The organism is Marinobacter suaedae, from assembly GCF_030519635.1.
GTDB lineage: Bacteria > Pseudomonadota > Gammaproteobacteria > Pseudomonadales > Oleiphilaceae > Marinobacter > Marinobacter suaedae.
Genome location: NZ_JAUMIS010000001.1, coordinates 1616970 through 1843233 on the forward strand (window position 1 = coordinate 1616970; position 226264 = coordinate 1843233).

The window sequence follows — 226264 nt, forward strand, 5'->3', positions numbered from 1 at the left end:
CGGCCCCATAGGACAGCGCCGGTCCGTTTTTCCTGTTCCTGTTAACCACCATGGGCTCGCCCACTGTGAAAACAAGGGGGCTACTGGCCCTGGCCCACCGACCTCTGGGCATCGAAATATTCCCGGGTCAGCTTGAAAACCACCGGACTGAGCAATGCCAGGGCAATCAGGTTGGGCAGGGCCATCATGGCATTCAGGGTGTCGGCAATCAGCCAGACAATACCGAGGTTCAGGCTGGCTCCCACGGGAATGGCCAGAATCCACGCAATCCGGTAGGGCACGATGGCTTTGACGCCGAACAGGAACTCGATACATCGCTCGCCGTAAAACGACCAGCCCAGGATGGTGGTGAAGGCGAAGATCGCCAGGGCAATGGCCACCAGGTAATTGCCGACGCCGGGCAGGGCTTCGGCAAACGCCATGGAGGTGAGTTCGGCACCCGAGACGCCGGAGGTCCAGACGCCCGAGGTGATGATCACCAGGCCGGTAATGGTGCAGATGATGATGGTGTCAATGAAGGTGCCCAGCATGGCCACCAGCCCCTGATTGATCGGGTTCCTGGTCTGTGCTGCCGCGTGGGCAATGGGGGCGGAGCCCAGGCCTGCCTCGTTGGAAAAGATACCCCGGGCAACCCCGAAGCGGATCGCGGCCCACACCGCAGCCCCGGCGAAGCCACCTTCGGCCGCAATGGGGGTGAAGGCGTGTTGGATGACCATGCCGATGGCGGCGGGAATCTCGGCCACGTTGATCGCCAGAACGGTCAGGCCAGCCAGCAGGTAGGAAATCGCCATCAGCGGCACCAGTGCACTGGCAACGTGACCTATGCGGCGGATCCCACCGATCAGCACGGCTCCCACCAACACCATCAGAATCACGCCGCTCAGCCAGTGGGGCATTCCAAAGTTGGCCTCCATGACATCGGCCACCGAGTTGGCCTGCACCGTGTTGCCAATGCCGAACCCGGCGATGGCGGCAAATACCGCGAACAAAACGCCCATCCACGCCCACTTCTTGCCCAGTCCGTTGCGGATGTAATACATCGGCCCGCCGACATGGTTGCCCTTCTCGTCCACCTCACGGAAGCGCACCGCCAGAACGGCCTCCGAGTACTTGGTGGCCATGCCCACCAGGGCCGTCAGCCACATCCAGAACAGGGCGCCCGGGCCGCCAAGGAACACGGCCGTCGCCACACCGGCAATGTTACCCGTGCCCACCGTCGCCGACAGGGCCGTCATCAGGGCCTGGAAAGGGGGGATTTCACCCTCGCTCTCAGCCCCGGCAGCGGACGATCGTCCCTGCCACATCAGTTTGAAGCCGGTGCCGAGCTTCAGTATCGGCATGAGTTTCAGGCCAAGACTTAAAAACAGGCCGACGCCCAGAATCATGACCAGCATGGGTGGGCCCCATACCAGGCCGTTAATGTCTGAAATGAAGTTTGAAATTGTGTCCACGGGAATCTCCAGGCGTCGAGGGTGGGAATCAGAACTGCCCGAATCCAATGAGTGTAGGTCATAACCGCTGCCTGTAAACCGACCCAGCGGCGGCCCGGGCGCCGGCAGGGCGGATATCCGCGGGCTTTTTGTTTTCCTTTCTACAGGGCATTGCCTATGTTTATAGGCACGGACCCTCCCCGGGTCTGGTTGTTTAATAAAAGCAAGGAGAAACACTCATGCGCTCAGTGAAAGTCTCGGATGTCATGTGGAATCACATTGAGCCCATTCGGTGTGGCACGCCGCTGACCCGTGTGGTGAAAACGTTGCTGCAAAACCACGTATCGGGCCTGCCGGTGGTGGACGAACAGCGGCGTGTGCTGGGCTTTGTCTCTGAGCAGGACTGTATCCACGCCCTCCTCGTCAGTAGCTATCACTGCGAGGGTGATCCGATCGTCGACGATGTGATGTTCCGGGAACCGGTTACCATTACGGCTGAAATGGCGGTGGTGGATCTGGCCCAGAACCTCGGGGCCGGCAAACCCAAGGTCTATCCGGTGGTGGACCATGGCAAATTGATCGGCATTGTCACCAGGACCGCGATCCTCGCGGAGTTCGCCCGTGTCGGTTGCGGCGTGGAACTGCCCAAGTACGCCAACGCCGACGACGATTGATCAGCCCCTATTCCCAATTCGGAGAATCCCATGGAGCTTCTGTCTACCAACGTCGTTTTCGCCGGAGAGCATCGCCGCTACCGTCATCATTCCCCCACGCTGGGTTGTGATATGGAGTTTGCGGTGTACCTGCCGCCCGGCGCGGTTGGCAAGGAGCCACGGAAGGTGCCGGCCATGTACTGGCTGTCAGGACTGACCTGTACAGACCAGAATTTCATGCAGAAGGCTGGCGCTCTCAAACGCGCCGGCCAGCTGGGACTGGCCATTGTCTGCCCCGACACCAGTCCCCGGGGCGCCGGGTTGCCCGGCGAAGATGACGATTATGATCTGGGCACGGGCGCCGGATTTTACCTCAACGCCACCCGGGAACCCTGGGCGAAGCATTACCGCATGTACGATTACGTGGTGAGCGAGCTGCCCGAATTGCTGGAGCGTGAATTGCCACTGGCCGACCAGCGGTCGGTGTGCGGCCACTCCATGGGCGGGCACGGAGCGTTGATCTGTGCCCTGAAGAATCCTGGCAGGTACCAGGCGGTTTCGGCCTTCGCACCGATTGCCAATCCCTCGGAAAGCCCGTGGGGCAAAAAAGCCTTCAGTGCGTATCTGGGGGACGATCCCAAAGCCTGGGAGGAGTGGGATGCGTCGCTGCTCATTCCCACCGCCCGCGAGCGCCTGCCCCTGCTGGTGGATCAGGGAACGGCGGACGAATTTCTCGACAGTCAGTTAAACCCGGATACCCTGGCGGAAGTCTGTGAAACCTTCCACCATCACCTGCATCTGCGCATGCATCGTGGCTACGACCACAGCTATTTCTTTATCTCGTCGTTCATTGACGACCATCTGGATCATCACGCCCAGGCGCTGGGCCTGCGATAGCCAACTCGGGGACAGGGGCGTTACCCAGTGGCATGACTCAAAAGCAAGAAATCAAGGCCAACTTGCGAACTTCGCATCAAAAAATGAGATCTGGTTCACGCTATTGTGACGTGGCGTGCTGATTTGTAACGTCTCGTACCCGTATAGAGACGGATGACTGGCCTTGATATATCTTCCGCATGTCAAAAAACCTATCGAGTTTGGACCTCAAATGCTCCACCGTCTGAAAACGGATTTCCGGTTATCCATCATCACCCTGCTCGGGGTGTGCGCCGTGCTTGGTGTGGCGCCTTTTGCGGTATTCCGTTTTATCCAGGGGCAGATAGCGGTGGGTCTGTTTGATGTCGGCATCGTTATCGGTGTACTCGCTGCCGTGGCCCACGGCTGGATCACCGGTCGAACCGGAACCAGTGGTCTGCTCCTGTCATTGCTCAGCTCTATCTGCGCGGTCATCGTCGGTCGTTTTATCGGCGAGCCAGGCATGCTCTGGGCGTTCCCGTGCCTGATCACCAATTTCTTCCTGACGACCCCAAGACTGGCAACGGGCATCAACCTGATCACGATTACCGCACTGATGGTTCAGGCCCAGGGCAGTGTCGAGGCCATACAGTTGTGGTCGTTCTTCACCTCGGCGGTTATGGTCAGTGCCTGTGCCTATGCCTTTGCGCACCGCAATGCCAGCCAGCGCAACATGCTGGAACATCTGGCGACCATTGATCCGCTGACCGGAGTCCGAAACCGGCGCTGTATGGATCAGGAGCTGGCCATGTCGGTGGCGGCCGCAGAGCGAACCGGGCAGCCGTACACACTGGCCCTGCTCGATCTGGATCATTTTAAAAGGATTAACGACCAGTACGGTCACAGCGTGGGTGATGACGTTCTTACGACCCTGGTCAACCTGATCCAGCAAAACACCCGCCGAACCGACTTCCTGTTTCGCTATGGCGGCGAGGAGTTTGTCCTGCTGTTGCCGGGCACCGCTGGCCCGGGGGTGAAAAAGGTTATGTGCAATCTGCAGGCGACCATTCGCAAGCACCTGAGGGTTGAGGGGCAATCGGTCACCGCGTCGTTCGGCGTGGCTGAGCTGGAGATTGGCGAGGGCGTGGATGGCTGGCTGGAGCGGGCAGACGCCGCCCTGTACCGGGCCAAGGAGGCTGGCCGTGACCGCATCATCTATGCGAAGGGCTCTGGGGAGCAAACCGAATCAGGCGCCAGCCAAGAAGAATCCCTGCTGACATAAGCCCAAAGGTCAGCCCCACCCAGAAACCGGCCGCCCCCATGGCCGGTCGAATCAGGTCTGTGAAGGTCAGCGCGTAGCCCAGTGGCAGGCCAATTCCCCAGAATGAAAACAGCATGATGAACATGGGCACCCGGGTGTCCTTGTAGCCGCGCAGCGCACTGATGCAGGTGACCTGAATGACGTCGGCAATCTGGAACAGGGCCGCGAAGGCCAGCAGTCGCACCGTGACCGCCTGCACATCCACGTCCCGCGTGTAGAGCGCGGCAATCTGCTCGGAGAACCCCCACAGTAAGGATGCAAACATCAGGGCGATGAGTCCCGCCAGTATCAGGGTGCTGCGGGATATCAGCCGGGCTGTGTCCGGTGCACCGGCGCCGATCAGAAAACTCACCCGCAACGTCAGCGCCATGCCAATGCTCAAGGGCAGCATGAACAGCAACGACACCACGTTCAGGGCAATCTGGTGGCCTGCCACCACCACCGGTCCGAGCGGCGCCAGGAACAGGGCGATCACCGAAAACATACTGGCTTCCACGAAAATGGTGAATCCGATCGGCACGCCGAGTCTCAGGATATAGGCAAGACCTGCCAGGTTGGGTCGAACCCGGTCGGCCAGAAGGTGGAAGCGCCGGTAGGCTTCACTGCGATTGAGATACACCAGCAACGCAATGGCGGCCAGCCCGTTCGACAGGGTGGTCGCCCAGCCGCAGCCTATGCCGCCCATGGCCGGCACGCCGAGCTTTCCGAAGATAAAGATGTAATTCAACGGCAGGTTAATCAGGGTGCTCAGCACCGAAAACGCCATGATCACCCGGGTGTGCCCCAGTCCATCGGTAAGCCCTCTGAGGGCAGTCATCAGCAGCAGTGCGGGAACGCCCCAGGAAAAGGCGTCCAGATAGCCCTGGCTGATCCGGGCCGTGTTGTCGTCCAGGTTGAGCAGTTCCAGTAAGGGATGCACGTGGCGCAGCAACAGAATCATGATCACCGACCCGGCGGCAGCCAGGTACAGCCCCTGCCAGGTGGCGGGCATGATCTTGTCGAACGTACGGGCACCGTTGTAGCCGGAAATGATGGGCTGAAGGGCGCCCAGAAGCCCCATGAAAAACAGGAAGATGGGCATCCAGATGCTGCTGCCGATACCCACCGCAGCCAGGTCTTCGGCACTGGCATGGCCAGCCATCACCGTATCGATCACGCCGTTGGCCATCTGGGCAACCTGAGCGATGAGAATCGGGCCACCCAGCAGGCCAAGGGTTCGCCATTCTGTCAGGGTGCGGGGAATGAGCGGCTGTCGGGAGGCCGGCAACGGCTGGTGGGTTTCGTCCATCATGCAGCAGTTCCAGATTGTTCCTGTGGCTGGGAAAGGTGTCGATACAGAACCGCCGGGCATGTTACTCCGTTTCCGGGCTGGCGGCACGGCCGGTCGACATTCGTCGGCTGGACCTTTCATCAGGAATGGGTACAGTAACCGGCTGGTTTTAATGAGGTAGCTGGAACAATGGCATTACTGGTTTTCGTAACGATTCTCTGGGCGTTTTCTTTCAGTCTGATTGGCGAGTTCCTGGCGGGGCAGGTAGACAGCGACTTTGCGGTGCTCAGTCGGGTGTTGATCGCGGCATTGGTGTTTCTGCCGTTCCTGCGCTGGCGCGGCGTTCCTTCGGGCATGAAGCTGGGTATCCTGGTCACGGGTATGCTGCAGTTCGGCGTTACCTACCTGTGTCTGTACCGGTCATTCAGCTACCTTACGGTGCCGGAAGTCCTGCTGTTTACGATCTTCACGCCGCTGTACGTCACCCTGATCGACGACGCCCTGTTCCGGCGCTTTTCCCCGGTGGCACTGGTGGCCGCGGCCATCGCCACGCTGGGGGCGGGCATCATTCGTTACGACGGCCTGAGCGAAGACTTCATCACCGGCTTCCTGCTGCTGCAAATTGCCAACTTCACCTTTGCCGCCGGGCAGGTGGGCTACAAGCACATCATGCAGCGTTATCCCCTCGATGTGCCGGCTTTCCGAACCTTCGGGTATTTCTTCTTCGGGGCGCTGATCATTGCCCTGCCGTCGTTCCTGATCTTCGGTAATCCAGATCGATTGCCGTCCACCGGCCTGCAATGGGGCATCCTGGCCTGGCTGGGCTTTGCCGCCTCCGGCTTGGGACTGTTCCTTTGGAACCGGGGTGGCTGCCGGGTGGATGCGGGCACTCTGGCCATCATGAACAACGCCCTTGTGCCGGCGGGTCTGCTGGTGAATCTGCTGATCTGGAACCGGGATGCAGACCTGCTGCGGCTGGCTCTGGGAGGCGGGGTCATCGCGTTTTCCCTGTGGGTAAATGCCAGGTTCCACCCGCAGGCAAGGCTGATGCCCGGCACCTGAAGCAACGTCATGGGGAGTGAGTGACAATTCACTCCCCTGTCCCTCTGGCATAGCGTCAAGAAGACTGGCAGAATCCCGTCCCGCTAACTAGGTTTGCTCCTAGGCTTTAAAGAATTCCCTATCCATACTTCAGCCTACATAAAGACAGGAAAACATCATGTCCCAGTCCAACCCGGTTCCGGGTAATGGCGACGACGCATCCCGTGGATTTTGGTCGTCCCGGTTGGCGTTCATTCTTGCGGCCACAGGTTCGGCCGTTGGTCTCGGTAATATCTGGAAGTTTCCCTATGTGACGGGAGAGAACGGTGGCGGCGCCTTCGTCATCGTATACCTGATCTGTATTGCGGTGATTGGTATCCCCATCATGATGGCCGAGGTGTTCCTGGGGCGGAATGGGCGTCATAACCCCATCACCAGCATGCGCCTGGTGGCTGAACGGAACCTGAAGTCCCCCAAGTGGCGGATCTCAGCCGTGGTCGGCATGCTGGCGGCATTTATCATCCTGTCTTTCTATTCGGTGATCGGCGGCTGGTCCGCGTCCTACGTGGAACATGCCTTGATCGGCGACTTCGCCGGAGGCACTGCGGAATCCATCAACGCCATCTTCTCGGATCTGCTGGCAAGCCCCATCCAGCTGCTGATCTGGCACACGGTATTTATGGCGCTGGTTGTCGTTGTGGTATCCCGCGGCCTCAAAGGCGGTCTGGAAAAAGTCGCAACGATTCTGATGCCCACCCTGTTGGTGCTGTTGCTGGTGGCGGTTGGCTACGCCATGACCACGGGCCATTTCGGCGAAGCGGTCAGCTTCCTGTTCACGCCTGATTTCAGTGCGCTGACGTTCAATGGTGTGCTGATTGCCCTCGGCCATGCCTTCTTCACCCTGAGTCTGGGTATGGCGGTCATGATGGCTTACGGTTCCTACCTGCGTCGGGACATTTCCATCGGCCGCACCGCGATCAGTGTGGCCTTCATGGATACCGCTGTTGCGCTGCTGGCTGGCCTGGCGATTTTCCCGGTGGTGTTCTCCTTCGGCCTGGAAGCCAGTGCCGGCCCCGGTCTGATTTTCCAGACCCTGCCACTGGCTTTCGGTAACATCCCCATGGGCTGGTTGTTCGGCACCCTGTTCTTCATCCTGCTGTTGTTTGCCGCCTGGACCTCGGCCATCTCCCTGCTGGAGCCGGTGGTTGAATGGGTGGAAGAAAAGACCAGTCTGGCCCGTGCCGGCAGCACCATCCTGGTGGGTGTGCTGTGCTGGGCGCTGGGTATTGCTTCCATCCTGTCGCTGAATGTCTGGTCAGACTTTGCGCCCCTGGGCATGTTCGAGCGCTTTGAAGGCAAGACCATTTTCGATTTGCTGGACTTCTTCACCGCCAACGTCATGCTGCCGCTGTCTGGCCTGCTGACCGCCCTGTTCGTGGGTTGGGCCGTGGCCAAAGAATCCCTCAAGCTGGATCTGGCCCTGGACGGCACCGCGTTCAATCTGTGGTACCACGCCATCCGCTACGTGACTCCGGTGGCGGTGCTGGTGGTGTTTGCCTACAATCTGTTCGCCTGATCGTCAGGCAGAAGAGGCAAAAAAGCCCGGCCATGTTGGCCGGGCTTTTTCGTAATTGGGGGAGGGCTTTCAGTTACCCTCCGCCTGCTGGCGGAGCATGGGCACGTGTGGGCGAACGGCTTCGATGTCCTCGGCTGGCGCTTCCCGGGCGCTCTCCATTGCGCCCATAGCGTTTTCCATCATGGCCCGCATCTGGGCCTTCTGTTCAGGCGACAACTGGGTGGCGGCTTCCAGTTCGGCCAATGCCTTTTCCATCTCGGCCTTTTCAGCCGGTGCCTGGCCTTCCATTTCGATGGCCATCCAGGCCCGGTAGATTCGGTCGCCGACGCTGCTCCATTCGGCCAGGCTGTCGAACCCGTATTCGTCCACGTGCTCTTCCAGCCGGTCGTAGGCAGGCTCACCCTCCATGTTTTCCACAGAGGCCGAGAAAATGCGGGAAAAGTCCGGCATTTCGGCCTCCTTGTCGATGCCCCTGGTCAGTTCGTCCAGCTCGGCTTCGATCGATTTCACGTCGTCCAGGGACTGCATGAACGATTCGATGGTGTCGTCTGTCAGCGGCTCGGCCTGAACCAGGGATGAGACCAGGGTAAGAATCAGGGCCAGCAAGAACGCCGGTCGATACAAAAACGTGCGTAGGGATTGGCTGCGCTTCATGAAAACTCTCCTTGTGGATGATCCCGTTCCATTTGTTTTTCTTTCGGGACGTTTTCTGAGCGTAATACCAGTCCCCGTAATCCGCCACTTCCGGGGCCGTCAGTAGCCCCGCTGAATGTCCACCACGCCACTGACCGGTTTGCCGTCGGCATGGGCCCGGATCTTGTCCGCAATCTGTTCAATGGTGGCTTCTCGCAGGGTCCGCGCCGACACATGGGGCGTGATGGTCACCTTCGGGTGCGTCCAGAACGGGTGGTCTGAGGGCAGCGGTTCCCGACGGAACACATCCAGCACGGCGCGGCCGACCTGGCCCTCGTCCAGGGCGTTCAGCAAATCCTCATCCACCAGCTGTTCGCCCCGCCCGACGTTAATCACCAGGGCATCCGGCTGGAGCTGGCTCAGCAGATGGTGATCGATCAGATCCCGGGTCTGCTCTGTCAGTGGCAGGGTATTGACCAGTACCCGGGTGTTGGCCAGGAAGTCTGCCAGCCCGTCGGCGCCGTGGTAGGTGTTTACGTCAGCCAGTTGGTGAGGGCTTCGGGCCCAGCCGTTGACCGGGTAGTCCAGGCTGGCCAGGGTGCTCGCCACCCGGTTGCCGATCTGGCCCAGCCCCATCACGCCGACGGGCCAGTCTTGCCGGCGGATGGGGCGGTGAATTTTCCAGGTGCCCCGGGCTTGCTGCGCTCGGTACAGGTCCATCTGTCGAGAAGATTCGAGCAGGTGATACAGAACGTATTCGGCCATCTGCACCGACATACCGGCATCCTCCACCCTGACCACGGTCAAACCCCCGGCCACGGCAGGCAGGGACACCAGTTTGTCCACCCCCGCACCCAGGCTGAAGATGGCCTTGAGTTGGGGTTCCCGTTCGAACAGTTCGGCCGGCGGGTTCCAGACAATGGCATAGTCGGCCTCCACCGCGGCGCCATCGGGATTCCAGACGTGTATGTCAGCGTCCGGTAGTCGCTGTTGGAGGGGGGCGGTCCAGCGTTCGGGCTTCGGGTCGCCAGCAACAAAAAGAATCTTCATGGGGTCTCCGTGAACTTCGGGTGTTTCAGCATAGTCAAAAACGCCGGCTCAGGAACTCGGGCCGGTTGGCTGTTAAGGTCGACCGCAAGGGTGCCATATTATTGGGTTTGAGGCAGGAAGAGTTTCAGGCGCTGCGTTTGCTCGGTCGTGAGTCAGCTGCCCCGCCGTGACACTTTTGTGAAGGTTCCGGGATACACTGTTTAGGTGCGCGTGATCATGCTGTAAACCGCAGCGGCGAATCTTCTTCGTGAGGCAGGCCATCGGGTCTGTCCCCTTTTCACTCACGGAGAAAGCACCATGAAAACCCTGACACGAATGCTGTTGTTGGTCATGCTCGGTTTCGGCACACCGCTGGCCCTGGCCGGAGACATGGACTCATCGGACGACAAGATGATGGACGACGAAATGTCTTCCGGGGGCACCATGTCCGATGACATGCACAAGGACACCATGGATGACGACATGGACAAATCCATGGATGACATGAAAAAAGATGACATGGACACCACGGACATGGAGGATGACTCCATGGACAAGGACACCATGGAATAAACCACCCTCAAGGGCATGAAGTGGCCAGGTGACGATGACTCGAACCGTTCTGATCATTGAGGACAATCCCGGTATTGGCGAACTGGTGTGCATGCAAGTGGCTGACCTGGGCATGCGCGCCATTCTTGTTACCCGGGGCGACGAAGGCCTTGCCCGTTTTCGTCAGGGTGGCATCGATCTTGTGATCCTGGACCTGATGTTACCGGGCATGGACGGGCTGGCAGTGTGCCGCGAGATCCGCTCCTGCCCCGGTTATGTTCCGGTGCTGATGCTCACCGCCAAGAGTTCGGAGCTCGATAGGGTGCTCGGGCTGGAAATGGGTGCCGACGATTACCTGACCAAACCCTTCAACGTGGCCGAGCTGGCCGCCCGCATCAAGGCCCTGTTCCGGCGGGTGGACGCCATGGCCGCCCGGGCGTCGGACAGCAGCGAACCGGAAGAGTTGGTGGCAGGTGAGCTGCGCATCGATCCCACCCGGCATCGGGTCTATATCGGGGAAAGTGAGATCGACCTGACCGCCCGCGAGTTCGACCTGCTCTGGCATTTTGCCAGTCACCGGGGCCGGGTGTTCAGCCGGGCCCAGCTGCTCGATGCCGTCTGGGGCTACAACCACGAAGGCTACGAACACACGGTCAATACCCACATCAACCGGCTCCGCAACAAGATCGAGCCGGACCCCGCCGACCCCACCTACATCCAGACGGTGTGGGGCGTGGGTTACCGGTTTATGGACTGAGCCATGCCTGCCCTGTTCCGCACCCTTTACGCCCGCCTCGCGGTGGGTCTGTTCCTGTTGCTGTTGATTGTGGGAGGCCTGTTTACCTTTCTCAGTCTCTATTCCGTGCGCGATTACACCGCCGCGGTCAACCAGGAACTGAACCGGGACATTGCCAGTAATCTGGTGCTGGATCGAAATCTGGTCACCGATGGCCAGTTGAACCAGGCCGAGCTGAAAAAGCTATTCGACCTGTACATGACCATCCATCCCGGCATCGAAATCTATCTGTTGGATTCCGACGGCGAGATCCTGTCCTACTCCGCCGACCCGGCCAGGATCAAACGCAACCGCGTCTCCCTGGAGCCCATTGGTGCCCTGCTGGAAAACCCCGGAGCCTTCCCGGTACCTGGGGATGACCCCAGAAGCCACGACCGGCGGAAGGTGTTTTCCGTGACCACGGTGCCACTGGAAAGTGGCGCGACCGGTTACCTGTATGTGGTGCTCCGGGGCGAGGAATACGATCTGGTCGAGAGCATGGTGCATGGCAACCAGTTGCTGAAGATGGGGGCGGGCGCCCTGGCGATCAGCCTGGTGGTGGGGCTGATGGCAGGTTTGGTGTTCTTCCATCTGCTGACCCGGCGCTTATCCCGGTTGACCGGGCGAGTGGAAGCCTTCGACCTGAGCGGCGAAACCCGGGCCCTGGCGCATCGGCCGGCGCTGAACGCACCCGGCGATGATATTGATTACCTGGCCGCCCGGTTTGAGCAGATGGCCGGCCGCATCGGCGCGCAGGTGGATCTGCTGAAAGAAAAGGACCATCAGCGCCGGCAACTGGTGGCGCAGGTGTCCCACGATCTGCGCACGCCGCTGGCATCCATCCAGGGCTATCTGGAGGCCCTGAAAATGAAGCAGGCCCAGTTGAGCCCGGATGAGCAGGCCCGATTCCTGGATGTGGCGCTGGCGGAAACCTGGCGTCTGGGACGGCTGGTGGACGAATTGTTCGAACTGGCCGCGCTGGAAGCAAAGGAAAAACAGCCCTCGCCCGAACCACTGGTGCTGGCAGAATTGCTGCATGACGTGGTGCAGAAGCACCAGCCTGAAGCGGAGCGCGCGTCGGTCCGGCTGCGGATTGGCCATGTGGAGGGCGTCCGGGTGATGGCAGACATCGCCATGACCGAGCGCATTCTGGATAATCTGATCAGCAATGCCATTGTCCATTCGCCGGCCGACAGCGAGGTGATCCTGGAGGTCGCGCGGGACGACTCGGTCGCGTTGGTCTCCGTCTCCGATGCCGGCACCGGTATCGATTCCCGGGATATCAACCGGCTGTTTGAACCTTTCTATCAGGGCACAGGCGCAAAGAGCGCCGGTCATGCTGGTCTGGGGTTGGCGATCACCCATCGCCTGGTGACCCTGCAGGGCGGGCAGATCGATGTCAGCAATGAGGGGCCTGCCGGAGGGGCCCAGTTCCGTGTTCGTCTGCCGGTTGTCTAGAGCAAAGAGTTCTTGTCAGCCAATTTTGGCCGCCGCTTTGTTTCCACACCTGCTAATAATCAAAAGCGGGCATAATTTGCGTCCCGGGCGATGCCCTCGTTCAATACCCGCATGAACTAACTGATGCTCATGAGTTGTTCGCGCGATTTAGCGGCCAGGTCTTAGACGACATCAAGCTCGGCCTTATTGGCGTGGTCATAGCTGACCCTGGAATTCGGACTCGGCCGCGGATCACGGGGTCGAAAGCCACCATGTGCGTGCTAAAATATAAGTGCTTTTAGGTCTTTTGTTTCAGGCGGTCATTGCACGACTGTTTTCCAAGAGCCGAGGAGGTGCCCGTGCAGTTGATGGGAAGGCGCGGCATGTAGGAATTAGCGGGCGATTGCAGTGGCCAAGAACAGGCCACAGCCGACGGGTCCTGTCTGTGCCCCGCGCTGAGGAGGGAATCCTATGCGAAACCTGCTTCGCCGATACAACGCGAATATCCCCATCTCATTGCTGGCCGGGACGTTGGCTCTGTCGACGGTGGCCGGCGCCCAAGAAGCGCTGGACGACCCGATCCCCGAGCCGATAGATTCGGGCCACGTGCGGATCGTTCTGGAAACGTCAGCCGATGGCATGACGGCCCCGAACTGGGGTAGGGACGTGCCCGGCTGTACCAATCTACAGGACCGGCTGGTGGTGTCAGACCAGATCGGGATCCTCTGGGCTGTCAACATCGACACTGGCGACAAGAGCGTGCTTCTCGATGTCAGCGGCCAACTGGTATCACTCGGCATCGCCGGGCCGGGTACATTCGATGAACGGGGCCTGCTGGGCTTCACGTTCCACCCCGACTTCGCCAACAATGGCCTGCTCTATACCTACACATCGGAGCCGGTTGCCGGCCCCGCGGACTTCTCTACCATGCCGGCTGGGGTCGATGCGAACCACCAAAGCGTCATCAACGAATGGCGGGTTCCAGCGCCGTCGTGCGAGCGCAGCGCCGTTGTTGATCCCACTTCCCGTCGGGAGCTGCTACGGATCGATGAGCCACAGTTCAACCACAATGGCGGTGCGCTCGCGTTCGGACCCTATGGCATGCTCTACGTTTCGCTCGGCGACGGCGGGGCGGCTGACGATCAGGGGGTCGGCCACGTACCCGGGGGCAATGGCCAGGATCCGGGCAACGTGCTGGGTACCATCCTGCGTATCGATCCTCAGGGCAGCAACGCCGCCAACGGCCAGTATGGCGTGCCGGTGGATAACCCCTTCGTCGGCGACGCCGGCGCGGTCGACGAGATTTTCGCTTACGGGTTCCGTAATCCTTTCCGTTTCTCCTTCGATGCCTACACTGGCGAGATGATGATCGCTGACGTGGGTCAGAATGACATCGAGGAGGTTGATGTTGGCGTTCCTGGTGGCAACTACGGTTGGCCCATCAAGGAGGGGTCCTTCTGTTTCCATCCCAACGGCACCGAGCCGGGGTTTGTATTCAACTGCGGGCCTGGCAACGCGCCGGAGGGTCTGGTCGAGCCCGTGGCCGTGTACGATCATGACGAGGGTATCGCGGTAATCGGCGGCTTTGTCTACCGGGGATCGCTCATCCCGAACCTGATGGGGCGTTACGTTTTTGGCGACTACTTCCAGCCATACATTAACAGTGGCCGGCTGTTCTACCTTGGAAAGAACGATCGCATCTTCGAGCTGGACCTGCGGGACCGAGACAGCCTGGGGCTTGTACTGCTGGGCTTTGGCCAGGATGCATTCGGCGAGCTATACGTGCTGGCCAATGAAACCGGGACGCCGTTCGGCGATACCGGAGTCGTCCTACGCATGGCCAACGGTCAGGGAAACGTTCCCGACCGGTTCCGGTAACGCCTGTGGCTGGGGGAGTATCGGCAATTTGGGTTGGTCACTGATTTAGTGGTCGCAGAGACTCACCGGGGTTCGGGCGTTGCGAGTGAACTCTTGAGTCTGGTGGAGGGCTTTTGCAAGTCGCTCGGCTTGTCGGTTATGAAGTGCGACCCACGCGGCCAATTCAAGGTGTAAACCTCTGGCCACAAGTAGGGTGCCCTAACCAAAAGTCCCCTCCGACCCCCGAAAATCTGCCCTGTGATAGTTTCGTAATACTCTCTGAACGGTTTCGTGAACGTAGCTCGGTAAGCTGTGAGCATGGAGTTCATGAGAGGAGACGTACGATGAAACACAAACTTGCAGTCCTGGCAGTGGGCGCATCCCTGATTCTGACCGGTGTGGGCTATCACACCCTGGCGAGTGCCGATAAACACGATATGGAGCGCAGCGCCTATGCGCCGGATAACCCGGATCTGGCGGTAGCCACCTTCGCCGGTGGCTGCTTCTGGTGTGTGGAAGCGGGTTACGAAAAGATTCCGGGGGTGGTTGAGGCCGTGTCCGGCTATGCCGGAGGTGAGCAGGCCAATCCCACCTACAAAGAAGTATCGTCCGGACGCACTGGCCACACCGAGGCCGTTCAGGTCTACTACGATCCCGATGAAATGACCTACCAGGGCCTGCTGAAGGGGCTCTGGCGCATGATGGATCCGACCGATGCGGAGGGCCAGTTCGTCGACCGTGGCAAACAGTATCGTCCGGCAATTTTCTACCACAACGCCGAGCAGAAACGCCTCGCCGAAGCGGCGAAAGCCGAGCTGCAGGCCTCCGGTGTGTATGACGACCCGGTGGTGATCGAAATCGTGCCGCTGGAGACTTTCTACGACGCCGAGGAATACCACCAGGATTACTACAAGAAGAACCCGATCCGATACAAATTCTATACCTTCAATTCCGGCCGCTATCAGTTCATCGAGGGCGTGTATGGCGAGGACTACGAGCTGGATTTCTCCCAGTTCAAACCGGAAACAACTTCTGGCAGCGATGAGTCCGCCGGTTTCAACCCGGACACCTTCAAGAAACCGGAGCAGCAGGCACTGAAAGCCCGACTGACCGAGATTCAGTACGAGGTGACCCAGGAGGACGGTACCGAGCGTGCATTCAGCAATGCTTACTGGGATAACAAGCAGCCTGGCCTGTACGTGGACGTTGTGTCTGGCGAGCCGCTGTTTTCCTCCCGGGACAAGTACAAGTCCGGCACCGGCTGGCCGAGCTTTACCCGGCCCATTGCGCCGGATGCCGTGGTGGAAAAGGAGGACCGCTCCCTGTTCATGACCCGCACGGAAATCCGCAGCCGCTATGCCGACTCCCATCTGGGGCATGTGTTCAATGATGGTCCGGCCCCGACTGGCTTGCGTTACTGCATGAACTCCGCAGCGTTGGAATTCATCCCGCTGGATGAGATGGAAGCCCGCGGTTATGGCGAGTACATCGATGAGGTGACGGGCTAAAGCCAGAGGTCCCCGATCGGGGTTTCCGGGCTGAAGTGGTGGAGAATCTGCGCCTGCAGCAATTCGGCGGTCGCCAGGGCATCCACCAGCGCGTTATGGGACGGATAATGGGGCAGCCGGTACCGGATCCGGCTGTCCGCCAGCCGGATGGAGACCGGCTTCTTGCCAAAAAACTGCTGCCACCGGGTGGGTCGCCGGTCCGGATGCAGGTGGGCTTCGATGGCCATGGTGTCGATCACCGGAAAGGTAATGCCTTCGCCGAACCGATACTGGAGGGCCACGTCCAGGAATTCCCGTTCGATGGCGCGAAAGTGAACCACGGCAATACGGCCATTCATCAGCTTGAACATGGTCGGCAGGATGTCTTCGATGTCCGGCGCGTGGTCAATATCGGAATGGGTGATGCCATGAACCTCGATGGAGGCCTGACTGAGGGGCTGGCGTGGCCGCACGATCCAGTGGTGGGCCTCCGCCAGTTCAATGCTCTTCAGGGTGAAGGGAACCATGCCCACACTGACAATCGAATGCTGCGTAGGATCCAATCCTGTGGTTTCGAAATCTATGGCAATCATGGGGACCTTGCTCAGTGGCGTATCCGCTGAGACACAACCGCTTTTGTAGAATCTTTTCAGCAGGGGATTTTTTGCTTCTCTGGCCAGCGCTTCAAAGCGTTCTGGCCAGGACTTCTGCGGTTGTGGCGCAGCCGGTTTACTGAACATTGCGGCCCACCTGGGCGTTATACCGGAAACGCAGGAATTTCTGGGCATTACTGACCACCTGGAAGGCATCTTTCAGGTGGCTTCGCTCGAAGGGCGACAGGTCCTCAGGGTTCACGTTATTGTCCGGCTCGCGCCCGTGCTCGATGTCCAGTGCCTGGTGGCGGATGCGAACAATCGCGATGAACTCCAGGGCATCCCGCAGGTTACCCAGGTCGTCGTCCAGCAGCAGTTTGGTTTTGCCGATGGCTTCCAGCCGATCAAAGGTGTTCTGCGCCCGTGAGCCGCAAGCCAGGGCGTGCACCCGGATCAGGTCGGAGAGCGGGGCGGTGCCCCGCCGCTTCAGATTGAAGCTGTTCCGATGCTGGCCGTCCTTTTCCAGTACGAAATTGCGGAAGAAGCCAATGGGCGGGGTCCGGTTCAGGGCGTTCCGGGCCATCAGGGTCAGGAACCGCTGGCTGGTGCTGGCCTTTTCCGCAATCAGGGTTTTCAGCTCCTCGGCAAATTCCGTCTGGCCGTAAATACCGTCCAGATCGAAGAATATATTGCTGTTGAGCAGGGCCTGGGCTTTGGGGTTTTCGATCCAGTCGGTGAAGTAGTGCTTCCACACCTGCAAGGGCTGCCGCCAGTGCTTGTTGGTGGCCATGATGTCTCCGGTGCAGTAGGTGTAACCGCACTCCGCCAGGCCGTCACTGACGAACCGGGCCAGTTCCAGGAAGTAGTCATCGTGCTGTTCCGGGTCGAAGCTGTCGTCCAGGATCATGGCGTTGTCCTGGTCGGTCACCACCAGCTGTTCGTCCCGGGCCATGGACCCCAGTGCCATGAAGCAGTAGGGAACCGGCGGCGGGCCCAGCTTTTCCTCACCCAGCTCCAGCAGCCGCTGGGTAAAGCTGCGGCCAATACCGGCCATGGCGCTGCCAATCATGTGCGAGTTTGCGTCCTCGTTGACCATCCGCACGAAACTGTTCCGTACATCCAGGCTGACTTTCTTCAGCCCTTTTACTGTGTGCTGGTGGAAGATATTACTGACCAGATACAGGCTGTTCTGGCTTTCGTGCTTGACGATGTCGGACAGGGCAATCACCCCGCGTACTTCGTCCCGGTCCATGATCGGCAGGTGGTGCACGTTGTTGTGCAGCATGGTGAGCATGGCTTCGAAGATGAAGGCCTTGGAATTAGTGGTCACCAGCCCTTCGGACATGATGTCGCCGATGCAGGTTTCCGGCGGCAGGGCTTCAGTCAGGGCGCGGGTACGCAGATCTTTGTCGGTCACAATGCCGGTCAGCTTGGCGGGCTGCCGGGTTTCGTCCATGAGCAGCAGGGCCGAAACACCCTGTTCGGTCATGATGCGTGCCGCCTCCTGGAGTCGGATGGTGCAGGGCGCGCATACCGGGGTCCGGTTGATCAGGCGCGTGACCCGCGAGGTCATCAGGCTGGATTTTTCCCGACGGGAGACCGCAGAACGAAGGCGGGAACTGTCTTCAATTTCGACAAAATCAGCGAAATTCTCGTCATTTTCAAACAAATGCTGGAAAACTTCGTGGGGAATTCGATAGACCAGGGTGTCTTCCAGGGCCTTGGCGGGAAACCGCACCCGGTTGCTCAGCAGCAGGCTGAACTGGGCGAAAACGCCCCCTTCGCCCACCCGGTTATAGAGCTCGCCGGAACGCCGGAACACTTCCACCGCGCCGCTCCGCACGTAGTACAGCCAGTGGTTTGCCTCACCAAAGTTGAGAATCTGGGTCCCAGCGCGGAAATATTCCACCTCGATGCTGTTGACCACCTGATTGAGCAGCTCTTCGGGCATGTCGTCAAAGGGCGGGAAATTCGCCAGGTGATTGCGGATGTCGATGAGCTCAGCCTGCATAACTCTCCTTGGACGTTTGACCAGATCAGCATGGGGTTGGCCAATGACTATAACAGGGCCAATTACCGGTCTCCATGACACTCAATATAGGCGAGTGGGAGCGGGTCTGTGCTTGCACAGGATTGCCAACTTATTGATCTGACTGACGATGCAAAAGATTGACCAACGGATGACCGGTTGGTAGCCTTGCTGCGCGTTTTCAGGTGCCCTATTGTGATGTTAGCCGATATCGCAAGGGTGAAACGGGAAGCCGGTGAAAGTCCGGCGCTGCCCCCGCAACGGTAAGCGAGTTACCGGTGACCAAGTGCGCCACTGTGCCAGGGTCCCTCTCAGGAGGGGCCGATGCATGGGAAGGTGGTCACCCCAGTGCAGTCTGCACCGCTCGTAAGCCCGGAGACCGGCCTGTCAACACACCTGGCGTTGCGGAGGGCAATGTCGGTGGGGTGACTGCCTTCTGCCGGCCTGCTTCCAGCCCGTCTGACAACCCTGCCTCCCCTCACGCAACAGAAGCATCAACGCCGTGCGGGTGCGTGCGGAGTGCGAGTGAGTTGCAATCCATGTTGTCTATCAAAACGGGGTTATCCCACACCTTTCCGGGAGCAGTCTTGCTGTTCTCTATACCTGTCAGTCTGGTTTCCGCTGATACCAATACGACCACCAGTGCCGATTCGGATGTCTCTGGCATGGATCCCATCGTCATTACCGCGACACTGGGACCGAAAACCGTGGGCGAGAGCCTGTCGTCGGTCACCGTGATCGATCGGGAAGCCATCCAGCGCCAGCAACCGAAAGAATTTCGTGAAGTCATCGAGTCCCAGCCGGGGGTCAACGTCACCAGCAACGGTGCATTCGGTAAACAGACCAGTGTGTTTCTTCGCGGTCACTCCTCTGATGCCTCGGTGCTGCTGGTGGACGGCATCCGGATTCGCTCCGCCACGGTTGGCGGACCGGCCTGGCAATACCTGCCTCCGCAACTGATCGACCGGATCGAGATCGTTCGGGGTGGTCGCAGCAGTCTGTATGGCGCGGATGCCGTGGGTGGGGTGGTGCAAGCCTTCACCCTGCCCGCTCAGGAAGGCCGTGGTGCCTGGCTTGAGGCCGGGGCCGGCAACTTCAGCAGCCAGCAGTATGGTGCTGGCGCCTCGTCGGTCGAATCAGACTCCCGACTCAACGCCGGTATCAATCACTTTCAGAGCGATGGCGCGCCGGTGATTTCAGGTGGGGACGACAAGGGCTACGACAATACCTCTGCCGTACTGGGTGGCAGCCACCGGTTCAGCAATGGGGTGACGGCCGGATTTACCTTTCTGGGCGCCGAGGGCAACACCGAATACGAGGGCGGTGAAGAGGATTTCCGGTTCCAGACCGCGGGCGTGAATCTCGATGTACCGGTGAATCGTCACTGGCGGGTGGCGGGTCAGCTGTCCGACGCCCGGGATGAACTGGAGGATTTCAGCAGTTTTCCCGGCACCTTCAACACCCAGACCCGCAGTTCCCGCCTGGAAAACTGGTTCAGCGCCGGCACCCACGAGTTCGTGCTGGGCGCCGAGTATCTGGTGGATCGCGTGGACAGCAGTGTCGACTATGATGAATCCAGCCGCTCCAACACCGGTGTCTTCAGTCAGGCGCTGATGAACTTCGGCCCTCTGAACGTGCACCTGAGCCTGCGTAATGACGACAACGAGGCCTACGGCAATGAAACCACCTGGGGCGCAGGGCTCGGCTACGAGCTGGATCGTCAGCACCGGGTCCGGATGAGCGCCGGAACGTCCTTCAAGGCGCCCTCGTTCAACGACCTTTACTTCCCCGGTTTTGGTAATCCGGACCTGGAACCCGAGCAGGCAAAAAGTTATGAAGTGGGGGTTGAAGGCCGCTACAGCGAGTGGTTCTGGGACGTTGCGGCCTTCCATTCTGATGTGGACGATTTGTCCCTGCCCAGCCAGGATGCGGCCGATAGTGTGCCGGAAGCCCGCCTGCGCGGTATAGAACTGAGTGGTGGCTGGCGGCAGGCCGGCTGGAGCCTCTCGGCGGCCGGCACCTTCGGCGACTACGAAAATGCGGCAACCGGGGAACAACTGATCCGCCGGGCGGAAAATATCCTGCGCCTGGACGTCGATCGGGAGTTGGGCAAGTGGGTGCTTGGCACCACACTCCGGGCTGAAAGCGAGCGCTACGAGGAATTGTTTGGACTGGGTCGTCAGCGGATTGCCGGATTTGGCGTCTGGGATTTGCGGGCGTCGCGGGTACTGACACCGGGTTGGCTGGCGTCCCTGTCTGTGGACAATGTGCTGGACCGCGAATACACCACCGCCAAGCGCTTTGATAACACTGATTTTATCAGTGCCGGCCGGAGCGTCTTTCTGTCGGTTCGCTACGATTGGCGGCAGTAATCGGAGTTGAAATATGAGCAGGAGCCCGTGTGACTGAATGCCTGAGTCGTCTGCCCTTGACCGGCACAAGACAGCGCCTGCTCATGGTTCTGCTGGCCACGCTGTTTGTCGGTGGACCGGCAGCGGCGGCCCTTTGTGAGACGGATGACCTGAATACCCGACTGTGTCTGGATACGCCCGCCCAGCGGGTGGTGTCCCTGTCACCGGGTGCTACCGAGTGGTTGTTTACCGCCGGGGCGGGAGACCAGGTGGTGGCCGTCAGCGCATGGAGTGACTACCCGGAGGAGGCCGCCAAGCTGCCGCAAGTAGGCGACAGTAACCGGTTGGATCTGGAGGCCATTGTCGGTCTGGAACCGGATCTGGTGGTGGCCTGGGTGGACGGCAATTCCCGGGAACAGCTTGGCCGGCTTTCCGCCATTGGCATTCCGGTGTTCTGGCTGGCGCCCCGGGATTTCGAGGATATCGCCCACACCATCGAACGACTGGCCCGGCTGACCGGGCATCCTGAAACCGGCGAGCCACTGGCCGAGGCTTTCCTGTCGGAACTGGCCACTCTGCGTACCACCTATGCTCAGAGGCAGCCGGTGCGGGTGTTCTATCAGGTCTGGCATGCACCACTGATGACGCTGAATAACGACGAACTGATCAGCAAGGCCATCGCCCTGTGCGGTGGCGTGAACGTCTTTGGCGACTTGCCCCGTCTGGTACCCCGCATCAGCACGGAATCCGTGCTGTCGGCCAATCCGGACGCCATCATTACCTCCGGTTCGCCGGACCAGAACCAGCCCTGGCTGGATTACTGGCGTCAGTTCCCGGAACTGGCCGCCGTTGCCAATGGCAACCTCTTTCTCGAACCACCGACCCTGTTGGCCAGACCCACCCTGCGCCTGCTGGAGGGCACCCGTCATCTTTGCCGCAGCCTGGAGCAAGCCCGTGCCCGGCTCTGATCCCTCGCGCCCCTTGCTGTTGCTCGGCCTGATAGGGGTGATGGCGGGCATCGCGTCCGTCAGCCTGGGCAGCAGCGCTGTGGGTTTGCTGGATACGTTGCAGGTATTGATTGGCGGCGGGACCGAGCTGCAACGGACGCTGGTGCTTGAGCTGCGCCTGCCCCGAACCCTGAGCGCCTACGCCGTGGGTGGCTCGCTGGCGGTGGCCGGGGCGCTGATGCAGGTTCTTTTGCGCAACCCTCTGGCGGACCCCTACGTTCTGGGTCTGTCCGGCGGCGCTGCCGTGGGCGCATTGCTGGCCATGCTGGCTGGTTTAGCCGGTGTGCTGGTATCCGGTTCGGCCTTTGCCGGCGCCATGTTTGCCACCTTGCTGGTGTTCGGCCTGGCCCATGGCCGTGGCAGCTGGACCTCATCGCGCCTGCTGCTGACCGGTGTGGTGGTGGCGGCCGGCTGGGGTGCCCTGATTACCCTGATGCTGGCCATGGCCCCCGCCCGCCAGTTGCCCGGTATGCTGTACTGGCTGATGGGGGATCTGTCCCATGCGGGCAATCCCTGGCCAGCGCTGATTCTGCTTTTTGTGGTGTGCCTGCTGGTGTTTCCTCTGGGGCGCACTTTGAACGTGCTGGCCCGCGGCCCGCTGCAGGCGGCGGCCCTGGGGGTGTCGGTGCGCCCGCTGGAATGGCTGATTTACCTGCTGGCAAGCCTGCTGACCGCCACCGCCGTCACCCTGGCTGGCAGCATTGGCTTTGTGGGCCTGGTGGTGCCGCATATGCTCCGGCTGGTGCTGGGTAACGACCAGCGCCTGATTCTGCCGGCTTGCGCTCTGGCGGGCGGAGCCTTGCTGGTGCTGGCGGATATGCTGGCCCGGGTGATCATTGCACCGGAGCAATTGCCGGTGGGGGTGATTACCGCCCTGCTGGGGGTTCCAACATTCCTGTACCTGCTGTACCGGAGCCGATGATGAGTGTGCTGACTGCGGACAACCTGATCATCGACGTACCCGGCCGGGAGGCGGGGTCGCCCCTGAATCTGGAGATCCGGCCCGGCCAGGTATGGGGGGTGCTGGGGCCCAATGGCGCCGGTAAATCCACCCTCATTCATACGCTGGCGGGTTTGCGGCCGCCCCGATCCGGCCAGTTGCGGGTGGATGGTGATTCCCTGGCGACCATGAAACGCCGGGACGTTGCCCGCCAGCTGGGGCTGGTGTTTCAGGAGCACCACGATGGTTTCCCGGCGACCGTACTGGAAACCGCCCTGGTCGGCCGGCATCCCTGGCTGTCCCCCTGGCAGATGGAGCGCGCGGAAGATCTGGCTTTGGCCGAGCAGGCCCTTGAGGCGCTGGATGTGGGGCATCTGCGTGACCGGTCGGTGGATACCCTGTCTGGCGGTGAGCGCCAGCGGGTGGCGATCGCCACGCTGATGACCCAGAATCCGGCTGTCTGGCTGCTGGACGAACCGAGCAATCACCTGGATCTTCACCATCAGGTTGCGGTCATGCAGTTGCTGACCGAACAGGCTGCCGGCGGCAAGGCGGTTTTCATGTGTCTGCACGACCTGAATCTGGCGGCCCGCTGGTGCGATCAGTTACTGCTGCTGTATCCGGGCGGTGAGGCCTGTTGGGGGCCGGCAGACACCATGCTGGAAGTGTCGGTGCTGGAGCGGCTTTACGGCCACCGGTTGGTGACGGTCGAGGCCGACGGTGCGCCGGTGTTCGTTCCGGCCCGCTAAACGGACAATCCACACAAGGGGTTCAGAGCAATCATGTCGTTCGCGAAAATCTACGAATGGGCCGTGGCCCACAAGGGCGGTGAGGACGCAGTCAGGGTTCAGCTGCCCCGGGTGGCCACCGCCGACGAACTCAAGGCCCTGGGCGATGATCGTTACCTGTCCGAAATCACCCGCTGCATCTTCAAGGCCGGGTTTGTCTGGCGGGTGATCGACAACAAATGGCCGGGTTTTGAAGAGGCCTTCAAGGGTTTTGTGCCCCTGTACTGGCAGCAGGTGCCGCCGGAGGTGCTGGAAGAGCTTGCCCAGGACGAACGCATCGTCCGCAACATGCAGAAGATCAAAACCGTGCCGGAAAACGCCCGGATGATTGTGGATGCGGCGCGGGATCATGGCAGCTTTGGCGCCTTCCTCGCCGACTGGCCCGCCGACGACCAGGCCGGTTTGCTGCTCTGGTTCAAGAAACACGGCGAACGGCTGGGCGGCGCCACGGCCCAGTATTTCCTGCGCTTTGTCGGCTGGGATGGCTACATCCTGTCAACGGATGTGGTGAATGCGCTGCGTCGGGAGGAGCGGCTGGATGCATCGCCCACCAGCCAGAAGGCCCTGAAACAGGCCCAGGCGGCATTCAACGAGTGGCATCAGGAAACCGGCCTGCCTTATAGCCATCTATCGCGGATTCTGGCGATGAGCGTGGGGCCGAGCTAGCCCGTTCGCCGAGCCCGTGGCCCTGAACTACACTCAGTCAGACGAGGATAGGACTCCTCATTCAGGACACAGGGCAATCCATGGCGACCAGTCATCCCGGGCGGGCAGCGGACCCGTCTGCCGATTTTTTCCGCAAGCTGGCTTCGGGCATTCCCGATATTCTCTTTGTGTACTGGCTAAGCGCGGACGCCCAGACACACTCCTACCCCTATGTCAGTGATCAGGTCCGTGACCTCCTGGACCTTGACCCGGCATTGCTTGCGCAGGATGCGGCTTCAATTCTGCCCTACATCCACCCGGATGACGTCGAAGGCTCCCGACTGGAGGTGCTCGAATCAGCCCGTAGCCTGAGGCCCTGGCAATGGCGGGCGCGCCTGAAACTTCGCAACGACGAATACCAGTGGTTCGAAACCCACGCCCGGCCGGAACGGCAGCCGGACGGCAGCACTCTGTGGTACGGCCAGTTCTTTAATATCCAGAATTACATGGATTTGCAGCAAGAACTGATCGAGCGGGAGGCGGAATCGTCGTTCCAGGCCGGCTTCCAGAAGCTCATTGCGGACATGTCTTCGGAGTTCATTAACGTGGGCTTCGGCTCCATCGACGAATGCGTCGACGAACTGCTGGCGCGGTCGGGCCAGTTTTTTTCCATGGATCGGGTCTACCTGTACGCCTTCAATGACGAACGCACCACCATGACCAAAACCCACCAGTGGTGTGCGCCCGGGATACAGCCACTGGTGGAGGTGGACCAGACGCTCGCCCTCGATGCCTTTGATGGGCTAAAGCAACCTTTGCGGGACCTGATTGAGCACAACGAGGTGGAGTTTGTTCCCGCCATACCCAACCGCCTGGCAGGCGCTGAGCCGGAGCCGGAGGCAACGCCAGAGTTTGTCTCGCTGTTCTGCGTGCCGGTACGGGTGCGAGGCGCAGTGGTGGGCTTTATCGGGTTCGAATTTCTGAGTTCGACACCCCGGCGACCGGATCTCGACCATCTCCTGTTCATCACCACCAGCCTGCTGTCGGTGGCGCTGGAGCGGCACCTGCTGGAGGAAACCCTGCTCAGTCAGTCAGTCCGGGATCCCATGACCAAGTTGCTGAACCGGCGTTATCTGATGCCACGTCTCCAGGAGCTGGTGGAGCGCGCCCAGCGGTACGGGGAGGACTTCACGATCGCCATGCTGGATATCGACCACTTTAAGCAAATTAATGATTCCGTTGGCCACCTGGGCGGAGATTACGCCCTGTGCCACTTTGCCGAGCTTCTGGAGAAGCTTACAAGGGCATCGGATGTGGTGGCCCGCTTCGGCGGGGAAGAATTCGTGCTGGTGTTTCCCGATACGGGCCTGGAGGTGGTAAAGCAAATGGTGAGTCGGATCCTGACGGCGGTACGTGGTGCGGAATTTGTGTTCGAAGGCCGGGAAATTTCGGTGACCATCAGTGCGGGGATTGCCTCTGCCCTTGAGAAAGATGATCTGAATGTGAGCGTGGATTCGCTCGTGGCACGGGCCGATCACCGGCTTTATCTGGCCAAGCAGGCGGGGCGTGACTGTGCCGTGGATGCATCAGGCGCGCTGGAGATATGAACAAACGGTATTTGTCTTTATATTCCAAAAGAGAATATCCTTATGCTCAAATATTTATTTGAGTAGGAGGTGACTACGATGAGTAATCCCATCGTGCAGCCCTTTTTTGACGAGCCCACCAACACTTTCAGCTATGTGGTTCGCGACCCGGACAGCCGGGCCTGCGCCATCGTCGATTCCGTGCTGGACTTCGACTACGCCTCCGGGCGTACCGCGCTGGATTCCGCCGATCAGATCATTGCCTATATCCGTGAACGCGATCTGAATGTCGAATGGATTCTGGAAACCCACGTGCATGCGGATCACCTGTCCGCCGCTCCCTATCTGCACGAGCAACTGGGCGGCAGGACCGGTATCGGCGTTCACATCCGGGACGTACAGGAAATCTTTGGCAAGGCGTTCAACGCCGGTACTGAATTCGCCCGGGATGGCAGCCAGTTCGATCGCCTGTTCGAGGGTGGCGATACGTTCAACATTGGCGGGCTGGAAGGCCATGTCATGCATACCCCGGGTCACACCCCGGCCTGCCTGACCTACGTGATCGGCGATGCCGCCTTTGTCGGCGACACCTTGTTCATGCCGGATTACGGCACCGCTCGCTGTGACTTTCCCGGCGGCGATGCCCGGGCCCTGTATCAGTCCATTCAGAAAGTGCTGGCGCTACCGCCGAGCACCCGATTGTTCCTGTGTCACGACTACAAAGGCCCGGACCGCGAAGAGTACGTTCCAATGACCACGGTGGCCGAGCAGATCAAAGACAATATCCATGTCCATGAAGGCGTATCCGAGGACGAGTTCGTGAAAATGCGGACCGAAAGGGACGCCACCCTGGATATGCCCCGGCTGATTCTGCCGTCGGTACAGGTCAACATGCGCGCCGGGCACATGCCCCCGGCCGAAGAGAATGGACAGATCTACCTGAAAGTCCCGATCAACCGGTTCTGACCTCACGATGAACCTGAAACGGTACCTGCCCATTCTGCAATGGCTGCAAGATTACGATCGTGGCCAGGCCAGCAGTGATCTGGTGGCGGCGCTGATTGTCACGGTGCTGCTGATTCCCCAGTCGCTGGCCTATGCCTTGCTGGCCGGCCTTCCGGCTCAGGTCGGCCTGTACGCCAGTATCCTGCCGCTGGCGGTGTATGCAGTCTTTGGTACCAGCCGTACCCTGTCCGTGGGGCCGGTGGCGGTTATTTCACTGATGACAGCCGCAGCCCTGGCGCCGCTGGCGGACGTCGGCACCGAGCAATACATTGCCGCGGCGGTATTACTGGCGCTGGTGTCCGGGGTGATGCTGGTGGTCATGGGCATTTTCCGGTTCGGCTTTCTGGCCAACTTCCTGAGCCACCCGGTGATCTCCGGCTTCATGTCCGCCTCGGCCATTCTGATTGTCGCCAGCCAGCTCAAGCACGTACTCGGGATTCCAGCCTCCGGTCACAACCTGCTGGAACTGCTTGGTACTTTGTTTGCCGGCCTGGGCGAGCTGCACGGGCCAACCCTGATGGTGGGGATGGGGGTATTTTTATTCCTTCTGTTTGCCCGCAGCGGGCTCAAGCCACTGCTGCTGAAACTCGGGGTGCCAGCGCGTATCGCCGGTATTTTTGCCCGCACCGCGCCCATTTTTGCGGTAGTCGTCACTACCTATCTGGCCTGGCAACTCAGCCTTGGGGAAAAGGGGGTTGGCCTGGTGGGGTTTGTGCCGTCGGGCCTGCCGGCTTTGACACTGCCGGATTTCGATCAGGCACTGTGGCAGCCAGTGATGGTCAGCGCCTTGCTGATCAGCGTGGTTGGCTTTGTGGAGTCGGTATCGGTGGGTCAGACACTGGCGGCCCGCCGACGGCAGCGGATTGATCCGGACCAGGAATTGATCGGCCTGGGCACCGCCAACATCAGTGCCGGCCTGTCCGGCGGCATGCCGGTGACCGGTGGGTTTTCCCGCTCGGTGGTCAATTTCGATGCCGGGGCGGAAACGCCGGCCGCAGGTGCCTATGCGGCCATCGGGATTGCCCTGGCGACCCTGTTCCTAACTCCGATGATCGCCTATCTGCCGAAGGCGACCCTGGCGGCTACCATTATTGTGGCGGTGATACAGCTGGTGGATATGCCGGCGATGGTCCGTACCTGGCGCTACTCCCGCAGCGATTCCGGCGCCATGCTGGCGACTTTTTTACTGACCCTGGCACACAGTGTGGAAGCCGGCATCATTGCCGGTGTGCTGTTATCGGTTGTCATGCTTCTGTACCGCACCAGCCGGCCGCACAGTGCTGTGGTGGGCCGCGTGCCGGGCACCGAGCACTTTCGCAACGTGCAACGGTACGATGTGGAGCTGTGCCCGAAGGTCACCTTCCTCCGGGTGGATGAAAGTCTCTACTTTGCCAACGCCCGTTTTCTGGAAGAACGGGTCCTGGAACTGGTGGCCGGGTCACCCGAGATGACCGATCTGGTGCTCGTGTGCCCGGGCGTGAACCACGTGGATGCCTCGGCCCTGGAAAGCCTGGAAGCTATCAATGAGCGGTTGCAGGAAGCGGGTGTGGCGCTGCATCTGTCTGAGGTGAAGGGGCCGGTGATGGATCGCCTCAAGCATTCGGATCTGCTTGAGGAACTATCTGGCGAGGTGTACCTCAGTACTTTTGGTGCGTGGCAGGGGTTGATCGGTGACCGGTCACCCCAGCGTATGATCGGTTAACAGCGGCCCGGACTGCCCTGCTTGTGGTTCCGGCCGGTATCATGGTTGGAGCCCTGGATTAGCAGAGGCAGCGAGCGATATGGGGTTAACTGAAAACCTGCTTTCAAGCAGCCAGTGGGTCATTACCTTCGCGCTGTTCGCCCTCATTCTGTTGCGGGCGGTACGCTCGATTAACTGGCAGGCGTTTCGCCGCAATAACAGCCTGCAGCACACCTTTTTCGGCGCGGCGGTGGCGCTTGGCTTCCTCTGGCATATGCGGGCAGGGCTCTCGCCAGGCCTGGCTATCCATGTGTTTGGCATGACCATCATTACCCTGATGATGGGATGGGCCCTGGCCGTGGTATGCGGTTTGATGGCACTGCTGATGACGGTGGTCACCGGCCGCGAGCCGATACTGATGTTCGCGGTCAACGGATTGATCACGGTGATGATTCCGGCACTGGTGAGTTACCGCATCATGCTCTGGGAGCGCCGGCGAAATTTCCGCAATTTCTTTGCTTACATTTTCTTTTGTGGCTTTTTCGGGGCCGGCATTGCGGTCGCCTCTGCCGGCACCATCATGTGTCTGCTGTTGTGGACCAGCGGCACCTATTCCTTTGATGTGCTGGTCGATGAATACTTTATCTACCTGCCGCTGATGATGTTCCCGGAAGGCTTCGTCAACGGCACCCTGGTGACCGGGCTGATGGTCTTTCACCCGGATATGCTGGCCACGCTGGATCAGCGACGCTACCGCTGAGCACTAGCCTGTGATTGTCTGACCCGTCTCTTGCGGTCATATTGCCAATTGAGATGGAGCAAGTGGCGGCGATGCAGCGGCGGGCGCTGGTGAATGGCTAACGGCTCGGCCAGTAACGCTGCATTTCCACGAACAGGAAGGAGGCGCTCCAGGTGATCAGCACTAGCCCGGTCAGGGCCTCGATGCCGGTCAGGAAGCGCAGGTAACCCAACACCTCGATATCTCCATAGCCCAGGGTCGTGAATGTGGTGAACGAGAAGTAAACGCAATCGAGCAGGCTGCCGTCAAAGTTGCCGGTCATCTCGCCCAAGCCGTCGCTGTGATGCATGAAATAGTAGGCGGCGGCAAAGACCCAGACCTGCACCGTGTGCGCCACCAGAATCCCGAACACCGCCACTATCAGGCGGAACCTGTGGTTCAGGCGGATACGGGCGAGCAACCCGGTAAGCTGAATCAGGGATTCGTGATGAATCAGTACCACCACCATCACAACCAACGCATTGATTAGGGTGATATTGAGTAGGCTGACATGCTCTTGCACACTCAAATGTGGTTTACTCCGTCGTGGACGACCGTGTTCCCGATAAGGGCAAACTTTTGCTGTTGGTCACTATCCCTGATCCGATCCTGTGCATTGATTGTATAGTAAATTTTTGCCCTTAGCCGGGCCGAAACCAATAACCCTAACCGGCTGCAGAGTAATGTCCAAACGATTCCTACCCCTGATCATTCTTGCTATTGGTATTGCCGGGTACGCACTGCTGCGAATGACCCGTCCCGAACCGGCGGAAGTCACTGCCACCGAACGGAGCTGGCGGGTGACCGTGCAGGCTGTGGAGCCGGGGACCCATACACCCGTGCTGCCTCTGTATGGTCAGGTGGTGGCGCCGGAAAGCATTACTGTGACCGCAGCGCTGGAAGGGCGTATTGAGGACCGGCCGGTGGTTGAGGGTCAGCAGGTGCAGGCAGGCGATTTACTGATTGCCCTGGCGGAAGCCGACATCCGGCCCAAGGTTGCCCAGGCCGAAGCCCAGGTGGCCGACCTGCAGGCCCAGCTCAAATCCGAAGAGGTTCGTTACCAGACTGATCTGACGGCGGTGAAAAGCGAGCGAGCTATCCGGGATAACGCCCGCCGGCAGTTCGAGCGTACCCAGTCACTGGTGAAGCGCAATCTCGCCTCGCAGGAAAACCTGGACACTGCTACCGACGCCCTGGCCCGGGCCGAGCTGACAGTTGCCGCCCGGGAACAGAACATTGCCGATCATCCCGCCCGGGTTCTCAGTCTGGAGGCCCGTCTGGCCCAGGCTGAAGCTAATCTGGCCACCACCCGGCGGGACGCCGAACGCGCCCGGATGACCGCCCCGTTCGATGGCGTGGTGACGGATGTGCAGGTCGCCCCGGGGGACCAGGTGGCCCGAAACCAGGTGCTGTTGTCCCTGTACCCGCTGGAAGGCCTGGAGCTGCGAGCCCGGGTGCCGGCCCGCTACATCCCGGAACTGCAGGGCGCGCTCAGCCGCGGCGACACCCTGATGGCCAGCAGTAAAGGGGGGCATCGATTTGAGTTGGACCGTTTTTCCGGTATTGCCGACCCGGCCGGCACGGAAGCCATCCTTATTCAGGCTGGCGATCCTTCCGGATTAAGGCCGGGCGAGCTGTTGCCGGTGAATCTGGAGCGGCCGGAGCGGGACGACTCGGTGACCATTCCCTTCGCAGCACTGTACGGTGCTGATTCGGTGTACCTGGTGAACGAGGAAGACCGGATGCGCCGGGTCGACATAGAGCGAATCGGCGAAGCCATGGGCTCCAATGGGGAGCGCTGGCTGCTGGTGGCCGGCGAGGAATTGACCCGGGGCACCCGCCTGGTGACCACGCACCTGCCCAACGCCCTGACCGGTCTCAAGGTTGAGCCCGTGGATGCCGCCGAAGGAGCCGATCAGTGAGGCGCAAGAAGGGAGTCATCGGTTTCTTTGTTCACCACCGGGTGGCGGCCAATCTGGTGATGTTGATGCTGCTGCTGGGTGGGTTTCTGGCGCTGAGCCGGATGAATATCCAGTTCTTCCCCACGTTTGCACTGGACGTGGTCACTGTGAGGGTGGTGTGGAGCGGCGCTTCGGCGGAAGACGTGGAGCAGGGCATCACAGACCCGCTGGAACAGCGCCTGCGCAGCGTGGATGGTCTGAAGAGGATGACCTCCACCTCGGCCCAGAGCATTTCCTCCATCACGCTGGAGTTTTACGAGGGCACGGACCCCATCACCGCGCTGGACGATGTCAGCCAGCAGGTGGATGAATTCACCAACCTGCCGGCGGATGCGGAAGAACCGGAGGTGGTTCGGGTGCAGCGCTACGAGCCAGTCGCCCGGATGTTGCTGCATGGCGATGTGAACCGCCGGGAGCTGCGTGACCTGGCCTATCGCTTCGAAGATGAACTGCTGGAACGGGGCATCGACCGAGTGGAGATCGTCGGGTTGCCGGAGCAACAGGTCAGCATCGACGTGCCTGTGGAGAGGATGGAGGCCCTGGGCCTTTCACTGGAACAAATTGCCGATCGGGTGGCGTCGATTTCCCGGGATCTGCCTGCGGGTCTGATGGCTCAGCAGGATGCCACCCGTGAACTACGTGCGGTTGAGCAGCGGCGCACTGCCCAGGCCTTTGAAAATATTCCCGTGGTCAGTGGAGAACGTATTCAGCTTCGGCTGGGGGATATTGCGATCATCCGGCAGGAAGCCCGGGATGACCAGATTACCCTGAGCCGGGACGGCCACCCGGCGGTGGAGCTACAGCTTCAGCGAGCGGAAAATGGTAACTCCCTGGCGGCGGCACAGGCACTCGAAGACTGGCTGGAGGAGACCCGTCCAACGCTGCCGCCGACCATGGAGCTGGAAGTCTACGACCAGACCTGGCAGCTGCTGAACGACCGCATTTCCCTGCTGGTAACCAACGGCCTGGGCGGTCTGGTACTGGTCATCTTTCTGCTGTACCTGTTTTTGCCGGGGCGTGTCGCCCTGTGGGTCGCCATTGGTATCCCCACCGCGTTTCTGGCCGCCATGGCGGTGTTGTGGGGCATTGGCGGCTCCATCAACATGATCTCCCTGTTTGCCCTGATCATGGCGCTGGGGGTGATCGTCGACGACGCCATCGTGGTGGGGGAGGACGCCGACGCCCATGCCCGAATGGGGGAAGAGTCCATCTATGCTTCAGAGGGGGCGGCCAAGCGTATGGTCTGGCCGGTTCTGGCCTCGTCGCTGACCACAGTTGCTGCCTTCATGCCGCTGCTGGTGGTAGGCGGTATCATCGGAAATATCCTGTCCGACATACCCACCGTGATGATCTGTGTGTTGGTGGCGTCCCTGTTGGAATGCTTCATCGTTCTGCCGGCGCATCTGCGCCATGCCTTTGTCAAGAAGGATAAAGGCAAGCACAAGGGCGAGGAGCAGGAGTCGGCCGCCTTGCCGGCAAAGAGCCCGCACCCCATCGAGCGTTTCCGCTTGGGCTTTGAGAAACGCTTCGATCGCTTCCGGCAAGGCCGGTTCCGGGACATTTCCCGTTACAGTCTCGAACATCGGGGCGTTACCCTGGCCGGCGCCCTGGCGCTGGCGATTCTGACGGTGGGCCTGCTGGCGGGCGGCCGCCTGGGCTTTAACTTCTTCCCCACACCGGAGCCGTCGATCCTGTACGCCAATGTCAGCTTCGTGTCCGGCACCGATGAACGAACGGTGGATGTCTTCCTGGAAGACATGCGCCGGACCCTGAATGAAACCGAAGAGGCCCTGGGTGGCAATCTGATTCTGCACGCCATCACCACGCATGGCGCTACCCTTGGGTCGGAGGGACGATCCCGTAACGGCGAAGAGCTGGGGGCCATGATGCTGGAACTGGTGCCCTCGGACCGGCGTTCCGTGCGTAACCCGGAATTCATTAACGAGTGGCGCAGTCGCCTGACGCTCCCGGCGGGGCTCGATAATCTCAGCATTTCAGAACGGCAGGCGGGGCCGCCGGGGCGGGACGTGAATGTTCGCCTGACCGGAAACGATCCTGAAACCCTGAAAGCAGCCGCCGATGAACTGTCCCAGGCCCTCGGCACCTTGCCGGGCGTGCTGGATGTGGAAGATGACATGCCCTGGGGCCGTGAGCAGCTGATCTACCAGGTCAGTGCCTATGGCGAGGCTCTGGGCCTGACAACCGCCGATCTGGGCCGCCAGTTACGTGCGGCGTTTGATGGCCGAATCGCCCAGATCTATCAGGATGGGCGGGATGAAGTGGAAGTCCGGGTGCAGTTGCCACAATCCCAGCGGGAACGCCTGTCCACACTCTCCCGCATGGTGGTGCGGGTCCAGGATGGCCGGTTTGTACCACTGACTCAGGTAATGAACCTGGATCATCGCCAAGGCTTCCAGGCCCTTCGCCACGCTGACGGCAAACTGGCCATTGAAGTGACCTCCAGCCTGAACACCCGGGTCAGCACGACCGATCAGATCCTCGAAAGCCTGCAGGCGGAAGCGCTGCCCGACATCGCCAGCCGCTACAACGTGCGTTACAGCTTCGAGGGCCGGGCGGCGGATCAGCGCGAAACCCTGAGCGATATGAAAACCGGGCTGATGATTGGTCTGGGCCTGATGTACGTGGTGCTGGCCTGGGTGTTTGCCTCCTGGAGCCTGCCGTTGATCGTCATGGCGATTATCCCGTTCGCGTTGGTGGGTGCGCTGCTGGGCCACTGGCTGATGGGGCTGCAGCTGACCATCCTGTCCCTGTTCGGGCTGTTCGGCCTGTCCGGGATTGTGGTCAATAACGCGATTATCCTCGTAGCTTTCTACAACCAGCAGCGACAGAAGGGGTTGGATATCCAGGACGCTCTCAACGAGGCTGCCGTGCAGAGGGTGCGAGCGGTGATGCTAACCTCACTGACCACCATTGGTGGTTTGTTGCCGTTGTTGTTCGAAACCTCGTTGCAGGCGCAGTTCCTGATTCCCATGGCCACGTCCATTGCCTTTGGACTCGGGTTATCGACCCTGCTGGTCTTGCTGGTAATACCGGCCCTGTTGTCCTGGCTGGAACAGGCCCGGGAATGGTGGGCTGAACGACGGGGCACCGACATCAGACCTCTCGGCGCGGAGGACTGAGCCGAGCAATAACGGGATGCGATCATGCCGGATGTGGCCCTTCAGGCCTCGGGCCTGAGCAAACAATTTATCAGTGGTGGCGAGCCGGTGCCGGTGTTTTGCGGTGTGTCCCTGTTGCTCAAGGCGGGTGAATCCCTGGCGCTGATGGGACGTTCCGGTTCCGGCAAAAGCACTCTGCTGAACCTTTTGTGTGGCCTAGAACGCCCGGACGAGGGCGAGATCTGGGTGGGCGGACATCGGGTTGGCGCTGCCGGCGACAGCCCGAAGGAACAGCCAGGGCAGTGGGCCGGCCTTCGACGCCAGTCTCTGGGGGTGGTGTTTCAGGACGCTAACCTGATGCCAGCACTCACCCTGCTTCAAAACGTCCGGCTGCGAGCCAGCCTGGCCGGGCAACCGGACGGTCAGGGTCCCGAGTGGCTCAATCGTCTCGGGCTTGCGGGCCTTGAACATCGCTATCCGGATCAGGTGTCTGGTGGACAGCGCCAGCGGGCGGCGCTGGCGATGGTGTTTGCCATGCAGCCGGAGGTGATTCTTGCCGATGAGCCGACCGGCAGCCTGGACCGGCACACCGCCGATGAGGTTGCCGACCAGTTGTTCCGGCTCCGGCAGGAAACCGGTTGTGCCCTAGTGCTTGCCACTCACGATCCCGAGTTGGCGGCCCGATGCGGCCAGCGGCTTGACCTGGCCCATCCGGGTCGACAGTCTGATTGCCAATGAATCCCTTCCTCGCGCAGATTCTGCATTACCGACGCCACCCCTTTCAGCTGCTGGCCCTGGTGATCATGATTCTGGTCGCCACCATGTTATGGAGTGCGGTCAGCCAGTTGACCGCCCAGGCGCGCACCAGTTTGGGCCAGAGCGAGCAGGCCCTCGGTACGCGGTATCAGGTTCAGCGAGCCGATGGACAACCCGTTACCGTTGAAGACTTCGTGACCCTGCGGCGCGACGGTGCCTGCGTGATGCCCTGGCTGGAGGTGGACTCATCCACCCGGGCCGGGCGTATTGTTGGGATCGATCCCCTGTCGGTCGCCTGCTTTGCCGATGACACGGTGCCCGGTGCTCTTCAGGGCAGTCCACTCGATGGTCAGCCATTTATGGACATTGGCGAGGCTGCCTCGCTGGCTCGAACCGAACCCGAAGCAGCGGAGCGGCTGTACCTGATCGGCGCCGATTCGATATCGCCGGCCAACCTGTCCCAGGGGTACCGGCTGACGGACTTTTCCACAGGCCCGGAGACCGGCGAGCTGGGAGAGAGCTTCCTGTTAAACCTGGATGCCCTGGCCGTGCTGGTGCTGCTGATCACCGCCCTGCTGCTGCGCAGCGTTCACCAGTTGGGCATGGCCCAGCGCCGTGCCAGCTTCGCGCTGCTGTTTCGCTACGGAGTACCTCATTCCTCGATCCGACTTGGGCTGTTTCTGGAGACCCTCACCCTCGCCCTGGTCTGCGTGCTACCCGGCGTGGCACTGGGGCTGTGGCTGGCGAATGGCCTGGCGGGCGGCTTTGGCCAGGCCATGGCGTCTCTGTTCGATACACCCGTCTATGCCGGCCAGGGTAATCACTGGCTGAGTATCGCGCTGGTGATGGCCGGGGTGGTGCTGGGGGTGTGCCTGCTGGATGAGCTTGCACCCCGGCTCACCTCTGTTTCTGACAGCCTGAAACAACGACAGGTTCCGATCGCCGCTGGTGTTCTTGTTCTGGGTCTCGGGCTGGTCTGGGCCGGTAAATCCCTCCCGGTGGTCTTCCTGGCCGTGGGGCTTGTGTTTCTGGGAGCCGGATTCCTGGCCCCGGGCATGGTTGCCGGCATCGCCCGCTGGCGGGCACGTTCGGCGACCGATCCTCTGAACCTCTGGCAATACGCGGAGCTGGATGTGCTGGCCCGGCGCCTGGCTTTTCCCCTGGTGGCATTACAGTTTGCGCTGGCACTGGTGCTGGCGGTTCAGGCTCTGGTGACTGTGTTCGAATCCACCTTTGATGACTGGTTGTCCCAGCGGCTGGCTGCGGACTATTACGTGGAAGTGCCGCCCTCGGCAGACAGTACCAGCGCCGCAAGCTGGCTGGCGTCGCGACCGGATCTGGTTGAACCCGGCGCCTGGCATCGGGTGGTACGGGGGCGGACGGAACTTGCGTTGCCGGAGCAAGGCAAGCCGCGGGGCATCGATGTGTTTTCGGTCGGCCCTGTCAGTGAAACGCTGCATCAGTGGCAATTTCTGGACGCCACTGATGCCCCCTGGGCCGCGTTCAGCCGGGGCGAGGGGCTGATGGTGAACGAGCAGTTGGCGATGCGGGAAGCTGTGTCCGTTGGCGATACCTTGAGCCTGGCGTGGGGTGACCAAACCGTGACCCTGTCGGTACTGGCGATCTACGCTGACTACGGCCGACCGGCGGGGGAAGTACTCCTGCCCATGGATCGGTTGCCGGATACGTTTTCGGCTGCGTTTGAAAGCCTTTCCGTCAGCCTTGCCCCGGCACGCTTGCATGAGTTGGAACGAGGATTGAAAACTGTCTGGCAGGTGGAGGATGTCGTCATCCGTGACAATGGCCGTATCAAAACCCTGGCCCACGAGGTGTTTGACCAGACCTTCCTGCTCACCCGTCTGATCACGTTCGTAACGCTGCTGTTGGCCGCCGTATCCCTGTTGATCATGGGCTGGGTCTTCTTCTCCACGCGGGCCTGGTATTACCAGCTATTGACCGTGTGGGGCCTGGGCCAGCGTGAGGTCACCTTCCGCCTTGCCCGGCTGGCCGTTGGTCTGACCGGTGGCATCGTTTTGCTGGCCTTGCCACTTGGTATCTGGCTGACCTGGGTGCTGGTGCAACGCATCAATCCCGTGGCGTTTGGCTGGTCATTGCCCATGGCTGTTTATCCAGGCTTCTGGCTGGAGCTGGGCGTGCTCAGCCTGTTGATTGGCCTGAGCATTGCGGGGCTGATGCGCTGGCAGTTGCACCACGCCCACAGTCGGCCCTTGTCCGCCAGTGACGTGACCGGAGGGGAGCGATGAGGCTGGTACTGCTGTTGAGTGGTTTCCTGCTGCTGGCAGGGTGTTCGGACGACACCACCAACCAGGGCTTTGCCGGCCTGGCTGAACCTGCCGATGCCAGTGCGTATCTGCAACCCCGGCCCGGAGATACGTTGGTCTTTCCGGAGGATTATGGCCCTCATACCCAGCACCGCATTGAATGGTGGTACCTGACCGCCAATCTGAAAACGGGTGACGGCAAGCCCGTTGGCCTGCAGTGGACCCAGTTCCGGCAGGCAATTCAGCCCCGATCGCCCGAGATACCATCGCCGGAACCAAGCAGCTGGACACTGGATGCTGCCTGGATGGCTCACGCTGCGATCAGTCTTGGTGGAGAGCATCGCTTTGCCGAAAAGCTGGCCCGGGGCGATGTGGGCCACGCCGGGGCCGAACCGGAACCGCTCCGTGTCTGGCTGGATAACTGGCAACTGCGGCAGCAAAAGCCGGGTGTTTGGCACCTGAGCGTTCATGCCCGGGAATGGGGGTACGACCTCACGCTGACCATTAATGGCGATCCGGTCGCCCACGGGGATCGGGGGTTCAGTGCCAAGTCCGCCAGTGGCGAGGGCTCCATGTATTTCAGTCTGGTGGACATTGCCCTCGAGGGGCAGCTCACCCTTGGTGAGCAGATCGTGCCCGTGTCCGGGAAGGGCTGGTTCGACCGGGAATGGAGCAGCCAGCTCCTGAAAACCGGCCAGCAGGGCTGGGACTGGTTTGCCCTGCATCTGGACTCCGGCGACAAACTGATGGCCTTCCAGCTTCGCGAGGAAGAAGGGGGATTCAAATCCGGAACCTGGCTTCCGGCCGATGGGGAGCCCGTTCCCCTGAGCCCGGATGCCTTGGAGCTGAAGCCCGAGGAATTCCGCCACGGGCACCCTGTTCGTTGGCGATTACAGGTGCCCGGCTATGGCGTGGACGTGTCGGTGAAAGCCAGACCTGGCAATTATCTGAATATGGGACAGTTCCCGTACTGGGAAAGCCCGGTGGACGTGGACGGCAGCCATTCGGGCGTGGGGTATATGGAACTGACGGGGTATGCCCGTGATGGGGCAAAGGATTAAATGCGCCTTTCAGGGAAATCGGGCGGATGCATAGCGTCTCTGGACAAGGTTAGCTAGAGTTCTGTTTTTGAAACCATTTGCGTTGACTGTCTGGTCGAGTCTTTGCGAAATAACGAACTCATCGAAGATTCTGAATCACACAGGCCGTGGCCAACTCACTGTTCAGGGGCTTGGGGTGTCTATGGACGTTTCGATTCAGACTGCCAGTAGGGAACATCTGACGGGGATCCACGAATTAGTGCTCCAGTGGGGCTATCAGGCAAGCGAACACGAGACCCTGGAATGGCTCGATGCCTTGAATAACTCCGCCAATAACCAGTTGTTTGTCGCCCTTTCTGGTGACCTTGTTGTGGGGTGGGCTGCTGTTGAGAAACGCATAACTCTCGGCACAGGTCATATCGCCGAGATTACGGGGCTGGTTGTGAGGGCGGGCTTCAGGCGGTCGGGCGTAGGGAAGGTTCTGGTCAGCGCTGCTGAGCAATGGTCGCGGGCTCTGGAGCTTCCACGGGTGGTGGTACGCTCGAATGTGACGCGTGCGGAGGCGCACCAGTTTTATCCCTCAATGGGCTTTGAGCTCACGAAGACGACAAACGTGTATGAGAAAGATCTCAGCAATCCTGCTGATGCAACATCCCCATCTGCCTGATACCCATGTCGAATTTAAGTTAGAGGAGAACACGCATGTATCAGGACATTATCGACTTCTGGTTTTCCGAGCTGAAACCCGAGCAGTGGTGGCAAAAGGATGCGGAGCTGGATGCGCTGATTGAGCGCCGGTTTGGTGCGTTGCATGCACAGGCCAGTGCGGGTGAGCTTTTCCCATGGCGTGAAACACCCTCGGGTAGCCTTGCGGAGGTCATCGTTCTGGATCAGTTTTCCCGCAATATCCACCGGGACAAGCCGGAATCCTTTGCCAATGATCCTCTGGCGCTGGGGTTGGCCCAGGTCGCAATCTCAAAGGGCTTTGACCGGGAGCTGGCGCCGGTGGAGCGCAGCTTTCTCTACCTGCCGTTTATGCACAGTGAATCTCAGTTGATTCATGTGGAAGCTGTCAAACTGTACGAGCAACTGGGTATCCGGAATAATCTGGAGTTTGAGTACAAGCACAAGGCAATCATCGACCGGTTTGGTCGTTACCCGCACAGAAACAACATCCTGGGTCGCGCATCAACACCGGAAGAAATAGAGTTTCTCAAACAACCTGATTCAAGCTTCTAGGTCACCGACACCCAGCGCTGATTATAAAAATAAGGGAACCTGATCCATGAGTTTCGGCACCATTCTGAGCGTTATCTTTCTTTTCATCTGGGGCGTAGCGATGTCCGCTCATTCCCAGGACCTGACAAATCTTCTGCTGGTTAACGCAGCTGTTCAGATGCTGCTGTTTATCGTGGTCGCCTGTATTCCGTTTCTGAGAACGGGACGGATGTCTTACGTAGACATCGCCTGGCCGTTCGGCGTGGCCCTGATTGGTGTGCAACTGCTGCTGTTCGCCGATGGCGATATTGTGCGCAAGATTGCGGTGGGAGCCGTTTACCTGTTCATCGGCTTACGGATGGGTATGGGAGCCGTGGTTATGGGCAGGGCGACTGGCGTCATCTTCAAAACGGAGTTTCCCCGCTACCAGTACCGCAAGATGATGTTCGAGAAAACCGGCGCCCGGCATGCCAGGATGCACATGCTCGCCGAGATCCTGGCCCAGGGTATTGCCAACATGTCCGTTCTTGCCTTGCCGGGATTTTTGATCGCCACCAATACCAGCCCCTCGATTTCCGGCTGGGAGATTGTCGGAATCCTGGTTTGGGCGGTTGCCTATATTCTTGAGACCGTCGCCGATACCCAGAAGCTCCTGTTCATTTCCAAGTCCGAGAACAAGGGTGGGGTCTGCAATGTCGGGCTCTGGAAGTACAGCCGCCACCCGAACTACTTTGCCGAATGGCTGGTGTGGACCGGACTGGTGATCGCCACAGTACCCTCCTGGCTGGCGCTGCAGGGCACCGAATCGTTCTTCGTCTGGCTGGTGCTTGGGGTCGGCGCTCTGTGTGCCTCCATTATGCTCTACATCACCCTGGTGTATCTGACTGGCGCCAAGCCGGCGGAATACTACTCGGTTCGCAAGCGCCCGCAGTACCGGGAATACCAGGAGACAACAAGCATGTTCTTTCCCTGGTTTCCGAAAGCGGATGCCAGTCCGGTCGGATTGGACGAGGTGACCACTCGGCGCGGATCCAGTGACTAGGCTGAGGGGATCTGCTGTCATGGCTTGTGTTTCACCGACACCCGCTCTGTCATGAACGTTGTTTGTGAAACCGAACGACTGGTTATTCGGCAGTTCGATCTGAACGATGACGGCTTTATCCTCCGGTTGCTGAACGAAGCGTCTTTTATCCGTTATATCGCGGACAAAAACGTGCGCACTCAAGCGGATGCCATTGCCTACCTGAAAAACGGCCCGTTATTGAGCTATCAGGCGTTGGGGTTTGGTCTGAATCTGGTGACGCTAAAAGGGTCCGACGTCTCGATTGGCATGTGCGGACTGCTGAAACGAGATCAGTTGGAGTATCCAGACCTCGGTTTTGCATTTTTGCCGGAGTTTTGTGGCAAAGGTTATGCGTTTGAAGCAGCGAAAGCGGTTCTCCAGACTGAAATGATGGATCCTGGTCTGGAGACCGTCATGGCGGTTACCCTGCCGGACAATCTGAGTTCGAATCGTCTACTGAAGCGTGTCGGCTTTCGTTTGAGCGGCACGACCGAAGTGAATGGATCACAGAACAACCTGTACGTTTATCGCCGATAAAAATTCCCCAACGGAAGTACCCCTTTGACCTGTGCCCTCTATACTCAATTCCTACTCATGAAATGGAGGATGAGACATGGGCAAAATCGCACTTACCTTAGCTTCAGCTCTGTTGGTCGCGCCATTATGTGCGCTCGCCGAGAGTATGGTTTCGGATGCGCCGGAAAATGCTGAAGCGTATTTCATTCAGCCAATGGACGGAGCAACGGTGGATGGCACCTTCAAGGTGGTGTTTGGCTTGCGGAATATTGGCGTTGCGCCCGCGGGTGTGGAGAAAGAGAACACTGGACACCATCATTTGCTGATCGATTCCGACATGCCGTCGGATTTGACCCAGCCACTGCCAGCGTCCGATCAGGTCAAGCATTTTGGTGGTGGGCAGACGGAGGCTGAAATCACGCTGCCACCCGGCGAGCACACACTGCAGCTTCTGCTGGGGAACCATCTGCATGTGCCGCACAATCCGCCGGTGGCCTCTGAGCAGATCTCGATCACCGTCGAGTGAGTGAGCTCCGCCCGTTGAGGTCTAGAGTTCCATCGGCGGCGGCGTCAGACCGGAAAACAGATCCTGGATGCCGTGATGCCATTGCTGGCGAAGCACCTGGAAATACTTGCAGTCCTCTTCCACCCGGTGCATCAGGCTTGGCTGTAGCGAGCCTTTCCGGTAAATGGCGATGTCCAGAGGCATCCCCACCGACAGGTTGCTCTTCATGGTGGAATCGAAGGAGATAAGCGCGCATTGATACGCCCGATCGAGGGGAGTGTCGTACGTGACCACGCGATCCAGGATCGGCTTGCCATACTTCGATTCGCCAATCTGGAAGTAGGGGGTTTCTTCGGTGGCTTCGATGAAGTTGCCTTCCGGGTAGATGTTAAACAGCCGGTGTCCGTCACCCTGGATCTGGCCGCCGAGGATCAGCGAACAACTGAAGTCCACGTGGCTGATCTTGCCATCTGGGTTGTCCCGCTGGATCACTTCGCGCATGGTCTGGCCGACAAGTTCTGCGGCGTCGAACATGGTTTCGGCGTTCAGGATATTGGGTTCGTTGGTGCCCGCCCTGCGTTCGAGCAATTTAACCACGCTCTGGCTGGTGGCCAGATTGCCTGCGGACAGGACCACCAGTGAGCGTTCACCCAGCTGCTCAAACAGGTGCATCTTGCGGAAGGTGGCAATGTGGTCAAAGCCGGCGTTGGTCCGGGTATCGGATGCGAACACCAGTCCTTCGTCCAGCCGCATAGCTACGCAATAGGTCATTCGGCACTCCTGGGTACGCGCTGTCTATCGAGCGTAGTCTAATCACAAGCACAGACGAAGTGTGAGTGTTTTTTTATGCCCTTCGTGCGATCGGCCTACTGGCTGCTGGCGCGAATCACCCGGGCAATGGTTTCCATCTGCTCGGTGCCGCCGCCCGTTCGGACACCCCGCACCGGCGCGGCGTCCTGGTAGTCCAGACCAACGGCCAGTTTGATGTGACTTTCCGCCACGTTCAGGGTGTTGACCACGTCGAAAGTGTGCCAGTTGCTGCCAATCCAGGCCTCGGCCCAGGCGTGGGTCGCCACATGATCGTCATCCGCCGAGTGTATGTAACCGCTCACATAACGGGCTGGCACGCCTATGTGGCGGCAGCAGGCGATGAAGATGTGGGTGTGGTCCTGGCAGACGCCGGCGCCCAGTTCGAAGGCTTCCCGAGCGGTGTGGGTGACCGTGGTGGCGCCGGGCATGAACGAAATGTGTTCCCGCAAGTGAGTCATCAGTTTTACCAGACTGCGCTTGTTGGCCGAATACTCATTGGCAAAGGCCTTGAGCGCCTCGTCTGCGTCGGTGAGATCGGTCTGTCGCAGGAACACCTGGGGCGGGAAGGGGGAGTCGTCCCTGGTCAGGGGCTTGCCGGTCAGGTCGACCACGCCCTCGGCCACCAGGGTGATTTCCGGGGCGGCGTCGGTCAGGGTCATGACGGTGACCAGGTTGCCGAAGCCATCCACCATCTGGCTGGTTTCGCCCGGGGTGCGCAGTTTCCAGTCGTGAATGCGTTGCTGGGGGGTTGTTCGGGGCGTCAGCCGGATGTACTGGATGCTGTCCTCGATGGGGGATTCGTAGGTGTAACGAGTCTCGTGGTGAATCGTCAGTTTCATTATTTCCACCCCATGAAGTCGTTGCGGATCTGGCTGGTAATGCCTTCGATCCGGTCGAGGAAGTCCACCAGATACTCGTGCAGTCCCCGTTCGGCGATGTACTCCTTGTCGCCGTAGCGCAGGTTTGCAGCAAGGCTGGAGGCCGCTCGGCGGGAGCGGCGTCCGGTTTCGCCTTCTATCTCTTCCAGCAGCAGGGCAATATCTTTCAGGCAGCTGCGCAAGGACCTGGGCAGATCCGGGTTCAGGATGAGCAGTTCAGCAACTTTCATGGGCTCCAATTCGTGCCCGTAGGTGTTCTGGTAGGCCTCGAAGGCGGCCAGCGAGTGCAGCACCGCAGTCCACTCGAAGAACGACTGGGTGGAATTCTCGTCCATGGTCTTCATGGCCATAACGTAGCGGATGTCGAGTACCCGGGCGGTGGTGTCGGCCCGCTCCATAAGGGTGCCCAGCCGAAGGAAGTGAAAGGCATCGTTACGCAGCAGGGTGCCATAGGCGGCGCCCCGGAACATGTGGGAGCGTTCCCGTACCCAATCAAATACCTGGCTGGCGTTGGATTCGGTGATGCCCTGCTTGCGCAGTTCCTTCATGTCGAGCCAGGCCTGGTTGACGCTTTCCCACACATCGGCAGACAGGTTGCCGCGCACGTGCAGGGCGTTGTCCCTGGCATTGCGAATCATGCTGAAGAGGCTGGATTGATGGCGTTCATCCAGTACCAGGAAGTCCAGCAGGTTCTGCGGGGTGATTTGCTGATGGAATTGGTAAAAGGTTTCGGTCGCACCAGAGACCAGCAGGGGAACCGACAACTGTTCGACCCGATCTTCTGGTACGTCGATCAGTGCCATGGTCAGGCTCATGTCCAGGAGTCGGGCCTGGCTTTCTGCGCGCTCCAGGTAGCGGGCCATCCAAAACAGACTGAAAGCAGAGCGACTGAGCATCATAGGTCGGCCTCCAGAACCCATGTGTCTTTGGTACCGCCACCCTGGGACGAGTTGACCACCAGGGATCCTTTTTTCAGGGCTACCCGGGTCAGTCCGCCCGGAACCATCTGGATTTTCTTGCCAGACAGCACGAACGGTCGCAGGTCCAGATGGCGAGGGGCCACGCCCTCGTCAACAAAGGTCGGACAGGTGGACAGACTCAGCGTGGGCTGGGCGATGTAGTCGTCCGGGCGCGCCCTGAGCAAGCTGCGGAACTCGGAGATTTCTTTCTTGCTGGCCGTCGGGCCGATTAGCATGCCGTATCCGCCGGCACCCTGCGCCTCCTTCACCACCAGTTCATCCAGATGATCCAGCACGTACTGAAGGTCCTTTTGCTTGCGGCACTGCCAGGTGGGCACGTTTTTCAGTATGGGTTCTTCGTCGAGGTAGAAGCGGATCATGTCCGGCACGTAGGGGTAGATGGACTTGTCGTCCGCCACGCCGGTGCCCATGGCGTTGGTGAGCACCACGTTGCCTGTCCGGTACGCCGAGTACAGACCAGGCACGCCCAGCATGGATTGCGGGTTGCCGGCCAGCGGATCGAGGAAATCGTCGTCAATCCGGCGGTAGATGACGTCTACCTGCTGGGGACCAACGGTGGTCTTCATATACACCTTGTTCTGGTGCACGAACAGGTCGGCGCCTTCCACCAGCTCCACCCCCATTTGTCGGGCCAGGAACGCGTGCTCGAAGTAGGCGCTGTTAAACCGGCCCGGGGTCAGGACAACCACGGTCGGGTCCGGCTTGAGTGAGGCGGCCCTCAGGGTTTCGCCCAGCAGGTTCGGGTACTGGTCAACCGGTGCCACCGAGCTGTGGGCAAACAGTTCGGGAAACAGCCGCATCATCATGCGGCGATTCTCCAGCATATAAGAGACACCGCTGGGGCAGCGCAGGTTGTCTTCCAGAACGTAAAAGTCACCATCGTTGTGGCGGATCAGGTCAATGCCCGCGATATGAGAGTACAGATTGCGCGGCAGCTTCAGCGCCTGCATGCCCGGCTGGTACTGGGGATTGGCAAAGACCTGCTCGGCACTGATGACGCCGGCTTTGACGATGTCGTAGTCGTGGTAGATGTCGAACAGGAACTTGTTGAGGGCGTGGACCCGTTGCTTGAGGCCCGCCTGCAGTTTTTGCCAGTCACTGGCAGAGATAATCCGGGGAATCAGGTCAAACGGAATCAGGCGGTCAGCGCCCTGGTCTTCGCCATAGACATTAAAGGTGATGCCCAGGCGCTGGAATAACACGTTGGCTTCCCGGCGTTTTTCGGCGATGAGGCCTTCGTCGGACTTTTCCAGCCACTGCTCAAGCATGCGACAGTGGGGGCGGACTCTGTTGTTCTCGTCGAACAACTCGTCATACAAACCGGGGGCCGGTGTCTGTATATGCATGATTCCGTGCGTCTCCTTCGACGGTGTTCGTTCATTTCCTCCGCAGTTACCGGCGGGCTTCCTGTTAAACAGCAAATGCCACGCCAGCCGGGGGAATTTTTTCTTGTAGGACTGTATCTTAGGAAAGCACGGCCTTGTGAAGACTGTCAATTGACACCGGAAACGAAAACAGGCGATCCGGGGATCGCCTGTTTGGTTTTCGTGTGCCCTCGGGGGGTTATTCGAAGGAGGTTGCACCAATTCGGTGAACGCTCACGTCCGCTCCCTTGAACTCTTCTTCTTCGGTCAGGCGCAGACCGGAAATGGCGTTGACGATGCCGTACACAATCAGACCGCCAACAAACGCCACCAGCACGCCGGCTACCGAACCGATGATCTGGGACATCAGGCTGACGCCGCCCAGGCCACCGAGGCTTTCCTGACCGAAGATGCCGCAGGCGATGGCACCCCAGACGCCACACACACCGTGCAGCGGCCAGACACCCAGTACGTCGTCCAGACGCTCGATCTTGTCCTGGGCCCATTCGAACATGTAGACGAAGATGGCACCGGCAATACCGCCGGTGACCAGGGCGCCCACCGGGTGCATCAGGTCAGAACCGGCACACACGGCAACCAGGCCGGCCAGCGGACCGTTGTGAATAAAGCCTGGGTCCTTGCGACCGACGACCATGGCCACCAGCACACCGCCGACCATAGCCATCAGACTGTTTACCGCCACCAGGCCACTGATGCCATCCAGAGTCTGGGCGGACATCACATTAAAGCCGAACCAGCCCACGGTGAGAATCCACGCGCCCAGTGCCAGGAACGGGATGTTGGACGGTGCAAAGGCCACCACGCGACCGTTGCGGTAACGGCCAGTACGGGCGCCCAGCAGCAGAACAGCGGCCAGTGCAATCCAGCCACCGACCGCGTGCACCACAACGGAGCCAGCGAAGTCGTGGAAGGATGCACCAAATTGGTTCTCAAGCCAGTCCTGGAAACCGTAGTTGCCGTTCCAGATCAGGCCTTCGAAGAACGGGTAGATAAATGCCACGATCAGGCCGGAGGCGATCAGCATCGGGTAGAACCTGGCGCGCTCGGCAATACCGCCGGACACAATAGCGGGAATGGCCGCCGCAAACGTCATCAGGAAGAAGAATTTAACCAGCTCGTAGCCGTTGCCAGCGGTGAGTTCACCGGCGCCGGTCATGAAGTGGCTGCCGTAGGCAATGTAATAGCCGATGAAAAAGTAGGCGACGGCGGAAATACCGAAGTCGGTGATGATCTTCACCAGGGCGTTCACCTGGTTCTTGTGTCGCACGGTACCAACTTCCAGGAAGGCAAAGCCGGCGTGCATGGCCAGTACCATGATGGCACCGATAAGGATAAACAGCGTGTTGGCGCTTTCGGTCAGGGTGTGTACTGCACTCGCAATGTCCACGGTTTTTCGCTCCTGGTGTGAGTTTGGGCCTCTTCCGGGCCTTTATGCATTAACGAGGTGCAGATAAGCAAATAGCGTTCCAAAATGATGCAAAATCAGGGGCGGCAGGTTTGGTCAGCAAGTTTTCTGGAAGGATGGTGTGAACTTCGGGAAATTATTGCACTATTTTGGTGCGGTTTGTGTGAGTTTGCACCATTAAGGTTTGCTGTTGTGTCGAGTCAGATCTGGTCCGGTGTCAGCTTGTCCCGTTCCTGCTGTTCTTTTTGTTCTTTCCAGGCGGCGTATTCGTGCAGATCTGACTCAAATAACTTCAGGCACAAGGCCACCACGCCGGCATCATCAAGAAATCCAAAGCCGAAAATCAGGTCTGGAATGACATCCAGCGGGTTCATCACGTAGATGAGGGCGCCGGCTACTGCTGCGATGGTTTTCCAGGGCACACTGCGGTAGTTCCCGTACCAGTAGTCGCGGATCATGGAAAACATCAGCCGGATGTCGGTGCCGAATCGTTCGAGCCTGCCACTGTTCCTGACCTTCTCTTCAATGGCTTTTTGCCGTTCCAGCAGCGTCTCCAGGTCTTGCCGGTGGACCTTTTCGGACTCTTCCTTCAGTTGTTTTTCGGCGCTTTTCTGGCTGAACAGGGCCATGAATAAACATCCTGTGTGCAGGTCAAGGGGTCATGATCGCTCAAGGTCGGGCCGATGCCAACCGCCGGATGGGTCAGCGCGTCGGGTAGTGATGTCGAAGGCGATCGGGGATTTGCGCCAGTTGTTTGTCGATCAGGGCGGTCATGGCATCGCCGATGGGGCCGGTATCCGTGCCCGGCTCGACAATGTCCAGCAGGTGGCTGACGGCTTCGGCGGTGGACAGGGCGTCCGGCCCCGGGGCCTTTCTGACGATGTAGCGAGACGGCGGGGCCTGCTGAAAGTGATACGCCGGTAGTGCCTTCAGGCCGGGATTGGTGTGCAGAATACGGGCGGCTTTGCGCCAGGTGCCATCAAGCACGACCCAGTGGCTGATGGCGGCCAGATCGGCGTGTTCAACCGGCTGGCTGCGGGGGCCGGGGAACAGCAGTGCCGTGGTATCCGACAGCGTTGTCGGGTCGAAGCCGCCCCGGCGAAACTGGTCCGGTGTTTCGCCCACCAGTACCCGGAGCCTGTCGAGACAGCGCTGGAGAATCCGCACGGTGCCCTTGGGCCGGTCGACCTCCGTTGGGTGCTGGAGAATGGTGATTGGGGTTCGATTCGCCACTGGACGGCAGTGGGCGCACACGCAGATGTTCAGGTGCAGGTTGCAGTGAGGGCACAGGTCACGAGGCATGGTGGTGATTACGGAGTCCCGTCAACCAGATGAACGGTTACCACCAGGCTTTGCCCCACATCTCCGGATTGGCCCAGTGCTTGGAGTTATTCCATTGCCGTTTGTGGTTGTAGTTGTCGAGATTGTAGGTGTAGAGCGCAATAGCGCCCGTTTCCAGCTCCGGGTCTGTGTGGCGACGGAATCCGAGGCCAATGAAATCCTTAAAGGCCCAGTCCGGTGACTCCCCGACCAGGACCGCAATCTGGTGAGTGCCATAGTTGCGCAGTTGACCCAGGAACAGGGCACCTTCATCAAATGACAGGTGTTCAAGGGTGTCTGACACCAGTGCAAGGTCGTGAACCGATTCCAGTGGCAGGCGGGCATTGGGGTCTTTAGGATCCAGATTGGTTATCCGGGTGTCTGAAAATTCCCGGGCCCAGAGTTCGGTGATTCGGGCGGCCGTCGTGCCGCAGCTCACGACAGAACCTGGTTTGCACGAATCCATGACCGCGGCAAGTGCCGCGGGCAAGCTGAGACCGGAATCGGCTTGGTTGTGTGACATATTGTCCTTCGCCTGATGGTTATCGACGTCGATTGAGTCTAGTCCGAAGGTGGTCCGGCAACACGATAACGTCTTTCCGGGCGTCCTACGGCACCATAATTTACTTCGGCCAGCAGTTCTCCTGTGCTGACCAGGTATTCCAGGTAGCGCCGGGCGGTGGTGCGTGATGCACCCATCTGCTGGCCAAGGGCCTCGGCATTCCAGTCGCCACCTTCCTGTAGTACGTGCCGAATCGTCTCCAGGGTCAGTGCGTCGATGCCTTTGGGCAGCCGTTGGGGTGTTTTTTTTTGCTCCGGTTCGGCCAGGCTTCTGGGAAGCAGGGTATCCACCTCCCTCTGCTCAAGCCGGTGCAATGTGGCCAGCCGCTGGTGATGCTGGCGGTAGTTCTCGACGGCTTCTTCCAGTCGCTCGAACACCAGGGGTTTCAGGATGTAGTCGAAGACACCGCCGCGCAAGGCACTGCGCAGGGTGTCGACCTCTTTGGCGGCGGTAATGAGGATGACATCGCTGGCCCGGTCGTTGGCCCGCAGTTCCCGGAGCAGGTCGAGGCCATTGCCGTCCGGGAAATACACATCCAGCAGAATCAGATCGGGGGAGAGTACGTCGATCTGATCCCGGGCATCGGTCAGGGTGTGGGCAATGCCGCAAAGTTCGACATTCTCCAGGCGTTCAACATAGCGCCGCTGGATTTCAGCAATCTGGCGATCGTCTTCCACAATCAACAGTCGAATGGGGGCCACCACTTCTGCTCCGTTCACAGGTGATCTTGTCTGCCCGGATCTTTGGGCAGGTACAGTGTAAACCGACTGCCCTCCGGCTTCAGGTTCTCCACGGTAACTGAACCGCCCCAGCGCTCTACAAACTGGCGCACCAGGAACAGCCCTATGCCATGGCCCGCGTGCTCCTTGGAGGAAACGCCCCGTTCGAAGATACGCTCCTGCTGGTCTTCGGGGATGCCTGGCCCCTGATCTTCCACCTCGAAGATCAGGTCATGGCCTAGGTCGGTCATGCTCAGGCTCACCCGCCCGCCGGCGCCCCGATACTGGCGGGTGGCTTCCAGGGCGTTGTCGATCAGGTTCCCCAGCACGCTCACCAGCTGATCCCGTGGCAGGTCCGCTGGTACATCGGACATCTGGCTGTCGGGATCGATATCCAACCGCAGCCCCATTTCCCGGGCCCGGTTGTATTTGCCCAGCAGGCAACCGGCAATAACGGGGTCGGGAACCGCTTCCAGCAGCAGGTGGATCAGCGCCTGGTGGTCACTGACCTCGTTCCCGATCAGCGCCAGTGCTTCGTCCTTGGCGTCAATCTGAATCAGGCCTGCGATGGTGTGCAGTTTGTTGGAGTACTCGTGGGTCTGGCTACGCAGGGTATCGGCGTATTCCATGATGCGGGTGAGTTGCTGGCTGATCTGGTCCAGTTCGTCCCGCCGGCGGAAGCTCGACACCACACCGATGATGTCATCGCCCTGGCGCACGGGCAGCCGGTTGACCACCATCTGCTGGCCTCGGAACCACACCTCCTTGTCGAAATCCGGTTCACCGCTTTCCAGAACGCTCATCAGCTCCCCATCGGGCAAGACGGCACTGATGGCGCGGCCGGTGAGTTGGATGTCCGGGTCCAGGCCCAGGTTCTCGATGGCAGTTCGATTAAAGGTCGTGATGGTACCCTCCCGGTCGATGGCGATAATGCCTTCTCGCACCGATTGCAGGGTGGCGGCCTGCTCTTCAAACAGGCGGGCAATCTCTTCCGGTTCCAGGCCAAAGATAGCGCGCTTGAACCGACCGGCGATGAGCACGGCCGCCAGTACACTGCCCACCAGCATCAGGCCCAGCACCCCGTACAGAACCAGCTCGTACCGGCGAATGCTGGCAAGCACCTGATCCAGTGAATAACCGACCGAGACAATACCAATGATGTCGCGGGATGTGGGGTCAACGATGGGGGCTTTGCCGCGCATGGAGTCCCCCAGGCTGCCCACCGCCCTCGACACATAGCCTTCGCCCTGTTTCAGGGCGCGGATGCCGTAATCTCCGTCGTCGTCTCCCATGGAGTGGCCGATACGGTTGGGATCCGGGTGGGCCAGGCGAATGGCGTCACGGTCTCCGATAACGATGAACAGCGCCTGATTGGTTTCGGCCACACGCTGGCTGAGCGCCATCAGCGCCGGACTGTCTCCTTCGCGCACCCCGTCAATCACGGCCGGCATGGCGGCAACGGTTTTCGCCACCATCAGGGCTCTCTGGCCAATCTGTTCGTACAGGGACTCGCTCAGGTAGTAGCCGGCAAAGCCGCCGATCAGGAGGGTCTGCATGGCGCCCACCAGCCCGAGGGCCAGGATCATGCGGGTTTTGAGTTTCAGCTTGCGCAGCATGGTGTGGGGAATTCTCTGAATGCAGCGTCAGGTATTTGGCCCTGAGGGTAATGCAGGTGCCGGTGAATTGCCCGTGAACTTAATGAACAAAACGCTCATAACATTTTTTAAGCGCTTTACGCGCACAAACTGTCGATCACGGGTAGTCAGTATTTACCCTCGCAACTTAACCGGCCTTCTGGTCAGGCATGGGTCTTTCGACTATGCCTTAGGTTCGGTCACAACAACAAATGTGAGGTGACACCAATGCTGATGAAACGAACTCTGTCTTTTGTGGCGGCGGCTGCCGTCAGTTTTCACGCCTGGGCCTGGGAACCGTCCGGCAAAGTAGAATGTATCGCGCCGGCGGATCCGGGCGGCGGTTGGGACTTCACATGCCGTAGCGTCGGGCAGGTGCTGCAGGATCTGGATCTGGTGCCAGGTAACGTGCAGACCTTCAACATGGCGGGTGCCGGCGGCGGTGTTGCCTTCGCCCACACCGTGAGCAAGCGCCGGGACGACGATAAGCTGATCGTCGCCGCTTCCAATGCGACGACTACTCGTCTGGCCCAGAAGCAGTTCCCGGGTATGGATGCCGGCATGGTGACCTGGGTTGGCGCTATCGGCGCGGATTACGGCGTGATTGCGGTGAGCAAGGACTCCCCCTACCAGAACCTGAACGAGTTGCTGGAGGCGATGAAGGCCGACCCACGTTCCGTCAAGTTTGCCGGTGGCAGTGCCCGCGGAGGCTGGGACCACCTGAAAGTCCTGATTGCGGCCAAAGCCGCGGATGTGGATAACCTGCCCAAGGTGCCTTTCCTGTCCTACAACAACGGTGGCGAAGCCCTGACCCAGGTTGTCGGTGGCCAGGTGGATGCCTTCACCGGTGACGTGTCTGAAGTGACTGGCTTCCTGGAGTCCGGTGACCTGCGCGTGCTGGCGGTACTGTCTGAAGAGCGCTTGCCGGAGCCATTCGGTGATATTCCGACCGCCCGTGAGCAGGGTGTGGATGCCATCGGTGCCAACTGGCGCGGTTTCTACATGCCGAAGGACGCCTCCGATGAAGCCAAGGCTTACTGGACCGAGGCGGTTCAGACCATGTACGACAGCGACGAGTGGAAAGCGGTCATGAAGAAGAACGGTCTGATTCCGTTCCAGCCGGAAGGCGACTTCACCGACTTTGTTGGCCAGCAGATCGACGCTGTAGAAACCCTGTCACGTGAAATCGGACTGCTTAAATGAGCAATCGCGGTGATCGTGTCCTCGGACTGATTCTGTTGGTGCTAGCCCTGGCCTATGGCTGGGGCGCCCAGCAGTGGCCCGAGCCCTTCGGCGGTGCCGAGGAAGTCGGGCCCGAGACCTTCCCAACCTTGTTGGCGATTGTCTTGGGCCTGTCCAGTCTGTACCTGATGTTCAAGCCCGACCCGGATGCCGAGTGGCCGCTGGGTAAGACGGCGGCTGAGCTGGGGCTGGCGATGGTGATTCTGGTTGCCTACGCCTTCCTGCTGGAGCCCCTGGGGTTCATTCCGGCCACCACGCTAGCCGTGGGTGCCCTGAGCTGGCGTATGGGCGCAAAGCTATTGCCAGCCTTTATGACCGGCCTGATCAGTGCTGTCGTGGTGTTTGTGATCTTCAACTATGGCCTGTCTCTGAGTCTGCCCGCAGGGCCGTTGGGAGCTGAGTGATGGAAACCTTACAGTTTCTGATCGACGGCTTTGCTGTCGCATTAACGCCCTACAACCTGATGTTCGCGCTGTTCGGCGCCTTTATCGGCACCCTGATTGGCGCATTGCCCGGACTGGGGCCTGCCAATGGCGTGGCGATTCTGATTCCGCTGGCCTTTACCCTGGGCTTGCCGCCAGAGACCGCCATGATCCTGCTCACCTCGGTGTACGCGGGGGCCATGTACGGCGGGCGGATATCGTCCATCCTGCTGAACATTCCCGGTGACGAACCGGCCATGATGACCTGCCTGGATGGCTACCCCATGGCCCAGAAGGGCCGTGCAGCTGATGCGCTGGCCATTTCCGCCATTGCGTCGTTTTCCGGTGGTCTGATCGGTACCCTTGGCCTGATCCTGCTGGCGCCGGTTCTGGCCCGATTTGCCCTGACCTTCGGCCCCGCGGAATACTTCGCCCTGTTCATGCTGGCGTTTGCCACCCTCGGTGGCATTACCGGCAAGAACCCGGTGAAGACCATTGTGGCCGCGGCGCTTGGTGTGATGATCTCGACGGTAGGCATCGACATCGCCACCGGTACCCAGCGCTATACCTTCGGGGTGCTGGAACTGTTCGAGGGCATTGACTTCATCCTGGCCATCGTGGGGCTGTTCGCTATCTCCGAGCTGTTGTTCTTCATCGAGTCCAAAGCCGGTGCCGGTCGTGAACAGGTTCAGGTGGGCAAGCTCACCCTGACCGCGAAGGAAGTGGGAGCCACCGTACCGACCCAGGTCCGGGGCGGTATTCTGGGCTTTATTTCCGGCGTGCTGCCGGGTGCGGGTGCTTCCCTCGGTAGCTTCATCAGCTACACCCTGGAGAAGCAGTACTTGGGCAAGCGTGGTCGCTTCGGTGAAGGGGATGCCCGTGGCATTGCGGCTCCGGAAGCAGGCAATAACGGTGCGTCCTCGGGTGCGCTGGTCCCCATGCTGACCCTGGGTGTGCCGGGCAGTGGTACTACCGCGGTGCTGCTGGCGATGCTGATTTCCCTCAATATCACCCCGGGGCCGCTGATGTTCACCCAGAACGCCGACATCGTCTGGGGCGTGATTGCTGCCCTGCTGATCGGTAACGTGCTGCTGCTGGTGCTGAACATCCCACTGGTGGGCTTCTTTGTGAAGCTGCTGTCGGTGCCGCCGATGTACCTGTTGCCGATCGTGACCATGGTGGCCTTCGTGGGCATCTACTCCATCAGCCACAGTACCTTCGATCTGTATTTCATGATCGCCTTCGGTATTGCCGGTTACATTCTCCGTAAGCTGGAAATCCCCCTGGTGCCGATCATCCTCGGTATGCTGCTGGGGCCAGAGATGGAGAAGAACCTGGGTCACGCGCTGGTGTTGTCGGACGGTGACTGGGGCATTCTCTGGGGCTCGCCGCTGGCCATTGGCCTGTGGGGCTTTGCTGCCCTGGGGCTGGCTGCGCCTTACCTGATCGGCCCCCTGCTGCGTCGACGCATGCGGGCGGCTATCAAGGAAGGGCCGGAGAGCGATTAAGCCTCTGACCGAAAATCCGGGAAACCGAAAACGCCGGCCTTGTGCCGGCGTTTTTTTGTTGGAGGCTGATGTCTTTGGCACCCGTAATCGCTCACTTGGGTCCCCAGGCGGACATTTGGGATGGAGGGGGCAAAGGATGAGGGTCACAACCCCCCTAAAGTTGCTTCAAATTGACCGCGACTGAACGGGAATTTATGCGATTCCCCATGAAGGAACCTCAGAAAACATAAATGAAGCCAATACCGATTTCCGCTTCATAATCATTTCGAGAGATCGGGCTGTCTCTGACATCACTCCCATAGATTTCGTAAAGAGCTTCACCGAAGATCTGCCAACTCTCGTTCAGGTAATTTCGATAGTTAACGTTGAAACCGGTTGATCTGTACCCGCTATCCACATCGGTTTCCGGAAGGCCCGAGTTTATGGACTGTTGTGTGTTTACGCCAAAGTCCCGGTTGGCCAGTTTACTATCGTGGAAAGTGACAGCGGCGCCAACTTCCCAGCCAGTGCCGTTGGGTTGGCAACCCAAACAGGTTCCTGCGCCGATCAGTCCGAGCGTACCGATTTCTCCGGCCAATACACGGCCATCCAGAAAGTAACGCCAGTTTTCGGCAAGGGCACGACGCACTTCCAACAGCACTGTCACCCCGGAATTCGATTCGCCTAACCCATCCAGCCTGCCATCTTCGGAATCGCCCTCTTCCCGGCCTTCTTCGTAGCCTAAAGAGGTTTGAAACAACCAGGCATCCCTGGCAACGGTTCGCCACCCAATGGCTTCACCTGCCCAGAAAAAAACATGTTCGCCCGTTCGCCACTGAACGCCCCCGGCCGGATCGACCTCAAACTCAAATTCGTCCGAACCCTCATAGGCGGACTCATATTCAACGCCGAGCCCAAACCCAACACCCCAGCCATCGCCATCTGTGAAATCGACGATAGAGGGAAGCGGAACGAGAGGGGTTCTCGTTTCTGTCGCATTTACCGATCCAAAACATGAAAGAGCGCCAAAAAATGAGAGGAATGGAAGGGCTAGTTTTTTCATGGTTTCTTTTCCTGTGAACCGGCAAGTGATGACACGAGTCACTCAGCTACATCATAGATCATCCGCTCTAAAGCGCCTGCGCGGTCATCGTTGCTCGACACCCGCTGTCCAGATCGCGTTGGGTAAACAGAGCCCGTGGCTTATGTCACCACAGCGTAGGCCGAGCGGCCAGGATATGAGGTCAAAACATGTGCGGTAGGAGTGCAGTCAGGAAATAGGCCAGTCTGCTGCGTCCACCGAATGTAATCCCACGGGCTGCTCAGCGTGCCCACCCCACCGGTCGACGAAGGTGCCCTGAGGGTCATACTGGGCGGCCTGCTTGTCGAGGTTGAACTGCCTCAGGCCCCGTGGGTCCGCCCCCACCCCGGCCAGATACTGCCAGTTGCCGTAGTTGCTGGCGACGTCGTAGTCGATCAGTTGTTGTTCGAACCAGGCGGCACCGTAACGCCAGTCCAGTTCCAGTTCGTTGATGAAGCAGCTGGCCACCAGCTGTCGGGCCCGGTTGCTCATATAGCCGGTTTCCCGAAGCTGGTTCATGGCGGCGTTGACCAGCGGATACTCGGTGTTGCCCTGGCACCAGGCCTTGAAACGCTGGGGGTAGAAGGTGGCCGGCCGTTGTTTGCGCTGCACACCGTCGCGCCGGAACAGTGCCGCCCCGTGCTTCAGGGCGTACCAGTAGAAATATTCCCGCCACAGGAGTTCGAACCAGAGCCAGTAGGTGGACTCGTTACTGGTTTGCTCACGTTCATAGTCGCCGATCGTCTCGGCCACTTCCCGCACGGACAGGGAACCGTTGGCCAGCCATGGGGAAAACTTCGAGGAGCTGTCCCAGCGGTCCAGCTCGTTGCGGGTTTCCTTGTAGCTGGCGATGCCGTGGGTGTTGAACAGGAAACGCTCTAGCTGGGCCAGACCGGCCTGCTCGCCACCGGCGAACCGGCCCGGATGCTGCGGCTCGGAAATGGGCGGGCAGTCGCCCCGGTTGTCCTCTGGAAATCCGGGCGGAGGGGGTAGCGCCGAATGGGTGCGTATACGCAGGCGTTCGCAGGATCGGTCGCCGGTTTTCTCCACCAGTTTGCGGAACTGGGAGAAGGTATCGGGCAGATCGTCCAGCGGCATTGGCAAGGTGCTTTGGGTAAACAGACTGAGTGTTTCGAATTGCTGGCACAGAGTGTCGGGCAACCGTTCCTTGATGGCCAGCCACTGTTTTGCTTCACGGGTGCCGGGCAGTCGGGAACGGACGACACGGGCCAGACGATGCCGATGCACCAGCTCCGGAATCACCTCCTCCGGATGGCCGAAGGCGATGTGCAGCCGTTGCCCTACCGGCCTCAGGCTTCGTTCCAGGGACATCAGGCTCTGCCACAGAAACCGCCATCGATGGTCGCCCATGGTCAGGCATTGGCGCGGGCCGGGCTGGAACCAGCGCGGGTCCACCACGAACACGCACAGCAGCAGGTCGGACTTGGCCGCCGCCAGCAGGGCCGCGTTGTCGTGCAACCGCAAGTCCCGGGTAAACCAGTAGAGGGTGTTCACGCAGGCTCCTTTTTCATGAGGCCGGTTTTCAGAGTACCGATCAGGTGTCGTGTAACTGTTTACGTGGCCGGTCCCGCCGGGGATTATCACGCCGGCCCGCCGATGGGTGCCGGAAACAACCGTGCTTGCCGCCTTATGGCTGCTACAGTTAGGAGGAAATCAGCCGTGAAGCCTGCCTGGAGGAATTGTCGTGATCAAATCCCGCGCCGCCGTTGCGTTTGCCCCCAACCAGAAACTGGAAATTGTTGAAGTGGATGTTGAACCACCGAAGAAAGGCGAGGTGCTGGTTCGCATTGTGGCTACCGGTGTCTGCCATACCGATGCCTACACCCTGTCCGGCGCGGACCCCGAGGGCCTGTTTCCGACCATTCTCGGGCACGAGGGCGGCGGGATCGTCGAGGCGGTAGGCGAGGGAGTCACCAGTGTGGAAGTAGGCGACCATGTGATTCCGCTTTACACGGCAGAGTGCGGGCAGTGCAAGTTCTGCACCTCGGGCAAAACCAATCTGTGCAGCTCGGTTCGGGCCACTCAGGGGCAGGGCGTGATGCCGGACGGGACCTCGCGTTTCAGCTATCAGGGCAAGCCGCTGTACCACTACATGGGCACGTCGACCTTCTCCGAATACACAGTGCTGGCAGAGGTGTCTTTGGCCAAGATTCCCAAGGATGCACCGCTGGACAAGGTCTGCCTGCTGGGGTGCGGTGTGACCACGGGCATCGGTGCGGTACTCAATACCGCCAAGGTGGAAGAGGGCGCGACCGTGGCGATTTTTGGCCTGGGTGGCATCGGGCTGGCGGCCATTCTGGGAGCCACCATGGCCAAAGCCAGTCGCATCATTGCCATCGACATCAATCCGGAGAAATTTGAGATTGCCCGCCAGCTGGGGGCCACGGATGTGGTCAATCCCAAGGATTACGACAAGCCCATTCAAGAAGTCATCGTCGATATGACCGATGGCGGGGTCGACTATTCCTTTGAATGCATCGGTAACGTGAACGTGATGCGGGCCGCGCTCGAGTGCTGTCACAAGGGCTGGGGCGAGTCGGTCATCATCGGGGTAGCGGGCGCCGGTGAGGAAATCTGCACCCGTCCGTTTCAGCTGGTCACCGGCCGGGTGTGGCGGGGTACCGCGTTCGGTGGGGTGAAAGGTCGGACGGAGCTTCCCGGTTATGTGGAAAAGGCCCAGCGCGGCGACATCCCGCTGGATGTGTTCATCACCCACAATATGCCTCTGGATGACATCAATAAGGCCTTTGACCTGATGCACGAGGGCAAGAGTATCCGCACGGTGATTCACTTCTGACCGAGGGCTGACAGCGTCGGATTTACCGGTCGGTCAGCTTGATCTCGATGCGCCGGTTTTTCTGCAGGGCTTCCGGTGAGGTGCCCTCGGCGACCGGGAAATACTGGCCAAAGCCGGCCGCGACCATGCGGCGGTCAGGCACACCCTGCTCGGCCAGGTAACGCACCACGGCGACGGCCCGGGCGGTGGACAGCTCCCAGTTGGAGGGGAACTGAGGTGTGTTGATGGGGATGATGTCGGTGTGGCCATCGATGCGCAGGATCCAGTCGAGGTCATCCGGGATGGATTCGGCCACGTCCAGCAGCACGGCAGCCAGCTTGTCCAGCTCCTGCTGCCCCTCAGGCCCCAGCTCGGCCGAACCGGAAGCGAAAAGCAGTTCGGACGGCAGCAGGAAGCGGTCGCCCACCACCCGGATGTTCTCGTTCGCCGCCAGAATATCCCGCAGGCGACCGAAGAACTCGGACTGGTACTGTTCCAGCTGATTGACCCGCTCGGCCAGCAGGGTATTCAGGCGCTGGCTCACGTCCTCCAGTTCGCTTTCCCGCTCCGCGGTTTCTTCTTCCTGCAGCTTCAGGGCTGCGGTGATTTTCTGCAGCTGCCTCTGTAGCGAAATGATCTGGTTGGACAGATTGAGGATCAGGGCTTCCTGGCTGGCGGTGAGTTCGTCCTTGTCGGACAGGGATTCATCCAGTCTGGCCAGCCGCTCGGCCTGAGCCTCGCTCTCGGCGGTCTGCTGCATCAGCAGGTTGCGGGTCGCGTTCAAGCGATCCTGCAGTTGCGTGTTCCTGTCCTGGCTGGCGCTGAGCTGATCTTCCAGCACCCCGGCCCGGTTTCGTTCCAGCCCGAGCAGGGACGAAATCTCGTCCAGCCGTTCGTTCAGGCGGGCCAGTTCGGTGTTACGTTCCGTCAGGGTCTGGGACAGGTACAGCTGGCTGACCACATAGATCAGCAGCATGAAGATGATCAGCATCAGCAGTGCCGACAGCGCATCCACGTAGCCCGGCCACGCGTTGATGGTGCTTCTGGCGCGACGTTTGGAGCCGATCATGAGCGCGGGCTTTCTTCATCCACGATGTCGACGAGGTTGGTAACGCCGGTGAGCCATTCCTCGAGGCCATCGTAGAACCGGTTCTGGGCGTGGCCCGCCTGGATGTCGAGGAACCCCAGAATCAGCGAACCGCCCAGGCCCAGCAGTGAGGAACTGAAGGCGGTGCCCATGCCCTGCAGCGGGGTTTGCAGTCCGGCCTGCAGCTCACCGAACACCTTGCCGAAGTCCTCTTCGCTCATGTTGAGGTTGGTGATGACATCGCCCACCGAATTGATCGTTCCCAGCAGGCCCCAGAAGGTGCCCAGCAGGCCCAGGAAGATCAGCAGGCTGATGAAATAACGGGTGATTTCCCGCTGCTCGTCCATGCGGGAATGAATGCCATCGAGTACCGTCCGCAGGGAGAGGGTAGACAGCTTGAAACGGTCCCGTTTGGATTCCTCCCCCAGTTGCCGGGCCAGGGGCTTCAGCAAACGGGGTTCCTGAAGTACCGACAGCCCCGAGTGTCCGGTCCGAAACTGGGAAATCCAGCGAAGCTCGGGGAAAAGAATCATAACTTGCCGGTACGTCATGGCTATGCCCACGATGAGCACGCAAAGAATCAGCAGGTTAAACACCCAGTTGGCCATGAAGGCGGCGATCAGGGGTTTGTGAATCAGCGCCCCAACCAGCACCACCACGGCCAGAAACAGCGTCATCCAGAAGAGAGTATGCTTGGGATTGCTCATGGCAATGGACCGGATTTCGCGGGATTTGAGATAGTCTCAAAAAACGTAGCACAGGATGTGCGATGCTGTTGCCATTATTGCCAGCTATTAATCGGGGGAGAGAGGGATATGTCGTCAGAACAGCCGTTTCGTTTTCGTTTCAGAGTCCGTTATGGCGAGTGCGACGCACAGGGGGTCGTGTTCAACGCACGCTATGCCGATTACGTGGACATTGCCATCAACGAGTACATCCGAACCCTGTTCGGTGACTACCAGCGGCTGCTGGATCAGGACCTGGATATTCAGGTGGTCAGCCTGACCGTCAACTGGAAGGCACCGGCGCAGTTTGATGATGTGTTGGAAGCCAGAATTCGCGCTGGTCGTATTGGCAACACATCCTTCACCTTGCATCTGGAGTTCTACCGCTATGGCGACGACAAATTCATCGCCGACGCGGACATCACGGACGTGATGATTCGATCGTCGAAGATGGAGAAAACCCCCATCCCCGACAACATCCGTGCCCGGCTGGAGGCCGGAGCGCCCGGCGTGCTGATCAGCCACGCCGGGGAGCATATTGTGGCCAGTGGTCAGGCGTCCTGAAGGGCCTGCACCACGGCTTTGGCGGTGCCTTCCGAGGACGGTGGGTTCTGGCCGGTGATCAGCTTGCCGTCCACCACAATGTGGGGCGTGAAATCATCACCCCGTGAGTAGTTGCCCATTTTCTCCTGCAGCATGTCCTCCAGCAGGAAGGGCACCACGTTGGTGAGTCCCACGGCTTCCTCTTCGCTGTTGGCAAAGCCGGTAACGTTGCGGCCGCCCACGATGTTCTGACCCGGCTTCACTTCCACGTCCCGGAATACGGCCGGCGCGTGACAGACAGCACCAATGACCTTGTCCTGCTCGTAGGCTTTCTTGATCAGCGCTACCGAGTGGGCATCGTTGGTCAGATCCCAGAGCGGGCCATGGCCGCCAGGATAGAAAATGGCGTCGTAGTCGTTCATGTCCACGTCGCTCAGTTTACGAGTGCTGGCCAATGCTTCCCTGGCGTGTGCATCCTCCTGAAAGCGGCGGGTGGAATCGGTCTGGGCGTCGTCCGCCTCGCTGTTCGGGTCTACCGGTGGCTGACCGCCTTTGGGCGAGGCCAGGGTAATCTTCGCTCCGGCGTCCCGGAATACGTAGTAGGGTGAGGTGAACTCTTCGAGCCAGAAACCGGTTTTGTGCCCGGTATCGCCCATCTGATCGTGTGACGTCAGAACCATCAGGATGTTCATCTGCAATCCCTCCTTCATCGTTTGAGGGTGAGTGTGCTTGCTTCGCGACTGTTACTGAACTTGGTCTGAAGCGGGAAAATTCAACCGTCTGTTACGTAATTGAGGGAAAGTTCGATTTGTCGGTTAGGCGAAAAGGTATAGTGTAGTCGCTTGTGTTAACGCTGGAATTTCTATGACTCCCGATCAGAACGACCTCTGGTTCCTGCCCCTGGGAGGAACCGGCGAAATTGGCATGAACCTGAACCTCTATGGCCACGATGGCCAGTGGCTGATGGTCGATTGCGGCGTGACCTTCCCGAAACCCGGGCGGGTGTCAGCCGATGGCACGGTCCACCATCGGGGCGAGCCACCGGTGCAGATGGCCGATCCCGCGTTCATCGCCGACCGGCGTGATCAGCTGGCGGGGTTGGTGATTACCCACGCCCATGAGGACCATGTGGGCGCGGTGCCCTATCTGTGGCCCCTGCTCCAGTGCCCGATCTACACCAGCCGGTTCACGGCGGAAATCCTGCGGCGCAAGCTGGCCGAGTTCGAACTGTTGCACCGGGTGCCCATCATCGAGGTAGACACCGGCGATACCCGACAGATCGGGCCGTTCAGCGTGCAGTGGCTGGCGCTGACCCATTCCATTCCGGACCCGAATGCCCTGGTGATCCGCACCCCCATCGGCCGGATCTTCCACAGCGGCGACTGGAAGCTGGATGCTCAGCCCCTGGTGGGCCATGGCTATAAGAAACAGACCTTTACCGAACTGGCGGACGAAGGCATGGACGCCATGGTGTGCGACTCCACCAACGCCACCGTGGCGGGCCATTCCATTTCGGAAGCGGCCCTGCATAAGGGCTTACTCGACGCGGTGCGCTGCTCCGAAGGAAGGGTGGTGGTGACCTGCTTCGGTAGCAACATTGCCCGCCTGCATACGCTGGGGCTCATTGCCCGGGAAACCGGGCGCTACATGGGGCTGCTGGGGCGTTCACTGATCAACATGAGTGGGGCGGCCAAAGCGGCGGGCGTGTGGGACAGCAGCGATCGCCTTATCAACCCGTCACACCTGGGCTACCTGCCCCGGGATGAGGTGCTGGTGGTAGCCACCGGCAGTCAGGGTGAACCCCGCACTGCATTGCGGCGGCTGGCGGCCGGCACTCATCCGGATCTGGAGCTGGAATCCGGCGATACGGTGATTTTCAGCGCCCGGGCCATTCCCGGCAATGAGGAAGCCATTGACGGATTGATCGCCCGGCTCAAGGAGATGGGCGTTCGGGTGGTCACCGCCGAGCACTCGCCGGTGCCGATCCATGCCTCCGGGCATCCGGCGCAGGAAGAATTGCAGGCCATGTATCAGTGGGTGCGCCCAAAGATCGCCATCCCAGTGCACGGTGAGGCCGAGCATATGGATGTGCATGCCCGTATTGCCAAAGATTGCGGTGTGTCGAAGACCCTGGTGGGCCGAAACGGGGACCTGTTCATGATTCGCCCGGTACCGGGTATGCGCCGGCAGATCGCCGAAACCGGTCGTCTGGGCTGGCAAAAACAGGAACTGGTTCGGGTTGAGTAACGGAATGTGCGGGGATAGTCGTTCGCTTGCTATCTGGTTAGACTGTCGTTTCTTTTAACCCAAATCCGAACCCGAATGCTGTAACTGGAGTTTCACCTATATGGCCATCTGGACACGCACCCCGAATCTGGAACACCTGGCGGCTGCCAGCAAAAACACCGCTGTGGATTATCTGGGTATCGAATACCTGGAGATTGGCGACGATTTCGTGCGTGGACGCATGCCGGTGGACGAGCGAACCGTTCAGCCGTTCGGCATCCTGCATGGTGGCGCTTCGGTATTGCTGGCGGAAACCCTGGGGAGCATGGCGGCGAACTGTTGCCTGAAGGATCCGGAAACGGTGGCGGTGGGGCTGGATATCAATGCCAACCATTTGCGTCCGATCAGCAAGGGATGGGTATATGGAACTGCCCGCCCCATTCACATCGGCAGCGCAACCCAGGTGTGGGAAATCAAACTGGAAAATGAAGAGGGTAAGCCGACCTGCATTTCCCGCCTGACCATGGCGGTGACCCGCCGGCCGAAGGTGTAACGGCGGTTTTGATTTGGGCGTTCAGAGGGCTGGTTTGGAGAAAATCAGCCCCTGGTCGACAAATTCACGAAGTACCACACCGTAGGTGCCGTCGGGCACTTCCTTGGCAATTACATAGGGTTTGCCATTGTTGTCCGTGTTACCCAGCATCAGGTCGACCGTATGGAAATTGGGCAAGGGAGTTTTGTCGGCCTCGCGCACGAGCAAAACCTTGGGCTTGAGTTTGTGCCGTCTCTGATTTTCCACCACTATGCCCACCTCTCCATTCATCATTTCCACAATGGAGCCGGGTGGGTAAACGCCAATCAGCTGGATAAAGGCTAAAGCGAGTTCTTCATCAAACTGGGAGCCCCGATACTTGTGGATGATCTCCAGGGCCTGCATGGAGGCGCGTCCTTTATCGTAGACTCGGCTGCTTGTGATGGCGTCGTAGCTGTCTACCAGCCCGACGATCTTGGCAAAGAACGGGATTTGCTGAGCGCTCAGGCCTCTGGGGTAGCCCTTTCCGTCCATTCGTTCATGATGGTTGAAGGCGACATCCACGGCCATATCCAATGAGCGGCTGGTACTCATCAGAATATTGCGACCGTGAGTGGTGTGCTCTCGCATGACCTCAAACTCGGCCGGCGTCAGGGCGCCGGGCTTGTTGAGGATTTTATTGGGGATTCGGGTCTTACCCACATCGTGCAGCATGCCACACAGTGACAGGTTGCGGATTTCTCCCTCCAGCAGACCCAGGTGCTTGCCAAAGGCCGCGCAAAGAATGGCCACGTTCAGGCAGTGTTCGGCCGTGTACTCGTCCTGATTCTTGATTTTGGTAAGCAGCAGCAGGGCGCTTTCGTTACGCAGGACGCTATCAACACAGTTGTCAACCACCGCCCTCGCGTTGTTCAGGTCGAGGGTGCGGCCCATTCGCAGGCCGGACATGATGGACTTGGCGGTTTCCTGGGCGTCCTTAAACTTGACCGTGGCCGTTCTCAGTTCCGTGGCGGTGTCGACCTTGTTGATGTAGTTCACCCGGCGACGAGGCGGTTCTGACCGTGGCTTTTTGTCGTTCGCGGGCGCAGAGCGCCCACGGAACAGGCCTTTGCGAGGAGCAGGTGGTGGTTGCTGAGGTTTCCCGGGATAAGCTCTTTGGGTGTGCTCTACTCGCCCTTCAATAAAGACGTAGTCGCACTGCAGGCGAAGTGCTTCGAGTTCGGATTCATCGCGGATGACAAAGCCCTGCATCAGGAAGTCGGTTTCTTCCCAGGGGCGGTCCAATCGCACCACGTTCATGCCGAGCGACAGTTCGGACACGTGAACGCGTTTTTCGACGGTTTCCTGATGGGCGGTATGCATCGTTTCCGTATGCCAGCTTATTCCTTTGACATTGTTATTTTGGACCTAAACTGCGCAATTCGAATCACCCAGATTGTAAACTTTAGTTAAATCACGATGGAGCGGGCATTGGCACATCCCGGCGAGGCCGGGCGGGTTATCAAGAGGTGTATAGCATGCAGGAGAGGGCCATCCGGCTTTGGTGGCTGGCGCTGGCGGCAGCGCTGATTCCACTGATCACCATTCACCTGACGTATCTGGTCTCCGTGGTCGAGGGGCATGTGGCATTGTGCGTGCCCTACTGGGACAGCTGCACCAGCATCAGCCGGACCGGGCGTCACGGCACCGCCTATTTCATTTTCAAGGGCACCATGTTGCCAGCGGCCATGCTGGGCCTGCTGTACTGGATATTGAATGGATTCTGGCTCAAGCATCTGGGGGTAGGGCCCCGGGCGCGGGTCTGGGTGCCGCTGCTGGGGGTAACGTCGTGTCTGGCCCTGGGCGCCTATACCGTGGCCCTTGGCCACGAAGGCGATGGATTTAATCTGATGCGACGCATTGGTGTGGTGGTGTACCTCTCTTTCACCTTCCTGTGTGAATTGTTGATCAGTGGTGCGTTATGCCAGCACCCCCGGTGGCAGCGTCAGGGCCGGCGCATGTTGTGGCTGAGCGAGCTGGTGCTGCTGGTGGGCATTGCATCGGTCATTCTCAATGCTGTCAGTCCCGATCTGTATCACCGAACCGACAATGCGTTTGAATGGGTGTTTGCGCTGCTGATTAACCTGCATGCGCTCTGGATTGCCTGGCTCTGGCGCCAATCGGGATTCCGGGGGAGGCTGTGGACCAGATGATGGCTACAGGGATATCAGCCCGCGCACCAGAGCCGCCGTCCCGGCAACGGCCGCAATCGCCAGAATCAGTGGTCGCAGGCCTTCAAACGGCAATCGATTGACCAGCAGACCGGACAGCCAGAAACCGGCCAGAACGCCCGGGAAGGTCAGTGCCAGCAGGGTAAACTCCCGGCTGCCCAGGTAGCCGGCAAACAGCAGCGCCCCCAGGCTTAGAAAACTGGCGACCAGAAAAAACGCGGACATGTTGGCGCGCACCAGCGGGCCCCGTTCGTTCTGGTAGATCAGCGCGATGGGGGGGCCGCCCACGGCTGTGATGGTGCCCATATAGGTTGACGCGGCGCCGGCCAGCACACTGTTGCGGGCGTTCAGTGCCGGGCGCAAGCCACCGATGCTGAGGGCCACGCCGATCAGAATGAGCACCCCGAAGATCAGCTCGAAACCTTTGGGCGTCAGCACCAGCAGTGTGGCCCACGCCAACAGGGTGCCGGCCACGCCACCGCCGATGGTGTACCGCACTTCCCGCACCTGTATGGCGGCCCGATTGCGAATCAGCATCAGCACGGTCAGGATCACGGCGTTGAGAATCAGCGGGCCGGGCAGGAACAGGGGGCTGATCAGAAACAGCAAAGGCGCCGACAAGGTGCCGATACCGTAACCCGCCACGCCCTGCAGGCAGGCACCGGCCAGGATGGCCAGGTTGGCAAGGATAATCTGCAGAAGGCTGATGTCGTCCAACATGGTCTACCGGGTTAATCGTTGCGAGGTCAGGGCACAGGCCAGTGGGTATTGAAGTTGCTAGACTGTGGGCCGCAATCAGATCACATGCAGACGGAAAAACCAATGAGCGATTCAGCCAGTACCACTCCGGACAGGTGCCCCTGTGGTTCCGGTTTGCCTTATGAAGCCTGCTGCCAGCCGGCCCACGCCGGGCAGGCCCCGGACACCCCCGAAGCGCTGATGCGCTCCCGCTACAGCGCCTTTGTTCTCGGGCTTGCCGATTACCTGCTGGCCTCCTGGCACGCCAGCACCCGGCCGGGTTCTCTGAACCTGGACGATTCGCCCCGATGGGCCTCGCTGCAGGTGCTGGATCAACAGCAACGCGGTGACCGGGGGCAGGTACATTTCAGGGCGATGTATCAGGCAGGTTCTGGCTGGGGATTTCTGGAAGAGCGCTCGGACTTCGTGCGGGAAGGCGGCCGCTGGTTTTATGTCTCCGGCGATACCGAGGAAGGCGTGCTGAAGCCGGGCCGGAACGATCCCTGCCCCTGTGGCAGCGGGAGAAAGTACAAAGCCTGCTGCCTGAGGTAGAGACAGCAGGCCTACCAAGAGGTGCCAAAGCCCGTCCCGGCCCGGCAGGCTGGTCTATACTGACGCCCGACGGTCGTTGAGCAGGCAACGGAGGGTGCCATGGCAAAACGAATTGTGATCTGCGCAGACGGGACCTGGAACCGGCCCGAAGAAGATCTTCAGAAGGATTTCCCTACCAACGTCCTGCGCATGGCGCGGGCGATTCGTCCGGTGGCCAGTGACGGTACCGATCAGCAGGTGTTCTACGACTGGGGGATTGGCTCCTACTACCAGACGGTGGTTGGCGGGGTAACCGGCCAGGGTATCCACAAAAACATCATGGATGCCTACCGCTACATCGTGCAGAACTACGAGGCCGGGGCTGAGCTCTATTTCTTCGGTTTCAGTCGCGGCGCCTATACCGTGAGGTCCCTGTGCGGCCTGATCAACAACTGCGGCATACTCAAGCGCCCCAGCGCTCCGTTGATTCAGGAAGCCTTCGAGCATTACAAGCGGACCAGCAAGCCTTTTGCACCGGAAGGCGAGAAATCAGTGCAGTTCCGGAAAAAACACTGCCACCCGTCCCGGAAAATCACCTTCGTGGGTGTCTGGGATACCGTCGGTGCGCTGGGTGTGCCGTTTTCTCTGCTGGGACTGTTTGAACGCACCGATGAGTTCTACGACACCAAGCTGGGGCCCAATGTTGCTTTCGCCCGCCATGCCTTGGCCATCGATGAACGCCGGGAGGATTTCGAGCCTACACTCTGGCAGCCACGGACCGGTCTGGATCTGAAGCAGGTCTGGTTTGCCGGTTCCCACAGTGACATCGGGGGCGGATACGAACCGGACGATAAAGGCCTGTTCAGTTCCGACATTGCACTGGCCTGGATGATTGACGAAGCGGCTGCAGTGGGCCTGGATATCGAGCCCCATCTGCCCAAGGGCGCCAGGCCCGATGCCCGGGCCAAACTGCATAACTCCCGCCGACACATATTCCGGTTCAAGAAGCCGTTGATCCGTGACCTTGACCCCGAGGGCATCGACACCAGCATCCACCCCTCAGTGCATGAACGCTGTAAGAAGGATCCGGAGTACCGGCCACCCAACCTGAAACCTCAGGACTGATCGGGTGATTGCCGCACCGCACACTGATATTTGCGCTCATACCGGTGATCGGCCCAGTTCTCGTAGACCCGGGTAGCGATGGCAAACACGCCGGGCCAGAGCAGTGGCTTGAACAGCACGCCAAACCGGGTGTGGGACCAGGCCTGCACGTTGGCCCGAAGGCCAACCACCCAGTGGCCGTCGCTGGTTCTCAGGTGCAACCGGCGCAGCAGCAATTCACGGCTCGGGATTCCGGCGGCCACTTTGTCGGATTCGTGAATGTCGACGAAGCTCAATCCGCCGGTCTGAAGCTTGCGCAGGGTGTGTATTTCTCGCCGGCACAAGGGGCAGCGCCCGTCGTAAAACAGTGTGTCGCCCTGATTCGTCATAGGACCTCCCAACCAGCCAGACTCCTGAACCTGTGAAGTTCTGAAGTAGGTACGCCGTTGCGCCGTAAACCAGATGAGTCGTCGTGGAGCGGGGGCTTTCCGTGGGCGTTCGTTGCAAGCTACTATTCGGGCACATGGAATAAAAAAGATCGTAAAAACAACTCCGAAGGATGCCCAACATGATCAAACGTCTGACTTACGGGTTGGTGGCTCTGCTGTTGCTTGCTGCCGGGCCGCTCAGCCATGCCCAGGAAACCCACACCTTACGTCTGGCCCAGACCTGGGGGCCCAACACGCCTATTCTGGCGGAAACGGTGCAGCACATGGCCGATATGGCGGAAACGATGTCTGATGGCCGCCTGCAGATCCGCATCGATCCGGCCAACAAGCATAAAGCCCCGTTTGGCATTTTCGACCTGGTGCGCAACGGGCAGTACGACATGGGGCACACCGCCTCCTATTACTACAAGGGAAGCATTCCCAACGCCATGTTCTTTACCACCGTGCCCTTTGGCATGATCGCGCCGGAGCAATATGCCTGGTTCTATCATGGCGAGGGCATGGAACTGATGCGCAAGGTGTACGAGCCTTTTGGCCTGCTGTCGTTTCCCGGTGGTAACACCGGCAACCAGATGGGCGGTTGGTTTCGCAAGGAGATCAATGCCGTAGAGGATCTGGACGGCCTGAAGATGCGGATTCCGGGCTTCGCCGGTGAAGTCATGGCAGAACTGGGCGTGGCGGTAACGAACATCCCGCCGGGCGAACTGTATACCTCGCTGGAGCGCGGAACCATCGATGCGGTGGAATGGGTCGGGCCTGCGTTGGACTTCAATATGGGCTTCCACCAGATTGCGAACTACTATTACTCCGGATGGCAGGAGCCTGGTGCCGAGGTTCAGTTCCTGATCAGTCAGAAGAGCTGGGAGAAGCTGCCGCCCGATCTGCAGGAGATTCTGCGCGTCGCCATGCGCACTGCGGCCTACGATATGTACATCCAAAGCACGCACTCAAGTGGTGAAGCCTGGAGCCGGATGAAGGACGATTACCCGGATGTGACACACCGGACGTTCCCGGCGGAGGTGATCGAAGCCCTGCGAGCAGCCACCGATAAGCGCCTGAAAGAGGTGGCCGAAGGTGACCCGCTGGCGCAGGAAATCATCTCATCCCAGCGCAACTATCTGAAGCAGGTTCGGCAGTGGACCAATATTTCTGATAAGGCCTATCTGGACAGCGTCGCCGGCGAATAAATTCCATTCATTCACCCGGCGCGTCTGCGCCGGGTTTCGGAATATCCTGACATCCCCTTATCACTGGCAAGCTTCTGTTGTCAGAGGCTTTCTGGAAGAATGGCGCTTTTTTCAAGGGGGTGTGCCAATGAAGAAGACATTGCTCTCGTTGAGCGGCCTGTCAAAGCATTTCGGTGATCGAACCGTACTGGATTCCCTCGATCTCGATATCCTGGACGGTGAGTTCATTACCTTGCTGGGCCCCTCCGGTTGCGGCAAGACTACCCTGCTTCGGTTAATGGCCGGCTTCGAGCACCCTGACAGCGGCACAATTACCCTTGATGGCACGGATCTGACCCATGTCGTGCCGGAATACCGCCCCCTGAATACCGTGTTCCAGCACTATGCGCTGTTTCCCCATATGTCGGTTTTCGACAACGTGGCCTATGGCCTGAAAATGGAAAAGCGCCCGAAGGATGAAATCCGCCAGCGGGTCAAAGACGTCCTCGACATGGTGCAGCTGGGGGAATTCGTTAACCGTAAACCCCACCAGCTATCCGGTGGTCAGCAGCAGCGGGTGGCGATTGCCCGGGCCGTGGTCAAGCGCCCCCGGCTGTTGTTGCTGGATGAGCCGCTGTCGGCACTGGATTACAAACTTCGTCGCACCATGCAGGGGGAACTCAAACGCCTGCAGCGGGAGCTGGGCATTACCTTTGTGTTTGTCACCCACGACCAGGAGGAAGCCCTGTCCATGTCCGACCGGGTGGTGGTCATGAAAGACGGCCTCGTCCAGCAGCTGGGTACACCTCGGGAAGTCTACGAACGGCCAGCAAATCTGTTTACTGCCAGGTTTGTCGGCGAGACCAACTTCTTGCCCGGCGTTGTCGAGAGCCAGGAAGACAACACCATTTTGGTAGACGTGCACGGGCTGAAGCGCCGGCTCCGTCGTCCGGAATTTACCATCCGGGATGGTCAGCAACTGCATGTCCTTCTGCGCCCCGAAGATATCCGCGTGCTGGAGCCTGATGACGAAGGTGGACTGGTGGGCAAAGTGGTTGAGCGGAACTACAAGGGCAGCACGCTGGATTCAGTGATTCACCTGGTGGATGGTACGGAGGTCCTGGCCAGTGAATTCTTTGACGAGGACGACCCCAACTTCGACTACCGTCTGGGCGAGCCGGTGAAGGTCAGTTGGGTGGATGGCTGGGAGTGGTTGTTGCCGGAAGAGGAAGGGGAAACTTCAGGATCGGTGGAAGAGGCGTTGCAAGCCGATGCATAGTATCCGCCAACAACCCTTTAAATACGCAGTCCTGGCTCTGGTCTGGGGCTGGTTGCTGTTTCTGGTTCTGGCACCCAACCTGATGGTGGTGGGTGCCAGCGTCATGACCCGAGACCCGTCGTCGTTCATTTCTCTGCCGCTCAACCTGGACGCCTACCGGCAGTTGATGGACCCCCTGTACCTCGAAGTGTTCCTTCACTCCCTGTACATGGCCGCGATTACGACCCTGATCTGCCTTCTGATCGGCTATCCCTTTGCCTGGGCGCTGTCCAGGGTGGGCAAGCAAAGGCAGGTTTTGCTCATTTTCCTGCTGATTGTGCCCTTCTGGACCAACTCTCTGGTCCGGACCTACGCGCTCAAACTGATTCTGGCCACCAATGGCCTGTTGAATAACGGCCTGATGTCTCTTGGACTGATCGAAGAGCCGCTCAAGCTGCTCTACACCGAAGGTGCCGTCATCATTGGGCTGGTTTACCTGTTGCTGCCGTTCATGATCCTGCCGCTGTACTCGGTGTTTGATGACCTGCGGGAAGAACTGTTGCTGGCGTCCCACGATCTGGGGGGCGGTCGTTGGCCAACCTTTATCCACGTCATTGTCCCGTTGACGCTACCGGGGGTCATCGCGGGTGTCATGCTGGTTCTGCTGCCTGCCATGGGTCTGTTCTTCGTGCCGGATATCCTCGGTGGTTCCCGCAATCTGCTGGTGGGCAATGTGATCAAGAATCAGTTTCTGGATGCCCGAAACTGGCCCTTCGGGGCGGCGGCCAGCATTGTGCTGACCCTGGCCATGGCGGTGTTGCTGCTGGCGCACCGGGTCAGTAAGCGGCGTCTCGGGGAGGAAGGCGCATGATCCGCTGGTTTCCCCGCGCCTACCTGGCGCTGGTTTATGTGCTGTTGTACGTGCCGATCCTGGTTCTGGTGGTGTTTTCATTCAACGACTCCCGCACGGGCTATGCCTGGGGTGGATTCAGCCTGCGGTGGTACGAGGCCCTGTTCAATAACCCGGCTATGGTTCAGGCCATGTGGAACTCGTTGTGGCTGGCCCTGTCTGCAGCCACGGTGTCTACCCTGATCGGCGCGCTGACAGCTCTGGCGCTGCATCGGTACCGATTCCGGGGCAAGAAAGTACTCAATGGCATGCTCTTTGTGGTGATGATGTCGCCGGAAATTGTGCTGGCCATATCACTGCTTGCCCTGTTCCTGCTGGTAGGGCTGCAGCTGGGGTATGTGTCGCTGTTGCTGGCGCACGTCACCTTCTGTCTGCCGTTTGTGGTGATTACCGTTATGGCACGACTGAGTGGCTTTGATGAGAGTTTGCCGGAGGCAGCCCGGGATCTGGGGGCGACGGACTTCGTTATGACTCGCACGGTGCTGATTCCGGCCATCATGCCGGCCCTGCTGGCGGGCTGGCTGCTGGGATTCACACTGTCCCTGGATGACGTGGTGGTAAGCACCTTTGTCAGTGGCCCCAGTTATGAAATCTTGCCCTTGCGCATTTACTCAATGGTGCGCGTCGGCCTGAAACCAGAGGTCAATGCTCTGGGTACCCTGTTGCTGGTGTTTTCACTGGTAATGCTGATGTTGTCTCAATGGATCCTGATAAGGAGTAAACGATGAAAAAAATCGCACTGGCTGGTCTGCTGGCCGTCGTGCTGACCGGCTGTAGTTCCGAGGAGGCCCAGGTTCTCAACCTGTATAACTGGTCGGAATACATGCCACAGGAAGTGCTGGATCGTTTCCAGGAAGAGACGGGTATCCAGGTGGTTTACACCACCTACGACAGCAACGAAGCCATGTACGCCCGGCTCAAACTGCTGGATGACAGCGCGGCCTATGACCTGGCTGTGCCTTCTACCTATTATGTGAGCAAGATGCGGCAGGAAGACCTGCTGATGCCGATTGATCGCAGCAAGATAGAGGGTTTTGAAAACCTGGACCAGGACCTGGTCAACCTGGATGTGGATCCCGACAACCAGTACAGCATTCCATTCCTCTGGGGCACCACCGGCCTGGGTGTGGACACCGCCGATGTGGAAGGTGAACCGGTCGAGGCCTGGGAAGATCTGTGGGATGAGCGCTTTGAAGGCCGGGTTAACCTGACCAACGACATGCGGGAAGTGTTCCACGTCGGCCTGCGGGTACTGGGCTACTCTGGCAACAGCACCAACCCGGAAGAGATCGAAGCCGCCTACGAGAAGCTGAAAGAATTGATGCCGTCGGTCCGTACTTTTAATTCCGATGCGCCCCGCATGCCCTTTCTGGAGGGCGAAGCTGACATTGGCATGATCTGGAATGGTGAGGCCGTGATGGGCCAGGAAACCCTGCCGTCCCTGGAATACATTTATCCAAAAGAAGGCATCATCGCCTGGCTCGACAGCTTCGTGATTCCGAAGAACGCCAAGAACCCGGAAGCGGCGCACAAGTTCATCAGCTTCGTGCTGCGGCCGGAAATCTCGGCCCTGATCAGCGAGGACATCGGCTACGCTTCGCCGAACCTGGCGGCCCGGGATCTGCTGCCGCCGGACGTGGCCAGCAACCGGGCCAGCTACCCGACGCCCAATGACATGGCCAACGCAGAATTTCAGACGGATATTGGCGATGAAGCCCTGCAAATCTATGCAAAATACTGGGAGATGTTGAAATCTGGCCGCTAATCGGCGCAGTTTGAAACAAAAACGGAGGCCGCTGGCCTCCGTTTTTTATGGCGGGTCTATACGATCAGAACGGGGCATTTGCTGTGTGAAGCAATCCGGTGGGACACGCTGCCAAGCACCAGCCCGTCCCTGTCACTGTTTGTGCCGTGGGAGCCAGCCACAATCAGATCAGCGCCCTTTTCCTGCGCAAAGGCCACAATGGTTTTCGATGGTTTTCCGCCTTTGACGAACCCCCGAACTGAGTCCGCGCCCTGGGCCGTCGCCAACTCCTTGGCGTGGTTGACCACTTCCCGGGCGTATTCGGAAAGGATCTTGTCCGGGATATCCATACCCGCTGGCCGGTCGATAGACAGGGATGCTTCGAACAGGCTGTGATGCTTGTAGACGCACAGCAGATAGATTTCCGCACCGGTCAGTTTCTGCAGCTCCACCGCTTTTTCCAACGCTTTAAGCGCGTTGTTGGAGCCGTCCACAGCAACCAGGATCCTGTTGAACATGGCTTTCTCCTTGAGCGATTCCGGTCAGCACCCTCGCTAATCCCGGAAGGCAAGATCACGCAGGAACAGGGCAATGTCCGGGAATGCAATGATCAGCCCTGCTGCAGCGACCAGCATGAAAATAAATGGAGGCGTGCCCCGGATAACCTCGAGGTAGGGCCGTTTGAATATGGCGATGGCCGTGAATATGTCACAGCCAAACGGCGGCGTGGCCGAGCCAATGGCCACCTGCAAGGTAATCAGAACGCCCACCAGCACCGGGTCCAGCCCCGTGGCTTCAATGGCGGGGGCGAAGATCGGTGTCAGTACCAGGATCACCACAATCGGATCCACAAACATACAGGCGATAAAGAACGCCACGCAGATGGCGATCAGCACCCCTACCGGGCCGGCCTCGTTAACACCGACGGCCGACAGGATGGCCTGAGGGATCTGGGCGAATGAAATGATCCAGGAGAAACCGTTGCCCACGGCCACCAGGATAAACACCACCGCCGTGATCAGACCCGTAGACTTGGCAATTTTGTATACGTCGGCGAGTTTCAGCGAGCGGAACACCACGAATTCCAGCAGGAAGGCGTAGAGCACGCACACAGCCGCAGCCTCGGTCGGGCTGAAAATGCCCCCGTAGATACCGCCAACGATAATGACCGGGAAAAACAGTGGCCAGGTGGCCTCCCGCACAGCGACCGCCCGCTGACCCCAGCTGGCCTTCTCCTCAGTCGGAACGTTGTTCTTGTAGGCGTAAATGAGGCAGTAGATGGAGAACATGAACAGGATCAGCACGCCCGGGCCGATACCGGCGATGAACAACTCGGCGATGGAGGTTTCTGAAATAACCCCGTAAATGATCATGCCGATGCTGGGAGGAATCAGGAAGGCAATATCACTGGCGTTGATAATGAGTGCCAGGGTGAACGGGTCTGAGTAACCGGCCTTGAGCATCTTCGGCCGAAGGGGCGATCCCACCGCGACTACCGTTGCCTGAGTCGAACCGGAGACTGCGCCGAACAGCGTGCAGGAGGTGGCGGTACTGATGGCCAGGCCGCCTTTCACATGGCCGATGAAGGCCATCACCATATTAATCAGACGATCGGCTGACTGGCCCCGGGTCATGATGTCTGCAGCCAGTATGAACATGGGGACGGCAATCAGGGAAGCGGGGCGAATACCCCCCATCATTTGCTGGACAAAGGTCCCCATCTGGCTAAAGCCATCAAACATCATCACGAAGCCGTAGATCGCGCCGGCGATCAGGGGAACCATCATCGGGAAGCCCAGTAGCAGCAGCCCGATCATGATCAGCATCATTATGGTGGCCATGTTTTCGTATCCTTACCTGGTTTCAGCTGCTGGGTTTACACTTCCGTTTCGGTATCGGAATAGCCATCTGTGACACCGGTGGACAGGTACACATCCTTGCTGGTGAAGTTCTTGATGGCGGTCAGGAGGTACTGGATGCCGGTAATGGCAAAGCCGATGGGCGCCCAGATGTAAATCAGCCAGATTTCGATGCCGAGCGCCGGCAGAATTCGACCCCGGCCATACAGGGTTTCGATGTACTGGTATGAGTAGTAACAGAGGAAGAACATCACCGCCGAGGTGAACAGTGCAATGAAGATCATCAGCGCCTTGCGGGCCTTGGTCGGCAAGGCATCGTAGACCGCAGACATACGGATATGACGTCCGTGGCGGGCTGCGTAGCCGATGCCGGCAAAGGTGATCAGGATGATGAGAATCCGGTTGATTTCACCAGAGAAAAACAGTCCTTCCCCAAACACATAGCGGGCGATCACGTTCACGCATGTGTTGATGGCCATCAGGATCACGCCGAGGGCCAGCATGACGGCCTCTATTTTGCTGATCCAGGTGTCGATGGTGCCCAGGAAACCGGGTAGGCCCGACTTATAGCCGCTTGTATCGTCCGTGAGATCCGGGGAATTCTCGGCCATGGAATGCTCTCCAGAACTTGCTACCCCGAACGGAAGGTCAGGCCCCCCGAGGGGTGAGGTTGAAGCAAGACTCCGTCAGCAATTGCTGACGGAGTCGATCGGCTCAGGTTACTCGCCCTGAACTTCTTCGAGGTCTTCCTTGAACTGGTTGAGCAGTTCTTCACCGGTGTCACCGGTCATTTCGATGAACTTCTCTTCAACCTGTGGAGCCCGCTCTTTGAAAGCAGCGATCTGCTCGTCGCTCAGGCGAGTGACGGTGACGTCATCGGAAGCTTCCTGGATCTTGGCGAGGGATTCGTCTGCCAGACCATCAATGTGCTGTATGATCTCCTCGAAAGCGAAATCCGCTGCGTCCTGAACCAGCTTCTTGTCTTCGTCAGACAGGCCGTCGTAGAAGCTCTTGTTGGCCATCATGGCGGTGGTGAACCAGCCGTGCTTGGTGAAGACCAGGTTCGGGGACACTTCATACAGGCCGCCGGACTCGATCCAGAAGATCGGGTTTTCCTGACCCTGGATCATGTTGGTCTGCAGGGCACCGTATACTTCACCCCAGGGCAGCGGGGTCGGAGTGGCACCAAAGGCTGCGTAGGTTTCGGACAGCAGCGGGTTGGTCATCACCCGGATCTTTTTGTTGTTGAAGTCGGCAGGCTCGGTGACCGGCTCATCCACGGTAACCACCATTTCGCCTTCCGGGTACATCTTCAGCAGTTCCAGGCCCTTGTCGGCGTATAGCTCCGGGAAGTCCTCGTTGATCGCTTCACTGGTGCGGAAGAACTCAACAACGGTCTCCATATCCGTCGGCATCAGGTACGGGATGAAGAAGATTTGTGCTTCCGGAATCAGCGAACCGGTAAAGCCAGGTGACTGGTTAACGAAGTTCAGGATGCCCGCCTGGGTCTGCTCCATGATGTCATCGGATTCGCCCAGTTCACCGAAGCGGAACACCTGAAGGGTATGGTCTGAATTCTCTTCGATGTATTCCTTGAACTTGTAAGCGTAAACGTCCTGGACGTCACCCTCGTATTCTTCGTGAGCATAACGCCAGTTGGCTGCGTTAGCCGAATTAACCGCGGTCATAGCCGCAAATGCGAACGCTGAAATTCCGGCCAGTTTTCTGAATTTGTTCATCCTACTCATCGGGTTTTCTCCGTTCCTTTTGTGTCTGAGTTTTATTGTCCAGTTATTTAAGACTGGCAAAGCGTAACCGTTTTCGCAAGAAATTGGCCAAATTAGTCAAGGTGTTACCGAGTTTATGAACCGCTCGTAAGCTGCTGAAAAGCGACGCCGGCTCACACCGCAAGGCATTTCCCGAGGAAGCTTCTGAATTCACTGGCTACCCGCTCTACGCTGTTTTCAAGGCGATGTCCGTCCGGCAACACCAGCACCGGCAGTCTCTGGTCCCGGGCGAGTTCCAGAACCGGCATCACCGGAATCACATCGTCCTCCCAGCCAAGGATTATCTGTGTGAAGGTCGCCTGGATACGTGGGCTGGATTGCGGGTACTGAGGCAGCGCGAGGGCCGGGGCCAGCAGGAAGCAGCCGAGCACTGGCGTCTGGCTGCTGGTGTGCGCACAGACCCAGCCGCCCATGCTGGACCCTGCCAGGATGGTGCGCGCAGGCACGGCGCCGGCTTCGGACATGGCCTCTGCCATTTGCCGGAACCGAACTTCCGGGTCTCTGGAGCTTCGATGGTCAATGGCTGTGGCCGTCACCCCGGGAAAAGCGTCGGCAACGTCTTTCATCGCCTGAATCTTGGTGCTGCCGGGGCCACTTTCCAGGCCGTGGGACAGGAAAACGTGGAACTCTGGGGCTGTCATGGTTAATACCCTGTGTGAACCTGAGTGGAAGTTTAGTTATGGTGTCCGGCTTCGTGTCTGGATGTCCAGCCACTGACCTATGCTGTGTTCTTGTGTTTAACGAGGTATTTCGAGCTGATTCATGCGCTTGATTCTGAGCCGAAAGGGTTTTGATTCCTCCGCCGGTGGCTGCCCCAGCCCGGTCATGCCGGACGGTAGTCTGTGTGTTTTACCCATACCCGATGCACGGTCAGGTATCCGTTATGGCGATATTCGGGCCGGTAAACGAACGCTGGGCAAGCTGGTTCATGACTTGAGCGGCGGGCGAGTTCGTGGTGGTCATGGTGCCCATCTGGACCCGGATATCGTGGCGCCGGCTTATCCCCGGTTAGCCGGCTGGCGACCAGTGCTGGGGCAGGCGGGGGCCGCCCAGGGGCACTTGCGCAATCAGGGGGTGGGCGAAGGCGATCTGTTCCTGTTTTTCGGGGTGTTTCGCCAGGCAGAACTCTGGCGCCGGCGCTGGCGGTTTGTGCCGGGCACCCGGCCATTTCATGCCATCTGGGGATGGTTGCACATTGGCGAGGTGGTGCCGGTAACCAGTGAGACTCCGGACCGCCTGCCCTGGGCCGCCTATCACCCGCACCTGCAGGGACACGGGGATGGGACCGATACGCTCTACCTGGCTTCGGACGGAGTCCGGGTGTCCTGGCAGGGCGGCGTCTATCCGGGCAGCGGCGTTTTCCCACTACTTGAAAAGTCGCAGGTACTGACTTATCCAGACGGGCGTTTGCCCACTCAGTGGCGTCTTCCTGAAGCCTTCTTCCCGGGCCCGGACCGGGCTCCGTTGAGTTATCACACGAAAGGCGATCGGTGGCACCATGAATCGCCCTGGTGTTACCTCTCCTGTGCCGCTCGCGGCCAGGAATTCGTGCTGGACCTGGACCACTACGCTGACTTGCCGCCCTGGATCGATGGGCTGCTTGCCAAGAGAGGATGATAGCCGGCCAGCGCGACTGGATTCGTACCGGGGCCGGTGAAACCTTGTAAGATGGTCAGTAGCACTCATTGATGCCTAAGCGGAGGCCATGGATATGCAATCCAACGGGTTTTATGAGCACGACGCCGCACTTGCACAATATCTGGAGTTCCACTTTGGTGAACTCTGGCACGGCGAGCCGAACTTCCCGAAGGAGCTGGCGGATGCGGCTCTGGAGGCGATGGATGGACGTTACTCTGGGCGGGCCCTGGATATCGGCTGTGCATGCGGGCGCACCAGTTTCGAGCTGGCCAGAGTGTTCGATCACGTCGATGGTATTGATTACTCCAATCGGTTTGTCCAGGCCTGCAAGGAAATGGCCATCCACAAGGTGATCCGCTACGCCCGCCCCGAAGAAGGCGAGCTGTTTACCCATCAGGAGCGTACTTTGGAACACTTGGGGCTGGAACAAACTCCGAAACGGGTGGCTTTCCACCAGGGCGATGCCTGTGATCTGCCACCCCAGTTCAAGGACTACGACCTTGTTCTGGCCGGCAATCTCATTGATCGCCTGTACGATCCGGCCAGATTCCTGACCACCATCCATGAGCGCCTCACCCACGATGGCCTGCTGGTCATTGCTTCACCCTACACCTGGCTTGAGGAATACACGCCCCGGGAGTCCTGGGTGGGCGGTTTCCTGAAAGATGGCCAGCCGTACGGCACGCTCGATGGCCTGCGGGATACGCTGGCACCGAATTTTCGTCTGCTTGGGCAGCCCCGCAGTCTGCCGTTCGTGATTCGCGAAACCCGCAACAAATTCCAGCACAGTTTTTCCGAACTGACGGTCTGGCAGCGGGTGGACGTCTAGCGCTTAAAGCGTTGGTGGCCACGCTACACTGAATTCGGGGCGGCATGGTTGTTGCTGCCGACAGTTCAGGGATGGAATTCAGGGAACATCATGCACCATCAATACGCATATCAATTAGGGGCACGTACCTGGACGTTCCGGAATCTGGCGGATTTGATGGCGAAAGCCACGCCAGCCCGTTCCGGAGACAGGCTTGCGGGCGTGGCCGCCAGTTCGGACGAAGAGCGGGTTGTCGCCCAGATGAAGCTGGCGGAGTTACCCCTGAGCCTGTTTCTGAACGAAGCGCTGGTACCGTACGAGCAGGACGAAGTCACCCGGCTGATTATGGATGAGCATGACGCCTCGGCCTTTAGTGCAGTATCCCATCTGACGGTGGGAGATTTTCGGAACTGGCTGCTCAGCGATAAGGCGTCTTCGGAAGCGCTGGCATCACTCCGGCCCGGCCTTACCCCGGAAATGGTGGCGGCCGTCAGCAAGCTGATGCGCAACCAGGACCTGATCCTGGTGGCCCGCAAGTGCCAGGTGACGACAGCCTTCCGCAGTACCATCGGTTTGCCGGGTCGGTTCTCCACGCGTCTTCAGCCCAACCATCCAACCGATGATCTCACCGGCATCGCGGCGAGCATTCTGGATGGGCTTTTGTACGGCAGTGGTGATGCCGTCATCGGCATCAACCCGGCGACCGACAATCTGAGCCAGGCGAGCCGATTACTCAAGATGCTGGATGAGGTGATTCAGGAATACGACATTCCCACCCAGTCCTGTGTGCTGACCCATGTCACCAACACCCTGGAGGCCATTGAGCAGGGTGCGCCGGTGGACCTGGTGTTCCAGTCCATCGGCGGCACCGAGGCCACCAATCGCAGCTTCGGTTTTAATCTCAAAAACCTGGCCGAAGCCCGGGACGCGGCGCTGGCCCTGAACCGGGGCACGGTGGGTAACAACGTCATGTACTTTGAAACCGGGCAGGGCAGCGCGTTATCGGCCAATGCCCATCATGGACTGGACCAGCAAACCTGTGAGGCCCGGGCCTACGCGGTGGCACGCAAGTTCGACCCGTTGCTGGTGAATACGGTGGTGGGCTTTATCGGCCCGGAATACCTGTTTGATGGCAAGGAAATTATCCGGGCAGGACTTGAGGACCACTTCTGCGGCAAGCTGCTGGGCCTGCCCATGGGCTGCGACATCTGCTACACCAACCACGCCGAGGCCGACCAGAATGATATGGATAACCTGCTCACCCTGCTGGGCGTAGCGGGCTGTAACTTCATCATGGGGGTACCGGGGGCGGACGACATCATGCTCAATTACCAGGCTACCTCCTTTCACGATGCCCTTTATGTGCGGCGGGCCCTTGGCCTGAAGCCGGCCCCGGAGTTCGAGCAGTGGCTGGCGAAAATGAACATTTTCAGGGATGTGAACCGGTCTGAGCCGAGTTCGGTCATGCCGTCCGTATTCCGTGATCGACTCAAGGGGCTGCCAGGGGAGATTGCCAGTGAGTGAAGCGAAAACTCCGGTCGTCGCCAATCACTGGCGAGCGCTCAGACGTTTTACCGATGCCCGTATTGGCCTGGGGCGGGCGGGTGTCAGCTTGCCCACCCCGGAGCTTCTCGCCTTTCAACTGGCTCACGCACGGGCCCGGGATGCGGTGCACCTGCCGCTGGATGTTGCTGGTTTGATGGCGAACCTGACACCTGCCATTGAGAAGCACCTTTCGAGCCCACCCATTGTCCTTGAGAGCTGCGCCGGAGACCGGTTCACTTATCTGCAGCGACCGGACCTTGGTCGGCAACTGAGTGACGAGAGCCGGGCCCGGCTACCGTCAGCGAGCTTGGATGAACCAGTCGACCTGGCCATTGTGATTGTCGATGGCCTGTCGTCCGTGGGTGTGCAGAACACGGCACCTTCTATGGTCGGCGGACTTTTGAACGCGCTTGAACAGGATAATCATGACTGGACACTGGCCCCGCTGACCGTGGTGGAGCAAGGACGGGTGGCCATCGGAGATGAAATCGGCGCGCGGCTCAATGCCCGCATGGTCGTAGTGCTGATTGGCGAGCGTCCGGGCTTGAGTTCGCCAGACAGTCTGGGGATCTACCTTACCTTCGGGCCGAAGGGCGGGCTGACCGATGAACGCCGCAACTGTATATCGAATGTGCGGCCCGGAGGGCTGTCTGCTGAGGAGGCCTGTCGCCGCCTGCTTTATCTGATGCGGGAAGCGCGTCGCCTGAAATTCACGGGCGTGGGGCTCAAGGACAGAACGGATGATACGGTGATCGAAGGTGGCCGGGCCAACAAGAATTTCCTGACTCGCCGACCCGACACCGGACCTGGATTCCCGCTTTAGAAGGGCAGTCCTTCCACCTGCCGGCGCTGGCGTTGTTGTGTCAGCAGGACATTAACGACCGCGAGGGTGACGAACAGGGCAATGCCCTTGGGCACCATGGCATGCACCGCCGGGTTCGGGGCGGTGACGGCGGTGACCAGCACCATGCCAAGGGTGTTGCGTGCCAGGCGCACCATAAGGGTTGCCCCAAGCAGACCGGATTGCAGAGCGGTTTCGGCAGAACGAAAGCAGCGGCCCATCGCCGGCATCAGGTGCACGGTGTTAATCAGCAGAGCAATGAAAATAAGGGCTTGAGCGATGTTGAATAACGGCATGGGACCTCTGTTCGAAATTTAAACGGCTGTTTAAAAAGTGGTCGCGATTATCGGGAATTGGTTAAATTTAATCCAGTTCGATTTCGTAACCCGGGAACCCGTTCGCGCAGCTGCGTTTAACCCCCGCACGTCCTCCTGAAAACCAAAAACTATTGCTGCGGTTAGAAATTCTTACTGTCGGCAGCTCCCATCCGTTGCTACATATAAGTTTACACAAACACGCAGTGTTGCGAGTACCGATCGCGTTTCTCGGCAGAGTGCGATCCTGCCAAGCGGTGTAATGAACGTGGTCTATCTTGGTATTTGCCTCATCCATAGCAGCAGAACCGGAGAAAGACATGAGTTCAACAACAAATCAGCCGGGTGCAGGAAAGTGCCCGGTAATGCACGGCGCCATGACCAGACTGGACAGTGAGGGCACCTCGAACCGTGACTGGTGGCCGAACCAGCTGAACCTCAACATCCTTCACCAGCACTCACCCAGATCCAATCCGCTCGGGGAGGATTTTAACTACGCTGAAGCCTTCAAGAGCCTGGATCTGGCCGCGGTCAAAAAAGACCTGGCCGCAGTTATGACCGACTCCAAGGACTGGTGGCCGGCGGATTATGGCCATTATGGTCCGTTCTTTATCCGCATGACCTGGCACGCGGCTGGTACCTATCGTATCGGTGATGGCCGCGGGGGTGCGGGCACGGGCAACCAGCGCTTCGCGCCACTGAACAGCTGGCCGGATAACGGTAATCTGGACAAGGCCCGCCGGCTGCTCTGGCCGGTCAAGAAGAAGTACGGTAACAAGATTTCCTGGGCCGACCTGTTCATCCTGACCGGTAACGTGGCCATGGAAACCATGGGCTTCAAGACCTTTGGTTTCGGAGGTGGTCGGGCCGATATCTACCAGCCCGAAGAAGATATCTACTGGGGCGCCGAGGATGAATGGCTGGCTACCAGCGACAAGCCCCACAGCCGCTACTCCGGCGATCGTGACCTGGAAAATCCGCTCGCGGCGGTGCAGATGGGGCTGATTTATGTTAACCCTGAGGGCCCGGACGGTAACCCCGACCCGCTGGCTTCCGCCAAGGACATTCGTGAAACCTTCGCCCGAATGGCCATGGACGATTATGAAACCGTGGCTCTCACAGCCGGCGGGCATACCTTCGGTAAGGCACACGGCGCTGGCGATCCGGATAACGTGGGCCCGGAACCGGAAGGTGCCCCGATTGAAGAGCAGGGCTTCGGATGGCGTAACAGCTATGGCAGCGGTAAAGGCCGGGATACCATCACCAGTGGCCTGGAAGGTGCCTGGACAGCCAACCCGGTCAAATGGGACATGGGCTACTTCGATGTCCTGTTCAAGTACGAGTGGGAACTGACCAAGAGCCCTGCGGGTGCCAACCAGTGGAAACCGATTGGCCTGACCGAAAGTGACATGGCGCCGGATCCGGAAGATCCTTCCAAGAAAGTGCCGATCATGATGTCCACGGCCGACATTGCCATGCGGGAAGATCCGGCATACCGGAAGATTTCCGAACACTTCCGTGATAACCCGGACGAATTTGCGGACGCCTTTGCCCGAGCCTGGTTCAAGCTCACTCACCGGGACATGGGGCCGAAAGCCCGTTACCTCGGCCCGGAAGTCCCGCAGGAAGACTTGATTTGGCAGGACCCGGTACCGGCCGTCGACCATGAACTGATTGACCATCAGGATGCAGCCGACCTCAAGAGCAAGATTCTGGACTCTGGCCTGTCTGTGTCCGAACTGGTCTATACAGCCTGGTCATCCGCGTCTACCTTCCGAGGCTCAGACATGCGCGGTGGTGCCAACGGTGCCCGCATACGTCTGGCTCCCCAGAAAGACTGGGAAGTGAACCAGCCTCAGCAACTGGCGAAGGTGCTGCAGACGCTCGAGGGCATTCAGTCCGCCTTTAACGGCCAGTCCGGCAACAAGAAAGTCTCGCTGGCGGATCTGATCGTTCTCGGTGGTTGTGCTGCGGTTGAGAAAGCGGCTCAGGATACGGGCCAGTCCGTCAACGTGCCCTTCGCACCGGGCCGTACGGATGCCACGGATGATCAGACGGACGCCGATGCGATTGAATACCTGCGGCCTGAAGCCGATGGATTCCGCAACTACCGCCGGACCAAGTTCGCCGTGTCTGACGAGGAAATGTTGGTGGATCGCGCCCAGTTGCTGGGGCTCAGCGCTCCCGAAATGACCGCTCTGGTTGGCGGGCTTCGGGTGTTGAACGCCAACTACCAGAACGCTCAGCACGGGGTGTTTACCAAGACGCCCGGACAGCTGACGAATGATTTCTTCGTCAACCTGACGGATCTCGACACCGAGTGGAAGCCGAGCTCCGATGACGAGGATGTGTTCGAAGGCCGGGATCGTAACACCGGTGAGGTGAAGTGGACCGGTACAAGGGTGGACCTGATCTTCGGTTCCAACTCTCAGCTGCGTGCACTGGCAGAGGTGTATGCCCAGGATGATGCTAGGGAGAAGTTCGTGAATGACTTCGTGGCTGCCTGGACCAAGGTGATGAATGCGGATCGGTTTGATGTCTGAAACTGACCCGGATAACGAAGAAGCAAAGCCGCCCTCCGGGGCGGCTTTTTCATTGCGTGCGTAACTCCAGATCGCGGACCACGCTGTTGGCGTAATTGTCCGAAGGGTAAAGCGACTGCATCCGACGCGCATAGCCCAGGGCTTTTTCCAGCTGCCCCTGCTCAATGAGAATGTAGATTGCAGCCTGCAGCAGGCCATAGTCATCCGGGTGCTGCTTCAGGGATTTAGCCAGAACGTTCTCGGCGTCCTGCCAGCGTTTCTCCTGCCCCAATACCAGCGCGTGGTTGTACCCGATCCTGGGATTATCCGGATTCAGATCCGCTGCTTGCTCGAATCGTCTGAGCGCTGCCGAGCTGTTTCCCTGCTCCACCAGCACTAGCGCCAAGAGGTAGGCGAGGTGTCCTCGGTCCGTATCCGGAATTTCAGGTCTGTCCGCACCGGCCTTGAGGGTCTCCACTGCAAGGGGAAGATCACCCTGTTCGCTGGCCATGGTTGCCAGATTGACTCGGGCCGGGGTGAAGGTTGGATCCAGTGCAAGGGCTTGCTGGTACTGCTTAGAAGCTTCCGCATATCGCCCGGCCTGGTGCAGATAGGTGGCGTAATGAAATCGGCTGCCGGGTAATGCGGCAAGGCTTGCCAGCCGGTTTTCGTAGTCTGCCTGGAACGCAGTGATCTCTTGCTGTTCGATCTCTGACCTACCTTCCAGGTCCACTCCGGCCAGCGCTCTCCATGCCTGATCCCGAACGGCTCTTGGTTGCGCCTGATCCAGCAGTTTGAGAAGAAAACTTTCGTTGCCTTCCGGAGATAGCTGGGCAAAGGCTCCGGCGGCGTATGCCCGAACGAGAGGTTCTTTCGCCAACAGACCGGAGCGTAGCGGTGATACCGCTTGCGGGCCGAAACTGCCCAGATGCTCAGCCGCCGTGGCGCGGGCAATGGCGGGCGCGCTGCGGTCCCGGACCAGCCCGGCGAGCCGGCCGAAGGCACTCTGCTCCGCTCGCCGAAAAGCGCTCAGATCGGACGCAAAATGGTCTGAGAGTTTGCTGTCTGGATACCAGTTTTCGACCGTTTCGAGTGCCCACAGGGCGTCTTTGTCCTGATGGCAGTCGTTGCAGGCGTTCGGCGCCCCGGTGGACAGCGTCAGGTCTGGCCTTGGAATGCGGAAGCTGTGATCCCGGCGCGGGTCCACCACCATGTAGGTTTCCTCCGGCATATGACAGTTCACGCACTGGGCACCGGGCGAGCCAGCGGGGTGATGGTGGTGTTCCGGCGTGTCGTAGTTTTTTGGCTGGAGCCGAGGAAAGCGCTCGGAGGGTGCCTCATTGTGGCACTGCAGGCACAGGCCATTACCTTCTACCAGCCGTTTACCGGTATGGGGATCATGGCAATCCAGACAGTTGACACCGGCCGCGTTCATTTTGCTTTGAATGAATGAGCCATACACATACACCTCGCCCTGAATCTGGCCGTCCGGGTGGTAAAGTTCCGGGCGTAACGTGGCGGGTAAGGCTTTGTCCAGGTACGGCTCCTGAGCATGCTGGCCATCTTTCAAAGGCTGGCGCCGACTGTGACAGTAGGCGCAGGTTTCGATGACGTCACGGGATTCCATGGAACGGAAGTCGACCAGTAGTTTCATATCGCTGGCGGAGAATGAGTCATCCGATTCGGAGGGCAGTGCTTTTGCCCACTGGACATGTTGTTGGCCGGGCCCGTGGCAGCCCTGGCAACCCACGTTTTGTTCCTGCCAGGTGGTGGCGAAGGTGTCGGAATCAGGCTCGTAGTTCATGGTCAGGAATGTGGAGTGGCAATCCGCGCACATGGCGTTCCAGTTCTGGTAGCGACCGGTCCAGTGAAGCGGATCGTCCGGCGCAAAGGATTGGCCCGGGTAGAGCGAAAACCAGCGTTGGCCACCCTCGGCTTCTGGGCGGTTGTCCCAGGCAATGGTGAGCGCCTGAAGGCGGCCGCCTGGCATTTCAACCAGGTATTGCTGCAGCGGGTAGTGGCCGAAGGTGTAAGTGATGGCAAAGTCCTCAAAGCCGTCCCGCCCTTCGATGTTCACCCAGAAACGTTCGTCTTTTTGGAAAAACCGGGCCTTGACCGCTCCATCATCGAAAGCGGTGTTGTCGAAATCGCCAAGTACCGAAAGGTTTTTGGCAGGCTTCATTGCCCACGCGTGATCAGAGTGGCGCCAATTTTCTTGCTCGGATTGATGGCATTGGGCACAAGATTCTGCGGGGGCATAGCCGGAGCTTTCGGAGGATTGAGATGGAGACTCCGAACCCTGGGCCAGAGAGGCGAATGACAGGCCCAGCAGGGCAGCAAGGCAGGTTTCCAGAAGTTTCATGTTATTGCCACCGAAGATCCTTTTCAGTTGCAGGGGATAATTTTTATTTGGATCTCTTCAGGTTACTAGCATAGTCCTGTTTTGTCCTGTGGCTGATGGTTCGCCGGGAAAGGGGTAAAAAAAGGGCACCACTGGTGGTGCCCTTTTTGCCTCGATTGCTCTTTAAAGCGTGCAGGAGCCAGTAAGGCTATTGATCCATGCAGCAATCAATGCGACGCCTTCTGCGTGAACTAGATCACGACCAAGCATTGGCATCTTATCAAGTGGTGTATTTGCGTTCATACGGAAATGCATGATGGACTGATTCGCGTCGCCAGGAACAACATCGAAGCTCAGCGCTCCGCCTCCGTAGGTTACTGGCTTTTTGCATACTCCGTGGGCATATCTGTCGCTTTCAAAATCACGCCAGTACTCCAATTTAAGGCCGGTATTGCTGGCACCGCCTTCAGGGCGATGACAATGAGCGCAGTTGGTATCGAGGTAACCCTTCGCAAGATCAAGCAGTTCGGCTTCCGACTTGCTGTAAAGGCCTTGCTCGTCGCCGTCATGGTAGGCAGGAATCTTCGGTACGCTGTTCAGATCCACGGGCAGTCCGGCGAGAATGCCGGCATCTTCCCAGTAGGTGAGTTGGTTCAGTGTGCCCAAGGCGTAGTCGAAGTTACCATTCAGACTGCGTGCCTTAGGGCCAATCGGAGTGATTTGGCTAACCGATCCGCCTGAAACAGCTTTGTACTGATGGCACTGCTTGCATTGGTTCGCGTCCGGTACACGGTAGGTGAAATCAAACTGATTGCCATTGTGTACGATGGTCCGCTTGCTCGCGCCTCCGGCAACCGCGAGCGTGGCCTCTGTGCCTGCTGCGTTCCAGATATACGGCAGGGCGACCCAGCCGGCTTCACGATGGATCAGAAGCCGGGTTTCAATAAGTGTTTCATTGTCAAAGCCGCGAACGCCGGTATCTGCGGGCAGAGAAAATGTCTTGCTGATTACAGTGCCAACCGGGAAATCAAAGGCTTCATTTTTGCTGTACTGGGCTTGCTCTCCTTCCGGAACGAAAACAAACCGGTATTTCGTAGCGTAGTCAGTAAATAGCGGGGTGTTCAGGTCAAATGGAATGCCGGTACCGTTGGGGTTGGTGGTCGGGTTTGAGCTATCGGCAAACAGACGGTAGCTCGACAACGACGCACAGTTCTCACTGGCCAGGGCCTTCTGGTTAATGGCTCCATCGGTGCTTTCGCAGGCAGACTGGGTGCCACCATTGCCCGCATTGCCACCGGTGTCGGTGCTTCCACCGCCGCCACCGCCTCCACAGGCGGTCAACAAAGCCGCAATTACCAGGCCCAGGCTAGTTCGTGAAAATGTTTTGAATTGCATGAGTAACTCCACAGGTGCATTGCCAGACGAGGAGCCTGGCAATGCCTGTTCGATAGACAAAAAAAATCCGAAATTAGAGACTGCAGGATGCGGCGCTGGCGTCCCCGGTTTCGTCACTGCCACAACCGTAGGACTTGCCAGCAATGGTTGCTTTGGAGGCGGTCAGGCGCTCAGGTGAACTTTCGCAGGCCAGAAGCTCATTCTGAGGCTCATCCAGGAGCAAACTGGCTTTTGGGCTAGGCGGATTGGTACTTCCGTCAAGGTTGGTGCCATCGGGAGTAGTTCCATACACTTGGCCGTAGCTGATGTCTCCGTTGTTGGATGCGCAAATTGCGTCTTCGGGGCCGAAAGGTGCACCCAATGCTGAAACACCTGCATTGGCAAGCAGCTCTCCAACACCGTCGTAAAGGATCGTCGGCATTTTTCCTTTGGAGGGGTCTAGCAGATAACCGGCGATAATATCCTTGATCAGCTTGCCGCGGGGGTTGGTTCCGGAAATGGTGATCGAATTATCATGCACATTGATATTGCGGGGTACAGGCTGCCAGCCGTCTTGAATGATGGGTGGATATTTAGGATCGGAGAGGAGCCCCTCGTCTGCAAGGACAAAACTGCTGATTGCTACAGACAGGGTGTCATGGTCAGTAATGATATTGTTGTAGATTTCGACATCCGGAGTAGACAACACAATGACAGCCGTGCCTGGGGGCACAATGTGTACGCCAGCTGCGGAATCACTAGTGTTGGCGAAATTGTCAGTGTTGTTACTTTCAATGAGGTTGTCGAATACCCGAACTGTAGAGCCATAAATGCTCTGGCCTATCGGAAGATCGAACACTAAGATGCCACCGGTATTGCCGCGAGCAATATTGTCGTAAACATCAGCATTCATCGAGTTTTCAATTTCAATGCCTGCAACGTTTTCTTCAGCAATGTTGCGACGAACCACAATGTTCTGCGACTGGCCGACGTATACTCCCGCATCGGCGGAGCCGCGGACATATGAGTCTTCGATCAAGATATTGTCGCATTCGACCGGATAAATTCCATAGGCTCCATTGCCAGAATCTAGGTCGCCTTCCCAAACAGTCGCCACGTCGTCAATGATGATGCCGCTGGTGTCTTTCAGTTTAATGGCGTTGCTAGGCGCCTCGTAAACGGCGAGATCGCGAATTTCGATATCCGCGGCGTTTTGAATAGAAATTCCGTCACCGCCTCCAGACTGACCGAAGTCCAAGATGGTCTTATCTTTTCCGTAACCCATGATAGTGATGTTCTTGGTGGGAATGTTGTCGCCGTCAGTGTCCCCATCAAAGGTCAGAGTGTCGTCTAGCTCGAAACGTCCTTCAGGAAACACGATCACATCACCGGATTCGGCGGTAATAAATGCTTCCTTGGCGGCCTGGGTCAGGTTTTCCGCCGGCAACATGATAGCGCCTTCCGGGAAGGAGACACCTGAACCTGAATCACTGCCTCCACAACCGGTGAGCATGACCGCGCAGATAGCGGTGCCCAGAATTGAGCGGCGAAAGAGGGGGGTAGAGCCTGTGGCCATTGCACGTTCTCCGTTGTTGTTATTGCTGGTTCGTTATTGTAAATGCGTAATCGAACACTATGCGGGGAGGGGGATGCTTGCCAGAACAACGGGTGTGCAGAACTGAGTGGGGTCTGTGCAAATATTGAAAAGCCAGTAATAACAGTAGATTAGAGCTGTAATGTTTAGTAATGAGCAAATCCTTCAATCTGTATTTTGAAGAATTTGCTCGGATGTTTTTGCCAATTTTTGTTCGCGAAATTTCGTGGGCGTGGTTTCCATGATGTCCCGGAACGCCCTGTTAAATGAGCTGAGTGTTCGATATCCGACATCAAGTGAAATGTTGAGGATAGGTGTTTCGGACTCGAGAACAAGTCGTTTGGCGGCTTCCTTGATTCTCAAATGGTTAATGTAGTCGTTGAAGTTTCGATACCCCAACGTTTGGTTAATGAGTTTTCGAACCCGGTATTCGGGAATTTCGAGAGCAATGGCCAATTGCTTTAGGGTCAGCTTTTCCGTGGTGAAAAAGCCCCTTTGCATCAGGGCATTCAGGGCCTCCAGATCCTGATCATTTACCGGTTCAGGTGCTTGCTGCGGCAGGTCTTCAATGATGGTTCCCGTCGCAGGTGTTGCCGCTTCCAATTCCGTGGACGGCTTTTCCTGCGTCAGCGCGAGGATTCCCTCGCGCCCGCTCACCATGCAGATCAGGGATATCATCGCGGCCAGGCTCACGATGATCCCGCGGCTGTAGTCATTCAACAGACCGAAATTAAGCGAAATAGTCGCGATGCCTACCGCCCCGCATACGATAACGAGAAAGACCAGTCGCGCCTTGCGTCTGGATTCAACGAGATCCTCTCGCCAATAGCGAATCACATAGTAAAGCCCGTGCAAAACCACGACATATTCAAACCACTGGCCGAGTTTGAGGCCAAAGAAAACGGCCACCGGTGATGCGTCGCTGTCGGGAAGAAAGGGTTTGGCCAGAGCCGGCGCGAGAAAACTGTACAGGGCCATCAGCCCCCAAATGGAGCGGAACTTTGGCTTGGGTGCAAAAATGAGCTGGCAGAGTACCCAGATGAGGCCGGGCGCCGCGGTTTGAAGATCAGCGACCACCCATCGCCATTCCTGCGGAATCACCGGTGCAACCAGATAGGCGGTTGCCGCACACAGCAGAAGAAGAAACACCTGCCCAACCCGCAAGTGCCGGAAATCCCGCGCAATAATGAAAAACAGGCAAGCCAGGCAGCCCAGACCGAATCCTGTCAGAAGGAGCAAAGCACGTACCTCTGTATCGCTCGTGTTTTGTTGTTCTACTGCGCAACGAGCCTAATGCAATGGGCAGACTTTTTCAGCAGAAATTTGGCGATGGGTTGAGGCAGTCGCGAACACTTGTGGTGGGAGGTTATCTTCCACGGGAACCAAAAGGCTCGCTGCTGGCTGTTTTTTTATTTGGGTGTGGTGTGCCAGGCAATATAGATCCCGAGCCCTAAGTCCGGCCCCTCAGGAACCACGCGTAGTACATCAGGGGAACCACCAGAACCGTCAGAAGCGTCGACATCGCCAGCCCGAAGATCAGTGAAATGGCAATGCCATTGAAGATGGGATCGTCAAGAATGAAGTAGGCGCCCACCATCGCGGAAATGGCCGTCAGTGCGATGGGCTTGATGCGCACCGCGCCCGCCAGGCACACCGCTTCTTCAGCGGCGAATCCCTCGTCCAGCAGCTGACGGATGAACACCACCAGCAGTATGGAGTTGCGAACAATGATGCCAGCCAGGGCGATCATGCCGATCATGCTGGTGGCAGTAAATTCGCGGTCCAGCAACGCATGGCCTGGCAGGATACCGATCAGGGTCAGGGGAATGGGCGCCATGATCACCAGTGGCAGGCCGTAGGAGCTGAACTGGGCCACCAGCAGCAGGTAGATGATGAACACACCGACGGCGTAGGCGATCCCCATGTCCCGGAAGGTTTCATAGGTGATCTGCCACTCGCCATCCCATTTCAGCGACGCTTTATCGGGCCAGTCCGGCTGGCGGACATAATATTGCTCTGGCCCATCCGGCGCGCTTCGCAATTCTGCGGCCAGGTCGAACATGCCGTACAGCGGCGAATCGATCTCGCCGGCCATGTCCGCGGTTACGTAGGTTGCCGGCAGCAAATCCTTATGGAAAATGGCGCCCTGCCAGGTGACTTCTTCAATGTCGACGAAACTGGCGAGCCGAACCAGTTCGCCACTTCGGGTGCGCACGGATAACGACAGCAGGGCCGGTAACTGAGCCTTGTCGCCTTCGGCCAGAATCACCCGGATGGGGACGGGGTGCTTGGCGTGCTCGTCGTGCAGGTAACTGACCGCATGTTCGCCCAAGATGGTTTGCAGGGCCATGACGACCTGTGCCTGGGCAACCCCCAGCCGGGCGGCACGGTCCCGGTCCACCCGGATCTGCCACCGTTTGAATGGGGCCTCCAGGGTGGTGTCGATATCCACCAGGCCTTGGATATCCGCCATCTGGTGTTCAAGCTTGCGTGCCAGAGCCGCCCGTGACCCGGGGTCCGGGCCATAAACTTCGGCCACCAGTGGCGAGAGCACAGGCGGCCCGGGAGGTACCTCGACAATCTTTACCGATGCACCGTATTGATCACCTATATTTTTCAGCGCGGGCCGCAGGCTCTGGGCAATGTCGTGAGACTGGCGCTCTCGCTTTTCGGCATCGACCAGGTTGATCTGAAGATCGCCCTGGTAAGGATTACGCCGCAGGTAATACTGACGCACCAGCCCATTGAAATTGATCGGTGATGCGGTGCCGGCATAGGCCTGCCAGTCGCGCACCTCGGCAACGCCTTCCAGATGCTGTCCCATCTCGGACAACACCCGCTGGGTCTGTTCCACGGGTGTGTTTTCCGGCAGGTCCACCACCACTTGCAGCTCGGACTTGTTGTCGAAGGGCAGCATTTTGAGAATGACCGCCTGTGTGACCGGCAGGGCCGCCGCTGCCAGAGTGAGCAGAATCACGCCGGCAGCCAGTAACCATCGCCGCCACCGGTGCGGGCCCAGAAAGGGTTGGTGCACCATCTGGAAAAGCTTGAGCGCGGCGTTACTGACGCCGGAGGCCGAGTCTTCGTCGTCGCCGGATGCCCGTTCTGTTTGGCGGCGTTTCAACAGTCGAAGCGCGAGCCAGGGCGCCACCACGAAGGCAACGATCTGCGAGATCACCATGCCCGCCGAGGCATTGATGGGAATCGGGCTCATGTAGGGACCCATAAGTCCGGAGACGAAGGCCATGGGGAGCAGGGCGGCCATGATGGTCAGGCTGGCCATGATCGTCGGCGTGCCGACCTCATCCACCGCACGGGGCACCAGGTCCTTGGGGTCATAATGGGACGACTGCAGGCGACGATTGATGTTTTCGGTGATAACGATGCCGTCGTCCACCAGAATGCCGATGGCAAAGATCAGGGCGAACAGCGATACCCGGTTGAGGGTAAAGCCCCAGGCCCAGGAAAACACCAGCGTCAGCAGCAGGGTTACCAGCACCGCGGTGCCGACAATCAGTGCCTGGCGCCAGCCCATGGCGGCCAGTACCAGCAGCATCACCGCCAGGGTGGCGGAGATCAGATCATTGATCAGTCGCCGGGCTTTGTCGGCTGCCGTCTTGCCATAGTCCCGGGTAATGGCAATGGACACGTGGTCCGGGATCAGTTCGCCTTTCAGTCTCGACACCTGCTGCTCAATGGCGGCGGCGATATCGACCGCGTTCTCGCCGGGCTTCTTGGCAATGGCGAGTGTGACAGCGGGGTAGAGCTCGCCCGCCGCCCGGCTGCCTTCCGGGCCAAAGCCCATCAGGATGCTTTGATCGGCCACCGTACCGCCGCGCATAACCTGCGCAACATCCGCCAGAAATACCGGGGCGCCCTGGTTGATACCCACCACCAGTTGCCTGACCTGGTCCACCGATTCCAGAAGACCTCCGGCCTGAACGGGAATCGACACGCCGTTGCGGGTAATCCGGGCTTCCTGAGTGCTGGCATTGGCCGCCTGCAGCGCCTGCTGGATATCGGTGACAGCCAGCCCGAATCCTTTCAGCAGCGCCGGATCAAAACGGATATCCACCCGGTCGGCAATACCGCCGACGGTGTACACCTCCCGGGTACCCGGTACGCGTTTGAGCGCAACTTCCAGCGCATGGGCCAGGCGGGTCAGCTGCTCGGCGCCCTGGTGTTGTTCGGGATCGTATAGTGTGAGGGTCATGATGGGGACGTCATCAATGCCCCGTGGTTTGATGATGGGCTGTGATACACCCAAATTGGCTGGCAACCAGTCGGCGTTGGAATAAACCTTGTTATAGAGGCGAACCAGTGCTTCCTGACGGGGCAGGCCAACTTCGAACTGTACCGTTAACAATGCCTGTCCCTGCCGGGACACCGAGTAAACGTGTTCAATGCCCTTGATTTCGTCCAGCATCTGCTCGCCGGGCGTGGCAATCAGGCTCTCGACTTCCCGTGGTGATGCACCGGGAAAGCCCACCATGATGTCGGCCATGGTGACATCAATCTGCGGCTCTTCTTCCTTCGGCGTCGCGATAACCACAAGAATGCCTGCGAGGATGGCGACCATCGCCAGCAGGGGCGTGAGCTGGGAGTTCTGGAACACCCGGGCAATCTGTCCGGATGGACCAACAGGGCGCAGTTCGCCACTCACAGACCAGGTTCCTCATCGTCCGTGTTTTCGCTAGTGTCCGGCAACGGTAGGGTCGGTTGCACGATCACCTGTTCCCCTTCGCTCAGCCCTGACAGCACTTCAACCTGATCGTCTGAGCGGGAGCCAAGCCGGACCATTCGAAGCCTGGTTTCCCCCTCTGCTTGCTGAACATAGACCGCTCGCATTTCGCCACGGTGTACCACGCTCGATTGCGGAATCCAGAGCGCCGGGCGGGAGCCCACCGGGACGTTCACCTTCACCAGCATGCCCGGATAGAGGCTGCCATCAGGGGCTTCCAGTTCCATGCGCAGTCGGAACGTATGGGTTTGCTCGTTGGCGTAAGGAAAGAACGTCATTTTGCCGGTTTGCAGCTGCCGGCCGTTACCCAGCTCCACAGTGGCCCGGCGTTCGCGGCGGGCCAGATCCGCGTAGCGCTGAGGCAGATCCACCGCAACCCGGAGCTGTTGCAGGGAAAGGCCGCTCAGAAGTGGTTGTCCTGGCTGCACGGATTCGCCAACCTCCACATGCCGCTCGGTGAGAATGCCGCCATAGGGTGCGCTAACCCGGGTGTAGTTCAGCTGTTCGTTGGCTTCCTCAACAGCGGACTGGGCGCGTTCGAGACGGGCGCGGGCGGTATCCACCGTGGTTTGAGCCTGATCGAATTCCGCCCGCGAGGCCAGGCCACGGTCGAAGATCTCCTTGATGCGCTCGAACCGCCGGCGCGCTTCTGCCAGGCCAGTACGGGCTTCTTCCAGACCCGCCTGAGCCTGGCCAAGGCGGGCCCGCTGTTCGGTGTCGTCGAGCCGGACAATCAGTGCGCCAGCCTCCACCGAGTCGTCGACATCGTAGGGAAGCTCGACCACCGTACCGGTCGTTTGGGCAGAGACCGTGCTTTGCTGAACGGCTTCGATCAGGCCATCAAGACGGACCGCTTCCTCGAGTTCCCGCTTTTGTACCGGAGCCGTTTGTTCTGCGCTGGCAGTCGTTGGCAGGCCGCACCAAAGCGCAATAAGGGTCAAAACCCTGATGTGAGGTGCCAGGTGCATGGGTGCATCCTTCCCAATTGGTTATATCCATATAATGTAGGGGAAAGTTCACCGAAGAGAAAAGTGTCCGATTGGCAGCTAAGGACGAGCAGGAAAGGCAGGCCTTCAGCGAGAAGGCTGCGGGCGTTCAGGCGAGCGAGATACGATAACGAATAACCCCGGCATCTTCCTCGCGGATCCACTCTATCCGGTGGCCGGTGAGCTCGCACAAGGCCTGTAAGTCCTTTCGGCCACTGGGATCGTCGGCGAGAAACTCAACCTGGGTGCCCCGGGGAAGATCCTGAGTGCGCTTCTTGAAGCGCAGGATGGGAAGGGGGCACACCAGACCCACCGCATCGATCTGGTGTACCGCGGATTGATCAGTCAAGTCGAACACTCGCACTGCTGGTTTGCTCGGCTACGGACCAGCCGAACTGGTTCAGTACCATGGGTGCTGCAAAGGCAATCACCAGGGCAGCGACAAATGCGGAAAACATAACTTTCACGATGAATTCCCCCTGTCCTGTTTGGATTCCACCTCGGCCACCCACAAGTCGTGGTGCTGGCGGGCCCATTCCCGGTCCACCTGGCCGGTGCCCATGGCATCGAACGCACCCTCCATGCCAACCGAGCCGATGTAGATGTGGGCAATAATAGCCACCATCATGGCGAACGCGACAATCGAGTGCCAGATATTGGCGTATTGCATCTCCTCATGCGGGGCCAGTACGGTGGGCAAATCCGTTCCGAAGATGCTGTTGATGACGTTGAAGGTCTTGGCGAACATCGGCATCTCGAACGGGAACAACATGGAAAGACCTGACAAGGAGACAGACAGGCCCAGTAGCATCACGGTCCAGAAGATAATCTTCTGTCCGGCATTAAACTTCCTCGCCGACGGGTGGGACTTGGTAAAGATTCCCCCACCGGCTTTCAGCCACTGCCAGTCCAGCTTGCTGGGGATGTTGTGCACCACCCACATGCAGAAGGTCATCACCAGGCCCAGCATGAAGGCCCAGGCAATGTTGTTGTGCAGCCATTTGGAGCCGTTCGCCAGCGGGGCGAAGGCCTCTTTGCCAATGACCGGAATCAGGAAGCTGCGCCCCATGAGGGTGATCAGTCCTGTGATTGCCAGTGCGATGAACGAGCCTGCCAGTAGCCAGTGACCGAATCGTTCGATCGCCTTGAATCGCTCGACGGTGGTGCCGGCTGGGCCACCGTCGATCATGATTTTGCCACGCACAAAGTAGAAAATGATCAGCAGCGCAATAACGGCGAGGAGTGCGCCGCCGCCATAGCTGATCAACGGTCCCTCACGCAGCTTGTACCAGGGCATGCCGGCGTCCTGAATCAGAACGCTGTTGGCGGGTCCGGGTGACTGAATGGAGGGATCGATCTTGTTATAGCGGATAGAACGCCAGATGTCGGCGTCAGAGCGACCGCCCAGCGTACCGAGCGATTCGCTGATCGGCGCCGCACTGTCAGGGTTTCCCAGATTTTCAGAGCGGAAGGACTCGTCAATTTTAAGCTGTTCCTGACGAGCCATAATGTCTTCAAGGGTTTGCGCGCCGCCGGTCGAGGAGCGGTCAACCGAAGCGGACTCCTGAGCCAGCGCAGGGGGACAGATCAGTGTCGTCAGTAACAGAATGACGGCACCCAGCAGTTTTGAATTCATGAAAGCACTCCAGCGGAATCAACAAGAAGACTTCGTTGCCTCGATGAATTCCGGGACCCCTTGGAGGGTCCCGGAACGCTCAGGCCTGCTTATGCACCCTTCTTCTCGTAAGCTGTGCCCCATCCCCAGGCGCCGGAACCGAAGCCCCGGTTTACGACACGCTGGCGATAGATGTCCGCTACCTCGTTGCCGTCTCCGGCCAGCAGTGCTTTGGTCGAGCACATCTCGGCGCAGAGTGGCAGCTTGCCCTCGGCAATACGGTTGCGTCCGTACTTGGAGAACTCCGCGTCAGAGTTGTCCTCTTCGGGGCCCCCGGCACAGAACGTGCACTTGTCCATCTTACCCCGGCTGCCAAAGTTCCCCGCCTGGGGGAACTGAGGAGCGCCGAACGGGCAGGCATAGAAGCAATACCCGCAGCCAATGCACAGATCCTTGGAGTGCAACACCACCCCGTCTTCGGTCTGGTAGAAGCAATCCACCGGGCAAACGGCCATACAGGGCGCGTCTGAACAGTGCATGCAGGCTACCGAGATCGAACGCTCGCCAGGTTTACCATCCTCGATGGTGACGACGCGTCGACGGTTGATGCCCCAGGGGACCTCGTTCTCGTTTTTACAGGCCGTGACGCACGCATTGCATTCGATGCAGCGTTCGGCATCGCACAGGAATTTCGCTCGTGCTTGTCCTTCAAGTGCCATGGTTTACCCCTCCATTATGCCGGCGCGATCGAACACAGGGTGGCCTTGGTCTCTTGCATCTGCGTGACCGAGTCATACCCGTATGTTTGAACGGTGTTAGTGGATTCACCCAGAACAATGGGATCAGCGCCCTCGGGATATTTCTCCCTCAGGTCCTTGCCTTCCAGGTGCCCGCCGAAGTGGAATGGCATGAAGGCAACGCCTTCGCCAACCCGCTCGGTCACCATGGCCTTGACCTTGATGCGCGCGCCCTCAGGGCCGGACACCCAGACGTCGTTGCCGTCCCGAATGTTCAGGTTGTTCGCATCCCGCGGGTTCACCTCGATGAACATCTCCTGCTGCAACTCGGCCAGCCACGGGTTTGAACGGGTCTCATCACCACCACCTTCGTACTCAACCAGACGGCCGGACGTCAGAATGATGGGGTATTCCTTGCTGAAGTCCTTCTTCTGAATGGACTCGTACATGGTCGGTACGCGCCAGAAGGTCTTGTCCTCGTAGGTCGGGTAATCCTCAACCAGATCCCGGCGCGAGGTGTACAGGGGTTCACGGTGAATGGGGACCGGATCCGGGAAGTTCCAGACCACGGCGCGCGCCTTGGCGTTACCGAAGGGCGCACATTCGTGCTTGATGGCCACCCGCTGGATACCGCCCGAAAGATCGGTCTTCCAGTTGGTTTCCGGCCCAGCCACCGCTTCAATGGCTGAGCGCTCCTCGTCCGTCAGGTCGCCATCCCAGCCCAGATCCATCAGCATCTGCATGGTAAATTCCGGGTAGCCGTCCTTGATCTCGGAATTCTTCGAGTAAACACCTTCGGCCAGCAGGTTCTCGCCGTCACGCTCGACACCAAACCGGGCCCGGAAGGTGAGACCACCCTCGGATACCGGCATCGACATATCGTAGAGATTCGGCGTACCCGGGTGATTCATTTCCGGAGTGCCCCAGCAAGGCCATGGCATACCATAGACATCACCATCGCAGGGACCGCCAGCGGCTCGCAGGGTGGTCTTGTCGAAGTGATGCTGGTACTTCATGTGCTTCTGCAGGCGCTCGGGCGACTGACCGGTGTAGCCGATGGTCCACATGCCCCGGTTGAATTCCCGGGTGATGTCCTCAATCGACGGTTCGTCACCCTCAATGGCAATGTTCCGGAACATGCGATCGGTGAAGCCGAACTTGTCCGCGAACAGCTTCATGATCTCGTGGTCAACCTTCGAGTCGAACAGCGGATCAATCACCTTCTCACGCCACTGCAGCGAGCGGTTGGAGGCAGTGACCGAACCGTAGGTCTCGAACTGGGTGGTTGTTGGCAGCAGGTAGGCGCCGTCTTTGCGGTCATGCAACACCGCGGATACGGTCGGGAAGGGGTCCACAACGACCAGCAGGTCGAGTTTTTCCATGGCCTCCTTCATTTCCAGCATCCGTGTCTGGGAGTTGGGCGCATGGCCCCACAGCACCATGGCCCGGGTGTTATCGGGCTGCTCCAGGTTTTCCTTGGCTTCCAGAACCCCATCGATCCAGCGGGAAACCGGAATGCCTTTTTCGTTCATCATGGGTTTGGACTTGCCGCCCCGGTCGAGTGTGGCGAAGCGACCTTTCAGCCAATCCAGGTCTTCTTCCCAGACCCGTGCCCAGTGCGCCCAGGAACCGGCGGCCAGACCGTAGTAGCCGGGCAGGGTATCGGCCAGAACGCCAAGGTCGGTTGCGCCCTGCACGTTGTCGTGGCCACGGAAGATGTTGGTGCCTCCGCCGGTAACGCCCATGTTACCCAGTGCCAACTGCAGGATGCAGTAGGCCCGGGTGTTGTTGTTGCCGTTGGTGTGCTGGGTACCCCCCATGCACCAGATGACCGTGCCCGGGCGGTTGTTGGCCAGGGTGCGGGCAACACGCTCAAGCTGCGCTCCCGGGGCTCCGGTAACCCGCTCTACTTCTTCAGGATTCCAGCGCTTCACTTCTTCCCGGATGTCGTCCATGCCCCACACACGGGTGCGGATGAACTCTTTGTCTTCCCATCCGTTCTCGAAGATGTGCCAGAGAATGCCCCAGACCAGCGCGACGTCACTGCCCGGCCGGAAACGCACAAACTCATCCGCATGGGCGGCGGTGCGCGTAAAGCGCGGATCGCAGACGATCAGCGGCGCATTGTTTTCTTCCTTGGCTTTCAGGATATGCAGCAACGACACCGGGTGTGCTTCCGCAGGGTTACCCCCGATCAGGAAGATTGCCTTCGACTTGTGGATATCGTTGTAGGAGTTGGTCATGGCCCCGTAGCCCCAGGTGTTGGCTACGCCGGCGACCGTGGTTGAGTGACAGATGCGGGCCTGGTGATCTACGTTGTTGGTGCCCCAGTAGGCGGCGAACTTGCGGTAGAGGTAGGCTTGTTCGTTGTTGAACTTGGCGCTGCCCAGCCAGTAGACCGAATCAGGGCCGCTCTCCTCGCGGATTTGCAGCATCTTGTCGCCGATCTCGTTGATCGCCTCGTCCCAGGAAATCTTCTGCCATTCCCCGTTGACCATTTTCATCGGGCTCTTCAGGCGACGATCCCCATGGGCGTGCTCCCGTACCGAAGCACCTTTTGCGCAATGGGCCCCCAGATTGAACGGGCTGTCCCAGCCGGGCTCCTGTCCGGTCCAGACGCCATTTTGAACCTCGGCTTCGACCGTGCAGCCAACCGAACAGTGAGTACATACCGATTTCCTGACTTCGGTTTTGCCTCCGGAATCCGATGGCGTAGCAGCCTCAACGCGTTTGCTCGTCAATGACAAAGCGGCCAAACCACCCACGGTGACGCCTGAGGCCGCCAGAAATCCTCGACGGTCCATCGTCTTTGCCGCGAGGGATGAAAGTAAAGATCCTGCACGGGGGCCTTTCGCTACCCCGTTGGTCTTCTTCCGTAACATGTCTCATTCCTCTCTCGTTATTCTCGTTTTTCTGGAGGTGTGACCATTCAAGGGCCTTTCGCAACCTTGAATGATTCACGCTTCCTTAAAAGCGAGCCGATTCGAAATATTTACGTGTGTGTTCAGTGTCACGTAAGCCACGGCTTTTCTGGGCGTCGTTGACGACCTGGGCGGCTGCGTTTGGTGCGACGGCCATGGCAACGGCAGCCGGAGCTGCGGATGCGGCCATTAGCAAGAAACGGCGACGACTGTTCTCACCTTGTTGTTTGTCCATCGGTTACCTCCACCTGGTTTTAAGGGATTGGTTCGCTCCCGGTCATTGCATTGCAAAGGCGCCAGCCTCCACTTCCATGAACGCCTTCCCCAGCGAACCGACCGGGGCATAGAAGACGGAAGCCTTGGCGTTCTCTAAATCGGTAAAAAACAACACTGCCCACTTGGCCAGGTGGGCGTCAAAAAAGGCTTTCTGTGAGGGTAAGTCACTGTCGCACAGGTACTCACCGGTAATGATGCCCGCCATGATTTCGCACAGCGTGCTGATATGGTCTTCAGGTTCTTTGACTCCGCTGCTTGATTTGATGCCCCGGGTCATCAGATCGCTCCGCAAATTTGCCAGGGGTTTTTCGTTCAAAAAGCCGGTCAGGTAGTAGCTGGCGTAGGGCAGAAGTTCGCCACGACCGACTCCGACAAACAGGCTGTTGTATTCCCGTTCGACATCACCGGGTTCGGTGCGTTCCGCAAGCACTGCCAGATTTTTGAGAGCAGATCCCAAAGGCGTGTCATCACCACGCAGGGAGGCCAACCCTTGCAGCAGGTCAGCCGACGGTGGGCCATCGAGCAGGGAACTGAGTAACTGGTACATCTGGGCACGTGCGCGATCTTCCTCACTGATCGAGCGAGGGCACTGAGCTTCAGCCGTGTTGGTCAAAGTTACATCCTTTGAAATCGTGTTCATGTTTTAAGCATTGGTGATACTTTATATAGACCGGACCTGGGTTTGGCGCAAATATGTCGGCAAATGCGACTAATCGAAACGCATCCTCGGACGGTAGCGCAGGGTAGACTGCGCCTCGTTTTCAGATGCATCCTCTGAGTCGTAGGGCTGCGGATCGATCAGCTGCACCATCGCCGGTTCAGGCTCTGACTTTGGTTCCGGTTTTTTAGGGAGAGGTTCAGTGGGGCCTAACCGCGAAACCTGATCGGCCGACTCGGAGACGTCACTCGGTTGATCATGTAGGACGCTGGCCGGCTCATCGGCGGGTTTGTCTCTCCTTGCGGATTTATCGAAGTAACCCTGGCCCACCTTGTAGAGGGTTTTAAATCCGCTGGTTACCGCAGCGGCGTTGGTGTAGTCCTCATCGTAGTCATTCAGTCCGTCCAGAACCGCCAGTACCGGATTGGAGCGCCAGAGCGAGCGAAGCGCCCTGCGGCGGAGGAATTCCGGAATTTCCTTGCGCATGAAACCGGTAATGTCGGTACCCAGTTCAATGGCATCCGGGTCCGGCAGGTCGTACTTGGCCAACAACTCACGCTCGGACAGTGATTCATTAACAGCGAGCTCTTGTTCTTCGTGGGAGGGTTGGGATTCATCGGCTGCAGCGGGAGGAAGTTCCGCATCCTGACGAGCTTCGGTTTTCTTCCGCGACCAGCGCTCAAAACGTGACTCGGTCATCAGTGAACCCTCGGCTTCTTGATGTTGGAGGGCGCTCGGTAAACATCGCTTTCCTGCCGGATACGGGCATCACCCTTGCCATCCTCGATACCATCAATTCGCTGCTTGTCACGACGGCGCTTCTTGAACGGCTCTTCGACATAGTGCATGTCGATGAATTCCTTAATCCAGGCCGCCATGGACTCGGGGATGGGAACCGCCTCCACGATGCTTTCGCCGCTATCGAGAGCATCCTGTGCCTCATAGGCGCTGGCGGTAATGGTGCTGACAAACCAGCCGGATGGGGATTGGCGGCTCTCGTCGCGATCCATGATCACCCACACTGAAGGCACTTTCATGTTCAGGGAAATCAGGTAGGCCTCGACATCCGCACGGAACAGTTCCATGTCCACCGTGCCCGCGTGGTAATCAACCGTATCGCCGTCCCGAATCATCTCTTTCCAGAAAGCATCCGGCGCGCCGGGAATAACCGCTACCGGCTTCCAGATTTCTCGCGCCCACTGGGTTACCCCCGGCGAGCGTCGAACGACGGCTCCGACTTTCAGTTCGCGTTTCCAGTTTTCGATACGACGGCTCATGGCAACTCTCTTTTCTTTTAGAAGCTAGCAGAGCTGAAAGAAATATCCAGAGGATCTCTTACAAACCACGGCTGATTACTCGACAGGCGTAAAAAGGTATTCTTAACTACTCTTATAAAAATAATGACGCGAGTAAGAATTCCGATGCCGGCATCTAAAACCCTACTGTTATGTTCCTGTGACAAAACCCAGTCTTTTGACCCCGAGGCTTTGCAACTGGCTGCGGACGCGGAGCACGTTGTAGTCGTCGATCAGTTGTGCGGTGGCGATATGCAAATCGCTGCCGAGCATCTGGGCGGAATGAATGAAGTTCTCATCGCCTGTGGCCAGCAGGCGCCTCTGTTCGAGCGTTTGAGCGAAGAGATTGAAGCGGAGTTTCAGCAGGTCGCTCCTTTAAGCACCATCGATATTCGGGATCGTGCGGGCTGGAGTTCAGCGGATGCCAATCCCAGGTGCCTGCACGCCAAGCAGGCTGCTCTTGTGGCTGCGGCTCAATTACCGTCGCCGATGGTGCCGGTGAAGAACATCGAGTCCAACGGGATATGCTGCATCGTCGGTCCCACCGAACAGGCCGTGAGAATGGCCGAGCTGGTACAGGACGAACTGGGCGTTACCTGTGTGGTGAATGATGCCGGGCCTATCCAGTTGCCCTCTGCCGGTTACGATGTGGCCAGGGGGCAGTTGACGTCGGCCTATGGCGCGCTGGGGAATTTCAAACTGGAGTTTGCCCGGCTGCAAACCCTGAATCCGGCTGGTCGGGGCGCCCCCGGATTTGGCGAGATGAAAGCCACCGCCCGCAGTGAGTGCGATGTGTTTATCGACCTGCGTGGAGGAGAGCCGGCGTTTCCAAGTCATCAGAAACGCAATGGTTACTTCTGGGCCGATCCGGCCAAATCGGGAGAACTTGAACGTATCGCGGTGACGGCCCGGGAGCGGGTCGGTGAGTTTGAGAAGACCGTGTTCTTCAAGCTGGAAACCTCATTGTGTGCCCACTCCCGGGCGAGTAAGCCTGGCTGTACCCGGTGCCTGGACGTGTGCCCGACCGAAGCCATCTTCTCTGCCGGCGACCACATCCAGATCGACTCCGATATCTGCGCTGGCTGCGGATCCTGTGCAGCGGTGTGTCCCACCTCGGCCGTGACCATGAACGAAACGCCGTTCGAAGCTCTGGTGCAGGCCATGGATGTCATGGCGCGGGTTTATCGCGAGCACGCCAGTGAATCCCCCCGGCTGGTATTCCATACCCTGAACGAGGGCGCGGAAGCCATTGCCCGCCTCGCACGCTACGGCAATGGGCTGGCGGACGACCTGATCCCTCTGGCGCTTGAGCATGTCGATCGGGTAGGCCATGCCGAGATTATGGCAGCATTGGGCGCCGGCTATGCCGAAGTCCTGATCCTGCCCGACAACGACACGGACCGTGAGGCGGTGGCATCTGAAGTTACCCTGGCCCAGGCGATGCTCAGCGGAGCCCACCACGCCCCGGGTCGGGTCCGGGTGGTGACTGTCGATGAACTCAGCAATCCCGGCGACAACGCCGGGCGGGTGAGCGACCCGGTTCTGCTGGTAGGTGGTCGCAGGGACATTACCCGGGTCACCGTCAGCGCTATGGTGGAGGAAATCGAAGCGCCGATTCCGCTGCCCACCGGTGCCCCCTACGGCGCCATCGAAATTGATTCCGACAAGTGTACTTTGTGCCTGGCCTGCGTATCCCTGTGCCCTACCGGTGCCCTTGGTGACCATCCGGACCGGCCGGAGGTTCAGTTCACCGAAAACGCCTGTGTTCAGTGCGGCATCTGCGAAAGTACCTGTCCGGAAACGGCCATCACCCTCAAGCCCCAGCTGGACTTGTCGAAGGACGCGCTGAGTGCCCGGCCACTGCATGGCGAAGACCCGTTTGAATGCGTTCGGTGTGGTACACCGTTTGGCGTTGCCAGCACCATAAACCGTATTGTTGAAAAATTGGAAAATCAGCACTGGATGTACGACAACTCGGATAAGGTTGAGCTCATCAAGATGTGCGACGACTGTCGGGTCAAGGCCCAGTTTCATGGGGACAGTGCACCTATGGCCGGGCGCGAACGCCCGCGGGTGCGCACCAGCGACGACTATCTGGACAACTAACTCTTATCAGGACATACCATGGTTCAATACACCGAGGTTGGTAAAGACAACCTGATCGGTACCGACGCCCCACGGCCACAGGATAAAAATCCCCAGGGGATCGACCGCATTATTGCCATTGCCTCCGGCAAGGGTGGCGTTGGCAAATCCACCGTATCGTCTAATCTGGCGGTGGCACTGGCTTCCAAGGGGCTGAAGGTTGGCCTGCTGGATGCCGACGTTTACGGGCCGAGCCAGCCGCGGATGCTCGGAGTGTCCGGCCGCCCGTCCAGCCCGGATGGCCATACCATCCTGCCCCTGCGGAATCATGGCGTTACCCTGATGTCCCTTGGCCTGATGGCTCCGGATGATGAAGCCATTGTCTGGCGCGGTCCGATGCTGATGGGGGCGTTGCAGCAGATGATGAACCAGGTGGATTGGGGCCGGTTGGATGTGTTGCTGGTGGATCTCCCCCCGGGTACCGGGGATGTGCAGATGACCCTGAGCCAGAAGTTTCATGTGGCGGGCGCGGTGGTGGTATCAACGCCCCAGGACATCGCCCTGATGGACGCCCGCAAGGGCATTGATATGTTCAAACGGATGGAAGTACCGCTGTTTGGCCTGATCGAGAATATGGCTTCGTTCGTCTGCGACGGTTGCGGCAAACAGCACTATCCCTTTGGCTCCGGCGGCGCCCGGGCCGAGGCGGAAAAGCTGGGCGCGCCGTTTCTCGGGGACATCCCGCTTGATCTGGATATCCGCATTGGCTCCGACGGGGGCGTTCCCATCGTAGTGTCCAAACCGGAAAGCCCGCAGGCCCAGGCCTTTCAGCGCATCGCCGACGAAATCATCCATTCCGATACCTACGCCCGGGCCATCCTATGATCGAATCGCCCCAGTTTCCGCCGCTGTTCTCGGGTGAAGCGGTTACCAGACACACAGACCCTTTTGACAAGGCTGTGAGCCGGGCCATTGCCGGCGTGGATTCAGGCACAATTTTCTACTCTGAATCCAGTGACACTCTGCGGGCAGCACTGGTGTTGGCACCGGAAACGCCCCTGGAAGAGGCCATTCAGGCCGTCTATGTGGCCCAGATCGGGCTGGCCGAGAGTCTGGGGGCTCTGGCGCCGCCCGAGGTGCCTGTGTATTTTCAGTGGCCCGATCGTATCAAGGTCAACGGAGCCGTGTGCGGTGGCGTTCGATTTGCCACGGATGTGTCAGATCCCCAGGCCCACCCAAACTGGCTGGTGATTGGCATTGAGGTGCCGTTTTTGCCTTCGGGTGATGAGCCGGGAGAAAACCCGAACCAAACCTGTCTGTACTTCGAGGGTTGTGGGGAAATCACTCCCATGGCGTTGCTGGAAAGCTGGTCCAAGCACACGTTATTGTGGCTGACCTATTACATGGACAGCGGTTTCCAGCGGGTCCATGACGAGTGGCGGCCAAGATGTGACACCCTGGGTAAAATGATTGAGCAGCCACGGCCCGGTGTCTTTGTTGGTCTGGACGAAAAAGGCCGGATGCTTTTGCGTGAGGGTGTTATGACCGAAACCGTTAGCCTGATTGAATTCGCGGAGCGTGCATGAAACTGGCCCGAACCCTGAGACTCGATATATCCGATGAGAACGTTTTTGAATTGCCTGCGGCGAGCGGTGAGTGGGCGATTTCCGGTGGGTTCGAGTTCTCCAACTGGACCGAAGCGGACCTGATGGGCAAGGCCCGTCAGGCGTTCAGCAACGGTTGGTACAGCATCGAATCAGGCGGGCGCGCCAGTTTTGTTGGCGTCTGCCACATCACCGAAGCAGAACTGGAGCAGTTGCGTCAGACCCTGGCGAAGACCTTTGTCGAGATCTATGGCGCGCCGGACATCGATACGGCCTACCCCGTTGCCTGCGAAGAAATCGACCAGATGCGCAGCATGTGTGAAGACTTTGAAGACAACACCCTGCTTATGGTGAGCCGCGAGCTGACCGAACTGGGTGTGGAAGAGACCTACCGCTCCCGGGCGCCGCAGGATGCCTCGCTGGAAGCCTTCGCGGTGCATGGCAGTGTCGAGTGACTAGAGGCCGAAACTGCCGTAGGGAATAAACCGAACCGGAGTGCCTGGCTCAATCTGCTGGGCGCTTCCGTCGAGTTCCACCAACCCCTCGGACCACGCCAGACCGGTGACCCGGCCGGAACCTTCTGAACCAAAAACTTCCACCTGACCATCGCGAACCCGGGCGCGCAACATCTCGCTGCGCCCGGGCTTCTTGTTCTTGGAAAAGTTAGCAGGCAGGACATAACCCTGGGGTTCGAACCACTCGCCCCCGGCCAGCAATGCCATCGCGGGCGCGCCAAAGCGCAGCGCACACACCCAGGCGGCCACCGGGTTTCCGGGCAGACCCACCACAGGCGTGCCCTGGAACATGGCCAGTGCCAGAGGGCGGCCGGGTTTGATCGCAATACGCCAGTTGCTGATCTCGCCATGGGCTTTCAGAGTTTTCGAAACGTGGTCTTCATCGCCAGCCGAAATCCCGCCGCTGGTCAGGATCAGGTCACACTGATTGGCCCCTCGCTCGAGCGCGGCTTTGACCTCGTCGGCCCGGTCCGGCACATGTCCCAGGTCCACCACCTGATAGCCAAGCTGTGCCACCAGTGCGCTGAGCATCGGGTGATTGGCGTCGTAGATCTGCCAGTCCGAGACCGCCGAGCCCACCGGCTTTACCTCGTCCCCGGTGGACAGAATGCCCACGCGCAACGGCTGGTAGACGTCGACCGACTCAATACCCACGCTGGCAAGCACTGAAATCCCGGTTGGCGTGATGCGCGTCCCCGAGGTGAGAATCCGGTCCTGTGCCTGAATGTCTTCTCCGGCCTGGCGACGGTTGGCACCGGCTTTGAGGGTGCCTGTCAGATGAAGCTGCCCGTCGATCACGTCGCAGTCTTCGTCCAGCACCACTGTGTCGGTGCCGTCCGGAATCACCGCGCCGGTCAGGATCCGGATGGCGTGGCCTGCGGGTACCCGGCCGGTATACGGCGCGCCGGCGGCACTGCGGCCATCAACCAGGGGCAGCGTGCAGGGTGCCTCGGTAATCGGGCCGGCAAACGCATAGCCATCGACGGCGGAATTGCTGCTGGGAGGATGAGCGCGGGGGGCAATCACATCGCTGGCCAGTATCCGGCCATTGGCCCGGGACAGCGGAACGGCATGCTCCACACCCACCACCGGATGGAGCCGGGAACGCAACCGCTCGAGCGCCTCCTCGACAGGCGTCCAGTTAACGCCGGGGGGCAGGGCAAAGCAGTCGTTGCGCAGTGGCTTCATGTTATTTCCGTTCATGGGTATCAAGGCCCAGAATAAAGTCGGCTATTCCGGGCACATCGTTCAGGTCAAAAGCGGGCCCTGCGAAGTCGGACGGGTAGTCCGTCGCCACCGCAATAATACTCGGGTCGGTCTGGTGCAGTGGGCCACGGGCACAGTCTTGGCGGTGGACTTCAATCTTGGGGTGCGCGTGGGCTTTAAACCCTTCTATCACAACCCAGTCGCAAGGGCCGAGCCGGGCCAGCAGTTCTTCCGGTGTTGGCTCTTCGGTATCACGCAGCTCATGCATGATGGCGAAGCGTTGACCTCCCACCAGAATGACCTCGCGGGCGCCCGCCTCACGGTGCCGGTAGCTGTCGGTGCCGGGCTGGTCCACATCCACTGAATGGTGCGCGTGCTTGATCGAGTTGACCGTTAAACCCCGGTCAGACATCTCCCGGATCAGTGCGGTGGCCAGCGTCGTCTTACCGCAGTTTTTCCAGCCTACAATGCCTATCACCTTCACGTCAGGTTCTGCTCCGCCCAGGCCAGGTCTTCCGGTGTGTTGATATTGAAAAAGTCGTCTTCGCCGAACACCACCAGCGATTCGCCCTGGGCCTGGGTCCATTGCCGGATTTTACGAACGCCATCGTTCAGGGCCGCACGCAAATCGTCCCGCAGAGCCACCTGCCAGCGGCCGAAGGTGGGTTGGGGCAGGCGGCCCCGTTCCGGGTCCGGCGTTGCTGCCAGCACCACAGGGGTGTCTTTTCCGGCCAGACGTTGCGCCAGGTCCAGGGGAAACGACGGAGTATCTGCGGCCACACTGATCAGCCACTCATGCCCCTGCTCGGCCGCCCAGTCCATGCCGGCCAGGACGCCCGCCAGAGGGCCGGCGTAGCCGGTTACGGAGTCCGCGACAACGGGCAAGCCAAGATCCTCGAAGCGGCTCAGGTCACCATTGGCGTTCAGTACAACGGCATCGACCTGCGGCGTGATTCGATCTATGACACGCTGGATCAGGGTCTGGTCACCCAGCATCAATCGTCCTTTATCACCCCCGCCCATCCTGCGTGCCTGGCCACCGGCCAGGATAACTGCGCAATCCGTCATGTTCGGTCCCTATCCATCGTCCCGTGCGCCCTTGCGACGCATCTTTTTGTCGTCATCCGGTACCTGCGACAGGTCCTGATCAAACACCAGGCGGTGCTGGCCGCTGAGGCAGGTGAATTTCTTGCCACGCATCCGGCCGATCAGGGTCAGGCCAACCTGTTGGGCGATATCCACACCCCAGGCGGTAAAGCCGGACCGGCTGATGAGTGTGGGAATCCCCATCAGGGCGGTCTTGATCACCATCTCGGAGGTTAGCCTGCCAGTGGTGTAAAGCACCTTATCCGCCGCCGGGATGTCGTTCAAATGCATCCAGCCGGCAATCTTATCGACCGCGTTGTGGCGCCCGACGTCTTCCATATACGCCAGAACCTGCTGTCCGTGGCACAGGGCAGTGCCATGAATGGCACCGGTTTCCATATACAGGCTGGGGGTATGGTTAATCTTGAAGGAGAGGTCGTAGAAGGTGCTGGTGTGCACCGGTGTATCTGGCAGGGACAGCCCGTCTAGCCCGGCCATCATATCGCCAAATACTGTACCGACGGCGCAGCCCGAGGTTCGGGTTTTTTTCTGCAGTTTGTCCTCGACGTCTGTAGTTCCGGCGGTGCGTACCACCGCGACTTCCAGCTCTTCGTCGAAATCGATTCTGGTGACCTGATCGGTGTCTTTCAGCATGCCCTGGTTCAGCAGAAATCCGAGGGCCAGGTATTCGGGGTAATCGCCAATGGTCATGGCTGTCACGATTTCCTGGCTGTTCAGGTAGATGGTCAGGGGGCGTTCTTCGATCACGCTGATGGACTTGGCCTGGCCGGTTTCATCAATCCCGGTAACCTGGCGGGACAGCCGGGGATCGGAGGGATTGGGGAGCAGGGATGAAATCGTCATTATTGTTGTAATCCTTTCAGGAACATCACTTCTTTAAGTCTAGATGACCGGTGCCAGCGGCCAATACCTCAGTTGGCATTCGGGAAAAATAACTGTTTGCCATCAACTTCATAGGCGGCAATGGCAGCTTGTCCGGTTGCGGACAACAACCACTCGGTAAAGACCCTGGCGGCATCCTGTTTCACTTTCGGACACTTGTCCGCGCTTACCGGGATGATGCCGTATTGGTTGAACAGGGCGGGGTCTCCTTCAAACAGAATGACCGCATCCTGCTTGTTGGCGAACGTGATCCAGGTGGCCCTGTCGGTCAGTACGTAGGCTGTCAGGCCCACACCGGTATTCAGGGTGGCACCCATGCCGCTGCCCGTTTCCAGATACCACTGGCCGGACCCGGCATCCGGGTCGATACCGGCTTTCTCCCACAATGCGCGTTCTTTCTTGTGGGTGCCAGAATCATCGCCGCGAGAGGCAAACTTGGCGCCGGCCGCTTTGATTCGGCCAAGGGCCTCAACCGCATTGCTGGCGCTGGCTATACCGGCAGGGTCGGACCCCGGGCCGACGATGACAAAGTCGTTGTACATCAGGTCCCGGCGATATTCCCCGTAGCCTTGTGCGACGAACTCCTCCTCGGCGGACTTGGCGTGCACCAACAGTACGTCACCATCACAGCGCATGGCGTTCTTGATCGCCTGGCCTGTACCTACTGCAACCACATTTGCCTGAATACCGGTATCTTTTTTCAGCAATGGCAGCAGATAGTCATACAGGCCGCTGTTTTTGGTAGATGTGGTGGACTGGACGATGAGGGTGTCTGCCACTGTGTACGTGCTGAATATCAATGTAAGGCAGGCGAGCATCTGTTTCATGGTGGTGCTCCTTATAGTTATTGTTTATCCCTAACATGGAATTTCACCGGCCAGGTACGCTTTGGCCACCGGGGTTCTGGGCGCGGCAAAAAACGCATCCGCCGGGCTTTGCTCGGCGACCTGCCCATTCGATATAAACACGATTTCATCGGCCAGTCGGCGTGCCTGTCCCTGATCATGACTGACCAGAATGACCTTGGTTCCCCGGGCGATCTGGGTTTTGAGCAGGGATTCGATCAGCAGCACGGACGCGGGGTCCAGACTGGCGGTCGCTTCGTCGAGCAGCAGCAGGGCGGGCTTGCCCAGCAGCGCCCGCGCCAGTGAAAGCCGCTGCTGCTCACCACCGGACAGCATCCGGGCCGGTTGGTCGGCCAGGTGCGCCAGCAGGACCGATTCCAGTGCCTGCATCAGTCGTTTGGGTTCAGTCCTGGCCATCTCGGGTGCCGCAAAGGCCAGGTTTTGCAGCACGGTTCTGCGTAGCAGGACGGGTTGCTGAAAGACCATGGCCTGCTGGTTGCGGCTGTCTGTGACTTTAAGCTGGCCAAGGGTAATTTGCCCGTGGTCCGGTTGGATCAGCCCATGCAGGCAGCGCAGCAGCAGGCTCTTACCTGCACCGTTGGGCCCCATGATGACGGTGATGCCGGGTTCCTCGATTGTCAGGTCCACGCCATCCAGCACCGCTCTGTCTCGCTTGTTCAGGCGCAGGTCTGAGATGCGAATGGGTAACAACGAATCAGGCATACTGGCGCTTCTCCGCGTATTCACGAACACCGATCACCAAGGCATTAACCAGCAGTGACATGGTCAGCAGAACCGCACCCAGGGCCAGGGCCAGGGTTAGATTACCCTTTGAGGTTTCCAGGGCGATGGCGGTGGTCATCACACGGGTCAGGTGATCGATGTTTCCTCCAACGATAATGACCGCACCCACCTCGGCAATGGCCCGGCCGAAGCCGGCCAGAATGCAGGTGGTCAGCGCGTAACGGGCATCCACCAGGTAGGCAGCGACCGCACGGCGCCCGGTTACCCCCATTGAGTAGAAGGTGTCGTGGTATTCCTGATGAAGGCTTTCGATCACCTGATTCGACAGGGCCGCGATGATCGGTGTGATCAACACCACCTGCGCGATAATCATCGCCGTTGGTGTGTACAGCAGACCCATCCAGCCAAGGGGGCCGGAGCGTGACAGCAGCAGGTACACCATCAACCCCACCACAACCGGAGGCATGCCCATGAGGGCGTTGAGCAAAAGAATGCAGAGTTTGCGTCCCGGAAAGTCGGTGATCGCCAGGTAGGTTCCGAGTGGCAAGCCGATAACAGCTGCAATGGCCAGCGCGACCAGGCTGACCCGGATGGACAGCCAGAGAATCTCGTACAGATCCGCATCCAGCGTGATAATCAGTCGAAAGGCTTCAGCCAAAGCATCCATGTATAGGCGGAGTCCTGCACCAGTAAGTCGAAGATTGCACGCTCTATCCCTCAGATTTGCAGGGGTTTGCTTTGCAGTCAACTGAATTGTAGAAAAAAAGTGTTTCGTTTCAGTAAGTAAGATCCTCTCATTTCGGTCTATCCTGTTGGCGTCCCCGGCCGTTAAGCGCGCTGCCTGAGATGCCAGTATCGAATCGATCAGACATTAGGGAGAGGTGTTTTGGTTCAGCAAAAAGGTTTCTTGAACGACGCTCAGTCCCGACTGACGGATTTTTATGATCGGCTCGACGACCGTGCACGAACTGGACCTGTCCTTCAGATCTAATCGAAATGGTGGACGACGATCTGCTCCAGAGCCTGGTGAATAGACTCCGGTATGCGGGTAGCTGTGTTGTGTTCTCTGCTGACAAAGACATGCACGACCTGGCCATACGCCGATGCCTCGGTTTCAGAATCTCTGAAGATGCCGGTTTCATAGGTCACCGAGCTGTGGCCGATCTTCGCAACGCGAAGCCCAACGGAAATGGCGTCAGGGTACGCAAGTGGTTTTCGAAACTGGCAGTTTGAGCTGACCACGAAACCGACCACGTCTGAGGCGTGGATGTTAAGCCCGCCTTTTTCTATCAGAAAACGGTTGATGGCCGAGTCAAAGTACGAGTAGTAGGTCACGTTGTTCACGTGCCCATAGATGTCGTTGTCCATCCAGCGAGTCTGCATGGGATAGAAAATCGGAAAGTCGCTTCGTTCCACCTTGGGGCTCCCTGCGAGTAAATCAGCGCTCCGGCTCATGCCATTGCAACCTGTACAGTCAATCGGTTCAGAGCGCGGCCTTGTAGATTGCCAGGGCATCGGCTTCGGACACGTCCCTTGGGTTATTTACCAGCAGCCGGGTCTGTTTCATGGCATCGGAAGCGAGTCTTACCAGGTCAGAATCACTGATTCCTACCTCTCGCAGCGTCTGTTCCAGACCCAGATCGGCGCTCAGCGCCTCCAGCCGGTCGATGAACTGTCCTACCCGCTGCTCCGCGGGCACGGATGTGAGGTCCGGGAAGGCATCGGTGGCCAACGTGGCATAGGCATCGGCACATGCACTGGCGTTGAAGCGCATCACGTGGGGCAGTACCAAAGCGTTCGACAGGCCATGGGGAACGTGGAAGATGCCGCCAATCGGGTATGCGAGGGCGTGGACGGCCGCCACCGGTGAGTTGGCGAAAGCCTGGCCAGCGAGCATGGCGCCCAACAGCATGTTAGACCGGGCCTGCACATCCCGCCCGTTCTTCACGGCGGTTTCAATATTGGCGCCTAGCAGTCGCAGGGCTTCCCGGGCCAGGGCTTTTGAGACCGCATTGTTGTTAGCGGAGGCTGACGTATAGCTTTCAATGGCATGAACCATGGCGTCAATGCCGGTTGCCGCGGTCACCGGGGCGGGAAGGCCCAGTGTCAACTCGGCGTCGAGCAGGGCAATGTCTGGCAGAAGCTGGGGAGCAACCACACCCTTTTTTTCGGTTTCACCCACCGTGATGATGGAAATGGGGGTGACCTCCGAGCCGGTGCCGGCGGTTGTCGGGATCTGGATGAGCGGTAGTCGCTGTCCTTTGGCATTGCCCACGCCATAGATGTCGTCCAGCTTTTCTCCGCCACCCATCAGCAGGGCGATCAACTTGGCTACGTCCATGGACGAGCCACCGCCAAAGCCTATAACACCGTCGATTTCGGCAGCCCGGGCCTCAGCAACAGCCGCGTCAACAACGGCGACCGGCGGATCGGCGATGACCCCGTCAAAGACACGATACTGCACGCCGGCTTCGTCGAGAGCACAGGTGGCCGCTTCGAGCAAGCCGGCCTTGATCAAACCAGAGTCGGTAACCAGCAACACCCGTTTGCCAATCTGTTCACTGACAAGATTGCCCAGGCGTTTGATGGCGCCCGGTTCGCAGATAACGCTCTTGGTTGTGTTGAAGGTAAATCCAGTCATGATTCCTCCTGGTCGAGTGAGGAGAGAGGGGCATTGCCTCTACCATCGGCAGTTGTGGCACCCAGCGCTACTCTAATGGCTAGTGACGGCTACCTCCTCCCGGAAGGTTTTGGGCGATTTACCGAACCAGCGCATGCAGGCCCGGTTGAAGGAGCTTTGCTGCCCATAACCGATGAGGCCGGCAATCTGGCTAATCGTCATTCGTTGATCCGAGAGATAGTCTTTTGCCAATTCGCGACGCACCTCATCGACCAGGCCTTCAAACACGATGTTCTCTTTCTTGAGTCGGCGCTGAAGTGTCCGCTCACTCAGTGCCAGATGCTTTGCAATCAGTGGAATGGTACAGCGCCGTTCCAGCGGCAATAGTGAGATAACCAGGGAACGAACGTTTTCCTGCAGTGAGTAAGCCGTGGTATCGATATTCTGGGTAACATACTCTTCCATCATCTGCTTGAGCGCCGGATCCCGGCTGTGAATCTCCCCTGCCAGTGCGTCCGTTGGTATGTATACAGTATTCGAGTTGGTTTCAAAGGTCACAGGTGTTTTGTAGGCCGCTCGATAACGAGCCAGCGGGCTCACTCTGGGGTGGCGGAAATGAACCGGCAGCATCCGATTTTCGTCACCGATCAGCGCACGGATCACCTTCGTTGCCAATAACAGACTCATCTCGATGGTTTGAGCGCGAGTCTGCCCCTGAGTGATCGCTATTTCAAAGTGAAGCCCGCGATACTTTTCCGGGGTAGGCGGGTCCAATCGCAAGTGGATGGACGGGCTGTGGTAGCTGATGTATTTGATGATGTGCTGCAGTGCATTCTCGACCGTTGCCGAGTTTTCGGCGATGACGGCGATGGGGCCGAGTACACTAAGCCCCTGTTTGAGACCCACCCGAATCCCGAAGTCCGGACAGTTGAAATCCACGGCCGCCCTTTCAAGCATCTGAATCAGGGTCAGGTAGGGAATCATTTGCTTGGGGTTGCTGCTCATCTCCTCGTTGAGATGAAAGTCCGCCAGGAAACTTTTCGGGTCACCGCCCAATTCCCTGATGGTTTCAGCTACCCCCGTCATGGACCGGGCGCGGAGCATCGTATGGGTCATTCTGTTCTCGCAACTTTTTGTTCTAAATACTGTTTCTCGAACCTGCTGAGGACCTTAGGGATGGCCGCCTGCTGCTATCCGAAGCTGGTGTCGAGGGCGGCCTTTTTATTTTGATGGATCCTCTTCCCTTCATTCTAATTTTTTTAGTCTGACCTGTCTTGGCGTCAAAAGCTAAAAGTTTGTCATCACAGATCAAACACCGTTATGCGTGCTTGGCAATACTGTGCCGTCTCAACCATAAAAACAAAATTCGCATAGAGTGTCGATTCTATGCGTGGGAGGTCAGACCACGATGCACGGTAATAAGATCTTTTCTTTAAGCAGACTATCCGCCGGTGTCGCATTGGCGACGGCCCTGGGCGGCTTTTCCAGTGTGGCCAACGGCTTCACCTTCGATGCGGGGGAGTGGGATGGTGCGTTAAATACCACTGTCTCAATTGGCTCCAGCTGGCGTATGCAGGACCCGGATCCGGCGCTGTATTCGGCAGCGAATGCTGCGGTCGTGGGCGAAGAGCCCGGCACCGGCGGCAAGTCCGACGGCGGCAACCTGAACTATGACAAGGGGGATCGCTTTTCCACCGTTGCCAAGTTTCTTACCGAACTGTCTCTCGAGAAGGACTACATGGGGGCGCTGGTTCGGGTAAAAGGCTGGTACGACCAGGCGCTGGAAGATAAGGACGTCCGCTTTGGCAACCAGGCAAACGGCTACCAGCAGGGTGAGCCGTTGTCCGACCGGGGTTACGATAACCTGCTGAAATATTCTGGCATTCAGTTGATGGATGCCTTCGTTTACAACACCTGGGATATTAACTATCGCCCTCTGCAGGTTCGGCTGGGCCGGCAGGTAGTGAACTGGGGTGAAAGCCTGTTCATCCAGGGTGTCAACCAGGGCATTAACCCGATCGATGTGCCGGCGTTCCGGCGTCCGGGCACCGAGCTCAGAGAGGTGTTGCTGCCCAGCAATATGCTTTACGCCAACCTGGGCTTGGGCGGCGGCGTATCGGTTGAGGCCTACTACCAGTTCGAGTGGCAGAATTCCCCTGTCGAGGGTTGCGGCCACTACTGGGCAGTCACAGAAAGCGCCATTTCGCCTAACGTTGGCGGCTGCGTCTCTGCTGTTGGTGTCGGGCCGGGCTCCAGTCCGCAGGATCTGCAGAACGGAACCTATTACCCCCAGGCTGACCGCAACGACACCGATGACCAGGGACAGTTTGGTCTGGCGCTTCGTTTCCCGGTTGATGCTATCCAGACCGAATTCGGTTTGTACGCAATCAACTATCACTCCAAATTCCCCATGCTCAACGTCAACACGGGCAGTGGTTTCGGCTCAGCAAGTGATGCTGGGTTTAGAGGTCTCCCGTTCCAGGCCTTCGAGGCTGCCGGGCTTACGCCGGCAGACGTCGCCTGGGTGTACCCGGAGGATATCCAGCTCTACGGTATCAGTGCGGCATCCAATATCGCCAGCTGGTCAGTGGGCGCTGAGCTGACCCATACCAAGGACCTGCCAGTCATTATCAACGGTGCTGATTTGGTGGTTGGCGCTGCCACCGGCGCAGGCCCCATGGGTGAAACCTTCCAGAACGCGGGTGCCAACGCCAACGTAAAAGGCTACGACCGCTTCGACAAAACTCAGTTCCAGATCAACGGTCTGAACCTGTGGTCCAATGTGTTGGGCGCGCAAACGGCTCTGCTGATTGCCGAAGTCGGCTTCCAGTATGGCGGGGATATCCCGGATTCCTTCACCGATCGTCGCTACGGCCGCGGTTTTACCTTTGGCTTCGGTCAGCACCAGGATCTGGCGGGCGGCGCCGACCCCTGTGCCATTGGCGCGAACACCTCGCCGGAAGGCTGTCGGAACGACGGGTATGTCACCGACTTCTCCTGGGGGTATCGGATCCGCGGTTCTCTGGATTACCAGAATCCGTTCGGCCTGGGCATGCTGGTTCAGCCCTCCCTGTTCGTTGGCCACGACGTCAAGGGCAACGCGCTTGATGGCCAGTTCAAGGAAGGTCGCATTTCAGCTGCGCTCGGATCGGATTTTACCTACCTCAAGCGCCACAAGTTCGGTCTCAGCTACGTGCATTTCGCGGACTCCGCAGACTACAACGATCTGCGTGACCGGGATTATGCCTCTGCTAACTACAGCTACACCTTCTAAAACAAGAATTTGAGGTCAATGATATGAAGACTGTTCGAAATTCTCTCGCCAGGGCGGTTGCCTTCTCCACCGCCTTCGCCGTCGCCGGACCCGTTCTGGCAGACCTGACGCAGGAACAAGTTGCCAAGCTGGGTAATGAGCTGACCCCGGTGGGTGCCAACCCCAACGGCAATGAAGAAGGCACCATCCCTGCCTGGACCGGTGGGCTCACCACTCCGCCTGAGGGCTGGGACCCGGAGCAGGGCTACGCGGATCCTTTCCCCGGGGACCAGGTGCTGTTCACGATTACCCGTGACAACCTGGATCAGTACCGGGACAACCTGAGTGAGGGCCAGATTGCCCTGCTCAAGAAGTACGACAACTTTAAGATGCCGGTGTACCAGACCCGCCGCACCGCGGCGCTCCCTGAAGAGGTCTACGCCAACATCAAGGAGCAGGCCGACAAGGTTGAGCTGCAGGGCTTCGGCGTCAAAAACCTGAATGGTTCGAACGTACCGTTTCCTATTCCGGAGAACGGTCTGGAAGCCATCTGGAACCATAACGTCCGTTACCTGGGCGGCGGTGTGGACCGCAAGTACAACTGGTTCCCGGTCCGCGCCAACGGCGATTACTACAAGGTGGGTTTCCACGAAAAGCGCGTATTCGACGAGAATATGGATCGCCAGTCTGAAAACCGCCTGCTGAACTACATGGCGGAATTCACCAACCCGCCCACGCTGGAAGGCACCATTCAGCTGGTTCATGAGCCCATCGACCAGGTCAAGGAAGTGCGTTCGGCCTGGATCTACAACGTTGGCCAACGTCGCGTGCGTCGGGCGCCGGACCTGGCCTACGACAACGCCAACGATGGCACCGAGGGGCTGCGTACCACAGATCAGTTCGATGCCTACAACGGCGCACCGGATCGTTACAACTGGGAGCTCAAGGGCAAAAAAGAAATCTTTGTGCCCTACAACACCTACAAGCTGAGCGACAAGTCTCTGAGCTACGAAGATATCCTCGAGACCAACACCATCAATTCGGATCTGATGCGCTACGAGCTTCACCGGGTCTGGGTGGTTGAAGCGACGCTTCGGGACGACAGCAGCCATATCTATGGCAAGCGTACCTTCTACCTGGACGAGGACTCCTGGTCTGTGCTGATGGAAGACGCCTACGACACCCGTGGCGATCTGTGGCGTGCCAGCCTGCATGGCCTGATTCAGTTCTATGACGCCAAGGTGCCCTGGTACCGGTTCAACCTGTTCCACGACCTGAATAACGGCTCATACCTGATTTCCAACCTGGCCAACGAGGTGGAAGACCCCTGGGAGTTCGGCGTCAAGGGACGTTACATCGAATTCCAGCCAGACGCTCTGCGCCGCCGCGGCCGCTAAGAGAGCAGGGCGGGGACCTTGGTTCCCGCCCCCCTTCACTTCTTTTCCAACCCGGGACTCGTGTCATGTCCAATTACAAATTCGGCGCGGGCCTGCTGGCTCTCGTCATGGGTTCGTCTGCCCAAACAGTTTGGGGGGAGACACCGCCACTAGAGTATGAAATCTCCCCGCACCACGTAGCCATTTTTGATATTTCCACCACCGACAAGGGCAACTATGCCGTTGGCGAGCGTGGGGTTCTGCTCTCCAGTTCCGCAGCCAACCCCGATGCCTGGAAAAGCCAGCGTCTTCCCGCGCCGCAGTCGGTGATGGGAATTGCCTTTGGTACCGGGGGGCATGGGGTTGCCGTCGGTCATGGTGGCGTGATTCTGGCCACCACCGATGACGGTGAAACCTGGACCTCGATTGACGCCAGTGATCACACCCGGGGTGACCCGTTCATGGATGTCGCCCACCTTGGCGATAACCGGTTTCTGGCAGTCGGCGCCTTTGGTCTGGTCATGGGCTCCGACGATGGCGGCCTGAGCTGGCAGCCGGTGTCGATTTCCGAAGACTATTTCGATCGCCACCTGTATACCATCGCGCAGGCTGGCGGAGACTGGCTGCTGATTGGCGAAAGCGGCTCACTGTTTGTCAGCGAGGATGCTGGTAACAGCTGGTCACGACTGGAATCGCCCTACGAGGGTTCTTTCTTCGGTGGCCTGCAAACACCGGACGGTGCCTGGCTGCTCTACGGTATGCGCGGCCAGATCTGGCGCAGCGAAGATCGGGGAGCGAGCTGGCAAAAAAGCCCGGTAGACACGAAAGTCGCGTTCAATGCCCACGGCATTGGCCCCGGGAATGAGGTCTACCTGTTTGGTAACGGAGGCCAGGTTTTGGTCAGCGAGGACGATGGACGCCATTTCGCGCCGTCCCAGCGCAGCGGTATGCCAGGCGATATCACCGCAGCTTCCCGTCTGAATGGCAAATGGTTGGTTGGTAGCACTGCCGGCGTGCGCCTGTGGCAAGCAAGTGGGGAATAACGTGATGAAGGCAACCAATACTCAACAGGGGTTCACCCGAAAACTAGCTCAGGCGGTCTTGCGTCATCGTCGCCTGTTGCTCGTCATCATGGCCCTGATCACCCTGGGGCTGGGGTATTCAGCCAGTAAACTGCGTGTTGAGGCCGGTTTCATGAAAATGATTCCGCTCAGCCATGAATACATGTCAACGTTCCTCGACTACCAGGGCGAGTTCGTTGGTGCGAACCGGATCATGGTGTCCCTGCGTAACGAGCAGGGAACCGTTTTCGAGAAAGACTTCCTGGCTGCCCTGAAGAAGGCCACCGAGGAGGTGTTCTATCTGGAAGGGGTAGAGCGTAGCTCTGTAACGTCCCTGTTTACGCCCAACGCCCGTTATTCCGAAGTCGTGGAGGAGGGCTTTACCGGGGGTAACCTGATAGAGGCCGACTACTCGGGCACCGAACAGGAACTGCGGGAAATCCGTTCGCGTACCCTGAAATCCAACTGGGTTGGCCGGATTGTGTCCAACGATCTCCAGTCGGCCATGGTTGTCGCCACGCTGCAGGAGGTCAATCCCGATACCGGCGAGCGCATTGACCTGCAGGCGGTCGGGAACCGGCTCGAGGAGATTCGGGCGCAACTTGAGACGGACGATATCACGGTCAACATCATTGGCTTCTCCAAAGCCATTGGCGACATTGCCAACGGTGCCCGGGGCGTACTGGTGTTTTTCGCCGTCGCGGTGTTGATCATTGCCGTCCTTCTGTACTGGTACACGCGCTCCAAGCGACTCACGGCCCTGACGCTCGTTACTGCGGCGGTACCGGTGGTCTGGTTGCTGGGTCTGCTGCCCTTGCTGGGACTGACTCTGGATCCCATGTCGATCCTGGTGCCGTTCCTGATTTTTGCCATCGCTGTCTCCCACGCGGTGCAGATGTGCAATGCCTGGAAGCTGGATGTACTGCAGGGTGCGGATATCCGCCATGCAGCCGAAGACAGTCTCAGCGATCTGCTGGTGCCCAGTGTGGTGGCATTGGCCGCCAATGTGCTCGGTTTCCTGGTGATTGCCTTCGTTGATATCGAAATGGTTCATGAACTGGCACTGACCGCCACCCTCGGTGTCGGGGTGATGATTCTCACCAACTCCCTGGTGCTGCCGCCGCTGCTGTCCATGATCAAACTGGACGAGCATGCACTGGACCGGCTAACCCGTAAGGGCTCCCATTACTGGTTCTGGGAAAAGCTCAGTGTGCTGGCTACCACGCCCAAGTCCTATGTGCCGATTGCCTGCGCCCTGGTGCTGGCGGGTTTTGGTATCTATCAGGCGGGCAAGATGCATGTGGGTGACCTGGGCGACGGTGTGCCCGAGCTCCGGGACAACGCCCGGTATAACCAGGACGTCAGAGCCGTAACCTCGCAGTATTCTGTCGGTGTCGACGTACTGCAGGTAATTGTTGAAGCCAAGGGCGACAACATGCCCTGTGTCCAGCCCCATATCATGCAGCAACTGGAGGAATTTGAACTGTTCCTCCGCCAACAGCCGGGCGTGGCTTCCGTTGGTGCGCTGCCGGGATTCGTCAAGGGTGTCACCCAGAACTACGCCGAAACCAGCCCGAAATGGCACGTGGTACCTGGCAACAAGGCTCAGGTAGCCCAGGGTGTGGCATTCGCCACCCGTAACGGCAGCACCATGATGAATGCCGATTGCGATGCCATGGCCATGTCGGTCTTTCTGAGTGATCACAAGGCCGAGACCATTTCCGGCATTGTGTCAGCCATCAAATCGTTCAAATCGGTTTACGACAATGATGAGCTGACCTACCGCCTGGCGGCGGGCAACGTGGGGGTCATGGCGGCCACAAACGAGGCGGTCACCGCGGCCAATCCCTGGGTCAATGCCGCGCTGTTTGTGTCGGTAACCCTGTTGTGCCTGGCGATGTTCAGAAGCTTTAGAATCAGCCTGTGCATTATTCTGCCGCTGGCGTTGGTCACCCTGCTGTGCAATGCCTTTATGTCCCTGCTGGGGATTGGTCTTAAGGTCAACACGCTGCCGGTTATCGCGCTGGGTGTTGGCAGCGGCATCGACTACGGCATTTACCTGTTCGAGCGGATGAAGCATGAGCTGGATCGTGATGCCAGTGTCCAGGAGGCCTTCTTCGAGGCCCTGAAACAGCGGGGCACCGCGTCGGCCTTTACGGCGCTCACCATGACCGTGTCGGTCGCCACCTGGTATTTCTCGGATCTCAAGTTCCAGGCGGACATGGGCATCTTGCTGGCCTTCATGTTCCTGGTAAACCTGTTCGGTGCCATTCTGTTGCTGCCGGCGATCGCCGCGGTTCTGTTTCGTGGCCGAAAAACGGTAAGCACCGCCCGATCAGAAGCGGAAAAAGGACGCCCCGTCAGCGACAAGGACGGCGTCTGTAGCGGGGAGCCGATCAGCAACTGAGCGCCCGGCTATGGAACGCTTGGACGCGGGGAGGGGAGAAAGTTCATTGATCTCTCGCCTCCCCGATGAGTGCGGGCTTGCTCGTTTTGCGTCGAGTTTCCTTAATCTTGCCACCCTTTACGGGTGGCTTTTTTGTTGCCCATTCAACCAACTCGCCTTTAAGCTTCCAAAAACAGAAACGGCTCTTTTCGAATGCTGCTCTCTCGTGCATTGATAATTATTTTGTTCGCCTTGTTGTGGCCTTCAACGATCTCGGCGCAGGCCACACCGGGGCGATCGGCTGAAAACGCCGGTTACGTGCCGACCGATACCTGCGCCGGTTGCCATCAGAGTGAGGCGGCTGCCTGGTCCGGTTCCGATCACGCCTGGGCCATGCGCCCGGCTACCGACGAGTGGGTGCTGGGTGCCTTTGATGACACCACGTTCAGCGACGGTGCTGTCAGTGCTCGCTTTTTCAAACGAGAGGGACAGTACTGGGTCGCCACCGAGGACGATAGCGGAAAGCCGGGGGAATTCCGGATTGCCTATACCTTTGGTTATTTTCCCCTGCAGCAGTACCTGGTCGAGTTTTCCGGCGGCCGACTGCAGGCACTCACCATCGCCTGGGATACGAGGACCGGGGACGAGGGCGGTCAGCGCTGGTTCTCCCTTTACCCGGGGCAGAAATTTGCGCCCGACGATGCCTTGCACTGGACCGGGCGCTACCAGAACTGGAACGCCATGTGTGCGGACTGCCACTCTACGTTCCTGAAGATGAATTACGACGCCCAAAACGACACCTTCGCCACCACCTGGCAGGAGCAGAACGTCGGCTGTCAGGGCTGCCATGGTCCCGGGCGTGATCATGTCGACTGGGCTGAAAATCAGGCGGAGCCGGCCAATGAGGGAAAAGGTCATGGCAACTACGGCCTGAAAGTGGATTTCGATGCCATGAGCTCTGATCAGGTGGTGGAAACCTGCGCTTATTGCCACAGCCGGCGGCAGGCACTCAAAGACGGGCAGCACGCCGACGAGTCCTACCTGGATAAGGCTCTGCCGGCGACCTTGCGGCCGGACCTGTACCACCCCGACGGGCAGATCGATGGCGAGGTCTATGTCTATGGTTCGTTTGCGCAGAGCAAAATGTCTGCCGCTGGTGTGACCTGCCTGGACTGCCACGATGCTCATACGGCCGAAGTACTCGTCGAGGGCAACGGTCTGTGCCTGCAATGCCACAATGCCCAACCACCCGAGCGCTTCCCCTCCCTGCAGTCAGGCGATTACGCCTCGCAGGACCATCACCACCACCCAATGGGCTCGGAAGGCGCTCAGTGCGTCAACTGCCATATGCCGGAGAAAACCTACATGGTGGTCGACCCCCGGCGCGACCATAGCTTCCGCGTTCCCCGCCCGGATCTCACGCTGAGTACCGGCAGCCCCAACGCCTGCAATGGCTGTCACGATGACAAGACTCCCGAGTGGGCCGTCGAGGCCATTGATCGCTGGTACGACTGGCCCAATCAACCACCCCATTTCGCCCAGGCGCTTGGCGCCTTCCGACAGGCACAGGATGACGCCTTCCTCCGCCTCGCCGGATTGATCCGGGATTCCCAGGCACCGGCGATCGCGCGTGCCACCGCGGCTGAACACCTCGCAAACTTTGGGTCGCGGGCGGGCTCTGCAGTGCGTTCGGGCTTGCTGTCGGATGAGCCTCTGGTTCAGGCGTACGCGGCCAACAGCACCGCCCAACTGCCTGAAGACCGGCGCCTGGGCGCGTTGGGACCGAGCTTGTCAGAGGATCAGCCGAGGGCCGTCAGGGACCAGGCCCTCAGGGCGCTGGCGGGGGTCGAGCTGTCGGCCTTTCCTGAGCACGAACGGGCGCATGTCGAATCATTGAGGGAAGATTACGAGCGCCGCCTGCATGAACTGGCGACGCTGCCCGGCACCCGTCTCAATCTTGCCACCTATCTCCAGCGAGCGGGGCGGCCTTCCGAGGCCATGGCGCACTACCGGGAGGCGCTGAGTATGGATCCAGCTTTCACTCCAGCCCGTGTCAATCTCGCCAGCCTGGCCAGTGAACAGGGACAAATCGAGACTGCGATCGAGGTGTTGGAAGAGGGCGTTGCCCGCGTCGATATCCCGGAAGCGGATCGTGGGCACTTGGGCTATTTGCTGGCGCTTGCGCTGGTAGAAGCAGGAAGAGTTCCCGAGGCATTGTCGCGGTTTGAACAGGCCAGCTCGCTGAATCCCGGCAACCCGAGAGTTGCCTATAACCATGGCCTTGTTCTTGCCCGCGTGGGCAGGCTTGAAAGCGCGGAAACGGTGCTCTCTGAAGGGTTGTCCAGACACCCTGAGGATCCGGGCCTGCTCAATGCCATGGTGTTTGTCACGCTCCAGCAGGGGCGGATGCGGGAGACGCTGGACTACGCCCGCCGGCTGCAGCGGGTGGCCCCGGGTGATCCTCAGGTCAGGTCGTTAATCCGGGATCTGGAACGGCGATTAAATTAATCCGCCTCGTTGAGGGGAGGTAGCACTCGGCGCTGCGGTTTTCTCCGGAGGGGCCCAGGCCGTTTCGCCAGAGCGCCAATAACACGCCTGAGTCTTCGTTGACCGCGAGCCGGAGCCGGGTTTTCGCCAAAGCATTCGCTGAGCCCCCGCTTTATTTCCTCGCGTTTTCTCGGCGCAAGGTCCTGGTCAACGTTCGGCAGCAACCGCTCTAATCGACGGTTCCGGGCCTGGAGCCGGTAGAGGCCTATCAGGTCCGGAGGATTGTTGTTAAGCAGGCAGTGGGCGCGATAACGCAGATGCAACCGCGAACTTTGCCATCGGGCCTTCATTTTCTGTAGCCAACGATGAAGCTTTCGGAATCCTTGCAGTAGTGGTCTCCGGGCCGACCACACCAGAGCCAATGCCACCGCCGACCAGAGCCACGCTGGCAAATGGCCGTCTACACGCCGCTGCAATGTCGCCAGTTTCGATTCCGTCGAAAATGGCGAAGACGCCCGGGAGGGCGGCTGCACCATCACTTCTGTGGCAGGAATGGGGGTTTCGGTGAGCTTGCCGTTGGAAGTGTCCCACCAGGTGACGGAAAACGACGGCAAGGTCAGTTTTCCGGGGGATTCCAGCACATAGGTGATGGTATCAATCCGCTGTGCGCCGATTGCCTGGCCGCGCTCATTGGTCAGGTCAGTGACCACAGGAGGCTTGCGCTCGCCCTTTGCCCCCTTGGGATCCGGAATCGCCGGGGCGGGAAAGGTGATCGTTCGGGCGCCCATGGCCTTGAGCGTCACTTCACGGGTCAAGACGGCACCGACGGCCAGCCTGGACGGCTCCGGGCGAACGCTCTGGATCGCCTCCACGGATGACGCCATCAGCGTAGGGCCGCGGCCCGCAAGGGCCGCCGGAAGCTTTGATTCAAACCTGACGGGTTCAGTCTGCAGGGACGTTGCCCCCTCGGCCCGGCCCGCCTTCAGGTTCAGCGTCAGCGACGGAATCTGAAACTCGCCGGCTCTTGTGGGAACAATCTGGTAACTGAAGGTGAGGCCATAGTAGGGCTTGCCGTCCCGAGAACGGTGCAGGTTGCGCCCCTGCGATCCGTCGAAGGTTATTCGGGCACCTGCAAGCGTCCAGGGTTCGAAACGCGGCGGTTCGACAAACCAGGTGTCGACAAGAACATCAATCTCCAGCGTTGCAGTACTGCCAACGGTCACCTCGTTACCCGGTTCCAGGCGTGTTTCGAGCCAGTACTCCGGGCTTGCGTATGCCACCCAGGGCGCTATCAGCAGTAGCCAGAGGGCGATTCGGATACTCATGGTTCAGAGCCTCCGCCTGAATGATTCTGGTACTGGAACTTGCGGCGCAGAAAGGCCTTGGGCGAGGTGCTCAGGTTTTCCAGCCACACCGCTTCGGTCAGCGACCGGGATTGGGCCTCCTCCCGCTGCTTACCCTGATCGAGCTCGGAATCGAACGTGACGTCATCGGCGCTCATATCCGGAGTTTCACTGCGCTGCTGTTCGAGGCTGCTTTGCAGTTCGCGGACCGTATCCAGATTGTCCCTTGCGGCCGGAAAGTCCCGCTGCCGGCTCAGTGCCTGCTCGTAAGCGCTGATGGCTTGTTTCAGCTTCACCTGCTTGGCAAGGCTGTTACCCCGGTAGAACCAGGCCTGTGCGGTGTCCACTTGCCGGAAACTGGCGACAGCCTGGTCGTACTGTGCGGCCCGGTACGCGGCCAGACCACGCAGATACGGATCCTGGAACAGCCGGGCAGCGTCTGCGAACCTGCCTGCCTCATAGGCCAGTTGTCCTTGCTGATCCGGTGTCAGAAAGGCATCGGCTAACGGGCCCGCTGTGGCTGGCGGCACGAACCCCGGGCTGTTTAGGAGCAGAGCGAGGACAACCGCCGGCAGGGACCAGCCTCGTCTCACGCCGAGTAGAGTCAGGGCGAGAATGGGCCACACCAGCCAGTAGCCCATGTCTTTCCAGTGCAGGCCGGCGTCCTGGAGCCCGGCATCACGGAAGTGCAGGAGGGCGGAAAGCTCCAGCCACCGAAGGTCATCGCTGTTGGCCGTGGTACTGGCGATGTCCGCGTTGATGGTATCAGCAAAGCGTTTCATGGCCTCGGTGGTGTCCGGCGTTTCCGGGTTGTCCGCCGCTGTCATCAGCATCAGCACTTGCAGGTGTGAACCCTGCAGTTGCTGGCGGGTGCCCCGGGCTTGCGCCGGGTCGATGCCATCGGTGATGAAAACCAGCGTGCCCGGGATCTGGCTGGCGGCCAGCAGCGTTTTAGTTTCTTTCACCACAGCCGACGTATTCCGCCCCGGGCCTGGAATCAGGTCCGACGAGAGGGCTTCCAGGTACAGATTGATCAAGTCGGCGTCACGGGTCGGCGGCAGCACAAGGTGGGCCGAGCCGGCGTAGGCGATCAGGCCGAACCGGGTCGATGGATTGCGTGAAACCAGCGCCCGGGCCTTCGCTTTGGCCAGCTCCAGGCGCGAAGGTGTGACGTCGGCCCGATTCATGCTGTTGGACAGATCCACCGCCAGGATAATCGGCGCGCTGTTCTCCATGAAGGCGGGTCGCTGTTTATCCCAGCTCGGACCCGCAACGCCAAGCCCCCCCAGAATGAGCAATGCACTGAGCAGATGTATCGGGCGAAACCTGTGCGAATTATCGGTTTTTACCACCAGATGGCGTGCCAGACGCTCCGGGATGAGTTCGGAAAAGTGACTGGTTCGGGCCTGGTAACGGCGCCAGAGCAATGGAAGCAGTCCGCCTGCCACCGTGAAAATCAGGCCCCAGGGCCGCAGCAGGTGCAGCACCTCCAGATCAATCCCCATGAGCCACCTCTTTCTTCGGCAAATCCACCACCCCCGTTCTTCGATCGCGGATAATTTCAATCGCCAAAACCAGAAGCAGTAACCCCGAGGACAGCGCCAAGGGTAGCCAGAACCATTCGATTTTTGGCTGGAACGACAGGGTGGTGCTCTGTCGGGGCGTCAGTTCGTCGAGTGTTGCGTAGACCGACGCCAGGGCCTCCCGGTCCGAGGCCAGGAAGAACTGGCCGCCGGTCGCCGTGGCAATAGCCTGCAGGCTTTTAATATCCACCGCATCCTCAGTGCCGGTATCGGGATCGCCGACAGCGACGGTGTAAATCCGAAGGTTCTTGCGGGCCGCGATGTTCGCCGCCTGGAGCGGCTGAATTCGACTGGCGGTGTCGTTTCCATCGGTAAGCAGGATCAAGACATTATCGCCCTCGATGTCCTCCTCAAGCATGCGTATGGTCAGTCCGATCGCATCGCCAATGGCCGTGCTTGGGCCGGCCATGCCAGTGGTCGTTTCCGTCAGTAGTCGGAAGACTGTGGCATGGTCGGTGGTTGGGCTGGCCTGCACAAACGCCCGGTCACCAAACACCAGAAGGCCGATGCGATCGTCCTGGCGCCTTTGAATGAAGTCTCCGACCACGGCTTTGACCGCCGACAGCCGATCGGTGGTTGAACCGTCCACTTGCCGGTAATCGCTGGTGTCCATCGACTGGGATAGATCGATCGCCAGAACCAGGCTGCGGGTGGGTTCCTCAACAACTATCGGAGATGGCAACTCAACCGGCCTCGCTGCGGCGACGAGTGCTAGCAGCCATGCCACCCAATACGCAAATAACCACAGATGATGACGGCCTGATGCGCGTGCTTCCACCGAGCCAGGCAGTGCCGAGTGGAGCTCATGGGTGTAGGTAACACGCAGTGCCGAATGCTCCTGCCGGTAGGGGGGCAGGAAACGATATCCCAGCAAGGGCAATGGGGTCAGCAGCAGAAGGTACGGGTATTCAAGCTGGAACATGATGAGTCTCCAGCCAGAGGCGGGTTTGTTGGAGCAGGTCCTCGGGATCCAGCGCCAGCAAACGGTGGTCGGGGGCGTAGGCCAGATCAGCAAGGCGGCTGCCCAGATCCTCCGTCAGAGGATGGTGTGCCAGTTCACTCAGGGCCACTGCCAGCGACTGTGGGGGCGCAGCGGTGCTGGCTTTCCCGTACAGGTAAATTACCACTCGTTTCAGCAGGCTTGGCAGTGTTCGCAGGGGTGCGACATGGGCCGGATTTTGCCGCCATGCCTGCTCAAGTTCGTCCAGCTCAGCCAGTGCCTCCCTCCGGTAGCGGTTGCGGTAGTGGGTGCGAAAACGACGCGCGACAAGCGCCACGAACGCCAGTCCAATCAGACAAAACAGCAGCCACCAGCCCCAGGTCTGCGGCCACAGGCCGGGCATCTCCGGCGGCGGCAGTTCCTTAAGACCAGCCAACTGCTGGGACAGGCTCATCGCTGCCCTCCAGCGCGGCCGGCCAGGGCGCGCCGGTATTGCCCTGCGGTAGCTTCACCGGCGCTGATCATGCAAAGAGGAATTCGGCTCTTGCGCATCAGGTCCGCCACCCTGGCCAGCCGGCCTTTCAGGAAATCGGCAACCGGCTTGTGGATCGACTTTTTGCCAAGATGCAGTGGCACCTGAAGGTTTCCGTCAACTAACGTGACCCGGCTTCTCTGGGGAAGGTTCAGGGCAACGGGGTCATACACCTGAAAGGCAATCACATTGTTGTGTTGCGAAAGCTGGCGCATACGCCGGAGTGTGGATTCACCAATCCCCGAAAAATCGCTGATCAGGCAGATGGTGTGGTCATGATGGGCCATGTTCAGGCAGCGGATCAGCACCTGATCGAGCGTGGTGTGGTCGATCCGGCCGGGCTGTTGCGCATGGAGTGCCCGATTGTGCCGAACAACCGTCGCAAAAAACTGTTGCAGGCGCTGCCGGGAGCGATGCGCGGGGACCGTTTCAACCCACTGATCGTTGAACACCAGGCCGCCGACCCGATCCCCCGAGTGAAAGGCGCTCCATGCCACCAGGGCAGCCAGCTCGGCGGCGGTGAGGGATTTGAAGTTCAGGGACGATCCGAAAAACATGTCCATGCGCTGATCGCATACCACCAGGGTGGGGCGATCCCGCTCTTCGGTGAAGCTGCGCACAAACGGTTTCCCGGTCCGTCTGGTTGCCCGCCAATCCAGATGTCTGAGATCGTCGCCAGGCTGATAATGCTTGAGTTCCTCAAAGTCCAAACCGCGCCCGCGAAGACGGGACTTGTGGTGTCCCGTCAACTGACTGCTGTGGCCGAAGGGAGGTCGGAAATTTATCAGTCTGCCTTCGGTTTCCAGACCCATCAGTCGGCGCAGGTCGACGTAAACCGCGGGATCGTCCAGCAGGCTTTCGTCGGTGTCGGGCTTTTTGAGTGGGGCTGGTCCTGAGCGCATGGCCAAAACCTCAAGTGGGTATGGAAACCCGATCCAGTAATCGGTCTATGATCTGGTCGGCCTGCACCTCGTTGGCGATCGCCTCGTAATTGAATCGCAGGCGATGCCTGAGCACCGGGTGGCACACCGCACGGACGTTGTCCGGGGTGACGTGGTCCTGTCCCGCCAGCCAGGCATGGGCACGGGCGGCGCGGTCCAGGGCGATGACACCGCGCGGGCTGACGCCGGTCTCGACCCAGTTGCGGATGGTCTCGTCCGATGTCACCTCTGGCCGAGTCGCGTGAACCAGGTCCACCACGTAGCTGTCGATGGCCGGGGATACAAAAAGCTCGCTGATTTCCTTGCGTGCCTGAAGAACCGATTCACTGGCAATCGGTTGCTGGTTGTCCGAGCCCCCGGTGTCACTGGCAATTTCCTCGCCTCTGACCAGTCGCAGCACTTCGCACTCCTGCTCGTGAGACGGGTAACTCAGTGTAATTTTCATCAGAAAACGATCCATCTGGGCTTCTGGCAGCAGGTAGGTGCCTTCCTGCTCAATCGGATTCTGGGTTGCCAGAACCATGAACAGGGACGGCATTGTATGCGTGTGGCCGGCTACCGTGATCTGTCTTTCTTCCATGGCTTCCAGGAGAGCGGCCTGCACCTTGGCGGGCGCCCGGTTGATCTCATCGGCAAGAATCAGGTTGCCAAAGAGGGGGCCCGGCTCGAAACGGAAGCTCTGGTGCTGGCCATCATGATGCAGCACCTCCGAGCCGGTGAGGTCCGATGGCAGCAGGTCGGGGGTGAACTGGATGCGTTTCATCGTCGCATCCAGTGCCTGCGCCAGTGTTTTTGCGGTCCGGGTTTTGGCGAGCCCCGGTTGGCTCTCGAGCAGAACATGGCCGTTGGCAAGCAATGCCACGATCAGTTGATCGACCAGTTCCGACTGGCCCAGGATCTGACTGTTGACCTTTTCCCGAAGGGCGTTCATTGCTTGCCAGGGGCTCATGCCTTACTCCTCACTTACTAGTCGTAGCTCAGGTACTGCTCCATGATCTGGTCAATCGTGAAGGTGGCCGGTCGCTGTCTGGGCGGGTATTCCTTGAAGGTCTCCAGGAACTGCTTGACCCGGATGACGCCCGGAATGGCCCGGGCCTGCAGTTTGCGGTCCAGCCAACGTTCATAGACATTGGAATTCTGGTCAGCACGCTCGTACGGATCCTGCCGCAGGTTGAAGATCTTCGGAATTCTCAGTTTCACAAACGGATTACGCCAGACTTCAAAGGTTTTTGCCCGCTGCTCGGCAAACACCAGTTTCCAGTCGCCATCACGCAGGCCAATAATGTCACCGTCATCGCTGGCATAGATGAATTGATCCCGAGGGCCTTCCTCGGCTTCGCCGGTCAGGTAGGGCAGGAAGTTGTGGCCATCCAGGTGCACGTTGAAGGATTTGCCCGCAGCGTTATGCCCGTCCAGCAGCTTCTGCTTGATGTTGGGTTCGCCTGCGGCGGCCATCAGTGTCGGCACCCAGTCCAGGTGGGCCATAATGTCGTTGGAGACGGTATTGGCCTCGATCTTTCCAGGCCAACGAACGAAGGCCGGCACCCGGAAGCCCCCTTCCCAGTTGGTGTTTTTCTCGCCGCGGAACGGCGTGATGCCCGCATCCGGCCACTGGTTGAAGTGAACGCCGTTGTCGGTGGTATAGAGAACAATCGTGTTGTCGGTGATGCCAAGTTCATCGAGTTTGTTCAGCAACTCACCCACATGGTTGTCGTGTTCAACCATACCGTCGTTGTAGAAGCCCTGGCCGGACAGCCCTTTGGTTTCGTCCTTGATATGGGTGTAGTAGTGCATGCGGGTGGAATTGAACCAGGCAAAGAACGGCTTTTCCTCGGCATGGGCCCGATCGATGAAACTCAGCGTGGCTTGCAGGAATTCCTCGTCGATGGTTTCCATGCGCTGGGTATTCAGAGGCCCGAGATCCTCAATCTTGCCGTCGGCGCTGCTGCGGATAACACCACGGGGGGTGACCAGCTTGGTGATCTGGGGATCGTCCGGCCAGGCGGGATCTTCCGGTGCTTCTTCGGCATTCAGGTGATAGAGATTACCGAAGAACTCGTCAAAGCCGTGGTTGGTCGGAAGGAATTCATCCCGGTCGCCGAGATGGTTTTTGCCAAACTGCCCGGACACGTAACCCAGCGGCTTGAGCAGTTCGGCCAGGGTGGGGTCCTCGGGCTGAATGCCAATTGGCGCACCCGGTACGCCGACCTTGGTGAGGCCGGTGCGGATGGGGTGCTGGCCGGTAATGAACGCTGACCGGCCGGCCGTGCAGCTCTGCTCGCCGTAATAGTCAGTAAACATCATGCCTTCATTACCGAGGCGATCAATATTCGGGGTTTTGTAGCCCATCAGGCCGTGGCTGTATTTGCTGATATTGGTGATACCGATATCATCCCCCATAATGACGAGGATGTTCGGCCGTTCGGCGGCCTGAAGGGCGTGAGACAGCATCGCGGTCACAAAGACTGTGAGGCTTGTCAGCAGTCGGGTCAGGCCGGTTCGCTTGTTGTTCATCTTGTTCTCCCGTGTAAACCTTGCTGGTGGAGTCCGGGCCGAGTCATTGGTGTCGGCTTGCTGTAGTCTACGGCGGGAGTGAAGAGAAACACCGTTAATAGAATAACAATTATCCATGTCTGAAACGTCGCAAATACTGTCCCGCTGTGCCCTCTTCGCTGGTTTTCCCCCGGAAGGTCTGGAAGAGGCAGCCAGCCTATGCACTTACAAAAGCTTCCATGAAGAACAGGCGCTGTATATCAAAGGCGCCAGTGGTAAGGCTCTGACCGTGATCGTTTCGGGTTCGGTTCGGGTAACGTCCACGCTGCCCTCCGGACGCGAATCCATACTGACCATCGTGGGGGCGGGCAACTGGTTGGGTGATGCGGTTTTTTGTTCTCTACCGGCCAGGGTCTATGGGGCGATAGCCCATGAACCTGTGGAGGTTCTGGAGTTTTCCGAGGCGCAGGTTCATAGACTGTTGGCCACCTACCCGCAGGCTTACCCGGTGATTGTGGATCAGTTAGCACGACGGATGTGTGCCGCCATGATGATCATCGAGGATGACACTGCCCGCAGTATTCCGGTGCGGGTGGGGCGTCGGCTTTTGTTTCTGCAAATTTTCCAGGGCGACGGCAAAATCACCGAGCAGCCGATGCGACTGCGGTTAACCCGTGAACAGGTGGGCAACATGGTCGGGCTGACCCGGCAGGCCGCTCAGAAAGCCATACGTGTGTTTGAGCAAGAGAATCTGGTGAGTCTGGAATACGGCACCATCACCTTGACTAACCCAGCCCGCTTTGAAACGTTTCTGACCGGTCTCGATGAATAGCCCTATCCTGCAAGTGTTCGCCCGGTGGCGTAAGAAGACAAAAAAAGGGCATGGGAAGAAACCTGACCCGTAATTATTTTCTTCATGATTGGATCAATTGGTAATTGTTCGGATCATGGATGGTGAATAAAGAAACTTGGTCAACACGCTATGCCCGCCCTGAACTGCATCTTGGCTTCAGGTCCCGTTGCGTTCTCGTCTGTCTGCGCTGGATTGTAAGACCTTTACTCGCCTTTGTTATCAGGGGAGGAGAGCGCCGGGTCGCGAAAGCGCAGCTGAATCTTGCGGCCCGTTTTCCGCGCAACGGTCAACTTGCCAACTTCGACTACCAGATCTTAGGCGATAACGAGCGGGCGGTGCCGGGGCATATCCTTGGCGAGCCCTTCGCTCCATCGGATAAGCCGGTTCTTCTGTGGCTGCATGGTGGAGCCTTTGTTCTTCCAGCCCTGCCTGATGGCCATCTCACCTTTGTCCAGCGCCTGTGCCGTTCGCTCGATGCCGACGCTTTTGTTCCGGACTATCGGCTTGCACCGGCCAACCCGTATCCGGCAGGGCTGGACGATTGTGAACGGGCCTACCGGTTCCTGCTGAATGCCGGCATCGATCCCCAGCGCATCGTGATTGGCGGTGAGTCGGCCGGCGGAAATCTGCTTGTCGCCCTTCTTTTTAGAATTCGAAAGGCTGGGCTGCCCATGCCTGCGTGTGCCGTGCCTGTGTCGCCGGTTCTGGATCTTGCGCGGCTGCATGGTGCGGCTTCCCGCTCAGTCTACGCCCGTACGGATGCAATGCTGCCCCTGGCCGACCTTGCCCGGGCGCGCGACTGGTACGTCGGTGAGGCTGACGCCTCGTGCCCGGAAATTTCGCCGCTCATGGGCGAATGCAAGGGGCTGCCCCCGCTTTTGATTTTCTCCGGTAGTTCCGAACTCCTGGCGGATGACAGTGCGCTGTTGGCGCGTAAGGCCAGCGCCGCTGGTGTGGAGGTGGAACTCGCACAGTGGCCCGGCATGCCTCACGCCTTTCCGCTTCTGGAGGATTGGATGCCGGAGGCGAGGCAAGCGCGGGATGACATGACAGCGTTCATCAAACAACACCTCACTGATAACAGAAACACAGAGATAACATGACGTACAAACGACTCTCCCCAATGGATTCCGCTTTTGTTCAGCTGGAAAGCCCTTCTGCCCCCATGCACGTGGCTGGCCTCATGGTGTTCGAGCGTCCGGCGAAAGCAGGCGAGCAGTTCGTCCGAAAACTGGTCGATGATTGGCGCAGTGAGACCCGCATCTGCGCCCCGTGGAACCAGAAGCTGCGCTCGCCGTCACGGTGGCAATTGGCACCGGTCATGGAGGAAACCTTTGATCCTGACCTTGAATACCATGTGCGTCATCTGTCGCTGCCGAAACCCGGTGGTGAAAGAGAGCTCGGACAAATGGTCGCCCGCCTTCACAGCCAGCCCATGGACATGCGCAAGCCGCTCTGGGAGTGTTATTTCATCGATGGCCTTGAAGGCAGGCGTTTTGCCATTTACGTCAAGTTTCATCATGCGCTGGTTGATGGCATCAGCGCGTCCAACCTGCTGATGAGGGGGTTGTCGGAAAGCGCTACGGACCATCGGATGCCTCCCTTCTGGGTTCATCCGGCGCCCGAAAAGCCCTTTCAGATGAGCGCAGCCCGGGGGGTTCCCTCTACCCAGGCCCTGTTGGGGACCGCCGGTAAGCTGTATCGTCTGTTCAGTAGTGACGACCGACTGACGACGCTTCGTTCTGCACCAAAGACGGCCATCAACGGCGCCATCAGCGCCCAGCGGCGATTCGCGACCCAGGCCTTCGAGCTTGACCGGCTAAAGACTGTCGCCAGCCGCGCAGGGGTTACTCTGAACGACGTCATGGTTACCCTGGTTGGGGGGACCCTGCGCGATTACCTCAAAGAAAAAACGGCGCTGCCAGAAACAAGCCTGACCGCCGCGATTCCCATGTCCCTGCGTTCGGAAGGCGATCAGAGTATTGGTAACTCGGTGGGCATGATTTACAGCATGATCGGCACCAACATTGCCGATCCGGTGTTGCGGCTGAAAAAGGTCAGTGAGTCCACCAGCATTGCCAAGGAGCAAATCCTTGGCCTTGAACCACAAATGAGGACGCCATACTCGATCCTGAGCATGTTGCCGTCGATTGCCTCTATGATGACCGGTGCGGCCAAACACGTTGCGCCGATGTTCAATACGGTCGTCTCCAATGTGCCGGGAGGCAAGAAAGAAAAGTATCTTCGGGGTGCGCGCCTGCTACATCTCTATCCTGCCAACATTGTTTTCCCGGGATTGGCAGTAAGCTTTACCTGTTACAGTCATGCCGGTTTCCTGAATGTCGGGATTATTGCCTGCAGAGATACGCTGCCGCAGATGCAGCGCCTGGCAACCGGGCTGGAGGATGCCTTGAGCGAACTGGAACGCGAGCTGGGGATCAGCCCTGCCTTGCAGTCCGTAGACGAGGCCGGGTGAGTTGCCCGCAGATTTTTGCGAGCAGGTTACCTGGTTCAGCGTTTATTGAGAGTGTTGAACGGTTGTAATCCACAAAAGAGCCCGCTAGTTAGCGGGCTCTTTTTTTTCCTGACATATGGCCTGCCAGAAAGGGTTCGAGCCTCTGACTCCCTGCCTCGGGAGGGATAAGGGCAAACTTGACTAAATTTTGACCAGACCTAATCTGTTTATGAGATGTATTTCATAAACACAAGAACAATACGGATGGTTCAAGAATGATGAAAAAATCCTCTTACATACGTTATGTGAGTGCCGTCGCGGCCTCGTCGGTATTGCTGGGGTTGCCGATCAGCTTGCAGGCCCAACCGGCCCAAATCAATCAAACTGTTTTCATGGATGGCCTCGACAAGCCCTGGGATATGGCCTTCCTGTCCGATGGAACCATGTTTGTTACGGAGAAGTGTAAAGGCCTCTCGGTCCGACTACCGGATGGTACGGTCAATAATCTGCTTGGCATGGGCGGCACCGAAGGCTATTCCATGACCGCCGACGATCTGTTCTGTCACGGACAAGCGGGCATGAATGGTGTGGCTCTGGATCCGGATTTCGACAGCAACCGGACTGTTTTCGTTTATTCCGCCTCCCGCATGGGTGACGACCCTGCGACGAACCGAGTGTTACGACTGACCGTCAGCGATGATTTTTCCAGTGTCTCGGACCGCACAGACATTGTGGAGAACATTCCCTATAAGCAGGCTCCTACAGATCACCCCTTCGGTGATGCAGGAGCTCATAATGGAGGCCGCATCCGCTTTAATCCGGGTGATGGTTTTCTCTACGTGACCACCGGTGACAATCACAACAGCAGCCTGCCGCAATTCGGAGACAACCTAGGCTCCAAGGTCCTGCGCATTGATCGTGATGGCAAGGCAGCCCCGACGAACGCTGACGCGTTACCGGATGGATTCGATGCCCGCACCTACACCTACGGCCACCGCAACGTTCAGGGCATCGCCTTTCATCCGAAAAGTCATCAGCCCATTATCACCGAACATGGCCCATGGCATACCGATGAAGTAAATGCCCTGGTGCCCGGTGGTAACAGTGGATGGGACCCCCGGCCTAATATGGCAGGACGTGGCGATTGTCCGGACAACTACTGCGGCTATGAGCCAAACCAGAATGACGGCATGGACCCTAACGAAAGAAGGAAATACATGCCGATGACCGATTACGAAACCTACCCGGATGCCATGAAGCCACTGTGGACCAATAACAATTATTCTCAGGGCATCAGCAGTGCGGCGTTCCTGGAGGGTGAGCAGTGGGGTGACTGGAACGGTCGTCTGGTGGTCAGTTTCCTGGGCATTGGTTTCGGTGACACGCCTGTAGGCCAGCGTATTAATGTCATCAACCTGGTGCCAGAGGGGCCGGAAATCGTGGATAACACAGAGATGCCTCTGTCAGCCGGACCGGCCCGTTTCCGTGGCTTGGTGATGGGACCGGATGGTTCTCTCTATGTCGCCACGGATGAAGGTCAGATTCATCGGTTTACCGCCGAGTAAAAACGGCCGACCGCACTGCCACAGGGCAGTGCGGTTTCCACCAGACAATTGAGGACAACCTGTGCTGCGTATTCTGATGTGTGCGATAACCATCGCTCTGACCTCCACTGCCCTGCAGGCGGCGGATCTGGAGGCGGGTAAAAAACTGTTTGCGAATAATTGTGCCCAGTGCCACGGTCCCAAAGCCCAGGGCATGGCGAGTTTTCCATCCCTGGCGGGACGTGATGCGAGTTACCTTCAATCCCGTCTCGAAACCTATCGCGCTGGTGAGAGGGTGGGGGCAAACTCCAGTCTGATGATTCCGAATGCGCGAAATTTGAGTGATGAAGATATAGCCAACCTTTCAGGCTTCATCTCCCAGATTGGTAAGTAGGCAAGCCTCCCGACGAGCGCGTAATCAGCGTTGCAGGCACTGTCGGTAAAATACGGCCAGTTGAGTCAGCATATCCGCCTGATTCGACGCCTTTCGAAAGCCGTGCCCCTCATCGGGATACACCTGTACGAACGACTCCCGGCCGTTTGCACGTATCGCCGTTGCCATACGATGAGTCTGTTCGGGAACCACAATGGCATCCTGTCCACCCTGGAAAAAAGCCATGGGTTGCTGGATGCGGTCAGCCTGCATCAGGGGCGAACGCTCCCTCCATCGATCCGGCACTTCCTCGAAGGAACCGAGCAGCCAGTCCAGATAGCCCGATTCAAAACGATGGGTCATTGCCCGCAAGCGTTCGGGGTCACTGACTCCGAACTGACTCACTCCGGCGGTGAAATAAGCTGATGAGACCAGGGCCATGAGTGCCGTGTAGCCGCCCGAGCTGCGCCCTTGCATAAAGGCGGCCTGAGCGCTGGCCTTACCCTCACTGACAAGGTGTCTGGCGGCGCACTCGATATCCTGAACATCGAGAACACCCCACTGGCCAGCCAGGCACAGCCGAAAGTCGCGCCCAAAACCGGAACTGCCCCGATAGTTCACCTCGGCAACGGCAAAACCCTGATGACAGAGAAACTGAACCTGCGGATTCAGCACGGGGCAGATCATGGCGGTGGGCCCTCCGTGCGCGATCATGACCAACGGGGCGTTATCCGTTTGTCCAGACTGCGACCGCACAGGTGGGTAGTAAAATCCACTCACGACAAACGCTGTTTCCTCACTCTCCGGAAGCCGGAATGGCTCTGGCGATGAAAGGACAACCTCATCAAATGGTTTCTCGCCGCCAGCCAGCACATGGATCTGGCCGGTTTCCATATCCACAGAAAGGACAGCGTCCAGCCGGTCCGATGACCGCGCAATGCAGTAGGCCCTGTCTCCTTGCCGTGTCAGGCATCGGAAATCAACATAGGACGTACCCAGTTGCTGCGGCAAAGCGTCCCTATCGGGCTGCCACCACAGTCCGCCAATACCACTGAGGTACCGCACCCGCAGCCATCCGCCCTCTGGCAGCGGCAAATGCTGGCATTCACCCAGTTGCCAGGGTGCGCTCGCCTGGTCGGCCTGGGTGTCGTCAAGACAACGCCAGCTCCGGTTCTCATCCATTTGCCAGGGCTGCCACCAGCCCAGATGATCCGATAGTACGTACAGGGTTTCGCCCACGAATACCGGTTGCTGCACGCAGGCGCGAGTTGGAGACTGGAAGGGCATGACTGGCCTGGCGTCCACAAGCATGCCATCGTCATCGACACGGGCCAGCCACAGCACCGACGAAACCCACGGCATATCCGGTAAATGCCAACTGATCCAGGCCAGTTGCCGGCCGCTGTCGGATACCGCAGGCGCACTGTAGAAGTCCTCACCTTGATGCAGCGTTTCCAGCTTCCCCTGACGAATAGCGACCAGTTGCTGGCCGTCGGCATCTTCCCGCACGGCGAGCAGCCGCTCCCGGTGCCGATCCCACACCAGGCCGCCGAAGCAGGCACTGGCGTCATCGGTCACTGCGCTGACAATACCGGTCTCGGGCATGATGTCGTAAATCTGCTGGCTGGATGACTCTATGGCGAATAGCCGATCCGGGGCCGCGCATAAGGCGCCACCACCATAGCCGTTCACCTGGCTTCGGACGCCCAGGGTATCAGGCAGTAAGGGGACAGAGCCCTCGCCAGACTCGGCCAGGGTGTGAATCAGATTGAGGCCGGAGGCAGGGTCGGATTCGAGCCAGAAGACACCGGCTTGCGAGGCCACAAGCTCGCTACGCTGTATCAATCCGGCAGCGGCCTGTTCGGCGGTCAGTTGCGGGATATCAGCTCCGGAAGAAAAGCCGGGAGTTCTCGGTGTTGCGATAGGTCAAATCCTCCAGCCCCGCGGTGGCATGATCGGCAGCGCGTCGGGCCGCCAGAACACGATCATGGTGCGGTGATTTACTGCACACGGGGTCTGCATTGTCCGCGTTGCCCGTGAGCAGATAGGCCTGACACCGACAACCGCCGAAATCCTTGTCTTTTTCGTCGCAGGATCGACAGGGCTCCGGCATCCAGCTGTCGCCACGGTAATGGTTGAAACCGGGGCTGTCGTACCAGATCGTCCGCAGATCGGTCTCGCAGACATTGGGAAAGTCGATCGGCAGCATTCGCGCACTGTGGCATGGCAGCGCGGTGCCATCAGGCGCGACGGTCAGGAACAGGCTTCCCCAGCCGTTCATGCAGGCCTTTGGGCGCTCTTCGTAGTAGTCAGGGGTGACAAAGATCAGTTTCATCCGGGAGCCCGAGGCTGCCAGCCGTTCCCGGTAGGATTTCACGGTTGCTTCTGCGGTCACCAGCTGTGCCTTTGAGGGCATCAGTCCCTCCCGGTTTCTGAAGGCCCAGCCATAATACTGACAGGTGGCCAACTCAACGTAGTCTGCGTCCAGGCGGGTGCAGAGATCGATGATGTCATTCATCTGATGGATGTTATGGCGGTGAATGACAAAATTCAGCACCATCGGGTAGCCGGCCTCCTTCACGGCCCGGGCCATGGCCAGCTTCTGCTCGAACGCTTTTCGTGAACCCGCCAATGCGTTGTTCAGCTCGGAATCAGACGCCTGAAAACTGACTTGTATATGATCCAGCCCGGCTTCCAGGAAAGCCTTTACCTTGGCTTGGGTGAGGCCAATGCCGGAGGTGATCAGATTGCTGTAATACCCCAGGTGGCGGGCCTCTCCAATCAGTTCAGCAAGATCCTGACGGACCAGTGGCTCGCCCCCGGAAAAGCCGAGCTGCGCGGCCCCCATCTCGCGTCCCTGCCGCAGCACACTCGTCCACTGTTCGGTACTGAGTTCTTTCTGGGAGTTGGCGAAATCCAATGGGTTCGAGCAATAGGGACACTGCAAAGGGCAACGGTAAGTGAGCTCTGCCAGCAACCAGAGCGGCGGCCCGACCTCCGTTGAACGATGTTCTGGCGTTATTTCCCAGTCTGTCATATCAGATCAATCCAGTCGTTCTCCCGGGCCTCCCCAAGAAAGCCCATCACATCATCAGACAGCGGCCCCGCATCCGGGTAGCGTTCCTCCAGGCGTTGGACCATTTCAGCGACGGAACGTTCGCCATCCACTTCACTCAGTATGGCTCCCGCACTGCCGTTGAGCCGCACCATCCCCTCCGGATAAAGCAGCACATAAGCGTTCTGCGCCGGCTCCCATTGAAAGCGGAAACCGACTCTGAACCGAGGCACAAGGTGCGGTTTGATCATGTCGTCCATTACACCCCCCGGTGCCAGACAGGCTGGTCGGTGACGGTATGATAGGGTGGCGTGCCGTGGCGATAGGCCATGGTCAGGGCGTCCAGAATCGTCCACAGGATGTCCAGTTTGAACTGAAGTATTTCCAGCGCCCGCTCCTGTTGATCGGCCGTCGTAAAGTAGTCCAGTGTGATCGCAAGTCCATGCTCAACATCCCGACGGGCCTCGGACAGTCGCTTTCTGAAATAGGAATAGCCTTCGGTTTTGATCCAGGGGTAATGGGTGGGCCAGCTGTCCAGGCGAGACTGGTGAATTTCCGGCGCGAACAGCTCTGTCAGCGAGGAGCAGGCAGCTTCCTGCCAGGTCGCACGACGGGCAAAATTCAGGTAGGCATCGACCGCAAACCGGACGCCGGGCAATACGTGACGCTGGTCGACGACCTCCTCGCGGCTTAGCCCTACTGACTCGGCCAGGCTCAGCCAGGCTTCGATGCCACCTTCGTCTTCATCATGGCCGTCATGATCCAGCACCCGCTGAAGCCATAACCGACGCACCGATGCGTCCGGACAATTGGCCATGATCGCGGCATCCTTGCGCGGAATATTCACCTGATAATAGTAACGGTTGGCTACCCAGCCGCGAATTTCTTCCGGCGAACAATCACCGCTGTACATGGCTTGATGGAAGGGGTGATGAATATGGTAATACTTACCTTTTGCGAGAAGTGCGGCTTTAAAGTCTGCCCGATTCATTTGTGCCCCAACAGTTCAAGGTGCATCCCGTCATACGCCACCTCAATGCCGTGACTGGCCAGAATGGCGCGTTCCTTTGAAGATTCATCCAGAATTGGATTGGTGTTGTTAATGTGGATCAGGATCTTGCGTTCCGCAGACATGCCGTCCAGAACGTCAATCATTCCACCGGGGCCGCTTTGTGCCAGGTGCCCCATTTGCTGCCCGGTCCGGGTGCCCACTTCACAGCGCTGCATCTCATCATCCTGCCACACCGTGCCGTCCACCATTAGGGTATCCGCCTTATCCATCCAAGCCAGAATATTGGCGTCAGGTTTGCCGAGCCCAGGTGCGTAAAGTGCGGTCGCGCCATTGCGGGTGTCCTCGATAAACAGACCGATATTGTCTCCGGGGTGGGGATTGTTGCGTCGCGGTGAGTAAGGTGGCGCGTTGCTGAGTAACGGAATGGCCGTCAGCCGCAACGACGGCGCGCATGGGATGCTGAAAGAGGTTTGATCTGAGGATGGGATCTCATGCCAACGTGGGCCACCGTTCCAATGTCTCAGCATGTTGAAAAGAGGAAAGCCGCTGCTCAGATCTTCGTGCACCTGAGTCGTGCTCCAGACGTCCAGAGGCATGCCTTCACGGAGCATGAGCAGGCCCGTCGTGTGGTCGACCTGGCTATCAAACAGCATCACCGCACTGATGCCCGTATCGCGCACGGCCCGAGCGGGCTGCATGGCGTCGAAAGAGGCAAGCTGCGCGCGAATGTCCGGAGAGGCGTTGCAGAGAATCCAGTGCTCGCCGTCCTCACTGATGGCTATCGAGGACTGAGTACGAGCCTGAGCTTTCAACGTGCCTTTACGGAACCCATCGCAGTTGTGACAGTTGCAGTTCCATTGGGGGAAACCTCCCCCTGCAGCGGAACCAAGTACATGAATCTGCATTTGGAACACTCCGGGGAGGGGGTGGTCAGCCTGTCCGTGTACTGGCCGTTGGTTCAGGTCTCAACGATTGGCGAAATACATGGTGACTTCGAAGCCAATGCGCAGGTCTTCATAAGCTGGTTTGGTCCACATATTGGTGTCCTCTCTATTTGTTATAAAAGGGCTACTTTCATGAGACGTTGACCGATTTTTCGGCAACTCTCCAATCAGAGTAGTTGCTCTTCCGGAAACTTTGAAATGGCACTTGGAAATAAATTTGCGCTGCCTGGACACAGCCCAAAAAAAAGGCCCGCGTTTTCACGCAGGCCTTTGAAATAAATGGCCCGCCCGAGAGGATTCGAACCTCTGACCTCTGCCTCCGGAGGGCAGCGCTCTATCCAGCTGAGCTACGGGCGGGTGAAATGTAACGCGGTGCGTCAATTTCGAGTGCGCAATCTTACGTGTGGAGCGGGGCGCTGTCCAGTCCCTCTTGTGGCGGGTGGTTCCTCAGGCTGGCAATGGCTCAGGCGTAATATTCACCAGAGCGTTTTCATTGCTGATGGTCACTTCGCCATCCTGAATCGTGACCTGGAAATTCATGGTGCGCTCGGCCAGCTCCGCCAGGGCAGCGGTGTCTTCCGGGCGAAGGTTGACGATGCTCAGGTTGCTGAATCGCTCCAGTTTGTGCCGGTGCTTTTCCCACCACAGGCTCACCGCTCGTCCCCCATAGGTATATAGAAGGACCTTCTTTGCCCGGTTGCAGGCTTTGCGTAACCGGGACTCCTCCGGCAATCCGAGTTCAATCCAGAGTTCGATCTCGTCGCTCAGGCTCTTTTGCCACAGCTCCGGTTCATCGTCGGTGCTCAGCCCTTTGGTGAACTCCAGGTGTTCGCTGGCATTCAGGGCAAAAGCCAGAACCCGTGCCATCATGCGCTCGTCGGTCTCCGATGGGTGGCGGGCGATGGTCAGGTGGTGGTCCTGGTAATAGTGGCGGTCCATGTCCGCAATGTTCAGGGACGCCTTAAAGATGGTTGCTTTGAGTGCCATGCTGTTTCCGGAGCGGTCGAATTCAGGTCAGATTATCGCAGTTAGCCGGAGCAATTACCTTGAATTGATGACATCTGAAATCGTTTTTCGTGCGCGAAACCGGTCCGGGATTAAAAATTAGTCACTGTCTGCGTCGTCGGCTTGTCTCTATAACACCTTGTTTTAATGATGCTTAATTTTTGTCATTCACTTCGCGCATAGCGTAATTTTGCAATTTCGATTGCTGTAATGGTTTTCCGAGACTAGTTTTTGCGCAGTCTTTGGGCGCCGCCAGGTGCCGAAGTACCAATAAAATTCTCAAAACTGCGACGGAAAACGCGATGAAAAAACTGTTGACAGCATTTGTTGGTTCCATGGCCCTTTCGGCCGCGCCAATGGCAATGTCTGCCGAGGCGACCAAGGAACTCAAAATGGCGTATGACGCCGACCCCGTGACCCTCGATATTCATGAACAGCTCTCCGGTGGCATGCTCCAGCTGAGCCACATGACGTTCGATCCCTTGCTGCGCTGGACCAAGGATCTTGGCTTCGAGGCGCGTCTGGCCGAGAGCTGGGAGCGTGTTGATGAAACCACCATGCGCTTCAAGCTGCGTGAGGGCGTCAAGTTCCATTCCGGTAACGAGCTGACTGCTGAAGACGTGAAGTTCACCTTTGAACGTCTCAAGTCCAGCCCTGACTACAAGGCGATCTTCCGTCCGTTCACTGAAGTGCGGATTGTTGACGACCACACTTTCGAGCTGGTCACCGAGAAGCCGTACCCGCTGCTGCTGAACGCGGCGACTTACATCTTCCCGATGGATAGCGAGTTCTACAGCGGCGAAACCGAAGATGGCAAAGCCAAGGACCTGATCGACAAGAAAGGCGGTTCTTTCGCATCCCGCAACATGTCCGGCACTGGTCCGTTCGTTGTTGCCGATCGCCAGCAGGGCGTTCGCGTTGAGTTCGAGCGCTTTGACGACTACTGGGACACCGAGTCTCCGGGTAACGTTGGCAAGATCGTGCTGACGCCGATCAAAGAAAACAACACCCGTGTGTCTGCGCTGCTGTCCGGCGGTGTTGATTACATCGCGCCGGTACCGCCCACCGATCTGGACCGTATCCGCAACGACAAGAACGTGGACCTGGTCACCATGACCGGTACCCGCATCATCATGTTCCAGCTCAACCAGGAGCGTGTTGAAGCGTTCAAGAACCCGAAGGTTCGCGAGGCCATCGCCTACGCGGTTAACCAGGAAGGCATTGCCGCCAAGATCATGAAGGGTTTTGCAACCCCGGCTGCCCAGATGTCTCCGGAAGGCTACCAGGGTCACAACCCCAACCTGAAGCCGCGTTACGACATCGCCAAGGCCCAGGAGCTGATGAAAGAAGCCGGTTATGAAGATGGCTTCACCATCACCATGATGGCGCCGAACAACCGTTACGTGAACGACGACAAGATCGCTCAGGCGGTTGCCGCGATGCTGTCCCGCATCAACATCAAGGTAGACCTGAAGACTCTGCCGAAGGCCCAGTACTGGCCGGAGTTTGATGACCGTGCGGCAGACATGATGATGATCGGCTGGCACGCCGACACCGAGGATTCAGCGAACTTCTACGAGTTCCTGACTTTCTGTCCGGATTCCGAAACCGGTGCAGGCCAGTACAACGCTGGTAACTACTGCAACCCGGAACTCGACAAGCTGGTTGAAATGGCCAACGTCGAGACCGATCTGGACAAGCGTGCAGAGATGCTGCAGACCGTTGAGCAGCGCCTGTACGAAGACGCGGCCTTCATTCCGCTGCACTGGCAGGATCTTGCCTGGGCTGCGAAGAAGAACGTGAAGATCGAGCCGGTTCTCAACGTGATGAACTTCCCGTACCTGGGTGACCTCGTCATAGAGTAATCGTCTCTATGGGCAGGCCGGCTTTGGGTGACCGGAGCCGGCCTTTTGTTTTCAGTAATCTCCGGAAATAACTCATGTTAGCGTTTTTGGTTCAGCGGATTTCACAGGCGCTGCTGGTCATGTTTGTGATCAGTGTGATTGCCTTCAGCATTCAGGATAACCTGGGTGACCCGCTTCAAGAGATGGTAGGAATGTCCGTCTCCGAAGAGGAGAGGGAAAAACTCCGTGACGAACTGGGACTGAACGACCCGTTTGTGGTTCAGTACCTCCGTTTTGCCGGTAATGCCCTGCAGGGCGACCTCGGTAACTCCTACTTCTACGGCAAGCCCACCGTGGATGTCATTCTCGAGAACCTGCCGGCGACCCTGGAACTGGTCATCGGCGCAACATTGATCATCGTCCTGTTCTCGGTACCCATTGGCGTATACGCCGCCATCCGACCGCAGGCGTGGCTTTCCAAATTCTTTATGGGTGTCAGTACGGTGGGTATTTCCATTCCCGTATTCCTGACGGCCATTGTATTGATTCAACTGTTTTCCATCGGTGTCACGGTAACGCTATTCCCGGAAGACACCGGCTGGGGCAGCTGGCTGAACGGTGCTTTGTCCACCAACGGTGGCCTGCCGTCCTACGGCCGTGGTGACGAGCTGACCCATCTGTTCGGTACCTGGGAGTCCGGTTTCTTCAGCCAGGATGGTCTGCTCCACCTGTTGCTGCCGGCGATTTCCCTGGCCTCCATCATGCTGCCGCTGTTTATCCGTCTGATTCGTGCGGAGATGATGGAAGTGCTGCAGAGCGATTACATCCGCTACGCCCGTGCCAAGGGCCTGGCCGCTCCGCGTATTAATTTCCTGCATGCCCTGAAGAACACCATGCTGCCGGTCATTACCGTTGGCGGCGTACAGATCGGGATCATGGTGGCCTACACCATCCTGACCGAGACCGTGTTCCAGTGGCCGGGCGTGGGCCTGATGTTCCTCGAGGCCATTACCCGCAGTGATATTCCTCTGATCGTGGCTTACCTGATGGTGGTGGGTCTGATTTTCGTAATTACCAATACCCTGGTCGACCTGATCTACGGACTGGTAAACCCGACGGTAAAACTGACAGGTAAGAAAGCATGACGACGGCGACTCTTTCCCGCTGGGATCGCTTTCGCGACTCCTTTTTCTGGTACAGCTTCAAACGCGACAAGGTGGCGATTGCCAGCTTCCTGGTTCTGATGCTGATGGTGTTTGCGGCGGTGTTTGCACCGTTGCTGGCACCGACCGATCCGTACGATCTGACCCAGATCGATATCATGAACTCCGAACTGCCACCGGTTGGCCTCTCGGGCTCTGACGCAGCCTTCCCGCTGGGCACCGACGCCCAGGGGCGTGACCTGCTGTCCACCATCCTGTACGGCACCCGGGTGTCCCTGATGATCGGCTTCGGTGCCGTTGTCCTGCAGGCTGCCCTGGGTATCCTGTTTGGCCTGCTGGCCGGTTACCTCGGTGGCCGGGTGGACGCGATCCTGATGCGCATTGCGGACGTGCAGCTGTCGTTCTCCACCCTGATGGTTGCCATCATTGTGGGTGCGGTGGTCAAGGCTACCTTCGGCAGCCTGATGTTTGGCGAAATCGCCATCTACATGCTGATCTTCATCATCGGTGTGTCTGAATGGCCGCAGATTGCCCGGACAGTGCGTGCCTCCGTGCTGGCGGAGAAGAAGAAAGAGTACGTGGATGCCGCGAAAGTCATGGGCTTTGGCACCCCGCGGATCATGTTCCGCCACATTCTGCCGAACACCCTGTCACCGATTTTTGTTATCGCCACGGTTCAGATCGCCAACGCGATTATTTCCGAGGCGGCGCTGTCATTCCTTGGCCTTGGTATGCCGGAAACCCAGCCTTCCCTGGGTTCCCTGATCAAGTCCGGCTTTGACTACATCCAGAGTGGCTCCTGGTGGATCACCCTGATCCCGGGCCTCGTGCTGGTGGTACTCGTACTGGTCATCAACCTGTTGGGTGACTGGCTGCGGGATGTCATGAATCCACGGCTGTACAAGGGGTAACGTCATGCCATTGCTGGAAGTTAAAAACCTTGATGTCCGCTTTGCGGTGCGTGGCGGCGACCTGAAGGCGCTGCGCGGTATCAGCTTCACTCTCGACAAGGGTGAGCGCCTGGGCCTGGTGGGTGAGTCCGGTGCCGGTAAATCCGTTGCTGCGTTCTCCATCCTGAACCTGATCGCCCGCCCCGGCTACATCGCCGGTGGCCAGATCCTGTTCGAAGGCAAGGACCTGGCGGCCATGAGCGAGCGGGAACTGCGCAAGATCCGTGGTAATCGCATTGCCATGATTTTCCAGGACCCGATGATGACCCTGAACCCGGTGCTGACCATCGGCACGCAGATGGTTGAGGCCATCCTGGCGCACCGGAAGATCAGCAAGAAGGCCGCGCGCGAGATTGCCCTGGAGAAACTGCGCAAGGTCTACATTCCGTCGCCGGAGAAGCGTCTGGACCAGTATCCGCACGAGCTGTCCGGCGGTATGCGCCAGCGTGTGATCATCGCCATTGCGCTGTTGCTGGATCCGGAAATCATCATCGCCGATGAGCCGACCACTGCACTGGATGTCACCATCCAGGCAGAGATCATGGACCTGCTGCTGGAACTGTGTGAGCAGGAAAACGTGGCCCTGATGCTGATTACCCACGATCTCGGTGTGGTGTCCCAGGTGACCCAGCGCATGCTGGTCATGTATTCCGGGCGCATCATCGAGCAGGGATCGACCAAGGAAATCATCAACGACGCCCAGCATCCGTATACCCAGGGGCTGATCAACGCGTTGCCGCAGATGGGCGAGCCCGGTGGCCGCCTGTTCCAGATTCCCGGCTCCATGCCATCCCTGAAGAACGTGCCCACGGGCTGTCCGTTCAACCCGCGCTGCAAATTCGCTACTGAACAGTGCAAGCGCGAAATGCCACAGTACGTGCGCTCCGGCAACGTCGATGTGGCCTGTTATGAAGTCAGCAATCTCATCGAGCAGGAGAAACGCATGCAGGAGGCCGAATCATGACCTCCCAGTCATCCACACTGGTAAACATCCAGGGTCTGGAAAAGAAGTTTGATCTGACCGGTGGCCTGCTGGAGCAGATTACCTTCAAGAACGGCAAATTCCAGCGTCGCCAGGAAGCCGTGCATGCCATCAACGGCGTCGACCTTCAGGTTCAGAAGGGTGAAGCCCTGTGCGTGGTGGGCGAGTCCGGTTGTGGTAAGTCCACCGTGGCCCGTACCGTCATGGGCCTGTTGTCCCCGACGGCTGGCGAGATTCATTACGATGGCCAGCGGATCGACAACCTGAGCGGCGACGCGGTGCTGCCGTACCGTCGCAAGATGCAGATGATCTTCCAGAATCCGTACGCGTCCCTGAACCCGCGGATGACCATCCAGAAGACCCTGGAAGAGCCGATCCGTTTCCATCATCCCGAATGGTCCGAACTGGAAGTCCGCGACAAGGTGCACGAGGTGATGCACTCCGTCGGTATCAATCCAGACTGGGGCGCCCGCTTCGGTCATGAGTTCTCCGGTGGTCAGCGCCAGCGGATCGCCATCGCCCGTGCTCTGGCCGTAGACCCTGAGTTCATCGTGGCGGACGAGCCGATCTCCGCGCTGGATGTGTCCATCCAGGCCCAGGTTCTGAACCTGCTGATGGACGCCCAGGAAAGCCGCAACCTGACCTACCTGTTCATCACCCACGATCTGGCGGTGGTTGAGCATTTCGGTACCCGTGTTGCGGTGATGTACCTGGGACGTGTGTGCGAGCTGGCGGATACCAAGACCCTGTTCAGCACCCCGCGCCATCCTTATACCCAGGCGCTGCTGTCGGCGATTCCCAAGCTGGAAGACGACCGTCCGAACCACATCCGTCTGCAGGGCGAGGTTCCGACCCCGGTCAACCTGCCGTCCGGCTGTGTGTTCCATGGTCGCTGCCCGTACGCCAACGAGCGTTGCAAGCAGGAGATTCCCCAGCTGATCGCCACCGACGGTGGTGCTCAGGTGGCTTGCCACGCGGTGGAAGAGGGCCGCCTTTAAGCGAATCGGTGCGCCCGATACGCTATCATGCCATCAGAATGAACAGCTTCTGGTGGCATGATGGATTTACGTTGGCTTGAAGATTTTATGGCGCTGGCCCGGGCCCGCCATTTTTCACGTGCGGCTGAATTGCAGCACGTGAGCCAACCGACGTTCAGTCGACGCATCAAACTGCTGGAAGAGGCCATGGGGACGACGCTCATTGACCGTCAGACCCTGCCTCTCACCCTGACTCCGGCCGGGGAGGTGTTCTTCGAGTTTTGCGAGCGGGCGACCCGTGACGTTCGCGAGACCCGCGAACGGATCCAGGCCCTTGAAGAAGCAGCCGAATCCCGGATCAGCGTGGGGTCCACCCAGAGCCTGTTTTCCCACTTCTACCAGGAGTGGCTGGCTGCATCCGGGGTGGAGGACGACCTGCAACTGAACCTGAAGTCCACCAACTGGCTGGGTGAGCAGTTCCTGGATGCACTGGACGATGGCGAGTGTGAGCTGGTGCTGTGCTACTGGCACCGGTATTTGCCCTGGCGGGAGCGGTTGTCGCCCGAACGCTACGAGTGGCTGACGCTCGGCGAGGAATTGCTGGTCCCCGTCAGCGTAGCCGACGATCAGGGTAACCCCCGTTTTGCGTTACCGGGCAGTCCAGAGCAGCCGGTGCCATTAATCGCCCATCATCCCCGCGGCTTTCTCTACTCGGCCATTGAAGCCCACCTGGGTCAGAGCAAGTTGTCGGCGAACCTGTTGCCACTCAATGAAAGTCCTCATTCAGCGAGCATCAAGGCACTGGTCAAGCAGGGGTTTGGCATGGGCTGGCTGCCGCAACGTATGACGGAAAAAAGTGAGCAGTTTGGCCGCCTGGTCCGGGCAGGAGAGGAACACTGGGACATCCCCGTGGATATCTGCCTGATTCGCCTGCGAGAGCCGCGCTCACAAGATCTATTAACGCTTTGGAAAACACTGGAAGAGCAACACCATGTCTGATTCTGAATTACTGGCCCTCCAGGTCGACCACATCCGGACTCTTCAGCACCGATACGAAGAGGCCCTGGCCTCACAGGGTTACGACAGCCTGCTGATCAGCTCCGGCGCCGCCCCAATGCGTTACGCGGACGATCAGGGCTGGGTGTTCCACGGCTATGGCCCCTTCGTGCACTGGACAGGGCTGGTGGATCAGGAATTCAGCTGGTTGCTGATTCGCCCGGATCAAAAACCGGTGCTCTGGTTGTTCCAGCCGGTGGACTTCTGGCACGCCAACCCGGAATTCCCGGAAGAGCCCTGGCACCAGCTCGTGGATATCCGGTTTATCCCCCAGCGAGAGATACCGGCTATTGATGAGGCGGGCAAGATGGCAGTCATCGGTGACCCCGCCTATCTGGGCGATGTGGCCGGCGAACACAACCCGTCTGCCCTGCTGGAGGCCGTTGAAGAGACCCGCGTCCGCAAAACACCGTATGAGATTGCCTGTATGGCCCGGGCCAATGCGTTGGCGGTCAAAGGGCATCGTGCGGCCCGGGATGCCTTTCTGGCGGGCGAAAGTGAGTTTGGCATCAGCCTCGCGTACCAGCAGGCCACCGGCCAGCGTGAGGCGGAGTCCCCGTACCACAGCATCATTGGCCTGAACGAACACGCCGGAACCCTGCACTACCAGTACTACGACGTGGATGCCCCCTCAAGCTCGCGCAGCCTGCTGATCGATGCCGGCGTGCGCTTCCGTGGCTACAGTTCGGACATTACCCGTACCACCGCGGCGCCGGGCGAAAACCGTTTTGCGGCACTGATTCATGGGCTGGATCAACTGCAGAAGCGTTTGTGCGAGATGGTGGCGCCGGGCGTGGCGTATGTGGACATTCACCGCAAGACACACGAAGGCATTGCCGCACTGCTGATTGCCGCGGGCATCGTGCAGGGACTGGACGAGCAAACCCTGGTGTCCGAAGGCGTTACCCGTGCCTTCTTCCCCCACGGCATCGGGCATTTCCTGGGTGTGCAGGTTCATGATGTGGCCGGCAAACGCACGCCGTCTCCGGACGATGCGCCGTTCCTGCGTCTGACCCGCACCCTGGAGCCAGGCATGGTGGTAACCATCGAACCGGGCCTGTACATCATCCCGTCCCTGCTGGATCCGGTCCTGGAAGGCCCGTTGGCTAATCACTTCAACCGTCCGGTGATTGAGGAGCTTCGGGGCTGTGGCGGCATTCGGATTGAGGATAATGTGGTCGTCACCGAGGACGGTCATCGGAACCTGACCCGGGAACTGGCGGCCTGATAACAATTCGAAACGCCTGGGCCTTGCACTTCGGGATGCAAATGACAATAATTATCACTAACGATATTTTTGTCAGTGGGAGTGAGTATGTACGTTTGCCTCTGCCAGGGCGTCACCGACCGGGCCATCCGTGAAGCTGCCGAGAACGGCGTAACCTCCATGCGTGAGCTGGGTATGGAGCTTGGCGTGGCGCGCCAGTGTGGCCGTTGTGCCCGCATGGCGCGGGACATTCTCGATGAATGCACCACTCCCGATTACGTCGCACTGGCCGATATGCTGGCTCAGCCTGCCGCCTGATCACCGATGTCCCTCAGCCAACAAAGCCGGCAGGCCTGCCGGCTTTGCTTTAACTGATTCCTGTCTGCACTTCTTTCCCGTCTGCAATTTTTTATTGACCCGGAACCGGCTATCCTTTGCTGACGGTACACAAACCTGAGAAGGAGCCCCGACGATGAAAGGCGACAAGAAGGTTGTGCAGTATCTTAATAAAGTCCTCGCCAACGAACTGACCGCGATCAACCAGTATTTCCTCCATTCCCGCATGTACAAGGACTGGGGCATCACCAAGCTGGCGGACAAGGAATACGAGGAATCCATTGATGAAATGAAGCATGCCGATCAACTGATCGAGCGGATCCTCTTTCTGGAAGGCTTGCCCAATCTCCAGGACCTGAACAAACTGTTGATTGGTGAAAACGTTGAGGAAATGATCTCCTGTGACCTGAAACTTGAGGTGGCTGCGGTGGCTGAGCTGAAAGAAGCCATTGCCTATTGCGAGCAGGTTCAGGATTACGGCAGCCGGCAATTATTCCGGAGCATCCTCGACAGCGAGGAAGAACACATTGATTGGCTCGAAACTCAACTCGAGCTGATTGCCCAGATGGGCATACAGAACTACATACAGCTACAGTCAGCACCTGCGGAGTAAGATTGATAATGGATTTGTCCTGCTTTAAAGCCTATGACCTTCGTGGCCAGGTACCCGAACAACTGAACCCGGACCTGGCCGAGCGTATCGGGCGCGCCTACGTGGAAGTCACCGGGGCGAAAAAAGTCATCGTCGGTTACGACATCCGGCTATCCAGCCCGGACATTGCCAGGGCCTTGAGTGACGGCCTGATGGCGGCCGGTGCCGATGTGTTCGATATCGGTCTGTGCGGCACAGAGCAGGTGTACTTCGCGACCAGCCACTACGGTATGGACGGCGGCATTATGGTCACCGCCAGTCACAACCCGAAAAACCACAACGGGATGAAAATGGTGGGGCCGGAATCCCGCCCGATCAGTTCCGACAATGGCCTGAACGACATTCGTGACCGGGTTCTGGAACCCTTTACCGACGCGCCGCAGAAGGGTCGCTACGACACGATCGATGCCATGGACGACTACGTGCAGCATCTTCTGGGGTACATCGATACCAGCTCCCTGAAACCTCTGAGCATTGTGTGTAATGCCGGTAACGGTGGCGCAGGCCTGGTGATTGACCAGCTCGAACAGCATTTGCCGTTCACGTTCGTGAAAGTCCACCACGAGGCCGATGGCAACTTCCCGAACGGGGTCCCCAACCCGATCCTGCCGGAGAACCGGTCCGCCACCGCGGAGGCGGTCGTGGCGGAAAAAGCGGCCATGGGTATTGCCTGGGATGGTGATTACGACCGTTGTTTCTTTTTTGACGAAAACGGTCGCTTTATCGAAGGCTATTACATTGTCGGTCTGCTGGCGGACCAGTTCCTGCGCAAGACTGGCGGTGGCGCCGTCATCCACGATCCGCGCCTGACCTGGAACACCCTGGACCTCGTCAAAGCGGCGGGTGGCACGCCGGTGGAAAGCAAAACCGGCCACGCATTCATCAAACAGCGGATGCGGGACGAAGACGCCGTGTATGGTGGCGAAATGAGCGCCCACCATTACTTCCGGGATTTTGCCTACTGCGACAGCGGCATGATTCCCTGGCTGCTGGTGGCCGAGCGTCTGTGCCAGTCCGGCCAGTCACTGTCTTCCCTGATCGACGCCCGGATTGAGGCTTATCCCGCCAGTGGTGAAATCAACCGCACCATCGCTGACCCGAAAGCGGTTATTTCGGCCATTGAAGCCAAGTACAGCGAACAGGGTGGTAGCGTGAGCAAGGTGGACGGCGTGAGCATCGAATTCGATGACTGGCGCTTTAACCTGCGCATGTCCAACACCGAGCCGGTGGTCCGGCTGAACGTGGAAGCGCGGGGCGACAAAGCGTTGATGGAAGCAAAAACTGAAGAACTGCTCGCCGAGATGGATCGCCTTAACCACTAAGGCGATTCCTGCCAGCCCGTTCGGTCCATATATACGCTGGCCGAGCGGGCGATCCATTACTGTCTTTCCCTGAAGATTACAGCCAGTCGTTCAGCATCACGCCGATGCCAAATCGCTGGATGCGCTGGTTGTAGTCGATCAGGCTTTCCCCGTAACCGTTGTAATACTGGATAAAGCCTCGCACGGTGTCGCCCATGGGGAAGCTGTAGCCAAGCTCGACCGAGGTCTTGTTGTTCTCCGAGCGGAGATTGTTCATCAGCCGCATCGACAACGTCCGGTCTTCGGTGAGTTTGTACACGGTGATGTAGTTGGCGTGGCCCAGATAGCGCTCGATGTCCGGGTTGTCATCGTCATCCCGGTCCTCCGGAATCCGGTACCAGGGCTGTACCAGGAACAGCCAGCGTCCGTAGCTGTATCCGGCGGAGCCCATCAGGCGGTTCCAGCTGCGGGACCGGGGTTCGGACTGGCCGTTGGACTGGTGATTGAAACCGAACGTCAGGGCGTTCAGATTACCTTTGCCGAGTTTCCAGTCGGCCTGGTACCGGACGAAAATCTCCGGTTCGTAATTGGTTTCGCGGAAGGGTGCCGAAGAATCCCGGTTGTAGACTTGCCAGAAAGACTTCTGGGTGTAGCCAAACCAGAGTGTGGTGCGCTTATGCATCAGCCCGGTCAGCAGGGGAACCTTGAAACTGATCTGGTACTTGGCCTCTTCCTTTTCCAGGTCGTAGTCGTAGCTGGTGGCTCCCAGGGTCGGACTGGCGGGAGCCGGATTGGGATCAACCACGTAACTGATCGGCAGGATGTAGGTCGGGCGGTAGCCGACGAAACTGCCGGAAAAGGAAAATATGGCTTTTTCGGCGGCCAGATACCGATCCAGAACGTCATCCATCACTCCTTCGTCCGAGGCCGTCGCCGGATCAGCTGAATCCGTTTTCGGTGAAGGGATTACTTCGGCAGCCTCCTGCTGAACGTCTTCCAGTCGTTCTGGCGATGCGGACTTGCGAGCGGCTTGCGGGTCTTGCTGTTGGTCGTAGCAGGCCAATCGCTGAACGCCGTTCTCGATCAGCGCGCAGTCTGCCATGCTGAGTTCGCCGTCCGCGCTGTTGTTACTGGATTCCTGGGCATTTAGCAGGGTCGGTACCCACAGTGCCATCACTGCCAGTGCGGCCAATCGTTTTGCGGTCATGGCGCTCATCCAGCCTGGATGCTCAGCCAGGTGTTTGTGATGCCGTACAGCCAGACCCCCATCAGGGTCGCAGCCAGCAGGCCAAAAATAATCTTGTGTTTAACGCGACTGCCGGCATCGGCCGCTGCCACCCAGCGCAGGTACATCAGCCCGATAAAGCTCAGGAAAACCACCAGACTCGCCAGTGCGGGGATCAGCAGCCAGCCCGCCTGCAGAGTCCCTCCGTCCGCCGTGTGGCTGGAAAACCAGGCCATGGAGCCGAGGAGTATCGCCAGCGCACCGAACTCAGCAATCAACAGGACCTTGCGAAGTGGGTGAGGTGAGGGGGCGTTGGGTTGCATCATAATGGCTCCGGAAAAGGGGGTTGGTCGTCAGGGCGTATAGTAGCGTGACAGGCGCTCGGGTGCTTTCAGGCTGAATAAATGGCAATGAATTTATGGAAGGATTTTACCTTGATTCAGCCACTTGGTTTTTTTGCCAGGGTTCAGTCGCTATAATGCGACCACTGACGATTATAACGCGCTAATGCGAGGTGCATTGTGAAGATGAAGAGAGTCCTGGCTGTCATGCTGCTTGGCTTCGGTTTTACTGCCGGTGCTGTGATGGCAAGTGTTGAAGATGAGATTCGTTCACGCATCGAGCCGGTCGGAGAAGTCTGTCTCCAGGGCGAGGAGTGTGGTGAAGCGGCAGCGCCGACCCAGGCTGCCAGCTCTGGCCCGCGTTCCGGTTCCGAAGTTTACGATGCGGTTTGTATGGCCTGTCACACCACCGGTGCTGCCGGCGCGCCCAAGATCGGCGACGCGGGTGCCTGGGCCCCCCGTATTGAGAAGGGCGTCGACACCCTGATCGAGCACGCCATCAATGGCTTTAACGCCATGCCGGCCAAAGGCGGCTGCGCTAACTGCCCGGATGAAGAGATTGCTGCTGCGGTCGAGCACATTGTGGCGGAGAGCAAATAAGCTCACCGGCTAAAAGCAGAAAAAGCCCCGCACCGCGGGGTTTTTTGTTGCCTGCCGGAGCGCGGCTAGTCGCCCAGGTCGCCGAGCAGGGCACTGAGGGTGGCTTTGCCCTTCTTCTGATTCGCCTCCGCGTCCAGGTCGCCTTTGCCTTCCCAGATCACATCTTCTTCGGGCAGTTCATCCAGGAAGCGGCTCGGGATGGTTTCGATTTTCTCCCCGTATTGCTTGCGTGATGCCGCATAGGTCATGGCCAGGGTCTCCCGGGCGCGGGTGATGCCGACGTACATCAGGCGGCGCTCTTCCTCGATGTTGCCCTCTTCAATGCTGCTTCGATGGGGCAGGATCTCTTCTTCCAGTCCCATGATGAACACATGGGGAAATTCCAGACCCTTTGAGGCGTGCAGGGTCAGTAGCTGGACCTTGTCACTGTCGTCTTCCTCTTCCCGCTGTTCCATCATGTCCCGCAGGATCAGCTTGGTGATGGCGTCCTCGATGCCGATTTCGTCTGCGGTGCCCTTGCCGTCGTCCAGCATGCGCTGAATGGAATCCACCAGATACCAGATGTTTTCCATACGGCGCTCCGCCTGCTTGGGGGTGCCGGAGTGCTGGTGCAGCCATTCTTCGTATTCAATGTCAGTGAACAGTTGCTTGATGACCGGAATCGGATCTTCGTTGTGCAGGCGTTCGCAGGTGGCATCGACCCAGTGGGCAAAACGCCGCAACCGGTCCAGCCCCTTTTCCGCCACGTGGGCTTCGGCACCCATGTCGTGCAGGGAGCGGAACAGGCTGACATTACGAGTGCGTGCGTAGGTGGCCAGCTGCTCCAGGGTTTTGGGTCCAATCTCGCGCCGTGGCACGTTGACAACCCGCAGGAAGGCGGCGTCGTCGTCCGGATTGATCAGCAGGCGCAGGTAGGACATGGAGTCCTTGATCTCGTTTTTGGAGAAAAATGACTGGCCGCCGGAAAGCCGGTAGGGAATCTGGTAGGCCTGCAGTTTCATTTCCAGCAAGCGGGCCTGGTGGTTGCCCCGGTACAGCACTGCGAAGTCCCGGAATTCCAGGCCCTGCTTGAGTTTTTTGTCCAGAATCTCGGTGGCAACACGCTCGTTTTCCGCATCTTCATTGCGGCACCGGATCACCCGCAGTTCGTCACCAATGGTGTGGTCACTCCACAGGGTCTTTTCGAACACGTGCGGGTTGTTGGCAATGACCGTGTTGGCACTGCGCAGGATCCGGCCGGTGGAGCGGTAGTTCTGCTCCAGCTTGACGATCCTCAGGCTGGGGAAGTCTTCCTTCAACTGAACCAGGTTTTCCGGACGCGCACCACGCCAGGCGTAGATGGACTGGTCATCATCGCCAACAACGGTAAAGGCGGCCCGCTCGGCGACCAGCAGTTTGACCAGTTCGTACTGACACACGTTGGTGTCCTGATACTCGTCCACCAGCATGTAGCGGATTTTCTTCCGCCACTTGGTCAGCACCTCGGGATTGGATCGGAACAGCTGCACCGGCAGCAGGATAAGATCGTCAAAATCCACCGCGTTGTAGGCTTTCAGGTATTCGTTGTACTTGCCGTAGACTAGGGCAATGCGCTGTTCCCGTTCGTCGGCGGCCTTGCTCAGGGCTTCAGCGGGGGTTCGAAGGGCATTCTTCCAGGAAGAAATGGTCATCTGGACGTCGCCCAGTTCGTCGCCGGCCTCGGCGCTGCCTTCGCTGAACATCAGGTCCTGAAGCAGGGCCTTGGCGTCTTCGGCGTCAAAGATGGAGAAACCGGGGCTGTAGCCCAGGTGCTCGTGCTCCTCCCGGATCATGTTCAGGCCAAGGTTGTGGAAGGTCGAGACAATCAGCCCCCGGGCCATGGTCCGGTCGACAATGCGGGTCACCCGTTCTTTCATTTCCCGGGCGGCCTTGTTGGTAAAAGTAACGGCGGCGATGTGGCGGCCGGGGATGCCGACTTCCTCAATCAGGTAGGCAATCTTGCGGGTGATGACGCTGGTCTTGCCACTGCCGGCACCTGCCAGCACCAGGAGCGGGCCGTTGGCGTAGCGTACCGCCTCACTTTGTCTGGGATTGAGTCTGTTCACAGGGTTAGGGTCTGGCCTTGCAAGGAAGAATGAATAACGTCTGGTGATTTTACACGAGCGGAGGCGTCAGTACCTTGTGGATGATACTGCGGTCCCTGGTTCGTCCTCCTCAAGGGCCGCTTGCCTGATGCCCTTGGCCGCTGTACCTTTCCCCCTTTCCGTTTTTTACCGAGCCAAGTGAACAGAGGTTGCATGAACAGTATTTCCAGCCGTATTGCCGAAGAACTGGGCGTACGCGAACAGCAGGTCAACGCCACCATCGGGATGCTCGACGAGGGCGCAACGGTTCCGTTTATTGCCCGTTACCGTAAGGAAGTTACCGGTTCACTGGACGACACCCAACTGCGGACTCTGGAAGAGCGGCTTCGTTACCTGCGCGAACTGGAAGATCGCCGGGCCGCCATCCTCAGCAGCATTGACGAGCAGGGCAAGCTTACCGACGAGCTTCGAGCCAGCATCAACGAGGCAGACACCAAGAACCGCCTGGAAGACCTGTATCTGCCGTACAAGCCAAAGCGTCGTACCAAGGCGCAGATTGCCCGTGAGGCTGGGCTGGAGCCGTTAGCGGACGCTCTCTTTGACGATCCCACCCTGGAGCCTGAAGCCACCGCTCAGGGTTATCTCAATGCCGATGCCGGTATCGACGACACCAAAGCCGCGCTGGATGGGGCCCGTTACATCCTGATGGAGCGGTTTGCCGAAGACGCCGAACTGCTCGGCAGCCTCCGTGACTTTATCTGGAATGGTGGCCAGTTGAAGGTCACGGTGGTGGAAGGCAAAGAGAACGAAGGGGCGAAATTCCGGGATTACTTTGATCACGTTGAGCCTCTCAAGAAGGTGCCTTCCCACCGGGCGCTGGCGATCCTGCGGGGTCGCAATGAGGGCATCCTGACCTATGCCATCGTGATGGAGGAGGAAAGCAATGATCGCCGTCAGCCCCACCCGGCTGAGCAGCGTATTGCCGCCCACTGGAACATCCGCGACGCCGGCCGCGCCGCTGACAAGTGGTTGTCTGAAGTGGTGCGCTGGACCTGGCGTGTAAAACTGTCCACCCAGATCGAAACCGATCTGATGGGGCAGGTGCGGGAAACCGCCGAAAACGAGGCCATCAACGTGTTTGCCGCCAACCTGAAAGACCTCCTGTTGCTGGCACCGGCGGGGCCGCGCCCGACGCTGGGTCTGGATCCTGGCCTGCGTACCGGAGTCAAAGTGGCGGTGATCGACGGCACCGGCAAGGTGGCCGGCCATGGTGCGATCTTCCCACACGCGCCAAAGAACCAGTGGGATCGTTCCATCGAACAGCTGGCTGCCCTGTGTCGTGAACACAAGATCGAGCTGGTCGCGATCGGTAACGGCACAGCTTCCCGCGAAACCGAGAAACTGGTGGGCGATCTGTGCAAACGTTACCCGGAACTCAAGCTGGCTCGCATTGTGGTCAACGAGTCCGGTGCGTCCATCTATTCCGCGTCCGAATTTGCCGCCCGTGAACTGCCGGATCTCGACGTCACCATCCGTGGCGCCGTGTCTATTGGTCGTCGTCTGCAGGATCCGCTGGCGGAACTGGTGAAGATCGAGCCCAAGTCCATCGGGGTGGGTCAGTACCAGCACGATGTATCCCAGGTACAGCTGTCCCGGAGCCTGGACGCGGTGGTCGAGGACTGTGTAAACGGTGTGGGTGTGGACCTGAACACCGCGTCGGTTCCTCTGCTCTCACGGGTGTCTGGCCTGAACCAGAGCATTGCCCAGAACATTGTGGATTTCCGGAACCAGAACGGTCTGTTCAACAGCCGCAAGCAGTTGCTGAAAGTGTCGCGCCTTGGCGATCGCACGTTTGAGCAGGCGGCCGGCTTCCTGCGTATTCACGGTGGCGAGAATCCTCTGGATCGCTCGTCGGTGCACCCGGAAGCCTACGGCGTGGTGGAGGCCATTGCCGCCAAGAACAACCGCAAGGTTGAGGACATCATTGGCGACGCTGCCTTCCTGCGCGGCCTGAATCCGCAGGATTACGTGACCGAGCAGTTTGGCCTGCCGACCATCAAGGACATTTTCACCGAGCTGGAGAAACCCGGGCGGGATCCGCGTCCGGAGTTCCGGTTTGCCAGCTTCGAGGAAGGGGTGGAAACCCTCAGCGACCTCAAGCCAGGCATGATCCTGGAAGGCTCGGTCACCAACGTGACTAACTTCGGCGCGTTTGTGGACATTGGCGTCCATCAGGACGGACTGGTGCACATCTCGGCCCTGTCCCATACTTTCGTCAACGATCCGCGAGACGTCGTCAAAGCGGGTGACATCGTCAAGGTCAAGGTGATGGAAGTGGACATCCCCCGCAAACGTATTGCCCTGTCGATGCGGATGGACGATCAGCCTGGCGAAAAGAAAGATGCGCCAGCCAACCGTTCCGCTCGCAGCGAACAAAAAGCCGGCGGTCGCGGAGCGCGCCAGTCGTCGCCCGCGCAGAAACCGCAGGGAGCGATGGCCGGGGCTCTTGCGCAGGCCATGGCCTCTGCTCGCAAAGGTGGTCGCTAACCCCATTCTCTTTTCACCAGCCGGCACCGCTTCATTGAGCGTGCCGGCGGCAGCAGGAGTTCACGATGGCTGGATCCCGCTTTTCTGTTTTGCGCCAGTTTGCCGAAAGTGACTGGCATGGTTTTCTGAAAGGGGTGGAAAAAGAAGGTCTGCGGGTAGACCGTAACGGCTTTATTGCGCAAACGCCTCATCCGAAAGCCCTGGGTTCCGCGTTGACCCATCCCCGGATTACCACCGACTACTCGGAAGCCTTGCTGGAATTGATTACCCCGGTCTGTCGCACGACCAGCGACCTGTTGACGTCGCTCCGGCAGATCCACCAGTTTGTGCAGCAGAATCTGGGTGACGAGGTGTTCTGGGCTGCGAGCATGCCCAGCGCGCTGGATGGCGACCCCAGTATCCCCATCGCGGAATACGGTACCTCCAACATCGGTCGCCTGAAGCATGTGTATCGGCAGGGGCTGGCGGTTCGCTATGGCCGCATGATGCAGAGCATCGCCGGTGCACATTACAACCTGTCCCTCCCGGATGAGTTCTGGCGTACCTGGCAGGCAGCGCTGGGGAATCAGCAGAAGCTGAAGGACTTCAAGTCGGATCAGTATTTCTGGCTGGTGCGGAATTTCCGTCGTCGCAGCTGGCTGCTGATGCTGCTGTTCGGGGCCTCGCCGGCCCTGGATGCGAGCTTTGTGGCGAATGTCAGTCACAACCTGTCACGGTTTGATGATCAATCCTGGTTTGGTGAGCAGGCGACTTCGTTGCGGATGGGGGATCTGGGGTATCACAACAACGCCCAGTCGTCCCTGAATATCTGTTTCAACGAACTGGGCACCTACACCAAAACACTGCACCGGGCGATTCATACGCCCTGGCCGGAGTACGAAACCATTGGCAACCGTCGTGGTGACGACTTCATTCAGATCAATACCAGCGTGCTGCAAATTGAGAACGAATACTACAGTGCGGTCCGGCCAAAGCGCACCACCGAGCGCGGCGAAAAGCCCATTCAGGCTCTGGATGCGCGGGGTGTGGAATACATCGAGGTTCGCTGTCTCGACCTGGATCCGTTCTCACCGGTGGGCGTGAATGCCAGTCAGATCGATTTTATGGACCTGTTCCTGCTGGATTGCCTGCTGGAAGACAGTCCACGTATCGGCGACGACGAGTGCGAACGGCTGGATGACAACTACAAGGATGTGGTTGCCCGAGGGCGCGATCCGGAACTGAAACTGTGTCGCGGTGGTTCGCGGGAATCGATGATGAATACGGCCAACGAACTGCTGGACCAACTCGAGCCGTTGGCAGAGTTGCTTGATGGCTGGGGCGACGGCACGACTTACCGGTCTGCGCTAGCAGACCAGCGCCGCAAGCTGGAGGCGCCCGATCTCTCCGGAGTGCCTTCCGCCCAGGTGCTGGCTGCCATGGATAGTCAGCGTATGGGACACCGGGAGTGGACACTGGCCATGTCCCGTCAGCATCAGGACGCGCTGCGACAGGAAGGGCTCGATGCAGAGGTTCTGGCGGAATTTCAGGCGATGTCCGAGGCTTCTTTGGCCGAACAGCGGCAGATGGAAGAAGAGGATAACGAGCCCTTTGACCAGTTCCTGGAGCGCTACGTTCAGACTTAATCAGAACTCCATTCCAACTCCCATGGACCTGTATCACAAATTCACAGTGCAGGTTTGTGGAGGATGGAACCGACTGTTAGTTTTTACGTCACGACCGAACAAGGAGAGTGGTGGCATGGCCAGGGATATCAAGCTCGGCTGGGACGTAGAAGCACTGAATAAGGCCTATCGACAGGGTTATATGGCGGCGTCCATGGGTATGGACAAAAGCCGTTGTCCCTACCGTGGTGACGTGGTCATTGCCGCCTGGGAAGCGGGCTGGGACGATGCTTCCGAGGCGGTTAGCCAGCAAAAGAACCAGGACGACGACTTTTTCTCCTGCATCGCCTGACCCTCTCCGGCGCATCCTGCGCTATCTCTGCATCACAAACTCAATCAACAGAACCCCGGTGACGGATTCGCCGGACTGCTGCTCTTCGTATACCTGATGGGGCCGTTTTTTCGCCGTGTCACGCAACGCCTGCTGACCCTTGATGGAGGTTGGTTGCCCGGTCCCGGTCCTGTTCACCAAACAACCTCACCCGTTCGTGGCGCAGCCGGAGCATGTGGGTGTTGATGGCTGCACGCCCCGCTTCCTTTCTGGCCTCATTGGCTTTCGGCTGAGCCTCTTCCGCGTGTGACGGGGCGGGAGCAGAAAGAGCGTAAGCGCCATCAGGGGCAGGAACGAGGTCAGTTGCTGTGTCATAGCCTTGATGTTGGTCATGGTTTAGGGTTTAGTGGCGACGGCATGTCGCGCATTTGGATGGCCGGAGCACAACAGCCCGGTGCGACGATGCAGTTTAAATTCACTGGCTTGGGGATGTGTTTTGACGAGCAGGACCGTGTTTGGCTTGGTATTTCTGGTGTGTGCCGCGCTGCTGGGTGTGGCCTTCTACATGGAGTACGTGATGGGTTTGGAGCCCTGTCCGCTGTGCTGGTTGCAGCGGTTTGGTTTCATCGGCGCCGGGCTGGTTGCTTTGCTCGGCTTGTTGCATGGTCCTTCTGGCCTGGGTGTGCGTATATACGGTTTCATGCTTGCTGTTATATCGGGCGTGGGCCTTGCGCTGGCGGGCCGGCAGCTGTGGTTACAAAGCCTGCCGGCGGATCAGGTCCCGGCGTGTGGCCCGTCCGTGGATTACATGCTGGAGGTATTGCCGTTCTTCGAAGTGTTGTCAACGGCGATACGTGGCACGGGAGACTGCGCTGAGGTAGTCTGGCGCTTTCTCGGCCTGAGTATTCCCGGCTGGACAGCTGTCTTTTTCTGCGTATTGATAGTTGTCGGTTTGGTGCTGCTTTTACGCGGATCGGGACAGGAGCGCAGGGCTCTGTGAATAAGGTTGCGGGGGCCCTCGCCTTGGAGTAATTTGGAAATCAACCAAGAATAATTGGGTCAGTTCAGAACGCTGGCCGGGCGAATGGAGACCAGGGGTCATGTTGGAAAACTGCCGGAATGCCAGGGAACGTTGGGGTGGCGTCAGTGACTTGATTGATCGCTGGCTCAAGGAACGTCAGGAATTGCTGGTTCTGTATTGCGAGCTGTCAGGCGAGAGCGAAGGCGTCGAGCCGGAGGTCCTGCGCCACAAGCTGGTTCGCCTGTGCGAGGTTCTGGTTGACTACGTATCGGCCGGGCATTTCGAGATCTATGAGCAGCTGATCGAAGAAGCGAAGGAATTCAATGACGGCGGCATCGAACTGGCTGCGAAGGTCTATCCCCGCCTTGAGGAAACCACAGAAGTTGCGTTGAACTTCAATGACAAGCTTGACGGTTGTGAGGCAACGGACGAAGGTGTGAAGTCCATGTTTGACGACCTGTCCAAACTGGGTGAGGCTCTGGAGAGTCGGTTCGAAGTGGAGGATTTCCTGATCGAACACTTGCACAACGTACACGCTGGCAAAGAAGCCCCGGTCTGATCTGATCAGGCTTCCAACAGTTACAAAAAAGCCTCAGCACCGGAAACCGGGCTGAGGCTTTTTTGATGCCGGCAGCTTATTCGCTGTCAGCTTCGCCTTCTTCGTCGGCGCCCGGGTTAACGTCGAGCAGTTCAACGTCAAATACCAGGGTTTCGTTCGGGCCGATAGCCCTGTTGCCGCCAGGGCCGTACGCCAGTTCAGCCGGGATGAAGAGCTTGTAGCGAGCGCCTTCACTCATCAGCTGAAGACCTTCTGTCCAGCCCGGAATCACCTGGTTCAGGGCGAAGGTTACCGGCTCGCCGCGCTCGCGTGAGCTATCAAATACCTCGCCGGAGAGCAGTTCGCCAGTGTAATGTACCTGAACGGTGTCGGTAGCGGCCGGCTTGTCGCCGTCACCTTCTGCCAGTACCTCGTACTGCAGACCGGATTCGGTCGTGGTCACCTCTTCGCGGGCGCTGTTCTCAGCCAGGAAAGCTTCGCCAGCTTCCTTATTCTTCTGGGCCAACTCTTCCATCTGCTTGACCTGTTGCTCCTGAAGGTCCTGTTGGTAGGTCATCAGGGCTTCCTGGATTTCCTCGCGGGTCATGCGCTGGGTTTCCTCGTCACCTGCATGGCCATGCTGGATGCCTTGGAGAAACTGATCCATCTGCAGGTCGGGAAGGTCGTTCTTCATGCGCTCGCCGAGCACCAGACCCATGCCGTAGCTGACTTTCTCATTGGTGGAATCCAGCTTCGGGTCTTCGGGTGTTTCCTGGGGGGCTGAACAACCGGCAACCAGACCTGCCACTGCCAGCGCTAGCATTGTTTTTTTCATCACTTCACCTTTCACCATGTTGCAGGGGCTCCTGCCCCCGGATCGTGTATTCGGAACGCAGAAGGTAACGGGTTATGGCTGTGGATGCCACTGAACATGTGTTAAGAAAGTGGACCCTTTCTCTCAGCTGCCGTTACTTCCCGGAGTTGGGCTCATGGCGAAAGGAGCGTGGTAGGGGGCCTGCCAGTCCGTTTCCGGCGCAGCGGCAGTGCCACTGTCACTGACCCGTTCAATGGCCAGGCTGTTCCATGGATCGTTCTCCGGCGGCTGGTCAGCAAAGTGCCAGTGGCCGTTGTTATCGCGCCACTTAAAGATGATGTCCGGCCCATCGATGGACACGGGGGTGGGTACCAGGCCCTCAAAGGCCGGAATGTCCGTCTGCTTTTCTTCTGCGACGGGCTCGGTGACCTGCTCTGGGGCTTCAAGCCCGAAAAAGATCAACAGCATCAGCAGCCCGAGCGCCGGGAACGAGAGTCGCAACAGCCACTTCGTTATCATGGCAAGGGTTCTCCCTTGGAGAAGTTGGCCAGCGTCCTGGCCAATGAGTTCAAATAGGGTGTAATGCACCGGGACAATCCCGTTACCGGAGCCGCAGCCTCAAGATTCCTCTGAATCAGTCCGTCACGTCCGTGCATGTCGCACGTTTCAGAGTTGTTCTTCATCAGGGAATGCCATGCCAGTGCCAGTTCTATGCGTTCAGCCTCCAGTTCAAGACCGGCCACGCCTGGTCTAAATGACTGACATGCCTCGTGATGTTTCGGTAAAGCCTGTCTGGCACTGCGTAATGCTGTGGTGACACGCTTTCGCCACGCTTTTAGCGTATCATCCTCGTCGCCCGAATAGCGATGGCCATTAAGGGCCAGCCAGCCGGCACAGAGGATTCTCGTAACACTCCAGCCTTGTTCCTGTAACGCCAGGCAGCTTTCCTTAACGCCTGGTTGTTTCCAGAAACCAATAGCAAAACGCCAGAGAGGGTTATCGGGTTCCAATTGATTGGGCAGGGTCAGAGGTATTTCCTCTGCGGGGTCATGATTTTCAGACCGAATCGGCATGACTCAGAGCCTTTCCTGACACCGTTACGTTGATAAAATGGACCGATGCTAACGATAACCGATCTCAGTTTACAACGCGGTGGCGTATGGTTGCTACAGTCAGTCAGCCTCACCGTTCAGCCCGGCCAGCGGGTGGCTATTGTCGGCGCCAACGGTGCCGGTAAGTCCAGTCTTTTTCAGTTGCTTCTGGGCCAGTTGGCGCCGGAGCAGGGCCAGGTGAGCCTGCCCGGGGGCTGCCGCATTGCCCACATGGCTCAGGAAGTCGAGGCTTCCGAGCGCAGTGCCCGGGATTATGTGCTTGATGGCGATTTCGAGCTGCGGCGGCTGGAGGCCCAGTTGGCGGACGCCGAGGCGCGCGGGGATGATCATGCCCAGGCCCGAATTCATGGCGAACTGGACGTGCACGAGGCCTGGTCGGCACCGCGCCGCGCAGAAGCACTGCTGAGGGGGCTTGGTTTCGCCGATGCCGATGCAGACCGCCCGGTGTCGTCATTCTCGGGCGGTTGGCGGATACGGCTCAACCTTGCCCAGGCCCTGATGCGACCATCCGACCTTCTGTTGCTGGATGAGCCCACCAACCACCTCGACCTGGATGCCTGTCTGTGGCTGGAGAGCTGGCTGCGCCGGTACAGCGGCACCCTGCTGTTTATTTCCCACGACCGGGATTTCATGGACCGGGTGGCCAGCCACGTGGTTCATTTCGACCAGCAGAAGCTGGAACTGTATACCGGTAACTATTCGGCTTTCGAGACTCAGCGCAGCGAGCGGCTGGCCCAGCAGCAAGCGGGGTACGAGCGTCAGCAGGCGCGCATTGCCGAAATTCAGCGTTTTATCGACCGGTTCAAGGCCAAGGCCACCAAGGCCAAGCAGGCGCAGAGTCGGGTTAAGGCGCTGGAGCGCATGGAGCGCATAGCGCCGGCCCACATCGATTCACCGTTCAGCTTTGAATTTCCGGTGGCCGAGAAGGTCTCTAACCCCTTGCTGACCATTCGAAATGGCCAGGCCGGCCATGGATCCGTACCCATACTCCAGGGCGTCAACCTGACGCTGTTACCCGGCAGTCGGATAGGTTTGCTTGGGCCCAACGGGGCTGGTAAATCCACTCTGATGGATGCGCTCCGGGGCGAGGGAACCTTGCTGGCCGGTGACCGGGTCTGCGGCGAACATCTGGCAATCGGTTATTTCGCCCAGCATCAGCTCGAGTCTCTGGATCTGGATGCCAGTCCCTTCCTGCATCTGCAGCGGCTCAGCCCCCGGGCGTCAGAGCAAAGCATCCGGAATTTTCTCGGCGGTTTCGATTTTCATGGGGATGATGCGCTGGCTCCCATTCGCTCTTTCTCCGGTGGCGAAAAGGCCCGGGTGGCCCTGGCGGTGATCGCCTGGCAGCGGCCGAATCTGTTGCTGCTGGATGAGCCGACTAACCATCTGGATCTTGAAATGCGTCAGGCGCTTACCCTGGCGTTGCAGAATTTTGATGGGGCCATTGTGGTGGTCTCCCATGACAGGCACCTGTTGCGCAACACCGTGGATGAGTTCTGGCTGGTGAACGAGGGGCAGGTGCAACCCTATGAAGGCGATCTGGAAGACTACGAGCGGTGGTTGGCGGAACGCCGGAAAGAGGAATCGGAGCCTCCTCGCTCCCGGAATGGCGGGGCACCCGCTTCAGCCGATAGCGGTCAGAGCGATGGGGCCATTGGTGAGAGCGCGGAAGACCGCAAGGCCCGGAAGCGGGCTCAGGCGGAACTGAGGCAGAAACTGAGTCCGTACCGGAAGCGCCTGTCCACGCTGGAAAAGGACATGGAAAAGCTGCACGGGCAGTTGAGTCGTCTTGAAACCGAACTGGCCGATCCGTCGCTCTACCTGGCAGAAGGCAAGGTTCGGCTCAAGGAACTCCTGGGCCAGCAGGCGGCGGCCAAGGCGCGGCTCGACGACGTCGAGACCGAATGGATGTCGGTGAGCGAAACCGTGGAGTCCCTGGAAGCGGAACTGGCTGGCTGAGCCGCTAGCCGTCCACAATTTCCAGGGTGAAGTTTTGCCTGGCCAGGAATTCCTTCTCGTTTTCCAGGTCGGCCAGGGTCAGTGGCCGATCATCCAGCCAGCCTTTCTTGAACGCCAGCACCAGGCGGTTAGGGTGCGCGTGCAGCGTCCAGGCAGGAGGTGGCTCCATGTTCCGGGGGTGCTGAATGATGTTGGCCAGCCGGATCAGGATGCACAGATGCCTGAGCCGGTATTCATCATCCTTGTCGAGGTCTTCGAAGATAGCGGGTGAGAACTTGCGCCGGTGTCCCCGAACAAGCACAGACAGATCCCGTTGGAACTGTTGGGTAAAACCGGGCAAATCAGAGTAGCGTAACAGGTAGGCACCGTGCTTGTGGTACTGACTGTGGGAAATGGTCAGGCCTATCTCGTGCAGTCGGCAGGCCCAGCGAAGCACATCTTCGTCGGCACTGGTGTGAATACCCCACGCTTTGGCCACCTGATTCCAGGCTGAAATACAGGTTTCCTCGACGGCTTCCGCGTGGACCTGGTCCACATGATAGCGTTCCTGGAGCGCAGAAATGGTCCGCTCGCGTACGTCCTCGTGTTTGATCCGGCCAAGGATGTCGTACAACAGGCCCTCGCGCAGCGCACCGTCGGCAAAGGCCATGTCATTTATATCCAGGGATTCAAACGCGCCCATCAATATCGCGAATCCGGCCGGAAAAATGCTCTGCCGATCAATCCGGATGCCGATTTCCCCTAGCCTGTCGGTTCTTCCCATATTGATCAGGCGGCGTCGAAGCTCCTCCATACCGGCACGGGTAATCGTGCCATCGGATATCTTCAGCGTCGCCAGGGCATTGGCGATGGCCTTTATGGAACCAGAAGACCCCACTGCGCTTTTCCAGCCGGTGGAACGATAGGATTTGCTAATGTTCAGCAATTCCTGTTTGGCATGGGTGACGGCCTTGTCCATCTGCTTGCGGGTAATTTTTCCATCCGGGAAGTACCTGTTCCGAAAGGACACGCAGCCCATGTGCAGGCTTTCCAGGTGCTGAGGTTCAAAGCGTTTGCCGATAATGAACTCGGTGCTGCCCCCGCCGATGTCGATGACCAGGCGACGACCCGAATCGTCTGCCAGGGTGTGTGACACCCCGAGATAAATAAGCCGGGCCTCTTCGCGGCCTGCAATGATTTCGACCGGGTAGCCAAGAATCTCTTCGGCGCGGGCAATGAATTCGCCGGTGTTACGGGCGACCCGGAGCGCGTTGGTACCCACAACCTGGACAGATTCCGGAGGGAAGCCTTTGAGTCGTTGGGCGAACCGGCTCAGGCAGGCGAGTCCCCGCTCCTGAGCTTCTGGCGTCAGGCGGTTCTGGTCGTCCAGGCCGGCACCAAGCTGGACCTTTTCGCCCATTTTCTCCAGCGTGCGAATTTCGCCGTGAACCACGCGGGCAACGACCATGTGAAAGCTGTTGGAACCCATGTCGATGGCGGCCAGCACGTCGTTGGACGATGCCGGTCTCACGTTTTCGGCGGTGGATGTCGACGTCACGTTGGTCCAAGTCCTTTTCGTCCGGAGGGTTGCGGTAACTATAAGCGAAATTCCTGAGGTGTGTCAGTAACGGGTAGGGGGAGCTACGGCTTCACATCCACGAGACCAATCGCGTAAAGTATGGCAATCCAATACGGTGATGAGCTGTACAAGATAAGAGCAGCTTTATCGGTGAAACCAATGATGCCCGGGGAAGTACGGCAGGCAGGCTGTGCATGCAGGGTGTCCTGAACAGGAAACTGTAATGAGCGGAAATATCGTAAACGTAACCGACGCTTCTTTTGAGCAGGACGTGCTCCAGTCTGATGTCCCGGTTCTGGTGGACTACTGGGCTGAGTGGTGCGGACCGTGCAAGATGATTGCTCCGGTACTGGAAGAGGTCGCCGACGAGTACGCGGGTAAGCTGAAGATTTGCAAGCTCAACATCGACGAGAACGAGCAGACTCCGCCCAAGTTCAACATCCGTGGTATCCCGACCCTGATGCTGTTCAAGAACGGCAACGTGGACGCCACCAAGGTCGGCGCACTGTCCAAGTCTCAGCTGGCGGCCTTCCTCGACAGCAACCTCTGATTACGGATCAGACGGTTCAGACCGCCCCTGGGTTATGCCCTCGGGCGGTTTTTTTGTTCTGTTACTTCCAGGTTTTCGTCCGGGCCAGATCGGTTTCTTTCTGCTCCACCCAGTGCTCCCCGGATTCCGCGAGTTCCTTCTTCCAGAAGGGCGCGGATGTTTTCAGGGCATCCATGATGTATTCGCAGGCCGCAAACGCACCGCTTCGGTGTGCGCTGCAGACCCCAACGAAGACAATCTGATCGTTCAGGCTGAGCTGTCCGACACGGTGAATGACCCGGGCTTTGCGAACGTCCCATCGCTTGGACGCCTCGTCAATCAGCCCTGCAATCACCTGTTCGGTCATGCCGGGGTAATGTTCCAGATAGAGGCCTGTCACGCCTTGCTGGTCGCCGTGGTCGCGAACCAGGCCGGTGAACGTGGCGATGGCGCCGGTGCCCGAACCGCTGTCTCTGAGGCTGGCGTATTCAGCACTGGGGTCAAAGTCGTCGGTCTGGATCGAGATCATCTCAGCCTCCGGTCACCGGGGGGAAGAACGCGACTTCGTCGCCAGCCTGCACCAGTGTGGTGGCTTTTGACATGGTCTGGTTAACCGCAATCATGATCGGTTGGTCCCCGTCCAGCTGGGCCCAGGGGCCGGAGCGCAGGGCGAGATCCGCGAGGATGTCACCGGCCGTCAGACCTGGCGATGCCGGAAGCGTCAGTTGTTCCGTGCCGAGTTCTTCTCGCAGACGGGCAAAGAATCGGATGGTAATGCTGTCGTTGCTCATGTTCAGGCCAAAAGCTCTTCGAATGAATAATACGTTAGCAGATCTCCCGGGCTGACCCGAGTGTTTTCGGGTACCACGGCCAGACCGCCCGCCCAGCAGGCGGAGCTGAGTACGCCGGAGTTCTGGTTCGGGTAGGCCTCCAGTGTGCATCGATCCGGCAAGCAGGCCTTGCGAGCGCGAATAAACTCCCGCCGAATCGAGGGTTCGTCCACCGAGAAGTCCGCCGGTAGGGTTTCGCCTGTGGGTGTCAATCGTGCGCGTCCCTGGCATTTCCGGATAAAGGGCATGGCCACCATCAGGAACGTGACCAGTACCGAGGCCGGGTTGCCGGGCAAGCCAATGACCGGTGTGTCATTCATGTGGCCAAAGGCCAGCGGTTTGCCAGGCTTGATGGCAAGGCGCCAGAGGGACAGAGTGGACGACTCTTCAAGAACCACCCTGACGTGATCCTCTTCTCCGACCGACACGCCGCCCGTGGTGATGACCAGATCGGAGGCGTCAGCGGCCCGGAACAGTGTGTCCCGGGTTGCCGTGCGATCGTCGGCCAGAGACTCACACAGGGTAACTTCGCAGCCGGCTTGGGCCAGAAGGCCCAGCAGAGTGTAGCGATTGGTGTTGTAGATTTGCCCTGCAGCGAGCGGTTTGCCGGGATCCACCAGTTCGTCACCGGTAGTGAGTATGGCGACCCTGAGTCTGCGCTGTACAGGAACCCGGGCGAACCCCATGGAAGCCAGCAGTCCCATTTCCTGGGGGCGAATCAGGGTTCCTTGTGGCAAGGCCATGCAGCCTTCGGTGAGATCCTGGCCGCGGCGGCGGATGTTCTGGCCTTCGCTGACGTCCGTGTGGATCACGATGCCGTCGTCCGAAGCGTCCACGCGTTCCTGCATCACCACGGCGTTGGCACCCGCAGGAATTTCAGAACCGGTAAAGATTCGTGCGGCGGTTCCCGGTGCCAGTTCTCCGGGTGGGTGTCCGGCTGGTATTCGGATGGACACAGGTATTGCACGACCCGGGTGAACGTCCTCGAACCGTACCGCGTAACCATCCACCGAACTGTTATCCGCCGGCGGAACGTCGGCCGGCACATGATGGTCTTCCGCCAGTATCCGGTGCAGGGAATCGGGCAGTTCTACCGTTTCCCTGGTATCAAGGCCTTTTGCCTGTGACAGAAGGTGACTGAGGGCCTCCTCAAGCGGTGTCAACTGGGGTGCGGCCATGCGTTGAAGCTCCTTGTTTTTGTTCTGAAACCGGCGCTAGCGGGAAGCCTGTTGCCCGATGATGTCCTGGAGCCGGTCAAATGCCCGTTCCGGTTTTTTCAGGGTCAGCCCTGAGAAGTTGCAGGGGGCGTGTCGGCTGTCCAGCTGGGATTTAAGGATGTGCTCCCATCCGGTCCGGCAGGCTCCGGTGGAACCGGGCAGGCAGAAGATGACCGTGTGGTTGGCCAGACCACCGAAGGCTCGGGACTGAATCGTCGATGAGGCAATTTCGGAGGCCGACAGCCGGCGGAATTCCTCACCAAACCCTTCAATGATTTTGTCCAGCAGCGGCGCCACGGCTTCCGGAGTGGAATCCCGTTCGTGAAAGCCGGTGCCACCGGTGATAATTATCGCGTGTATGACCGGGTCAGCAATCCAGTTGGCAATCAACGCTCGTACCAGATACACGTCATCGGGAAGCAATCTGCGGGCGAGCAGCCGGTGCCCGGCTGCGATGACCTGATCCTCCAGGAACTGGCCGGACGTGTCCTCCTCAGGCCCCCGGGAATCCGACACCGTCAGAAGGGCGACGTTGAGCGGGATCAGTTCGCTGGTGATGTCACTACTCATGGTGGGCACTCCGAACATTCAATCAATGTTGTTTTTTACACAGTATCGGTGTGAATTCCGGTGAATGGAAGTGGGATGGATACGGAAAATGTTTTGAGAAAGAGCAGTCTGCCTGTGCCAGCAGTATGAAATCGATGTTATTTTGGACAGTGCACTTGACATGCGCGGCCCAAGTGGCCGAATATCAAACCTGCTCGGCAAACGGTTGTTTCCACTCCCGGCTCCAGTCCCATATACACCGGATTCCACTTACAACCGGTTGCTTCATCTGGCCAGCATCACGCTCAACGACGATAAGCTTTGACCAAACTGATCAGGGGCACCCCTGTCATTCCATTATTCGTTTACTTCCATTCCTGAAAATCCAACAAAATTATGAATCTTACTGAACTCAAGCAGAAATCCATGCCCGAATTGCTCGAAATCGCGCAAGAAATGGGCCTCGATAACCTGGCTCGTTCGCGCAAGCAGGACGTGATTTTTACGATCCTGAAGAAGCATGCCAAGAGCGGCGAGGACATCTACGGGGACGGGGTACTGGAAATTCTGCAGGACGGTTTTGGCTTCCTTCGCTCCGCTGACGCATCTTACCTGGCGGGGCCGGACGACATTTATGTGTCACCGAGCCAGATTCGTCGTTTCAACCTGCGTACAGGCGACACCATCGCTGGCAAAATCCGACCGCCGAAGGATGGCGAGCGCTACTTCGCGCTGCTGAAGGTCAACGAAATCAACTTCGACAAGCCAGACAACGCGCGCAACAAGATTCTGTTTGAAAACCTCACTCCGTTGTTCCCGCAGGAACGACTGATGCTCGAGGCCGGTAATGGCAGTACGGAAGACCTGTCGTCGCGGGTGCTCGACCTGGTGGCACCGATTGGTAAAGGCCAGCGTGGCCTGATCGTGTCGCCGCCCAAGGCAGGTAAAACATTGCTGATGCAGGGTATTGCCCAGTCTATTACCCGCAACAACCCCGAATGCTATGTGATGGTTCTGCTGATCGACGAGCGTCCGGAGGAAGTGACCGAGATGCAGCGTACGGTACGCGGCGAAGTGATTGCCTCCACCTTCGACGAGCCGCCGGCCCGTCACGTCCAGGTCGCCGAGATGGTGATCGAGAAGGCCAAACGTCTGGTTGAACACAAAAAAGACGTAGTGATCCTGCTGGACTCCATTACCCGTCTGGCCCGTGCCTACAACACGGTTATTCCGTCCTCCGGTAAGGTACTGACCGGTGGTGTGGATGCCCACGCGCTGGAAAAGCCGAAGCGGTTCTTTGGTGCTGCCCGTAACGTGGAAGAGGGCGGCAGCCTGACCATTCTGGCAACCGCGCTGGTAAACACCGGCTCCAAGATGGACGAAGTGATTTACGAAGAGTTCAAGGGTACCGGCAATATGGAAGTGCACCTGGACCGGAAAATTGCCGAGAAACGGACCTACCCGGCCATCAATATCCGCAGTTCCGGCACGCGCCGTGAAGACCTGTTGATGAGCGAGGCGGACATTCAGCGCGTATGGATTCTGCGCAAGCTGCTGCACTCCATGGAGGATGACACAGCAGCCATCGAGTTCCTGTTGGACAAGCTCAAAGACACCAAGACCAACGACGAATTCTTCCAGTCGATGAAGCGTCGTTAATACGGGCGACTGGCAAGTCCCGGCGCGTCAGTCTTGGAGGCTGGCCCGCCGGGATGCCCTATCCCGAACACGCTGTGGATACGTCCCTGTACGCTTGGTCTTGCCATCCCTGGCAAGACACAGTTCGGGACAGACCATCCCGGCTATTTTTCCAGACTCCTGCAAGTACTCCTTCCCATTCTGACTTGGTACGAGAGTCTGAACATCTGATTAGCCCTTTATCCCGTAAACATGCCCGAACCTTTCGGAGCCCTTCATGAAATACAGCGACCTGCGAGACTTTATTGACCAGCTTGAAAAACTGGGCGAACTGAAACGCATCTCGGCAGAGGTTGACCCCAAGCTGGAAATGACGGAAATCTGTGACCGCGTTTTGCGAGCAGAAGGGCCGGCATTGCTGTTCGAAAATCCGAAGGGGTATGACATGCCGGTGCTGGCCAACTTGTTTGGCACGCCCCGGCGGGTAGCGCTGGGCATGGGGCAGGACAATGTCACGGCGCTCCGGGATATTGGGAAATTGCTTGCGTTTCTCAAGGAGCCCGATCCCCCCAAGGGGTTCAAGGATGCCATCGAGAAGCTGCCGGTGTTCCGCCAGGTCATGCGGATGAGCCCGAAGGTGCTCCGATCGGCGCCTTGTCAGGATGTGGTGATTGAAAAGGACAGGGTGGATTTGTACCAGATTCCGGTGCAAACCTGCTGGCCTGGAGATGCTGGTCCGCTGGTAACCTGGCCGCTGGTCATAACTCGTGGTCCCAATAAAGAACGGCAGAATCTCGGGATCTATCGCCAGCAGGTGATCGGGCGCAATCGCCTGATCATGCGCTGGCTGAGCCATCGTGGTGGGGCGCTGGATTTTCAGGAGTTTCAGAAGGCTCATCCGGGCGAACCCTACCCGGTAGCTGTCGCGCTGGGCGCTGATCCGGCAACCATACTGGGCGCGGTGACCCCGGTGCCAGATACCTTGTCGGAGTATGCCTTTGCGGGTTTGCTGCGCGGCAGCAGGACCGAGCTGGTGGATTGCCAGCTGAGCGATCTGCAGGTGCCGGCCAGCGCCGAGATCGTGCTGGAAGGATTTATTTATCCGGACGATATGGCGCCGGAAGGCCCGTTCGGGGACCACACCGGCTACTACAACGAAGTCGAGCAGTTCCCGGTGTTTACGGTGGAGCGGATTACCCATCGTAAGGACCCCATCTACCACAGCACCTACACCGGGCGTCCGCCCGATGAGCCAGCGATTCTTGGGGTGGCGCTCAACGAAGTGTTCATCCCCATTTTACAAAAGCAGTTTCCGGAAATCGTGGATTTTTATTTGCCGCCCGAGGGGTGTTCCTACCGCCTTGCGGTTGTAACCATGAAGAAACAATACCCGGGCCATGCCAAGCGCGTGATGATGGGGGTATGGTCCTTCCTGCGGCAGTTCATGTACACCAAGTTCGTGATCGTCACCGATGACGATGTGAACGCCCGGGACTGGAAGGACGTCATCTGGGCCATGACCACCCGGATGGACCCGGCCAGGGACACCACGCTGGTTGAGAGTACGCCGATTGATTACCTGGACTTCGCCTCACCGGTCGCCGGACTGGGATCGAAAATGGGGCTGGATGCTACCAATAAATGGCCGGGTGAGACCGATCGGGAATGGGGCACCCCCATTACCATGACGGACGAGATTCGTCAGCGGGTGGACGAACTGTGGGATCAGCTGGGCCTTGAAACCTCGGCCAATAGCCCCGACTGATAAGGTCAGCCGGGTGTATCATGTCATTCTTGAGCCTTCCGGGCTTGGTTATCGGGCGGCGCCTGAGGACAACCTGCTCAGTGCCGCCAAGCGGGCGGGCATTGCCGTCCCCGAGGCCTGTCGCAATGGGGTATGCGAAATTTGCGAGGCTCGGGTACGGGCCGGCACCGCCCTGAATACCCGAAATCAACACACAATACAGGTTGGCGAGCGTCTGATGATGTGCAGAAGTCTGCCGCTCGAGAACCTAACTTTGGAGATAGACGCTGTTATGGCAGCCGGAGCGATTCAGCCGAGTAAATTTCAGGCCAGGGTGGTCGATGTGCGATCCATCAATCACGATGTCTATCGTGTCGAGCTCCAGCTCCCGCGGCGACGGGATCTGACCTTCCACGCCGGCCAATATCTGTCGGTGAACCTGCCCGGTGAGGGCCCCAGTTTCTTCTCCATTGCCAGTGGCCCGGCGGCCGAGAATCTGGAGTTGCACATTCAGGCATCCCCGGATTGGGGCTCGGCCCAGAAAGTCATCGACGCCTTGAAACCGGGCGCCGAGGTTTCCCTTGATATGCCCTATGGCAAGGCTTGTCTGGCGGGCGCGCCGAGCAAGTCATTATTTCTGGTTGCTGCGGGCACGGGCTTTGCCCAGATGAAAAGTCTGATGGATTACCTGGGTAGCACGTCCTACGACCAGCCCATCAAGCTTTTCTGGGGAGTGCGTCGCCATGAAGACATGTATCTTCGCTCCATGGCCCAGCAGTGGGAAGCCGACTTGCCCAGCTTTACTTTCCTTCCGGTGGTCGGCGACGACGAGGATAACGACTGGAGCGGCCATCACGACCAGCTTGTACGGGCGGTGCTGGCTGCCGGTGGTGACTGGTCAAACGTAGAGGTACACGCCAGCGGCTCGCCTACCATGGTGTATACCCTGATGGATGCACTGCTGGACGCGGGTTTGCCGGCGGATGCGTTTTTCTCTGATGTACTGGAGTATGCGCCCAGAAACTGATCGGTAGCCGGGCCGGATGATCGGTTCCGGCCCGGTTCCTCAGGCCTTGGGCATCGGCAGTTCCGGCAGACTGTTGTCCTTTGCCAGCCCCTGCATCATCAGTTTGATGCTGACCTCTTCCTCGCCCATGTGAGCATTCAATCGGCTGAGTTCGGCCAGGGTTTCCCTACTCCTGCGCAGATGCAGACTGGTTTCAAAATATTCCCGGGCCTTGCCCCAGAGTTCGTTACGCAGGCTCAGGCGCCCCAGGGCCAGCAACAGCTCGGGATTGTTTGGTCGATCCTTCAGCCACTGTTCGGCCATAATCAGCTGTTCGTCCGGATTCTGACCCTCAATCCGGCCATACAGATTGATCAGCTCATCACTCCAGTGGTTCCGAAGTACCTTGCGTAGCAGAGTTTCGGTTTGGGCCTCGTCGCCCAGGTTTGCCAGCAGTCGGGCGTAGTCCTTGATGGTATGTTCATCCCGGCGCAGATAGCCCGGCAGTTCGTCCCACAGGCGGGTCAGGGGTTCCAGTGACGCGCCAGGGTCATCCTGACGACGCTTCCGACACTCCTCAGCCGCGGTTTCCAGAAGGTTGTGCCACACCTGCCGTTGAAGTTCGTGGAACTCGCTTTCCGGCAAGACATCGTGTTTCTTCAGCTCTGGCAGGAGTCTGGCCAGCTCCTTCCAATCCTCCAGCTTGAGGTAGGTGCTTTTCAGCAGTTTGAGGACGAATGGGTGGTTAGGCGATTGCTTGCGTAGTCTGACGAGCGTCGCCAGTGCCTGTTCGTACCGATTGCCCGCCAGTTGCAACTGCGCCTGGGTGATGCCCACCGCCATGTCTGATCCGGGGGTACTCTCAAAGGCTCTGCGCAGGAGTTCCTCAACACCGTCGTAGTCGCCGCACTCGAAGGAGGCCTGGGCAGCCGCCAGATAGTTAATCAGCGGCGTGTCGGCATTGTTGGCGGAGGTGGTGAGCAGTTTGCGGGCCCGGGGCCAGTTGCCCTCGGCCAGCGCCAACAGTCCGTTGGTGGTGCGCCGCTGGGCCCGGCGCTTGTTGCCTCGGGACAGCCAGCCTTTCACTGCGCCACCGCTGCGGCCCATCCGACGCACGAGGCCGATGAACAGCTGGATGAGCAGAGTGATGACCACCAGCAGGCCCAGCCCAACCCAGAAATTGGTTTCGACAAGGTAGTTGCCAAAGCTGACCCGGATATAGCCCAGGTCGTACTGAAGACCCAATGCCAGACCCGTACCGATCAGCAGCGCAACCAGAAGAATAAGTAACACGCGAATCATGAATTGCCGCCTCCGTTACTGCCTCCGGAGTTCTGTTCCGAGTCGCCTTCCGGCGCCAGGCGGCCTGCCAGACGCTGTTTGAGCAAAGAGAGCGATTTGCTGATGTCCGGCACCTCGGGATCAACGTCCTTGCCCGTCAGTTCAGCCAGGGTCTCTGCCAGGGCGTTCACCCGCGGATGGCTGTCGTCGTACCAGTTATCGATGGTGTCCGTGGCTTTGGTCAGGGCGCGCTCATACAGGGTCTGATTGCCCCTGAGTACGGCCATTTCGGCTTCTTCCAGCATCAGCTGCAGATTCAGACGGGCATAGGCGCTCTGGTCCGGTGACAGCAGCGGTTTGACCGGCTCATCCATACGGCGCACCACCACCACCTGCATCATGGTTTCCTTGAAGTCGTTCCAGGCCAGGTCCAGGGCATCCGGTTCCTCGGTACCTTCTGCTGCCGGTTCTCCGCCATCCTCAATGTTGAAGTCCGGCGCCTGGCTGTTGATCAGAGCCTGATCGGTCAGTTGATGGACGCTCTCGATCGCGGCCTCCAGGGTCAGGTACAGCCCTGTGCGATCCACATCACTGATGCTCTTGAGGCTGAGCATTTCCTTGGCGACTTGCTGGCGTACCGGAAAAACGCCGATGTCATCGGACTCCTTAAGGACCTCATCGGCCGCTTGCAGCGCCGACAGGGCCCCTTTGATGTCCTTTTCAATGATCAGGCGCTGATTGGCGATGCGTAGCAGATACTCGGCCTCGGCAAGGAGCCAGTCAGTGCGGGTGCGGTTGCCGGATTCCAGAAGTTCGCGGGCGTTGTGGTCGATTTGTCGCTGCTGGGTGGCAATCAGTTCGCGCTGTTCGTTCAGCTTGCTCTCCAGGCTTTGCAGGCGTTGGCTCTGTTCGCTGCGCCCGTCGCCCAGGCGATCCGCCATCTGCGAGGTATCAGTTTTGAGGTCTGCCACGGCCTGTATCAGCGCCTGATTGTTGTTCCACTGTTGCCAGTTCCACAACCCCAGTGCGATAGCAGCGACCAGGGCCAGTAACGCAATGAGCCATATCGGCCACAGTCGCGGTCGCGCGGGTTTGTCTTTGGAGATGGGAGCGGGCAGTTGTTCTTTTGCTTCTTCAGTTGTCTCAGTCACGGGCGTCCTTACTTGGCTGAACCGAAGCCACCGTCCCGGCCGTGAAGTTGATCTGCAACACTGGCCACGATGTCAGTATCGGCAAGGCTTCCTGGTATGCACGGATTCACGAACCCTGCTGCTCGGGCCTGCTCGGCGACTCGGGCGGCGGGAACAATCAATAACCTGTCGTGTAGATTATGGCTGCTATTTCCACATAGTGCGATGAGATTGTTCAAGGTTTCGCCAGATAGCGCAATGACAGCGTCCGGAGCGAAGTCCTTGATGGCGCTCTGGATCTCCTGTTCAGTGTGATTCGGAACGCGGCGCTGGTAAAGCGGAAGAGCCGTTACCCTGGCGCCTCGTTGCTCCAGGGTCTGACGGATCAGTTCCCGCCCGTCTTCACCCCGCACCAGCAGCACTTGCTCTCCACTGAATCTGGCCAGGGAGGGCAGCGCCAACAACGCTTCGCTGGTCCAGCCATGGCTGGGTTTGCGGGTGCTGATGCCGTGCCTGGTGAGTACCGAAGCGGTGCCGGAGCCGACCGCGTACCACTGAATGCCCGTAGGTAACTGCGGCCACCAGTTGTCCAGCTCTTCGAGCAGCAGCCGGGCCGCGTAAGGGCTGACAACGATGATGTGGGTGAATTGATCCAGGTTCAGGATCAGGGTGCGCCTCTCGGGTGTTTCGGGCAGGGGCTGGCGTTCAATGAGGGGGAGTGTGCGGGTCTCGGCCCCCGCAGCCCGGAAACATCCGGCCAGGCGTGAGGCTTCCGGTTCCGGCCGGCAAATCAGGATGCGCCGGCCGGTTAGTGGGGCTGAATCAGCGTGGGGTGTGGCCATAAATGTCTGCCAGCACCTTGTCTGCTCCCAGGGCAAGCAGGTCTTCGGCCAGTTCCTTGCCCAGTCGTTCGCCCTCTTTCCGGGGAGCGCGACCTTCCACTCTGAAAATCTGGCTGCCATCAACGGCACCGACCAATCCACGCAGCCAGAGGGTGTCATCCTCTTCCAGTAGCGCGTACGCGGCGATCGGCACCTGGCAGCCGCCTTCCAGCCGGCGGTTCAGGGCACGTTCGGCGGAAACCCGGTCCCAGGTGTCTTCATGGTTCAGCTCGGACAGCATGGCACGCAGTTCCGTGTCATCCAGGCGGCATTCGATGCCCAGCGCGCCCTGACCGACTGCAGGCAGGGAAACGGTATCCGGCATGGAATAACGAATGCGATCGTGGAATCCCAGCCGCTTCAGGCCGGAGCTGGCCAGAACGATGGCGTCAAACTCACCGGCATCCAGCTTGGCCAGGCGGGTGTTGACGTTGCCCCGGAGCACATGGATGTTGAGGTCTGGACGATAGGCCCGAAGCTGGGCCTCCCGTCGCAGGCTGGCGGTGCCGACCACGGCGCCTTCCGGCAGGGCATCGACATTGTCATAGTGATTGCTGACGAAGGCGTCGGTGGGGTCTTCCCGCTCACAGATGGCGACCAGGCCCAGACCGTCCGGGAAGTGCATGGGCACATCCTTCATGGAATGAACGGCCAGGTCCGCCCGACCATCCAGCATGGCTTCTTCCAGCTCTTTGACGAACAGGCCCTTGCCGCCGATCTTGGCCAGGGGAACGTCCAGAATCTTGTCGCCCTGAGTTTTGATTTTCACCAGTTCGACAGTCACGTTGCTGTTCAGGCGCTCGAGTTCGGTCTTGATGAATTCTGCCTGCCAGAGCGCCAGGGCGCTGCTGCGGGTCGCGATGCGAAGAGTTCGTTTGGACATGACTCTCTCAGTCGGTTCGAAATAGGTGGGCCAAGGGTACCTTTTGATGGGCCAAATGTCCCGTGCCGGTGGGTCTTCTGTTCGGGAAAAACCTAGCCCGGCTGATGGTCGTGCAACCACTGGCGCACGCTGCTGGCGTGGCGGCGGCTGACCGGAAGTGCCCCTCGTCCGTCCTTGAGCTCGACCACCGCCTGGCCCTGATCCGTGCGGGTCAGCGCCTGGATAAACCGAACCCCCACCAGGGTCTGCCGGTGGATGCGCAAAAGGTGGCCCGGGTAGGTGCTCTCGAGCTCCTTCAGTGTGTAATCACAGACCGTTTCACCCTGGGTGTGGCGCAGGGTGACGTACTTCTGGTCGGCTTCACAGTAGACGATGTTGACCAGATCAATCAGCTCGGTACCGCGATGGGTCCGCACCGCCAGTTGCTCGTCACTTCCCAGGTTCAGGGCACCGAGGGTCTGGGCCTGAACCCGGTTGACCCGTCCGGCACGGTTGAGGGCGTCGGCCAGCGCTTCCTTCCGGACAGGTTTTAGCAGGTAAGCGATGGCCTGTACCCCGAAGGCCTCGATGGCATAGTGGTCGTACGCGGTACAGAAAATGAGCGCGGGTGGATTGGCCAGCTTTTCGAGCCGGGCGGCCGCCGCCATGCCATCCAGCCCCGGCATGCGGATGTCCAGCAGCATGATGTCCGGCTCCAGCTTAGCTACCTGGGCCAGTGCGCTATCACCATCGGACGCCTCACCGCAAACCTCGTAGCCCGGCAGGGCTTCTACCAGGCGCCGAAGGCGCTCGCGGGCCAGGGGTTCGTCGTCGGCAACCAGGATGCGGCGGTTGGTCATGGCAGTAGGTGGCACCTTTTTCGATTCATAGAGTTGAGCCGGCGCTGGATTGCGATGGCAACTTCCGGCGCGGCAGCCGGAGTGTGACCGTATATGTATCGTTCTGCTGGCTGTGTTTCAACACGGCCGGTTCCCCGAACAGGGCGGCCAGGCGCGACTGGATATTGCCCAGTGCCATACGGTTACCTTCATGCTGACGACCGCTCTGGTCGGGCTTGGGATTTTGCACCAGCAGGTAGACAAACTGGCCCCGGGCCTGTGCTTCGATCCGCACCGTGCCGCCGGCGGCGCAGGGCTGGATGCCGTGGTATATGGCGTTTTCCACCAGTGGCTGCAGAGCCAGCGGTGGAATGGCCTGGTGCTCCAGTCCCGGCGCGATGTCCCATTCCACGTGCAGCCGGTCCCCCAGGCGAAGCGCTTCGATGCCGAGGTAGCGCCGGCACAGCTCGAGCTCGCGCCCCAGTGGCACCAGCTGATCCGTGTTGCGCAGGCTGGCCCGGAACAGTTCGGACAGATCGAGAACGGCTTCTTCGGCCTGTTCCGGATTGATGGCGATGAGGCTGGCTATGGTGTTCATGCTGTTAAACAGGAAGTGAGGCTGAATCCGGGCCTGGAGTGCCGCCAGATGCGCCTGTATTTCCGCCTCCCGTTGTTCCTGCCACTGATGCTGAAGGTAGAAATACCGAAGCACGATCAACACGATCAGCAGTGCCATCAGCATTTTCTTGGCGATGCTTTGCCAGGCAGCCAGATCCTGATTCGGTTGCAGCAGGCTATCGGCGAATAGACTGAAGGCCAGTACGTCCAGCAGGACGATCCCGACAATGCACAGGGTGGCCATGGGAATGGATAACTGGGCCAGTTTCGCCCGGAACACACAGATAAGGGCGGCGCTGGTGAGCGTGGTCCATTGCACGAACAGGGACAGGAGCCCGAAGAAGCTCCAGTCAATCCAGCCGGACTCGGCCTGAACAATGGCCAATACAAGCACCAGCAGTTCGCTGGTCACCAGAAGCATGAAAACGGCCCGCACCCGGCACAGGTCCGGAACGAAAAACTCGTTGGATGTTACTGCCTTGTCGCCTTTCAGGGGTGGCTCCTTACAGGGGTCGGAATGCTATACTCGCGCCACATCCAATGTACCTTATTATTCCCCGCCAGATGATGCCGGGCTGTTTGCAGGAAAGATAGATCATGACGGATCAGAAAAAATCTGAACAGAGCACAACCTCCGAAAAACCCTGGGGTGGACGTTTCAGCGAACCCACCGATGCCTTTGTTGAGCGATTCACCGCATCTGTCGGTTTTGATCAGCGCCTGTACCACCATGACATCACTGGCTCCATTGCCCACGCCACCATGCTTGCCTCGGTCGGTGTTCTGACCGACCAGGAGCGGGATGCCATCATCGAGGGGCTGAACGGGGTTAAGGCGGATATTGAATCCGGAGCGTTCGAGTGGTCGGTCAGCCTGGAAGACGTGCACATGAACGTGGAGGCACGCCTGACCGACCGTATCGGCATCACCGGTAAAAAGCTGCACACCGGTCGCAGCCGGAATGACCAGGTGGCCACCGATATCCGCCTGTATCTGCGGGACGAGATCGATGTGATCGCCGAGGAGCTGACCCGCCTGAAGGCCGGACTGCTGGACCTGGCAGAGCGGGAAGCGGACACCATCATGCCCGGCTTTACCCATCTGCAAACGGCCCAGCCGGTAACCTTTGGTCATCACCTGATGGCCTGGTACGAAATGCTGGTACGTGACGCAGACCGCCTGCAGGACTGCCGCAAGCGGGTGAACGTGATGCCGCTGGGAGCGGCCGCCCTGGCGGGCACGACCTATCCCATTGACCGCGACATGACCGCCCGGTTGCTGGGTTTTGACCGTCCCACTGAAAACTCGCTGGACTCGGTCAGCGACCGGGACTTCGCCATCGAATTCTGCAGCTTTGCGTCCCTGTTGATGACGCATCTGTCCCGGTTCAGTGAGGAGCTGGTCTTGTGGACCTCCGCCCAGTTCGACTTCATCGATTTGCCGGATCGTTTTTGCACTGGTTCCTCCATCATGCCGCAGAAAAAGAATCCGGATGTGCCGGAACTGGTGCGGGGCAAAACCGGCCGTGTGAATGGTCACCTCATCAGTCTGCTCACCCTGATGAAGAGTCAGCCCCTGGCTTACAACAAGGACAACCAGGAAGACAAGGAACCCCTGTTCGATACCGTGGATACCATCAAGGGCTGTCTGAAAGCCTACGCCGACATGATTCCGGCCATTCGCTCCAAGGCTGACAACATGCGTGTGGCCGCCAAACAGGGCTTTTCAACGGCGACCGATCTGGCGGATTACCTGGTCAAGAAAGGGGTGCCGTTCCGGGATGCCCACGAAATCGTTGGCAAGTCCGTCGCCTTCGGTGTGGCGGAAGGTCGGGATCTGTCCGAGATGTCCCTGGAAGAGCTGCGTCAGTTCTCTGATGTCATCGGCGAAGATGTATTTGATGTGTTGACGCTGGAAGGCTCGGTTCAGGCCCGGAACCATCTGGGGGGAACCGCGCCGGAGCAGGTTCGCGCCGCGGTGGCTCGCGCTCGCGCTCGCGCCCGGTTGGCGGGCTGAGTCAGGCAGGATTCCCGGGCGCGGGGTTAACCGCCGATGCGTCCGGTCGTCAGTTGCACGGTTGCTGGCGTCAGTTCAGCCAAGGGTTTCGGGCGGGAAAACCGGAAACCCTGACCGTAATGGATACCCAGGGCACGAACCTTCCGGAGTGTATCTTCACTTTCGATGCAGGTCGCGACGGTGACTTTACCCGCCACTTCGGCGATCCGGTGCAAGGCCTCGACCATCACCTGCTGAACCGGATCTTTCTCCAGATCCTCCACCATCCGGCGGTCCAGTTTGATGATGTCTACCGGCAGCCTGGCGGCCAGACTGTAGCTCTCCACCGAAGCGCCGGCACCGTCCAGGGCCACCCGGCACCCTGCCTTGTGCAGTGCATCACAGAGGACTGCCACCTCATCGGGGTACTGGGTGGCGTGGGCTTCGCGAATTTCAAAGCAGAAACAGTCCGAGTCAAAGGGTGAGTCGTCCAGCAGGCTCTCGATGAAGTCGGCGAAGGTATCGTCCAGTACACTCGCAATCGACAGGTTGAAGCCACAGTACTTGAGTCGGGGTTCCAGCAGGGACTGAGAATTCAGCCAGATGAAGGTCTGTCGGATAACCTGACGGTCCAGGCGCTTGGCCAGATCAAAGCGCTCAGCAATGGGCAGGAACTGATCCGGTCCAAGGGTGTCCTGGGTGGCATTGTTGGCAGGGATCCGGGCCAGGATTTCAATATGATCGCCCCAGGTAGCGCTGGCAATCGGTTTGAAGGACTGGAACTCGAGAATCAGTCGTTCGTTGTCCAGTGCCTCGCGAATCTGTTCCGCTTCCTTCCAGGCTTCGCTCTCGTCGACATGCTCTCCTGCGGCGCGAGCTGTGTGAATCCGGTTGCGGCCGGAAATCTTGGCGGTATGGCACAGGTCTGCGGCCTGGCTGAGCAAGAGCTCCGGATCATTCGGCGCATCGTTGTCCATGATAAGCAGCCCGCCGGACGCCGTTGTTTGAAGGCTTTCGCCTTGCCACTGGAATACAAACTCGGATATGGCATCGAGAATGTTGTCGGCGATTTTCCGGGCCCGGGACTCGGGACAGTTTTCAATCAGCAGGACAAAGGTATCGCCCGAAAGGCGTGACAGCGCGTCTCTCTGGCGCACGCGAATGCCCAGATTGCCTGCCAGTTCCCGCAGGTAACGGTCGCAGGTGCCACTGCCGGTCAGGTCGTTGAAACGCTCGAACTTGTCCAGGTCCAGGTAGAGCAGGCTATCGCAGGATTCCCGGTGGGTCTTGTGTTCCAGTGTCCTGAGCAGGCGGGCAATGAAGGCTCGACGGTTCATAAGGCCGGTCACCGGGTCGTGCCGGATACGGTATTCGCTGCTGGCGCTGTGGCTGGCTCGAGGGGCAATCTCCCGCCCGACATGGACTGCGCCGATGGGATCGCCCTGATCATTGGTCAGGCGCTGGTAATGGAATTCGTAGACCGGTAATTCCCGATTTTGTTGGGCCAGTGGCATTTCCACCACGAAGTTGTCCCGGTCAAAGGCTCGTTGCCACAGGCGCTCAATCAGCCGTCGTTCGTTGGGATGCTCGGTAAGCAGGCTTGTCAGACTGTCGCCCGGTCGAGGTCGGACACCGAAGATGGTTTCGAATTGCTGCACAAAGGCGTGGTTGCAATGCAGTAAGTTGAGCTTGAGATCAACCGCCGCGACGACATCCGGCGTGGACTGGGTCGTGGCTGCCAGGATCCGTTCGGCATCCCGGCGGGCCAGATCCCTTTGCATTTCCCGGGTGCGATCCACAAGCGTACCGCCGACCCGGCCGGATTGCTTGAGAGCACGACCATGAATGGTTACGCGTCGGACGTTCTGTCGGGAGGTCAGGATGTCCAGGTCCAGCGAAAACGACCGGCCGGTTTGAATGCAGCGGCGAAACATGGCCCGAACCCGGGGCTGGCCCGTCTGACAATAAAACAGGGCCTGCTCCGGGGTGAGTTCTGTGTCAGTGCGCAGCTCCAGCAATTTGAACAGCCCATCGGTCCAGGTCATTTCGTTGTTCTGGGAATCCAGCTCCCAGATACCGGCGCTGGCGGTGTCCTCGGCCAGTTTAAGCAGGAGGGGGTCGATGGAGGCAATATCCCGGTGGGAAATAGTGGCAGAGGCGGCGGTGTCCGAATCCCGCATGCTCACACGCATGCTCAGGCTGGCCGTGAAGAAGAATCCCTCCTTGTGCCGGAAGGTCACCAGAACGTTCTGGCCCCTCTCAATCCGGTTCCAGTTAGACGGCACGAAAGGGTCGTCCTGCCTGGATGCGAGGATGCCGTGAACAGGTCGCCCCTGCAGCTCCCGGGCGTCGTAGCCCAATACTGATTCGACGTATCGGTCGGCGAACATCACCTTGCCTTCGTCGTCGATACGCAACAGGGTTCTTCGGTCGGAATTCTGCGACAGGTCTGCTCTATGGCGACGGATGACGAACTCTTTCACGATGGATGAGCCTCGGTAATCTCGGTGTCGGATGTGCCGGTGATCTGGCGAGCGTGACAATATGTTTTTATTTTTCTGGGGGATGCCACGATTCAGCACACATAATACTGATCCTGTCGCTGAAAAGAACCTCTCCTGAGTACCGTTTTGTCTGTCCTCATGCCCCGATCATCCTCGATTTTGACGAGGGGCTTGGTTGTATTGCGCTCCTGCGCCTCTCGAGATCGGTTGCCGGTATGGGACGAACAGGATGAGATCGTTCCTCCCTGTTCGCCAGCTTGCGATCGTGGCCTCGCCCGGCAGGATGCCTGTCGGGTATACTCGGGCGAAAACACATTCAGAGGTTGCAGGAATGCGCGCCACCATTCTTTTGTTGGTCAGTCTGGCCCTAACGCCGGTGCTTTATGGCTGCGGCCAGAAAGGCGACCTGTATCTGCAGGATTCGGTTCCGTCCGATGAGCGTGCCGGGACCGGAACGTATGGCCAGCCAGCGCGCGATAACGAAGACACTGAACGTTAGTCCGTCACCTCTGTACCTGTAGGACGATGTAGGGAAGCCATGGATTACTTCAATTACCGCGACGGTGAACTGTTCGCCGAGGATCTGCCTGTCTCAGAGATTGCCGAGCGTTTCGGAACGCCGGCCTACGTGTACTCCAGGGCCACCCTGGAGCGCCATTACCGTGCCTATGACCAGGCTTTGAGCGGTCGGCCACATCTGGTCTGCTACGCGGTCAAAGCCAACAGCAACCTGGCGGTGCTGAACGTGCTGGCTCGCCTGGGTGCTGGCTTCGATATCGTTTCCGCCGGGGAGCTGGAACGGGTGCTCCGGGCCGGCGGATCGGCCGCCAAGGTGGTGTTTTCCGGCGTCGGCAAGCAGGAATGGGAAATGAAACGCGCCCTGGAAGCCGGCGTGCGCTGTTTTAATGTGGAGTCCGACACCGAACTGGACCGGCTGAATGCTGTGGCCGGCGAGCTGGGCGTGCGTGCGCCGGTGTCCCTGAGGGTGAATCCGGATGTGGATGCCGGTACCCATCCCTACATTTCTACCGGCCTGAAAGAGAACAAGTTCGGCATCGATATCGCGGAGGCGCCCGGGGTGTACGCGCGGGCCAGCAAGCTGCCGAATCTGGACCTTATCGGTGTCGACTGTCACATAGGATCGCAACTGACCTCTGTGGAACCTTTCCTGGATGCGCTGGACCGGGTGATGGCACTGATCGATAGCCTGGCGGAGCAGGGCATTGTCATCCGGCATCTGGATATGGGCGGTGGCCTTGGCGTCACTTACGATCAGGAACAGCCGCCCCAGCCGTCGGATTACGTCCGCGCTCTGGCAGAGCACCTTGGTGACCGGGAGCTGGAGCTGGTGGTGGAGCCGGGCCGGTCGATCGCGGCGAACGCGGGTATCCTGCTGACGCGGGTCGAATTTTTGAAATGCACCGAGCACAAGAATTTTGCCGTAATCGATGCGGCCATGAACGATCTGATTCGCCCGGCTCTGTACAGCGCCTGGCAGGCGATTATACCGGCGAAGCCACGTCAGGACGGTGCAGAAAAGAACTGGGACCTGGTTGGGCCTGTGTGCGAAACCGGTGATTTCCTGGGCAAGGACCGCAGCCTCAGCCTGCAGCCGGGTGACTTGCTGGCGGTGCGATCGGCGGGTGCCTACGGATTCGTGATGAGCTCCAACTACAACTCCCGTAACCGTCCTCCCGAGCTGATGGTGGATGGCAATCAGGTGCACGTGGTTCGGCGACGGGAAACCCTCGACGACCAGCTGGCACCCGAGAGTTGTCTGCCGGAATGAGGGAGTCGCGGGACATGAGTCAGCACCGACGTGGGCAGGGACAGGGCGCAGCGTTGCGTTTCACCAAGATGCACGGCCTGGGCAACGATTTCATGGTGGTGGACGCCATCAGCCAGCCGTTTCGCCTGCGCCCGGAGATGATTCGCAAACTTTCCGACCGGAACTTCGGCATCGGATTTGACCAGCTGCTGGTGGTAGAACCGCCGGGTCTGCCAGACGTGGATTTTCGCTACCGTATTTTTAATGCCGATGGTTCCGAGGTGGAGCAGTGCGGAAACGGCGCCCGTTGTTTCGCCAGCTTCGTCCGGGACCAGCGTCTGACCAACAAGAAGGTGATTCGGGTTCAGACCGCTAAGGGCGTGATCGAGCTGCGACTGGGCAAGCAGGGCATGGTGACCGTGAACATGGGGGTGCCGGAGATGAATCCCCCGGCCATTCCATTTGCCGCGGATCAGCAGAAAACCGTATACACCGTGGAAGTGGACGGCCAGACCGTCGAGCTGAGTGCCGTATCCATGGGCAACCCCCACGGTGTCCTGGTAGTGGATAATGTCGACACGGCGCCGGTGGAAACCCTGGGCCCGTTGCTCGAATCCCACCCCCGTTTTCCCGCCAAAGCCAACATCGGTTTCCTGCAGGTCATTGATCGCAAGCGTGCCCGCTTGCGTGTCTATGAACGGGGTGCCGGGGAAACGCTCGCCTGTGGATCCGGGGCTTGTGCCGCAGTGGTGGCCGGTTGCCTCCGGGGGCTGCTGGATAGCCGGGTCGAGGTCGAACTGCGCGGTGGCCGGCTGGTCATCGAATGGCAGGGGGAAGGGGCCCCTGTTATGATGGATGGTCCTGCAACCACGGTCTTTGAAGGCCAGATGCGACTGCCGGGTGGAGACAAACCGGGCCGTCGTCCGAAACACGGAAAGCCCGCACGAAAACGGTCCTGACCGTCAGGAGACACAGAATGACAGAACAGACGGCCCACCAGAAGGCCGATGACATTACCCGCGAACAGGTGGTCCAGTACCTGAAAGACAATCCTGACTTCTTCGTCGGTCAGGACGACCTGCTGCGCGGATTGACGCTGCCACACGACAGTGGCCGGGCCATTTCCCTGGTGGAGCGACAGGTGCACCTGTTCCGCGAACAGCGGGATATGCTCCAGGGTGAGCTGGGCGAACTGGTGTCCATTGCCCGCCAGAATGACCGTCTGTTCGAGAAGAGCAAGCGAATGCTGCTGCAGGTGATTGAGGCGCGTAACGTCAATGATATGGCGGCGGTGATTGATGACAGCATCCGGGGCGATTTCGGCCTCGATGCGGCGTCGGTCTTGCTCTTCACCGACAGCGACTTGCCTGAGGTATCGCAAGGCGCGCTGCATGTGGTCAGTCCGCAGGACGCCCGGGAACGCCTGGGTAGTCTTCTGGAAGGTGACCGTGCCGTATGCGGCCAGTTCCGCGAGAACGAGCGGGAATTCCTGTTCCCCGACCGGGACGATCCCATCGCCTCGGTTGCGCTGGTGCCCCTGCGCAGCCAGGGCCTGGTTGGCGTGTTTGCGGTGGGGAGTTGCGAACCGGGTTACTTCGATCAGAGCATGGGGTCCATGTTCCTGAGCTATATCAGCGATACCCTCAGTCGCTTGCTGCCACCCATGCTTGAACGCCACAGCACGGTGGTGGAGACCACCGGGCGGACAGCGGAGAACTCTTGAGTGCCCGGGGAGCAGATGGCTGATAGCCTGCCGGTATCCCTGGCTGCCCCTCTGACTGACTTCATTCAGCATCTGGCCTCGGAAACCCGTCACTCCCAGCGCACCTGCGACAGTTACCGGAGGGATTTGGATCGTCTGGCGGGCTGGCTCCATCAGCGCCAGTTTGACCAGTGGCATCGACTCAACGCCCATGACGTTCGACGCTATGCCGCCGACCTGGCCCGGCAAGGTCTGAGCGGCCGCAGTATCGCCCGCCACCTGTCGTCGATCCGGCGCTTTTACCGGTTCCTGGTGCGGGAAAAACTGGCCACCGATAATCCAGCCCTGGATATACGAGCCCCCAAGAGCGGCCGTCGGCTGCCCAAGGTTGCGGACGTGGACCAGGTGAACCACCTCCTTGATGCCAACCCCGACGATCCCCTCGAAGTGCGTGATCTGTGCATGTTTGAACTGATCTATTCATCCGGTCTGCGTCTGTCTGAGCTGGCTGGGCTGAATGTGGATTCGGTGGATCTTCGAGGTGGCCAGTTACGCGTTTTGGGTAAGGGTGGCAAGGAGCGGGATCTCCCTGTTGGCCGCAAGGCCGTCGCGGCGATCCAGGCCTGGTTGCCGGTGCGAGCCGGACTGACTGGAGACGCGGAACCGGCGCTGTTTGTCAGTCAGCGCGGTGACCGCCTCAGCCATCGAAGTATCCAGTCGCGCCTGAGTCGGTGGGGTGTGGTGAAAGGGGCCGACCAGAGATTGCATCCTCATATGCTACGGCACTCCTTCGCCAGCCACATGCTGGAATCCAGTGGCGATCTGAGGGCGGTACAGGAATTGCTCGGTCACGCGGATATCGCAACCACCCAGGTATATACCCATCTGGATTTCCAGCACCTGGCCCGGGTGTATGACCAGAGCCATCCGCGGGCTCGCAGACGTCGGCAGGACCAGCACTCTGGCCCGGGCTGTGAGGATCGGAAATAGGTGATGATCAGAACGATCGCAATCGATGTGCGGTCTCAGGGTCTTCAGGCGTTTACGATGCCCTTGCTTCCGTCCAGGGCGATTGTCCACTCAGCGGATACCGGCAAAGACTCGGTTGTGATTGAATCGGTGTCTCAATGACGCATTCTGGCATCCAGTTCATCAATTATTTCAGCCCAGTCGCTGTCCTGCTCCAGGCCTTCCTCCAGAAAGTTGGACTGGCTTTCGGACCAGAAGGGCGCATCCTGGATCGCGGTGCCGGCCGGGAGCGGCGAGTGCTCGCTGATGAACTGATCCACACTGGCCTCATCGGAAGGCAGTCCCAGTTGCTCAAACAGGGTATTGATAGTGTGCTTGCTGGTATCCATGACTACGGCGCTCCCGACGTTGTTTGCCCGAATGAAATTGTCTCTGATTGCAGGTATGGTTCCCTGAAATGTAGCGGAACCCTTAAGGATATCCAGTGAAGGCCGCGCTTCCACTTTTGTTGCTTTGTCTGTTGTCTCTGGCCAGCGCATCGTTGCGGGCGGATCCTCCGCAGCAGTCCCCTGCGCCGGTGCTTGGCAGCGACGATCTGGACTGGCTGGATACGAAGGAAAGTTTTCGGATTGGCATACGGGAGCCGCGGGTCCCGCTGATGTTTGATATCGGCGATGGCACCATGGCCGGTATCTTCGTCGATTACCTGGACCGGCTTTCGGAAAAGCTGGATAAGCCGGTAGAGGCCGTCGTTGTCGGAGGCACAGGTGGTGTTGAGGTCCCGTCGGTCGACGCTCTGTTAACCGCCCGCCTGCCCGATACGCCGGTGCCCCCAGGCCAGAAGGTCACCGAACCCCTGATGTCACTGACCTACGGTCTGTTCATCGGTGCCGGAGACCTGGCCATCCGAGGTCTTGAGGATCTGGAGAACACCCGGATCGCGATCATCGAGACGGACCCGAACCAGTTCCCCATGCTGGACCCGGTGCAGAACTTCACGCCGGTGGAAGTGAAAAACCTGAGCGAGGCGGTCAGCAGTGTGCTCTCTGGCCGGGCTGACGCGTTTCTCGGACCGGTGCTGGTGGTGTCGGAGTATCTCCAGTCGGCGATGATCGACGGAATCGGCTTGTCGGAATTGCTGGATGAGCGCACTGCAGATGTGGTGCTGCAGGTGGATGCCGACAAGGATCAGCTGTTCCGGGTTCTGGAACAGGCCGTTCTGGCCATCAATCATTACGAGCACCGCACCATCCGGCATTCCTGGCTACAGACTGATGTGCCCGCCCTGGAGCGGAACGGTTTTGAGCTGTCTGGCGCCGACCAGGACTGGTTAAAACGCAATGAGGATCTTCGGGTGGCATTCCGATCCGATTGGCCACCCTTCGAATTCGCCCAGGATGGTCGTCCGGGAGGCCTCGTGGCCGACCTGATGACCCGGCTGGAAAGCAAACTCAACCTGCGCTTTGAGCGGACCCTGGTATCGGATCGCATGACCGCAGAGGAGCAGTTGCGGGATGGTACGGTGGATATTCTCCCCGGACTGGCCCGGACGCCTCGCAACGAACAGGATTTTCTGTTCACCCGGGCTTATCTGACGGTCCCCATTGCCCTCGCGATACGGGACGAGGGTCGGTTTATTGGTGACTTACGGGAGATTCAGGGGGAACGTGTTGGTGTGGTTAATCGCCACGCGGCACACGATTACCTGCTGATCAACCATCCGGAACTGAACCTGTTCCCGGTCAGCACGGTGGAAGAGGGGCTGCTGGCTCTGTCCAATGGCGACCTGGATGTGATGGTGACGCACATTCCGGCGGTCAGTTACACCGTCGCGAGGCTCGGCCTGGCGAATCTCAGGATCACCAGTATCACGCCTTATGCTTACGACCTGCGGTTGGCGGTTAAGGCCGACCGGCCCGATCTGCACCGAATCCTGAATCAGACGCTCAACAGCCTGGATGCCAGCGAAACCGAGGCCATCTACAACCAGTGGATCAACCTGGATATCGAGCAGGAACCGGACTACACCGTCGTGCGGCGGGTGATTCTGATAGCCATCGTGGTGGTACTGATCTTCCTGTACTGGAACCGCAAGCTGTCGCGGGAGGTGGATGAGCGAATCCGGTCCGAGAACGCCCTGCGCCGCAGTGAAGACGAACTCCGGGCCGCCAAACTGGAGGCTGAACGCCTGGCCCGGGAAGCTGAGGCAGCGAGTCGCGCCAAGAGTGAATTCCTGGCCAACATGTCCCACGAAATCCGCACCCCCATGAATGCGGTGATCGGATACAGCGACTTGCTGACCAATACCGTCAAGGATCCCCAGCAGCGCAACTACCTGGAGGCGATCCGGGCGGGCAGCCGCAGCCTGTTGATGCTGATCAACGACATCCTCGATTTGTCCCGCATAGAGGCCGGTAAACTTCGTCTCGATTATTCGGCGGTGTCCCTGCGCCGTATGCTGGATGACGTTCGGCACATCTTCGATCTGCGTGCCCGGGAACAGGAAATTTCCCTGGAAGTGAGCGTTGACTCGGCCATGCCCGCGGCGATGATGCTGGACGAAACGCGGCTGAGGCAGGTGCTGTTTAATCTGGTGGGCAATGCCATCAAGTTCACCCACGAAGGCGGTGTGACGGTTCGGGCAACAGCAACGCCTCTGGAGTCAGCCGGGGAAGAGGAGAACCCTGACTCCCCCACGCCCGATATACAGCGGTATCGTCTGGTGATTACCGTAAAAGACACCGGCATCGGCGTGCCGGAAGACCAGAGGGAACGCATTTTTGAAGCCTTTGAACAACGCGAAGGCCAGAACACACGCCGCTATGGAGGTACAGGCCTTGGGCTGGCCATCAGCCGAAAACTGGTGCGTATGATGGGGGGCGAGCTGGAAGTCGAGAGCGAAGCCAACGTCGGCTCTGTGTTTACTGTGGTGTTGCCTGAGGTCGCCGCGACCGGTGAAATAGTCGAAGATCCGGGTAAGCCGAAAGAAGCGGAGACTCTGCTCGCCCAGGAGCTGAGTATTCAGGAACGTGGCTGGTTGCGTGAACAGTTGGCCAAGGACTTCGGCGATGAGTGGCAGGATGTCAGGGAGAGCGGAGACCCGGAGGCTATGAAAGACTTTGCCCGGCGGGTGCTGGCCTGGGGGCAGCGTTTCCGGTCACCGTCGGTGACCCAGTACGGGGAAAAGCTGCTGGCCGATGTGGAGGCGTTCAACCTGGATGCGGTCAACGGTGCGCTGGATGTGTTCCCGAGATTGCTGGGACGAGAGAACTAGAGGCGAAGCTTACAGGCAATCAAACTGGGAACGGCGGTCAAAGGCAACCGAGACCATGTCGTACCCGGAATCGGACAGCTCACGAATCAGGTCCCGATCCTTCAGCAGGGTCATGCAGACCTTGTGAACGCTGGCCTGAAGCTGCTCCATAGGTGGTTGCGTTGCCTGCAGGCGAAAGTCGACAATCAGGTATTTGCGCTCGATGTCGGCCGAGACCGGAATGTCCTGCCGCTCCACGCTTTCGTAACCGATGTAGGTCGCTTCGTCCCGGGCAAACACCTGGCTCATCAGCAGGTCAAGATTCTCGGCCTGCGCTGGAAGGGCGGGCAGCAGAAGGGCTGAGGCCAATAGGCTGTGGATGAATGACGTTTTCATGGTTGGTTACCTGGTGACTTTTTTGTCATGTGTAACAAAGTGTAAGTGCTTGTCGCGGTCCATTTTTGCAGACCGGTTGGCATTTTAAAGAATTCGGACGAAAATTTTTTCAATTTTTTGCGGTTGTCAGCACCTCGGGGGTTATCTGCCGGCGGCGCTGCTCATGAAGTTTTCAACTATTCTTAACAACAACAGCAGTACAGACGTTATAAGAGGTAGTGGCATGTTTCAGCTTGTCTTCAAAGGGGAGTGCGTTCCGGGTACCGATACCCAGACTGCCCGAAACAATGCACGGGCCCTGTTCAAGGCCAGTGTCGAGCAGGTCGACCGGATGTTCAGTGGTCAACCCGTGGTGATCCGTAACAAGCTGGAAGAGGCGCAAGCCGAAAAATACCGCGCCGTACTGGGCAAACACGGCATGGTGGCTTATGTGCAGCCCATGCCGGGCACGACTCCGGTATCCGAATCAGCTCCCAGGCCACAAGCGGCGGCTCCCGCTCAACCTGCGCGGGAGACTGAGCCAGCAGCCCGGCCGACGAGCTCCGCAGCGGGCAGGGTGCCCGACACCGAACCGGGGGATCGGCTGCCGGTGGCGGGTGAAAAAGTGGATGACATACTGAGCGGCTCGGGGTTGGGCCTGGATCCGGCAGGCGTGAGACTGGTTGAGACTCAGGACGTCGAGGCACCTGAATTTGAGCATCTGGATGAGTGGTCATTGGCCCCGACCGGTAGTGATATCGGAATAAAGGAAGACCTGCCGCCGCCAATGGTTCCCGATGTTTCCCACCTGTCCCTGGCTGATGAGGAGACTGGCGGCAAGTCTTAGCGCCCACTCCCTGGCCGAGCGAAGAAAGGAATCTCATGCCAGTAAAACGCATTCTTTTTTGGATATTCCTCACGGGCGCATGGTTGGCGCCCGTTCTTTCTGCAGCAGAGCGGCCCAAGGTTGGCCTTGTGCTCAGCGGCGGTGGCGCCAAGGGCATGGCCCACGTCGGCGTGCTCAGGGTGCTCGAAGAGATGAACATCCCCGTCGATGTGGTGGTCGGCACCAGCGCGGGTGCCGCCGTAGGCGCCCTGTATGCGTCGGGCATGTCGGTCAAGGAAATCGAGAACCGCTTTCTCAAGCTGGATTGGGTTTCCAGTTTCAAAGACGACCCGGGCCGGATTTACAAACCTGTGCGCCGAAAAATGGAAGAAGTGCGCCTGCCGTTGATGCCGGGTATCGGGGGGGCTGCTGATGGTTTCCGGGTTGGCGGGGGCATCGTCGCTGGCCAGAACCTCGGGTTTATCCTCAACGAACTGACCCGCGATGATGCCCTGGTGGAAGATTTTGATCTTCTTGCTATTCCCTACCGCGCCGTTGCCACCGATCTGGAGACCGGAGAGCAGGTTGTCATGGGTAAGGGCAACCTGGCCGAAGCCGTTCGGGCCAGTATGAGTATTCCCGGGGTTTACGCGCCCGTGCGCCGGGATGGCCGTTTACTGGTGGACGGCGGTGTGGCGAACAATCTCCCGATCAGCGTTGCCCAGGACTTGGGAGCCGAGATCATCATCGCGGTGGACATCAGTGATGCGCTGATGGGGCGGGATGAGCTCACCGGCGCATTCTCGGTGGTTGGGCAGCTCACCACCATGATGACCCGCAGCAATACCGACGAGCAGCTAACCTTTCTGGGCGAAAGGGATGTGCTGATTCAGCCCGACCTTGAGGGTTACACCTCCGCCGATTTCTATGATGGTCTGGTTTTGTTCGAGCTGGGGGCCAGCGCTGCCCGGGAGCATGCGGTTGAGCTGCGGCCTCTGTCGGTATCAAAGAGACAGTGGTCGGAGTACCAGGAGCGTCGTGACTCCGGGAGTTTTCGGGTGGGGCGGGTCGCCAGTATCAATATCATTCATGGCAATGCTTTGGCGTCGAAGTTTATTCGGGAGCGGATCCGTCAGCAGGAAGGTATGCCGTTGCAGGTGGGGATTCTTGAAGAGGATCTGAAGCGGATTTACGGCCTCGGATATTACGAAACCGTGTCCTATTCGGTGTCGCCGTCCCCGGATGGCAGTGTTCTGAATATCCTGATTCAGGAGAAAAGCTGGGGCCCCAATTACCTGTCGTTTGGACTTGGGTATGAGGACAGTGTGGACGGCGATACCCGTTTCAATCTGGCCGGTGGCCTGACCTTGACCGAGTTAAACGATCTTGGGGCGGAATGGGCTACCGGTCTGCAGGTGGGCACCGAACCCTGGATCCGGTCCCAGTGGTATCAGCCACTGGACTACGGCTACGAGCGCTTCCTGGTGGTGGGCGGTGAATACGACCGGGACATCTTTGGCGTCTATGACGGTGGCAGTGATCCGGTAGCCGAGCTGGAGGTGAATTACCGGATGGTGGATGTGGCTCTGGGTATGGAATTTGGCTCCGAGCACGAAGTCCGGTTGAAGTATTTTCGCGGCGACGCCTCCATTGAAAATGTGGTTGGCCAGGTAGCGATCGAAGACGATGACATCCAGCAAGGTGGTATCAGCCTGCAGTGGGTGCACGATTCCCTGGATGATTCCTTTTATCCGTATTCCGGAGCCTTCGCCGGCCTGCGGGGGCGAATGGACCGGGACGGTCTGGGCTCTGAGCGCAGCTTCGATGCCATCAGTGGGATTGGTTTGGGCACGGATACCTGGCAGGGCTTCAACCTGACCGGGTTGTTCTATGGTGAGATCGTCACCCGGGGTGAGCCGGGCATCGAAAATGCCGCCCGGCTGGGTGGCTTCCGGCGGCTGTCGGCGTTGGGGCCTGGCCAGATCTCGGGTGACAACGCCTTGATGGCCGCCATGTTCGGACGTAAAAATTTTGGTGGCCCGGTGGTGCCGGTTTTTGCCGGTGCAGGCTTTGAAGTGGGCAATGCCTGGGAATCACTGAGCGACGCAAGCTGGGGGAATTCGGTGCGTTCCTGGAGCCTGTTTGCCGGCGTGGACACCTTCCTGGGGCCGGTTCAGGTCGCGGCCGCATACAGCAACCTCGACACCTGGAGTGTCTATCTCAACATCGGCTATTCGTTTACCGAGCTGTTCTACGATTCGCCCTGATCAGGCGCCCTTACGGTCACTGCTGCGAAGGGCTTCCAGCACCTGCTGGCACTGCTGCAAGGCGTAACGGCTAAGAATATCGTCCAGGCGTCGTTCGTCCCGGTCCCGGATGGCCTGAATGGACTCGCGCATGTGTTCCAGGTTGTCCTCCAAAACATGCTTGCCGCCTTGCTGGAAGGCAACGAAGGCACATCGCCTAGCTGACGGCCAGAGATCCTCGATGGCCGCCACGATAAAGTAATTATCGGCGTATGCCAGCGACGCCTTGGTGTATTCAATGCCCAGGTTCAAAAACGCCATCAGGTCACTGCGGTCATAGCAGTCCTGCATTTGAGCGTGCAGTGATTCCAGCCGTTCCATGTCTTCCGGTTGCCAGTTCCGGGTGAGCTTCTTGCCCGTGTGGGTCAGGTAGAGTTGCAGGGTTTCGTACAGGCTGCGGACAAAAAACTCATCCAGCGGGGTCACGAAGGCGCCCTTGCGGGGCACGTTCCTGACCAGGTGACGCTTCTCCAGCAGCAGCAGGCCCTCGCGGATGGATCCGTGGCTGACGTCCATTTCCTTGGCCATGGCTGCCTCGTAAATCCGCTCGCCGGAGCGAAGCTGTCCGAAGGCAATGAGGTTCTCGATATGGCGGGCGACCTGCTCGGTCAGGGTTTCTCTGGGCTTGAACGCATTCATATTGTTATATCGCTACTGCACCACTGTTTTGTTACGGAATACTCGCATATTCCGAGGCAAAGAAACCAGTCGTGACGAGCAGGATCAGAACAGTGGCCCAAGCAGCCTGACCGCCCGGCAGGTGAGCCGGAACAGAATCGAACGTTCCTTGTAGTCCTGCTCGGTCATTTGCCGGCAATTATCCAGGTCGTCTTGCAGCATGGTGGTCACCTCGTCGACAAAATGTCGGGCGGTGGTGACCATGGAAATTTCAAAGTTGAGCCGCATGGATCGATTGTCCAGGTTGGCCGTTCCCACGGCGGCATAGCGATCGTCCACCAGCACCACCTTCTGGTGCATGAAGCCCGGTTGGTAGCGGTAGATCCTGATGCCGGTTTGTGAGGCCTGGCTCAGATAGGAGTAGGCCGCCAGGCCAATGATCCGGCTGTCGGCTTTCTCCGGAATCATGATGCGTACATCCACACCCCGTAAGGCGGCCAGTTGCAGGGCATGCATGATCTGAACATCGGGGACAAAATAGGGAGAGGAAATCCACAGACGGTGCCGGGCGTTGTTGATGCAGTTGAGAAAAAACAACGTGCAGGTTTCCCAATCATCGGCCGGGCCGGTGGGGAGGATCAGTACCTTGTCATTACCGGGAGTGGCTTCGTGGGGATCCCAGCCCAGCGTCGGCACCTCATCGCTGGCCCAGTTCCAGTCTTCCAGCCAGGCCAGTTGCAGGCCGGTCACCGCCGGGCCTTTAATCCGGCAGTGGGTATCACGCCAGGGCTCCTGGTCCATGACAGTGCCCAGGTATTCATCACCAAGGTTGATGCCGCCGACGAAGCCCACCGTACCGTCACAAACCAGCAGCTTCCGGTGATTCCGGAAATTGATCTGAAAACGGCGCCGGCGAACATTACCATCGCCGAATGAGGCCACGTGGGCGCCGGCTTTGCTGAGCTCTTTGAGGTAGTTTTTCGGCAGCGACACCGAGCCGATGTCGTCGTACAGAAACCAGACTTCCACTCCGTCGGCCAGTTTCCGCTCAAGTATGGTTTTGATGCGCTGGCCCACTTTATCCGAGCGCACCAGGTAGAACTCCAGCAGGATATACCGGCGGGCGTTTTCCATGGCCTCAAACAGGGCGTCGAAGGTGTCGTTACCATCGCGCAGCAGCTGGCACTGGTTGCCTTCGGTGAAGGGTTGCCGCCCCAGGCTGCACAGTACCTGGAGCTCATCGGTAAAGTGGCTGTCGGTGGCTTCGGTAATCGACGTGGTTTGCTGCTCGAAGTAGTCCAGCAGGCTGGTGAGCGATTCATCGCCCATGCGCCGGGCTTTGACGTAGCCGCCAAATCGGTTGCGTCCGATCAGCAGGAACAGGGGGACCGTCAGGTAGGGCAGGCCAAGCAGGCCGATAATCCAGGCAATGGCGCCCTGGGCGGTGCGGTAGGTCAGCAGGATGCGGTAGATGCAGGCCAGGGCTGCCAGGTAGACAGCTGCGATGGTCGTGATGACCCACCAGGAATCGACCATGTCAGCGTGAGCCCCGGTTGGAGCGGGGCCGCCCGGTGTGAGAGGCCTCTCGTGTCTGGTGACTGGCGCGATAGCTGGCGGGAGACTGGCCGGTCCAGCGCTTGAATGCCCGGCTGAAGGCGCTCAGTTCGGAAAATCCCAGCAGGAAGGCGATTTCCCCGAGGGCGTAGTGATTGCCAGCCACATACCGCATGGCCTTATCCTGTCGCACCTGCTCAACCAGTTCGTGAAAGCTGAGGCCTTCCCGCTTGAGCCTGCGGTAAAGGGTCTGACGACTCATGTGGCACTTCTTCGCCAGGGTGTCGGCGTCGATCTTGTCGGTGGACATCTGCTTCGAGATCAGGCGGCGAATCTTACGGCCGAACGAGCGACGTGATCCCAGCCGCGCCAGCAGGCCGTTGACCTGTTTGAGGACGGCCGAATACACGTAGGGGTTGCGCCTGGGAATGGGGTGGCTCAGGTGTTCACTGCTGAACGCCAGTTGGGTCGTCGGGCAGTCGAAGCTCACCGGTCCCCCCAGCAGGGCCTCGTATTCGTCGGCGTAACTGGGCTTGGGGTGGGCCAGTTCGACCCACTGGGCAGTGATGGTCGGGTGGATGAAGTGTCGGGTACGGCACAGGGCCGAGGCCAGGGTGCGATCCATATCCTGCCGGCAGTAATGGTCTGGCCAGTCCGGTTGCCAGGTCAGGATGGCCTCGTTGCCGGTTTGCTCGAAGCTCAGGGTCACCGACTCGTTGATCAGCCGGTGCAGGCGGACATACTGGGTAACGGCTTCGCCCAGGGTATCGCAATTGAAGAAGACATGGCCGACCAGCCCCATGCGCTCGGGGTCAACCAGCTGGCCGGCGTGCAGTCCCACCCCGGGATCCCCGGTGACTTGCTCGGCGTATTCCCACAACCGGTAGTGATCTTCGGCGGGAATGCGCAGGTCAGGGGCGGACAAGTCCTGGATAGACCGGCCAAGGATGGTCTCCACCTTTGCGGCGTCCAGAACACCCTGGCGCTCCAGGTAGTGAACCAGAGCAAGGGTGCTGGAAGCGGCAACCAGCGGTTTGTCATTGTTTTCAGCCAGGTGCGCGTTCATGGTCATGTATCCCCACGTTAACAGTCTGCCCCGCAGATTGGTACAAAATGTCAAATAGTTGGGACAGCCTGTCAACGGTTTGTCATGCCTCTAACGATAGCATTATGGGTATCAGGTTGAAGCAATGGACAAGCCGTAGCAGGAGGACACAATGGAACAGGAAATTTTTGTACCGCACACCCAGTCAGAACGTGAAAACGTCATGGCGCTGGCCGAGTACCTGAACAGCATCTTCTACTGCTGATCGCTCGAATCAGGCACCGATCAAAAGCCGGGGACTTCCCCGGCTTTTTTGTGGGTGAAATACCACCCTGGTAGGGCTTGCCCATGGAAATGCGGATGGTAATGTATCGGCTCTCGCGCAGACCCAATCCCAACCGGAGGCCAAGCCCTGATGACTGTCGATCTGAACCACCGAATCACTGGCGAAGGCAAGCCGCTGATCCTGATGCATGGCCTGTTTGGGTCGTTGGAGAATCTGGGAGGGATTGTCCGCCGGCTTCAGGACGAATGGCGCATTCACGCTCTGGACCTGCGCAATCATGGCGCCTCTCCCCATTCGGACAGCATGGACTACCCATCCATGGCCCGTGATGTTCTCGCGTACATGGACAGCCAGGGACTGGACAAGGTCTCGCTGCTCGGTCACTCCATGGGGGGCAAGGTGGCAATGCAAATTGCATTGATGGCGCCGGATCGGGTGGAGCAGGTGGTTGTCGCCGATATTGCGCCGGTGGATTACCATCCCCGCCACGATGCTGTACTGGAAGGTCTGGGCAGTATCGACCCGGCAGCAGTTCGTTCCCGCCAGGACGCCGATCAGACGTTGTCGGCTCATGTAGCGGAAGCTCCGACCCGCCAGTTCCTGCTCAAGAACCTGGAGCGGGTACCCCGTGAAGAACAGTCTGAAGGGGGGGCTATGTTCCGTTGGCGCCTGAACCTGCCGGTGATTCAAGCCAGTTACGATAACCTCACCAGGGCGCCGGAAGGCGAAGGCCCCTATACCGGGCCGGTTCTGTTTATCAAAGGGGAGAACTCCGCCTACATCCAGGAGAAACACCGGAATGAGATACAGCGCCTGTTTCCTTCCGCCGAACTCCGCATTATCAAAGACACCGGCCACTGGCTGCACGCGGAGAAAGCCGATACCTTTGCTGCCCTGAGCCGGCGTTTCCTGGCCAAAAATGCCTGATAAATCATAGCCTGCGAGTTCAGGGCGTGAGTTCAGTCTGCTAAAGTACAGGGACAAACAGCAGGGAATGAACAACTCAGGCGGGGATGGTCTATGAGATGGCTGATGATCGGGTGCTTGGTATTGTTTGCGGTGCTGGGAGGTTTCCTCCTGGCTCCGTCTCCGATTGATAGCCGGGCCTGGGCCCCCCCGTCACCGCCACCGCTGACCGGCCCCCTCACACCCAACGAGCGGCTCAGGCTGGCGGACCTCCTGGCCCGTGGCAAGGTCTATGGGCCCGAAGATACCGCCGTCAACGAGGAAGGCGTACTGCATGCCGGCACTCAGGATGGGCGCATTATCCGCCTGTTTCCCGATGGCCGGATTGAAACCTGGCTGAAAACCGAAGGCCGACCATTAGGTATGGTGTTCGACCAGAATGGTGATTTGATTGTTGCCGATGCCTGGAAAGGACTGCTTTCGGTAACGCCAGAGGGTGAGATCACAGTGCTCACTCGCGAAGCCGAAGGGACCCCTTTCCGGTTTACCGATGACGTGGATATCGCTCCCGACGGTCGCATCTACTTCAGTGATGCCAGTTCCCGGTTCCAGCAGCCGGATTATCGGCTGGATCTGCTGGAAATGCGCCCCTGGGGTCGACTCCTCCGTTACACCCCCCGCACCGGCAAGACGGAGGTGCTTTTGGGCAACCTGCACTTCGCCAATGGCGTAGCCGTATCCCCGGACGGCGACTTCGTGCTGGTAAACGAAACCTGGAAATACCGCATTCTGAGGTACTGGATTACCGGGCCCAAGGCCGGTCAGGCCGAGGTCTTCGCCGATAACCTGCCGGGCTTTCCGGATAACCTTGCCGTCGATTCCGAAGGGCGTTACTGGGTGGCGTTCCCCACGCTTCGTAATTCCCAGGTGGATGCCTTGCATCGCACTCCCTGGCTCAAGGATCTGGTCGCCAAGTTGCCGGACAGCCTCAAGCCCAAGCCCCAGGAGTACGGACTGGTGGTGGCGTTCGACCGGGATGGGAATATGATCACCAGTCTGCACGACACCCGGGGTACTCACTTGCAGGAGATCACCTCGGTCAACCCGCACGAGGGGTATCTGTACTTCGGATCGTTGCACAATGATCGGATTGGCCGGCTGCCCTTACACGCCATACCCGGACTTGGAGACGACGCATGACGGCTGACGCGCCGATCAACTGGGATCTTGCTGATCCGTTCACCATGGATATCACGGTTACCGATCAGGATACAGATCGCTTGGGGCACGCCAATAATGTGGTGTACGTTCGCTGGCTGGAGGAAATCAGCTGGGCCCACATCGAGAGTCTTGGCATGACCTGGGAGGTACACGAAAGTACCGGGCGAGCCATGGCCATTACCCGCACCGAGATCGACTACCTGGCCTCCGCCAATGCCGGCGATCACTTGATCCTGGGCACCTGGATCACCGGCTTTGATGGTCGCTTCCGTTCAGAACGCCGGTTCCAACTGGTGCGCCCGGCCGATGGCAAAACGCTGGTCCGGGCCACCTCCACCCACGCCTGTGTGAACCTGAAAACCCAACGGCCTGCCCGGGCACCCGATGCCTTTCGTGACATTCTTGCCTCGGCGGTTGTGGCGGGTGGCCAAGGGCTTCGCGTCGATTAAACCCTCCTTGGCAAGATCTTCTGCTAGTCTGAACAGAGTTTTGTTTCCGTCACCCGAGAAGTCCGGAGAACTCCATGGCGAATTCCACTGATACCCTCCCAGAATCCACCATGCGCCACGTCATTTATGACCGGTTCGGCGAGCGGGATGTCCTGCAGGTGGTAGAGTCCGAGATTCCCCAGCCCGATGCCGGACAGGTTCTGGTTCGCGTTCATGGCGCCGGCCTGAACCCGATCGACTGGAAAACCCGCAAGGGACTGGGCTTTGCGGCACGCCAGATCGAGAACTCGCTGCCGTGGACGCCCGGATACGATATGGCGGGCGAAGTCATCGCGATCGGAGAAGGGGTGACCACCCTGGTTCCCGGAGACCGGGTTATGGGCATGATCGGCTTTCCCGGTGTCGGTGGCGCCTACGCCCAGTATGCACTGGCCCAGGCGGATGAACTGGCCATCGTGCCGGAGGAGCTGGACCTGATGACAGCCGGCGCACTGCCGCTGGCGGCCCTGACTGCCTGGCAGGCGCTGTTCGAGGTGGCCAAGCTGGAGTCTGGCCAGAAGATTCTGATCCACGCCGGGGCTGGCGGTGTCGGTCATTTTGCCGTTCAGTTTGCCCTTGAGCGCGGCGCACACGTGATTGCCACGGCATCGGCCAGTAACCGGGATTTCCTAGCGGAACTGGGTGTCCACGAGGTCATCGACTATCACACCACGGATGTCGCCGAGGAGTGCTACGGGCTGGACGTGGTGCTGGACCTGGTGGGTGGCGAAGCCGGCAAGCGCTCACTGCACACGCTGGGTGAACAGGGTGTACTTGTGACCATTCCCACGGTCACCGCTGACGAGATCGTCAGTGCTGCGGAAGACATGGGGCTGCGAGCCCACGGCATGACCGTACGGCCAGATGCCTTTCATCTGGATGAAATCGCCGAACTGATCGAAGACGGCGACGTTCGCGTGCACATCGACGAGCCGTTCCCGATGGATCGTGTGGTGGATGCCCATGAAAAGCTGGAGGGTGGTCATGTGCGCGGCAAGCTGGTGCTGGACTGTCGCTAACCTCGGTCCAGCACTGAATATTACCTCTTGAACCGCTTAGTTTCCGGGTTCCGCGTCCGGCCCGGAGGTCTGGCGGTCCCCGTTTGAAGTTTCTTTGGTCTTTCGTTCCTTCGGCGCCTGGGCTGGCACCAGGCTGATCAGCATCCAGCCTTCTTCAGGCTTTAAGGCGTCCATGCTGATCACCGGCTGTACCCGGCCCTTCTGATCGAACACGAACATGACAATCGCCTGGCCTTCGTACTTGGTCAGGAAGTCCTGGTAACTGAATTCTTCGCTCAGCTGAGTGGTTTTGACCGCATAGCCCTGGCTGGCCAGGCTGGCCAGCTTGGCGTAACTGACGCCGCCAAACAGACCCCGTGTCATCTGGATTTTTTCAGCAGTCTGGTGCCGGGCTTTCTGATCCTGGTCGCCTTCTGCCAGGCTGAAAACATGCCCGTTGCCGAACCAGTCCAGGAAGTGGTAGGTGGCCAGGGAGTTCATGTGCTTGTAGGGCGAGACCACCAGCAGGTTGCCAACGCCGGTCAGGTCGAGGTGGGTGGAGGCATGCTCGGATATGGGGTTGCCAAAGTAGGTACGCAAACCGGCCATCCGGGCCTGACGAACGTTTTCCCAGTTGGTATCGCACAGGGTAACGGGCACTTCCTGTTTATGCAGCGCCTGGCCAATCATGCGTGCCACGGGGTTGGCGCCCAGGATCAGAAAACCGTATTCCGGAGGTGAAGCCACGTCGAGCAACTTGGCTAACGGTCGGGCGGTCAGGCTCTGCAAAGTGACGGTGGTAATGATGAGGACGAACACCAGCGGCACCAGGGCCTCGGCCCCTTCGTATCCGAGGTTTTCCAGCTGGAAGGCGAACAGCGCAGACACAGCCGCGGCCACTATGCCCCGCGGCGCGATCCAGCTCAGGAAGAGCTTTTCCCGCCAGTTCAGTTTGGTGCCAATGGCGGACAGCTGGATGCTCAGTGGGCGTGCCACGAGAATCAGGATCGCCAGCACCAGAACCAGTTCCCAGCCCAGGGCCGCGATGGCGCTGAACTCCACGCGGGCCGCAAGAATGATGAACAGGCCGGAAATCAGCAGAACACTGAGGGATTCCTTGAATTCCAGAATGCTCTCGATGGGCACCTGCTTCATGTTCGCCATCCAGATACCCATGATGGTCACCGTCAGCAGACCCGATTCGTGGGCCATTTCGTTGGAAACCGCGTAGACCCCCAGCATGAACGTCAGCGTACCTGCATTGTGCAGGTACTGGGGGACCAGGTGTTTACGCAGCACGAGGCCGTTCAGGTACCCCGCCACAGCGCCAATCAGCAGGCCAACGGCAATGGTCTTGCCGAAGATGTACAGGGAATGACTGAACACATCCCCCTGACCCCAGGACACGATGGCCTCGAACACCAGAACCGCCAGCAGGGCCCCCACCGGATCGATGATGATGCCTTCCCAGCGCAGGATGTTGGCCAGTTTGGCATCCGGTCGGACCGATCGCAGCAGCGGGGCTATGACGGTAGGCCCGGTAACCACCGATATGGCGCCGAACAGCAGCGCCACGGCCCAGGACACATCCAGCAACCAACGGGCTGACAGGGTGCCGATAAGGCAGGTAACAAGGGTGCCAATCGGCACCAGGTTACGCACCATCTTGCCGTGGCCGCGAATTTCCTCGTAGCGCAGGGTCAGGCTGCCTTCGAACAGGATGATGGCGACGGCCAGGGAAATAACCGGGAACAGGAGTTCACCGAACACCGCCTCCGGCGCGAGGAAACCCAGGAACGGGCCTGCTGCCACGCCGCCAGCCAGTAGAAACAGAATCGCCGGCATTCGAACCCGCCATGCAAGCCACTGGCAGAAGAGGGAAAGTATGCCAATGCTGGCAAGGAGCATGACGGTGCTGACGGGCATATGGTGGTCAAATCCTTTGGGTTACTGGTTGGCTCGTCGCGCAATACGGTTGAGTAACCGTGAGGCGGCAAAGAAACCAAAGCTGGCGGTTACCGGGCTGGCGGCACCAAACCCCGACGCACAATCCAGTCGCACCGGGCCTGAGGAATCCGGCTTCTGCAGGCAGACCTCGCCATCCCCGGCAGGATACGTCAGCTGTTCCAGCGAGTATACGGCCTCGATACCGAAGCGTCGCTTGGGATTGCGGGAAAAACCATATTCCCGGCGAAGCATGTTGCGCACTTTGGCCAGCAGGGGGTCCTGGGTGGTCTTGCTCAGATCCGCCACCTGTATCTGGGTCGGGTCCATCTGGCCGCCGGCGCCACCGGCGCAGACGATGGGAATTTTCCGACGCTGGCAGTGGGCGATCAGGGCGGCCTTGGCTTTCACACTGTCGATCGCATCGACCACACCAGTCATCTCCGGCGTGATCAGTTCAGCGACATTCTTGGTGGTCAGGAAACCAAAGTGGACGTTGATGGTGGCGTGGGGGTTGATGGCCTGCAGGCGCTCCGCCATAGCATCGGTCTTGGTGCGACCGTATTGCTGCTCCAGGGCATGAAGTTGGCGATTGGTGTTAGACACACAGATGTCGTCCATGTCGATCAAGGTGAGCTTGCCCACGCCGCTCCGGGCCAGGGATTCTGCCGCCCAAGAGCCCACACCGCCGAGGCCAACAATGGCAATGTGGGAGTTGCGAAAGGCATTCAGGGCGCGGCGGCCATACAGGCGCTCAATGCCGCCAAAGCGGAAAGCGTAATCGTCGGCGTTCATCAGATCTCCGGTAGTATCCGTCCGGTGCGCGGTTGTGTCGGTGAAAAGAGGGCAATTGTAACCCAGGGCCGCGGGGCACACTAAAACAGGCAAAAAAAAGCCACGACGGGGCGTGGCGGAGAAGGAGAGGCCCAGTCCGATACGGGCCTGAGCTGGACTAGTTCAGAGACACTAATCAACGGGCTCTATTATTCCGCGCCGGCGCCGGTCTCTGAAGGTCACAAGTAGCCATTCATCGGTCATTTCCGGCCACGGGGCGTGGTCGTGACCGGAAATGGATGCCTCAGGCAAACCAGTGGTCGTCCTCAAAGGCCATCATGCTGTCCTTGCCAGTGCGGATGTCGGCCAGCAGCCAGTGGACTTCCGGCAGCAGTTTTTCGAAATAGAAGCGGGCCGACACCAGTTTGCCTTCCAGCAACGCCGGGTTGTTGCCCTCGGCCTGGTTGTCCAGTTGTGTCCTGGCCTCCGCCGCCATGCGCGACCACAGGTAGCCAATCACCGTCAGAGCCATCAGGCGCAGGTAGGGGGTAGCGGCAGCACCGGCTTGCTCCGGGTCCGATGGCGCATTCTGGGCCAGCCAGCCGGTGGCTTCTTCCAGGGTGCGGATGGCTTCCTTGAGCTGATCCCGGTGAGGAGCCTCGGGGTTATCTTTCAGGTAGCCGGCGAGGGTGCCAAACAGGGTTCGCACCAGTCGGCCGCCTTTCAGAGCCAGCTTTCTGCCCACCAGATCCATTGCCTGGATGCCATTAGTGCCCTCGTAGATCCGCGCGATGCGTCCGTCACGAACCAGCTGCTCCAGAGGCCAGTCGGTCGTGAAGCCGGAACCACCCAGCACCTGCAGGCCTGTATTGGCGTTGTTGAATCCTTCGTCGGTCAGGAACGCTTTTACGACCGGAGTCAGGATCTGGACAAGATCATCGGCAGCCTCACGGGAATCCTCGTCCGGATGGGCGACCGACAGGTCCAGCTGGTGGCCGGTAAACAGGGCCAGCGCGCGCATGCCCTCGTTCAGGACCTTCTGGCGCATCAGCATCCGCCGCACGTCCGGGTGGACAATGATGGGGTCGGCGGGGCCTTCGGGGTTTTTCGGGCCACTCAGGGAACGGCTCTGCAGGCGTTCACGGGCGAAGCCGAGACTTTCCTGGTAGGCCATTTCAGCGAGGCCGAGACCCTGCATGCCCACCATCAGGCGGGCTTCGTTCATCATGGTGAACATGGCGCGCATGCCGTCGTTGGCTTCGCCTACCAGCCAGCCTTTTGCGCCTTCGAAGTTCATCACACAGGTAGCCGATCCCTTGATGCCCATCTTGTGCTCAAGCCCACCGCAGAACGCCGGGTTGCGCTCACCGGAGTCCGGCAGGAACTTGGGGACGACGAACAGCGAGATGCCCTTGGTGGTGTCCGGCGCGCCCGGCAGCTTGGCCAGAACCAAGTGCACAATGTTGTCCACCAGATCGTGTTCGCCGCCGGTAATCCAGATTTTTGTCCCCTCGATGGCGTAGCTTCCGTCGTCGTTGGGTTTTGCCCGGGTGCGGATCAAGCCCAGATCGGTGCCGCAATGGGGTTCGGTCAGGCACATGGTGCCGGTCCACTGGCCGGAAATGAGCTTTTCCAGATAGGTCTGCTTGAGCTCCTCCGAACCGTGGGCGTACAGCGCACTGATCGCACCGTGGGTCAGGCCCGGATACATGCCCAGGGAGAGGTTGGTGGAGCACACCATTTCGTCCACCACGAACTTCAGTGTGTGGGGCAGGCCCTGGCCGCCGAACTCCAGCGGCGCGTCCAGTGCGGTCCAGCCGCCTTCGACAAAGGTTTTGTAGGCCGATTTGAACGCGTCTGGCGTGGTCACTGAGCGGGTTTGCGGATCGTATTGGCAGCCTTCACGGTCGCCTACCTGGTTGGTGGGCTGTATGACTTCCGCCGCCAGTTTTCCAGCCTCGTCGATGACCGCTGAAATGAGATCAGGGGTTGCATCGGCGTATTTCTCCAGTTCGTGGAGTTTGTCCACGCCCAGAACATCAAACAACAAAAACCGGAGGTCGTTCTCTGGAGCCTGATATTGCATGCCTTGCTCTCCTTTCCATACCTGTTTTTTTAAAGCGTTCGGGATCAACTCCCGGGGTCGTCAGGAATTTAAACTACCATTTCATACGGCCGTTTTAATTCTGTGGTTCACCGCGCTTGGCGGTCTGTGGCCGAAAGTTGTCGTATCACCTTGGAGCGATGGGCGTTTACCCACGGGCGTTCTTCTCTGAGCCCCGTGGCAGAACGGACGACAGAAGCGGGGGAGGCTATGAATCGTATCGTGATTGCGGGAGTATCCGGGGCCATTGGTGGGGCAATGGCTGAAGCCATACTGGATCAGAGTCCGGACAGTCGCGTGGTGGGGCTATGCCGGAATCCGGACCGGGCAGCCGAGAGGCTGCAGGCTTCCGGAAAAATCAGGTTTCTGACTTGGAACGCCGAAGAGGATGAGGTGCCTGCGGATGTATTGAGCGAACTGGAAGCGGTCATGCCCGCGAACGAGGGGATTGATACGTTCATTTACGCGGCGGGGTTGCTTCACTCGGAGGACTTGTTTCCCGAGAAACGCCTGGAGGACGTGTCCGCATCGGCCATGGCCCGAGCCTTTGCCGTGAACGCCACCGGCTTTGCAGTCCTGGCGCAGGCGCTTCTGCCCTGGTTGCAACATCGGGAGTTCAAACGGATTGCGGCAATATCGGCCAAAGTGGGTTCGATTTCCGATAATCGGCTGGGGGGCTGGTATGCCTACCGGAGTTCAAAAGCGGCACTGAATATGCTGGTTCGAACCTTGTCGGTGGAATTGCCCCGTCGGTGTAAACCGGTGGCCTGTGTTGCGCTTCATCCTGGCACCACCGAGTCTGCCCTCAGTGCGCCGTTCCGGCAGTCGCTCGCCCAGCTGCAGGTCCACAAACCCGGGGAAACCGCCAGCAACCTGCTCAGGGTGATCCGCAATGTGACCGCTGAGGATAATGGTCGTTTCCTGAGCTGGGATGGGACCGAGCTTCTCTGGTAAAGCAGATGACGAAAAAAAGGGGCTGTCTCTCACGCCCCTTTTTTCGAATGCTGGCTTAAATTGCCAAGCAACTACCGGATGAATGGATTGAGCATGCGGGCAAAGGTGCCCGTCAGCTTCACCGGTCCACTGAGGACGGACAGCGTGATGCAATCTTCGCAACCCACGGCCACGGGTTTGTGCTCGTGTTCTTCGTTCAATACGACATAGTCCCACTGGTTGAACACCCCGTTCTGGTCGGCGAACGCACCCTGCAACACGATGGTTGTCTCTTCGCCGCGATGGGTGTGTGCGGGCGCCTTGCCACCTGCGGCAAGCTTCTGCAACACGACTTGCTGGCGCTGGCCCGGGAACCGATCGGAGATGTCGAGTACGCTGACGTCCCCTAGTTGGCGCTTCCAGGGAAGCTGGTTGATGTCTTCACCCAGCAATTTTTGCAGGGCGCTTTGCTTGGGCGTGATTTTCGGAGCCACACCTACGTTTCCGTCCGGCGAGTCCGCTTCCGTATCATCACTGTCAATGCGCGCCAGAATGGCACCGAACATGTCCTCCTTGATGGCCACTTTGGGCTGCTGCTCCATCATGACGGCGCCGAGACTTTCCAGCATGTCCACCCGGCCCCGGCACTCAGGACACTCGTCCAGGTGCAGACGGATGCACAGCGCCAGAGGCTCACTCAAGTTGCCCGCGCTGTAATCCATCAAACTCAAGCTGTCGGGATGATGCCGTGTCATACGTTCTGGTCCTGCAATATTACTTTTAACTTGTTCAACGCCAGGCGGACCCGGCTTTTTACCGTGCCAAGGGGAATGTTGAGCTCGTCCGCGACCACCTGGTGAGACTTGTGCTCCATATATACCTTGGCAATAACGGTAATCTGTTCTTCCGGCAGATGGCTCAGGGATTCGCGGATACGTCGCTCTGACATCAGGCGATGCAGGGAGGTCACCGGTTCATCCTCGTTTTCGCCTGGGATCTGCCACAAATCCTCAGTTTCCACCGCCATTTCTGCACTCGTCCGCTGCATTTTCCGCAGCATATCGATCCGCTGGTTCCGAGCAATGGTGAAAATCCATGTGGACGCCGCTGCTTTCCGCCAATCGTACAGCGTCGCACGACGCCAGATAGACACGAACACCTCCTGCACCAGCTCCTCTGCGTGGCTGGCGAGTCCGTTCGCAATGGCGTAATACTTGATCTGTGGGCCAAAGTGTTCGAAAAGCTTGTGGTACGCCTCCCGATCCTGACTGCTACCCACTTTTTGCAACAACTGGCTCCAGGGATCTTTGCGCCCCTCAGAGCCAGATGGCGATTGCTCCAGTGTACTCACTGGACGCTCCTTGACTGATGCATGGTTAACTACTGTTCTGGTCATTCTATGCACTCGTCCCGTATTTGTCAGTGTCTGGATTTACGGTGAGCGAGTGTTGCCAGATCATAAATTGCCAGAAAAAGAGCGATAGATAGGATGTCGGTAACAGCCGAGTGACAAAAGTGCCCGTGCCCCTGTGTCGGTCCGGAGAATGCCGAAGCTCCTTACTGGCATTAGGCTAGAAAAACAACAATAAGCAGAGAGGCTTTCGTGTTATGAGCGCCCCGATCACGTCCGCCAGTCAACCATTCATTCACGCCCACTACGCCGACATTCTCTGCCAGCTGGCCGAGGACAAGGGTGTCTCCCGCCAGACACTACTGACGGGGTCCGGCATTCGCCCTGCCATGCTTGAACATCCCGACAATCTGATTTCCGCCCCGAAGTTCATCACTTTGTGTCGTGAAAGCCTGGCTCATAGCGGAGATCCTGCGTTGGGACTGGAACTTGGCCTGCGACTGAAATTCACCACCCACGGCCCGCTTTCCCAGGCCGCGGTCAGTTCGGAGAATCTGAAGCAGGCGATTGCCGTGCTCATCAAATATTGTCGCATCCGGTTCGTCTATATGGCGCTTTCGTTTTTTACCGACGGTGAGGAGGCGGTACTGCAACTGGACGTGATGCATGAGGTGGATGATCTGCACCGATTCAGCGTGGATGTCCTGATGGCATCGCTGATGGACGTGAACCAACTGCTGTTCGGCAACCAGCTGACCCGGGGTGGCCGTTGCCAGTTTGCGTTTCCGGAGCCTGAGGATGTGGCACCCTATCGGGCCCTGTTTGGTGAGCGGGTGAGGTTTGGCTGTGAGACTAACCAGCTGCGCTTCCAGCGAGAGTTTCTTGATCTGCCCCTGGTGCTGTCGAATCCGGTCACCAGACGGGTTGCCGAAGCCCAGTGCGAAGAGCAGATGCGCACCATGGAGGCAGCGGCGTCAGCGGCCGAGCGCGTCGAACGGCTGCTGGCCTCAACGCGGGAGGGCCGGTTGCCGGGGCTGGAACAGGTGGCAGAGCAATTAATGGTTTCGCCCCGAACGCTTCGCCGGCAGCTCGCTGAGGAAGGGCTCAAATTCAAGCAGTTGCAGGATCGAATTCGTCACAAACGTTCGCTGGTACTGCTTCGCCGACCCGAACTCACCCTCGATGCCGTGGCTGACGCCCTCGGGTACAGCGACCCGTCCAATTTCGCCCGTGCGTTTCGCAAATGGGAAGGGATGGCGCCCAGCGTCTGGCGCCAGGCCAGCCTCAAATTCCAGGGCGAAGGTCAGTCTTCCAGATAGGTGTAGCCGTCCAGACCAGCTTCCAGCTCGGCCATGAGCGCGGCGCGGCGATCTTCGGGAAGATCCGAGTTGGCCAGTTTGCACTGGTAGGCTTCCAGCAGGCTGTCCGGTTCGAAATTCACGTAACGCAGGACGCTGGCGACGGTATCGCCGATCATCGGCGTACTGGCCTTGAATTCGCCCTGGTCGTTGAGCCGGACATCCACCGAGTGGGTGTCGCCGAAGAGGTTGTGCATGTCACCAAGGATTTCCTGGTACGCACCGGTCATGAAAAAGCCCATCAGCAGGGGTTCATCGGCGCTGTCTTCCGGCAACGGCAGGGTGGTTTCAATACCCTGGCCATCTACGTACAGGTCAATCCGGCCATCGGAATCACAGGTAATGTCCTGAATCACGGCCCGGCGGTCGAGCGGCCGGTTCAGGCCGTTGATGGGCATGACCGGGAATATCTGGTCAATGCCCCAGACATCCGGCAGTGACTGGAACAGCGAGAAATTGACGAACAACTTCTCGGCCAGTTTTTCATTCAGTTCGTCGATGATTTCCCGGTGGGCCCTGCTGGAACTATCCAGTTGCTCCCGCAACAGCTTGCAGCAACGGATGTAGAGCTTCTCCGCATCGGCACGGTCCTGCAGCGACAGAACACCGTGGGCAAACTGGGCGTTTACATCGGCAGTGGCGTGCAGAACATCGTGGTAGATTTCCGGCAGTGAGCGAGAGGACTCGGCTTCCTCAAGGCTTTGCAGGTCCCGCCACAAATCCTGCAGCGGGGTGGGCGCCTCCGCTCGCGGTTCTGACAGGGACTGGCTTTCCGTGGTCTCCCTGTCTATCACGTTGGTGACCAGCACCGAATGATGGGCCGTCAGGGCGCGTCCGGATTCGCTGATCAGGTCAGGGTGCGGCAGGTTGTGCCGTTCGCACTCCGCCTGCAGTGTGCGAATAACGTTGGCGGCGTATTCGTGCAGGCTGTAGTTCATCGAGCAGCTGCTGCGGGAGCGGGTGCCTTCGTAGTCCACGCCCAGCCCGCCGCCGATGTCGACGGTGTTGATGGGAACGCCCAATTGGCGAAGTTCGCTGTAGAACCGCGCACATTCCCGCAATCCAGTCTGTATATCGCGGATGTTGGCGATCTGGGAACCCAGGTGGAAATGCAGCAGTTGCAGGGTATCCAGTGCATTCGCGTCCCTGAGAGTGCGAACCACGTCCAGCACCTGGTGTGCTGACAGGCCAAACTTGGACTTTTCACCACCGGTGTTTTGCCAGTTGCCCTTGCCGATGGTGGATAACCGGGCCCGGATGCCGATTAGCGGAGACACTCCGAGGCTTTTGGCCTCGCTCAGGATCAGCGGCAGTTCGGAGCGTTTTTCCACCACAATAAAGACCCGGTGTCCCAGCGTTTGGCCAATCAGAGCGAGCCGAATGTACTCACGGTCTTTGTACCCATTACAGACGATCACCGAGCCGGACTGGGGAGCCATGGCCAGCACGGCCATGAGTTCCGGTTTGCTACCGGCCTCCAGGCCGATCTGGCCTTTGCTGGCGGCTGGCTCCGCCGATACCAGTTCTTCGACTACGCGGCGTTGCTGGTTGACTTTGATCGGGTAGACCGCGGTATAGCGTCCCTGGTATTGCTGGGCCTCCGCCACCGAATTGAAGGCATCGCACAATGCATTCACCCGGTCATGCAGGATATCCGAGAAGCGAATCAGGACAGGCAGCGCAACGCCCGATGCAACCAGTGAATGCGCCAGTTCCGGCAGATTTATGGCAGGGGCATCCTGGCTTCGATGAGGACGGATCAGTACCTCGCCGGAGGCATTCACATCGATGTATCCATCACTCCAGTGGCCGATGTTGTAGACCTTGTGGGCCGGAGTACGACTGGTGTCGCTCATGCTTGTCATCCTGTCAGGAAACCGGGGGCGCTGGTACGTGGCGTGCCTGCTTATGGTCCGCATTGTAGGGCTTCACCCCTGTTGCTAAAAGCACCTGGGCTACAAAAAATCTACCCGTGGCGGGGCATTATCGCTTTAGCTGGGGGCAATGCACTCCTACAATAGCGTCAACTCACAACCCCAAGGATTTCAGGGAGGCACTGTTATGTCAGCGTTGAATGAAGGTTGGTTCACCGAAATATTTCAGAACGAGGGAACAGCGTTTTCCCTGCAGGTAAAACGAAAGCTGCACGAAGAGCAGACGCCCTTTCAGAAGCTGGAAATCTACGAGACCGAAACCTTCGGTAACCTTATGGTGCTGGACGGCTGCGTGATGCTGACCAGCCGGGATAATTTCCTGTACCACGAGATGATGACCCACCCGGCCCTGTTCACCCACAAGGATCCGAAAAAAGTGGTGATTATCGGCGGCGGTGACTGCGGAACGCTGAAAGAAGTCCTGAAACATCCGGGGGTGGAAGAGGCCTGGCAGGTGGAGATCGACGAGCGGGTCACCAAGATGTCGGAAAAGTATTTCCCGGAATTGTGTGAGTCCAACGAGGACCCGCGGGCTAACTTCTTTTTCGGTGACGGCATCCAATGGATTCGCGATGTGGCGCCGGGCAGCCTGGACCTGATCATCATCGACAGCACCGACCCGGTGGGGCCTGCCGAGGGCCTGTTTGCCCTCGACTTCTACCGGGATGCCCTGCTGGCCTTGAAAGACGGGGGGCTGATTGTGCAGCAGAGCGAATCGCCGATGTTGCATACCGATTCCATCATCAAGTCTATACACATGGATTTGCGCAAGGCCGGATTCGATCACGTTCAGACGCTGCCGTTCCCCCAGCCGGTCTATCCCACCGGATGGTGGAGTTGCACTATGGCCGGCAAGGACAAACCGGTAAAGTACTTCCGCGAGGAAGACGCCGACAACCGCCCGTTTGTAACCCGTTACTACAACGCTGGCATTCATCGTGGCGCCCTGGCCATGCCTCAGTTCATGGCTGAGGCTCTCGGGGATCCGGTGCAGCCTGGCGAGGGTTGAAAGCGCTCGCGTTAGACAAAGCCCCGTGCCGGGCTAGACTGAAAAAATGAGCGGTCAGGAAGGGATCGCTCGGATGGAAAGTCTGCTGGTCAGGCAAGGGGATTTGTCGATGGAAATGCGAAAAGGAGAAGGGGAGCGTCACTGGTTTCGCAGTGACCGGTATGCACTGGTGAATGGCAAGTGGTTCTTCCAGACCCGCGAGGGAACCGTGGAGGGGCCGTATGATTCTCATCAGGAGGCCCAGCAGGTCTTGCTGCTATACCTGCGCCATTCGGATGACATGCTGTATCAGGAGGCGCGTTTTTAGTGAGCGAAGCCGGGGATCTCTGAATCACTCAGTTCGACCAGACAAAAAAGGGGCGCCCGATGGGCGCCCCTTGTCGTATGCCGGTCGTCAATTACTGACGGCCGTTTACCCACTCCGGATAGGCTTCCATACCACACTCGGACAGATCCACACCTTCGTACTCTTCTTCTTCGCTGACACGGATGCCCATGATCGCCTTGATGACCAGCCATGCAACCAGGCTGGTGACGAAGACCCACAGGAAGATGGTCAGAGTACCCACCAGCTGGCCCATGAAGGTCGCGTCGGCGTCGGACAGCAGCACCGCGAAGATACCCCAGATACCCACTACACCGTGGACAGAGATGGCACCGACCGGGTCGTCGATACGGATCTTGTCCATGAACACGATGGAGAAGACCACGATCGCACCACCGATGGCACCGATGACGGTAGCGAGCAGCGGAGACGGATCAGCCGGCTCTGCAGTGATCGCAACCAGGCCAGCCAGGGCACCGTTCAGGGCCATGGTCAGGTCGGCTTTGCCGAACATGAGGCGGGCCACAACCAGTGCGGTGATCAGACCACCGGCAGCCGCAGCGTTGGTGTTAAGGAACACGTTAGCTACTTCGTTCGCAACACCAATGCCACCCAGCTTCAGAGTGGAGCCGCCGTTGAAGCCGAACCAGCCCATCCACAGGATGAAGGTACCGAGGGTAGCCAGCGGCAGGTTGGCGCCCGGGAACGCGTTGATCTGGCCGTTCGGACCATACTTGCCCTTACGAGGACCCAGAACCAGAACACCCGCCAGGGCAGCAGCGGCACCAGCCATGTGAACGATACCGGAGCCGGCGTAGTCGCTGTAGCTCAGCTCGTACATGCCGAATACCGCGTCACCGTTCCAGGTCCAGGCACCTTCCATCGGGTAGATGAAGCCGGTCATAACAACCGCGAACAGCAGGAATGCCCAGAGCTTCATACGCTCGGCAACCGCACCAGACACGATGGACATGGCCGTGGCTACGAACACAACCTGGAAGAAGAAGTCGGAAGCACCGCTGTACTCACCCATGTCGGCAAAGCCGGCTTCGGTGGAAGCAGCGATAACGCCGGCCACGGCCGCGTCATCCATTTCAGCAACGGTGGTGATGCCGTCGAGGAAGAGACCGCCGCCGTACATGATGTCGTAACCGCAGATCAGGTACATCGTACAGGCGATCGCGAACAGGGCGACGTTTTTGGTCAGGATTTCAGTGGTGTTTTTCGCACGGACAAGACCCGCTTCCAGCATTGCGAAGCCCGCGGCCATCCACATGACCAGCGCGCCGCAAATCAGGAAGTAGAACGTATCCATTGCGTACTGCAATTCAAAGATATGATTAAGGTTGCTTTCCATTTTAAGCCCTCCGCACAAGGCTTGATCAGGTTATAAAATTTTGCGTTGGCTACTTTTGTTCAGAGCTGGATCACACCGCTTCTTCGCCGGTTTCGCCAGTCCGGATCCGGATGGCCTGCTCCAGTTCAGTTACAAAGATTTTGCCGTCACCGATCTTGCCGGTGTTGGCTGCCTTAGTGATGGATTCGATGACCTGGTCCAGCAGGTTGTCGCCAATGGCAACTTCTACTTTGACCTTGGGAAGGAAATCGACCACGTATTCCGCGCCACGGTAGAGCTCTGTGTGTCCTTTCTGCCGACCGAAGCCTTTGACTTCAGTGACGGTTACACCTTGAACGCCAATCTCGGATAGTGCCTCACGGACATCATCCAGCTTGAAAGGCTTAATGATCGCTGTCACAAGTTTCATTGCTGTCTCCTTGGTAAAGCCGTCCCAGCAGTGGGGGCCAGACGGCCAACTGATGGGTTCGGGATGCTGCCACCTCGCACATCAACTGTGCGGATTGCGTACGAGGTGTGAAAGCATTGGGTGTGCCAACGCAAAAAAACCATTGTATATCAATGTGTTGATTATTGCTTGTCCCAGATTGGCGCAAAAGGGCGCACCAATAATGGGCATTGTGCACACAAATGGCTCGATTTGGCACCACCATTTTCCATGGGTGTCAAGATGGGTGTGAGCGTCGACTTTGGGGCGTTGATTTCAGTGCTGCTCGGGCGCCGTGTGATACACTCCGGGCTTTGGTATAACAGTGTCAGAACCCGCCCGGCGGGATCCGTCTGAGCCAGTAGTCAGTGTTCCATAAGAGAGGTAAGCGCTTGTGAAAGGTCCACAGGATATTTTTGCCCAGTTGCAGGGGCAGTTTGGCCAGTTTGTGCCGGATATGGCCCGTGCTGCCAGGGAAGATTTTGAGACTCATGCCCGGGCGACCGTCATGTCGGTGCTGTCCCGCCTGGAGCTGGTTACCCGTGAAGAGTTTGATGCCCAGCAGGCTGTGTTGCTGAAGACCCGTGAAAAAGTCGACGCACTGGAGCAGCGCGTGGCCGAGCTGGAGCAGCAGCTCAAGGCGAAGTAGTCGCCATTGCCTGACAGGACGTCGGGCCAGAGATGTTCATAATTCATGAAACCAGGGAAGGTTGTCATGCTTGCTATTGTTCATTCCAGGGCCAGTGTTGGCGTTATGGCCCCTGCCGTAACCGTCGAGGTCCATCTGTCGGGCGGATTGCCCGTGCTGTCCATCGTAGGAATGCCGGAAACTGCGGTGCGGGAAAGTCGGGAACGGGTGCGAAGCGCCCTGCTGAATTCCGGTTTCGAGTTTCCTGCCCGTCGTATCACCATTAATCTGGCGCCTGCGGATCTGCCCAAAGAGGGCGCACGCTTCGATTTGCCCATTGCCATCGGCATTCTGGCAGCCTCTGGTCAGTTGCCGCTGGAGCCCCTTTCACAGCTTGAGTTCATCGGGGAACTATCGCTCGATGGGGCGCTCCGTCCACTGAATGGGGTGCTGCCGGCCGCCATTGCCGTCACGAAGACGGGAAGACAGCTGTTGGTGCCCCAGCAGAACGCCTCTGAAGCGTCTCTGGTAAGTCAGGGTAATGTCTTTGCGACAAACCATCTGCTCGCGGTGTGTGCCCACCTCACCAGGCAGGAACAGCTGAGTCCCGTTGCGACAGTCCAGGCGGAGCCCAGCGTCTTTCACGGTGGAATCCCGGATCTGGCGGATGTGCGCGGCCAGCATGTACCTCGCCGTGCGCTGGAGGTTGCCGCCGCCGGCCAACACAATCTGCTGTTCTTTGGCCCCCCGGGCACGGGCAAGAGCATGCTCGCCAGTCGCCTGCCGGGTATTCTTCCGGCGCTGGATCCGGACAGCGCGTTGGACGTGGCGGCCATTCACTCGGTGTCCGGCCGCCCGGTCACGCCCGAAGTGTGGCGACAGCCGCCCTACCGCGCACCGCACCATACGGCCTCTGCCGTCGCCATGGTGGGTGGGGGCAGCCATCCTCGCCCCGGTGAAATCTCTCTGGCCCATGGTGGCGTACTGTTCCTCGACGAGTTACCGGAATTCGAGCGACGGGTGCTGGAGGTTCTGCGGGAACCCATGGAATCCGGCTTCATTGCCATCAGCCGGTCTGCGCGTCAGGTGGAGTTTCCGGCTCGCTTCCAGTTGGTGGCGGCGATGAATCCCTGCCCCTGTGGCTTTCTGGGCCATCCCACGCGGGAGTGTCAGTGCACGGCTCAGCAAGTGTTGCGATACAGCTCGAAAGTTTCAGGTCCTTTGCTGGACCGCTTTGACCTGCACGTGGAAATGCCTGTACAGGGTGCCGATGTGCTCATGCACAATCATGGAGCAGGGCAGATAGAAGAGGCTTCGGAGAGCAGTGCTGTAGTGCGCGAGCGGGTACTGTTGGCCAGAGAGCGGCAGGTTTATCGAGGCTGCGTCAACGGGAGGCTGGCCGGGCGTGAGTTGCAAGAGGCCTGTCGCCTGGATTCAGCCTGCCAGAAGATGCTCGCCGGCGCGTTGGATCGGCTCGGGTTGTCAGCCAGGGCGTTGCACCGGATCCAGCGGGTTGCCCGCACGCTGGCGGACCTTGATAGCGCCGACTCGGTGAACCAGCGGCATGTAGCGGAGGCGCTGGGCTATCGACAGCTGGATCGGCAGCAGCCGAACCGGTCGCCGGTGTCCTCCTGATACGGCGGACTCTGGTAAACTGTCCGTTTGTCTATCTTTACTAAACTCGCAGCCAGTGTTTGAGGATTTCAAATGACCGATCAGAAAACACCGCAGGAACCGAACGACAAAGCGTCGGATTCTCCGGTCACCACGCGTCGGGGGATTCGCAGTTTTGTCCTGCGTCAGGGCCGGATGACCGAGGGTCAGAAAAAGGCCTTTGACCGCCTGTGGTCAAAATACGGTCTGACTCGTGAACAGGGCATGATCGATCCGCGTCAGGTATTTGGCCGCGATGCCGTGCTGAACCTGGAGATTGGTTTCGGCATGGGCAAGTCCCTGGCCGAGATGGCCGAAGCGGCTCCGGAGCAGGATTTTATCGGTGTCGAGGTTCATCTGCCGGGGGTGGGCTCCCTGCTCAAGGAAGTTGAAGCGCGGGGCCTTGAAAACGTTCGTGTCTACAGCATCGATGTCAACGACGTGATCGATCTGTGCCTGCCGGATGCCTGTCTGGATCAGGTGATGATCTTCTTCCCGGACCCGTGGCCGAAAAAGAAACATCACAAGCGCCGTCTGGTGCAGACTGAATTTGTTCAGAGAATCCGTCACAAGCTGAGGGTTGGCGGCATCCTTCATCTGGCCACGGACTGGGAAAACTACGCCGAGCACATGATGGAAGTGATGGTGGAGGCCGAGGGCTTCGCCAATACCCAGGAAGACGGTGGCTATTCACCCAGGCCAGACAGTCGCCCGATCACCAAGTTCGAAAAGCGCGGTGAGCGGCTGGGCCACGGTGTTTGGGACCTGTTGTTCCACCGGACCAACTGATCGACGGCGATCAGTGGTGCTCCAACGGGTGGCGGCGGGCTGCCCGGATGATGATCAGCCCCGCCAGACCCAGGATCAGGCCGGTGTATTTGATCAGGGCAAAGATGGTCGCCCACAGGCTGACCGTATCGTTGGGCGGGTTGAAGTTGTTCAGTAGCAGAACATTCTCCGCCAGATCAGTAATGGCGGCAGCGACAAACAACGCCCGCACCCAGCGGGCGACCGTCCGCTCCCGGACTCCGGGGCGGTCTCGCATCAGGTGGCCGGTCAACCGGAGCAGGGTGATCAGGTAAACGGGAATGAACAGCAGGCTCAGCCACAGGTAGCTTTTTGCCCAGGTTTCCCCTTCACGTTGCCAGCTCAGAAGGATGGCATGGGCCTGGTCCGCGGTGCCGGCCACCTGGAAGCTGACCACGCCCTGAGGTGCCGAGGCTGTTTGCAGAGGCTGGTTGATCAGCCACAATGCCGTCAGTAACAACAAGGTTGCCACCAGCAGGGACTTGAGGTTCCGCGGTACAGCGGCCCATCCTCGACTCTCTTCCATTACAGAAAACGCTCCAGCAGGCTGTTCAGGTAACGCTGGCCAAGCTCGGTGGTTTGCAACCGGCTGGGTGCCAGCAGTTGTTCATCACGCAGTTCGTTGATGGTTTTCTCAACTGAGGATAGCGGGAAACCGGTGCGTTCGGCAAAGAGCCTTTCTTCTACGCCCTCGGTTAGTCGCAGCGCATTCATCAGAAATTCCAGTGGCCGGTCAGCCGGAGCTATGGCTTCCGATCCCGCCGTTCGGCTGCCAATTCGGTTCAGGTAGGCGTCCGGCTGGCGGGTTTTCCAGTATCGCCGGATGCTACCGTCGGGCAGGCTGATTTTGCCGTGGGCTCCGGCGCCCAGTGCCAGATAGTCACCGAAGGTCCAGTAGTTCAGGTTGTGGCGTGATGCCATTCCCGGCCGGGACCAGGCTGACACCTCGTAGTCCTTGAACCCGTGTGAATGCAAAAACTCGGCACCCTGCCGGTAAATTTCCCACAGGTGTTCGTCATCTGGCAGGGTGGGCGGTCGGCTGAAGAACTCCGTGTTGGGCTCGATCGTCAGCTGGTACCAGGACAGATGAGGGGGCTGGTGGCTCAGGGCAGCCTCCAGGTCGGCCAGCGCATCGGTGGGTGTTTGCCCGGGCAGGCCGTGCATCAGATCGATGTTGAAGTTGTCGAAGCCTGCCTGGCGGGCGGCGTGGATGGCCGTATGGGCACCTTCCCGGGTGTGAATGCGTCCGAGTTGCGTGAGATGCTCGGGTTTGAAGCTCTGGACGCCAATGGAGAGCCGGTTGATCCCTGACTCCCGAAACGCCTCAAAGCGGCCCTGTTCCAGGGTGCCCGGGTTGGCCTCCAGGGTGATTTCGGCGTCACTGGCAATGGCGAGCCGGGCCTTCAGTGCCCGGAAAAGATTCTGATAGAACCCACCACTCATCAACGAGGGCGTCCCGCCGCCGATAAAGATCGTCTGGATTTCCCGGTCCTTGCAGAAAGTCAGGTCCTGCTCCAGGTCCTCGATCAGGGCATTGAGGTAGTCTACCTCGGGAATATCTCCCCGAATGGCGTGGGAATTGAAGTCACAGTACGGACACTTGCGCACGCACCATGGTACGTGAATGTACAGGCTGAGCGGCGGCTTGACCGCCACCGGAGTAGGGGCGGTCACCGGCTCAGGCTCCCGCTCTCAGCTGTTCGATCAGTTGGGCCAGGGCACGCCCCCGGTGACTGATCCGGCTTTTTTGCTCCCGGGTCAGTTCGGCAGCGCTGCATTGATGGTCTTCGACCCAGAACACCGGATCATAGCCGAAGCCGCCGTCTCCCCGTAGGGCAGTCAGGATGGTACCGGGCCAGCGGCCATGACAAATCACCGGTGTGGGGTCATCGGCGTGGCGCAGGTAGACCAGTACGCAGTGGAACTGGGCGCTGCGCTGGCCTTCCGGGATGTCCGCCATGGCCTGTAAGAGGGCGGTGATGTTGTTTGAATCATTGGCCTGCTCACCGGCGTAGCGCGCCGAGCGAACGCCGGGCTGGCCACCCAGCGCGTCCACAGCCAGGCCGCTGTCATCGGCCAATGCTGGCAGCCCGCTTTCACGGGCCGCATGGCGGGCCTTGAGGATGGCGTTTTCCACAAAGGTAACGGCCGGCTCCTCGGCCTCTGAAATACCCAGTTCGCCCTGGGCCACCGGCTGCAGGTTCAGCGGACCCAGCAGGTCGGTGAGCTCGGCGATTTTGCCCTGGTTGTTACTGGCAATAACAAGTTTCTGGCTCATGGGCGTGTCAGTCGCTGAACAGGGTGTGAGAAAAACGAACTGGCATATCCTGCTGTACGCCCGTCGGTCGGGCGGTGATGTTGAAGGTCATCAGCTCGCCCGGTGAATACTGATACTCAGCGATGAAATACACGGCATCGCCCTCCTGCACCCGACGGAATGCCAGAAAGCGCACCTGCTGCACATCATTGGTGGCCTTGCCCTCCACCTGTCCGCTCACCGGGGACAGGGTGCCGTCCTCGTTCTCTTTCATGATCGAGATGTTGATGATGCCAATGCCCTTGCTGCGTCGAAGGTCATTGGCCCGTGCCACCTCCGGTGCCAGGAAGGTGCTCGGCAGCACGCTCCAGTGCACGCGGTAGTCACCAAAGTCCTTGTTGCCGGCTGCCTGGGCCTGGAGGCTCAGGGCAAGCCAGGTCAGGGCCATGACGGCGATTCGTGTG

The 226264-nt window shown here is 59.1% G+C and carries 211 protein-coding genes, 1 tRNA gene and 1 riboswitch (1 of these 213 running past the window's edge); of the genes, 105 read left to right on the forward strand and 107 right to left on the reverse strand.

Annotation, left to right across the window (positions count from 1 at the left end; genetic code table 11):
* Positions 1-80: 80 nt before the first annotated feature.
* Positions 81-1451 (reverse strand): alanine/glycine:cation symporter family protein, encoded by a 1371-nt coding sequence (locus QVZ43_RS07365; RefSeq protein ID WP_302909407.1) that lies wholly within the window; start codon positions 1449-1451, stop codon positions 81-83.
* A 218-nt stretch (positions 1452-1669) separates the two neighbouring features.
* Between QVZ43_RS07365 and QVZ43_RS07370 the strand changes: the two genes are divergently transcribed.
* From QVZ43_RS07370 to QVZ43_RS07380, 3 genes are all read left to right on the forward strand, one after another.
* Positions 1670-2104: a CBS domain-containing protein gene (locus QVZ43_RS07370; RefSeq protein ID WP_223795236.1), complete on the forward strand. Its 435-nt coding sequence runs from the start codon at positions 1670-1672 to the stop codon at positions 2102-2104.
* Positions 2105-2134: 30 nt separating this feature from the next.
* Positions 2135-2980: an S-formylglutathione hydrolase gene (fghA, locus tag QVZ43_RS07375; RefSeq protein WP_302909408.1), complete on the forward strand. Its 846-nt coding sequence runs from the start codon at positions 2135-2137 to the stop codon at positions 2978-2980.
* Positions 2981-3191: 211 nt separating this feature from the next.
* On the forward strand, positions 3192-4220 hold the full coding sequence (locus QVZ43_RS07380) for a GGDEF domain-containing protein (RefSeq protein ID WP_302909409.1): 1029 nt from the start codon (positions 3192-3194) through the stop codon (positions 4218-4220).
* Here the strand turns inward: QVZ43_RS07380 and QVZ43_RS07385 are convergent.
* Positions 4150-5547: an MATE family efflux transporter gene (locus QVZ43_RS07385; protein ID WP_302909657.1), complete on the reverse strand. Its 1398-nt coding sequence runs from the start codon at positions 5545-5547 to the stop codon at positions 4150-4152. The two genes, QVZ43_RS07380 and QVZ43_RS07385, sit on opposite strands and share 71 nt — an antisense overlap.
* 171 nt (positions 5548-5718) lie before the next feature.
* Between QVZ43_RS07385 and QVZ43_RS07390 the strand changes: the two genes are divergently transcribed.
* Positions 5719-6591: a carboxylate/amino acid/amine transporter gene (locus tag QVZ43_RS07390; protein ID WP_302909410.1), complete on the forward strand. Its 873-nt coding sequence runs from the start codon at positions 5719-5721 to the stop codon at positions 6589-6591.
* Positions 6592-6748: 157 nt separating this feature from the next.
* Entirely contained in the window at positions 6749-8146 is a 1398-nt protein-coding gene (locus QVZ43_RS07395; RefSeq protein WP_223795240.1) for a sodium-dependent transporter, read from the forward strand.
* 69 nt (positions 8147-8215) lie between these two features.
* On the opposite strand, the gene QVZ43_RS07400 is transcribed toward QVZ43_RS07395, so the two are convergent.
* Together QVZ43_RS07400 and QVZ43_RS07405 are read right to left on the reverse strand one after the other, a co-directional pair.
* The gene (locus QVZ43_RS07400) at positions 8216-8800 is read right to left on the reverse strand and encodes a hypothetical protein (RefSeq protein WP_302909411.1); all 585 of its coding nucleotides are present in this window, start codon (positions 8798-8800) and stop codon (positions 8216-8218) included.
* 99 nt (positions 8801-8899) lie between these two features.
* Positions 8900-9829: a 2-hydroxyacid dehydrogenase gene (locus QVZ43_RS07405; protein WP_302909412.1), complete on the reverse strand. Its 930-nt coding sequence runs from the start codon at positions 9827-9829 to the stop codon at positions 8900-8902.
* Between the two features lie 297 nt (positions 9830-10126).
* On the opposite strand from QVZ43_RS07405, the gene QVZ43_RS07410 reads away from it, so the two are divergent.
* The 6 genes from QVZ43_RS07410 to msrB all read left to right on the forward strand — a co-directional run bounded on the left by QVZ43_RS07410 (position 10127) and on the right by msrB (position 15937).
* Complete coding sequence (locus tag QVZ43_RS07410) at positions 10127-10381, forward strand: hypothetical protein (protein ID WP_223795243.1); 255 nt, start codon at positions 10127-10129, stop codon at positions 10379-10381.
* A gap of 34 nt (positions 10382-10415) precedes the next feature.
* A complete protein-coding gene (locus QVZ43_RS07415) occupies positions 10416-11117 on the forward strand; it encodes a response regulator transcription factor (RefSeq protein WP_302909413.1) in 702 nt (233 codons plus the stop codon).
* Positions 11118-11120: 3 nt separating this feature from the next.
* A complete protein-coding gene (locus QVZ43_RS07420; RefSeq protein WP_302909414.1) occupies positions 11121-12593 on the forward strand; it encodes a sensor histidine kinase in 1473 nt (490 codons plus the stop codon).
* Between the two features lie 450 nt (positions 12594-13043).
* A complete protein-coding gene (locus tag QVZ43_RS07425) occupies positions 13044-14450 on the forward strand; it encodes a PQQ-dependent sugar dehydrogenase (protein ID WP_302909415.1) in 1407 nt (468 codons plus the stop codon).
* A gap of 33 nt (positions 14451-14483) precedes the next feature.
* The gene (locus QVZ43_RS16485) at positions 14484-14624 is read left to right on the forward strand and encodes a GNAT family N-acetyltransferase (RefSeq protein ID WP_223795247.1); all 141 of its coding nucleotides are present in this window, start codon (positions 14484-14486) and stop codon (positions 14622-14624) included.
* Between the two features lie 149 nt (positions 14625-14773).
* A complete protein-coding gene (gene msrB, locus QVZ43_RS07430; RefSeq protein WP_302909416.1) occupies positions 14774-15937 on the forward strand; it encodes a peptide-methionine (R)-S-oxide reductase MsrB in 1164 nt (387 codons plus the stop codon).
* Here msrB and QVZ43_RS07435 read toward each other — a convergent pair.
* Positions 15934-16656, reverse strand: coding sequence for a 3'-5' exonuclease (locus tag QVZ43_RS07435; protein WP_302909417.1), 723 nt, complete (start codon positions 16654-16656; stop codon positions 15934-15936). The genes msrB and QVZ43_RS07435 overlap by 4 nt on opposite strands.
* Complete coding sequence (locus QVZ43_RS07440; protein ID WP_302909418.1) at positions 16646-18520, reverse strand: putative nucleotidyltransferase substrate binding domain-containing protein; 1875 nt, start codon at positions 18518-18520, stop codon at positions 16646-16648. The genes QVZ43_RS07435 and QVZ43_RS07440 overlap by 11 nt, the downstream gene beginning before the upstream one ends.
* Before the next feature lie 184 nt (positions 18521-18704).
* A riboswitch (cobalamin riboswitch) is annotated at positions 18705-18940 on the forward strand.
* 137 nt (positions 18941-19077) lie between these two features.
* Here QVZ43_RS07440 and QVZ43_RS07445 point away from each other — a divergent pair.
* The 9 genes from QVZ43_RS07445 (at position 19078) to QVZ43_RS07485 (ending at position 29301) form a co-directional block, all read left to right on the forward strand.
* Complete coding sequence (locus tag QVZ43_RS07445; protein WP_302909419.1) at positions 19078-20910, forward strand: TonB-dependent receptor domain-containing protein; 1833 nt, start codon at positions 19078-19080, stop codon at positions 20908-20910.
* 29 nt (positions 20911-20939) lie between these two features.
* Positions 20940-21857 carry a cobalamin-binding protein gene (locus QVZ43_RS07450; RefSeq protein WP_302909420.1) on the forward strand — a complete coding sequence of 306 codons (918 nt, stop codon included), beginning with the start codon at positions 20940-20942 and terminating at the stop codon, positions 21855-21857.
* A 40-nt stretch (positions 21858-21897) separates the two neighbouring features.
* The gene (locus QVZ43_RS07455; RefSeq protein ID WP_338140891.1) at positions 21898-22818 is read left to right on the forward strand and encodes a FecCD family ABC transporter permease; all 921 of its coding nucleotides are present in this window, start codon (positions 21898-21900) and stop codon (positions 22816-22818) included.
* Positions 22818-23585, forward strand: a complete 768-nt coding sequence (locus QVZ43_RS07460) for an ABC transporter ATP-binding protein (protein ID WP_302909422.1) — start codon at positions 22818-22820, stop codon at positions 23583-23585. The genes QVZ43_RS07455 and QVZ43_RS07460 overlap by 1 nt, the downstream gene beginning before the upstream one ends.
* Before the next feature lie 33 nt (positions 23586-23618).
* Complete coding sequence (locus QVZ43_RS07465) at positions 23619-24290, forward strand: DNA-3-methyladenine glycosylase I (RefSeq protein ID WP_302909423.1); 672 nt, start codon at positions 23619-23621, stop codon at positions 24288-24290.
* Between the two features lie 80 nt (positions 24291-24370).
* On the forward strand, positions 24371-25876 hold the full coding sequence (locus QVZ43_RS07470) for a sensor domain-containing diguanylate cyclase (RefSeq protein WP_302909424.1): 1506 nt from the start codon (positions 24371-24373) through the stop codon (positions 25874-25876).
* Between the two features lie 78 nt (positions 25877-25954).
* The gene (locus QVZ43_RS07475; RefSeq protein ID WP_302909425.1) at positions 25955-26821 is read left to right on the forward strand and encodes an MBL fold metallo-hydrolase; all 867 of its coding nucleotides are present in this window, start codon (positions 25955-25957) and stop codon (positions 26819-26821) included.
* 7 nt (positions 26822-26828) lie between these two features.
* On the forward strand, positions 26829-28562 hold the full coding sequence (locus QVZ43_RS07480; protein WP_302909426.1) for a SulP family inorganic anion transporter: 1734 nt from the start codon (positions 26829-26831) through the stop codon (positions 28560-28562).
* 79 nt (positions 28563-28641) lie between these two features.
* On the forward strand, positions 28642-29301 hold the full coding sequence (locus QVZ43_RS07485; RefSeq protein WP_223795260.1) for an energy-coupling factor ABC transporter permease: 660 nt from the start codon (positions 28642-28644) through the stop codon (positions 29299-29301).
* A 97-nt stretch (positions 29302-29398) separates the two neighbouring features.
* Here the strand turns inward: QVZ43_RS07485 and QVZ43_RS07490 are convergent, their stop codons facing one another.
* Positions 29399-29788 carry a potassium channel family protein gene (locus QVZ43_RS07490; protein WP_302909658.1) on the reverse strand — a complete coding sequence of 130 codons (390 nt, stop codon included), beginning with the start codon at positions 29786-29788 and terminating at the stop codon, positions 29399-29401.
* A gap of 214 nt (positions 29789-30002) precedes the next feature.
* Here QVZ43_RS07490 and QVZ43_RS07495 point away from each other — a divergent pair, with 214 nt between their 5' ends.
* From QVZ43_RS07495 to QVZ43_RS07540, 10 genes are all read left to right on the forward strand, one after another.
* Complete coding sequence (locus tag QVZ43_RS07495) at positions 30003-31241, forward strand: efflux RND transporter periplasmic adaptor subunit (RefSeq protein WP_223795262.1); 1239 nt, start codon at positions 30003-30005, stop codon at positions 31239-31241.
* Positions 31238-34420 carry an efflux RND transporter permease subunit gene (locus tag QVZ43_RS07500; protein ID WP_302909427.1) on the forward strand — a complete coding sequence of 1061 codons (3183 nt, stop codon included), beginning with the start codon at positions 31238-31240 and terminating at the stop codon, positions 34418-34420. Before QVZ43_RS07495 ends, QVZ43_RS07500 begins: the two co-directional genes overlap by 4 nt.
* 24 nt (positions 34421-34444) lie before the next feature.
* The gene (locus tag QVZ43_RS07505; protein WP_302909428.1) at positions 34445-35137 is read left to right on the forward strand and encodes an ABC transporter ATP-binding protein; all 693 of its coding nucleotides are present in this window, start codon (positions 34445-34447) and stop codon (positions 35135-35137) included.
* Positions 35134-37419, forward strand: a complete 2286-nt coding sequence (locus QVZ43_RS07510) for an FtsX-like permease family protein (RefSeq protein WP_302909429.1) — start codon at positions 35134-35136, stop codon at positions 37417-37419. Before QVZ43_RS07505 ends, QVZ43_RS07510 begins: the two co-directional genes overlap by 4 nt.
* The gene (locus QVZ43_RS07515) at positions 37416-38498 is read left to right on the forward strand and encodes a lipocalin-like domain-containing protein (protein ID WP_302909430.1); all 1083 of its coding nucleotides are present in this window, start codon (positions 37416-37418) and stop codon (positions 38496-38498) included. The genes QVZ43_RS07510 and QVZ43_RS07515 overlap by 4 nt, the downstream gene beginning before the upstream one ends.
* Positions 38499-38679: 181 nt before the next feature.
* On the forward strand, positions 38680-39144 hold the full coding sequence (locus QVZ43_RS07520; protein WP_302909431.1) for a GNAT family N-acetyltransferase: 465 nt from the start codon (positions 38680-38682) through the stop codon (positions 39142-39144).
* A gap of 35 nt (positions 39145-39179) precedes the next feature.
* Entirely contained in the window at positions 39180-39716 is a 537-nt protein-coding gene (locus tag QVZ43_RS07525; RefSeq protein WP_302909432.1) for a DUF924 family protein, read from the forward strand.
* Between the two features lie 46 nt (positions 39717-39762).
* Entirely contained in the window at positions 39763-40737 is a 975-nt protein-coding gene (locus QVZ43_RS07530) for a DUF1295 domain-containing protein (protein WP_302909433.1), read from the forward strand.
* Positions 40738-40788: 51 nt separating this feature from the next.
* On the forward strand, positions 40789-41295 hold the full coding sequence (locus tag QVZ43_RS07535) for a GNAT family N-acetyltransferase (protein ID WP_302909434.1): 507 nt from the start codon (positions 40789-40791) through the stop codon (positions 41293-41295).
* A gap of 76 nt (positions 41296-41371) precedes the next feature.
* Entirely contained in the window at positions 41372-41800 is a 429-nt protein-coding gene (locus QVZ43_RS07540; protein ID WP_302909435.1) for a DUF4399 domain-containing protein, read from the forward strand.
* Positions 41801-41821: 21 nt separating this feature from the next.
* Here the strand turns inward: QVZ43_RS07540 and QVZ43_RS07545 are convergent, their stop codons facing one another.
* The 10 genes from QVZ43_RS07545 to QVZ43_RS07590 form a co-directional block, all read right to left on the reverse strand.
* On the reverse strand, positions 41822-42550 hold the full coding sequence (locus QVZ43_RS07545) for a proteasome-type protease (protein ID WP_223795272.1): 729 nt from the start codon (positions 42548-42550) through the stop codon (positions 41822-41824).
* Positions 42551-42645: 95 nt separating this feature from the next.
* The gene (locus QVZ43_RS07550) at positions 42646-43428 is read right to left on the reverse strand and encodes a transglutaminase family protein (RefSeq protein WP_302909436.1); all 783 of its coding nucleotides are present in this window, start codon (positions 43426-43428) and stop codon (positions 42646-42648) included.
* Positions 43428-44366: an alpha-E domain-containing protein gene (locus QVZ43_RS07555; protein ID WP_223795274.1), complete on the reverse strand. Its 939-nt coding sequence runs from the start codon at positions 44364-44366 to the stop codon at positions 43428-43430. The genes QVZ43_RS07550 and QVZ43_RS07555 overlap by 1 nt, the downstream gene beginning before the upstream one ends.
* Entirely contained in the window at positions 44363-45793 is a 1431-nt protein-coding gene (locus tag QVZ43_RS07560) for a circularly permuted type 2 ATP-grasp protein (protein ID WP_223795275.1), read from the reverse strand. The genes QVZ43_RS07555 and QVZ43_RS07560 overlap by 4 nt, the downstream gene beginning before the upstream one ends.
* 217 nt (positions 45794-46010) lie before the next feature.
* A complete protein-coding gene (locus QVZ43_RS07565; RefSeq protein ID WP_302909437.1) occupies positions 46011-47219 on the reverse strand; it encodes an ammonium transporter in 1209 nt (402 codons plus the stop codon).
* A gap of 218 nt (positions 47220-47437) precedes the next feature.
* Positions 47438-47866 (reverse strand): YkvA family protein, encoded by a 429-nt coding sequence (locus QVZ43_RS07570; protein ID WP_302909438.1) that lies wholly within the window; start codon positions 47864-47866, stop codon positions 47438-47440.
* Between the two features lie 73 nt (positions 47867-47939).
* The gene (locus tag QVZ43_RS07575) at positions 47940-48539 is read right to left on the reverse strand and encodes a tRNA-uridine aminocarboxypropyltransferase (protein ID WP_302909439.1); all 600 of its coding nucleotides are present in this window, start codon (positions 48537-48539) and stop codon (positions 47940-47942) included.
* Positions 48540-48576: 37 nt separating this feature from the next.
* Complete coding sequence (locus tag QVZ43_RS07580; RefSeq protein ID WP_302909440.1) at positions 48577-49080, reverse strand: DUF6231 family protein; 504 nt, start codon at positions 49078-49080, stop codon at positions 48577-48579.
* Between the two features lie 38 nt (positions 49081-49118).
* On the reverse strand, positions 49119-49820 hold the full coding sequence (locus tag QVZ43_RS07585; RefSeq protein WP_302909659.1) for a response regulator: 702 nt from the start codon (positions 49818-49820) through the stop codon (positions 49119-49121).
* 14 nt (positions 49821-49834) lie between these two features.
* Entirely contained in the window at positions 49835-51454 is a 1620-nt protein-coding gene (locus QVZ43_RS07590; protein WP_302909441.1) for an ATP-binding protein, read from the reverse strand.
* A gap of 246 nt (positions 51455-51700) precedes the next feature.
* On the opposite strand from QVZ43_RS07590, the gene QVZ43_RS07595 reads away from it, so the two are divergent.
* From QVZ43_RS07595 to QVZ43_RS07605, 3 genes are read left to right on the forward strand one after another with little or no spacing between them, the layout of a single operon-like run.
* Entirely contained in the window at positions 51701-52675 is a 975-nt protein-coding gene (locus QVZ43_RS07595; protein ID WP_302909442.1) for a Bug family tripartite tricarboxylate transporter substrate binding protein, read from the forward strand.
* Entirely contained in the window at positions 52672-53118 is a 447-nt protein-coding gene (locus QVZ43_RS07600) for a tripartite tricarboxylate transporter TctB family protein (RefSeq protein ID WP_302909443.1), read from the forward strand. The genes QVZ43_RS07595 and QVZ43_RS07600 overlap by 4 nt, the downstream gene beginning before the upstream one ends.
* Positions 53118-54644, forward strand: coding sequence for a tripartite tricarboxylate transporter permease (locus QVZ43_RS07605; RefSeq protein WP_302909444.1), 1527 nt, complete (start codon positions 53118-53120; stop codon positions 54642-54644). Before QVZ43_RS07600 ends, QVZ43_RS07605 begins: the two co-directional genes overlap by 1 nt.
* Before the next feature lie 217 nt (positions 54645-54861).
* On the opposite strand, the gene QVZ43_RS07610 is transcribed toward QVZ43_RS07605, so the two are convergent.
* On the reverse strand, positions 54862-55686 hold the full coding sequence (locus tag QVZ43_RS07610; RefSeq protein WP_302909445.1) for a MipA/OmpV family protein: 825 nt from the start codon (positions 55684-55686) through the stop codon (positions 54862-54864).
* 207 nt (positions 55687-55893) lie between these two features.
* Entirely contained in the window at positions 55894-57219 is a 1326-nt protein-coding gene (locus QVZ43_RS07615; protein ID WP_302909446.1) for a DASH family cryptochrome, read from the reverse strand.
* Between the two features lie 190 nt (positions 57220-57409).
* Between QVZ43_RS07615 and QVZ43_RS07620 the strand changes: the two genes are divergently transcribed.
* Positions 57410-58522 (forward strand): S-(hydroxymethyl)glutathione dehydrogenase/class III alcohol dehydrogenase, encoded by a 1113-nt coding sequence (locus tag QVZ43_RS07620; RefSeq protein ID WP_302909447.1) that lies wholly within the window; start codon positions 57410-57412, stop codon positions 58520-58522.
* Between the two features lie 22 nt (positions 58523-58544).
* On the opposite strand, the gene QVZ43_RS07625 is transcribed toward QVZ43_RS07620, so the two are convergent.
* Together QVZ43_RS07625 and QVZ43_RS07630 are read right to left on the reverse strand one after the other, a co-directional pair.
* On the reverse strand, positions 58545-59570 hold the full coding sequence (locus QVZ43_RS07625; protein WP_302909448.1) for a peptidoglycan -binding protein: 1026 nt from the start codon (positions 59568-59570) through the stop codon (positions 58545-58547).
* Positions 59567-60295 carry a MotA/TolQ/ExbB proton channel family protein gene (locus QVZ43_RS07630; protein ID WP_223795288.1) on the reverse strand — a complete coding sequence of 243 codons (729 nt, stop codon included), beginning with the start codon at positions 60293-60295 and terminating at the stop codon, positions 59567-59569. Before QVZ43_RS07630 ends, QVZ43_RS07625 begins: the two co-directional genes overlap by 4 nt.
* Before the next feature lie 108 nt (positions 60296-60403).
* Between QVZ43_RS07630 and QVZ43_RS07635 the strand changes: the two genes are divergently transcribed.
* Entirely contained in the window at positions 60404-60877 is a 474-nt protein-coding gene (locus tag QVZ43_RS07635; protein ID WP_223795289.1) for an acyl-CoA thioesterase, read from the forward strand.
* On the opposite strand, the gene QVZ43_RS07640 is transcribed toward QVZ43_RS07635, so the two are convergent.
* Entirely contained in the window at positions 60865-61548 is a 684-nt protein-coding gene (locus tag QVZ43_RS07640) for a type 1 glutamine amidotransferase domain-containing protein (RefSeq protein ID WP_223795290.1), read from the reverse strand. The genes QVZ43_RS07635 and QVZ43_RS07640 overlap by 13 nt on opposite strands.
* Positions 61549-61720: 172 nt before the next feature.
* On the opposite strand from QVZ43_RS07640, the gene QVZ43_RS07645 reads away from it, so the two are divergent.
* Together QVZ43_RS07645 and QVZ43_RS07650 are read left to right on the forward strand one after the other, a co-directional pair.
* Positions 61721-63103: a ribonuclease J gene (locus tag QVZ43_RS07645; protein ID WP_302909449.1), complete on the forward strand. Its 1383-nt coding sequence runs from the start codon at positions 61721-61723 to the stop codon at positions 63101-63103.
* 100 nt (positions 63104-63203) lie between these two features.
* Positions 63204-63635 carry a hotdog fold thioesterase gene (locus tag QVZ43_RS07650; RefSeq protein ID WP_302909450.1) on the forward strand — a complete coding sequence of 144 codons (432 nt, stop codon included), beginning with the start codon at positions 63204-63206 and terminating at the stop codon, positions 63633-63635.
* A gap of 21 nt (positions 63636-63656) precedes the next feature.
* On the opposite strand, the gene QVZ43_RS07655 is transcribed toward QVZ43_RS07650, so the two are convergent.
* On the reverse strand, positions 63657-64976 hold the full coding sequence (locus QVZ43_RS07655; RefSeq protein WP_302909451.1) for a cyclic di-GMP phosphodiesterase: 1320 nt from the start codon (positions 64974-64976) through the stop codon (positions 63657-63659).
* Between the two features lie 155 nt (positions 64977-65131).
* Between QVZ43_RS07655 and QVZ43_RS07660 the strand changes: the two genes are divergently transcribed.
* Entirely contained in the window at positions 65132-65806 is a 675-nt protein-coding gene (locus QVZ43_RS07660; RefSeq protein ID WP_302909452.1) for a hypothetical protein, read from the forward strand.
* A 3-nt stretch (positions 65807-65809) separates the two neighbouring features.
* On the opposite strand, the gene QVZ43_RS07665 is transcribed toward QVZ43_RS07660, so the two are convergent.
* Complete coding sequence (locus QVZ43_RS07665) at positions 65810-66544, reverse strand: sulfite exporter TauE/SafE family protein (protein ID WP_223795295.1); 735 nt, start codon at positions 66542-66544, stop codon at positions 65810-65812.
* Positions 66545-66646: 102 nt separating this feature from the next.
* Between QVZ43_RS07665 and QVZ43_RS07670 the strand changes: the two genes are divergently transcribed.
* Positions 66647-67114 carry a YchJ family protein gene (locus tag QVZ43_RS07670; protein WP_302909453.1) on the forward strand — a complete coding sequence of 156 codons (468 nt, stop codon included), beginning with the start codon at positions 66647-66649 and terminating at the stop codon, positions 67112-67114.
* A 99-nt stretch (positions 67115-67213) separates the two neighbouring features.
* Positions 67214-68218 carry a DUF2235 domain-containing protein gene (locus QVZ43_RS07675; RefSeq protein WP_302909454.1) on the forward strand — a complete coding sequence of 335 codons (1005 nt, stop codon included), beginning with the start codon at positions 67214-67216 and terminating at the stop codon, positions 68216-68218.
* On the opposite strand, the gene QVZ43_RS07680 is transcribed toward QVZ43_RS07675, so the two are convergent.
* On the reverse strand, positions 68209-68586 hold the full coding sequence (locus QVZ43_RS07680) for a thiol-disulfide oxidoreductase DCC family protein (RefSeq protein WP_302909455.1): 378 nt from the start codon (positions 68584-68586) through the stop codon (positions 68209-68211). The two genes, QVZ43_RS07675 and QVZ43_RS07680, sit on opposite strands and share 10 nt — an antisense overlap.
* Positions 68587-68765: 179 nt before the next feature.
* Between QVZ43_RS07680 and QVZ43_RS07685 the strand changes: the two genes are divergently transcribed.
* The 5 genes from QVZ43_RS07685 to QVZ43_RS07705 all read left to right on the forward strand — a co-directional run bounded on the left by QVZ43_RS07685 (position 68766) and on the right by QVZ43_RS07705 (position 73745).
* Positions 68766-69833 carry a TRAP transporter substrate-binding protein gene (locus QVZ43_RS07685; RefSeq protein WP_302909456.1) on the forward strand — a complete coding sequence of 356 codons (1068 nt, stop codon included), beginning with the start codon at positions 68766-68768 and terminating at the stop codon, positions 69831-69833.
* A 127-nt stretch (positions 69834-69960) separates the two neighbouring features.
* Positions 69961-71091, forward strand: coding sequence for a spermidine/putrescine ABC transporter ATP-binding protein PotA (gene potA, locus QVZ43_RS07690; protein ID WP_302909457.1), 1131 nt, complete (start codon positions 69961-69963; stop codon positions 71089-71091).
* Positions 71084-71941 (forward strand): spermidine/putrescine ABC transporter permease PotB, encoded by an 858-nt coding sequence (gene potB, locus QVZ43_RS07695; protein ID WP_302909458.1) that lies wholly within the window; start codon positions 71084-71086, stop codon positions 71939-71941. The genes potA and potB overlap by 8 nt, the downstream gene beginning before the upstream one ends.
* Positions 71938-72708 (forward strand): spermidine/putrescine ABC transporter permease PotC, encoded by a 771-nt coding sequence (gene potC / locus QVZ43_RS07700; protein WP_302909459.1) that lies wholly within the window; start codon positions 71938-71940, stop codon positions 72706-72708. The genes potB and potC overlap by 4 nt, the downstream gene beginning before the upstream one ends.
* Positions 72705-73745, forward strand: coding sequence for an extracellular solute-binding protein (locus tag QVZ43_RS07705; protein WP_302909460.1), 1041 nt, complete (start codon positions 72705-72707; stop codon positions 73743-73745). The genes potC and QVZ43_RS07705 overlap by 4 nt, the downstream gene beginning before the upstream one ends.
* Positions 73746-73801: 56 nt before the next feature.
* On the opposite strand, the gene QVZ43_RS07710 is transcribed toward QVZ43_RS07705, so the two are convergent.
* The 5 genes from QVZ43_RS07710 to QVZ43_RS07730 form a co-directional block, all read right to left on the reverse strand.
* On the reverse strand, positions 73802-74242 hold the full coding sequence (locus QVZ43_RS07710; protein WP_302909461.1) for a universal stress protein: 441 nt from the start codon (positions 74240-74242) through the stop codon (positions 73802-73804).
* A 36-nt stretch (positions 74243-74278) separates the two neighbouring features.
* A complete protein-coding gene (locus tag QVZ43_RS07715) occupies positions 74279-75565 on the reverse strand; it encodes a TRAP transporter large permease (protein ID WP_302909462.1) in 1287 nt (428 codons plus the stop codon).
* 35 nt (positions 75566-75600) lie between these two features.
* Positions 75601-76194, reverse strand: a complete 594-nt coding sequence (locus QVZ43_RS07720; protein ID WP_302909463.1) for a TRAP transporter small permease — start codon at positions 76192-76194, stop codon at positions 75601-75603.
* A 108-nt stretch (positions 76195-76302) separates the two neighbouring features.
* Positions 76303-77331 (reverse strand): TRAP transporter substrate-binding protein, encoded by a 1029-nt coding sequence (locus tag QVZ43_RS07725; RefSeq protein ID WP_302909464.1) that lies wholly within the window; start codon positions 77329-77331, stop codon positions 76303-76305.
* 152 nt (positions 77332-77483) lie between these two features.
* Positions 77484-78011, reverse strand: coding sequence for a YqiA/YcfP family alpha/beta fold hydrolase (locus tag QVZ43_RS07730; RefSeq protein WP_302909465.1), 528 nt, complete (start codon positions 78009-78011; stop codon positions 77484-77486).
* Between the two features lie 121 nt (positions 78012-78132).
* On the opposite strand from QVZ43_RS07730, the gene QVZ43_RS07735 reads away from it, so the two are divergent.
* The 4 genes from QVZ43_RS07735 (at position 78133) to eutC (ending at position 82184) form a co-directional block, all read left to right on the forward strand.
* Positions 78133-78987, forward strand: coding sequence for an Nmad3 family putative nucleotide modification protein (locus QVZ43_RS07735; RefSeq protein WP_302909466.1), 855 nt, complete (start codon positions 78133-78135; stop codon positions 78985-78987).
* Between the two features lie 94 nt (positions 78988-79081).
* On the forward strand, positions 79082-79837 hold the full coding sequence (locus QVZ43_RS07740) for a putative 4-mercaptohistidine N1-methyltransferase (protein WP_302909467.1): 756 nt from the start codon (positions 79082-79084) through the stop codon (positions 79835-79837).
* Between the two features lie 90 nt (positions 79838-79927).
* A complete protein-coding gene (locus QVZ43_RS07745) occupies positions 79928-81340 on the forward strand; it encodes an ethanolamine ammonia-lyase subunit EutB (protein WP_302909468.1) in 1413 nt (470 codons plus the stop codon).
* Positions 81333-82184: an ethanolamine ammonia-lyase subunit EutC gene (gene eutC, locus QVZ43_RS07750; RefSeq protein WP_302909469.1), complete on the forward strand. Its 852-nt coding sequence runs from the start codon at positions 81333-81335 to the stop codon at positions 82182-82184. Before QVZ43_RS07745 ends, eutC begins: the two co-directional genes overlap by 8 nt.
* Here the strand turns inward: eutC and QVZ43_RS07755 are convergent.
* The gene (locus tag QVZ43_RS07755; RefSeq protein ID WP_302909470.1) at positions 82181-82498 is read right to left on the reverse strand and encodes a hypothetical protein; all 318 of its coding nucleotides are present in this window, start codon (positions 82496-82498) and stop codon (positions 82181-82183) included. The two genes, eutC and QVZ43_RS07755, sit on opposite strands and share 4 nt — an antisense overlap.
* 338 nt (positions 82499-82836) lie before the next feature.
* On the opposite strand from QVZ43_RS07755, the gene katG reads away from it, so the two are divergent.
* Positions 82837-85059 carry a catalase/peroxidase HPI gene (katG, locus tag QVZ43_RS07760; RefSeq protein ID WP_302909471.1) on the forward strand — a complete coding sequence of 741 codons (2223 nt, stop codon included), beginning with the start codon at positions 82837-82839 and terminating at the stop codon, positions 85057-85059.
* A gap of 49 nt (positions 85060-85108) precedes the next feature.
* On the opposite strand, the gene QVZ43_RS07765 is transcribed toward katG, so the two are convergent.
* From QVZ43_RS07765 to QVZ43_RS07835, 15 genes are all read right to left on the reverse strand, one after another.
* Positions 85109-87400: a tetratricopeptide repeat protein gene (locus QVZ43_RS07765; protein WP_302909472.1), complete on the reverse strand. Its 2292-nt coding sequence runs from the start codon at positions 87398-87400 to the stop codon at positions 85109-85111.
* A 162-nt stretch (positions 87401-87562) separates the two neighbouring features.
* Positions 87563-88897: an SO2930 family diheme c-type cytochrome gene (locus QVZ43_RS07770; protein WP_302909473.1), complete on the reverse strand. Its 1335-nt coding sequence runs from the start codon at positions 88895-88897 to the stop codon at positions 87563-87565.
* Complete coding sequence (locus QVZ43_RS07775) at positions 88848-90329, reverse strand: parallel beta-helix domain-containing protein (RefSeq protein ID WP_302909474.1); 1482 nt, start codon at positions 90327-90329, stop codon at positions 88848-88850. Before QVZ43_RS07775 ends, QVZ43_RS07770 begins: the two co-directional genes overlap by 50 nt.
* Before the next feature lie 183 nt (positions 90330-90512).
* Positions 90513-91496, reverse strand: coding sequence for a helix-turn-helix domain-containing protein (locus QVZ43_RS07780; RefSeq protein ID WP_302909475.1), 984 nt, complete (start codon positions 91494-91496; stop codon positions 90513-90515).
* 301 nt (positions 91497-91797) lie between these two features.
* The gene (locus QVZ43_RS07785; RefSeq protein WP_302909476.1) at positions 91798-95010 is read right to left on the reverse strand and encodes an efflux RND transporter permease subunit; all 3213 of its coding nucleotides are present in this window, start codon (positions 95008-95010) and stop codon (positions 91798-91800) included.
* Positions 95007-96056 (reverse strand): efflux RND transporter periplasmic adaptor subunit, encoded by a 1050-nt coding sequence (locus tag QVZ43_RS07790; RefSeq protein WP_302909477.1) that lies wholly within the window; start codon positions 96054-96056, stop codon positions 95007-95009. The genes QVZ43_RS07785 and QVZ43_RS07790 overlap by 4 nt, the downstream gene beginning before the upstream one ends.
* Positions 96057-96183: 127 nt before the next feature.
* Positions 96184-96423, reverse strand: a complete 240-nt coding sequence (locus QVZ43_RS07795) for a sulfurtransferase TusA family protein (protein ID WP_223795320.1) — start codon at positions 96421-96423, stop codon at positions 96184-96186.
* On the reverse strand, positions 96416-96541 hold the full coding sequence (locus tag QVZ43_RS07800) for a hypothetical protein (protein ID WP_263283171.1): 126 nt from the start codon (positions 96539-96541) through the stop codon (positions 96416-96418). The genes QVZ43_RS07795 and QVZ43_RS07800 overlap by 8 nt, the downstream gene beginning before the upstream one ends.
* Positions 96538-97710, reverse strand: a complete 1173-nt coding sequence (locus tag QVZ43_RS07805) for a formate dehydrogenase subunit gamma (protein WP_223795321.1) — start codon at positions 97708-97710, stop codon at positions 96538-96540. Before QVZ43_RS07805 ends, QVZ43_RS07800 begins: the two co-directional genes overlap by 4 nt.
* Positions 97711-97799: 89 nt before the next feature.
* Positions 97800-98408: a formate dehydrogenase FDH3 subunit beta gene (gene fdh3B, locus QVZ43_RS07810; RefSeq protein ID WP_223795322.1), complete on the reverse strand. Its 609-nt coding sequence runs from the start codon at positions 98406-98408 to the stop codon at positions 97800-97802.
* Between the two features lie 14 nt (positions 98409-98422).
* Positions 98423-101308: a formate dehydrogenase subunit alpha gene (locus QVZ43_RS07815; protein ID WP_223795323.1), complete on the reverse strand. Its 2886-nt coding sequence runs from the start codon at positions 101306-101308 to the stop codon at positions 98423-98425.
* Positions 101309-101393: 85 nt separating this feature from the next.
* The gene (locus QVZ43_RS07820) at positions 101394-101582 is read right to left on the reverse strand and encodes a hypothetical protein (RefSeq protein WP_302909478.1); all 189 of its coding nucleotides are present in this window, start codon (positions 101580-101582) and stop codon (positions 101394-101396) included.
* A gap of 42 nt (positions 101583-101624) precedes the next feature.
* The gene (locus QVZ43_RS07825) at positions 101625-102236 is read right to left on the reverse strand and encodes a TorD/DmsD family molecular chaperone (RefSeq protein WP_302909479.1); all 612 of its coding nucleotides are present in this window, start codon (positions 102234-102236) and stop codon (positions 101625-101627) included.
* Positions 102237-102332: 96 nt separating this feature from the next.
* The gene (locus tag QVZ43_RS07830) at positions 102333-102980 is read right to left on the reverse strand and encodes a DUF3306 domain-containing protein (protein WP_302909480.1); all 648 of its coding nucleotides are present in this window, start codon (positions 102978-102980) and stop codon (positions 102333-102335) included.
* Positions 102980-103558, reverse strand: a complete 579-nt coding sequence (locus QVZ43_RS07835; protein WP_302909481.1) for a DUF3305 domain-containing protein — start codon at positions 103556-103558, stop codon at positions 102980-102982. Before QVZ43_RS07835 ends, QVZ43_RS07830 begins: the two co-directional genes overlap by 1 nt.
* A gap of 144 nt (positions 103559-103702) precedes the next feature.
* Here QVZ43_RS07835 and QVZ43_RS07840 point away from each other — a divergent pair, with 144 nt between their 5' ends.
* Genes QVZ43_RS07840 through QVZ43_RS07855 form a run of 4 tightly spaced genes read left to right on the forward strand, consistent with a single transcriptional unit; the run spans position 103703 to position 107720 of the window.
* Entirely contained in the window at positions 103703-105682 is a 1980-nt protein-coding gene (locus QVZ43_RS07840) for a 4Fe-4S binding protein (RefSeq protein WP_302909482.1), read from the forward strand.
* A gap of 18 nt (positions 105683-105700) precedes the next feature.
* Positions 105701-106546 carry an Mrp/NBP35 family ATP-binding protein gene (locus QVZ43_RS07845; protein ID WP_263283140.1) on the forward strand — a complete coding sequence of 282 codons (846 nt, stop codon included), beginning with the start codon at positions 105701-105703 and terminating at the stop codon, positions 106544-106546.
* Positions 106543-107247 (forward strand): biotin/lipoate--protein ligase family protein, encoded by a 705-nt coding sequence (locus QVZ43_RS07850; RefSeq protein WP_223795329.1) that lies wholly within the window; start codon positions 106543-106545, stop codon positions 107245-107247. The genes QVZ43_RS07845 and QVZ43_RS07850 overlap by 4 nt, the downstream gene beginning before the upstream one ends.
* Positions 107244-107720: a DUF6505 family protein gene (locus QVZ43_RS07855; protein WP_302909483.1), complete on the forward strand. Its 477-nt coding sequence runs from the start codon at positions 107244-107246 to the stop codon at positions 107718-107720. Before QVZ43_RS07850 ends, QVZ43_RS07855 begins: the two co-directional genes overlap by 4 nt.
* Here the strand turns inward: QVZ43_RS07855 and QVZ43_RS07860 are convergent, their stop codons facing one another.
* The 10 genes from QVZ43_RS07860 to QVZ43_RS07905 form a co-directional block, all read right to left on the reverse strand.
* On the reverse strand, positions 107721-108968 hold the full coding sequence (locus QVZ43_RS07860) for a molybdopterin-binding protein (protein WP_302909484.1): 1248 nt from the start codon (positions 108966-108968) through the stop codon (positions 107721-107723).
* Between the two features lies 1 nt (position 108969).
* A complete protein-coding gene (gene mobB, locus QVZ43_RS07865) occupies positions 108970-109470 on the reverse strand; it encodes a molybdopterin-guanine dinucleotide biosynthesis protein B (RefSeq protein WP_223795332.1) in 501 nt (166 codons plus the stop codon).
* Entirely contained in the window at positions 109467-110054 is a 588-nt protein-coding gene (gene mobA, locus QVZ43_RS07870) for a molybdenum cofactor guanylyltransferase MobA (RefSeq protein ID WP_302909485.1), read from the reverse strand. Before mobA ends, mobB begins: the two co-directional genes overlap by 4 nt.
* A gap of 9 nt (positions 110055-110063) precedes the next feature.
* Positions 110064-110936 (reverse strand): formate dehydrogenase accessory sulfurtransferase FdhD, encoded by an 873-nt coding sequence (locus QVZ43_RS07875; protein WP_223795334.1) that lies wholly within the window; start codon positions 110934-110936, stop codon positions 110064-110066.
* Between the two features lie 68 nt (positions 110937-111004).
* A complete protein-coding gene (locus QVZ43_RS07880; protein WP_302909486.1) occupies positions 111005-111802 on the reverse strand; it encodes an ABC transporter substrate-binding protein in 798 nt (265 codons plus the stop codon).
* A 30-nt stretch (positions 111803-111832) separates the two neighbouring features.
* Entirely contained in the window at positions 111833-112543 is a 711-nt protein-coding gene (locus QVZ43_RS07885; RefSeq protein ID WP_302909487.1) for an ATP-binding cassette domain-containing protein, read from the reverse strand.
* Complete coding sequence (locus tag QVZ43_RS07890) at positions 112536-113231, reverse strand: ABC transporter permease (protein WP_302909488.1); 696 nt, start codon at positions 113229-113231, stop codon at positions 112536-112538. Before QVZ43_RS07890 ends, QVZ43_RS07885 begins: the two co-directional genes overlap by 8 nt.
* A 320-nt stretch (positions 113232-113551) precedes the next feature.
* On the reverse strand, positions 113552-114019 hold the full coding sequence (locus QVZ43_RS07895; RefSeq protein ID WP_420890894.1) for an acyl-CoA thioesterase: 468 nt from the start codon (positions 114017-114019) through the stop codon (positions 113552-113554).
* A gap of 28 nt (positions 114020-114047) precedes the next feature.
* Complete coding sequence (locus tag QVZ43_RS07900; RefSeq protein WP_302909490.1) at positions 114048-115205, reverse strand: iron-containing alcohol dehydrogenase; 1158 nt, start codon at positions 115203-115205, stop codon at positions 114048-114050.
* Between the two features lie 72 nt (positions 115206-115277).
* A complete protein-coding gene (locus tag QVZ43_RS07905; protein ID WP_302909491.1) occupies positions 115278-116300 on the reverse strand; it encodes an AraC family transcriptional regulator in 1023 nt (340 codons plus the stop codon).
* Between the two features lie 292 nt (positions 116301-116592).
* On the opposite strand from QVZ43_RS07905, the gene QVZ43_RS07910 reads away from it, so the two are divergent.
* From QVZ43_RS07910 to QVZ43_RS07930, 5 genes are all read left to right on the forward strand, one after another.
* Positions 116593-118458, forward strand: coding sequence for a DUF1302 domain-containing protein (locus QVZ43_RS07910; RefSeq protein ID WP_302909492.1), 1866 nt, complete (start codon positions 116593-116595; stop codon positions 118456-118458).
* Positions 118459-118481: 23 nt separating this feature from the next.
* Positions 118482-119834 carry a DUF1329 domain-containing protein gene (locus tag QVZ43_RS07915; protein WP_302909493.1) on the forward strand — a complete coding sequence of 451 codons (1353 nt, stop codon included), beginning with the start codon at positions 118482-118484 and terminating at the stop codon, positions 119832-119834.
* A gap of 65 nt (positions 119835-119899) precedes the next feature.
* Entirely contained in the window at positions 119900-120856 is a 957-nt protein-coding gene (locus QVZ43_RS07920) for a WD40/YVTN/BNR-like repeat-containing protein (protein ID WP_302909494.1), read from the forward strand.
* 4 nt (positions 120857-120860) lie between these two features.
* Positions 120861-123281 carry an efflux RND transporter permease subunit gene (locus tag QVZ43_RS07925; protein ID WP_302909495.1) on the forward strand — a complete coding sequence of 807 codons (2421 nt, stop codon included), beginning with the start codon at positions 120861-120863 and terminating at the stop codon, positions 123279-123281.
* Positions 123282-123473: 192 nt separating this feature from the next.
* Positions 123474-125768 (forward strand): tetratricopeptide repeat protein, encoded by a 2295-nt coding sequence (locus tag QVZ43_RS07930; RefSeq protein WP_302909496.1) that lies wholly within the window; start codon positions 123474-123476, stop codon positions 125766-125768.
* On the opposite strand, the gene QVZ43_RS07935 is transcribed toward QVZ43_RS07930, so the two are convergent.
* The 7 genes from QVZ43_RS07935 to QVZ43_RS07965 are packed head-to-tail and all read right to left on the reverse strand — an operon-like array spanning position 125765 to position 133600.
* Positions 125765-127072 (reverse strand): BatD family protein, encoded by a 1308-nt coding sequence (locus QVZ43_RS07935; protein ID WP_302909497.1) that lies wholly within the window; start codon positions 127070-127072, stop codon positions 125765-125767. The two genes, QVZ43_RS07930 and QVZ43_RS07935, sit on opposite strands and share 4 nt — an antisense overlap.
* Positions 127069-128595: a VWA domain-containing protein gene (locus QVZ43_RS07940; RefSeq protein ID WP_302909498.1), complete on the reverse strand. Its 1527-nt coding sequence runs from the start codon at positions 128593-128595 to the stop codon at positions 127069-127071. The genes QVZ43_RS07935 and QVZ43_RS07940 overlap by 4 nt, the downstream gene beginning before the upstream one ends.
* Entirely contained in the window at positions 128585-129595 is a 1011-nt protein-coding gene (locus tag QVZ43_RS07945; RefSeq protein WP_302909499.1) for a VWA domain-containing protein, read from the reverse strand. The genes QVZ43_RS07940 and QVZ43_RS07945 overlap by 11 nt, the downstream gene beginning before the upstream one ends.
* A complete protein-coding gene (locus QVZ43_RS07950) occupies positions 129582-130067 on the reverse strand; it encodes a DUF4381 domain-containing protein (protein ID WP_302909500.1) in 486 nt (161 codons plus the stop codon). Before QVZ43_RS07950 ends, QVZ43_RS07945 begins: the two co-directional genes overlap by 14 nt.
* Complete coding sequence (locus QVZ43_RS07955) at positions 130064-131047, reverse strand: DUF58 domain-containing protein (protein ID WP_302909501.1); 984 nt, start codon at positions 131045-131047, stop codon at positions 130064-130066. Before QVZ43_RS07955 ends, QVZ43_RS07950 begins: the two co-directional genes overlap by 4 nt.
* 10 nt (positions 131048-131057) lie before the next feature.
* A complete protein-coding gene (locus tag QVZ43_RS07960; RefSeq protein ID WP_302909502.1) occupies positions 131058-132035 on the reverse strand; it encodes an AAA family ATPase in 978 nt (325 codons plus the stop codon).
* 17 nt (positions 132036-132052) lie between these two features.
* Positions 132053-133600 (reverse strand): arylsulfatase, encoded by a 1548-nt coding sequence (locus QVZ43_RS07965; RefSeq protein WP_420890895.1) that lies wholly within the window; start codon positions 133598-133600, stop codon positions 132053-132055.
* Positions 133601-133715: 115 nt separating this feature from the next.
* Here QVZ43_RS07965 and QVZ43_RS07970 point away from each other — a divergent pair, with 115 nt between their 5' ends.
* The 5 genes from QVZ43_RS07970 (at position 133716) to QVZ43_RS07990 (ending at position 138825) form a co-directional block, all read left to right on the forward strand.
* Positions 133716-134411, forward strand: coding sequence for a Crp/Fnr family transcriptional regulator (locus QVZ43_RS07970; protein ID WP_302909503.1), 696 nt, complete (start codon positions 133716-133718; stop codon positions 134409-134411).
* A 119-nt stretch (positions 134412-134530) separates the two neighbouring features.
* A complete protein-coding gene (locus tag QVZ43_RS07975) occupies positions 134531-135535 on the forward strand; it encodes an alpha/beta hydrolase (protein ID WP_302909504.1) in 1005 nt (334 codons plus the stop codon).
* Positions 135532-136908: a WS/DGAT/MGAT family O-acyltransferase gene (locus QVZ43_RS07980; RefSeq protein ID WP_302909505.1), complete on the forward strand. Its 1377-nt coding sequence runs from the start codon at positions 135532-135534 to the stop codon at positions 136906-136908. Before QVZ43_RS07975 ends, QVZ43_RS07980 begins: the two co-directional genes overlap by 4 nt.
* A 254-nt stretch (positions 136909-137162) precedes the next feature.
* Complete coding sequence (locus tag QVZ43_RS07985) at positions 137163-138452, forward strand: PQQ-dependent sugar dehydrogenase (protein WP_302909506.1); 1290 nt, start codon at positions 137163-137165, stop codon at positions 138450-138452.
* Positions 138453-138513: 61 nt separating this feature from the next.
* Positions 138514-138825, forward strand: a complete 312-nt coding sequence (locus tag QVZ43_RS07990) for a c-type cytochrome (RefSeq protein ID WP_302909507.1) — start codon at positions 138514-138516, stop codon at positions 138823-138825.
* Between the two features lie 24 nt (positions 138826-138849).
* Here the strand turns inward: QVZ43_RS07990 and QVZ43_RS07995 are convergent, their stop codons facing one another.
* The 8 genes from QVZ43_RS07995 to QVZ43_RS08030 form a co-directional block, all read right to left on the reverse strand.
* A complete protein-coding gene (locus QVZ43_RS07995; RefSeq protein WP_302909508.1) occupies positions 138850-140628 on the reverse strand; it encodes an alpha/beta hydrolase family protein in 1779 nt (592 codons plus the stop codon).
* A 58-nt stretch (positions 140629-140686) separates the two neighbouring features.
* A complete protein-coding gene (gene pqqE, locus QVZ43_RS08000; protein WP_302909509.1) occupies positions 140687-141841 on the reverse strand; it encodes a pyrroloquinoline quinone biosynthesis protein PqqE in 1155 nt (384 codons plus the stop codon).
* Positions 141838-142110, reverse strand: a complete 273-nt coding sequence (pqqD, locus tag QVZ43_RS08005; RefSeq protein WP_302909661.1) for a pyrroloquinoline quinone biosynthesis peptide chaperone PqqD — start codon at positions 142108-142110, stop codon at positions 141838-141840. The genes pqqE and pqqD overlap by 4 nt, the downstream gene beginning before the upstream one ends.
* Before the next feature lie 8 nt (positions 142111-142118).
* Positions 142119-142850 carry a pyrroloquinoline-quinone synthase PqqC gene (gene pqqC, locus QVZ43_RS08010; protein WP_302909510.1) on the reverse strand — a complete coding sequence of 244 codons (732 nt, stop codon included), beginning with the start codon at positions 142848-142850 and terminating at the stop codon, positions 142119-142121.
* Positions 142847-143776, reverse strand: coding sequence for a pyrroloquinoline quinone biosynthesis protein PqqB (pqqB, locus tag QVZ43_RS08015; protein ID WP_223795357.1), 930 nt, complete (start codon positions 143774-143776; stop codon positions 142847-142849). The genes pqqC and pqqB overlap by 4 nt, the downstream gene beginning before the upstream one ends.
* 60 nt (positions 143777-143836) lie before the next feature.
* The gene (pqqA, locus tag QVZ43_RS08020) at positions 143837-143908 is read right to left on the reverse strand and encodes a pyrroloquinoline quinone precursor peptide PqqA (RefSeq protein WP_007153157.1); all 72 of its coding nucleotides are present in this window, start codon (positions 143906-143908) and stop codon (positions 143837-143839) included.
* A gap of 187 nt (positions 143909-144095) precedes the next feature.
* Positions 144096-144172: transfer RNA gene (locus QVZ43_RS08025), tRNA-Arg, on the reverse strand.
* A gap of 90 nt (positions 144173-144262) precedes the next feature.
* Positions 144263-144802: a YaeQ family protein gene (locus tag QVZ43_RS08030; protein WP_302909511.1), complete on the reverse strand. Its 540-nt coding sequence runs from the start codon at positions 144800-144802 to the stop codon at positions 144263-144265.
* A gap of 320 nt (positions 144803-145122) precedes the next feature.
* On the opposite strand from QVZ43_RS08030, the gene QVZ43_RS08035 reads away from it, so the two are divergent.
* The 10 genes from QVZ43_RS08035 (at position 145123) to QVZ43_RS08080 (ending at position 155309) form a co-directional block, all read left to right on the forward strand.
* The gene (locus QVZ43_RS08035; protein WP_223795786.1) at positions 145123-146685 is read left to right on the forward strand and encodes an ABC transporter substrate-binding protein; all 1563 of its coding nucleotides are present in this window, start codon (positions 145123-145125) and stop codon (positions 146683-146685) included.
* 74 nt (positions 146686-146759) lie between these two features.
* Entirely contained in the window at positions 146760-147809 is a 1050-nt protein-coding gene (locus QVZ43_RS08040; protein ID WP_223795787.1) for an ABC transporter permease, read from the forward strand.
* Positions 147806-148738, forward strand: coding sequence for an ABC transporter permease (locus QVZ43_RS08045; RefSeq protein ID WP_223795788.1), 933 nt, complete (start codon positions 147806-147808; stop codon positions 148736-148738). The genes QVZ43_RS08040 and QVZ43_RS08045 overlap by 4 nt, the downstream gene beginning before the upstream one ends.
* Before the next feature lie 4 nt (positions 148739-148742).
* Positions 148743-149741, forward strand: coding sequence for an ABC transporter ATP-binding protein (locus QVZ43_RS08050; protein WP_223795789.1), 999 nt, complete (start codon positions 148743-148745; stop codon positions 149739-149741).
* On the forward strand, positions 149738-150757 hold the full coding sequence (locus QVZ43_RS08055) for an ABC transporter ATP-binding protein (RefSeq protein WP_223795790.1): 1020 nt from the start codon (positions 149738-149740) through the stop codon (positions 150755-150757). Before QVZ43_RS08050 ends, QVZ43_RS08055 begins: the two co-directional genes overlap by 4 nt.
* 60 nt (positions 150758-150817) lie before the next feature.
* A complete protein-coding gene (locus QVZ43_RS08060) occupies positions 150818-151735 on the forward strand; it encodes a LysR family transcriptional regulator (RefSeq protein WP_302909512.1) in 918 nt (305 codons plus the stop codon).
* On the forward strand, positions 151728-153020 hold the full coding sequence (pepQ, locus tag QVZ43_RS08065) for a Xaa-Pro dipeptidase (RefSeq protein ID WP_302909513.1): 1293 nt from the start codon (positions 151728-151730) through the stop codon (positions 153018-153020). Before QVZ43_RS08060 ends, pepQ begins: the two co-directional genes overlap by 8 nt.
* 87 nt (positions 153021-153107) lie before the next feature.
* Positions 153108-153317, forward strand: coding sequence for a bacterioferritin-associated ferredoxin (locus tag QVZ43_RS08070; protein WP_223795793.1), 210 nt, complete (start codon positions 153108-153110; stop codon positions 153315-153317).
* A 154-nt stretch (positions 153318-153471) separates the two neighbouring features.
* A complete protein-coding gene (gene bfr / locus QVZ43_RS08075) occupies positions 153472-153948 on the forward strand; it encodes a bacterioferritin (protein ID WP_223795794.1) in 477 nt (158 codons plus the stop codon).
* A gap of 8 nt (positions 153949-153956) precedes the next feature.
* Positions 153957-155309, forward strand: a complete 1353-nt coding sequence (locus tag QVZ43_RS08080; RefSeq protein ID WP_302909514.1) for a phosphohexomutase domain-containing protein — start codon at positions 153957-153959, stop codon at positions 155307-155309.
* A gap of 76 nt (positions 155310-155385) precedes the next feature.
* Here the strand turns inward: QVZ43_RS08080 and QVZ43_RS08085 are convergent, their stop codons facing one another.
* Both QVZ43_RS08085 and QVZ43_RS08090 read right to left on the reverse strand, forming a co-directional pair.
* Entirely contained in the window at positions 155386-156495 is a 1110-nt protein-coding gene (locus QVZ43_RS08085) for a phospholipase A (RefSeq protein ID WP_302909515.1), read from the reverse strand.
* Between the two features lie 5 nt (positions 156496-156500).
* Positions 156501-156839, reverse strand: coding sequence for a hypothetical protein (locus QVZ43_RS08090; protein WP_302909516.1), 339 nt, complete (start codon positions 156837-156839; stop codon positions 156501-156503).
* Between the two features lie 201 nt (positions 156840-157040).
* On the opposite strand from QVZ43_RS08090, the gene QVZ43_RS08095 reads away from it, so the two are divergent.
* Positions 157041-157454: a c-type cytochrome gene (locus QVZ43_RS08095; protein WP_223795797.1), complete on the forward strand. Its 414-nt coding sequence runs from the start codon at positions 157041-157043 to the stop codon at positions 157452-157454.
* A gap of 65 nt (positions 157455-157519) precedes the next feature.
* On the opposite strand, the gene rep is transcribed toward QVZ43_RS08095, so the two are convergent.
* Positions 157520-159538 carry a DNA helicase Rep gene (gene rep, locus QVZ43_RS08100; RefSeq protein ID WP_302909517.1) on the reverse strand — a complete coding sequence of 673 codons (2019 nt, stop codon included), beginning with the start codon at positions 159536-159538 and terminating at the stop codon, positions 157520-157522.
* A gap of 192 nt (positions 159539-159730) precedes the next feature.
* On the opposite strand from rep, the gene QVZ43_RS08105 reads away from it, so the two are divergent.
* The 3 genes from QVZ43_RS08105 to rmf all read left to right on the forward strand — a co-directional run bounded on the left by QVZ43_RS08105 (position 159731) and on the right by rmf (position 164020).
* Positions 159731-162064, forward strand: a complete 2334-nt coding sequence (locus tag QVZ43_RS08105; protein ID WP_302909518.1) for a Tex family protein — start codon at positions 159731-159733, stop codon at positions 162062-162064.
* Between the two features lie 65 nt (positions 162065-162129).
* Positions 162130-163689 carry a glutamate--cysteine ligase gene (gshA, locus tag QVZ43_RS08110; RefSeq protein WP_302909519.1) on the forward strand — a complete coding sequence of 520 codons (1560 nt, stop codon included), beginning with the start codon at positions 162130-162132 and terminating at the stop codon, positions 163687-163689.
* Between the two features lie 115 nt (positions 163690-163804).
* Entirely contained in the window at positions 163805-164020 is a 216-nt protein-coding gene (gene rmf, locus QVZ43_RS08115; RefSeq protein ID WP_223795801.1) for a ribosome modulation factor, read from the forward strand.
* A 21-nt stretch (positions 164021-164041) separates the two neighbouring features.
* Here the strand turns inward: rmf and QVZ43_RS08120 are convergent, their stop codons facing one another.
* Positions 164042-164197 (reverse strand): flagellar basal body-associated FliL family protein, encoded by a 156-nt coding sequence (locus tag QVZ43_RS08120; RefSeq protein WP_302909520.1) that lies wholly within the window; start codon positions 164195-164197, stop codon positions 164042-164044.
* Between the two features lie 298 nt (positions 164198-164495).
* On the opposite strand from QVZ43_RS08120, the gene QVZ43_RS08125 reads away from it, so the two are divergent.
* Together QVZ43_RS08125 and rsd are read left to right on the forward strand one after the other, a co-directional pair.
* A complete protein-coding gene (locus QVZ43_RS08125) occupies positions 164496-164999 on the forward strand; it encodes a disulfide bond formation protein B (RefSeq protein WP_302909521.1) in 504 nt (167 codons plus the stop codon).
* A gap of 100 nt (positions 165000-165099) precedes the next feature.
* A complete protein-coding gene (rsd, locus tag QVZ43_RS08130) occupies positions 165100-165579 on the forward strand; it encodes a sigma D regulator (RefSeq protein WP_302909522.1) in 480 nt (159 codons plus the stop codon).
* Between the two features lie 76 nt (positions 165580-165655).
* Here rsd and QVZ43_RS08135 read toward each other — a convergent pair whose 3' ends face one another.
* From QVZ43_RS08135 to QVZ43_RS08145, 3 genes are all read right to left on the reverse strand, one after another.
* Complete coding sequence (locus tag QVZ43_RS08135) at positions 165656-166393, reverse strand: BamJ family beta-barrel-assembly machinery protein (protein ID WP_302909523.1); 738 nt, start codon at positions 166391-166393, stop codon at positions 165656-165658.
* A 123-nt stretch (positions 166394-166516) separates the two neighbouring features.
* A complete protein-coding gene (locus QVZ43_RS08140; protein ID WP_223795805.1) occupies positions 166517-166891 on the reverse strand; it encodes a DUF4124 domain-containing protein in 375 nt (124 codons plus the stop codon).
* Positions 166888-167445: a TIGR02444 family protein gene (locus QVZ43_RS08145; protein WP_302909524.1), complete on the reverse strand. Its 558-nt coding sequence runs from the start codon at positions 167443-167445 to the stop codon at positions 166888-166890. The genes QVZ43_RS08140 and QVZ43_RS08145 overlap by 4 nt, the downstream gene beginning before the upstream one ends.
* A gap of 45 nt (positions 167446-167490) precedes the next feature.
* Here QVZ43_RS08145 and QVZ43_RS08150 point away from each other — a divergent pair, with 45 nt between their 5' ends.
* Positions 167491-169443: an ATP-binding cassette domain-containing protein gene (locus QVZ43_RS08150; protein WP_302909525.1), complete on the forward strand. Its 1953-nt coding sequence runs from the start codon at positions 167491-167493 to the stop codon at positions 169441-169443.
* A gap of 4 nt (positions 169444-169447) precedes the next feature.
* Here the strand turns inward: QVZ43_RS08150 and ppx are convergent, their stop codons facing one another.
* Positions 169448-170980 carry an exopolyphosphatase gene (ppx, locus tag QVZ43_RS08155; protein ID WP_302909526.1) on the reverse strand — a complete coding sequence of 511 codons (1533 nt, stop codon included), beginning with the start codon at positions 170978-170980 and terminating at the stop codon, positions 169448-169450.
* Between the two features lie 244 nt (positions 170981-171224).
* On the opposite strand from ppx, the gene trxA reads away from it, so the two are divergent.
* A complete protein-coding gene (gene trxA / locus QVZ43_RS08160) occupies positions 171225-171551 on the forward strand; it encodes a thioredoxin TrxA (RefSeq protein WP_223795809.1) in 327 nt (108 codons plus the stop codon).
* Between the two features lie 61 nt (positions 171552-171612).
* Here the strand turns inward: trxA and QVZ43_RS08165 are convergent, their stop codons facing one another.
* From QVZ43_RS08165 to moaB, 4 genes are read right to left on the reverse strand one after another with little or no spacing between them, the layout of a single operon-like run.
* A complete protein-coding gene (locus QVZ43_RS08165; protein ID WP_302909527.1) occupies positions 171613-172059 on the reverse strand; it encodes a molybdenum cofactor biosynthesis protein MoaE in 447 nt (148 codons plus the stop codon).
* Between the two features lies 1 nt (position 172060).
* Positions 172061-172321, reverse strand: coding sequence for a molybdopterin converting factor subunit 1 (moaD, locus tag QVZ43_RS08170; RefSeq protein ID WP_302909528.1), 261 nt, complete (start codon positions 172319-172321; stop codon positions 172061-172063).
* Between the two features lie 2 nt (positions 172322-172323).
* Positions 172324-173538, reverse strand: coding sequence for a molybdopterin molybdotransferase MoeA (locus QVZ43_RS08175; protein WP_302909529.1), 1215 nt, complete (start codon positions 173536-173538; stop codon positions 172324-172326).
* Positions 173539-173574: 36 nt separating this feature from the next.
* A complete protein-coding gene (moaB, locus tag QVZ43_RS08180) occupies positions 173575-174147 on the reverse strand; it encodes a molybdenum cofactor biosynthesis protein B (RefSeq protein ID WP_302909530.1) in 573 nt (190 codons plus the stop codon).
* Positions 174148-174522: 375 nt separating this feature from the next.
* Between moaB and rho the strand changes: the two genes are divergently transcribed.
* From rho to QVZ43_RS08195, 3 genes are all read left to right on the forward strand, one after another.
* On the forward strand, positions 174523-175785 hold the full coding sequence (gene rho / locus QVZ43_RS08185; protein WP_302909531.1) for a transcription termination factor Rho: 1263 nt from the start codon (positions 174523-174525) through the stop codon (positions 175783-175785).
* 256 nt (positions 175786-176041) lie between these two features.
* Positions 176042-177529 (forward strand): 4-hydroxy-3-polyprenylbenzoate decarboxylase, encoded by a 1488-nt coding sequence (gene ubiD, locus QVZ43_RS08190; RefSeq protein ID WP_302909532.1) that lies wholly within the window; start codon positions 176042-176044, stop codon positions 177527-177529.
* A 13-nt stretch (positions 177530-177542) separates the two neighbouring features.
* Complete coding sequence (locus QVZ43_RS08195) at positions 177543-178535, forward strand: 2Fe-2S iron-sulfur cluster-binding protein (RefSeq protein ID WP_302909533.1); 993 nt, start codon at positions 177543-177545, stop codon at positions 178533-178535.
* Positions 178536-178574: 39 nt separating this feature from the next.
* On the opposite strand, the gene QVZ43_RS08200 is transcribed toward QVZ43_RS08195, so the two are convergent.
* From QVZ43_RS08200 to QVZ43_RS08225, 6 genes are all read right to left on the reverse strand, one after another.
* Positions 178575-179816 (reverse strand): heme biosynthesis HemY N-terminal domain-containing protein, encoded by a 1242-nt coding sequence (locus QVZ43_RS08200; RefSeq protein WP_223795817.1) that lies wholly within the window; start codon positions 179814-179816, stop codon positions 178575-178577.
* A complete protein-coding gene (locus QVZ43_RS08205) occupies positions 179813-180946 on the reverse strand; it encodes a uroporphyrinogen-III C-methyltransferase (RefSeq protein WP_302909534.1) in 1134 nt (377 codons plus the stop codon). The genes QVZ43_RS08200 and QVZ43_RS08205 overlap by 4 nt, the downstream gene beginning before the upstream one ends.
* Before the next feature lie 8 nt (positions 180947-180954).
* Positions 180955-181767 carry a uroporphyrinogen-III synthase gene (locus tag QVZ43_RS08210; protein WP_302909535.1) on the reverse strand — a complete coding sequence of 271 codons (813 nt, stop codon included), beginning with the start codon at positions 181765-181767 and terminating at the stop codon, positions 180955-180957.
* Positions 181748-182689, reverse strand: coding sequence for a hydroxymethylbilane synthase (gene hemC, locus QVZ43_RS08215; protein ID WP_302909536.1), 942 nt, complete (start codon positions 182687-182689; stop codon positions 181748-181750). Before hemC ends, QVZ43_RS08210 begins: the two co-directional genes overlap by 20 nt.
* 92 nt (positions 182690-182781) lie before the next feature.
* Entirely contained in the window at positions 182782-183528 is a 747-nt protein-coding gene (locus tag QVZ43_RS08220; protein ID WP_302909537.1) for a LytR/AlgR family response regulator transcription factor, read from the reverse strand.
* A gap of 25 nt (positions 183529-183553) precedes the next feature.
* Positions 183554-184546, reverse strand: a complete 993-nt coding sequence (locus QVZ43_RS08225) for a sensor histidine kinase (RefSeq protein ID WP_302909538.1) — start codon at positions 184544-184546, stop codon at positions 183554-183556.
* Between the two features lie 176 nt (positions 184547-184722).
* On the opposite strand from QVZ43_RS08225, the gene argH reads away from it, so the two are divergent.
* Entirely contained in the window at positions 184723-186141 is a 1419-nt protein-coding gene (gene argH / locus QVZ43_RS08230) for an argininosuccinate lyase (protein WP_302909539.1), read from the forward strand.
* 26 nt (positions 186142-186167) lie between these two features.
* Here the strand turns inward: argH and QVZ43_RS08235 are convergent, their stop codons facing one another.
* Positions 186168-188603, reverse strand: a complete 2436-nt coding sequence (locus tag QVZ43_RS08235; protein WP_302909540.1) for an EAL domain-containing protein — start codon at positions 188601-188603, stop codon at positions 186168-186170.
* Positions 188604-188955: 352 nt separating this feature from the next.
* On the opposite strand from QVZ43_RS08235, the gene lptM reads away from it, so the two are divergent.
* Genes lptM through xerC form a run of 5 tightly spaced genes read left to right on the forward strand, consistent with a single transcriptional unit; the run spans position 188956 to position 193084 of the window.
* The gene (gene lptM / locus QVZ43_RS08240; RefSeq protein WP_223795825.1) at positions 188956-189123 is read left to right on the forward strand and encodes an LPS translocon maturation chaperone LptM; all 168 of its coding nucleotides are present in this window, start codon (positions 188956-188958) and stop codon (positions 189121-189123) included.
* Between the two features lie 39 nt (positions 189124-189162).
* Positions 189163-190413: a diaminopimelate decarboxylase gene (lysA, locus tag QVZ43_RS08245; protein WP_302909541.1), complete on the forward strand. Its 1251-nt coding sequence runs from the start codon at positions 189163-189165 to the stop codon at positions 190411-190413.
* A 14-nt stretch (positions 190414-190427) separates the two neighbouring features.
* A complete protein-coding gene (gene dapF / locus QVZ43_RS08250; RefSeq protein WP_302909542.1) occupies positions 190428-191351 on the forward strand; it encodes a diaminopimelate epimerase in 924 nt (307 codons plus the stop codon).
* Positions 191352-191368: 17 nt separating this feature from the next.
* Positions 191369-192115: a DUF484 family protein gene (locus tag QVZ43_RS08255; RefSeq protein WP_302909543.1), complete on the forward strand. Its 747-nt coding sequence runs from the start codon at positions 191369-191371 to the stop codon at positions 192113-192115.
* Between the two features lie 15 nt (positions 192116-192130).
* Positions 192131-193084 (forward strand): tyrosine recombinase XerC, encoded by a 954-nt coding sequence (gene xerC, locus QVZ43_RS08260; RefSeq protein WP_302909544.1) that lies wholly within the window; start codon positions 192131-192133, stop codon positions 193082-193084.
* Between the two features lie 134 nt (positions 193085-193218).
* Here the strand turns inward: xerC and QVZ43_RS08265 are convergent, their stop codons facing one another.
* A complete protein-coding gene (locus QVZ43_RS08265; RefSeq protein WP_223795830.1) occupies positions 193219-193452 on the reverse strand; it encodes a DUF2789 domain-containing protein in 234 nt (77 codons plus the stop codon).
* Positions 193453-193547: 95 nt separating this feature from the next.
* On the opposite strand from QVZ43_RS08265, the gene QVZ43_RS08270 reads away from it, so the two are divergent.
* On the forward strand, positions 193548-196337 hold the full coding sequence (locus QVZ43_RS08270; protein WP_302909545.1) for an ATP-binding protein: 2790 nt from the start codon (positions 193548-193550) through the stop codon (positions 196335-196337).
* Positions 196338-196346: 9 nt separating this feature from the next.
* Here the strand turns inward: QVZ43_RS08270 and QVZ43_RS08275 are convergent, their stop codons facing one another.
* Positions 196347-196712 carry a hypothetical protein gene (locus tag QVZ43_RS08275; protein WP_223795832.1) on the reverse strand — a complete coding sequence of 122 codons (366 nt, stop codon included), beginning with the start codon at positions 196710-196712 and terminating at the stop codon, positions 196347-196349.
* A 223-nt stretch (positions 196713-196935) separates the two neighbouring features.
* On the opposite strand from QVZ43_RS08275, the gene QVZ43_RS08280 reads away from it, so the two are divergent.
* Both QVZ43_RS08280 and QVZ43_RS08285 read left to right on the forward strand, forming a co-directional pair.
* Positions 196936-197538: a hypothetical protein gene (locus QVZ43_RS08280; protein ID WP_302909546.1), complete on the forward strand. Its 603-nt coding sequence runs from the start codon at positions 196936-196938 to the stop codon at positions 197536-197538.
* A gap of 35 nt (positions 197539-197573) precedes the next feature.
* Positions 197574-199784: a patatin-like phospholipase family protein gene (locus QVZ43_RS08285; RefSeq protein ID WP_302909547.1), complete on the forward strand. Its 2211-nt coding sequence runs from the start codon at positions 197574-197576 to the stop codon at positions 199782-199784.
* Here the strand turns inward: QVZ43_RS08285 and QVZ43_RS08290 are convergent, their stop codons facing one another.
* The 3 genes from QVZ43_RS08290 to QVZ43_RS08300 all read right to left on the reverse strand — a co-directional run bounded on the left by QVZ43_RS08290 (position 199785) and on the right by QVZ43_RS08300 (position 203061).
* Positions 199785-200462: a GntR family transcriptional regulator gene (locus tag QVZ43_RS08290; protein ID WP_302909548.1), complete on the reverse strand. Its 678-nt coding sequence runs from the start codon at positions 200460-200462 to the stop codon at positions 199785-199787.
* An 84-nt stretch (positions 200463-200546) separates the two neighbouring features.
* Positions 200547-201977 carry a cardiolipin synthase gene (gene cls, locus QVZ43_RS08295; protein WP_302909549.1) on the reverse strand — a complete coding sequence of 477 codons (1431 nt, stop codon included), beginning with the start codon at positions 201975-201977 and terminating at the stop codon, positions 200547-200549.
* A gap of 1 nt (position 201978) precedes the next feature.
* Positions 201979-203061, reverse strand: a complete 1083-nt coding sequence (locus tag QVZ43_RS08300; RefSeq protein WP_302909550.1) for an AraC family transcriptional regulator — start codon at positions 203059-203061, stop codon at positions 201979-201981.
* 394 nt (positions 203062-203455) lie between these two features.
* Between QVZ43_RS08300 and QVZ43_RS08305 the strand changes: the two genes are divergently transcribed.
* From QVZ43_RS08305 to QVZ43_RS08320, 4 genes are all read left to right on the forward strand, one after another.
* Positions 203456-204253 (forward strand): alpha/beta fold hydrolase, encoded by a 798-nt coding sequence (locus QVZ43_RS08305; RefSeq protein WP_223795838.1) that lies wholly within the window; start codon positions 203456-203458, stop codon positions 204251-204253.
* A gap of 93 nt (positions 204254-204346) precedes the next feature.
* Positions 204347-205432 (forward strand): SMP-30/gluconolactonase/LRE family protein, encoded by a 1086-nt coding sequence (locus QVZ43_RS08310; RefSeq protein WP_223795839.1) that lies wholly within the window; start codon positions 204347-204349, stop codon positions 205430-205432.
* Positions 205429-205902: an acyl-CoA thioesterase gene (locus tag QVZ43_RS08315; RefSeq protein ID WP_223795840.1), complete on the forward strand. Its 474-nt coding sequence runs from the start codon at positions 205429-205431 to the stop codon at positions 205900-205902. The genes QVZ43_RS08310 and QVZ43_RS08315 overlap by 4 nt, the downstream gene beginning before the upstream one ends.
* Positions 205903-205976: 74 nt before the next feature.
* Positions 205977-206960, forward strand: coding sequence for an NADP-dependent oxidoreductase (locus tag QVZ43_RS08320; RefSeq protein ID WP_302909551.1), 984 nt, complete (start codon positions 205977-205979; stop codon positions 206958-206960).
* Positions 206961-206996: 36 nt separating this feature from the next.
* On the opposite strand, the gene QVZ43_RS08325 is transcribed toward QVZ43_RS08320, so the two are convergent.
* From QVZ43_RS08325 to QVZ43_RS08335, 3 genes are all read right to left on the reverse strand, one after another.
* Entirely contained in the window at positions 206997-208865 is a 1869-nt protein-coding gene (locus tag QVZ43_RS08325; RefSeq protein ID WP_302909552.1) for a cation:proton antiporter, read from the reverse strand.
* Positions 208866-208886: 21 nt separating this feature from the next.
* On the reverse strand, positions 208887-209678 hold the full coding sequence (gene tcdA, locus QVZ43_RS08330; RefSeq protein ID WP_302909553.1) for a tRNA cyclic N6-threonylcarbamoyladenosine(37) synthase TcdA: 792 nt from the start codon (positions 209676-209678) through the stop codon (positions 208887-208889).
* 283 nt (positions 209679-209961) lie between these two features.
* Positions 209962-211743 (reverse strand): acyl-CoA dehydrogenase C-terminal domain-containing protein, encoded by a 1782-nt coding sequence (locus QVZ43_RS08335; RefSeq protein WP_302909554.1) that lies wholly within the window; start codon positions 211741-211743, stop codon positions 209962-209964.
* A gap of 228 nt (positions 211744-211971) precedes the next feature.
* Here QVZ43_RS08335 and QVZ43_RS08340 point away from each other — a divergent pair, with 228 nt between their 5' ends.
* Positions 211972-212715 carry an SDR family NAD(P)-dependent oxidoreductase gene (locus QVZ43_RS08340; RefSeq protein WP_302909555.1) on the forward strand — a complete coding sequence of 248 codons (744 nt, stop codon included), beginning with the start codon at positions 211972-211974 and terminating at the stop codon, positions 212713-212715.
* Between the two features lie 71 nt (positions 212716-212786).
* On the opposite strand, the gene QVZ43_RS08345 is transcribed toward QVZ43_RS08340, so the two are convergent.
* Positions 212787-213449, reverse strand: coding sequence for a ChrR family anti-sigma-E factor (locus QVZ43_RS08345; RefSeq protein ID WP_302909556.1), 663 nt, complete (start codon positions 213447-213449; stop codon positions 212787-212789).
* Positions 213446-214045 carry a sigma-70 family RNA polymerase sigma factor gene (locus QVZ43_RS08350; protein ID WP_302909557.1) on the reverse strand — a complete coding sequence of 200 codons (600 nt, stop codon included), beginning with the start codon at positions 214043-214045 and terminating at the stop codon, positions 213446-213448. Before QVZ43_RS08350 ends, QVZ43_RS08345 begins: the two co-directional genes overlap by 4 nt.
* Before the next feature lie 257 nt (positions 214046-214302).
* Between QVZ43_RS08350 and QVZ43_RS08355 the strand changes: the two genes are divergently transcribed.
* Positions 214303-215364: an AraC family transcriptional regulator gene (locus QVZ43_RS08355; RefSeq protein WP_302909558.1), complete on the forward strand. Its 1062-nt coding sequence runs from the start codon at positions 214303-214305 to the stop codon at positions 215362-215364.
* On the opposite strand, the gene speA is transcribed toward QVZ43_RS08355, so the two are convergent.
* Positions 215349-217259 (reverse strand): biosynthetic arginine decarboxylase, encoded by a 1911-nt coding sequence (gene speA / locus QVZ43_RS08360; RefSeq protein WP_302909559.1) that lies wholly within the window; start codon positions 217257-217259, stop codon positions 215349-215351. The two genes, QVZ43_RS08355 and speA, sit on opposite strands and share 16 nt — an antisense overlap.
* 205 nt (positions 217260-217464) lie before the next feature.
* On the opposite strand from speA, the gene speE reads away from it, so the two are divergent.
* A complete protein-coding gene (gene speE, locus QVZ43_RS08365) occupies positions 217465-218346 on the forward strand; it encodes a polyamine aminopropyltransferase (RefSeq protein ID WP_223795850.1) in 882 nt (293 codons plus the stop codon).
* Positions 218347-218419: 73 nt separating this feature from the next.
* Positions 218420-218653 (forward strand): DUF6316 family protein, encoded by a 234-nt coding sequence (locus tag QVZ43_RS08370; protein ID WP_223795851.1) that lies wholly within the window; start codon positions 218420-218422, stop codon positions 218651-218653.
* Positions 218654-218744: 91 nt separating this feature from the next.
* Here QVZ43_RS08370 and QVZ43_RS08375 read toward each other — a convergent pair whose 3' ends face one another.
* Positions 218745-220028: an ammonium transporter gene (locus QVZ43_RS08375; RefSeq protein ID WP_302909560.1), complete on the reverse strand. Its 1284-nt coding sequence runs from the start codon at positions 220026-220028 to the stop codon at positions 218745-218747.
* Positions 220029-220098: 70 nt separating this feature from the next.
* Positions 220099-220437, reverse strand: a complete 339-nt coding sequence (gene glnK, locus QVZ43_RS08380) for a P-II family nitrogen regulator (protein WP_004578958.1) — start codon at positions 220435-220437, stop codon at positions 220099-220101.
* Between the two features lie 412 nt (positions 220438-220849).
* Between glnK and QVZ43_RS08385 the strand changes: the two genes are divergently transcribed.
* The 3 genes from QVZ43_RS08385 (at position 220850) to trmB (ending at position 223525) form a co-directional block, all read left to right on the forward strand.
* Entirely contained in the window at positions 220850-221104 is a 255-nt protein-coding gene (locus QVZ43_RS08385; RefSeq protein ID WP_223795853.1) for an accessory factor UbiK family protein, read from the forward strand.
* 66 nt (positions 221105-221170) lie between these two features.
* Positions 221171-222718 carry a YifB family Mg chelatase-like AAA ATPase gene (locus QVZ43_RS08390; protein WP_302909561.1) on the forward strand — a complete coding sequence of 516 codons (1548 nt, stop codon included), beginning with the start codon at positions 221171-221173 and terminating at the stop codon, positions 222716-222718.
* Between the two features lie 72 nt (positions 222719-222790).
* Positions 222791-223525: a tRNA (guanosine(46)-N7)-methyltransferase TrmB gene (gene trmB / locus QVZ43_RS08395; protein ID WP_223795855.1), complete on the forward strand. Its 735-nt coding sequence runs from the start codon at positions 222791-222793 to the stop codon at positions 223523-223525.
* Between the two features lie 10 nt (positions 223526-223535).
* Here the strand turns inward: trmB and QVZ43_RS08400 are convergent, their stop codons facing one another.
* The 4 genes in view from QVZ43_RS08400 to QVZ43_RS08415 are tightly spaced (at most 7 nt apart) and all read right to left on the reverse strand, a layout consistent with a single transcriptional unit that may run on beyond the window.
* The gene (locus QVZ43_RS08400; protein WP_302909562.1) at positions 223536-224069 is read right to left on the reverse strand and encodes a hypothetical protein; all 534 of its coding nucleotides are present in this window, start codon (positions 224067-224069) and stop codon (positions 223536-223538) included.
* Positions 224069-225217 carry a radical SAM family heme chaperone HemW gene (hemW, locus tag QVZ43_RS08405; RefSeq protein ID WP_302909563.1) on the reverse strand — a complete coding sequence of 383 codons (1149 nt, stop codon included), beginning with the start codon at positions 225215-225217 and terminating at the stop codon, positions 224069-224071. Before hemW ends, QVZ43_RS08400 begins: the two co-directional genes overlap by 1 nt.
* Positions 225218-225221: 4 nt before the next feature.
* Entirely contained in the window at positions 225222-225821 is a 600-nt protein-coding gene (gene rdgB, locus QVZ43_RS08410) for an RdgB/HAM1 family non-canonical purine NTP pyrophosphatase (RefSeq protein ID WP_302909564.1), read from the reverse strand.
* Positions 225822-225828: 7 nt separating this feature from the next.
* On the reverse strand, positions 225829-226264 hold the 3' portion of the coding sequence (locus tag QVZ43_RS08415; RefSeq protein ID WP_302909565.1) for a DUF4426 domain-containing protein. The gene runs 26 nt beyond the window's last position; only the last 436 of its 462 coding nucleotides appear in the window; the start codon falls outside the window, past its right edge — the gene reads right to left on this strand; its stop codon occupies positions 225829-225831.

What these genes read in the sequence shown, in the direction of transcription:
- QVZ43_RS07370 (WP_223795236.1), top strand. Translation starts at nt 1,670, where the DNA reads ATGCGCTCAGTGAAAGTCTCGGATGTCATGTGGAATCACATTGAGCCC.
- fghA (WP_302909408.1), top strand. Translation starts at nt 2,135, where the DNA reads ATGGAGCTTCTGTCTACCAACGTCGTTTTCGCCGGAGAGCATCGCCGC.
- QVZ43_RS07380 (WP_302909409.1), top strand. Translation starts at nt 3,192, where the DNA reads ATGCTCCACCGTCTGAAAACGGATTTCCGGTTATCCATCATCACCCTG.
- QVZ43_RS07385 (WP_302909657.1), bottom strand. Translation starts at nt 5,547, where the DNA reads ATGGACGAAACCCACCAGCCGTTGCCGGCCTCCCGACAGCCGCTCATT.
- QVZ43_RS07390 (WP_302909410.1), top strand. Translation starts at nt 5,719, where the DNA reads ATGGCATTACTGGTTTTCGTAACGATTCTCTGGGCGTTTTCTTTCAGT.
- QVZ43_RS07395 (WP_223795240.1), top strand. Translation starts at nt 6,749, where the DNA reads ATGTCCCAGTCCAACCCGGTTCCGGGTAATGGCGACGACGCATCCCGT.
- QVZ43_RS07400 (WP_302909411.1), bottom strand. Translation starts at nt 8,800, where the DNA reads ATGAAGCGCAGCCAATCCCTACGCACGTTTTTGTATCGACCGGCGTTC.
- QVZ43_RS07405 (WP_302909412.1), bottom strand. Translation starts at nt 9,829, where the DNA reads ATGAAGATTCTTTTTGTTGCTGGCGACCCGAAGCCCGAACGCTGGACC.
- QVZ43_RS07410 (WP_223795243.1), top strand. Translation starts at nt 10,127, where the DNA reads ATGAAAACCCTGACACGAATGCTGTTGTTGGTCATGCTCGGTTTCGGC.
- QVZ43_RS07415 (WP_302909413.1), top strand. Translation starts at nt 10,416, where the DNA reads ATGACTCGAACCGTTCTGATCATTGAGGACAATCCCGGTATTGGCGAA.
- QVZ43_RS07420 (WP_302909414.1), top strand. Translation starts at nt 11,121, where the DNA reads ATGCCTGCCCTGTTCCGCACCCTTTACGCCCGCCTCGCGGTGGGTCTG.
- QVZ43_RS07425 (WP_302909415.1), top strand. Translation starts at nt 13,044, where the DNA reads ATGCGAAACCTGCTTCGCCGATACAACGCGAATATCCCCATCTCATTG.
- msrB (WP_302909416.1), top strand. Translation starts at nt 14,774, where the DNA reads ATGAAACACAAACTTGCAGTCCTGGCAGTGGGCGCATCCCTGATTCTG.
- QVZ43_RS07435 (WP_302909417.1), bottom strand. Translation starts at nt 16,656, where the DNA reads ATGTTCAGTAAACCGGCTGCGCCACAACCGCAGAAGTCCTGGCCAGAA.
- QVZ43_RS07440 (WP_302909418.1), bottom strand. Translation starts at nt 18,520, where the DNA reads ATGCAGGCTGAGCTCATCGACATCCGCAATCACCTGGCGAATTTCCCG.
- QVZ43_RS07445 (WP_302909419.1), top strand. Translation starts at nt 19,078, where the DNA reads ATGTTGTCTATCAAAACGGGGTTATCCCACACCTTTCCGGGAGCAGTC.
- QVZ43_RS07455 (WP_338140891.1), top strand. Translation starts at nt 21,898, where the DNA reads ATGGCGGGCATCGCGTCCGTCAGCCTGGGCAGCAGCGCTGTGGGTTTG.
- QVZ43_RS07460 (WP_302909422.1), top strand. Translation starts at nt 22,818, where the DNA reads ATGAGTGTGCTGACTGCGGACAACCTGATCATCGACGTACCCGGCCGG.
- QVZ43_RS07465 (WP_302909423.1), top strand. Translation starts at nt 23,619, where the DNA reads ATGTCGTTCGCGAAAATCTACGAATGGGCCGTGGCCCACAAGGGCGGT.
- QVZ43_RS07470 (WP_302909424.1), top strand. Translation starts at nt 24,371, where the DNA reads ATGGCGACCAGTCATCCCGGGCGGGCAGCGGACCCGTCTGCCGATTTT.
- QVZ43_RS07475 (WP_302909425.1), top strand. Translation starts at nt 25,955, where the DNA reads ATGAGTAATCCCATCGTGCAGCCCTTTTTTGACGAGCCCACCAACACT.
- QVZ43_RS07480 (WP_302909426.1), top strand. Translation starts at nt 26,829, where the DNA reads ATGAACCTGAAACGGTACCTGCCCATTCTGCAATGGCTGCAAGATTAC.
- QVZ43_RS07485 (WP_223795260.1), top strand. Translation starts at nt 28,642, where the DNA reads ATGGGGTTAACTGAAAACCTGCTTTCAAGCAGCCAGTGGGTCATTACC.
- QVZ43_RS07490 (WP_302909658.1), bottom strand. Translation starts at nt 29,788, where the DNA reads ATGGTGGTGGTACTGATTCATCACGAATCCCTGATTCAGCTTACCGGG.
- QVZ43_RS07495 (WP_223795262.1), top strand. Translation starts at nt 30,003, where the DNA reads ATGTCCAAACGATTCCTACCCCTGATCATTCTTGCTATTGGTATTGCC.
- QVZ43_RS07505 (WP_302909428.1), top strand. Translation starts at nt 34,445, where the DNA reads ATGCCGGATGTGGCCCTTCAGGCCTCGGGCCTGAGCAAACAATTTATC.
- QVZ43_RS07510 (WP_302909429.1), top strand. Translation starts at nt 35,134, where the DNA reads ATGAATCCCTTCCTCGCGCAGATTCTGCATTACCGACGCCACCCCTTT.
- QVZ43_RS07515 (WP_302909430.1), top strand. Translation starts at nt 37,416, where the DNA reads ATGAGGCTGGTACTGCTGTTGAGTGGTTTCCTGCTGCTGGCAGGGTGT.
- QVZ43_RS07520 (WP_302909431.1), top strand. Translation starts at nt 38,680, where the DNA reads ATGGACGTTTCGATTCAGACTGCCAGTAGGGAACATCTGACGGGGATC.
- QVZ43_RS07525 (WP_302909432.1), top strand. Translation starts at nt 39,180, where the DNA reads ATGTATCAGGACATTATCGACTTCTGGTTTTCCGAGCTGAAACCCGAG.
- QVZ43_RS07530 (WP_302909433.1), top strand. Translation starts at nt 39,763, where the DNA reads ATGAGTTTCGGCACCATTCTGAGCGTTATCTTTCTTTTCATCTGGGGC.
- QVZ43_RS07535 (WP_302909434.1), top strand. Translation starts at nt 40,789, where the DNA reads ATGAACGTTGTTTGTGAAACCGAACGACTGGTTATTCGGCAGTTCGAT.
- QVZ43_RS07540 (WP_302909435.1), top strand. Translation starts at nt 41,372, where the DNA reads ATGGGCAAAATCGCACTTACCTTAGCTTCAGCTCTGTTGGTCGCGCCA.
- QVZ43_RS07545 (WP_223795272.1), bottom strand. Translation starts at nt 42,550, where the DNA reads ATGACCTATTGCGTAGCTATGCGGCTGGACGAAGGACTGGTGTTCGCA.
- QVZ43_RS07550 (WP_302909436.1), bottom strand. Translation starts at nt 43,428, where the DNA reads ATGAAACTGACGATTCACCACGAGACTCGTTACACCTACGAATCCCCC.
- QVZ43_RS07555 (WP_223795274.1), bottom strand. Translation starts at nt 44,366, where the DNA reads ATGATGCTCAGTCGCTCTGCTTTCAGTCTGTTTTGGATGGCCCGCTAC.
- QVZ43_RS07560 (WP_223795275.1), bottom strand. Translation starts at nt 45,793, where the DNA reads ATGCATATACAGACACCGGCCCCCGGTTTGTATGACGAGTTGTTCGAC.
- QVZ43_RS07570 (WP_302909438.1), bottom strand. Translation starts at nt 47,866, where the DNA reads ATGGCCCTGTTCAGCCAGAAAAGCGCCGAAAAACAACTGAAGGAAGAG.
- QVZ43_RS07575 (WP_302909439.1), bottom strand. Translation starts at nt 48,539, where the DNA reads ATGCCTCGTGACCTGTGCCCTCACTGCAACCTGCACCTGAACATCTGC.
- QVZ43_RS07580 (WP_302909440.1), bottom strand. Translation starts at nt 49,080, where the DNA reads ATGTCACACAACCAAGCCGATTCCGGTCTCAGCTTGCCCGCGGCACTT.
- QVZ43_RS07590 (WP_302909441.1), bottom strand. Translation starts at nt 51,454, where the DNA reads ATGCTGCGCAAGCTGAAACTCAAAACCCGCATGATCCTGGCCCTCGGG.
- QVZ43_RS07595 (WP_302909442.1), top strand. Translation starts at nt 51,701, where the DNA reads ATGCTGATGAAACGAACTCTGTCTTTTGTGGCGGCGGCTGCCGTCAGT.
- QVZ43_RS07600 (WP_302909443.1), top strand. Translation starts at nt 52,672, where the DNA reads ATGAGCAATCGCGGTGATCGTGTCCTCGGACTGATTCTGTTGGTGCTA.
- QVZ43_RS07605 (WP_302909444.1), top strand. Translation starts at nt 53,118, where the DNA reads ATGGAAACCTTACAGTTTCTGATCGACGGCTTTGCTGTCGCATTAACG.
- QVZ43_RS07610 (WP_302909445.1), bottom strand. Translation starts at nt 55,686, where the DNA reads ATGAAAAAACTAGCCCTTCCATTCCTCTCATTTTTTGGCGCTCTTTCA.
- QVZ43_RS07625 (WP_302909448.1), bottom strand. Translation starts at nt 59,570, where the DNA reads ATGATCGGCTCCAAACGTCGCGCCAGAAGCACCATCAACGCGTGGCCG.
- QVZ43_RS07630 (WP_223795288.1), bottom strand. Translation starts at nt 60,295, where the DNA reads ATGAGCAATCCCAAGCATACTCTCTTCTGGATGACGCTGTTTCTGGCC.
- QVZ43_RS07635 (WP_223795289.1), top strand. Translation starts at nt 60,404, where the DNA reads ATGTCGTCAGAACAGCCGTTTCGTTTTCGTTTCAGAGTCCGTTATGGC.
- QVZ43_RS07640 (WP_223795290.1), bottom strand. Translation starts at nt 61,548, where the DNA reads ATGAACATCCTGATGGTTCTGACGTCACACGATCAGATGGGCGATACC.
- QVZ43_RS07645 (WP_302909449.1), top strand. Translation starts at nt 61,721, where the DNA reads ATGACTCCCGATCAGAACGACCTCTGGTTCCTGCCCCTGGGAGGAACC.
- QVZ43_RS07650 (WP_302909450.1), top strand. Translation starts at nt 63,204, where the DNA reads ATGGCCATCTGGACACGCACCCCGAATCTGGAACACCTGGCGGCTGCC.
- QVZ43_RS07655 (WP_302909451.1), bottom strand. Translation starts at nt 64,976, where the DNA reads ATGCATACCGCCCATCAGGAAACCGTCGAAAAACGCGTTCACGTGTCC.
- QVZ43_RS07660 (WP_302909452.1), top strand. Translation starts at nt 65,132, where the DNA reads ATGCAGGAGAGGGCCATCCGGCTTTGGTGGCTGGCGCTGGCGGCAGCG.
- QVZ43_RS07665 (WP_223795295.1), bottom strand. Translation starts at nt 66,544, where the DNA reads ATGTTGGACGACATCAGCCTTCTGCAGATTATCCTTGCCAACCTGGCC.
- QVZ43_RS07670 (WP_302909453.1), top strand. Translation starts at nt 66,647, where the DNA reads ATGAGCGATTCAGCCAGTACCACTCCGGACAGGTGCCCCTGTGGTTCC.
- QVZ43_RS07675 (WP_302909454.1), top strand. Translation starts at nt 67,214, where the DNA reads ATGGCAAAACGAATTGTGATCTGCGCAGACGGGACCTGGAACCGGCCC.
- QVZ43_RS07680 (WP_302909455.1), bottom strand. Translation starts at nt 68,586, where the DNA reads ATGACGAATCAGGGCGACACACTGTTTTACGACGGGCGCTGCCCCTTG.
- QVZ43_RS07685 (WP_302909456.1), top strand. Translation starts at nt 68,766, where the DNA reads ATGATCAAACGTCTGACTTACGGGTTGGTGGCTCTGCTGTTGCTTGCT.
- potA (WP_302909457.1), top strand. Translation starts at nt 69,961, where the DNA reads ATGAAGAAGACATTGCTCTCGTTGAGCGGCCTGTCAAAGCATTTCGGT.
- potB (WP_302909458.1), top strand. Translation starts at nt 71,084, where the DNA reads ATGCATAGTATCCGCCAACAACCCTTTAAATACGCAGTCCTGGCTCTG.
- potC (WP_302909459.1), top strand. Translation starts at nt 71,938, where the DNA reads ATGATCCGCTGGTTTCCCCGCGCCTACCTGGCGCTGGTTTATGTGCTG.
- QVZ43_RS07705 (WP_302909460.1), top strand. Translation starts at nt 72,705, where the DNA reads ATGAAAAAAATCGCACTGGCTGGTCTGCTGGCCGTCGTGCTGACCGGC.
- QVZ43_RS07710 (WP_302909461.1), bottom strand. Translation starts at nt 74,242, where the DNA reads ATGTTCAACAGGATCCTGGTTGCTGTGGACGGCTCCAACAACGCGCTT.
- QVZ43_RS07715 (WP_302909462.1), bottom strand. Translation starts at nt 75,565, where the DNA reads ATGGCCACCATAATGATGCTGATCATGATCGGGCTGCTGCTACTGGGC.
- QVZ43_RS07720 (WP_302909463.1), bottom strand. Translation starts at nt 76,194, where the DNA reads ATGGCCGAGAATTCCCCGGATCTCACGGACGATACAAGCGGCTATAAG.
- QVZ43_RS07725 (WP_302909464.1), bottom strand. Translation starts at nt 77,331, where the DNA reads ATGAGTAGGATGAACAAATTCAGAAAACTGGCCGGAATTTCAGCGTTC.
- QVZ43_RS07730 (WP_302909465.1), bottom strand. Translation starts at nt 78,011, where the DNA reads ATGACAGCCCCAGAGTTCCACGTTTTCCTGTCCCACGGCCTGGAAAGT.
- QVZ43_RS07735 (WP_302909466.1), top strand. Translation starts at nt 78,133, where the DNA reads ATGCGCTTGATTCTGAGCCGAAAGGGTTTTGATTCCTCCGCCGGTGGC.
- QVZ43_RS07740 (WP_302909467.1), top strand. Translation starts at nt 79,082, where the DNA reads ATGCAATCCAACGGGTTTTATGAGCACGACGCCGCACTTGCACAATAT.
- QVZ43_RS07745 (WP_302909468.1), top strand. Translation starts at nt 79,928, where the DNA reads ATGCACCATCAATACGCATATCAATTAGGGGCACGTACCTGGACGTTC.
- QVZ43_RS07755 (WP_302909470.1), bottom strand. Translation starts at nt 82,498, where the DNA reads ATGCCGTTATTCAACATCGCTCAAGCCCTTATTTTCATTGCTCTGCTG.
- katG (WP_302909471.1), top strand. Translation starts at nt 82,837, where the DNA reads ATGAGTTCAACAACAAATCAGCCGGGTGCAGGAAAGTGCCCGGTAATG.
- QVZ43_RS07765 (WP_302909472.1), bottom strand. Translation starts at nt 87,400, where the DNA reads ATGAAACTTCTGGAAACCTGCCTTGCTGCCCTGCTGGGCCTGTCATTC.
- QVZ43_RS07775 (WP_302909474.1), bottom strand. Translation starts at nt 90,329, where the DNA reads ATGGCCACAGGCTCTACCCCCCTCTTTCGCCGCTCAATTCTGGGCACC.
- QVZ43_RS07790 (WP_302909477.1), bottom strand. Translation starts at nt 96,056, where the DNA reads ATGCACCTGGCACCTCACATCAGGGTTTTGACCCTTATTGCGCTTTGG.
- QVZ43_RS07805 (WP_223795321.1), bottom strand. Translation starts at nt 97,710, where the DNA reads ATGAATTCAAAACTGCTGGGTGCCGTCATTCTGTTACTGACGACACTG.
- fdh3B (WP_223795322.1), bottom strand. Translation starts at nt 98,408, where the DNA reads ATGGCACTTGAAGGACAAGCACGAGCGAAATTCCTGTGCGATGCCGAA.
- QVZ43_RS07815 (WP_223795323.1), bottom strand. Translation starts at nt 101,308, where the DNA reads ATGTTACGGAAGAAGACCAACGGGGTAGCGAAAGGCCCCCGTGCAGGA.
- QVZ43_RS07820 (WP_302909478.1), bottom strand. Translation starts at nt 101,582, where the DNA reads ATGGACAAACAACAAGGTGAGAACAGTCGTCGCCGTTTCTTGCTAATG.
- QVZ43_RS07830 (WP_302909480.1), bottom strand. Translation starts at nt 102,980, where the DNA reads ATGACCGAGTCACGTTTTGAGCGCTGGTCGCGGAAGAAAACCGAAGCT.
- QVZ43_RS07835 (WP_302909481.1), bottom strand. Translation starts at nt 103,558, where the DNA reads ATGAGCCGTCGTATCGAAAACTGGAAACGCGAACTGAAAGTCGGAGCC.
- QVZ43_RS07840 (WP_302909482.1), top strand. Translation starts at nt 103,703, where the DNA reads ATGCCGGCATCTAAAACCCTACTGTTATGTTCCTGTGACAAAACCCAG.
- QVZ43_RS07845 (WP_263283140.1), top strand. Translation starts at nt 105,701, where the DNA reads ATGGTTCAATACACCGAGGTTGGTAAAGACAACCTGATCGGTACCGAC.
- QVZ43_RS07850 (WP_223795329.1), top strand. Translation starts at nt 106,543, where the DNA reads ATGATCGAATCGCCCCAGTTTCCGCCGCTGTTCTCGGGTGAAGCGGTT.
- QVZ43_RS07855 (WP_302909483.1), top strand. Translation starts at nt 107,244, where the DNA reads ATGAAACTGGCCCGAACCCTGAGACTCGATATATCCGATGAGAACGTT.
- QVZ43_RS07860 (WP_302909484.1), bottom strand. Translation starts at nt 108,968, where the DNA reads ATGAAGCCACTGCGCAACGACTGCTTTGCCCTGCCCCCCGGCGTTAAC.
- mobA (WP_302909485.1), bottom strand. Translation starts at nt 110,054, where the DNA reads ATGACGGATTGCGCAGTTATCCTGGCCGGTGGCCAGGCACGCAGGATG.
- QVZ43_RS07875 (WP_223795334.1), bottom strand. Translation starts at nt 110,936, where the DNA reads ATGACGATTTCATCCCTGCTCCCCAATCCCTCCGATCCCCGGCTGTCC.
- QVZ43_RS07880 (WP_302909486.1), bottom strand. Translation starts at nt 111,802, where the DNA reads ATGAAACAGATGCTCGCCTGCCTTACATTGATATTCAGCACGTACACA.
- QVZ43_RS07885 (WP_302909487.1), bottom strand. Translation starts at nt 112,543, where the DNA reads ATGCCTGATTCGTTGTTACCCATTCGCATCTCAGACCTGCGCCTGAAC.
- QVZ43_RS07890 (WP_302909488.1), bottom strand. Translation starts at nt 113,231, where the DNA reads ATGGATGCTTTGGCTGAAGCCTTTCGACTGATTATCACGCTGGATGCG.
- QVZ43_RS07895 (WP_420890894.1), bottom strand. Translation starts at nt 114,019, where the DNA reads ATGAGCCGGAGCGCTGATTTACTCGCAGGGAGCCCCAAGGTGGAACGA.
- QVZ43_RS07900 (WP_302909490.1), bottom strand. Translation starts at nt 115,205, where the DNA reads ATGACTGGATTTACCTTCAACACAACCAAGAGCGTTATCTGCGAACCG.
- QVZ43_RS07905 (WP_302909491.1), bottom strand. Translation starts at nt 116,300, where the DNA reads ATGACCCATACGATGCTCCGCGCCCGGTCCATGACGGGGGTAGCTGAA.
- QVZ43_RS07910 (WP_302909492.1), top strand. Translation starts at nt 116,593, where the DNA reads ATGCACGGTAATAAGATCTTTTCTTTAAGCAGACTATCCGCCGGTGTC.
- QVZ43_RS07915 (WP_302909493.1), top strand. Translation starts at nt 118,482, where the DNA reads ATGAAGACTGTTCGAAATTCTCTCGCCAGGGCGGTTGCCTTCTCCACC.
- QVZ43_RS07920 (WP_302909494.1), top strand. Translation starts at nt 119,900, where the DNA reads ATGTCCAATTACAAATTCGGCGCGGGCCTGCTGGCTCTCGTCATGGGT.
- QVZ43_RS07925 (WP_302909495.1), top strand. Translation starts at nt 120,861, where the DNA reads ATGAAGGCAACCAATACTCAACAGGGGTTCACCCGAAAACTAGCTCAG.
- QVZ43_RS07930 (WP_302909496.1), top strand. Translation starts at nt 123,474, where the DNA reads ATGCTGCTCTCTCGTGCATTGATAATTATTTTGTTCGCCTTGTTGTGG.
- QVZ43_RS07935 (WP_302909497.1), bottom strand. Translation starts at nt 127,072, where the DNA reads ATGAGTATCCGAATCGCCCTCTGGCTACTGCTGATAGCGCCCTGGGTG.
- QVZ43_RS07940 (WP_302909498.1), bottom strand. Translation starts at nt 128,595, where the DNA reads ATGGGGATTGATCTGGAGGTGCTGCACCTGCTGCGGCCCTGGGGCCTG.
- QVZ43_RS07945 (WP_302909499.1), bottom strand. Translation starts at nt 129,595, where the DNA reads ATGTTCCAGCTTGAATACCCGTACCTTCTGCTGCTGACCCCATTGCCC.
- QVZ43_RS07950 (WP_302909500.1), bottom strand. Translation starts at nt 130,067, where the DNA reads ATGAGCCTGTCCCAGCAGTTGGCTGGTCTTAAGGAACTGCCGCCGCCG.
- QVZ43_RS07955 (WP_302909501.1), bottom strand. Translation starts at nt 131,047, where the DNA reads ATGCGCTCAGGACCAGCCCCACTCAAAAAGCCCGACACCGACGAAAGC.
- QVZ43_RS07960 (WP_302909502.1), bottom strand. Translation starts at nt 132,035, where the DNA reads ATGAGCCCCTGGCAAGCAATGAACGCCCTTCGGGAAAAGGTCAACAGT.
- QVZ43_RS07965 (WP_420890895.1), bottom strand. Translation starts at nt 133,600, where the DNA reads ATGAACAACAAGCGAACCGGCCTGACCCGACTGCTGACAAGCCTCACA.
- QVZ43_RS07970 (WP_302909503.1), top strand. Translation starts at nt 133,716, where the DNA reads ATGTCTGAAACGTCGCAAATACTGTCCCGCTGTGCCCTCTTCGCTGGT.
- QVZ43_RS07975 (WP_302909504.1), top strand. Translation starts at nt 134,531, where the DNA reads ATGGTGAATAAAGAAACTTGGTCAACACGCTATGCCCGCCCTGAACTG.
- QVZ43_RS07980 (WP_302909505.1), top strand. Translation starts at nt 135,532, where the DNA reads ATGACGTACAAACGACTCTCCCCAATGGATTCCGCTTTTGTTCAGCTG.
- QVZ43_RS07985 (WP_302909506.1), top strand. Translation starts at nt 137,163, where the DNA reads ATGATGAAAAAATCCTCTTACATACGTTATGTGAGTGCCGTCGCGGCC.
- pqqE (WP_302909509.1), bottom strand. Translation starts at nt 141,841, where the DNA reads ATGACAGACTGGGAAATAACGCCAGAACATCGTTCAACGGAGGTCGGG.
- pqqD (WP_302909661.1), bottom strand. Translation starts at nt 142,110, where the DNA reads ATGATCAAACCGCACCTTGTGCCTCGGTTCAGAGTCGGTTTCCGCTTT.
- pqqC (WP_302909510.1), bottom strand. Translation starts at nt 142,850, where the DNA reads ATGAATCGGGCAGACTTTAAAGCCGCACTTCTCGCAAAAGGTAAGTAT.
- pqqB (WP_223795357.1), bottom strand. Translation starts at nt 143,776, where the DNA reads ATGCAGATTCATGTACTTGGTTCCGCTGCAGGGGGAGGTTTCCCCCAA.
- QVZ43_RS08030 (WP_302909511.1), bottom strand. Translation starts at nt 144,802, where the DNA reads ATGGCACTCAAAGCAACCATCTTTAAGGCGTCCCTGAACATTGCGGAC.
- QVZ43_RS08035 (WP_223795786.1), top strand. Translation starts at nt 145,123, where the DNA reads ATGAAAAAACTGTTGACAGCATTTGTTGGTTCCATGGCCCTTTCGGCC.
- QVZ43_RS08040 (WP_223795787.1), top strand. Translation starts at nt 146,760, where the DNA reads ATGTTAGCGTTTTTGGTTCAGCGGATTTCACAGGCGCTGCTGGTCATG.
- QVZ43_RS08045 (WP_223795788.1), top strand. Translation starts at nt 147,806, where the DNA reads ATGACGACGGCGACTCTTTCCCGCTGGGATCGCTTTCGCGACTCCTTT.
- QVZ43_RS08050 (WP_223795789.1), top strand. Translation starts at nt 148,743, where the DNA reads ATGCCATTGCTGGAAGTTAAAAACCTTGATGTCCGCTTTGCGGTGCGT.
- QVZ43_RS08055 (WP_223795790.1), top strand. Translation starts at nt 149,738, where the DNA reads ATGACCTCCCAGTCATCCACACTGGTAAACATCCAGGGTCTGGAAAAG.
- QVZ43_RS08060 (WP_302909512.1), top strand. Translation starts at nt 150,818, where the DNA reads ATGGATTTACGTTGGCTTGAAGATTTTATGGCGCTGGCCCGGGCCCGC.
- pepQ (WP_302909513.1), top strand. Translation starts at nt 151,728, where the DNA reads ATGTCTGATTCTGAATTACTGGCCCTCCAGGTCGACCACATCCGGACT.
- QVZ43_RS08070 (WP_223795793.1), top strand. Translation starts at nt 153,108, where the DNA reads ATGTACGTTTGCCTCTGCCAGGGCGTCACCGACCGGGCCATCCGTGAA.
- bfr (WP_223795794.1), top strand. Translation starts at nt 153,472, where the DNA reads ATGAAAGGCGACAAGAAGGTTGTGCAGTATCTTAATAAAGTCCTCGCC.
- QVZ43_RS08080 (WP_302909514.1), top strand. Translation starts at nt 153,957, where the DNA reads ATGGATTTGTCCTGCTTTAAAGCCTATGACCTTCGTGGCCAGGTACCC.
- QVZ43_RS08085 (WP_302909515.1), bottom strand. Translation starts at nt 156,495, where the DNA reads ATGACCGCAAAACGATTGGCCGCACTGGCAGTGATGGCACTGTGGGTA.
- QVZ43_RS08090 (WP_302909516.1), bottom strand. Translation starts at nt 156,839, where the DNA reads ATGATGCAACCCAACGCCCCCTCACCTCACCCACTTCGCAAGGTCCTG.
- QVZ43_RS08095 (WP_223795797.1), top strand. Translation starts at nt 157,041, where the DNA reads ATGAAGAGAGTCCTGGCTGTCATGCTGCTTGGCTTCGGTTTTACTGCC.
- QVZ43_RS08105 (WP_302909518.1), top strand. Translation starts at nt 159,731, where the DNA reads ATGAACAGTATTTCCAGCCGTATTGCCGAAGAACTGGGCGTACGCGAA.
- gshA (WP_302909519.1), top strand. Translation starts at nt 162,130, where the DNA reads ATGGCTGGATCCCGCTTTTCTGTTTTGCGCCAGTTTGCCGAAAGTGAC.
- rmf (WP_223795801.1), top strand. Translation starts at nt 163,805, where the DNA reads ATGGCCAGGGATATCAAGCTCGGCTGGGACGTAGAAGCACTGAATAAG.
- rsd (WP_302909522.1), top strand. Translation starts at nt 165,100, where the DNA reads ATGTTGGAAAACTGCCGGAATGCCAGGGAACGTTGGGGTGGCGTCAGT.
- QVZ43_RS08135 (WP_302909523.1), bottom strand. Translation starts at nt 166,393, where the DNA reads ATGAAAAAAACAATGCTAGCGCTGGCAGTGGCAGGTCTGGTTGCCGGT.
- QVZ43_RS08140 (WP_223795805.1), bottom strand. Translation starts at nt 166,891, where the DNA reads ATGATAACGAAGTGGCTGTTGCGACTCTCGTTCCCGGCGCTCGGGCTG.
- QVZ43_RS08145 (WP_302909524.1), bottom strand. Translation starts at nt 167,445, where the DNA reads ATGCCGATTCGGTCTGAAAATCATGACCCCGCAGAGGAAATACCTCTG.
- QVZ43_RS08150 (WP_302909525.1), top strand. Translation starts at nt 167,491, where the DNA reads ATGCTAACGATAACCGATCTCAGTTTACAACGCGGTGGCGTATGGTTG.
- trxA (WP_223795809.1), top strand. Translation starts at nt 171,225, where the DNA reads ATGAGCGGAAATATCGTAAACGTAACCGACGCTTCTTTTGAGCAGGAC.
- QVZ43_RS08165 (WP_302909527.1), bottom strand. Translation starts at nt 172,059, where the DNA reads ATGATCTCGATCCAGACCGACGACTTTGACCCCAGTGCTGAATACGCC.
- moaD (WP_302909528.1), bottom strand. Translation starts at nt 172,321, where the DNA reads ATGAGCAACGACAGCATTACCATCCGATTCTTTGCCCGTCTGCGAGAA.
- QVZ43_RS08175 (WP_302909529.1), bottom strand. Translation starts at nt 173,538, where the DNA reads ATGGCCGCACCCCAGTTGACACCGCTTGAGGAGGCCCTCAGTCACCTT.
- moaB (WP_302909530.1), bottom strand. Translation starts at nt 174,147, where the DNA reads ATGAGTAGTGACATCACCAGCGAACTGATCCCGCTCAACGTCGCCCTT.
- rho (WP_302909531.1), top strand. Translation starts at nt 174,523, where the DNA reads ATGAATCTTACTGAACTCAAGCAGAAATCCATGCCCGAATTGCTCGAA.
- ubiD (WP_302909532.1), top strand. Translation starts at nt 176,042, where the DNA reads ATGAAATACAGCGACCTGCGAGACTTTATTGACCAGCTTGAAAAACTG.
- QVZ43_RS08200 (WP_223795817.1), bottom strand. Translation starts at nt 179,816, where the DNA reads ATGATTCGCGTGTTACTTATTCTTCTGGTTGCGCTGCTGATCGGTACG.
- QVZ43_RS08210 (WP_302909535.1), bottom strand. Translation starts at nt 181,767, where the DNA reads ATGGCCACACCCCACGCTGATTCAGCCCCACTAACCGGCCGGCGCATC.
- hemC (WP_302909536.1), bottom strand. Translation starts at nt 182,689, where the DNA reads ATGTCCAAACGAACTCTTCGCATCGCGACCCGCAGCAGCGCCCTGGCG.
- QVZ43_RS08220 (WP_302909537.1), bottom strand. Translation starts at nt 183,528, where the DNA reads ATGACCAACCGCCGCATCCTGGTTGCCGACGACGAACCCCTGGCCCGC.
- QVZ43_RS08225 (WP_302909538.1), bottom strand. Translation starts at nt 184,546, where the DNA reads ATGCTTCTGGTGACCAGCGAACTGCTGGTGCTTGTATTGGCCATTGTT.
- argH (WP_302909539.1), top strand. Translation starts at nt 184,723, where the DNA reads ATGACGGATCAGAAAAAATCTGAACAGAGCACAACCTCCGAAAAACCC.
- lptM (WP_223795825.1), top strand. Translation starts at nt 188,956, where the DNA reads ATGCGCGCCACCATTCTTTTGTTGGTCAGTCTGGCCCTAACGCCGGTG.
- lysA (WP_302909541.1), top strand. Translation starts at nt 189,163, where the DNA reads ATGGATTACTTCAATTACCGCGACGGTGAACTGTTCGCCGAGGATCTG.
- dapF (WP_302909542.1), top strand. Translation starts at nt 190,428, where the DNA reads ATGAGTCAGCACCGACGTGGGCAGGGACAGGGCGCAGCGTTGCGTTTC.
- QVZ43_RS08255 (WP_302909543.1), top strand. Translation starts at nt 191,369, where the DNA reads ATGACAGAACAGACGGCCCACCAGAAGGCCGATGACATTACCCGCGAA.
- xerC (WP_302909544.1), top strand. Translation starts at nt 192,131, where the DNA reads ATGGCTGATAGCCTGCCGGTATCCCTGGCTGCCCCTCTGACTGACTTC.
- QVZ43_RS08265 (WP_223795830.1), bottom strand. Translation starts at nt 193,452, where the DNA reads ATGGATACCAGCAAGCACACTATCAATACCCTGTTTGAGCAACTGGGA.
- QVZ43_RS08275 (WP_223795832.1), bottom strand. Translation starts at nt 196,712, where the DNA reads ATGAAAACGTCATTCATCCACAGCCTATTGGCCTCAGCCCTTCTGCTG.
- QVZ43_RS08280 (WP_302909546.1), top strand. Translation starts at nt 196,936, where the DNA reads ATGTTTCAGCTTGTCTTCAAAGGGGAGTGCGTTCCGGGTACCGATACC.
- QVZ43_RS08285 (WP_302909547.1), top strand. Translation starts at nt 197,574, where the DNA reads ATGCCAGTAAAACGCATTCTTTTTTGGATATTCCTCACGGGCGCATGG.
- QVZ43_RS08290 (WP_302909548.1), bottom strand. Translation starts at nt 200,462, where the DNA reads ATGAATGCGTTCAAGCCCAGAGAAACCCTGACCGAGCAGGTCGCCCGC.
- cls (WP_302909549.1), bottom strand. Translation starts at nt 201,977, where the DNA reads ATGGTCGATTCCTGGTGGGTCATCACGACCATCGCAGCTGTCTACCTG.
- QVZ43_RS08300 (WP_302909550.1), bottom strand. Translation starts at nt 203,061, where the DNA reads ATGAACGCGCACCTGGCTGAAAACAATGACAAACCGCTGGTTGCCGCT.
- QVZ43_RS08305 (WP_223795838.1), top strand. Translation starts at nt 203,456, where the DNA reads ATGACTGTCGATCTGAACCACCGAATCACTGGCGAAGGCAAGCCGCTG.
- QVZ43_RS08310 (WP_223795839.1), top strand. Translation starts at nt 204,347, where the DNA reads ATGAGATGGCTGATGATCGGGTGCTTGGTATTGTTTGCGGTGCTGGGA.
- QVZ43_RS08315 (WP_223795840.1), top strand. Translation starts at nt 205,429, where the DNA reads ATGACGGCTGACGCGCCGATCAACTGGGATCTTGCTGATCCGTTCACC.
- QVZ43_RS08320 (WP_302909551.1), top strand. Translation starts at nt 205,977, where the DNA reads ATGGCGAATTCCACTGATACCCTCCCAGAATCCACCATGCGCCACGTC.
- QVZ43_RS08325 (WP_302909552.1), bottom strand. Translation starts at nt 208,865, where the DNA reads ATGCCCGTCAGCACCGTCATGCTCCTTGCCAGCATTGGCATACTTTCC.
- tcdA (WP_302909553.1), bottom strand. Translation starts at nt 209,678, where the DNA reads ATGAACGCCGACGATTACGCTTTCCGCTTTGGCGGCATTGAGCGCCTG.
- QVZ43_RS08335 (WP_302909554.1), bottom strand. Translation starts at nt 211,743, where the DNA reads ATGCAATATCAGGCTCCAGAGAACGACCTCCGGTTTTTGTTGTTTGAT.
- QVZ43_RS08340 (WP_302909555.1), top strand. Translation starts at nt 211,972, where the DNA reads ATGAATCGTATCGTGATTGCGGGAGTATCCGGGGCCATTGGTGGGGCA.
- QVZ43_RS08345 (WP_302909556.1), bottom strand. Translation starts at nt 213,449, where the DNA reads ATGACACGGCATCATCCCGACAGCTTGAGTTTGATGGATTACAGCGCG.
- QVZ43_RS08355 (WP_302909558.1), top strand. Translation starts at nt 214,303, where the DNA reads ATGAGCGCCCCGATCACGTCCGCCAGTCAACCATTCATTCACGCCCAC.
- speA (WP_302909559.1), bottom strand. Translation starts at nt 217,259, where the DNA reads ATGAGCGACACCAGTCGTACTCCGGCCCACAAGGTCTACAACATCGGC.
- speE (WP_223795850.1), top strand. Translation starts at nt 217,465, where the DNA reads ATGTCAGCGTTGAATGAAGGTTGGTTCACCGAAATATTTCAGAACGAG.
- QVZ43_RS08370 (WP_223795851.1), top strand. Translation starts at nt 218,420, where the DNA reads ATGGAAAGTCTGCTGGTCAGGCAAGGGGATTTGTCGATGGAAATGCGA.
- QVZ43_RS08375 (WP_302909560.1), bottom strand. Translation starts at nt 220,028, where the DNA reads ATGGAAAGCAACCTTAATCATATCTTTGAATTGCAGTACGCAATGGAT.
- glnK (WP_004578958.1), bottom strand. Translation starts at nt 220,437, where the DNA reads ATGAAACTTGTGACAGCGATCATTAAGCCTTTCAAGCTGGATGATGTC.
- QVZ43_RS08390 (WP_302909561.1), top strand. Translation starts at nt 221,171, where the DNA reads ATGCTTGCTATTGTTCATTCCAGGGCCAGTGTTGGCGTTATGGCCCCT.
- trmB (WP_223795855.1), top strand. Translation starts at nt 222,791, where the DNA reads ATGACCGATCAGAAAACACCGCAGGAACCGAACGACAAAGCGTCGGAT.
- QVZ43_RS08400 (WP_302909562.1), bottom strand. Translation starts at nt 224,069, where the DNA reads ATGGAAGAGAGTCGAGGATGGGCCGCTGTACCGCGGAACCTCAAGTCC.
- rdgB (WP_302909564.1), bottom strand. Translation starts at nt 225,821, where the DNA reads ATGAGCCAGAAACTTGTTATTGCCAGTAACAACCAGGGCAAAATCGCC.